The organism is Streptomyces puniciscabiei, assembly GCF_006715785.1.
Taxonomy (GTDB): domain Bacteria; phylum Actinomycetota; class Actinomycetes; order Streptomycetales; family Streptomycetaceae; genus Streptomyces; species Streptomyces puniciscabiei.
On record NZ_VFNX01000001.1, the window covers coordinates 4,576,838 to 4,807,523 of the forward strand.

The 230,686-nt window shown below is 70.9% G+C and carries 191 protein-coding genes, 4 tRNA genes and 6 pseudogenes (2 of these 201 cut by a window edge); 130 read left to right on the plus strand and 71 right to left on the minus strand.

The window, feature by feature from the left end:
• A protein-coding gene (locus tag FB563_RS21225) for a DUF1203 domain-containing protein (RefSeq protein ID WP_055705545.1) crosses the window boundary here: on the minus strand, positions 1 to 80 show its 5' end (the start). The gene continues 394 nt to the left of window position 1, outside the view; 80 of the gene's 474 nt are visible here — the first part of the coding sequence; the start codon lies at positions 78 to 80; its stop codon lies off the left edge, out of view.
• A 113-nt stretch (positions 81 to 193) separates the two neighbouring features.
• Between FB563_RS21225 and pepN (FB563_RS21230) the strand changes: the two genes are divergently transcribed.
• Positions 194 to 2,764 (plus strand): aminopeptidase N, encoded by a 2,571-nt coding sequence (gene pepN, locus FB563_RS21230; RefSeq protein ID WP_055705546.1) that lies wholly within the window; start codon positions 194 to 196, stop codon positions 2,762 to 2,764.
• 49 nt (positions 2,765 to 2,813) lie between these two features.
• On the opposite strand, the gene FB563_RS21235 is transcribed toward pepN (FB563_RS21230), so the two are convergent.
• From FB563_RS21235 to FB563_RS21245, 3 genes are all read right to left on the minus strand, one after another.
• On the minus strand, positions 2,814 to 3,575 hold the full coding sequence (locus FB563_RS21235; protein ID WP_055705547.1) for an SDR family NAD(P)-dependent oxidoreductase: 762 nt from the start codon (positions 3,573 to 3,575) through the stop codon (positions 2,814 to 2,816).
• Between the two features lie 69 nt (positions 3,576 to 3,644).
• Positions 3,645 to 4,985: an RNA polymerase subunit sigma-70 gene (locus FB563_RS21240; RefSeq protein ID WP_055705548.1), complete on the minus strand. Its 1,341-nt coding sequence runs from the start codon at positions 4,983 to 4,985 to the stop codon at positions 3,645 to 3,647.
• A gap of 99 nt (positions 4,986 to 5,084) precedes the next feature.
• The gene (locus FB563_RS21245; protein WP_055705549.1) at positions 5,085 to 6,104 is read right to left on the minus strand and encodes an aspartate-semialdehyde dehydrogenase; all 1,020 of its coding nucleotides are present in this window, start codon (positions 6,102 to 6,104) and stop codon (positions 5,085 to 5,087) included.
• Positions 6,105 to 6,434: 330 nt separating this feature from the next.
• On the opposite strand from FB563_RS21245, the gene FB563_RS21250 reads away from it, so the two are divergent.
• Together FB563_RS21250 and FB563_RS21255 are read left to right on the plus strand one after the other, a co-directional pair.
• The gene (locus tag FB563_RS21250) at positions 6,435 to 6,992 is read left to right on the plus strand and encodes a sigma-70 family RNA polymerase sigma factor (RefSeq protein ID WP_055705550.1); all 558 of its coding nucleotides are present in this window, start codon (positions 6,435 to 6,437) and stop codon (positions 6,990 to 6,992) included.
• A gap of 1 nt (position 6,993) precedes the next feature.
• Complete coding sequence (locus FB563_RS21255; protein WP_055705551.1) at positions 6,994 to 7,869, plus strand: hypothetical protein; 876 nt, start codon at positions 6,994 to 6,996, stop codon at positions 7,867 to 7,869.
• Positions 7,870 to 7,918: 49 nt separating this feature from the next.
• Here the strand turns inward: FB563_RS21255 and FB563_RS21260 are convergent, their stop codons facing one another.
• Complete coding sequence (locus FB563_RS21260) at positions 7,919 to 11,221, minus strand: S8 family serine peptidase (protein WP_055705552.1); 3,303 nt, start codon at positions 11,219 to 11,221, stop codon at positions 7,919 to 7,921.
• Between the two features lie 155 nt (positions 11,222 to 11,376).
• Positions 11,377 to 11,919 carry a CGNR zinc finger domain-containing protein gene (locus FB563_RS21265; RefSeq protein ID WP_055705553.1) on the minus strand — a complete coding sequence of 181 codons (543 nt, stop codon included), beginning with the start codon at positions 11,917 to 11,919 and terminating at the stop codon, positions 11,377 to 11,379.
• A 112-nt stretch (positions 11,920 to 12,031) separates the two neighbouring features.
• Here FB563_RS21265 and FB563_RS21270 point away from each other — a divergent pair, with 112 nt between their 5' ends.
• The 6 genes from FB563_RS21270 to FB563_RS21295 all read left to right on the plus strand — a co-directional run bounded on the left by FB563_RS21270 (position 12,032) and on the right by FB563_RS21295 (position 18,608).
• Positions 12,032 to 12,478, plus strand: coding sequence for a VOC family protein (locus tag FB563_RS21270; protein ID WP_142218842.1), 447 nt, complete (start codon positions 12,032 to 12,034; stop codon positions 12,476 to 12,478).
• 2 nt (positions 12,479 to 12,480) lie between these two features.
• Positions 12,481 to 13,371: a pyridoxamine 5'-phosphate oxidase family protein gene (locus tag FB563_RS21275; RefSeq protein ID WP_055705292.1), complete on the plus strand. Its 891-nt coding sequence runs from the start codon at positions 12,481 to 12,483 to the stop codon at positions 13,369 to 13,371.
• A 9-nt stretch (positions 13,372 to 13,380) separates the two neighbouring features.
• Positions 13,381 to 13,869 carry an NUDIX hydrolase gene (locus FB563_RS21280; protein ID WP_234357660.1) on the plus strand — a complete coding sequence of 163 codons (489 nt, stop codon included), beginning with the start codon at positions 13,381 to 13,383 and terminating at the stop codon, positions 13,867 to 13,869.
• Between the two features lie 202 nt (positions 13,870 to 14,071).
• Positions 14,072 to 15,853, plus strand: a complete 1,782-nt coding sequence (locus FB563_RS21285; protein ID WP_055705294.1) for a TIGR03767 family metallophosphoesterase — start codon at positions 14,072 to 14,074, stop codon at positions 15,851 to 15,853.
• A gap of 93 nt (positions 15,854 to 15,946) precedes the next feature.
• Positions 15,947 to 17,089 carry a serine hydrolase domain-containing protein gene (locus tag FB563_RS21290; protein WP_055705295.1) on the plus strand — a complete coding sequence of 381 codons (1,143 nt, stop codon included), beginning with the start codon at positions 15,947 to 15,949 and terminating at the stop codon, positions 17,087 to 17,089.
• Positions 17,090 to 17,240: 151 nt separating this feature from the next.
• Positions 17,241 to 18,608: a glycosyltransferase gene (locus FB563_RS21295; protein ID WP_234357661.1), complete on the plus strand. Its 1,368-nt coding sequence runs from the start codon at positions 17,241 to 17,243 to the stop codon at positions 18,606 to 18,608.
• Here the strand turns inward: FB563_RS21295 and FB563_RS21300 are convergent.
• The 4 genes and pseudogenes from FB563_RS21300 to pepN (FB563_RS21315) form a co-directional block, all read right to left on the minus strand.
• Positions 18,549 to 18,926 (minus strand): annotated as a pseudogene (locus FB563_RS21300) (GNAT family N-acetyltransferase); the annotation flags it as partial. The gene FB563_RS21295 and the pseudogene FB563_RS21300 overlap by 60 nt on opposite strands.
• A gap of 36 nt (positions 18,927 to 18,962) precedes the next feature.
• A complete protein-coding gene (locus FB563_RS21305) occupies positions 18,963 to 19,772 on the minus strand; it encodes an SGNH/GDSL hydrolase family protein (RefSeq protein ID WP_055705297.1) in 810 nt (269 codons plus the stop codon).
• A gap of 192 nt (positions 19,773 to 19,964) precedes the next feature.
• The gene (locus FB563_RS21310) at positions 19,965 to 21,002 is read right to left on the minus strand and encodes a hypothetical protein (RefSeq protein WP_142218843.1); all 1,038 of its coding nucleotides are present in this window, start codon (positions 21,000 to 21,002) and stop codon (positions 19,965 to 19,967) included.
• Between the two features lie 238 nt (positions 21,003 to 21,240).
• Positions 21,241 to 23,820 (minus strand): aminopeptidase N, encoded by a 2,580-nt coding sequence (gene pepN / locus FB563_RS21315; RefSeq protein ID WP_055703523.1) that lies wholly within the window; start codon positions 23,818 to 23,820, stop codon positions 21,241 to 21,243.
• Positions 23,821 to 23,960: 140 nt separating this feature from the next.
• Between pepN (FB563_RS21315) and FB563_RS21320 the strand changes: the two genes are divergently transcribed.
• Positions 23,961 to 24,611, plus strand: coding sequence for a mycothiol-dependent nitroreductase Rv2466c family protein (locus FB563_RS21320; RefSeq protein WP_055703524.1), 651 nt, complete (start codon positions 23,961 to 23,963; stop codon positions 24,609 to 24,611).
• Positions 24,612 to 24,663: 52 nt separating this feature from the next.
• On the opposite strand, the gene FB563_RS21325 is transcribed toward FB563_RS21320, so the two are convergent.
• The 9 genes from FB563_RS21325 to FB563_RS21365 form a co-directional block, all read right to left on the minus strand.
• Positions 24,664 to 25,113, minus strand: coding sequence for a DUF3887 domain-containing protein (locus FB563_RS21325; RefSeq protein WP_055703525.1), 450 nt, complete (start codon positions 25,111 to 25,113; stop codon positions 24,664 to 24,666).
• Positions 25,114 to 25,251: 138 nt separating this feature from the next.
• Positions 25,252 to 25,899, minus strand: coding sequence for a superoxide dismutase (locus FB563_RS21330; RefSeq protein ID WP_055703526.1), 648 nt, complete (start codon positions 25,897 to 25,899; stop codon positions 25,252 to 25,254).
• Between the two features lie 121 nt (positions 25,900 to 26,020).
• Entirely contained in the window at positions 26,021 to 27,406 is a 1,386-nt protein-coding gene (locus FB563_RS21335; RefSeq protein WP_055703527.1) for an amino acid permease, read from the minus strand.
• A 125-nt stretch (positions 27,407 to 27,531) separates the two neighbouring features.
• Positions 27,532 to 28,428 (minus strand): TauD/TfdA dioxygenase family protein, encoded by an 897-nt coding sequence (locus FB563_RS21340; protein WP_055703528.1) that lies wholly within the window; start codon positions 28,426 to 28,428, stop codon positions 27,532 to 27,534.
• A gap of 12 nt (positions 28,429 to 28,440) precedes the next feature.
• Positions 28,441 to 29,784, minus strand: coding sequence for an LLM class flavin-dependent oxidoreductase (locus tag FB563_RS21345; protein WP_107100478.1), 1,344 nt, complete (start codon positions 29,782 to 29,784; stop codon positions 28,441 to 28,443).
• The gene (locus tag FB563_RS21350; protein WP_055703529.1) at positions 29,781 to 30,515 is read right to left on the minus strand and encodes an ABC transporter ATP-binding protein; all 735 of its coding nucleotides are present in this window, start codon (positions 30,513 to 30,515) and stop codon (positions 29,781 to 29,783) included. Before FB563_RS21350 ends, FB563_RS21345 begins: the two co-directional genes overlap by 4 nt.
• Positions 30,491 to 31,336, minus strand: a complete 846-nt coding sequence (locus tag FB563_RS21355; protein ID WP_055703530.1) for an ABC transporter permease — start codon at positions 31,334 to 31,336, stop codon at positions 30,491 to 30,493. The genes FB563_RS21350 and FB563_RS21355 overlap by 25 nt, the downstream gene beginning before the upstream one ends.
• Positions 31,333 to 32,373: an ABC transporter substrate-binding protein gene (locus FB563_RS21360; protein ID WP_055703531.1), complete on the minus strand. Its 1,041-nt coding sequence runs from the start codon at positions 32,371 to 32,373 to the stop codon at positions 31,333 to 31,335. Before FB563_RS21360 ends, FB563_RS21355 begins: the two co-directional genes overlap by 4 nt.
• 234 nt (positions 32,374 to 32,607) lie before the next feature.
• Positions 32,608 to 33,807 carry an ROK family protein gene (locus FB563_RS21365; protein WP_055703532.1) on the minus strand — a complete coding sequence of 400 codons (1,200 nt, stop codon included), beginning with the start codon at positions 33,805 to 33,807 and terminating at the stop codon, positions 32,608 to 32,610.
• A 427-nt stretch (positions 33,808 to 34,234) separates the two neighbouring features.
• On the opposite strand from FB563_RS21365, the gene FB563_RS21370 reads away from it, so the two are divergent.
• Positions 34,235 to 34,816 (plus strand): biotin transporter BioY, encoded by a 582-nt coding sequence (locus FB563_RS21370; RefSeq protein ID WP_055703533.1) that lies wholly within the window; start codon positions 34,235 to 34,237, stop codon positions 34,814 to 34,816.
• Between the two features lie 134 nt (positions 34,817 to 34,950).
• Here the strand turns inward: FB563_RS21370 and FB563_RS21375 are convergent.
• The 3 genes and pseudogenes from FB563_RS21375 to FB563_RS21385 form a co-directional block, all read right to left on the minus strand.
• Positions 34,951 to 35,106: pseudogene (locus FB563_RS21375) on the minus strand (FAD-binding protein); the annotation flags it as partial.
• A gap of 15 nt (positions 35,107 to 35,121) precedes the next feature.
• Positions 35,122 to 35,931 carry an Fpg/Nei family DNA glycosylase gene (locus FB563_RS21380; protein ID WP_055703535.1) on the minus strand — a complete coding sequence of 270 codons (810 nt, stop codon included), beginning with the start codon at positions 35,929 to 35,931 and terminating at the stop codon, positions 35,122 to 35,124.
• Between the two features lie 97 nt (positions 35,932 to 36,028).
• The gene (locus FB563_RS21385) at positions 36,029 to 36,514 is read right to left on the minus strand and encodes a ribose-5-phosphate isomerase (protein WP_055703536.1); all 486 of its coding nucleotides are present in this window, start codon (positions 36,512 to 36,514) and stop codon (positions 36,029 to 36,031) included.
• 204 nt (positions 36,515 to 36,718) lie between these two features.
• Between FB563_RS21385 and FB563_RS21390 the strand changes: the two genes are divergently transcribed.
• Positions 36,719 to 38,143 (plus strand): amino acid permease, encoded by a 1,425-nt coding sequence (locus FB563_RS21390; RefSeq protein WP_055703537.1) that lies wholly within the window; start codon positions 36,719 to 36,721, stop codon positions 38,141 to 38,143.
• 81 nt (positions 38,144 to 38,224) lie between these two features.
• Here the strand turns inward: FB563_RS21390 and FB563_RS21395 are convergent, their stop codons facing one another.
• Positions 38,225 to 39,466, minus strand: coding sequence for a GNAT family N-acetyltransferase (locus FB563_RS21395; RefSeq protein WP_055703538.1), 1,242 nt, complete (start codon positions 39,464 to 39,466; stop codon positions 38,225 to 38,227).
• A gap of 175 nt (positions 39,467 to 39,641) precedes the next feature.
• Here FB563_RS21395 and FB563_RS21405 point away from each other — a divergent pair, with 175 nt between their 5' ends.
• The gene (locus FB563_RS21405; RefSeq protein ID WP_055703539.1) at positions 39,642 to 40,811 is read left to right on the plus strand and encodes a PP2C family protein-serine/threonine phosphatase; all 1,170 of its coding nucleotides are present in this window, start codon (positions 39,642 to 39,644) and stop codon (positions 40,809 to 40,811) included.
• 26 nt (positions 40,812 to 40,837) lie between these two features.
• Positions 40,838 to 41,281, plus strand: coding sequence for an HD domain-containing protein (locus FB563_RS21410; protein ID WP_055703540.1), 444 nt, complete (start codon positions 40,838 to 40,840; stop codon positions 41,279 to 41,281).
• Between the two features lie 160 nt (positions 41,282 to 41,441).
• On the opposite strand, the gene FB563_RS21415 is transcribed toward FB563_RS21410, so the two are convergent.
• Positions 41,442 to 42,629: an acyltransferase family protein gene (locus FB563_RS21415; protein WP_055703541.1), complete on the minus strand. Its 1,188-nt coding sequence runs from the start codon at positions 42,627 to 42,629 to the stop codon at positions 41,442 to 41,444.
• Positions 42,630 to 43,066: 437 nt separating this feature from the next.
• On the opposite strand from FB563_RS21415, the gene FB563_RS21420 reads away from it, so the two are divergent.
• Both FB563_RS21420 and FB563_RS21425 read left to right on the plus strand, forming a co-directional pair.
• Positions 43,067 to 43,261: a hypothetical protein gene (locus tag FB563_RS21420; protein WP_055703542.1), complete on the plus strand. Its 195-nt coding sequence runs from the start codon at positions 43,067 to 43,069 to the stop codon at positions 43,259 to 43,261.
• Positions 43,262 to 43,355: 94 nt separating this feature from the next.
• On the plus strand, positions 43,356 to 45,497 hold the full coding sequence (locus tag FB563_RS21425) for a protein kinase domain-containing protein (RefSeq protein ID WP_055703543.1): 2,142 nt from the start codon (positions 43,356 to 43,358) through the stop codon (positions 45,495 to 45,497).
• A gap of 69 nt (positions 45,498 to 45,566) precedes the next feature.
• Here the strand turns inward: FB563_RS21425 and FB563_RS21430 are convergent.
• A tRNA-Gly gene (locus FB563_RS21430) sits at positions 45,567 to 45,637 on the minus strand.
• 150 nt (positions 45,638 to 45,787) lie between these two features.
• Between FB563_RS21430 and FB563_RS21435 the strand changes: the two genes are divergently transcribed.
• The 5 genes from FB563_RS21435 (at position 45,788) to clpX (ending at position 50,583) form a co-directional block, all read left to right on the plus strand.
• A tRNA-Pro gene (locus FB563_RS21435) sits at positions 45,788 to 45,864 on the plus strand.
• A gap of 190 nt (positions 45,865 to 46,054) precedes the next feature.
• Positions 46,055 to 47,437 carry a trigger factor gene (gene tig, locus FB563_RS21440; protein WP_055703544.1) on the plus strand — a complete coding sequence of 461 codons (1,383 nt, stop codon included), beginning with the start codon at positions 46,055 to 46,057 and terminating at the stop codon, positions 47,435 to 47,437.
• A gap of 353 nt (positions 47,438 to 47,790) precedes the next feature.
• A complete protein-coding gene (locus FB563_RS21450; protein ID WP_055703545.1) occupies positions 47,791 to 48,396 on the plus strand; it encodes an ATP-dependent Clp protease proteolytic subunit in 606 nt (201 codons plus the stop codon).
• A gap of 67 nt (positions 48,397 to 48,463) precedes the next feature.
• Entirely contained in the window at positions 48,464 to 49,129 is a 666-nt protein-coding gene (locus FB563_RS21455) for an ATP-dependent Clp protease proteolytic subunit (protein ID WP_055703582.1), read from the plus strand.
• Positions 49,130 to 49,299: 170 nt separating this feature from the next.
• On the plus strand, positions 49,300 to 50,583 hold the full coding sequence (clpX, locus tag FB563_RS21460; RefSeq protein ID WP_055703546.1) for an ATP-dependent Clp protease ATP-binding subunit ClpX: 1,284 nt from the start codon (positions 49,300 to 49,302) through the stop codon (positions 50,581 to 50,583).
• 68 nt (positions 50,584 to 50,651) lie between these two features.
• Here the strand turns inward: clpX and FB563_RS21465 are convergent, their stop codons facing one another.
• Entirely contained in the window at positions 50,652 to 51,626 is a 975-nt protein-coding gene (locus FB563_RS21465) for a hypothetical protein (RefSeq protein WP_055703547.1), read from the minus strand.
• A 167-nt stretch (positions 51,627 to 51,793) separates the two neighbouring features.
• A complete protein-coding gene (locus FB563_RS21470) occupies positions 51,794 to 52,051 on the minus strand; it encodes a hypothetical protein (protein WP_055703548.1) in 258 nt (85 codons plus the stop codon).
• A gap of 359 nt (positions 52,052 to 52,410) precedes the next feature.
• Here FB563_RS21470 and FB563_RS21475 point away from each other — a divergent pair, with 359 nt between their 5' ends.
• The 11 genes from FB563_RS21475 (at position 52,411) to FB563_RS21525 (ending at position 67,865) form a co-directional block, all read left to right on the plus strand.
• Positions 52,411 to 55,041, plus strand: a complete 2,631-nt coding sequence (locus FB563_RS21475; RefSeq protein WP_055703549.1) for a valine--tRNA ligase — start codon at positions 52,411 to 52,413, stop codon at positions 55,039 to 55,041.
• Between the two features lie 53 nt (positions 55,042 to 55,094).
• Positions 55,095 to 56,636: a bifunctional tetrahydrofolate synthase/dihydrofolate synthase gene (folC, locus tag FB563_RS21480; RefSeq protein WP_199832684.1), complete on the plus strand. Its 1,542-nt coding sequence runs from the start codon at positions 55,095 to 55,097 to the stop codon at positions 56,634 to 56,636.
• Between the two features lie 9 nt (positions 56,637 to 56,645).
• Entirely contained in the window at positions 56,646 to 57,008 is a 363-nt protein-coding gene (locus FB563_RS21485; protein WP_055703550.1) for a DUF4233 domain-containing protein, read from the plus strand.
• Positions 57,009 to 57,074: 66 nt separating this feature from the next.
• A complete protein-coding gene (ndk, locus tag FB563_RS21490) occupies positions 57,075 to 57,488 on the plus strand; it encodes a nucleoside-diphosphate kinase (protein WP_055703551.1) in 414 nt (137 codons plus the stop codon).
• Between the two features lie 313 nt (positions 57,489 to 57,801).
• Complete coding sequence (locus FB563_RS21495; RefSeq protein ID WP_014672705.1) at positions 57,802 to 58,821, plus strand: rod shape-determining protein; 1,020 nt, start codon at positions 57,802 to 57,804, stop codon at positions 58,819 to 58,821.
• A gap of 164 nt (positions 58,822 to 58,985) precedes the next feature.
• Entirely contained in the window at positions 58,986 to 59,927 is a 942-nt protein-coding gene (gene mreC / locus FB563_RS21500) for a rod shape-determining protein MreC (RefSeq protein ID WP_055703552.1), read from the plus strand.
• 14 nt (positions 59,928 to 59,941) lie between these two features.
• Positions 59,942 to 60,619: a rod shape-determining protein MreD gene (mreD, locus tag FB563_RS21505; RefSeq protein ID WP_055703553.1), complete on the plus strand. Its 678-nt coding sequence runs from the start codon at positions 59,942 to 59,944 to the stop codon at positions 60,617 to 60,619.
• A 116-nt stretch (positions 60,620 to 60,735) separates the two neighbouring features.
• Positions 60,736 to 62,994 (plus strand): penicillin-binding protein 2, encoded by a 2,259-nt coding sequence (gene mrdA / locus FB563_RS21510; RefSeq protein ID WP_055703554.1) that lies wholly within the window; start codon positions 60,736 to 60,738, stop codon positions 62,992 to 62,994.
• Complete coding sequence (gene rodA, locus FB563_RS21515; RefSeq protein ID WP_055703555.1) at positions 62,991 to 64,187, plus strand: rod shape-determining protein RodA; 1,197 nt, start codon at positions 62,991 to 62,993, stop codon at positions 64,185 to 64,187. Before mrdA ends, rodA begins: the two co-directional genes overlap by 4 nt.
• A gap of 146 nt (positions 64,188 to 64,333) precedes the next feature.
• Positions 64,334 to 65,833, plus strand: coding sequence for a CYTH and CHAD domain-containing protein (locus FB563_RS21520; protein WP_055703556.1), 1,500 nt, complete (start codon positions 64,334 to 64,336; stop codon positions 65,831 to 65,833).
• Positions 65,834 to 65,903: 70 nt separating this feature from the next.
• Complete coding sequence (locus tag FB563_RS21525; RefSeq protein WP_055703557.1) at positions 65,904 to 67,865, plus strand: TIGR03960 family B12-binding radical SAM protein; 1,962 nt, start codon at positions 65,904 to 65,906, stop codon at positions 67,863 to 67,865.
• Between the two features lie 757 nt (positions 67,866 to 68,622).
• On the opposite strand, the gene FB563_RS21530 is transcribed toward FB563_RS21525, so the two are convergent.
• The 6 genes from FB563_RS21530 to FB563_RS21555 all read right to left on the minus strand — a co-directional run bounded on the left by FB563_RS21530 (position 68,623) and on the right by FB563_RS21555 (position 77,601).
• Entirely contained in the window at positions 68,623 to 69,882 is a 1,260-nt protein-coding gene (locus FB563_RS21530) for an SNIPE associated domain-containing protein (protein ID WP_199832685.1), read from the minus strand.
• 116 nt (positions 69,883 to 69,998) lie between these two features.
• Positions 69,999 to 71,279, minus strand: coding sequence for a hypothetical protein (locus FB563_RS21535; RefSeq protein ID WP_055703560.1), 1,281 nt, complete (start codon positions 71,277 to 71,279; stop codon positions 69,999 to 70,001).
• A gap of 991 nt (positions 71,280 to 72,270) precedes the next feature.
• A complete protein-coding gene (locus FB563_RS21540; RefSeq protein ID WP_055703562.1) occupies positions 72,271 to 73,509 on the minus strand; it encodes a hypothetical protein in 1,239 nt (412 codons plus the stop codon).
• Between the two features lie 3 nt (positions 73,510 to 73,512).
• Positions 73,513 to 73,953 carry a hypothetical protein gene (locus FB563_RS21545; protein WP_055703563.1) on the minus strand — a complete coding sequence of 147 codons (441 nt, stop codon included), beginning with the start codon at positions 73,951 to 73,953 and terminating at the stop codon, positions 73,513 to 73,515.
• 1 nt (position 73,954) lies between these two features.
• A complete protein-coding gene (gene mycP / locus FB563_RS21550) occupies positions 73,955 to 75,265 on the minus strand; it encodes a type VII secretion-associated serine protease mycosin (RefSeq protein WP_107100481.1) in 1,311 nt (436 codons plus the stop codon).
• A gap of 1,781 nt (positions 75,266 to 77,046) precedes the next feature.
• Positions 77,047 to 77,601 (minus strand): hypothetical protein, encoded by a 555-nt coding sequence (locus FB563_RS21555; RefSeq protein ID WP_055703564.1) that lies wholly within the window; start codon positions 77,599 to 77,601, stop codon positions 77,047 to 77,049.
• Between the two features lie 1,176 nt (positions 77,602 to 78,777).
• Here FB563_RS21555 and FB563_RS21560 point away from each other — a divergent pair.
• The 25 genes and pseudogenes from FB563_RS21560 (at position 78,778) to FB563_RS21685 (ending at position 109,330) form a co-directional block, all read left to right on the plus strand.
• Positions 78,778 to 79,419: a trimeric intracellular cation channel family protein gene (locus FB563_RS21560; protein WP_234357544.1), complete on the plus strand. Its 642-nt coding sequence runs from the start codon at positions 78,778 to 78,780 to the stop codon at positions 79,417 to 79,419.
• Between the two features lie 52 nt (positions 79,420 to 79,471).
• Positions 79,472 to 80,752, plus strand: coding sequence for an amidohydrolase (locus tag FB563_RS21565; RefSeq protein ID WP_055703565.1), 1,281 nt, complete (start codon positions 79,472 to 79,474; stop codon positions 80,750 to 80,752).
• Positions 80,753 to 81,020: 268 nt separating this feature from the next.
• Complete coding sequence (locus FB563_RS21570; RefSeq protein WP_055703566.1) at positions 81,021 to 81,593, plus strand: NADPH-dependent FMN reductase; 573 nt, start codon at positions 81,021 to 81,023, stop codon at positions 81,591 to 81,593.
• 190 nt (positions 81,594 to 81,783) lie between these two features.
• Positions 81,784 to 82,080 carry a hypothetical protein gene (locus FB563_RS21575; protein WP_142218844.1) on the plus strand — a complete coding sequence of 99 codons (297 nt, stop codon included), beginning with the start codon at positions 81,784 to 81,786 and terminating at the stop codon, positions 82,078 to 82,080.
• Between the two features lie 63 nt (positions 82,081 to 82,143).
• On the plus strand, positions 82,144 to 83,190 hold the full coding sequence (locus tag FB563_RS21580; RefSeq protein ID WP_055703567.1) for a threonine/serine exporter family protein: 1,047 nt from the start codon (positions 82,144 to 82,146) through the stop codon (positions 83,188 to 83,190).
• A gap of 486 nt (positions 83,191 to 83,676) precedes the next feature.
• A pseudogene (locus tag FB563_RS44120) lies at positions 83,677 to 83,823 on the plus strand (aminoglycoside phosphotransferase family protein); the annotation flags it as partial.
• Positions 83,824 to 84,110: 287 nt separating this feature from the next.
• Complete coding sequence (locus FB563_RS21595) at positions 84,111 to 84,905, plus strand: SDR family NAD(P)-dependent oxidoreductase (RefSeq protein ID WP_055703568.1); 795 nt, start codon at positions 84,111 to 84,113, stop codon at positions 84,903 to 84,905.
• Between the two features lie 494 nt (positions 84,906 to 85,399).
• Positions 85,400 to 85,804, plus strand: coding sequence for a hypothetical protein (locus FB563_RS21600; protein WP_055703569.1), 405 nt, complete (start codon positions 85,400 to 85,402; stop codon positions 85,802 to 85,804).
• Positions 85,805 to 85,927: 123 nt separating this feature from the next.
• Positions 85,928 to 86,542 (plus strand): annotated as a pseudogene (locus FB563_RS21605) (PP2C family protein-serine/threonine phosphatase); the annotation flags it as partial.
• Positions 86,543 to 86,607: 65 nt separating this feature from the next.
• Entirely contained in the window at positions 86,608 to 87,720 is a 1,113-nt protein-coding gene (locus FB563_RS21610) for a hypothetical protein (protein WP_055703586.1), read from the plus strand.
• 46 nt (positions 87,721 to 87,766) lie between these two features.
• The gene (locus FB563_RS21615; protein WP_055703571.1) at positions 87,767 to 88,543 is read left to right on the plus strand and encodes a TIGR03936 family radical SAM-associated protein; all 777 of its coding nucleotides are present in this window, start codon (positions 87,767 to 87,769) and stop codon (positions 88,541 to 88,543) included.
• A gap of 262 nt (positions 88,544 to 88,805) precedes the next feature.
• Entirely contained in the window at positions 88,806 to 93,212 is a 4,407-nt protein-coding gene (locus FB563_RS21620) for an Rne/Rng family ribonuclease (protein WP_199832687.1), read from the plus strand.
• Between the two features lie 230 nt (positions 93,213 to 93,442).
• Positions 93,443 to 93,763 (plus strand): 50S ribosomal protein L21, encoded by a 321-nt coding sequence (rplU, locus tag FB563_RS21625; protein WP_028422127.1) that lies wholly within the window; start codon positions 93,443 to 93,445, stop codon positions 93,761 to 93,763.
• Between the two features lie 14 nt (positions 93,764 to 93,777).
• Complete coding sequence (gene rpmA / locus FB563_RS21630; protein WP_055703572.1) at positions 93,778 to 94,032, plus strand: 50S ribosomal protein L27; 255 nt, start codon at positions 93,778 to 93,780, stop codon at positions 94,030 to 94,032.
• Between the two features lie 126 nt (positions 94,033 to 94,158).
• Positions 94,159 to 95,607, plus strand: a complete 1,449-nt coding sequence (gene obgE, locus FB563_RS21635) for a GTPase ObgE (RefSeq protein WP_055703573.1) — start codon at positions 94,159 to 94,161, stop codon at positions 95,605 to 95,607.
• A 282-nt stretch (positions 95,608 to 95,889) separates the two neighbouring features.
• Positions 95,890 to 97,437, plus strand: a pseudogene (locus FB563_RS21640) (alkaline phosphatase D family protein).
• Positions 97,438 to 97,516: 79 nt separating this feature from the next.
• Positions 97,517 to 98,662 carry a hypothetical protein gene (locus tag FB563_RS21645; RefSeq protein ID WP_055703574.1) on the plus strand — a complete coding sequence of 382 codons (1,146 nt, stop codon included), beginning with the start codon at positions 97,517 to 97,519 and terminating at the stop codon, positions 98,660 to 98,662.
• A 207-nt stretch (positions 98,663 to 98,869) separates the two neighbouring features.
• Positions 98,870 to 100,366, plus strand: a complete 1,497-nt coding sequence (locus tag FB563_RS21650) for a bifunctional cytidylyltransferase/SDR family oxidoreductase (RefSeq protein WP_055703575.1) — start codon at positions 98,870 to 98,872, stop codon at positions 100,364 to 100,366.
• 174 nt (positions 100,367 to 100,540) lie between these two features.
• Positions 100,541 to 102,652 carry a hypothetical protein gene (locus FB563_RS21655; RefSeq protein ID WP_055703576.1) on the plus strand — a complete coding sequence of 704 codons (2,112 nt, stop codon included), beginning with the start codon at positions 100,541 to 100,543 and terminating at the stop codon, positions 102,650 to 102,652.
• A 268-nt stretch (positions 102,653 to 102,920) separates the two neighbouring features.
• Positions 102,921 to 104,135 (plus strand): glycosyltransferase family 2 protein, encoded by a 1,215-nt coding sequence (locus FB563_RS21660; RefSeq protein ID WP_267888622.1) that lies wholly within the window; start codon positions 102,921 to 102,923, stop codon positions 104,133 to 104,135.
• 256 nt (positions 104,136 to 104,391) lie between these two features.
• Positions 104,392 to 105,498, plus strand: coding sequence for a glutamate 5-kinase (proB, locus tag FB563_RS21665; protein ID WP_055703577.1), 1,107 nt, complete (start codon positions 104,392 to 104,394; stop codon positions 105,496 to 105,498).
• 181 nt (positions 105,499 to 105,679) lie between these two features.
• Positions 105,680 to 106,105: a hypothetical protein gene (locus FB563_RS21670; protein WP_055703589.1), complete on the plus strand. Its 426-nt coding sequence runs from the start codon at positions 105,680 to 105,682 to the stop codon at positions 106,103 to 106,105.
• Between the two features lie 92 nt (positions 106,106 to 106,197).
• On the plus strand, positions 106,198 to 107,484 hold the full coding sequence (locus FB563_RS21675) for a glutamate-5-semialdehyde dehydrogenase (RefSeq protein WP_055703578.1): 1,287 nt from the start codon (positions 106,198 to 106,200) through the stop codon (positions 107,482 to 107,484).
• Positions 107,485 to 107,604: 120 nt separating this feature from the next.
• The gene (locus tag FB563_RS21680; RefSeq protein ID WP_055703579.1) at positions 107,605 to 108,171 is read left to right on the plus strand and encodes an SCO2584 family spore wall biosynthesis protein; all 567 of its coding nucleotides are present in this window, start codon (positions 107,605 to 107,607) and stop codon (positions 108,169 to 108,171) included.
• Positions 108,172 to 108,259: 88 nt separating this feature from the next.
• A complete protein-coding gene (locus FB563_RS21685) occupies positions 108,260 to 109,330 on the plus strand; it encodes an SCO2583 family membrane protein (RefSeq protein ID WP_055703580.1) in 1,071 nt (356 codons plus the stop codon).
• A gap of 286 nt (positions 109,331 to 109,616) precedes the next feature.
• On the opposite strand, the gene FB563_RS21690 is transcribed toward FB563_RS21685, so the two are convergent.
• Positions 109,617 to 110,705 carry a M48 family metallopeptidase gene (locus tag FB563_RS21690; RefSeq protein ID WP_055704242.1) on the minus strand — a complete coding sequence of 363 codons (1,089 nt, stop codon included), beginning with the start codon at positions 110,703 to 110,705 and terminating at the stop codon, positions 109,617 to 109,619.
• 102 nt (positions 110,706 to 110,807) lie between these two features.
• On the opposite strand from FB563_RS21690, the gene FB563_RS43025 reads away from it, so the two are divergent.
• The 10 genes from FB563_RS43025 to FB563_RS21730 all read left to right on the plus strand — a co-directional run bounded on the left by FB563_RS43025 (position 110,808) and on the right by FB563_RS21730 (position 116,892).
• Positions 110,808 to 110,972: a hypothetical protein gene (locus tag FB563_RS43025; protein WP_167528499.1), complete on the plus strand. Its 165-nt coding sequence runs from the start codon at positions 110,808 to 110,810 to the stop codon at positions 110,970 to 110,972.
• Between the two features lie 120 nt (positions 110,973 to 111,092).
• A complete protein-coding gene (locus tag FB563_RS43030) occupies positions 111,093 to 111,248 on the plus strand; it encodes a hypothetical protein (RefSeq protein WP_167528500.1) in 156 nt (51 codons plus the stop codon).
• Between the two features lie 56 nt (positions 111,249 to 111,304).
• Positions 111,305 to 111,991: a nicotinate-nucleotide adenylyltransferase gene (gene nadD, locus FB563_RS21695; protein WP_055704241.1), complete on the plus strand. Its 687-nt coding sequence runs from the start codon at positions 111,305 to 111,307 to the stop codon at positions 111,989 to 111,991.
• 16 nt (positions 111,992 to 112,007) lie between these two features.
• Positions 112,008 to 113,732 (plus strand): LCP family protein, encoded by a 1,725-nt coding sequence (locus tag FB563_RS21700; RefSeq protein WP_055704240.1) that lies wholly within the window; start codon positions 112,008 to 112,010, stop codon positions 113,730 to 113,732.
• Positions 113,733 to 113,833: 101 nt separating this feature from the next.
• Entirely contained in the window at positions 113,834 to 114,277 is a 444-nt protein-coding gene (rsfS, locus tag FB563_RS21705; protein WP_055704239.1) for a ribosome silencing factor, read from the plus strand.
• Entirely contained in the window at positions 114,277 to 114,945 is a 669-nt protein-coding gene (locus FB563_RS21710; protein WP_055704244.1) for a histidine phosphatase family protein, read from the plus strand. The genes rsfS and FB563_RS21710 overlap by 1 nt, the downstream gene beginning before the upstream one ends.
• Before the next feature lie 93 nt (positions 114,946 to 115,038).
• Positions 115,039 to 115,111 (plus strand) — tRNA-Ala (locus FB563_RS21715).
• Positions 115,112 to 115,940: 829 nt separating this feature from the next.
• On the plus strand, positions 115,941 to 116,114 hold the full coding sequence (locus FB563_RS21720) for a hypothetical protein (RefSeq protein ID WP_107100515.1): 174 nt from the start codon (positions 115,941 to 115,943) through the stop codon (positions 116,112 to 116,114).
• 3 nt (positions 116,115 to 116,117) lie between these two features.
• Positions 116,118 to 116,351, plus strand: coding sequence for a hypothetical protein (locus FB563_RS21725; protein ID WP_006136074.1), 234 nt, complete (start codon positions 116,118 to 116,120; stop codon positions 116,349 to 116,351).
• Between the two features lie 468 nt (positions 116,352 to 116,819).
• Positions 116,820 to 116,892, plus strand: a tRNA-Ala gene (locus tag FB563_RS21730).
• A 121-nt stretch (positions 116,893 to 117,013) separates the two neighbouring features.
• On the opposite strand, the gene FB563_RS21735 is transcribed toward FB563_RS21730, so the two are convergent.
• Positions 117,014 to 118,624 carry an NADH-quinone oxidoreductase subunit NuoF family protein gene (locus FB563_RS21735; protein ID WP_055704238.1) on the minus strand — a complete coding sequence of 537 codons (1,611 nt, stop codon included), beginning with the start codon at positions 118,622 to 118,624 and terminating at the stop codon, positions 117,014 to 117,016.
• On the minus strand, positions 118,621 to 119,838 hold the full coding sequence (locus FB563_RS21740; RefSeq protein WP_055704237.1) for a ferric reductase-like transmembrane domain-containing protein: 1,218 nt from the start codon (positions 119,836 to 119,838) through the stop codon (positions 118,621 to 118,623). Before FB563_RS21740 ends, FB563_RS21735 begins: the two co-directional genes overlap by 4 nt.
• 482 nt (positions 119,839 to 120,320) lie before the next feature.
• Here FB563_RS21740 and leuS point away from each other — a divergent pair, with 482 nt between their 5' ends.
• From leuS to holA, 7 genes are all read left to right on the plus strand, one after another.
• On the plus strand, positions 120,321 to 123,203 hold the full coding sequence (leuS, locus tag FB563_RS21750) for a leucine--tRNA ligase (RefSeq protein ID WP_055704236.1): 2,883 nt from the start codon (positions 120,321 to 120,323) through the stop codon (positions 123,201 to 123,203).
• Positions 123,204 to 123,344: 141 nt separating this feature from the next.
• Complete coding sequence (locus tag FB563_RS21755) at positions 123,345 to 123,995, plus strand: hypothetical protein (RefSeq protein ID WP_055704235.1); 651 nt, start codon at positions 123,345 to 123,347, stop codon at positions 123,993 to 123,995.
• Between the two features lie 71 nt (positions 123,996 to 124,066).
• Positions 124,067 to 124,912 carry a DegV family protein gene (locus tag FB563_RS21760; RefSeq protein ID WP_055704234.1) on the plus strand — a complete coding sequence of 282 codons (846 nt, stop codon included), beginning with the start codon at positions 124,067 to 124,069 and terminating at the stop codon, positions 124,910 to 124,912.
• Between the two features lie 102 nt (positions 124,913 to 125,014).
• Entirely contained in the window at positions 125,015 to 126,271 is a 1,257-nt protein-coding gene (locus FB563_RS21765) for a ComEA family DNA-binding protein (protein WP_107100514.1), read from the plus strand.
• Between the two features lie 161 nt (positions 126,272 to 126,432).
• A complete protein-coding gene (locus tag FB563_RS21770; protein WP_234357582.1) occupies positions 126,433 to 129,063 on the plus strand; it encodes a ComEC/Rec2 family competence protein in 2,631 nt (876 codons plus the stop codon).
• A 327-nt stretch (positions 129,064 to 129,390) separates the two neighbouring features.
• Positions 129,391 to 129,636 (plus strand): hypothetical protein, encoded by a 246-nt coding sequence (locus FB563_RS21775; protein WP_055704232.1) that lies wholly within the window; start codon positions 129,391 to 129,393, stop codon positions 129,634 to 129,636.
• Between the two features lie 87 nt (positions 129,637 to 129,723).
• On the plus strand, positions 129,724 to 130,713 hold the full coding sequence (gene holA / locus FB563_RS21780) for a DNA polymerase III subunit delta (RefSeq protein WP_055704231.1): 990 nt from the start codon (positions 129,724 to 129,726) through the stop codon (positions 130,711 to 130,713).
• A gap of 593 nt (positions 130,714 to 131,306) precedes the next feature.
• On the opposite strand, the gene rpsT is transcribed toward holA, so the two are convergent.
• A complete protein-coding gene (gene rpsT, locus FB563_RS21785; protein ID WP_055710488.1) occupies positions 131,307 to 131,573 on the minus strand; it encodes a 30S ribosomal protein S20 in 267 nt (88 codons plus the stop codon).
• 226 nt (positions 131,574 to 131,799) lie between these two features.
• Here rpsT and lepA point away from each other — a divergent pair, with 226 nt between their 5' ends.
• The 5 genes from lepA (at position 131,800) to FB563_RS21815 (ending at position 139,770) form a co-directional block, all read left to right on the plus strand.
• Positions 131,800 to 133,674: a translation elongation factor 4 gene (gene lepA, locus FB563_RS21795; RefSeq protein WP_142218846.1), complete on the plus strand. Its 1,875-nt coding sequence runs from the start codon at positions 131,800 to 131,802 to the stop codon at positions 133,672 to 133,674.
• Positions 133,675 to 133,945: 271 nt separating this feature from the next.
• Positions 133,946 to 135,820 carry an AMP-dependent synthetase/ligase gene (locus tag FB563_RS21800; RefSeq protein ID WP_055709619.1) on the plus strand — a complete coding sequence of 625 codons (1,875 nt, stop codon included), beginning with the start codon at positions 133,946 to 133,948 and terminating at the stop codon, positions 135,818 to 135,820.
• A gap of 176 nt (positions 135,821 to 135,996) precedes the next feature.
• Complete coding sequence (locus FB563_RS21805; RefSeq protein WP_079049068.1) at positions 135,997 to 137,826, plus strand: SpoIIE family protein phosphatase; 1,830 nt, start codon at positions 135,997 to 135,999, stop codon at positions 137,824 to 137,826.
• Between the two features lie 27 nt (positions 137,827 to 137,853).
• Positions 137,854 to 139,086, plus strand: a complete 1,233-nt coding sequence (gene hemW / locus FB563_RS21810; RefSeq protein WP_055709620.1) for a radical SAM family heme chaperone HemW — start codon at positions 137,854 to 137,856, stop codon at positions 139,084 to 139,086.
• Positions 139,087 to 139,185: 99 nt separating this feature from the next.
• On the plus strand, positions 139,186 to 139,770 hold the full coding sequence (locus FB563_RS21815; RefSeq protein ID WP_055709630.1) for a Uma2 family endonuclease: 585 nt from the start codon (positions 139,186 to 139,188) through the stop codon (positions 139,768 to 139,770).
• On the opposite strand, the gene FB563_RS21820 is transcribed toward FB563_RS21815, so the two are convergent.
• Positions 139,742 to 140,566: a DUF3097 domain-containing protein gene (locus FB563_RS21820; RefSeq protein ID WP_055709621.1), complete on the minus strand. Its 825-nt coding sequence runs from the start codon at positions 140,564 to 140,566 to the stop codon at positions 139,742 to 139,744. The genes FB563_RS21815 and FB563_RS21820 overlap by 29 nt on opposite strands.
• 34 nt (positions 140,567 to 140,600) lie before the next feature.
• Positions 140,601 to 141,323: an MBL fold metallo-hydrolase gene (locus tag FB563_RS21825; protein ID WP_055709622.1), complete on the minus strand. Its 723-nt coding sequence runs from the start codon at positions 141,321 to 141,323 to the stop codon at positions 140,601 to 140,603.
• A 172-nt stretch (positions 141,324 to 141,495) separates the two neighbouring features.
• On the opposite strand from FB563_RS21825, the gene hrcA reads away from it, so the two are divergent.
• The 10 genes from hrcA to FB563_RS21875 all read left to right on the plus strand — a co-directional run bounded on the left by hrcA (position 141,496) and on the right by FB563_RS21875 (position 152,257).
• Complete coding sequence (hrcA, locus tag FB563_RS21830) at positions 141,496 to 142,512, plus strand: heat-inducible transcriptional repressor HrcA (RefSeq protein WP_055709623.1); 1,017 nt, start codon at positions 141,496 to 141,498, stop codon at positions 142,510 to 142,512.
• Complete coding sequence (gene dnaJ, locus FB563_RS21835; protein WP_055709624.1) at positions 142,513 to 143,649, plus strand: molecular chaperone DnaJ; 1,137 nt, start codon at positions 142,513 to 142,515, stop codon at positions 143,647 to 143,649.
• A 112-nt stretch (positions 143,650 to 143,761) separates the two neighbouring features.
• Positions 143,762 to 144,838, plus strand: a complete 1,077-nt coding sequence (locus FB563_RS21840; protein ID WP_055709625.1) for a nitronate monooxygenase — start codon at positions 143,762 to 143,764, stop codon at positions 144,836 to 144,838.
• Positions 144,835 to 145,587, plus strand: coding sequence for a 16S rRNA (uracil(1498)-N(3))-methyltransferase (locus FB563_RS21845; protein ID WP_055709626.1), 753 nt, complete (start codon positions 144,835 to 144,837; stop codon positions 145,585 to 145,587). Before FB563_RS21840 ends, FB563_RS21845 begins: the two co-directional genes overlap by 4 nt.
• 16 nt (positions 145,588 to 145,603) lie before the next feature.
• Positions 145,604 to 145,996: a VOC family protein gene (locus tag FB563_RS21850; protein ID WP_055709627.1), complete on the plus strand. Its 393-nt coding sequence runs from the start codon at positions 145,604 to 145,606 to the stop codon at positions 145,994 to 145,996.
• A 95-nt stretch (positions 145,997 to 146,091) separates the two neighbouring features.
• On the plus strand, positions 146,092 to 146,640 hold the full coding sequence (locus FB563_RS21855) for a hypothetical protein (protein WP_055709628.1): 549 nt from the start codon (positions 146,092 to 146,094) through the stop codon (positions 146,638 to 146,640).
• A 46-nt stretch (positions 146,641 to 146,686) separates the two neighbouring features.
• Positions 146,687 to 149,917 carry a S41 family peptidase gene (locus FB563_RS21860; RefSeq protein ID WP_208766304.1) on the plus strand — a complete coding sequence of 1,077 codons (3,231 nt, stop codon included), beginning with the start codon at positions 146,687 to 146,689 and terminating at the stop codon, positions 149,915 to 149,917.
• A gap of 49 nt (positions 149,918 to 149,966) precedes the next feature.
• Positions 149,967 to 150,320 (plus strand): histidine triad nucleotide-binding protein, encoded by a 354-nt coding sequence (locus FB563_RS21865; protein ID WP_055710377.1) that lies wholly within the window; start codon positions 149,967 to 149,969, stop codon positions 150,318 to 150,320.
• 6 nt (positions 150,321 to 150,326) lie between these two features.
• A complete protein-coding gene (locus FB563_RS21870; protein ID WP_055710378.1) occupies positions 150,327 to 151,232 on the plus strand; it encodes a ribonuclease Z in 906 nt (301 codons plus the stop codon).
• 20 nt (positions 151,233 to 151,252) lie between these two features.
• Positions 151,253 to 152,257, plus strand: coding sequence for an adenosine deaminase (locus FB563_RS21875; protein ID WP_055710379.1), 1,005 nt, complete (start codon positions 151,253 to 151,255; stop codon positions 152,255 to 152,257).
• Here the strand turns inward: FB563_RS21875 and FB563_RS21880 are convergent.
• Complete coding sequence (locus FB563_RS21880; RefSeq protein WP_055710380.1) at positions 152,209 to 153,480, minus strand: MFS transporter; 1,272 nt, start codon at positions 153,478 to 153,480, stop codon at positions 152,209 to 152,211. The two genes, FB563_RS21875 and FB563_RS21880, sit on opposite strands and share 49 nt — an antisense overlap.
• Before the next feature lie 224 nt (positions 153,481 to 153,704).
• On the opposite strand from FB563_RS21880, the gene FB563_RS21885 reads away from it, so the two are divergent.
• From FB563_RS21885 to FB563_RS21925, 8 genes are all read left to right on the plus strand, one after another.
• On the plus strand, positions 153,705 to 154,652 hold the full coding sequence (locus FB563_RS21885) for a 5-dehydro-4-deoxyglucarate dehydratase (RefSeq protein ID WP_055710381.1): 948 nt from the start codon (positions 153,705 to 153,707) through the stop codon (positions 154,650 to 154,652).
• Positions 154,649 to 155,938, plus strand: a complete 1,290-nt coding sequence (locus FB563_RS21890) for a glucarate dehydratase family protein (protein ID WP_055710382.1) — start codon at positions 154,649 to 154,651, stop codon at positions 155,936 to 155,938. The genes FB563_RS21885 and FB563_RS21890 overlap by 4 nt, the downstream gene beginning before the upstream one ends.
• 64 nt (positions 155,939 to 156,002) lie before the next feature.
• Positions 156,003 to 157,160 carry a carbohydrate kinase family protein gene (locus tag FB563_RS21895; protein ID WP_142218848.1) on the plus strand — a complete coding sequence of 386 codons (1,158 nt, stop codon included), beginning with the start codon at positions 156,003 to 156,005 and terminating at the stop codon, positions 157,158 to 157,160.
• Between the two features lie 873 nt (positions 157,161 to 158,033).
• A complete protein-coding gene (locus tag FB563_RS21905; protein WP_055704386.1) occupies positions 158,034 to 159,101 on the plus strand; it encodes a PhoH family protein in 1,068 nt (355 codons plus the stop codon).
• Positions 159,102 to 159,113: 12 nt separating this feature from the next.
• Complete coding sequence (ybeY, locus tag FB563_RS21910; RefSeq protein WP_030657030.1) at positions 159,114 to 159,611, plus strand: rRNA maturation RNase YbeY; 498 nt, start codon at positions 159,114 to 159,116, stop codon at positions 159,609 to 159,611.
• A gap of 9 nt (positions 159,612 to 159,620) precedes the next feature.
• On the plus strand, positions 159,621 to 160,922 hold the full coding sequence (locus FB563_RS21915; protein ID WP_055704385.1) for a hemolysin family protein: 1,302 nt from the start codon (positions 159,621 to 159,623) through the stop codon (positions 160,920 to 160,922).
• On the plus strand, positions 160,919 to 161,278 hold the full coding sequence (locus FB563_RS21920; RefSeq protein WP_055704384.1) for an MmcQ/YjbR family DNA-binding protein: 360 nt from the start codon (positions 160,919 to 160,921) through the stop codon (positions 161,276 to 161,278). The genes FB563_RS21915 and FB563_RS21920 overlap by 4 nt, the downstream gene beginning before the upstream one ends.
• Positions 161,279 to 161,320: 42 nt before the next feature.
• Positions 161,321 to 162,340, plus strand: a complete 1,020-nt coding sequence (locus FB563_RS21925; protein WP_055704383.1) for a S66 family peptidase — start codon at positions 161,321 to 161,323, stop codon at positions 162,338 to 162,340.
• Here FB563_RS21925 and FB563_RS21930 read toward each other — a convergent pair.
• Positions 162,325 to 163,767, minus strand: a complete 1,443-nt coding sequence (locus FB563_RS21930; protein ID WP_055704382.1) for an MFS transporter — start codon at positions 163,765 to 163,767, stop codon at positions 162,325 to 162,327. The genes FB563_RS21925 and FB563_RS21930 overlap by 16 nt on opposite strands.
• A gap of 182 nt (positions 163,768 to 163,949) precedes the next feature.
• Between FB563_RS21930 and FB563_RS21935 the strand changes: the two genes are divergently transcribed.
• From FB563_RS21935 to FB563_RS21955, 5 genes are all read left to right on the plus strand, one after another.
• Positions 163,950 to 164,774, plus strand: a complete 825-nt coding sequence (locus FB563_RS21935; protein WP_234357587.1) for a helix-turn-helix transcriptional regulator — start codon at positions 163,950 to 163,952, stop codon at positions 164,772 to 164,774.
• A 28-nt stretch (positions 164,775 to 164,802) separates the two neighbouring features.
• Positions 164,803 to 165,156, plus strand: a complete 354-nt coding sequence (locus FB563_RS21940; protein WP_055704380.1) for a cytidine/deoxycytidylate deaminase family protein — start codon at positions 164,803 to 164,805, stop codon at positions 165,154 to 165,156.
• A 204-nt stretch (positions 165,157 to 165,360) separates the two neighbouring features.
• Positions 165,361 to 165,837 (plus strand): hypothetical protein, encoded by a 477-nt coding sequence (locus FB563_RS21945; protein ID WP_055704379.1) that lies wholly within the window; start codon positions 165,361 to 165,363, stop codon positions 165,835 to 165,837.
• Positions 165,838 to 166,013: 176 nt separating this feature from the next.
• Positions 166,014 to 167,351: a WxL domain-containing protein gene (locus tag FB563_RS21950; protein WP_079048550.1), complete on the plus strand. Its 1,338-nt coding sequence runs from the start codon at positions 166,014 to 166,016 to the stop codon at positions 167,349 to 167,351.
• 68 nt (positions 167,352 to 167,419) lie between these two features.
• The gene (locus tag FB563_RS21955) at positions 167,420 to 168,430 is read left to right on the plus strand and encodes a WxL protein peptidoglycan domain-containing protein (protein ID WP_055704378.1); all 1,011 of its coding nucleotides are present in this window, start codon (positions 167,420 to 167,422) and stop codon (positions 168,428 to 168,430) included.
• On the opposite strand, the gene FB563_RS21960 is transcribed toward FB563_RS21955, so the two are convergent.
• Positions 168,324 to 168,662 carry a P-II family nitrogen regulator gene (locus FB563_RS21960; protein ID WP_055704377.1) on the minus strand — a complete coding sequence of 113 codons (339 nt, stop codon included), beginning with the start codon at positions 168,660 to 168,662 and terminating at the stop codon, positions 168,324 to 168,326. The genes FB563_RS21955 and FB563_RS21960 overlap by 107 nt on opposite strands.
• Complete coding sequence (locus tag FB563_RS21965) at positions 168,659 to 169,975, minus strand: ammonium transporter (RefSeq protein ID WP_055704389.1); 1,317 nt, start codon at positions 169,973 to 169,975, stop codon at positions 168,659 to 168,661. Before FB563_RS21965 ends, FB563_RS21960 begins: the two co-directional genes overlap by 4 nt.
• A 152-nt stretch (positions 169,976 to 170,127) precedes the next feature.
• Here FB563_RS21965 and era point away from each other — a divergent pair, with 152 nt between their 5' ends.
• On the plus strand, positions 170,128 to 171,081 hold the full coding sequence (gene era, locus FB563_RS21970) for a GTPase Era (protein ID WP_055704376.1): 954 nt from the start codon (positions 170,128 to 170,130) through the stop codon (positions 171,079 to 171,081).
• Here era and FB563_RS21975 read toward each other — a convergent pair.
• Positions 171,078 to 171,953: a helix-turn-helix transcriptional regulator gene (locus tag FB563_RS21975; RefSeq protein ID WP_055704375.1), complete on the minus strand. Its 876-nt coding sequence runs from the start codon at positions 171,951 to 171,953 to the stop codon at positions 171,078 to 171,080. The two genes, era and FB563_RS21975, sit on opposite strands and share 4 nt — an antisense overlap.
• A gap of 123 nt (positions 171,954 to 172,076) precedes the next feature.
• On the opposite strand from FB563_RS21975, the gene FB563_RS21980 reads away from it, so the two are divergent.
• Complete coding sequence (locus tag FB563_RS21980) at positions 172,077 to 172,931, plus strand: NAD-dependent epimerase/dehydratase family protein (protein WP_055704374.1); 855 nt, start codon at positions 172,077 to 172,079, stop codon at positions 172,929 to 172,931.
• Positions 172,932 to 172,947: 16 nt separating this feature from the next.
• Here the strand turns inward: FB563_RS21980 and FB563_RS21985 are convergent, their stop codons facing one another.
• From FB563_RS21985 to FB563_RS22000, 4 genes are read right to left on the minus strand one after another with little or no spacing between them, the layout of a single operon-like run.
• Positions 172,948 to 174,204, minus strand: coding sequence for an MFS transporter (locus FB563_RS21985; protein ID WP_055704373.1), 1,257 nt, complete (start codon positions 174,202 to 174,204; stop codon positions 172,948 to 172,950).
• Positions 174,201 to 175,514: a GH1 family beta-glucosidase gene (locus tag FB563_RS21990; RefSeq protein ID WP_079048549.1), complete on the minus strand. Its 1,314-nt coding sequence runs from the start codon at positions 175,512 to 175,514 to the stop codon at positions 174,201 to 174,203. Before FB563_RS21990 ends, FB563_RS21985 begins: the two co-directional genes overlap by 4 nt.
• A gap of 57 nt (positions 175,515 to 175,571) precedes the next feature.
• Positions 175,572 to 175,838: a protealysin inhibitor emfourin gene (locus FB563_RS21995; RefSeq protein ID WP_055704372.1), complete on the minus strand. Its 267-nt coding sequence runs from the start codon at positions 175,836 to 175,838 to the stop codon at positions 175,572 to 175,574.
• A 20-nt stretch (positions 175,839 to 175,858) separates the two neighbouring features.
• Entirely contained in the window at positions 175,859 to 176,929 is a 1,071-nt protein-coding gene (locus FB563_RS22000) for a M4 family metallopeptidase (protein WP_055704371.1), read from the minus strand.
• Positions 176,930 to 177,288: 359 nt separating this feature from the next.
• On the opposite strand from FB563_RS22000, the gene leuA reads away from it, so the two are divergent.
• The 6 genes from leuA to FB563_RS22035 all read left to right on the plus strand — a co-directional run bounded on the left by leuA (position 177,289) and on the right by FB563_RS22035 (position 185,441).
• The gene (leuA, locus tag FB563_RS22010; RefSeq protein WP_055704370.1) at positions 177,289 to 179,010 is read left to right on the plus strand and encodes a 2-isopropylmalate synthase; all 1,722 of its coding nucleotides are present in this window, start codon (positions 177,289 to 177,291) and stop codon (positions 179,008 to 179,010) included.
• A gap of 184 nt (positions 179,011 to 179,194) precedes the next feature.
• Positions 179,195 to 179,890, plus strand: coding sequence for a TerB family tellurite resistance protein (locus tag FB563_RS22015; RefSeq protein WP_142218849.1), 696 nt, complete (start codon positions 179,195 to 179,197; stop codon positions 179,888 to 179,890).
• Between the two features lie 165 nt (positions 179,891 to 180,055).
• Entirely contained in the window at positions 180,056 to 182,143 is a 2,088-nt protein-coding gene (locus FB563_RS22020) for an MMPL family transporter (protein WP_107100552.1), read from the plus strand.
• A 6-nt stretch (positions 182,144 to 182,149) separates the two neighbouring features.
• Positions 182,150 to 183,361 carry a sensor histidine kinase gene (locus FB563_RS22025; RefSeq protein WP_079048628.1) on the plus strand — a complete coding sequence of 404 codons (1,212 nt, stop codon included), beginning with the start codon at positions 182,150 to 182,152 and terminating at the stop codon, positions 183,359 to 183,361.
• Positions 183,358 to 184,023: a response regulator gene (locus FB563_RS22030; protein WP_079048629.1), complete on the plus strand. Its 666-nt coding sequence runs from the start codon at positions 183,358 to 183,360 to the stop codon at positions 184,021 to 184,023. Before FB563_RS22025 ends, FB563_RS22030 begins: the two co-directional genes overlap by 4 nt.
• Before the next feature lie 215 nt (positions 184,024 to 184,238).
• Positions 184,239 to 185,441 carry a sialidase family protein gene (locus tag FB563_RS22035; protein WP_055704946.1) on the plus strand — a complete coding sequence of 401 codons (1,203 nt, stop codon included), beginning with the start codon at positions 184,239 to 184,241 and terminating at the stop codon, positions 185,439 to 185,441.
• Here the strand turns inward: FB563_RS22035 and FB563_RS22040 are convergent.
• From FB563_RS22040 to FB563_RS22060, 5 genes are read right to left on the minus strand one after another with little or no spacing between them, the layout of a single operon-like run.
• Positions 185,438 to 186,364, minus strand: a complete 927-nt coding sequence (locus FB563_RS22040) for a dihydrodipicolinate synthase family protein (RefSeq protein ID WP_055704947.1) — start codon at positions 186,362 to 186,364, stop codon at positions 185,438 to 185,440. The two genes, FB563_RS22035 and FB563_RS22040, sit on opposite strands and share 4 nt — an antisense overlap.
• Position 186,365: 1 nt before the next feature.
• A complete protein-coding gene (locus tag FB563_RS22045; protein WP_055704948.1) occupies positions 186,366 to 187,379 on the minus strand; it encodes an oligopeptide/dipeptide ABC transporter ATP-binding protein in 1,014 nt (337 codons plus the stop codon).
• Positions 187,376 to 189,334 carry a dipeptide/oligopeptide/nickel ABC transporter permease/ATP-binding protein gene (locus FB563_RS22050; RefSeq protein WP_055704949.1) on the minus strand — a complete coding sequence of 653 codons (1,959 nt, stop codon included), beginning with the start codon at positions 189,332 to 189,334 and terminating at the stop codon, positions 187,376 to 187,378. Before FB563_RS22050 ends, FB563_RS22045 begins: the two co-directional genes overlap by 4 nt.
• On the minus strand, positions 189,334 to 190,290 hold the full coding sequence (locus FB563_RS22055; protein ID WP_055704950.1) for an ABC transporter permease: 957 nt from the start codon (positions 190,288 to 190,290) through the stop codon (positions 189,334 to 189,336). The genes FB563_RS22050 and FB563_RS22055 overlap by 1 nt, the downstream gene beginning before the upstream one ends.
• 4 nt (positions 190,291 to 190,294) lie before the next feature.
• Positions 190,295 to 191,935, minus strand: coding sequence for an ABC transporter substrate-binding protein (locus FB563_RS22060; protein ID WP_055704951.1), 1,641 nt, complete (start codon positions 191,933 to 191,935; stop codon positions 190,295 to 190,297).
• A 301-nt stretch (positions 191,936 to 192,236) separates the two neighbouring features.
• Here FB563_RS22060 and FB563_RS22065 point away from each other — a divergent pair, with 301 nt between their 5' ends.
• Entirely contained in the window at positions 192,237 to 192,452 is a 216-nt protein-coding gene (locus tag FB563_RS22065; protein WP_055704952.1) for a hypothetical protein, read from the plus strand.
• Here FB563_RS22065 and FB563_RS22070 read toward each other — a convergent pair.
• The 3 genes from FB563_RS22070 to FB563_RS44950 all read right to left on the minus strand — a co-directional run bounded on the left by FB563_RS22070 (position 192,449) and on the right by FB563_RS44950 (position 193,358).
• Positions 192,449 to 192,589 (minus strand): (2,3-dihydroxybenzoyl)adenylate synthase, encoded by a 141-nt coding sequence (locus FB563_RS22070; RefSeq protein ID WP_142218850.1) that lies wholly within the window; start codon positions 192,587 to 192,589, stop codon positions 192,449 to 192,451. The genes FB563_RS22065 and FB563_RS22070 overlap by 4 nt on opposite strands.
• 69 nt (positions 192,590 to 192,658) lie before the next feature.
• On the minus strand, positions 192,659 to 193,102 hold the full coding sequence (locus tag FB563_RS22075; RefSeq protein WP_055704953.1) for a hypothetical protein: 444 nt from the start codon (positions 193,100 to 193,102) through the stop codon (positions 192,659 to 192,661).
• 127 nt (positions 193,103 to 193,229) lie between these two features.
• The gene (locus FB563_RS44950) at positions 193,230 to 193,358 is read right to left on the minus strand and encodes a (2,3-dihydroxybenzoyl)adenylate synthase (protein ID WP_142218851.1); all 129 of its coding nucleotides are present in this window, start codon (positions 193,356 to 193,358) and stop codon (positions 193,230 to 193,232) included.
• A gap of 147 nt (positions 193,359 to 193,505) precedes the next feature.
• Here FB563_RS44950 and recO point away from each other — a divergent pair, with 147 nt between their 5' ends.
• The 4 genes from recO to FB563_RS22100 are packed head-to-tail and all read left to right on the plus strand — an operon-like array spanning position 193,506 to position 197,063.
• The gene (gene recO, locus FB563_RS22085; RefSeq protein WP_055704970.1) at positions 193,506 to 194,252 is read left to right on the plus strand and encodes a DNA repair protein RecO; all 747 of its coding nucleotides are present in this window, start codon (positions 193,506 to 193,508) and stop codon (positions 194,250 to 194,252) included.
• An 18-nt stretch (positions 194,253 to 194,270) separates the two neighbouring features.
• Positions 194,271 to 195,122, plus strand: coding sequence for an isoprenyl transferase (locus FB563_RS22090; RefSeq protein WP_055704954.1), 852 nt, complete (start codon positions 194,271 to 194,273; stop codon positions 195,120 to 195,122).
• A 40-nt stretch (positions 195,123 to 195,162) separates the two neighbouring features.
• Positions 195,163 to 196,488, plus strand: coding sequence for a histidine-type phosphatase (locus FB563_RS22095; RefSeq protein ID WP_055704955.1), 1,326 nt, complete (start codon positions 195,163 to 195,165; stop codon positions 196,486 to 196,488).
• A gap of 41 nt (positions 196,489 to 196,529) precedes the next feature.
• On the plus strand, positions 196,530 to 197,063 hold the full coding sequence (locus FB563_RS22100; RefSeq protein WP_055704956.1) for a YcxB family protein: 534 nt from the start codon (positions 196,530 to 196,532) through the stop codon (positions 197,061 to 197,063).
• A 10-nt stretch (positions 197,064 to 197,073) separates the two neighbouring features.
• Here the strand turns inward: FB563_RS22100 and FB563_RS22105 are convergent, their stop codons facing one another.
• The 4 genes from FB563_RS22105 to FB563_RS22120 form a co-directional block, all read right to left on the minus strand.
• Positions 197,074 to 197,484, minus strand: coding sequence for a Fur family transcriptional regulator (locus tag FB563_RS22105; protein ID WP_055704957.1), 411 nt, complete (start codon positions 197,482 to 197,484; stop codon positions 197,074 to 197,076).
• Positions 197,485 to 197,547: 63 nt separating this feature from the next.
• Positions 197,548 to 198,450 (minus strand): metal ABC transporter permease, encoded by a 903-nt coding sequence (locus tag FB563_RS22110; protein WP_055704958.1) that lies wholly within the window; start codon positions 198,448 to 198,450, stop codon positions 197,548 to 197,550.
• Positions 198,450 to 199,220, minus strand: coding sequence for a metal ABC transporter ATP-binding protein (locus FB563_RS22115; RefSeq protein ID WP_055704959.1), 771 nt, complete (start codon positions 199,218 to 199,220; stop codon positions 198,450 to 198,452). The genes FB563_RS22110 and FB563_RS22115 overlap by 1 nt, the downstream gene beginning before the upstream one ends.
• An 11-nt stretch (positions 199,221 to 199,231) precedes the next feature.
• Complete coding sequence (locus tag FB563_RS22120) at positions 199,232 to 200,191, minus strand: metal ABC transporter substrate-binding protein (protein WP_055704960.1); 960 nt, start codon at positions 200,189 to 200,191, stop codon at positions 199,232 to 199,234.
• A gap of 184 nt (positions 200,192 to 200,375) precedes the next feature.
• Between FB563_RS22120 and FB563_RS22125 the strand changes: the two genes are divergently transcribed.
• A complete protein-coding gene (locus FB563_RS22125; protein ID WP_055704961.1) occupies positions 200,376 to 201,758 on the plus strand; it encodes a glycine--tRNA ligase in 1,383 nt (460 codons plus the stop codon).
• A gap of 92 nt (positions 201,759 to 201,850) precedes the next feature.
• On the opposite strand, the gene FB563_RS22130 is transcribed toward FB563_RS22125, so the two are convergent.
• On the minus strand, positions 201,851 to 202,279 hold the full coding sequence (locus FB563_RS22130) for a nuclear transport factor 2 family protein (RefSeq protein WP_055704962.1): 429 nt from the start codon (positions 202,277 to 202,279) through the stop codon (positions 201,851 to 201,853).
• An 85-nt stretch (positions 202,280 to 202,364) separates the two neighbouring features.
• On the opposite strand from FB563_RS22130, the gene FB563_RS22135 reads away from it, so the two are divergent.
• Positions 202,365 to 202,931: a TetR/AcrR family transcriptional regulator gene (locus FB563_RS22135; RefSeq protein ID WP_055704963.1), complete on the plus strand. Its 567-nt coding sequence runs from the start codon at positions 202,365 to 202,367 to the stop codon at positions 202,929 to 202,931.
• A gap of 13 nt (positions 202,932 to 202,944) precedes the next feature.
• On the opposite strand, the pseudogene FB563_RS44135 reads toward FB563_RS22135, so the two are convergent.
• Positions 202,945 to 203,085: pseudogene (locus FB563_RS44135) on the minus strand (chitinase); the annotation flags it as partial.
• Between the two features lie 199 nt (positions 203,086 to 203,284).
• On the opposite strand from FB563_RS44135, the gene FB563_RS22145 reads away from it, so the two are divergent.
• Together FB563_RS22145 and FB563_RS22150 are read left to right on the plus strand one after the other, a co-directional pair.
• Positions 203,285 to 204,295, plus strand: coding sequence for an aldo/keto reductase (locus FB563_RS22145; protein WP_055704964.1), 1,011 nt, complete (start codon positions 203,285 to 203,287; stop codon positions 204,293 to 204,295).
• A 26-nt stretch (positions 204,296 to 204,321) separates the two neighbouring features.
• Positions 204,322 to 204,918, plus strand: coding sequence for a TetR family transcriptional regulator (locus FB563_RS22150; protein WP_055704965.1), 597 nt, complete (start codon positions 204,322 to 204,324; stop codon positions 204,916 to 204,918).
• Here FB563_RS22150 and FB563_RS22155 read toward each other — a convergent pair.
• The 3 genes from FB563_RS22155 to FB563_RS22165 all read right to left on the minus strand — a co-directional run bounded on the left by FB563_RS22155 (position 204,899) and on the right by FB563_RS22165 (position 207,395).
• Entirely contained in the window at positions 204,899 to 205,465 is a 567-nt protein-coding gene (locus tag FB563_RS22155) for a hypothetical protein (protein ID WP_142218852.1), read from the minus strand. The genes FB563_RS22150 and FB563_RS22155 overlap by 20 nt on opposite strands.
• Before the next feature lie 152 nt (positions 205,466 to 205,617).
• Entirely contained in the window at positions 205,618 to 205,842 is a 225-nt protein-coding gene (locus tag FB563_RS22160) for a hypothetical protein (RefSeq protein WP_055706719.1), read from the minus strand.
• A 125-nt stretch (positions 205,843 to 205,967) separates the two neighbouring features.
• Positions 205,968 to 207,395: an MFS transporter gene (locus FB563_RS22165; protein ID WP_055706720.1), complete on the minus strand. Its 1,428-nt coding sequence runs from the start codon at positions 207,393 to 207,395 to the stop codon at positions 205,968 to 205,970.
• A 101-nt stretch (positions 207,396 to 207,496) separates the two neighbouring features.
• Here FB563_RS22165 and FB563_RS22170 point away from each other — a divergent pair, with 101 nt between their 5' ends.
• Complete coding sequence (locus FB563_RS22170; RefSeq protein ID WP_055706721.1) at positions 207,497 to 208,408, plus strand: helix-turn-helix transcriptional regulator; 912 nt, start codon at positions 207,497 to 207,499, stop codon at positions 208,406 to 208,408.
• 143 nt (positions 208,409 to 208,551) lie between these two features.
• Here FB563_RS22170 and FB563_RS22175 read toward each other — a convergent pair whose 3' ends face one another.
• A complete protein-coding gene (locus FB563_RS22175) occupies positions 208,552 to 209,991 on the minus strand; it encodes an MFS transporter (protein WP_055706722.1) in 1,440 nt (479 codons plus the stop codon).
• Between the two features lie 225 nt (positions 209,992 to 210,216).
• Here FB563_RS22175 and dusB point away from each other — a divergent pair, with 225 nt between their 5' ends.
• Complete coding sequence (dusB, locus tag FB563_RS22180) at positions 210,217 to 211,347, plus strand: tRNA dihydrouridine synthase DusB (protein ID WP_055706723.1); 1,131 nt, start codon at positions 210,217 to 210,219, stop codon at positions 211,345 to 211,347.
• On the opposite strand, the gene FB563_RS22185 is transcribed toward dusB, so the two are convergent.
• The 3 genes from FB563_RS22185 to FB563_RS44140 all read right to left on the minus strand — a co-directional run bounded on the left by FB563_RS22185 (position 211,348) and on the right by FB563_RS44140 (position 216,958).
• Positions 211,348 to 213,132: a sulfatase-like hydrolase/transferase gene (locus FB563_RS22185; RefSeq protein ID WP_234357784.1), complete on the minus strand. Its 1,785-nt coding sequence runs from the start codon at positions 213,130 to 213,132 to the stop codon at positions 211,348 to 211,350.
• Positions 213,133 to 213,242: 110 nt separating this feature from the next.
• Positions 213,243 to 215,180: an amylo-alpha-1,6-glucosidase gene (locus tag FB563_RS22190; protein WP_055706724.1), complete on the minus strand. Its 1,938-nt coding sequence runs from the start codon at positions 215,178 to 215,180 to the stop codon at positions 213,243 to 213,245.
• Positions 215,177 to 216,958: an MGH1-like glycoside hydrolase domain-containing protein gene (locus FB563_RS44140; protein ID WP_055706725.1), complete on the minus strand. Its 1,782-nt coding sequence runs from the start codon at positions 216,956 to 216,958 to the stop codon at positions 215,177 to 215,179. Before FB563_RS44140 ends, FB563_RS22190 begins: the two co-directional genes overlap by 4 nt.
• A 131-nt stretch (positions 216,959 to 217,089) precedes the next feature.
• On the opposite strand from FB563_RS44140, the gene FB563_RS22205 reads away from it, so the two are divergent.
• From FB563_RS22205 to FB563_RS22225, 5 genes are all read left to right on the plus strand, one after another.
• On the plus strand, positions 217,090 to 218,310 hold the full coding sequence (locus FB563_RS22205) for an ROK family protein (protein WP_199832842.1): 1,221 nt from the start codon (positions 217,090 to 217,092) through the stop codon (positions 218,308 to 218,310).
• A gap of 454 nt (positions 218,311 to 218,764) precedes the next feature.
• The gene (gene ppdK, locus FB563_RS22210) at positions 218,765 to 221,485 is read left to right on the plus strand and encodes a pyruvate, phosphate dikinase (protein WP_055706727.1); all 2,721 of its coding nucleotides are present in this window, start codon (positions 218,765 to 218,767) and stop codon (positions 221,483 to 221,485) included.
• 267 nt (positions 221,486 to 221,752) lie between these two features.
• On the plus strand, positions 221,753 to 222,175 hold the full coding sequence (locus FB563_RS22215) for a hypothetical protein (protein WP_234357785.1): 423 nt from the start codon (positions 221,753 to 221,755) through the stop codon (positions 222,173 to 222,175).
• An 11-nt stretch (positions 222,176 to 222,186) separates the two neighbouring features.
• Positions 222,187 to 222,867 carry an ABC transporter ATP-binding protein gene (locus tag FB563_RS22220; RefSeq protein ID WP_079048813.1) on the plus strand — a complete coding sequence of 227 codons (681 nt, stop codon included), beginning with the start codon at positions 222,187 to 222,189 and terminating at the stop codon, positions 222,865 to 222,867.
• A complete protein-coding gene (locus tag FB563_RS22225; protein WP_055706728.1) occupies positions 222,864 to 225,146 on the plus strand; it encodes an FtsX-like permease family protein in 2,283 nt (760 codons plus the stop codon). The genes FB563_RS22220 and FB563_RS22225 overlap by 4 nt, the downstream gene beginning before the upstream one ends.
• A gap of 49 nt (positions 225,147 to 225,195) precedes the next feature.
• Here the strand turns inward: FB563_RS22225 and FB563_RS22230 are convergent, their stop codons facing one another.
• Positions 225,196 to 225,918: a TetR/AcrR family transcriptional regulator gene (locus tag FB563_RS22230; RefSeq protein WP_107100646.1), complete on the minus strand. Its 723-nt coding sequence runs from the start codon at positions 225,916 to 225,918 to the stop codon at positions 225,196 to 225,198.
• A gap of 78 nt (positions 225,919 to 225,996) precedes the next feature.
• Here FB563_RS22230 and FB563_RS22235 point away from each other — a divergent pair, with 78 nt between their 5' ends.
• On the plus strand, positions 225,997 to 227,505 hold the full coding sequence (locus FB563_RS22235; protein ID WP_055706729.1) for an MFS transporter: 1,509 nt from the start codon (positions 225,997 to 225,999) through the stop codon (positions 227,503 to 227,505).
• Positions 227,502 to 227,900, plus strand: a complete 399-nt coding sequence (locus FB563_RS22240; RefSeq protein WP_055706730.1) for a cupin domain-containing protein — start codon at positions 227,502 to 227,504, stop codon at positions 227,898 to 227,900. Before FB563_RS22235 ends, FB563_RS22240 begins: the two co-directional genes overlap by 4 nt.
• 106 nt (positions 227,901 to 228,006) lie before the next feature.
• Here FB563_RS22240 and FB563_RS22245 read toward each other — a convergent pair whose 3' ends face one another.
• Positions 228,007 to 228,396: a DUF4232 domain-containing protein gene (locus FB563_RS22245; RefSeq protein ID WP_159045521.1), complete on the minus strand. Its 390-nt coding sequence runs from the start codon at positions 228,394 to 228,396 to the stop codon at positions 228,007 to 228,009.
• A 410-nt stretch (positions 228,397 to 228,806) separates the two neighbouring features.
• Here FB563_RS22245 and FB563_RS22250 point away from each other — a divergent pair, with 410 nt between their 5' ends.
• Positions 228,807 to 230,078 carry an ABC transporter substrate-binding protein gene (locus tag FB563_RS22250; protein ID WP_055706732.1) on the plus strand — a complete coding sequence of 424 codons (1,272 nt, stop codon included), beginning with the start codon at positions 228,807 to 228,809 and terminating at the stop codon, positions 230,076 to 230,078.
• Positions 230,075 to 230,686: the 5' portion of a carbohydrate ABC transporter permease gene (locus tag FB563_RS22255; RefSeq protein ID WP_055706733.1), read on the plus strand. Its footprint extends 291 nt past the window's final position; 612 of the gene's 903 nt are visible here — the first part of the coding sequence; it begins with the start codon at positions 230,075 to 230,077; its stop codon lies beyond the right edge, outside the window. The genes FB563_RS22250 and FB563_RS22255 overlap by 4 nt, the downstream gene beginning before the upstream one ends.

The window sequence follows — 230,686 nt, forward strand, 5'->3', positions numbered from 1 at the left end:
ACGGGCCGTCCCGCGTCGTCGGCGCTGCGCAGTTCCTTCAGGGTCCCGGCCGGAACGGGACGTGCGCGGTAGGTCGTCATACGGCCCAGCGTGCTGCCCGGCCGCCGCGCTGACCGGCGGGATCCGGACATCGCGTTCCCCATGGCTCCCATGGAAGGATGACGGAACCGACACATATCGAGGAGATGACCGCGTGCCTGGCACAAACCTGACTCGCGAAGAGGCGCAGCAGCGGGCCGAGCTGCTCACCGTTGACTCGTACGAGATCGATCTCGACCTCTCCGGCGCGCAGGAGGGCGGTACCTACCGGTCCGCGACCACGGTGCGTTTCGACGTGGCCCGCGGCGGTGCCGAGTCCTTCATCGACCTGGTGGCACCCACCGTCCACGAGGTCACGCTCAACGGCGACGCGCTCGACCCCGCCGAGGTCTTCAAGGACTCGCGGATCGCCCTGCCGGGCCTGCTGGAGGGCCGTAACGTCCTGCGCGTGGTCGCGGACTGCGCCTACACCAACACCGGCGAGGGCCTGCACCGCTTCGTCGACCCGGTCGACGAGCAGGCCTACCTCTACACCCAGTTCGAGGTCCCGGACGCCCGCCGGGTGTTCGCCTCCTTCGAGCAGCCGGACCTGAAGGCCACCTTCCAGTTCACCGTGCGGGCGCCCGAGGGCTGGACCGTCATCTCGAACTCGCCGACCCCGGAGCCCAAGGACAACGTCTGGGTCTTCGAGCCGACCCCGCGCATCTCGACGTACATCACGGCGCTGATCGTCGGCCCGTACCACTCCGTGCACAGCGTGTACGAGAAGGACGGGCAGTCCGTGCCGCTGGGCATCTACTGCCGCCCGTCCCTCGCCGAGTTCCTGGACTCGGACGCGATCTTCGAGGTGACCCGGCAGGGCTTCGACTGGTTCCAGGAGAAGTTCGACTACGCCTACCCCTTCGCGAAGTACGACCAGCTGTTCGTGCCCGAGTTCAACGCGGGCGCGATGGAGAACGCGGGCGCCGTCACCATCCGCGACCAGTACGTCTTCCGGTCCAAGGTGACCGACGCGGCGTACGAGGTCCGCGCCGAGACCATCCTGCACGAGCTGGCCCACATGTGGTTCGGCGACCTCGTCACCATGGAGTGGTGGAACGACCTGTGGCTGAACGAGTCGTTCGCCACCTACACCTCCATCGCCTGCCAGGCCGCCGCGCCCGGCTCGCGCTGGCCCCACTCGTGGACCACGTTCGCGAACTCGATGAAGACGTGGGCGTACCGGCAGGACCAGCTGCCGTCCACGCACCCGATCATGGCGGACATCCGCGACCTGGACGACGTGCTCGTCAACTTCGACGGCATCACGTACGCCAAGGGCGCGAGCGTGCTCAAGCAGCTCGTCGCGTACGTCGGCCAGGACGAGTTCTTCAAGGGCGTGCAGGCCTACTTCAAGCGGCACGCGTACGGCAACACGCGCCTGTCCGACCTGCTCGGCGCGCTGGAGGAGACCTCCGGCCGCGACCTGAAGACCTGGTCGCGGAAGTGGCTGGAGACGGCGGGCATCAACATCCTCCGCCCGGAGATCGCCACCGACGCCGACGGGGTCATCACCTCCTTCGCCGTCCGCCAGGAGGCCCCGGCCCTGCCCGCCGGCGCCAAGGGCGAGCCGGTGCTGCGCCCGCACCGCATCGCGATCGGCCTGTACGACCTCGGCGCCGACGGCAAGCTGGTGCGCACCGACCGTATCGAGCTGGACGTCGACGGCGAGCTGACGGCCGTACCGCAGCTGGCCGGCCGGCGCCGCCCGGCGGTGGTCCTGCTGAACGACGACGACCTCTCCTACGCCAAGGTCCGCCTGGACGAGGAGTCGCTCGCGGTGGTCACCGAGCACCTCGGCGACTTCACCGAGTCCCTGCCGCGGGCCCTGTGCTGGGCCTCCGCCTGGGACATGACCCGGGACGCCGAACTGGCCACCCGCGACTACCTCGCCCTGGTCCTGTCCGGCATCGCCAAGGAGTCCGACATCGGCGTGGTGCAGTCGCTGCACCGCCAGGTCAAGCTGGCCATCGACCTGTACGCCGACCCGGCCGCCCGCGAGTCCCTGCTCACCCGCTGGACCGACGCCACGCTGGCCCACCTGCGTGCGGCGGAGCCGGGCAGCGACCACCAGCTGGCCTGGGCCCGCGCCTTCGCGGCGACGGCCCGCACCCCGGAGCAGCTGGACCTGCTGGAGGCGCTGCTGGAGGGCACCCAGACCGTCGAGGGCCTGGCCGTGGACACCGAGCTGCGCTGGGCGTTCGTGGAGCGGCTGGCGGCGGTCGGCCGCTACGACGAGGCGGAGATCGCGGCCGAGTACGAGCGGGACAGGACGGCGGCCGGTGAGCGGCACGCGGCGACGGCCCGGGCCGCCCGCCCGACGACGGAGGCCAAGGCGGAGGCCTGGGCCTCGGTGGTCGAGTCCGACAAGCTGCCGAACGCCGTGCAGGAGGCCGTGATCAGCGGCTTCGTCCAGACCGACCAGCGCGAGCTGCTGGCGCCGTACGCGGACCGGTACTTCGAGGTCGTCAAGGACATCTGGGACTCCCGCTCGCACGAGATCGCCCAGCAGATCGCCATCGGCCTGTACCCGGCCGTCCAGGTCTCCGAGGAGACCCTGGCCAAGACGGACACCTGGCTGTCCTCGGCCGAGCCGAACGCGGCCCTGCGCCGCCTCGTCTCGGAGTCCCGCTCGGGCATCGAGCGCGCACTGCGGGCCCAGGCGGCGGACGCCGCGGCGCAGTAGTACGGCCGCGAGGGCGCCCGGCATCCGCGCCGGGCGCCCTCTGCCGCGCTCAGCCCGGGAACATCCCCCCGGTCACGTTCACGAACGTGCCGGTGATGCCCGCCGCGTGGTCGGAGGCGAGGAAGACGGCCGTGGCGGTGATCTCGGCCAGGGTGGGGTTGCGGCGGGTCATGCGCAGGCTCGCCAGGTGGTCGAGGATGCCGGCGACGTTCACGTTCGGGTCGACGGCGCGGAGCTTGTCCCCGGTGAGCGTCTCCGGGACACCGGCCGCCCACAGGCCCACCGCGCGCACCCCGCGCGGGCCCAGTTCCATGGCGAGGTTGCGCACCAGGGCGTCGGCGGCCGCGTCGGCCGGGCCGGTGCCGCCCATCATCGGACTGCCGTGCGCGGAGCCGCTGTTGAGGGTGAGGATCACCCCCGAGCCGCGCTCGGCCATGCGGCGGGCGGCGGCGCGGGCGGTGAGGAAGGCGGCGCGGGTGCCGTCGAGGACGGGGCGCAGGAAGTCGTCGGCCGGCATCTCCGTCAGCGGGGCGCCCTGGACGTCCCCGCGGCTGACGAGGTTGAAGGAGATGTCGATCGTGCCGACCCGGCCCGCGTGCTCCTCCACGGCCGCCTCGTCCAGCGCGTCCACGACCGCCGTCTCGGCGTGCCCGCCGGCCGCCGTGATCTCCTTCGCCACCGCCTCCAGCGTGTGGCGGGTACGGCCCACGAGGTGCACCCGGGCGCCCTCGCGGGCGAAGGCGCGGGCCACCGCACCGCCGATCGAGCCGCCGGCGCCGTAGATGATCGCGGTCTTGTCGGTGAGCAGCATGGTGAACTCCCTCTCGGTGTGTCGTCACGTTCACCGGTACTGACGTACGGCGCCCCGCGCGCTCATCGCTCACAGCCGCAGCGGCAGCCCGAACGCCGGGAACAGGTGCGGTTCGAAGGAGGTGATCTCCGTGATGCGGTCCTCGGAGTCGAAGCGGAGCACGTCCAGGACCTGGGCGCGGTAGACGTTCGTACCGGGGCGGCGGACGTAACCCCCGGCCGCGAGCTGCCCGTTGGCGCGGGCGGGCAGGTGGCGCCAGTGGCCCAGGAACAGGGGGGACGCGGGGTCGAGGCTGGGGCGGAGGAAGGCGAGCAGCGCCGCGCGGCCCGTGAACCAGAACGGGTTCGGTGGCATCGTCAGCGTGACGTCCTCGGCCAGCAGCCCGGCCATCGCGTCGAAGTCCAGCCGCTCGGCGGCCGTCATGTACCGCTGGAGCGCGGCCCGCTGGGCGTCCGTGGGCGGGGTGGCCGTCCAGTCCGTACGGCTTGCGGGCAGATGCTCGCGCAGGGCCGGACGGGCGCGTTGCAGCGCGCTGTTGACCGAGGCCACGGAGGTTTCGAGGGCCCGCGCGGTCTCGGCGGCGGTGAGCCCGAGCAGATCGCGCAGCACGAGCGCGGCGCGCTGCCGGGCCGGCAGGTGCTGGAGCGCGGCCAGCAGGACCAGCTCCACGGTCTCGCGCGCCTCCGCGGCGCTGTCCGGCAGTTCGTCGTCCGGGCAGGGCTGCAGCCAGGTGATCCGGGCGGGCGGCTCGCCGGGGCCGTGGTCCATGCCGGGCAGCGGCTCGTAGTGCTGCGGGCGGCGGGCCGTACGGCGCTGGAAGTCCAGGCAGGCGTTGGTCGCGATGCGGTACAGCCAGGTACGGGCGCCCGCCCGCCTCTGATAGCCGTCCCGGGCCCGCCAGGCCCGCAGGAACGTCTCCTGGACCAGGTCCTCGGCGTCGTCGTAGGAGCCGGTCATGCGATAGCAGTGGGCGCGGATCTCCCGGCGGTGCGCCTCGGTGAGGACGGCGAAGGCGGTCTCGTCGAATTCCGTCACGGGGGAGTCGGTGACGGAAACCGCGCTGCCGGGCCCGGGGATTTCCGTCACGGGGGTCTCCGTGACGCTTCGGTCCGCCGTCTCCACGCTTCGGTCCGCCGTCTCCTGCGCGAGCCGTGCGATACGGCGCAGCCGGGCCACGGAGGCCGACAGTTCGGTCACGCCCGCGTACAGCGCGGACGCCGGCCTCGGCACCAGCGCACCCGCCTGCCGGCCGACCGATTCGATCAGCTCCTCCAGGCCCCCGCCACCGTCCTGCCGCTCCCGGTAGGCCTTCTGCCGGCAGGCCGCCGAGCAGTACACCGAGCTACGGCCCCGCCGGCCGGCCCGCGCCGCGAGAGGGCCGCCACAGCTCGCACACGTCTCCACGGCCACCTCCCGCCCGGAAATCCGGTCAGCGATCCTCGCACGAGAGCGGAAGACACGACAGGGGCGGCCACGTGACCGTGGCCGCCCCTGTGGTGCTGCTGCGGGTTACTTCGCGGACAGCTCCGCCGCCACCAGCTCCGCGATCTGGACGGCGTTCAGCGCGGCGCCCTTGCGGAGGTTGTCGTTGGAGATGAACAGCGCCAGGCCGTTGTCCACCGTCTCGTCGCGGCGGATGCGGCCGACGTACGACGGGTCCTGGCCGGCGGCCTGCAGCGGGGTCGGAATGTCGGAGAGGGCGACGCCCGGGGCCTTGGCGAGCAGCTCGGTGGCGCGCTCCGGGGAGACCGGGCGGGCGAAGCGGGCGTTGACCTGGAGGGAGTGGCCGGAGAAGACGGGCACGCGCACGCAGGTGCCGGAGACCTTCAGCTCGGGGATCTCCAGGATCTTGCGGGACTCGTTGCGCAGCTTCTGCTCCTCGTCGGTCTCGTTCAGACCGTCGTCGACGATCGAGCCCGCCAGCGGGAGCACGTTGAAGGCGATCGGGCGCTTGTAGACGTTCGGCTCGGGGAAGTCGACCGCCGCGCCGTCATGGGTCAGCTTGTCGGCCTCGGCGGCGACCTTCTGCACCTGGCCGTGCAGCTCGGCCACGCCCGCGAGGCCCGAGCCGGACACCGCCTGGTAGGTGGCGACGACCAGCGCCTCGAGGCCCGCCTCCTCGTGCAGCGGCTTGAGGACCGGCATCGCGGCCATCGTGGTGCAGTTCGGGTTGGCGATGATGCCCTTGGGGCGGTCGGCGGCCGCGTGCGGGTTCACCTCGGAGACCACCAGGGGGACCTCCGGGTCCCGGCGCCAGGCCGAGGAGTTGTCGATCACCACGGCGCCCTGCGCGGCGACCTTCGGCGCCAGTGCCTTGGACGTTGCGCCGCCCGCCGAGAACAGCACGATGTCCAGGCCGGAGTAGTCGGCGGTCGCCGCGTCCTCCACCGTCACCCCGTCCAGCACGGTGCCGGCCGAGCGCGCCGAGGCGAACAGGCGCAGCTGGGTCACCGGGAAGTTCCGCTCCGTGAGGATCCTGCGCATGACCGTGCCGACCTGACCGGTGGCTCCGACGATTCCGACCCTCACAGTGACTCCCTCTTTGTGTCTCGTGCATGACCGGGGCTTTTCCATCATGCGGCCGACCCCGGTCCACCTGTCCAATTCTTTGCGCGGCGTGCCCGAGGAGTGGGACACGATCACCCGGCGGACGGTTCCGTACCTCCGTCGAACACCCTGCTGAGCTGCAGAAATTCCCTCCGCCGGGCGCCCGGGCCGCAAGCTGTGCTGTCCCGTCCCTGCCCGTGCGGTCACCGGCCACACGGCGATGTGACGTACGCCTCTGCGGACCGTACGAAGTCGGCCCGAACGTTTCCGCCCGCCGGCGCGTCGTAGAGGAAACGCGTGAGGGGGTGGCTTGTGCTGCGCGGAGGGGCGCGCCGCGACCGGGGGGCGTACGCCGCCGGTACGGACACGGGGGACCGTACCGGCGACGATCCGCTGGACGCGGCCCAGGAACGCCGGGTGCGGGCGGTGCTCGCGCTCGGCGGCGTGCCGCAGTCGGACCTGCCGGACGGGGTGCAGCAGGTACGGCTGCGGCTGCTGGAGCGGACCGCGAGCGGCCGTCAGGCGCCGCGGGACGTCTCGGCGTGGGCGGCGGTGGTCGCCTCCAACCTGGCCATGGACTGGCACCGGGCCAAGCGGCGCCAGGAGAGGCTGGGGGAGCGGCTGGCCGCACTGCGCGAGCCCGCGCACCCCTCCGGCGAGGAGACCAGCCTGCTCTCCGTCGCCGTCGCCCAGGGCCTGGACGAGCTGCCCGCCGCCCAGCGGCAGGTGCTCGTCCTGCGCTTCTTCGCCGACCTGCCCGTCCGGGCCATCGCCGAGGAACTGGGCATCCCCGAGGGCACGGTCAAGAGCAGGCTGCACTCGGCGGTCCGCGCCCTGCGCGACCGCCTGCACGAGGACGAGGTGGTGTGACGTGACCGCCGGAGGAGGAAACGCCGGGGAGTACGGCGGCATGGACGCGCTGATGGCGGCCATCACCGGGGAGCCGCTGCCGGGGGAGGCCCGGCGCGATCCCGGATTCCTCGCCGAGCACCGGGCGGCCGAGGCCGATCTGGCGGTGATCAGGGAGCAGCTGAGCCGGCTCGGACAGGAGCTGACCGGCGAGCGGGCGGCAGGGGAGCCGGCGCGGGAAGTGGCGGGGGAGCCGCGCGGTGCCGTGCGACCGGTGCGGGCCGTACGACCGGTGCGGGCCGTACGACCGGTGCGGGCCGGGCGCCGGCCACCGCGGCCGCCGCGTCCCGGCCGGCCCACCGGAGGGCGCCGGGCGCTGCGGATCGCGTTCGGGTCGCTCGCCGGGGCTTCGGCCTTCGCACTGGTCGTCGGGTTCGGCTGGTTGATCACACACTCCGGTGCCTCGGACGACAGCGCCGCGAGCGCCTCGGGCAAGAGCGTTGCCGGCGCCCCGGACAAGGTCTCCGGGGACGGCGGGCGACCGTCCGACCCCGCACTCGCCCTCGCCTGCTCCAGGCTGGTCGTGGAGGGCACCGTGACCCGGGTGGAGCCGCAGAAGCTGTCCCCGTGGAGCCGGGTCACGCTGAAGGTGATCCGCTCCTACAAGCCCGCCCAGGCACCGGCCGAGGTCACCTTCCTGCTCGACGGCGGAGCGAAACCGGCCCCGCGCAAGGGTGAGCACGTACTCGTCCAGGTCGGCGCGGGACAGCGGAACGCGAGCCTGTGGGCCGTCGGCGACACCCGTGTGGCGGTCAACCGCGCCTGGATCACCGAGGCGCTGCCCACGTCGCGGCACCTGGCCTGCCCCGCCGAAGAGGCACCCACCGGAAAGCCGTGAGGGGCGGGTGTCCCCCCGGACACCCGCCCCTCACCCGAGAGCCACTCCGTTACGGCGTGACCTTCTCGATCTTGACGCTGCCGACGCCCGCGACCGTGCCGCGCGCGTTCACCAGCTGGACCCGGCCGAAGAACTCACGGCCCGCCGGGGCCTCGGCCGCGGCCGTGACCTGAGCGGTGACCGTGGCCGAGTCACCCGTGCCGAGCGTGACCGGCGTGGTGTCGTCCACCGTGACCGAGCCGAGCGTGGGGGAGAAGAACACGTCCCGGTAGTCGTAGTCGGTCGAGCCGGAGGGCACCGAGTAGCCGACGACCTTGACGGTGTAGGTGCCGGCGGCCGGGGACGGGATGGAGACCGCCTCCTCGGAGTCGCCGTCGGCGGACTGCGCGACCTGCTTGCCGCTCGCGTCGTACACGGTCAGGTCGAGGTCGGCGGAGGCGTCCGAGACGTTGCCGATGGCGACGTCGAGGGACTTGGCGCCGGCCGGGACGTCCACCGTGCTGGTCTGCGTCTCGCCCTCCTTGATGGACGGGCGGGCCGTCTTCGCCGAGCCGAGCGGGCCGCCGACCGGCTTGCCGTCCAGGGCCGCGTACGTGTTGGTGACCTTCCAGCCGGCGGTGGCCGGGCTGCCCACCTTCGCCTCGGGTACGGTCACGGTCTCCGGGTCGAAGGCCGCGCCGAGGACGGAGACGCCGAGGGTGTACGGGTTGTCCAGCAGCGGGGAGGTACGCCGGGCCTCCACCTCCACCTCCCATACGCCGGGCTGCGGGTCGGCGTAGGAGCGCACGTCGGGCTTGCAGCCGTTGCCGTCGAGGTAGTTGGGGTAGCAGTACGGCGTGCCGGTGTTGTCGACCGGGGTGCCGTACGGGTGGATGGCGATGAACCGGGTCTGGCTCTTGTCCTGCAGCCCGCTCATCGCGACCTCGAGCGACTTCGCGCCCTGGGGCACGGTCAGGAAGTACGACCGGGTGCCGTTGCGCTGCACCGAACCCGAGGCCGAGTAGGTGTAGCCGACAGGGGTCGAGACGACGACGGTCGTCAGGATCTGCTTGTCGATGCCCTCCGTGCGCGGGTCGTCGACCTCCAGGACCGCGCTCTTGACGCCCGCCGACGCCGGGGCCGCCTCCACCTTCACCGTCACCGGCTGGTTCAGCGGCAGCCGCACCAGGTCGTCGCCGACGATCCGGAAGGTGTGCCCGGCGTTGTTCGCGAAGTGCAGCTCGTGCCACAGGGCCTTGTCCGGGCCGGAGGTGCGGGTGACGGTGATGTCGTACGTCTTCTTCCCGCCCGCCTTCAGGCCGCCCTCGCGGTCGTACAGGCCGGTGCCGTAGCCGGGGGTCTTCAGCGCCTGGTCGAGCGCGGTGTCGACCGGGGCCTTGACGGTGTAGTCGTGGGCGTCGGCGTCGTCGCGGACGGCGTCCCACGCGTCCACGACGTCGATCAGGCCCGCACCCTCCTCATAGGCCTGAACTCCCTTGATGTGCCGGGCCGTCGACGTGAGCGCCGTGCGCAGCTTCGCCGGTGTCAGGCCGATGCCCTGCTGCTCGGCGGCGGACAGCAGCAGCGCGCTCGCGCCGGTGGCCTGCGGGGAGGCCATCGAGGTGCCCTGGAGCATGGAGTAGCCGGCCGGCAGCGAGTAGCCCGCCTCGGCGACCGGGGAGCCGGGCAGCCAGGTCTGGGTGGTGTTGATCGCGGCGCCGGGGGCGACCAGGGTCGGGGTGAAGCCGCCGTCCTCACGCGGGCCGCGCGAGGAGAACGGCATCATCTGGTACTTCTTCTCCACCACCGAGCCGTAGTTCGCGGCCCAGGTCTCCTTGGAGATGGCGGCGCCGACCGAGATCACCTTGTCGGCCAGGCCCGGGTCGCCGATCGTGTTCGCGCCCGGCCCGGAGTTGCCCGCGGAGATCACCAGCTGGACGCCGTAGGTGTCGATGAGCCGGGTGTACAGCTCGGCGCGCGCGTTGTTGCCGTCGTTCAGCGCGGGCAGGCCGCCGATCGACATGTTGACGATGTCGACGCCCCGGTTGACGACCAGGTCGATCATGCCCTCGGTGAGGGCGACGTTGGTGCAGCCGCCGGTCCAGGTGCAGGCGCGCGAGGAGACGATCTTCGCGCCGGGGGCGGCGCCGTTCATCCTCCCGCCGAAGAGCCCGTTGGCGGCCGTGATGCCCGCGACATGCGTGCCGTGCTCGGACTCGATGACACCGATGTTGACGAAGTCCGCCTTCTTGCCGACCCAGGACCCCCCGTAGGGGTCCATCGGCACGTCCTTGCGGATCTGCACGACGAACGGCACCCGCTCGGCCACGTCGGTCTTCGGGTCGTCGGTGCCGAAATAGCCGACCTGGTAGCCGTCCTTGTACGGCTTCATCGGGGTGTCGTCGGTGAAGTCGTGGTCGTTGTCCAGGTCGACGGTGACCGTGCCGGCCGCCGGGTCGTACAGCACGCCCCAGCTGTCCGTGGTGTCGCCGTCGCGGTTCAGGTCGCCCTTCTCGTCGCCGCCGGTGGTGGCGGACTCCTTGAAGGTGCTGATCTCGTACGCCCCGGAGGGCGCCGTCCAGCTCGCGCCACCGTAGGAGAAGTTCGGGCCGGACACCGCGGTGACCATGGGGCGCCAGGTCTGGTCCCCGTCCACGATCGGGTCGGTCGAGGTCACCCAGTCGACGATCTTCCGCTCGCCCGTCGTGGTCTTCTGCAGCGCCGGGTGGCCGAGGTCGACGCCGGAGTCGAGGATGCCGATGGTGATGCCCCGTCCGTCCCACTTCGGGTGGTCCTTGACGAACTCGACGGCACCGGTCTCGAAGGAGGGGTTGTACGGGTTCTCGGCCGGGGTGTTCCTGCCCGGGCCGGGATAAGCCGCCGTACTGGCCGATGACGTGGCGGCGCCGCCCGGCGTGGGGTCGTCGAGCGGGGTCTCCTGCTCGAGGTCGATGGCGTGCACCGAGGGCAGCTCGGCCGCGGCGGCGATGGCGGCGTCCGCCCGCGCGGTGGGCACGGTGGCGCGGACGTAACCGATCTTGTCGTAGGTGCGGCCCACGGAGCCGCCCTTGACCGCGTCCAGCTCCTCGGCGACCTGCTCGGTCCGTCCCGGGGCGGTCGCGATCATCATGGTGACGTTCTTGGCGCCGTCGGCCTTGGCCTCGGCGAGCAGATCGGCGTCGTCCGAACCCAGCTTGCCGTGGGCGGACTTGGCGCCGGAGCCGGTGGCGGCCGGGGTGGGGACGGAGTCCGCGGCGAGGGCCAGGGGTATCGGCCCGGCCGCGGACAGGGCGGCCACCACGCCCACGGCCACGGCCATACGGGCCAGGCGTCTCGGACCGGGTATGGAATCACGCTCGTGCGTGTGGGTCATCGGCATCCCTCAGGTAAAGGAATTGAGCGGACGAGAGCGCTCAGCTTTGCCCAAGGGACCGGATTTTTGGGTCCGTTGACCGAATCGATATGCATGTATGGGGAAAACCCGCGATGGGCTTTGCGAGGAACCGACCCATATGGCCCGGGATCGGCTCAGTTCTCCTTCGAGCGCGCGTAATGCCGGGACGCCTTCGCGCGGTTGCCGCAGGCCGCCATCGAGCACCAGCGGCGGGTGCCGTTCCGGGACGTGTCGAAGAAGTGCAGGATGCAGCTGCCGCCGGCGCAGGTCCGGATGCGCTCCGGTGCCCGGGTGATCAGGTCCAGGTAGTTCCGGGCGGCGAGCCAGGCCGGCCCCCACGACGGATCGGCGAACTCCGGCTCCTCGGCGGGGCCGTCGGCGGTCAGCCGGGCCCGGATCCGGCCGTGCGCCAGTACGGCGTCCACGAGCGGCGCGGCCTCGGCCGGTGTCCCGTGCACCGCGGCCCTGAGCGCCTCGCGCGCCTCCCGCAGATGCGCCAGCACCTCCGTGTCGGCCGCGTGGTCCCCGGCCAGCCCGTTGCTCGCGAGCCACACCGCCAGCCCCTCGGTGCCGTCGAGCAGGTCCTGGGTGACGCCTTCCCGGTTCCACCGGGTGTTGAGCAGGTCGAGCGCGAGGGGCTCGCCGGTCAGGGGGCGGGGGTCGCGCGGGGTGGTCATCGGGCACTCCTTCTCGTCTAACCACTCAATTGTATGTGACCGGTTGACCTTCCGGCCTATAACCGTCTAACGTAAATGACGAAGGTTAGACAGTACCTCGAAGGAGAACACCATGGCCCCGCGCATCGCACACGCAGGTCTGAACGTCACCGACCTCGACCGCTCACTCGCCCTGTACCGCGACCTCCTCGGCTTCGCCGTGCTCGCCGAGGGCAAGGAGGACGGCCGGCGCTGGGCGATGCTGGGGGAGACCGGCGGTGCCCCGCTCGTCACCCTCTGGCAGCAGGCCCAGGGGTCGTACGACAGCGGCCGCCCCGGACTGCACCACCTCGCCTTCACGGTCGACTCGATCGACCGCGTTCGCGCGTACGAGACCGCGCTGCGGGCCGCCGGAGTGGACTTCGCCCACGACGGCGTGGTCGCCCACCGCGAGGGCGGGACCTCGGGCGGGATCTTCTTCCACGACCCGGACGGCATCCGCCTGGAGATCTCCGCCCCGCTCGGCCCCGACGGCGCCCCGGCCCCGCACGCGGACGCCCCGACCTGCGGCTTCTTCTAGTCATGGGCGTGTATCACGCGGGCTCGCTCGCCGTGCAGGAGCTGATGGGCGTCCGCGACCGCGCCGACCACGTGGGCCGCTCCCTCGGCCAGGACATCAAGCCGATCGCGGCGGCGTTCCTGGAGCTCCAGCCGCTGCTGATCATCGGCGCGGCGGATCCGGGGACGGGGAGCGTGTGGGCATCGGCGCTCACGGGCGGCCCCGGGTTCGTCAGGGCGACGGGCCCGAGGCAGGTGTCGGTCGTCGCTGGTACCGGGCAAGGATCCGACCCGCTCGCCGTGGCCCTCAAAACACCCGGCACCCCCGTCGGCACCATCGCCCTGGACCCCCGGACCCGCCGCCGCATGCGCCTCAACGGCCGGCTGAGGCCGACAGGCAGGGGCTTCGCCGTGGAGGCCGACCAGGTCTTCTCCAACTGCCCCAAGTACATCCAGCGCAGGGAGGCGTACGAGACGCTCGACGGCCGCACACCGGGCACCCCCCACAGGCTGACCGAACTCGGCTCACAGGCAACGGAGTTCATCCGCGCGGCCGACACGTTCTTCCTGGCCACGGTCCACCCCGCCGGAGCCGACGCCAGCCACCGCGGCGGCAACCCGGGTTTCGTCCAGGTCACCTCACCCCGCGAACTGACCTGGCCGGACTACCCCGGCAACGCCATGTTCCTCACCCTCGGCAACCTGCGCGGCGACCCCCGCGCCGGCCTGCTCTTCCTCGACTGGACCACCGGCACCACCCTCCAGCTCACCGGCGAGGCGCACACCGAGTTCACGGCGTCCGGCGAGCGAAGTGTCCGCTTCACCCTCACCGAGGCCCTGTGGACCCCCGCCGCACTGCCGCTGCGCTGGTCGGCGCCGGAATATTCCCCGGCGAATCCGGACATCCCGCGTTAACGTCCGTTCATGCGACAGAACTTGAGGGTGGCGGCCTACGCCGTGTGCGTCCGTGACGGACAGCTCCTGCTGGCGCGTTCCCCCGGCCCCGACGGAACCCCGGAGTGGGTGCTGCCGGGCGGCGGCATGGAGCACGGGGAGGACCCGTACGACACCGTCCGCCGCGAGCTCATGGAGGAGACCGGTTACCGCATCGAGGTGACCGGCCTCCTCGGCGTGGACTCCCGCCGCCATCTCCACCCGGGTCAGGGTCTGCGGCCGGGCACCGACCACCACGCCCTGCGCCTCGTCTACGAGGGCGAGATCGTCGGCGGTGAACTCCGGTACGAAATCGACGGATCCACGGATTTCGCCGCATGGCAGGACCTTTCGGCAGTGCCGGATCTCAACCGGGTGTCCCTCGTCGACACGGCCCTGCGCCTCTGGCGGGAACGCCCCGCGAACGGTCATCTCGCCCCCGGAGCCCGTCCCCTACCCCAGGAGGTGAACGAGGAGTGACCGGCTCCCGGCCGCCCACGATCCACTCCATGACCGCGACCCGTACCCCGTGATCCACGTACGGTGATCGGCGCTGCGCGTTGCGGCCGCGTTCACGCGCAGGCCATCCCCGGTGCCAACGATCCTTGAGCGAGCGGGGCGTTCGCGTCAGCGACGACCCGCGACCACTGCCGACGCGTTCGCACTCGGGGAGATCGCGCCAATGTCGCGCATACGCTCTGTCACCGCCTCCGCCGCCTCCGCCGCCTCCGGCCTGGGGGTCAACCGCCGTACCGTCCTCGCCGCCGCCGGAGCGGTCTCGCTCTCCGCGGGCGTCGGCTACGCCCTCCACCCCACCGACAGCCAGGCCGCCACCGATCCCGGCGGCACGGGGGACGCGCCCGTCGCCCAGTCCGCGACGGCCTCCGCCGCCCCGCCCGCGCCGTACACCAAGGGCACCACGCTCGCCTCGGTCGCCGCCCCGCGGAGCAGCTCCGGCTACCAGCGCCTGGGCGACGGTCCCGGCTGGAAGCGGGTCGTGCGCGGCGACCTGGCCGCACCCAAGTCCGGCCGGGAGGGGCGCCGTACGGTCCTCGCCGCGTTCGTGCAGTTCACCGATCTGCACCTGCAGGACGTCCAGCACCCGCTGCGCCTGGAGTACCTGCGCGTGAACGCCCCGCACTCCTGGCGCCCGCAGGAGGCGCTCACCGTGCCCGGTGCGATCGCGCTCGTCGAGCGGGTCAACGCGCTGCACGGGGCCCCGGCCACCGGCGCCCCGCTGCGCTTCGTCATGACCACCGGCGACAACACCGACAACAACGCCCACTCCGAACTGGAGTGGTTCATGCAGATCATGAGCGGTGGCCGTATCACCCCCAACACCGGTGACCCCAGGCACTACGAGGGGGTGCAGAACAGCGGCCTGAAGCTGTTCTGGCAGCCGGACTCCGCCACCCGCGACCGTGACAAGGCGCTCGGCTTCCCGCAGCTCAACGGCTTCCTGGCCGCCGCGGTCCGCGAGATGAACAGCCCCGGCCTCAACCTCCCGTGGTACTCCACCGTCGGCAACCACGACGCCCTCCCCCTCGGCTGCTTCGGCTCCCACGGCGACCCCTACCTCGCCGAGGCCGCCATCGGAGGCAAGAAGCTGTTCGACGTCTCCGCCGCCGACGCCAGGAAGCTCCAGGAGGCCATCAGCAGCGCCAAGGACCCCAAGGGGGCCGGCTACCGGGACTTCCTCAAGGCCCACGCCCGCTCGATGCGCTCGGTCACCCCGGACGAGAAGCGGGCCCCGTACACGCCCGCCGACTATCTGAAGGCACACCTCGACCCCGCCCACCAGGGGCACGGCCCGGTCGGGCACGGCTACTCCTCGGCGAACCTCGACGCGGGCACCCAGTACTACGTCTTCCGCGTCTCCGACGACGTCATCGGCATCAGCCTCGACACCACCGACCCCGGCGGCGACTCGGTGGGCTCCATCGGCACCGCCCAGCTGAACTGGCTCGACCGGACGCTGAAGGCGAACAAGGACTCCTACGCGGTCGTCTTCAGCCACCACACCAGCACCACGATGGGCAACACCCGCCCCGACCCGGCGCGCCCCGGTGAGAAGCGGCACAGCGGCGCGGAGGTGCTCTCGGTCCTGTCCGCCCACGCCAATGTGCTGGCCTGGGTGAACGGCCACATCCACAGGAACGTCATCACCCCGCACAAGGGCTCCGCCGGCCGCTCCTTCTGGGAGATCTCCACCGCCTCGCACATCGACTACCCGCACCTCGCCCGGATCATCGAGCTGGCCGACAACAAGGACGGCACGATCTCCGTCTTCACCACCCTCATCGAGTCCGCCGCCCCGCACCGCACCGACTTCTCCGACCTCTCCCAGACCGGCCTCGCCGCCCTCTACCGCGAGCTGACCTTCAACGCCCCGGGCGCCAGCAAGACCCTCGGCGCGGGCGGCACGGCCGACCGGAACACGGAGCTGGTGCTGAAGAAGGGCTGAAAGTCACTCAACCGGAGTAATGCGAGCAACCTTCGCGCATCCGGCATCGGTTTCTTCCCCCGACCGCACGAACCGCACAGGTTGGGGGAAGACATGCGCGTACGCACGACCCTGGTGGCCGCCACGGCCGTACTCCTCTCGGCGGCCCTCGCGGCTCCGGCCGTCGCCGCCACCGCCACCCACCCCGCGGGCGGGCACTCGCACGCCGCCACCCGCAAGGCCGTCGAGGCCGCCGTCGCGGCCGGGGTGCCCGGAGTGACCGCCACCGCCAAGGACCGCCGCGGCACCTGGTCCACCACCGCCGGGGTGGGCGACCGGCGGACGGGCGAGCCGCGCTCCACCGCCGACCGGTACCGCGTCGGCAGCATCACCAAGACCTTCGTCGCCACCGTCCTGCTCCAGCTGGAGGCGGAGGGCCGGCTGTCGCTTGACGACACCGTGGACACGTGGCTGCCCGGCGTCGTCCACGGGCACGGCCACGACGGCCGCCGCATCACGATCCGCCGGCTGCTGAACCACACCAGTGGCATCTTCGACTACACCTCTGACGCCGACTTCGGCCGGGCGGTCTTCACCAGGGACGGCTTCGCCCTGCACCGCTACGACACGTACACCCCGGGCGAGCTGGTGACGATCGCCATGGGGCACCAGCCGTACTTCGCGCCGGGCGCCTCCTGGAAGTACTCCAACACCAACTACGTCCTGGCCGGAATGGTGATCGAGAAGGTGACGGGCCACTCGTACGCCACCGAGATCGAACGCCGCCTCATCGCGCCGCTGCGGCTGCGGGGCACCTCGCTCCCCGGCACCCGGATCACCGTGCCCCGCCCGAGCAGCCGCGCCTACTCGAAATTCAACGACCCGACGAGCCCGGCGTACGACGTCACGACCCTCAATCCGTCCCTCGCCTCGTCCGCCGGTGAAATGATCTCCGACTCCGCCGACCTCGACCGCTTCTACAGCGCGCTGCTCGGCGGAGAACTCCTGCCGCCCGAGCAGCTGAAGGAAATGAAGACCACCGTCGAGGCCACGGGCCTCCCGAACACGCGCTACGGCCTCGGGCTCATGGACACCCGGCTGACCTGCGGCGTTCACGTCTGGGGTCACAACGGTGGCATTCACGGCTCGGCATCCACGGCGATGACGACGACGGACGGCCACCATGCGATCGCGTTCAATTTCAACGGCGACTGGACCGGGGACATGCGGTCCGTGATCGACGCGGAATTCTGTTAGCCACCGTTTCATCCACGTCATTCCGTGTTAACCCGGACGCAATGTCCGTACCGCCTCATATCGGCTATCCCGCTTTGGACGGGGATGGCTCGATCTTCTCGATCATTTATGCAAGGCGGGTGGTCGCGTGCGCGCGAGGCACGGACTGCGTGTGCTGTCGGTCTACGAGGGTTTCTTCTCCGGAGGAGCCCGGATCGTGCACAGTGACGTCGTACGGGGACTGGCCGAAGGCGGCCAGTCCCACCAGGTACTCAGCATCCATGGCGAGGTCCACCGCGAGGCCACCCGGCAGCGCATGGAGGACGACCACTGCTACCGGGCGCTGACCGCCGGCGGGGTCGGTGTCACCTCGCTCGGCCGCAGCGCGGGCCTGGTGGACGGCTCGCTGGCGGCGAACGTATTCAGCGGGCCCGAGCTGGCCGAAACGGCACGGTCGATGGCCGCGGCGGAGGTGATCCTCTCCCTGAAGGAGCAGCCGCTGGCCCTGCTCAACCAGGCCGGCCTGCCCCGCCGCCCGGTCGTGGCCTGTCTGCACCGCTCCGACCCGGAGAACCAGGGCCCCGCGCTCGACGAGCTGAAGGCCGCCATCGCCGAGGGCAAGGTGGTGGCGTGCGTGTGCTGCGCGGAGTCGACCAGGGCGGCGTACGAGGCGGCGGGCGTCCCCGGCGAGGTGCTGCACGTCATCCCCAACGGCGTGGACCTCCTCCGCTTCCGCCCCGACGCGGCCGCACGGCTGGCGTTCCGCGCGTCCCTGGGCATCCCGGCCGCCGCCCCGGTGGTCGTCTTCGCGGCCCGCTACGCCCCGATGAAGAACGTTCCGCTCTTCCTCCGGGCGGCCCGGGCGTGGCTGTCCCGCGAGTCCGAGGCCCACGTCCTGATGTGCGGCGCGGGCATGACCGACGAGAACCCGGCGCTGCGGGCCGACATCGAGACCGCGTTCGGCGCGGACCGGCACCTGGCGGACCGGATGCGCCTGCTCGGCGTGCGCGGCGACATGGAGACGGTGTACGCCGCCGCCGACGTCGTCGCCCTGACCTCCGTCTCCGGCGAGGCGGCGCCGCTGTGCCTGATCGAGGGCATGATGTGCGGCGCGGTCCCGGTGACGACCGACGTCGGCGACAGCGCGTCGATCGTCGAGGGCCTAGGCCGCGTCACCCCGCCGGACCCGGCCGCGATCGCGTACGCCTGGTCCGCCGCGGCCGCCGGCCGTGCCGAGCTCGCCCCGGACCTGGACGCCGCCCGCGAGCGCTTCAGCCGCACCCGCATGATCGCGGCCTACGCCACCCTGCTCGACGAGGTGTACGCCTCACATGTCGCTGGGCAGCGGGTCGTCGCGCAGCACGCTGTAGGCGACGCCGTCGCGCCACCGGCCGTCCCGGAAGGCGATGCCCCGCAGTACGCCCTCGCGGGTGAACCCCGCCTTCTCCAGGGCCCGTTGCTCGGCGAAGTTCTCGGCCTCGGTGTCGGCCTCGATCCGCATCACGGCGGTGTGGGCGAAGAGGTAGCGGACGAGCTGTAGCTGGGCCCGGCTGCCGATGCCCCGGCCGCGGGCCCCGGGCAGCAGCTGGGCGCCGATGTTCCAGCAGTGGGCGGAGGCCGAGACGACGACCTTCCGCCAGGCCACGAACCCGGCCCGCTCGCCGTCGGCGGTCACCATCAGGTGGCCGCCGTCCTCGCCGAGCAGCCGGTTCTCCGCCCAGCGGCGGCGGAAGCGGTCGGGGTCGGCGTACCCGTACCACTGGAAGGGCCCCGCCACTTCCGGGTCGGTGAGGAAGCGTTCCAGCAGCGGGAGGTCGTCCTCACTGGCAGGGCGCAGGGTCACGGATTCGGCAGACATGGACCGGAGCGTAGGCCCCGACCTGTCAGGACCTCGTCAGGAGACCCGCTCCAGCACCGGGAGGTAGCCGAGCGACTGGCCCGGTGCCGTCGGGTGGTACGACTCGGTGACCGCCGGGACGTCGACGCTGTGCAGCCAGGGGCTGGCGGAGCAGATCTCGTGCCCGGCGAAGGCGGCCCGGACGTCGGCGAAGGTGAAGCCGTGGGCGGCGGCGCGGCGGGCGATCACCGCGTCGAGGTGGTCCACGCCGTCGTTGAGGGCGGCGCGCGCGGTGTCCTGGAGGCCGATCTCGCAGGTGCCCCTGAGGTGGTACAGGTGCGGATAGCCGAGCACCACGACGTGGGCGGCGGGAGCCCGGTCCCTGATGGCCGAGTAGAGCCGGTCCAGGCTGTCCCCGAGGGAACTGTCCACCGTGGCGCGGGCCCTGGTGACGGCCGACAGGCAGCGGCTGGTGCCGCCCAGCGCACAGGTCGTCATGACGCCGCCGAAGCCCGCGTCCATACCGCCGACGGTGAGAGTGACCAGCCTGGTGCCGGCGCCGAGCGCGCCGAGCTGGCCGGACAGGACGTCACTCGTCCGGGCGTGGTTGCACGCGGCGAAGACGAAGGCCGTCACCTTGTGCGCGGAGGCCCACAGGACCGGGTACGCCCGGCTGCTGCGCTTGCAGTTGGTGCCGGTGGGGAGGTAGGCGCCCGCACCGAGCCCGGCGGAGTAGGAGTCGCCGAGGGCCACGTACCCCGGGCCCGCTCGCAGTGGCGCCGGCTGTGCCGCCCCGGGGGCGGCGACGAGGCAGGCGGCGGCGAGCAGCAGGGCCGACGAGCACGCGGCTGTCCGGGTATGTCGCATACCTCTCATCTTTCGCGGCCCGGACGGCGCCGCCCGCGAGGCTCCTCCGTTCGGGTGAGAACGCAGCGTCACGCGAGGGCCGTCACCCGGGGACCGCACACCACGAGGAGGGGCCGCCGGGCGTGCCCGGTGGCCCCTCCTCTCCCCTCCTGAGGGCTCGCTGCGGCCCTCCCGGTGCCTCCCGGTCCGTCACTACCGGGGAAGCACCACGACATACGCGGCCGGGTCACGGTCGGCCGAGGCCATCAGGGCCGTGCGCACCACCGCCGCCTGCTGTTCCATCGCGTCCCTGAGCTTCCTCGGCGTGATGTACACGACCGTGATCCCGAGGCGTTCCAGGTGCTCGCGCTTGCGGGCGTACTCCGACCACAGCGCGTCCTCGTCCTGGCGCGGGGCCCGGGTGTCCAGCTCCACCGCCACCGCCTGGTCCGGCCAGTACGCGTCCAGGCCGCCGAGGTGCGGGCCGCCGGGCAGCCGCAGGTCGACGTTCCAGACCGGGTCGGGCAGGCCGTACTCGCCGACCATCCGGTACAGGCGGTCCTCGGCGATCGCGCGGCCCTCCGCCACGAGCGCGTCCACCGCGTCCACCACGTGTGGCCGGTTCAGCAGCTTGGCCTGGGTCAACTCCCTCACCACGGCGGCCGGTTCGCAGTGCCCGCCGCGCACCGCCTCGGTGAGCAGCCGCCGTACCGCCGCGGCGTCCGTCAGCTCCGCCACCGCGTCCGCCAGCGCCCGCGGCACCGGCGCCACCGGCAGGCCCGTCACCGTGCGGGGGGCCGGGAGGGCGGGGGTGCGCAGCACGTGGACGTAGCCCGCGGAGCGCAGCCGGCGCAGACGGGGGACCAGGACGTCGATGCGGTCCAGGGAGAGCAGGGGCGGGGTGGCGGAGAAGCCGTGGAGGGTGAGCGCCGCCAGGCCGGTGATCATCGCCTCCGCGTAGACCGGGCGGTGCGGTTCCTCCGCCGTCGGCTGGGCCGGGACGCCCGGCACGGACTCGCGGGCCGCGTACAGCAGCGCCCCGTGCAGACGCTCCTCGCTCGTCGGCGGGCCGGGGTGGAGGAGGACCACGTTCGGCAGCAGCAGCTGCCAGGGGCCGCCGGAACGGCACTGCTCGGTCAGCTCGGCCGTCGTCACTCCGTGGGAGCGGAGCTGGGCCGTGGTCAGGACGCGGCGGTGGACCTCGGAGAGGTGGCGGAGGGGGCGGGGGGAGAGCGGGGTGTTGTGCGTCATGGCGTCGGGATTCCCGCGCCCGGTCCCACCTTTAACCGCTGTTACACGTCCGTCGAGGAATGCGGACAAGAGGGGACTAAAGGTCAGGTGTTCGGGTGCCGAGTAGCGACGGGAAACCCCTGGTCCGATCGGGTGCGGGCCAGGGGTTACGGTTCCGATTGACCGAATTCCGTAACGGTCACCGGTGGCCAAAGCTCAGGCCAAAGCTCGTCCGGTGCCGGGCGGGTGGCGGCCGCTGTCAGTCGACGACGGCCGTCGCGTCGCACTCCTGTGCGCGCAGCGCCCGCGCCAGGTCGTCCCGCGCCTCCAGCACCAGCCGGCGCAGCGCCGGCGCCGCGTCCCGGTGCTCCTCGAGCCACGCGTCCGTCGCCGCAAGCGTCTCCGGCCGGTCCTGCAGCGCCGGATACAGGCCCCGTACGACGTCCATGCCGATCTGGATCGACCGCTCCCGCCACACCCGCGCGATCGCCGCGAAGTACTTCTCCGCGTACGGCGCGGTCAGCTCCCGCTGGGAGGACTGGCCGAAGCCCGCGATCGTCGCCTCGACCAGGGCGTTGGACAGCGCGTCCGACTCCACCACCTGTGCCCACGCCTGCGCCTTGACCGCCGCCGACGGGCGGGCCGCCAGGCAGCGGACCTGGTGCCGCTTGCCGGACGCCGTGTCGTCCCGGGCCAGCTCGGCCGCGAGGACGGACTCGTCGGCCACGCCGTGCGCGGCCAGCGGCTCCAGGAACGACCAGCGCAGCTCCTGGTCCACCTCCAGGCCGTCGACGGTCTCCGTGCCGTCCAGCAGGCGTTTCAGCAGGGCGAGGTCCGTCTCGCCGGACGCGACCGTGGCGAAGAACCGGGCCCACGCCAGCTGCTGCTCACTGCCGGGCTCGGCCGCCTCCAGCTCCCGCAGCGCACCCTGGGCGAGCAGCTCACCGCCGGTCCGACGCCACTGCGGCGCCACGTAGTGCACCAGCGCCGAGTTCGCCCACGCGTGCAGCATCTGCAGCACCCCGATGTCGGACTCGCGCCCCGCGAACCGCAGCACCAGGCCGACGAAGTCCCGCGCGGGCAGCAGCGCGTCCCGGGTCATGTTCCACAGCGCCGACCAGCACAGCGCCCGGGCCAGTGGGTCGGTGAGCTCGCCCAGGTGCTCCTTGAGGGTGGCCAGTGAGGTGTCGTCGAAGCGGGTCTTGCAGTACGTCAGGTCGTCGTCGTTGACCAGGACCAGGTCCGGGGCCTCGGCGCCCGCCAGGTCCGCGACGACCGTGCGCGGCTCGTGCACGTCCGTCTCCACGCGCGCGTACCGCTCCACCGCGCCCTCGGCCGTACGCCGGTACAGGCCCACCGCGATCCGGTGCGGGCGCTCCTCGGGGTGCGACTCCGGCGCCTCCTGCACCACCGCCAGCTCGGCCACCCTGCCCTCGGTGTCCAGCAGCACCTGCGGCGTCAGGGAGTTGACCCCGGCCGTCTGCAGCCAGGAGCGCGCCCACGCCGACATGTCCCGGCCGCTGGTCTCGCCCAGCACCGACAGCAGGTCGCCGAGGCGCGTGTTGCCGTACGCGTGACGCTTGAAGTAGCGCCGCGCGCCCTCCAGGAACGCGTCCTGGCCGACGTACGCCACCAGCTGCTTGAGCACCGAGGCGCCCTTGGCGTAGGTGATGCCGTCGAAGTTCAGCTTGGCGTCCTCCAGGTCACGGATGTCCGCCGTGATCGGATGCGTGGACGGCAGCTGGTCCGCGCGGTACGCCCAGGCCTTGCGGCGGTTGGCGAAGGTGATCCAGGCGTCCTTGAAGCGGGTCGCGCCGACGTTGGCGAACGTGCCCATGAAGTCCGCGAAGGACTCCTTCAGCCACAGGTCGTCCCACCACTCCATGGTGACCAGGTCGCCGAACCACATGTGCGCCATCTCGTGCAGGACGACGTTGGCCCGCGCCTCGTACGACGCCTGCGTGACCTTGCCGCGGAAGATGTACTCCTCGCGGAAGGTCACCAGACCCGGGTTCTCCATCGCGCCCAGGTTGTACTCGGGCACGAAGGCCTGGTCGTACTTGCCGAACGGGTAGGGGTAGTCGAAGTGGTCGTGGAAGAAGTCCAGGCCCTGCTTGGTGACCAGGAAGACGTCGTCGGCGTCGAAGTGCGGGGCGAGACCCCTGCGGCACATCGCGCCGAGCGGGATCTCCAGCTTGGTCCCGTCCTCGAACACCCGCTCGTAGGAATCCGTCACATAGTGGTACGGCCCCGCCACCACGCACGTGATGTACGTCGAGATCGGCTTGGTCTCCGCGAACTTCCATACGCCGTCCACGAGTTCACCGGCGCCGTTGCTCCACACCGTCCAGCCCTCGGGCGCCCGCACCTCGAAGCGGTACGGCGCCTTGAGGTCCGGCTGCTCGAAGTTCGCGAACACCCGGCGCGCGTCGGCCGGCTCGTACTGGGTGTAGAGGTAGACCTCGCCGTCCTCGGGGTCGACGAAGCGGTGCATGCCCTCGCCGGTGCGGGAGTAGGCGCACCGGGCGTCCACCACCAGCTCGTTCTCCGCGGCCAGGTCCTCCAGCGCGATCCGCGCGCCGTCGAACACCTCGCCCGGGTCCAGGTCCCGGCCGTTGAGCGAGACCGAGGTCACGCTCGGCGCGATCAGGTCGGCGAAGCTCGACGCCCCCGGCTCGCTGCAGCGGAAGCGGATCGTGGTCACCGAGCGGAACGTGCGTGGCTCGCCCTCCCCGTCCCCCACGGCGGACCTGAGGTCCAGGGACACGTCGTACCCGTCGACGGACAGCAGGGCGGCCCGCTCCCGGGCCTCGTCACGGGACAGATTCTCACCGGGCACGGACGGCACTCCCTTGTGATCGCGTGGATGAGGGCTGAACAGGACCGATCCTGCCATGTGCCCCTGACAGCAGGCAGCAGGGAATGCGGGTCGCGAGGAGGTCGTTGAGGGCTGAAAAGAGTCTTTCGCTGAGGAGAGCCATGTCCGAGTCCGGCAAGACCCCCGTCGACTTCTGGTTCGACCCGCTGTGCCCGTGGGCATGGATGACGTCCCGCTGGGTGCTGGAGGTGGAGAAGGTCCGCGACATCGAGGTCCGCTGGCACATCATGAGCCTCGCCGTCCTCAACGAGAACAGGCTGGACGAGCTGCCCGAGGAGTACCGGGAGATGCTCGCCACCAAGGCCTGGCAGCCGGTGCGCGTGGTCACCGCGGCCTGGCAGAAGCACGGCGCCGACGTCCTCGGCCCGCTGTACACCGCGCTCGGCACCCGCATCCACAACAACGGTGAGGGCCCCACCCTGGAGGCCGTCGCCGGGGCGCTCGCGGACGTCGGCCTGCCCGCCGACCTCATCGACTACGCCGAGCAGCAGGACTTCGAGTACGACGCCGAGCTGCGCGCCTCCCACAAGGAGGGCATCGAGAAGGTCGGCCAGGACGTCGGCACCCCGGTCATCGCGGTGCCCGGCCCCGACGGCGAGCAGATCGCCTTCTTCGGCCCGGTCGTCACCCCCGCCCCGAAGGGCGAGGAGGCGGCCCGCCTGTGGGACGGCACCCTCGCCGTGGCCTCGGTGCCGGGCTTCTACGAGATCAAGCGGACCCGGACCAAGGGACCGGACTTCAGCAACCTGTAGGCCGCCGTCGCACGGGCCCGGTGCCGTTCAGCGCGCCGGGCCCGTTCCCTGATCATGTGCGCGACGGCTTCGGGACCGGCACGCCCGGCTTGAGGAAGAACAGGCCGGCGACGGACCCCTTCTTGTCGAAGCTCAGGCGGAACTCGCCGGCGCTGTGCTGCATGCGCAGGGGCACGCCGACCACGGTGTAGCGGCCGGACTCGGTGTCCTTGGGCTTCCCGTGCGACCTGTAGTGTCCGAACTGGGCCTGGTAGCTCTTCCACACCTTCTCCAGCCCGTCCGGCGGCAGGTGCTTGCGCATACTTGCGTCGAAGTGGGCGGTGGCGGCCTTGTAGTGGCCCTTGACGATGTCGTCGAGCGTGTGCAGGGCGACCGTGTCGTCCTTGGACGCGGCCGGCGCGGAACCGGTGGCCGACAGCAGCGCGGTCGCGGCCAGTGCGACCGCGGCCGCCGCCCGGACGAGCCGCCGCGCGCCACCGTGGGACATGTCGTGGTCGGACATACGCTCATCGTGCGCCACTCACCCACCCCGCGCATGCGGAGAACCCCGTGAGTCACGTCCTCACGGGGTTCTCCGTTCTTCCGCCTGCCGCCGTGAAGGGTGAGAAGACGATCACGAGGCAGGACGAGCGAGGGGCTCTCAGGGAGCCGGCAGGAGCACGTTCGCGCGGGACTTGGCGGCCGCATAACGGCGGGCGACGTCCTGCCAGTTGACGACCTGCCACATGGCCTCGACGAAGTCCGCCTTCTGGTTCCGGTACTGGAGGTAGAAGGCGTGCTCCCAGGCGTCGAAGACCAGGACGGGGGTGGAGCCCAGGCCGACGTTGCCCTGGTGGTCGTAGACCTGCTCCACGATCAGCCGGCCGCTCAGCGGCTCGTACGCCAGCACGCCCCAGCCGGAGCCCTGGGTGGTGGCGGCGGCCTTGGAGAGCTGGGCCTTGAAGGCGGCGAAGGAGCCGAAGGACTCCCTGATCGCGTCCGCCAGCTCGCCCACGCCGTCGGCCGCGAGCGGCTCGCCGCCGCCGTCCTTCGGGCCGGTCATGTTCTGCCAGTAGATGCTGTGCAGGATGTGCCCGGAGAGGTGGAAGGCCAGGTTCTTCTCCAGCCCGTTGATGGATCCCCAGGACTCCTTGTCCCGCGCCTCGGCGAGCTGCTCCAGGGTGTCGTTGGCGCCCTTCACATAGGCCGCGTGGTGCTTGTCGTGGTGCAGTTCGATGATCTCCGGGCTGATCACGGGGGCCAGCGCGGAGTAGTCGTAGGGCAGGTCGGGCAGCGAGTAGACGGGCATGGGTGATCCCCTCCGAGACCTTATTGCAAGTCTGTTGCAACTACACGCTAGCAACAATTGCGCCCGGGGAACACAAAGGCCCCCACGTGTGTCACGCGGGGGCCTTGCCGGAGCCGGGCTGTCAGCGACCGGCGCGGGCCCGCTGCCAGAGGTAGCCCACGACCGCCAGGAACAGGGTCATGCCGCCGGTGGAGTAGAGCTGGACGCGGGTGTCCGGCTCGCGGGCCATCAGGACGAAGATCGCCACCATGCCGGCCAGCGCGACCCAGGTCAGCCAGGGGAACGCCCACATGCGCACGACCAGCTTCTCGGGGGTCTCGCGCTCGATACGGCGGCGCAGCAGCAGCTGGGAGACCGCGATGAAGATCCAGACGACCAGGATGACCGCGCCGATCATGTTCAGCAGCCAGGGGAAGACCCGGTCCGGGCTCCAGTAGCTGAGCAGCACGCAGACGAAACCGAAGAAGCAGGAGGTGAGTACGGCGATGCGGGGAACCCCGCCGGACAGCCTGATCAGCGTCCTCGGGCCCTGGCCGCGCTCGACCAGCGAGTAGGCGATGCGCGAGGAGCCGTAGATGTTGGCGTTCATCGCGGACAGCAGGGCGACCAGGATGACCACCTTCATCAGCTGGCCGGCGCCGGGGATGCCGAGGTGGTCGAGCGTGGCGACGTACGGGCCCTTCTCGACGACCGCCTTGGAGTCCCACGGGACCAGGGTGACGACGACCGCCATGGAGCCGATGTAGAACAGGGCGATGCGCCACATCGCCGTACGGACGGCGGAGGCCACGCCCTTGACCGGGTTCTCCGACTCGGCCGCGGCGATGGTGACCGTCTCCATGCCGCCGTAGGAGAAGACGGACGCGAGCAGGCCGATGATCAGGCCCTCGCTGCCGTGCGGGAAGAAGTGGGTGAGGTGCGAGGTGCCGGGGGAGTCCGTGCCGGGCAGGACGCCCGCGACGGCCAGGGCGCCCAGGATCAGGAACAGGCTGATCGCGCCCACCTTCAGCGCGGCGAACCAGAACTCGAACTCGCCGAAGTTCTTCACCGCGGCCAGGTTCGCGCCGCAGAACACCACCATGAACAGGGCCACCCACATCCACTGCGGGGTGCCGGGCAGCCAGCCCTGGACGATCTTCGCGGCGCCGATGCCCTCCAGGCCGACGGCCGTGCACAGCAGCACCCAGAAGGACCAGCCGGCGGCGAAGCCCGCCCACGGGCCGATCGCCCGCTCGGCGTGCGCGGAGAAGGAGCCCGACGACGGGTAGGCGGCCGACATCTCACCCAGCATCCGCATCACCAGCATCACCAGCAGGCCGGAGAGCGTGTACGCGAGGACGATGGACGGACCTGCGGCGGCGATGCCCGCGCCGGAGCCGACGAACAGGCCCGCGCCGATGACGCCGCCCAGGGCGATCATCGACAGATGGCGCTGCTTGAGGCCGTGGGAGAGGGAGGCGCCGTCCTGCTGCTGGGGTGGCGTCTCGGTGGTCGTACTGCTGGGCATGGGCGCGGTTCTCCCGGGCAAGGCAATGGGCGGGCAAAAACCCCGCCAGTCTGGGCGGCCCGTCCGCTGACGCGGAGGGACCGCCCAGTATCCGGACACCCTCTGTGCGGAGGGTGGCGATCCGGTTACGCCGCCGCGAGCACCGGCGTGTAGTGCGAGGCGTCGCCCTCGATCGAGTAGCTCTCCTTGCCCTCGATGCCGACCGGCACGTCACCGGCGACGGTCACCCGGTGCAGCCGGCGCGGCCGTCCGTCGTAGTTGTCGATGGCGTAGTGCTGGGTGATCCGGTTGTCGAAGAGCACCAGCTCGTTCTCCGCCCAGCGGTGGCGCAGGATGTTCTCCGGCCGGGTGATGTACGCCTGGAACAGGTCCAGGATCTTGCGGGACTCGCCGACCGACAGGCCCACGATCCGCTGCGCGAACCCGCCGATGAACAGACCCCGCTCCCCGGTCAGCGGGTGCACCCGGACCACCGGGTGCGCGGTGCGGTACCGGATGGAGGTGAACTGGGCGCGCTGGGCGGCCTGCTCCTCGTCGATCTCCTCGTCCGGTACGGCGTAGTCGTAGTCGTTGGTGTGCTCGGCCCACAGGGTGTCGGCCAGGCGGCGCAGCGGCTCGGGCAGGTCCCGGTAGGCGGCGGCCGCGTTGGCGATCAGGGTCTCGCCGCCGTACGGCGGGACGGTGATCGAGCGCAGGGTGCTGGCCTGCGGCGGGTTGAGCACGAAGGTCACATCGGTGTGCCAGTGGTTGGCGCGGCCCCGCTCGCTGTCCACGGGCAGCACGTTCGGCGCGCCGTCGACCGCGCCGACCGTCGGGTGCGCGGTGGTCAGGTCGCCGAAGTGGCGGGCGAAGGCCTGCTGTCCGGCGTCGTCCAGGCTGCCCGCGTCGAAGACGAGCGCCTTGTGGACGTTGAGGGCCTCGCGGATCGCGGTGACCTCCTCCGGCGCGAGCGGCCTGGTGATGTCGACGCCGGAGACACGGGCGCCGATGCGAGCGGTGACCTTGGTGATCTCGATGGACATGTGCGGGTCCTTTCAGACGAGGGCGGGGGCCGGGCTCAGGTACTGGTTGGCGGGTCGGGGGAGGCCGTAGCGCTCCCGGAGGGTCTGGCGGGGTCCGTAGGCGTCGCGGAACAGGCCGCGGGCGCGCAGCAGCGGTACGACGTGCTCGACGAAGGCGTCCAGGCCGGAGGGCAGTACGGCGGGCATGATGTTGAAGCCGTCGGCGGCTCCTTGCGTGAACCAGGTCTCGATCTGGTCGGCGACCTGCTCGGGCGTCCCGGCGAAGGTGAGGTGGCCGCGCCCGCCGCCGAGCCGGCCGATCAGCTGCCGGACGGTGAGCCGCTCGCGCCGGGCCAGCTCGACCACGAGCGTGTAGCGGCTCTTGGCCCCCTCGACCGCGGACTCGGGCGGCAGGTCGGCCGGAAGCTGGGCGTCCAACTCCAGTGTCTCCGCGGGGAGTTGCAGCAGCCGCTCCAGCCGGTCCACCCCGTGGTCGTACACGATGTGGTCCTCCAGCAGCTGCTCCGCCGCCCGTGCCTCCGCCTGCGTCGAGCCGAGGACGGGCACGATCCCGGGCAGCACCTTGATGTGCTCGGGATCCCGTCCCGCCCGTGCCGTACGGGACTTGAGACCGGCGTAGAAGGCCTGGGCGTCGGCGAGGGTCTGCTGGGCGGTGAAGACCGCCTCCGCGTAGCGGGCGGCGAAGGCCTTGCCGTCCTCGCTCGACCCCGCCTGCACCAGCAGCGGGTAACCCTGGGGCGGGCGGGGCACGTTGAGGGCACCGGCCACGCTGAAGTACGTCCCCCGGTGCCGGGGCGGATGGACCTTGCTGTCGTCGCCCCAGACGCCGGCCGCCTTGTCGGCGACGATCGCGTCGTCCTCCCAGCTGTCCCACAGCTTCAGCGCCACATCGAGGAACTCGGCCGCTCGGGCGTACCGCTCGGCGTGCGCGGGCTCGGCGTCCAGCCCGAAGTTCCGGGCGGCCTCGGCCCCCGCCGTGGTGACGATGTTCCACCCGGCCCGGCCGCCGCTGATGATGTCCAGCGAGGCGAACTTGCGGGCCAGGTTGTAGGGCGAGTTGTACGACGTGGACGCGGTGGCGATCAGGCCGATGTGCTCGGTGGCCGTCGCCAGCGCGGTCAGCAGGGTGAGCGGTTCCAGGGCCCCGGCCGGGCGCTGGGCGAGGTTGCCCCACAGCTGGGGGCCGTCGGCGAGGAAGAGCGAGTCGAAGGTCCCGCGCTCGGCGATCCGCGCGAGCCGCACGTAGTGCGCCAGGTCGACGTGCGCGTACGGGTCGCTCTCCGGCAGCCGCCAGGAGGCCTCGTGGTGCCCGGTGTTCATCAGGAACGCGTTGAGGTGGAGTCTTCTCTGTGTCACCGGTGGTCCTCCGTGACGCCCAGTGCGGTCAGCAGTCGTTCGCGGTACTCGCCCAGGACCGGCTCGCGGTAGGAGCGCGGGTGGGGGTGGTCGATGGTCAGGTCGAGGCCGATGCGGCCCCGGTCGAGGACGAGGACCCGGTCGGCCAGCACGATCGCCTCGTCCACGTCGTGGGTGACCAGGAGGACGGAGGGGCGGTGGCGCTGCCACAGGTCGCGCAGCAGGCCGTGCATCCGGATCCGGGTGAGCGCGTCCAGCGCGCCGAACGGCTCGTCGGCCAGCAGCAGTTCGGGCTCGCCGACCAGGGAGCGGGCCAGTGCCGCCCGCTGTGCCTCGCCGCCGGACAGCTCGCCCGGCCAGGCCCGCTCGCGGCCCTTCAGTCCGACCTCGGCGAGGGCGGCCCGGCCGCGCTCCTCGGCGTCCTTGCCGTCGGTACCGAGCAGGACGTTGTCCAGCACCCGGCGCCAGGGCAGCAGCCGGGAGTCCTGGAAGACGACCGAGACCCGCTCGGGGGCGGTGAGCAGGCCGCCGCCCGCGACCCCGTGGTCCAGCCCGGCGATCGCCCGAAGCAGGGTGCTCTTGCCCGAGCCGCTGTGCCCGAGCAGGGCCGTGAACTGGCCCGGGGGCAGGTCGAGGTCGATGCCGTCGAGGACCGTGCGGCCCTCGAAGGACCTGGTCAGGCCCCGCAGCCGGACGGCGGGTCGGGTCAGTTGCTCAGTGTGCGGCGCCACGACAGCACCCTCCGTTCGATGAGACGGACCGCGCTGTCGGAGACCAGGCCGAACACGCCGTAGATCAGCAGGCCGACCAGGATGACGTCGCTCTGGCCGTAGTTCTGTGCCTGGAACATCATGTAGCCGAGGCCGCTGGTGGCGTTGATCTGCTCCAGGACCACCAGGGCCAGCCAGGAGCCCGTCACACCGAGCCGGAGTCCCACGAAGAATCCGGGCAGCGCGCCGGGGATCACCACCTGGCGGATGAAGGTGAGCCTCGAAAGGCCCTGTACCTCGGCGAGTTCGACGTACCGGCCGTCGATGCCGGACAGCGCGGCATGCGTGTTCAGATAGATCGGGATGTAGACGACGATCGCGATGATGGCGACCTTGAAGGTCTCCCCGATGCCCAGCCAGAGGATGAACAGCGGGATCAGGCCGAGCGTCGGGATCGCCCGGTTGAACTGCACGGTCCCGTCGATCAGCGCCTCGCCGGCGCGGCTGAGCCCGGCGGCGAGGGCGAGCAGCACGCCCGCGGCCAGGCCGATCGCGAAGCCGTATCCGGCCCGCTGCACCGAGGTCCCGATGTCGGTGGCCAGGGTGCCGTCGGTCCACAGATGACCGGCGGTCCTGATGACCGTCCAGGGCGCCGGGACGGCACCCGTGTCGAGGGTTCCGGCGGCGGAGGCCGCGGCCCACAGGGCGAGGAGGACGAGGGGGCCGATCAGCCGGGCGGCGGGCAGCCGGCGGCCGGGGGAGAGGCGGCGGCGCCTGCGGACCTCGGGAACCTCCCCGGCCTCCGCCGCAGCGACGGAGGTCGTCGTGGTCAGCGCGGTCATTTCCGGTACTCCTCGGGTACGGCCTTGGCGGCGATCGACTCGAAGCGGTGGTCGAAGAGCGAGCCGACGTCGAACTTCTCCACGAACCCGCCCGCGGCGAGCAGATCGGCCGTCTCCTGCTCCCACTTGATCGCCTCGGCCCAACTGGGCGGGAACAGCGGCTTGTTGGCGAGCCTGCTGATGCCGCGCGCCTGCTCGAGGGTCAGGTTCTGGGTCTTGACGTAGAACTCCTCGTTCCAGACGTCCGGGTGCTCGTACTGCCACACCTGGCCCTTGGCCCACTGCGGGATGTAGGCGGCGATCGCGGCGGCCTTCGCCGGGTCGTTCAGCACGGACTGCGGGGCCCACAGCAGGTTGAGCAGGTCGACGACGTCGGTGGGGATGGTGCGGGCGCCCTTCGCCTCGTACTGCTTCAGATAGGCGGGCGCCTGGCTGTTGGCGAGCGGGGCCACGTCGACCTGTCCGGACTGCAGGGCGGTGAGGAACTGGTTGCTGGTCAGCGGGACCAGCTTCACCTCGTCGTACGTCAGGCCCGCCTGCTTCAGCGCCCGCAGCAGGACGACGCCCTGCGCCTGGCCCTGGGAGAACGCGAGCCGCCTGCCCTTGAAGTCGGCGACGGTGTGGATGTCGCTGCCGGGCTTCGTGGCGAAGACGTAGTTGGGCTTGCGGGTGAGGTCGATCGCCACGATCTTGGCGTCGAAGCCCTGGTAGTGCGCCTGGATCGGCGGGATGCCGGCGTTGTTGGCGAGGTCGAGGGACCCCGCGCGGAAGGCGTTGATGACATCCGGGCCGGCGCCGATGTTGAGCCAGTTCGACACCGTGAACGGCAGCTGAGGCAGCTTCGCCAGCCGGAACTGCAGCTGCTGCTGGCCCAGGTACGAGGCGATCTTCAGGCTGGTGCCGGCCGGGACCTTGTCCGCGAGCGGCCTGGTGGCGGCGCCCTTGGCGTCGGCGGAGGCATCGCCCTTGGCGCAGCCGCCGAGGCCGACGGCGGCGGACGCGCCCAGCAGGGAGGCGAGAAAGACACGACGGTGCATGAGAACTCCCCGAAGGAAAGGAGGGGAAAGAAGGGGAAGAAGGGGAAAGAAGGGAAAAGGCAGGCGGAATTCCGGAGCCAGGGGCCGGAGGAAAAAAGAGAGCACGGAGCCTGAAACGCGCGCTTCACGCGCGGCAATGTGTCAGCAACAAAGGGTGCGACAGCAGGTAAGCGGGCTCATGACCAGCATGTTCCTGTCCTTCGACGATCGCTGTCAATATTCCGAGTTTCTGAATTAAATAGCCTCAGGTGACAGGCCCAGCGGATCCCGGAACAGCACGTCGAGAGCGACCGAACCGCCCGCCACCGCCAGCACGGAATCCGGGAAACTCGTCGGCAGCACGGCCGCCGCACGGCCCTCCCCGACCGCTTCCCGGAGCGCGCCGAGGCAGTCCTCGAAATGGAGGATCCCCACCTCGGTCACCACGACCGTCTCCGGATTGAGCACGTCCAGCAGCAGCCCGGCCGCCCGTCCGGTCGTCCGGGACCGCTCGACCAGCAGCCGTCGGGCCACCGCGTCCCCGGCCGCCGCCGCGGCCACCACGTGCATCGGATTGGCCGAGTCGATCACGCCCGCGGCGCGGGCCCGCCGGCACAGCGTCCGCTCGCTCAGCTCGACCTGAAGGCAGCCGGTACGGCCGCACGGGCACCGTTCGGTGCCGCCCGGCACCGGCAGATGCGCGATCGCCCCGGCCGCCGAACGCGGCCCGTGGTGCACCTCGTCGTTGGTGGCGAAGGCCGCGTCGACCACATTGCCCACGAACAGGTGCAGCACGCTCCGGCTGCCCCGGGCCCGCCCGAACAGCCGCTCCCCGTGCAGCAACGCCCGCGCGTGCCCGTCCACATGGACCGGCAGCCCGGTGCGGGCGCCGAGCAGCTCCCGCACCGGCACCTCGCGCCAGCCCAGCAGCTCGTGCTCGACCACGGTGCCGGTCTCCCGGTCCACCCAGCCGCCGACGGCCACCCCGACCCCCAGCGGCCGGCGGCCCGGCACCCCGGCGAGCAGCGCGGCGAGCCCCTCGGCGGCCCGCGCCAGCACCCGGCCCGGATCGGGCCGTTCATGCTTCAGCTCGCGCCGTGCCACCACCCGGCCGCGCAGATCCAGCAGCGCGACCGTCGTGTACGGCACGGCCACGTGCACCCCGCCGACCAGGAACCCCGTGTCGTCCAGGTCGACGGGGACATGCGGCCGGCCGACCCCGCCCGAGCGGCGGGGCGCGGCAGACTCGCGGATCAGGCCGAGTCCGGTGAGCCGGGCGCAGTGCTCGGTGACCGACGCCGGCGAAAGACCCGTCAGCCGGGCGACGGTGCTGCGCGCCACCGGCCCGTGCTCCAGCACGGACCGCAGCACGACACTGGCGCTGGTGCGCCGCCGGTCGCTGTCGGCGGCACGCGGAACGGGCGAGACAAGAGTGGGTGCCGCGGTACGGGGCATGAGGAACCGTCCTGAAGGAAACGGGGCCGACACGTCTCGGAAGGAGGGGCGTGCCGAGCGCTCGCCCCTACCCCGGGCGGCGACAGGTGGCCGTGCCCTGGCGTCGCAGGTCGACATAGCGACGCGAGGTGAAGTACCGGGCCTGGGCAACCATGGCTGGAAGGGTAGGGCAGGGAAGGTGAATCCGGCCAGATGACCCGGATTCATTTGGTGAGACCCCACAGTCCCCTCGGCACCCCGCCGAGTGAGCTGTACGTCCCTGCCTCAGTGACCAGTGTCACGCCATGATCGGTGTAGTCCACACTCTTTGTCCGAAGCCCACCAAGCCCTCGTTCCGTCATTTGTCGAGCGCTGATGGTGATCGGCTCCAGTCGGCTGGGATAGCGTCACCGTGTCCCAGCATGTCCCCGTCACCCGCGGAGCCCCCATGAGTACCGCCACCGCCACCGCCCGCCCCGGCGCAGTTCTCGCCGACCTGCTCCCCGCGTCCCGCGTCCGCGACGCGGCTCTCGTCGTCGGCGGCGCCGTGCTCACCGGCCTCGCGGCCCAGGTGGCTATCCCGGTGCCCGGCACCCCGGTGCCGGTGACCGGCCAGACCTTCGCCGCGCTGCTCGTCGGCACCGCGCTCGGCGCCCGCCGCGGCTTCCTCTCCCTCGCCCTGTACGCGCTCGCCGGTGTCGCGGGCGTGCCGTGGTTCGCGGACGGCACCTCCGGCGCGGCCTCGGTCTCCTTCGGCTACGTCCTCGGCATGCTGCTCGCCTCGGCGGCCGTCGGCGCCCTGGCCCGGCGCGGCGCCGACCGCTCGCCGCTGCGCATGGCGGGCACGATGATCCTCGGCGAGGCGATCATCTACGCCGTCGGCGTCCCCTACCTGGCCCTCGCCGCCCACCTCTCCCTCTCCCAGGCCGTCGCCGCCGGCCTCACCCCGTTCCTGATCGGCGACGCCCTCAAGGCCGCGCTGGCGATGGGCGCGCTGCCCACCGCCTGGAGGTTCGCGAACAAGCGCTAGGACCCGCCGGAACTCACGCGCCGACGCCGTGGTTCCTGCGGAAGAGGCTCGCCCGGGTCGAAGGTCTCCCCGACCCGGGCGAGCCTCTTCCGCGTCTCCGGCGCCGGCCGGGCGAGCGCGCCGCCCAGGTGGTTGACGACCTCCGGCCACCGCACATGGTCCGCCGCATAGCCGAACTCTCGCGCCAGGGTGCCGAGTCCGCCGCCCCACGTGTACGACACTGCGACCACCTGCCCCCAGCGGACCCCGGCCTGGATCCGTGCGGTACGGGCCTCGGGGTCGACCACGACTTCACGGGAGTCGTTTCAGGGCTTCTGGCAGGTGGGGCACCAGAAGAGGTTGCGGGCGGCGAGGCCGGCGGTGCGGATCCCGTCGCCGCATATGTGGCAGGGCAGGGTGGCGCGGCGGTAGACGTACACCTCGCCGCCGTGGTCGTCCACGCGGGGTGGCCGGCCCATGGCCTCCGGGGTGTGCTCGGCCCGGACCGTGTCGATCCTGTTCTTCCGGACCCCTTCGCGCATCAGCTCGACGAGGTCGGCCCACAGGGCGTCCCACTCGGCGCGGCTGATGTCCCTGCCCGCGCGGTAGGGGTCGATGCCGTGCCGGAACAGGACCTCGGCGCGGTAGACGTTGCCGACGCCGGCGACGATCTTCTGGTCCATGAGGAGTGCGGCGACCGCCGTACGGCTGCGGGAGATCCTGCGGTACGCCGCGCTCGGATCGGCGTCCTCGCGGAGCGGGTCGGGGCCGAGGCGGTCGTGTACGGCCCGCTTCTCGGCGCCGGTGATCAGTGCGCAGGTGGTGGGGCCGCGGAGGTCCACGTACGCGGTGTCGTTCGCGAGCCGGAGCCGGACGGTGTCGGTCGCCGGGGGTGCGGGGGCGTCGCCGAAGCCGACCTTCCCGAAGAGGCCGAGGTGGATGTGGACCCAGTCGGTGTCCCGGAAGCGGAGGAAGAGGTGCTTGCCGTGGGCTTCGGTGGCCGTGAGCTCGGCCGAGTCCAGCAGGGCCGCGGCGTCGGAGAACTTGCCCTGCGGGCTGCTGACGCGCGGGGCGGTGCCGAGGAACCGCTCGGCGTAGTCCTGGGCCAGCCGATGAATGGTGTGCCCTTCCGGCAAGGCGGGGATGTCCTTTCCATCCTTTTCGCCCGCTCGCCCGCCCGTCTCCCCGGGCCGAGGCGGCAGGACGGGGTCTGGGGGCGGAGCCCCCAGTGTCCTACTGCTGCGGGTGGTGGGCCGGGATCGGCGGGAGGTCGCCCGTCGTCTCGTACGCCGACAGCATGTCGATCCGTCGAATGTGGCGCTCGTCACCGGAGAACGGCGTGTTGAGGAAGACCTCGACGAACTTCGTCGCCTCCTCCGTGCTGTGCATCCGCGCACCCACGGCCACCACGTTGGCGTTGTTGTGCTGCCGCCCGAGCGCCGCCGTCTCCTCGCTCCAGGCCAGCGCCGCCCGCACGCCCTTCACCTTGTTCGCGGCGATCTGCTCGCCGTTGCCGGAGCCGCCGATCACGATGCCGAGGGCGTCGGCGTCCGCCGCGGTGCGCTCGGCCGCCCTGAGGCAGAAGGGCGGGTAGTCGTCCTGGGCGTCGTAGATGTGCGGCCCGCAGTCGACGGGCTCGTGACCCGCCGCCTTGAGCCACTCGACGAGGTGGTTCTTGAGTTCGTAGCCAGCATGGTCGGAGCCGAGATACACGCGCATGCCATGAGTGTGACACGCCCCATTCCGGGCAGCAGCCTCGGGTGCCAGGCCTAGGAAAATGTGAGCGGGGCCATAGAACCTCAAGGGAACCTCAAGTAACGATACGGATTCAGAGGTTCCCGAATCCGTTCGCCTCGGATTCACTGGACCGACTCGTACACCGCTCGTGCGAGATGCTCCGCCTGGCGTAAAGGAAATCCGTCCATGACCCCTGGTTCGGGCCTTCAAGCAGGACTCAAGAACCGCCATCTGTCGATGATCGCGATCGGTGGCGTCATCGGAGCCGGCCTCTTCGTCGGTTCCAGCTCCGGTATCGCCACCGCGGGACCGGGCATCCTCCTCTCCTACGCGATCGTCGGCACCCTCGTCGTCCTCGTGATGCGGATGCTTGGCGAGATGTCGGCCGCCAACCCCACCTCCGGCTCCTTCTCCGCGCACGCCGACCGCGCCCTCGGCCGCTGGGCCGGGTTCTCCATCGGCTGGCTCTACTGGTTCTTCTGGGTCGTCGTGCTGGCCGTCGAGGCCACCGCCGGCGCCGGGATCCTGCACGGCTGGGTGCCGGGCGTGCCGCAGTGGGCCTGGGCGCTGATCGTGATGACCGTGCTGACCGCGACCAACCTGGTCTCCGTCGGCTCCTACGGCGAGTTCGAGTTCTGGTTCGCCGGCATCAAGGTCGTGGCGATCAGCGCGTTCATCGTCATCGGTCTGCTGGCCATCTTCGGAGTGCTTCCGGGGGTGCACGCCGACAAGGCGTCCTTCGGCAACCTGACCGACCACGGCGGCTTCCTGCCGCACGGTCCCGGCACCATCCTCACCGGTGTGCTGCTGGTCGTCTTCTCCTTCATGGGCAGCGAGATCGCCACCCTCGCGGCCGGCGAGTCGGAGGACCCGCAGCGCGCGGTCACCAAGTCCACCAACAGCATCATCTGGCGTATCGGCGTCTTCTACCTGGGCTCGATCCTGGTCGTGGTCTCGCTGCTGCCGTGGAACGACGCGTCCATCGTGAAGCAGGGCTCGTACGTCGCGGCCCTCAACACCCTCGGCATCCCCGACGCCGGTCAGATCATGAAGGTCATCATCCTGACCTCGGTGCTGTCCTGCCTGAACTCGGGCCTCTACACGGCCTCCCGCATGGCCTTCTCGCTGGGCCAGCGCGGTGACGCCCCGAAGGCGTTCGCCCGCACCACCTCCCGCGGTGTGCCGATGGCGGCGATCCTGGCCTCGGTCGTCTTCGGCTTCGTGGCGGTCTTCTTCAACTACGCGTACCCGAAGACCGTGTTCCTCTTCCTGGTCAACTCCAGTGGCGCGGTGGCCCTGTTCGTGTGGCTGGTCATCTGCTTCTCGCAGCTGCGGATGCGGAAGATCATCCAGCGGGAGGCGCCGGAGAAGCTCGTCGTCAAGATGTGGCTGTACCCGTACCTGACCTGGGCGACGGCCTTCTTCATTCTCTTCGTCCTCGGCTACATGCTGACCGACACCAAGGGTGAGAGCAGCGGCCGTACGACCGTGCTGCTGTCGGTGGCGGTCGCGGCGATCGTGGTGATCATCGCCCTGGTGAAGCAGAAGCTCACGGCGGACCGCCCGGCCCCCGCCGTCGAGGCCCCGGCCGACAAGGTGTCCGTCGGCTGATCCGCCCTCCTCCACGACGACGGCACGGTGAAGGAAGCCTTCACCGTGCCGTCCGTCGTCGACGGGGGTACGTCAAGCCCGCTAGAAGCCGTGCGGCAGCCACGGGGCCACCGGTGAGCCGAACGCCACCGACGCCTCCGTCAGCGCCCCCGGCCGCAGCTCCCGTACCCGCCCGGCCGCCGCCAGCGACAGCAGCGTCACACCGCCGAGATAGGACGCGCCCAGCTCGCGCACGGAGAGGGAGAGTTCGGCGGCGTCGGACGTACGCTCGCAGGAGGCGCCCTTGGGGTCGCCCGTCAGCCGCCAACGCCCCGCGTTCCACGGGCAGAAGGTGTCCTCCACCTCCAGCACGACGTCGACCGGCGCCTGGTACGTACGCGCCGACAGTGCCGTACCGACGTCGACGAGACGGACGTACGCGTCGTCCTTCAGGCGCGGCCGGCAGCGCCGGGTGTCCGAGACCAGGTACCGCCAGGTGTCGTCGACCGGTCGCGAGTTCACCGACAGTGTCGTCATCAGGTCGATGCCGAACAGGAACCGCCACAGCGCCGCCTCGGTGACGGGGTCGAGCGCGGCCAGGTCCTTCAGCCGCACCGTGCCGTCGTGCCCGCTCTCGCCCCAGCCGATCCTGGTGCTGAACCGGGCGTACCCCGTCACCTGGCCGTCCCGTTCGGCCACCACGCACTGCAGCGCCGACGCCCCGCCCCGCTCGCTCTCCGGGTCGAGCAGACCGGCCCGCTCCCAGCCGGGCCGCCGGGCCAGCATCCCGGGCCGCTGCGGTACCAGCTTCGCGTAGACCGCCTCGCAGGCGCCGAGGACGTCGGCGGGCGCGGCGTAGCGCAGCCGTACGTCGTCGACGCCGGGCGGCAGGGAGAGGGTCACCCGGCTCGTGTCGATCTCGGCGGACGTACGGAAGGTGGCCGCGCCGTACCCGAAGCGGCCGTAGATCGCGGGCTCGGACGCGGTCAGCACCGCGAGCGGCTCGCCCAGCTCCCGTACGTCGTCCAGCTGCCGGCGCATCATCGAGGTCAGCACCCCGCGCCGCCGGTGGGTGGCCGCCACGCCGACCATGGTCACGCCGGCCGCCGGAACCGGGGCCCCGCCGGGCACGGTCATCCGGAAGCTGAACGCACCCGCCGTACCGACGATCTCGTCCCCGTCCCAGGCTGCCAGGGAGCGGTCGAACTCCGTGAGGGACCTGTCCAGTTCACGCTCCTCGGGCGGCGCCGCCGAGGCGCCGAAGGCGCGGTACAGAACGTCGTACCACCGGTCCCAGTCGGACTCGCGCAGCACCTTCAGCTCGGTTCCCCGGTCAGTCCCCATGGGCCATGCATACCAGGGCATTGCGGGGCGAGCCAGCGAATTTCTGCCGGACGGCGGCGCGATGGCCACGCGTGCCGTTCACTGTGAGGACGAACCGCGAAGTCGAACCCCGCACGGGGGACAAGTGGGACCTCCCGTGCCAAGCAGCCGGTCCGATGGATAGGGTCCCGAACTAATGGCAGCAGGAGAGCGGCGCGCGAAGGCCGAGACGTTCACGGCCCGGTGGAAGATGCAGTGGCACCGGGCCCGCACCGGCCTGCGCAGAAGCGCCGTGGACTACTTCCGCGGCGACGGCTCCGACTGGATCGCGTTCGCCGGGCTGCTGCTCACCATTCCCCTCCTCATGGCCATGACCCTGGTCGACTCGGTGTGGTGCTCCCCGGCCACCCTGGTGCTGCCGATCATCGCCGGCGGACTGCTGCTGCGCCCGGCGAGCCTGCTCGGCCTGTACGCGGCGGGGGCCACCGCGCTGATCGTGGAGTCGGTGCGGCTCGGGCCGTACACGGAAGGGCCCTCGCGGGTCACTCCGGGCATCGTCCTGGTGGTGGCCGCCTGCGGGTTCTTCGGCCTGCTCACGGCCCAGTTCCGCAGCCGGGTCGGCGTGCCCTGGCGGCGCGGCGGCACCATGCTGTTCGACCTGCGCGAGCGGATCCGGGTGCAGAGCAAGCTGCCGAAGCTGCCGCAGGGCTGGCACCACGAGATGGCGCTGCGCCCGGCCGGCGGCCAGTCCTTCTCCGGTGACTTCGTCGTCGCGGCCCGCACGAACGGCGGCCGCACGCTGGAGGTCGTGCTCACGGACGTGTCCGGCAAGGGCATGGACGCGGGATCACGCGCCCTGCTGCTGTCGGGGGCGTTCGGGGGCCTGCTGGGCTCCCTCCCCCCGCACTCCTTCCTCCCGGCCGCGAACGGCTACCTCCTGCGCCAGGACTGGGACGAGGGCTTCGCCACCTCCATCCATCTCGTCCTGGACCTAGACTCCGGCGACTACGAGCTGTACTCCGCCGGGCATCCGCCGGGGCTGCAGCTGAGCGCGGGCAGCGGACGCTGGGAGGAGAAGGCCGCCGAGGGCCCGCTCCTCGGTGTGTACGACGGCGCCCAGTTCGACCCCGTGAAGGGCTCGCTGCGCCCCGGTGACGTGTTGATGCTGTTCACGGACGGTCTGGTGGAAACCTCCGACCGCGACATCGTCGAGGGCATCGACCGGCTCACCGGCGAGGCCGACCGCTATGTCGCCGGCGGCTTCCACGGCGCCGCCTGGCATCTCATCGAGGCGGTCGCCAAGGACGTCAACGACGACCGGGCGCTGCTGCTGATCTGCCGTCAGGGGACGGCACCGATCCGCTGAGCGCCCCGCTTTGCGACACTGGGGCGATGACACAGCTCACGCCCGCCGAGGTCGAGGCCGTCGCCCGCGCCGCCCACGAGGGCCAGAGGGACAAGGCGGGACGGCCGTACGCCGAGCACCTCGCCGCCGTCGCCGCCGGTGTGCGCGACCGGGGCGGGGACGCGGAACAGATCGCGGCTGCCTGGCTGCACGATGCCGTCGAGGACGACGCCCTCAGCCGTCAGTGGCTCGAACAGGCGGCCCTGAGCGCCCGTACCAAGGCCATCGTGGACGCCCTCACCAAGCGGCCGGGGGAGGAGCCGGAGGCGTATGCGGGGCGGATCCTCGCGACCGACGGCGCGCGCCTGGTCAAGGAGGCCGACCTGGCGCACAACGCCGACCCGGAGCGGCTGGCGGTCCTGGACGGGCCGACCCGGGAGCGACTGACCGAGAAGTACGCCCGCATGCGCGCGCTTCTCGGCCTGCGGTAGCGGTCGGTGCCCGCCGGGCGCTGACCCTCGTACTGGATGTACGTGGGTCCGCGCCCGGTGCGGCGAGTGGGGGTGCCCCCTTTGGGGGAGCGTGCATGGCGTCGCGGGGCTGGGGGCACCGCCCGGCCGAAGGCTGGGGGAGGGAGTTTGACGACAGGGCCTAGGCGCCGGCCTTCTCGCGCTCACGGTCCTTGTGCTGCCGCTCGCGGGCGAGTTCCGCCGCGTCCTGCTTGAACGCCCACTCCATCCTCGGCTCCATCGCGAACCGGAAGACGCGCTGGACGGGCTTGGTGCACAGCAGGGTGACGGCGGCACCGAAGGCGAGGGTCACCAGGATCTCGCCGAGCGGGCGGTGCAGCCAGGGGTGGTCGAACCAGCCGCGGTAGTCGGCGAACTTCACCAGGAAGCCGTGCAGCAGATAGCCGTACAGGGTGCCCGCGCCCAGGGCCGTGAACCACGTCTTCCGGCCGGGCACCCAGGAGAAGAAGCCGGCCGTCAGCAGCAGCGAGCAGCCCATCATCGCGAGCGTCATCACCGGGCCGCACCACCAGGGCGCGCCCAGCTCCTGCGCGGAGTCGCGGTGGTAGAACCACGCGGTGTTCATGCGCGGCACCGCCCACCAGCCGACCGCCAGCGCGGCGGCGAACACCGGCACCGCGGCGATCCGCACCGAGCGGCGGCGCACCAGCTGGAAGTGCTCGGGCTTCATGCACAGGCCGAGGACGAAGTACGGCAGGAACTGCAGGACCCGCTGCAGATCGAGGTCGTCGCCGATGTTCGGGGTGACGGACGCCAGCATGGCGATGCCGAGGGCGACCGCGAACGGCGAGCGCACCAGCTTCCAGATCGGCGTCGTCAGCCGCCAGATGAACAGCGCGACCAGGAACCAGGTCAGGTACCAGGGATCGAGGAGGCTGATCTCCTCGTGCGAGCCCGTGATCAGGTTCCTGAACGTCGGGTACGCCGTCTCGAAGACGACGTACGGCACCACGACACCGGTGATCAGCCGTTTCAGCCGGTCCGGGCGCATGTCGAAACCGCGCGAGAAGAAGCCCGAGATGATGATGAACGCCGGCATGTGGAAGCAGTACACGACCGTGTACACGCCCTCCAGGATCCGGCTGTCGCCCTTCAGCGGCTCCCACGAGTGACCCATCGCGACGAGCACGATCGCCAGGTACTTGGCGTTGTCGAAGAACGCGTCGCGCTGCTTGCCGGGTCTGTCCGCCTTCGCCTGCCCCTCCTGCGTGCTCGGCGGGGTACGCGGACCGGGCACTCCGTCAGCCGGCGACTGTGCCGGGGGGAGCGGTCTGCGGTTCTGGCCGGAGGAGGAGGCGGCGTCAAACATCTCAGGCACCCTAGCGCCGTCCGTGGGATTTCGTAAAACCCCCGCGGGCATTCCTGGTTAACGCCTTCGGATACCCGTCGATTTCATGAACTTGGCATCTCTGTCTACGTGATGGCGCGCACAGGCGCCGTCGAACCACCCTCGATGTCCCGATTCATCCCGACTAAATGGGGCACACGGCGTCTCTGTGCCATCAATTCGAATTACCTGCGCAGAGAATGTGTGGAGGTGGAAACGAAGTCGCGCAATTCCCCGGGGAGTCATGTGCGCGCGGCCCGGTCGAATTACCGTGCGGCCGGTCGCCCGCGTCGGCCGGGTGCCCGACGTTGTGTCACGGGCCGCATGGGCGGGCCGGGTTGGTGGCACGATGGTTCTGGCGGGGGTGCGGGCCGCACCCCCGGGCCGGGAGAGCGGACCGACCGAGGGTGTGATCAGTTGTGGCCATTTCACTGTCTGTGGTGCTGCTGTTGGCGATCATCCTTGTAGTGCTCCTGAGAGGGGGGAACATCAAGGCGGGCCCCGCGATCGTCGCGGTCCTCTTCGGTTTCTTCCTCGCCTCCACCGGCATGGCCCCGTCCATCGACCGCTTCCTGAACTCGATAGCGGACTCCATCAGCTCGATCAAGTTCTGACCGGAGCCCTGCCCGGAGCGGGGCCGGCGGACCGGAACGGGCCGGACGACTCAAGACGCTGAACAACTTCACACCACGGGGGGGACGTACGGGGATGGCGCTGCGCGACGCAGACCCGGCGGAGATCGGCGGCTACCGCATCGCGGACCGCCTCGGCAGCGGCGGCATGGGCGTGGTGTACCTCGCCCGGTCCGCCTCCGGTCGCCGCCTCGCGGTCAAGGTCGTCCACGGCCAGTACGCCGACGACGACGAGTTCCGCCTCCGGTTCAGCCGCGAGGTGGCCGCCGCACGCCAGGTCAGCGGTGCCTTCACGGCCCCCGTGGTGGACGCGGACGCCGACGCCCCGCGCCCCTGGATGGCCACGCTCTACATCCCCGGCGAGGACCTCGGCACCCACGTCCGCCGCCACGGCGCGCTGTCCCCCGAGCGGCTGCGCGAACTCGCCGCCGGCCTCGCCGAGGCCCTGCGCGACATCCACCGCGCCGGGGTCGTCCACCGGGACCTGAAACCGGCCAACGTCATGCTCGCCGAGGACGGCCCGCGCGTCATCGACTTCGGCATCTCCCGTGCCGCCGAGTCCACCGCGGCCGACGCCCTCACCCAGACCGGCCGGGTGATGGGCACCCCGCCCTTCATGTCCCCCGAGCAGTTCACCTCCCCGCACGAGGTCGGCCCGGCCACCGACGTGTTCTCCCTCGGCGCGGTCCTCGTGTACGCCGCCACCCGGCGCGGCCCCTTCGACAGCGCGAGTGCCTGGGAGACGGCGACCCGGGTCGTCGAGGCCGAGCCGGACCTCGACGGCGTCCCGGACGACCTGCTCCCCTTCGTCCGCCTCTGCCTGGAGAAGCACCCCAAGGCCCGCCCGAACCCCGGCGACCTGCTGCACCTGCTCCGCGAGGGGCGCCTGCCCGCCAGGGAACCCGACACCGCACCCCAGGACACCGTGCCGGCCCGGCCCCACAGGCGGCGCTGGGCACGGTGGTCGGCCGCGCTCGCCGGTGCCCTCGTGCTCGCCCTGGCCGGTACCGTGACGGCCTCACGGCTGACCGGGGACACCCGCACCGGTCCGTCCGCCGCACTTCCCGCGGGCTGGCACGCCTGGCAGGCCCACGAGACCGACAAGCAGACCAACGCCGGCTCGGCGTTCGCGTCCTGCGCGGCACTCGACGGCGGGCTGCTCTGCGCCGGTGACGGCCTGAAGGCCGTCCGCTTCTCGCTCACCACGGGCAAGGTCGAATGGAGCCGCCCGACGGCCGACCACCCCGACCCGAACAGCAGCAGCTCGGACGCGGGGCTGCTGGGCACGCACGGCCACGACCTCTACACGGTGGCCGAGACACAGCCCCGGTCGGCGCAGACGGAGACCTACGCCCTCCAGGCCCTCGACGCCCGCACCGGGAAGGTCCGCTGGAGCGCGGCCACCGGGGACCTGGCACCCGCTGTCACGGACGGCACGGCCGCCCTCACGGCCGACGGCCCGATCGCCATCCGCGCGGACGGCAGGACGTACTCCCTGCTCGACCCGGCCACCGGCACACCACGCTGGAAGCGCACCCTGCCCGCCCTGCACACCGCGGCCCGCCGGGAGACCTGCGAGATCACCGCCGCGCGGGGGCACGGATACGTGCTCTGCCTCGACTTCAAGCGGAACCGCACCACGATCGCCTCCGTCGGCCCGGCCCGGGGCGAGACCCGCTGGACCGTCACCGCGCGGGGCATCCTCGCCCTGGCCGGCGAGGCCGGAGGCCGCCTGGTCCTGGTGCCGACCTCACTGGCCCCGGACGCCCCGTACAGCCCCGTGACCGAGAGCTACGGCCGCATCCTCCTGATCGGCGTCGCCGACCACGCGCCGCACGTCGTCCCGCTCAGCCGGGCCGTGTCCGCCGACGCCACCCCCACCGTGCTCGACGGCACCCTGTACCTCACCGTCAACAGCGGCGAGATCCGCGCCGTGGACCCGGTCACCGGCCGCACCCGCTGGGACACCCGCTCCTCCGTCGAACGCCCCGGCCCGCCCGCGGTCTGGGGCGACTACGTCCTGATCGTCTCGCCCGGCGGCCGGCTGGCGGCCCTGGACCGCCGCACCGGCAAGGAGGTCCACAGCCTCCCCGGCCGCGACGACCGCACGGACCCCGTCTTCGTGTACTCCGGCTCGACACCCGTCACCCGCGGCGCCGCCCTCTACGTGCCCTACGGCGTCCGGGCGGTCTACTCCGTGGACCTGCGGCACCTCTGACCAACGCCAGGGGCCCGGCCCCGCCGAAGCGGAACCGGGCCCCTGGAACGGCCGTCACGACCGAGTCAGAGCGGGCGACGGGAATCGAACCCGCGTAGCTAGTTTGGAAGACTAGGGCTCTACCATTGAGCTACGCCCGCAACACTGCGCCGCAGGTCGGTGACCGCGGCACTGGAGGCATCGTAGCGGGTCGCCCGCCGCCGAGGCCAACGAGTTCGACCGTGTGGCCCGCCTCGGAGAATGCGGCCGACGGATCCGCCCGGGGCATGTACCCTACGTGTCGCACCAGACGGGGTGTGGCGCAGCTTGGTAGCGCGTCCGCTTTGGGAGCGGAAGGCCGTGGGTTCAAATCCCGCCACCCCGACCACCTGCTCACGCATCTGCTCACGGTGTCGCGATGATCGCCTTTTGGGGCGCTGACCCGCTGCGGTTACTATGCAAGCTGCGCGCCCGTGTGACCCGGCCCTCACGGCCTACGTACTCCTCCGGGCGGCGAATCCGCCGGACCTGTCTGGCTCCGGCGAAACCCAAGAAGTCAGCCACAAGGAGACCGAACCGTGAAGAGCGCCGTGGAGACCCTGAACCCGACCCGGGTTCGGCTCACTGTCGAGGTGCCCTTCGAGGAGCTCAAGGACAGCCTCGACGCGGCGTACAAGAAGATCAACCAGCAGGTCACGGTGAAGGGCTTCCGCAAGGGCAAGATCCCCGCCCGTGTCATCGACCAGCGGTTCGGTCGTGGCGCCGTGCTCGAGGAGGCCGTCAACGACGCGCTTCCGAAGTTCTACACCGAGGCGGTCAACGAGGCCGAGCTCAGCCCGCTGGGCCAGCCCGAGGTCGACATCACCGAGCTGAAGGACGGCGAGACGCTGAACTTCACCGCCGAGGTCGACGTCCGCCCGGCCCTGGAGATCCCGGACTACTCCGGCATCGAGGTCGAGGTCGACGCCGTCGAGGTGACGGACGAGGACGTCGAGAAGTCCGTGGAGCAGCTGCGTGAGCGCTTCGCGTCGACCTCTCCCGTCGAGCGCGCCGCCGAGGACGGCGACGTCGTCACCATCGACCTGGAGGCCAAGGTCGACGGCGAGGTGCTGGAGGACGGCATCGCCAACGGCGTCTCCTACACCATCGGCTCCGGCGAGCTGCTGGACGGCATCGACGACGCCGTCAAGGGCCTGTCCGCCGGTGAGGAGGCCACCTTCACCTCCGAGCTGAAGGGCGGCTCCGCCGCGGGCAAGGAGGCCGAGGTCACCGTCAAGGTCACCCAGGTCGCCGCCCGTGAACTGCCCGAGCTGGACGACGAGTTCGCGCAGCTCGCCTCCGAGTTCGACACCCTGGACGAGCTCAAGGCCGACAGCCGCAAGCGCCTCGCGAACATGAAGCAGTTCGACCAGGCCACCCAGGCCCAGGAGCGCGTCCTGGAGAAGCTCCTCGAGCTGGTCGAGGTCCCGGTCCCCGAGAAGCTGCTCGAGGACGAGATCAACACCCGCAAGCACAACCTGGAGCACCACCAGCTCGGCCAGATGGGCCTGACCCTCGACAAGTACCTGGAGATCCAGGGCAAGACCGCCGAGGAGTTCGAGGCCGAGACCCGCGAGGCCGCGGTCAAGGGCATCAAGACCCAGTTCGTCCTGGACGAGCTGGTCAAGAAGGAGCAGCTCAACGTCAACCAGGAGGAGCTCACCGAGCACCTCATGCGGCGTGCGGCCTCCTCCGGCATGTCCCCCGACCAGTTCGCCCAGGCCGTCGTCGAGGGCGGCCAGGTGCCGCTCCTGGTCGGCGAGGTCGCCCGTGGCAAGGCCCTGGCCGTCGTGGTCGAGGCTGCCACGGTGAAGGACACCAACGGCGAGATCGTCGACCTGGACGACGAGGAGGAGACCGAGGAGGCGTCGGCCGAGGCCGCTGAGGCTTCGGAGACCTCCGAGGAGAACGCCGAGGGCTGAGCAGTCCTGCGGCGCCTCTGAAGCGCGTACGACGGGCCCCGGGGACTTGTCCCCGGGGCCCGTTTGTCGTATGCGGGGCGGCAGCCGATCGCAGGGGCGCGGGGCTGTACCGATGTGCGGCTCCGCCGCGGGGCGCGACCAGCCACAACGCACCCGCAGCCCGACGAACTGCGTCACCGGCCCCCACGAACCGCACCCGGCACTCGGCGGAGCATCACGCGCTACGCCCCCGGCGAACACCCGCATTCCCGGGATTCCCCGAAGGGACCCTCGCGTTAGGGTCCATGAAAGGCAGAACAATGAGACGGCCCGGCGCCGTCGTAAGACGAGCAGGTGGATACGTGACGAATCTGATGCCCTCCGCCGCCGGCGAGCCTTCCATCGGTGGTGGCCTCGGTGACCAGGTCTACAACCGGCTGCTCAACGAGCGGATCATCTTCCTCGGTCAGCAGGTTGACGACGACATCGCCAACAAGATCACCGCGCAGCTGCTGCTCCTCGCCGCCGACCCGGAGAAGGACGTCTACCTCTACATCAACAGCCCCGGCGGCTCGGTGACGGCCGGCATGGCGATCTACGACACCATGCAGTACATCCCGAACGACGTGGTGACGATCGCCATGGGCATGGCGGCCTCCATGGGCCAGTTCCTGCTCACCGGCGGCACCGCCGGCAAGCGCTTCGCCCTGCCGCACGCGGACATCATGATGCACCAGGGCTCCGCGGGCCTCGGCGGTACGGTCTCGGACATCAAGATCCAGGCCGAGTACCTGCTGCGCACCAAGAAGCGGATGGCCGAACTGACCGCGCGGCACTCCGGCCAGACGATCGAGACGATCATCCGCGACGGCGACCGCGACCGCTGGTTCACCCCGGAAGAGGCCAAGGAGTACGGTCTCATTGACGAGATCATCACGCACGCCTCGGGTGTTCCGGGAGGCGGCGGCACCGGTGCCTGACCGGCCCGGCCACGCCACGCACCGCCGAGACACCAGCCCCCCGAACGCCACCAGGACGGTGAACCCCATGAGCAACTTCCCCGGCGCCGCCAGCGGCATGTACGAAGGGCCCCGCCCCGACAGCCGCTATGTCATCCCGCGCTTCGTCGAGCGCACCTCCCAGGGCATTCGCGAGTACGACCCGTACGCGAAGCTCTTCGAGGAGCGCGTGATCTTCCTGGGCGTCCAGATCGACGACGCCTCCGCCAACGACGTCATGGCGCAGCTGCTGTGCCTGGAGTCGATGGACCCGGACCGGGACATCTCGATCTACATCAACAGCCCCGGTGGCGACATGACCGCCCTGACGGCGATCTACGACACGATGCAGTTCGTGAAGCCCGACATCCAGACGGTCTGCATGGGCCAGGCGGCCTCCGCCGCGGCCATCCTGCTCGCCGCCGGTACGCCCGGCAAGCGCATGGCGCTGCCGAACTCCCGCGTGCTGATCCACCAGCCGGCGGGCTCCACCGGCCGCGGGCAGCTCTCCGACCTGGAGATCATCGCCAACGAGTTCACCCGGATGCGTGAGCAGCTGGAGAACATGCTGGCGAAGCACTCGAACCAGCCGATCGAGAAGATCCGCGAGGACATCGAGCGCGACAAGATCCTCACGGCCGAGGAGGCGCTGGAGTACGGCCTCGTCGACCAGATCATCTCCACCCGCAAGCTGAACAACGCCGCGGTCCGCTGAGGCGGAACGGCATACTCTGGGCCCTTCTTGGCAGGGTCCGCGTCAAAGTGAACCCTGCCAAGGGGGGCCCGAACACGGGGCCCGGCAAGGTACCGTCGACATAAGGCAGCACCAGGAGCCGCTGGACTCGAAAGCGTCCGGTCGTCTCCACGGCGAAGGGGAAGCACACCGTGGCACGCATCGGTGACGGCGGCGATCTGCTCAAGTGCTCGTTCTGCGGCAAGAGCCAGAAGCAGGTCAAGAAGCTCATCGCAGGGCCCGGTGTGTACATCTGCGACGAGTGCATCGATCTCTGCAACGAGATCATCGAGGAGGAGCTCGCCGAGACGAGCGAGGTGCGCTGGGAGGAACTCCCGAAGCCCCGCGAGATCTACGAGTTCCTCGAGGGCTACGTGGTCGGCCAGGAGGCGGCGAAGAAGGCCCTCTCCGTCGCGGTGTACAACCACTACAAGCGGGTCCAGGCGGGCGAGAACGGCGGCCCGGGCGGCCGTGACGACGCCATCGAGCTGGCGAAGTCCAACATCCTCCTGCTGGGCCCCACGGGCTCCGGCAAGACCCTCCTCGCGCAGACCCTGGCGCGCATGCTGAACGTGCCCTTCGCGATCGCCGACGCGACGGCGCTCACGGAGGCGGGCTACGTCGGCGAGGACGTCGAGAACATCCTCCTGAAGCTGATCCAGGCGGCGGACTACGACGTCAAGAAGGCCGAGACCGGGATCATCTACATCGACGAGATCGACAAGGTGGCGAGGAAGAGCGAGAACCCCTCGATCACCCGGGACGTCTCGGGCGAAGGCGTCCAGCAGGCGTTGCTCAAGATCCTGGAGGGCACCACGGCCTCGGTCCCGCCCCAGGGCGGCCGTAAGCACCCCCACCAGGAGTTCATCCAGATCGACACGACGAACGTCCTGTTCATCGTGGGCGGTGCCTTCGCCGGCCTGGAGAAGATCATCGAGGCCCGCGCGGGTGCCAAGGGCATCGGCTTCGGCGCGACGATCCTCTCCAAGCGCGAGCTGGAGGCGAAGGACGTCTTCGAGGACGTCATGCCCGAGGACCTGGTCAAGTTCGGCATGATCCCCGAGTTCATCGGCCGCCTCCCGGTGATCACGTCGGTCCACAACCTGGACCGCGAGGCGTTGCTGAAGATCCTGGTGGAACCCCGCAACGCCCTGGTCAAGCAGTACCAGCGCCTCTTCGAACTCGACGGCGTGGAGCTGGACTTCGAGCGCGAGGCCCTGGAAGCCATCGCCGACCAGGCCATCCTCCGCCAGACCGGCGCCCGGGGCCTGCGCGCCATCATGGAGGAAGTCCTCCAGGGCGTCATGTACGAGGTCCCGTCCCGCAAGGACGTGGCCCGCGTCGTCATCACGGCGGACGTGGTCCTGTCCAACGTCAACCCGACCCTCATTCCGCGGGACGCGCGGGGGCGGTCGGGGGAGCAGAAGTCGGCGTAGCCGCCGCAGACACGCCGAAGGGGCCCCGGTCGACCGACCGGGGCCCCTCCTCGTACGGTCAGCCGGGGTCAGGCCTTGACGCGCACGTCGTTGCGCAGCTTCGCGGTCAGCTGGGCGGCGTCCTCCATCGAGGTGCTCTTCCCCGCAGCCATTCCCGCCATGTCGAACGAGATGACGTACGCGACAGTGCTGTGGTCGGCCCATGCACAGAGCGGCATGGTGATCGTCTTGCCCGACTCGCTGCTCTCGATGGACTGGCACTTCATGACGCCGTTCGAGAAGCCGGAAGGCGACATCTTCTGCGGGCTGCCGACGAGCTTGCCCTTGGAGGCAGAAGTGTCCTTCTGCGACTCCTCCTTCATCATCGCGAACATCCCGTCGACGACCTTCTCCGGGTCGTTGACCGTGCCGTACACCCCGGAGAAGCTGAGGCTCTTCGCGGTGAAGCCCGAGCCGGAGGTGTAGCCAGCGCTCACGTCCTTCGGGTTCTCGACGCCGAGCGCCTCCGTCTTCTTCAGGTCGTCCTGGCTCATGCCCTGGTCGGAGGAGTCGCCTTCCGACTTCTTGTACGTCCCGTTGATCACCGTCGCCTGAGCGACCAGCTTGTGCGGACCGTCGTCCGCGACGCTCCCGCTGCCACCGCTCCCGCCGCTGACCGCGAAGGCCACGCCCACCGCCACGGCCGCCACCACGGCCACCGCGCCGATGATCAGGCCCGTCTTCTTCTTGCCGCCGGCCGGGACCGGGGGCTGGGGGACGCCGTAGGGCTGCTGGCCATAGGGGTTGGGCTGCTGGCCGTACGGGTTCGGCTGCGGCGGCATGCCGCCCTGCTGCGGGTAGCCGTACCCCGGCTGCGGCGGGGCCGCCGGGGGTGCCTGCTGGGGGTAGCCGTAGCCGGGCTGCGGGGCCTGCGGCTGCTGGCCGTAGGGGCCCGGCTGACCGTAGGGGCCCGGCTGGCCGTACGGACCAGGCTGCCCCGGCTGGCCGTACGGACCCGGCTGCTGGGGCGGCCCGCCGTACGGGCCCGGCTGGTTGTTGCTCATGGCTTGGGTTCCTCCCGTTGTGTGTTCCTCGGACGGAATCCTCGCGGAAGGCGCCACATCTTGAATCACCGGGGGCCGCATCGTTACGAAACATGCAAACGACGCGGCCCGACGCGGTACCGAGAACCCAACAGGGCTGAGGCGGGCTCAGGAGCGGCTGGCCGGAACTACCACATGTCGTTTTTCTGGGGCTGTGTTGCGCAGAAGTTGAGCACAGAACCCCCCTCCATCACAGCGACTTCGCGCCAGACCAGGCGTATGCCGCCCGAATCGGATGCTGTCGTGTTCCAGGTCTGGTCCGTGCCTTGTCCTGCGTAGAGGTGGTGCCAGCTCCAGTAGTGGTCGGTGCCGTTCGATCGCCGTGTCACCAGCCTGACGGCCACGTCGTGCCCGTCTGCGGCCGTGTCCTTGACGTAGAGGCTCACGTCGCTCAGAGAGTTCTTGCCAGTGTAGGTTTCGTCGCCCCCTCCACTGGCCGCAATGTACGGGACAGCCCCGTGCGTGTAGATGGCCGAGCAGCCTCTCCATGCAGCGGAGGCAGGAGGCGCGGCAAGAGTGGTGAGCACGAGACCTGCCGCCGTCGCAACTCCCGCTGCGGCTGCCAACCTATGGGCCTTCAAGAGATCTCCTCCAGTTGAAGATTGTGTGACGTGGGCATGTCGAGCCTAGTCGGTTCATTTTTTGTGATCACGTGTTCGATGGGATGGGGGACGGATCCAGGCAGCTGTTGCTGCCTTCGGAATCGAGTTAGAGGTGGTGCTCCAACCGCTCTAAACTGACCCCCGTGACCGAGAACGCTCAGCAGCAGCCACCCGCGCCCGACTCCGAACTGCCGACCCAGTACGCGCCGGCCGATGTAGAGGGGCCGCTGTACGAGCGCTGGGTAGAGCGCGGTTACTTCGAGGCGGACGAGAAGAGCGACAAGCCGCCGTACACGATCGTCATCCCGCCGCCGAACGTCACGGGCAGCCTGCACCTGGGCCACGCCTTCGAGCACACCCTCATCGACGCGCTGACCCGCCGCAAGCGCATGCAGGGGTACGAGACGCTGTGGCAGCCCGGCATGGACCACGCCGGTATCGCCACGCAGAACGTCGTCGAGCGGGAGCTCGGCAAGGAGGGCAAGTCCCGGCACGACCTGGGGCGGGAAGCCTTCGTCGAGCGTGTGTGGCAGTGGAAGGCCGAGTCCGGCGGGCAGATCAGCGGACAGATGCGGCGCCTGGGTGACGGCGTCGCCTGGTCGCGTGAGCGGTTCACCATGGACGAGGGCTTGTCCCAGGCCGTCCAGACCATCTTCAAGCGCCTCTACGACGACGAGCTGATCTACCGCGCCGAGCGCATCATCAACTGGTGCCCGCGCTGTCTGACGGCCATCTCCGACATCGAGGTCGAGTACCAGGACGACGACGGCGAGCTGGTCTCGCTGAAGTACGGCGAGGGTGACGAGACGGTCGTCGTCGCCACCACCCGCGCCGAGACCATGCTCGGTGACACCGCCGTCGCCGTTCACCCCGACGACGAGCGCTACAAGCACCTCGTCGGCAAGCTCATCAAGCTCCCGCTGACCGACCGTTCCATCCCGGTCGTGGCGGACACCCACGTCGACCCCGAGTTCGGCACCGGCGCCGTCAAGGTCACCCCGGCCCACGACCCGAACGACTTCGAGATCGGCCAGCGCCACGACCTGCCGGCCATCACGATGATGGACGAGCACGCCGTCATCACCGTCCACGGCCCCTTCCAGGGCATGGACCGTCTGGAGGCCCGCTCGGCCATCGTCGCCGCGCTGCGCGCCGAGGGCCGGATCGTCGCCGAGAAGCGGCCGTACGTCCACTCCGTCGGCCACTGCTCGCGCTGCAAGACCACCATCGAGCCGCGTCTGTCGATGCAGTGGTGGGTCAAGGTCGGCCCGCTGGCGAAGGCCGCCGGTGACGCCGTCCGGGACGGCCGCGTCAAGATCCATCCGCAGGAGATGGAGAAGCGGTACTTCGACTGGGTCGACAACCTCCACGACTGGTGCATCTCACGGCAGTTGTGGTGGGGCCACCGGATCCCCGTCTGGTACGGCCCGAACGGCGAAGTCGTCTGCGTCGGCCCCGACGAGGAGCCGCCCGGGACCGAGGCGGAGGGCTGGCACCAGGACACCGACGTCCTCGACACCTGGTTCTCCTCCGGCCTGTGGCCCTTCTCCACCCTGGGCTGGCCCGAACAGACCGAGTCGCTCGCGAAGTTCTACCCGAACTCCGTCCTGGTCACCGGCTACGACATCCTCTTCTTCTGGGTCGCCCGGATGATGATGTTCGGCCTGTACGCGATGGACGGCACCCCGCCGTTCCACACCATCGCCCTGCACGGCATGGTCCGCGACCAGTTCGGCAAGAAGATGTCGAAGTCCTTCGGCAACGCGGTCAACCCGCTGGACTGGATGGACAAGTACGGCAGCGACGCGCTCAGGTTCACCCTGGCCCGTGGCGCGAACCCCGGTGTCGACGTCCCGATCGGCGAGGACTGGGTCCAGGGCTCCCGCAACTTCGCCAACAAGATCTGGAACGCCACCCGTTTCGCCCTGATGAACGGCGCGACGGTCCAGGGCCCGCTGCCGGACCCGGCGAGGATGTCGGCGACCGACCGCTGGATCCTCTCCCGCCTGAACTCGGTCGTGGCCGAGGTCGACGCCCACTACGACGACTTCCAGTTCGCCAAGCTGTCGGACACCCTCTTCCACTTCGCGTGGGACGAGGTCTTCGACTGGTACGTCGAGCTGTCCAAGACCGTCTTCCAGGCGGGCGGCGAGCCGGCCGAGGTCAGCAAGCGGGTCCTGGGCGAGGTCCTCGACGTCACCCTCAGGCTGCTGCACCCGGTGGTCCCGTTCGTCACGGAGACCCTGTGGACGACCCTCACGGGCGGCGAGTCGGTGGTCATCGCCGAGTGGCCCGAGGACAGCGGCTTCCGTGACGCCGGCGCCGAGCGGGAGATCGAGACCCTCCAGTCGGTCATCACCGAGGTCCGCCGCTTCCGCGCCGACCAGGGTCTGCAGCCGGGCCAGCGCGTCCCGGCCCGCCTGACGCTCGACGGTACGGCCCTCGCCCCGCACGAGGCCGCCATCCGCCAGCTGCTGCGCCTGCAGCCGGAGGGTGACTCCTTCACGGCCACGGCCACCCTGCCGGTCGCCGGCGCCGAGGTCGCGCTCGACCTCTCCGGCACGATCGATGTGGCCGCCGAGCGCAAGCGCCTCGCGAAGGACCTCGCGGCGGCCGAGAAGGAGAAGGCCCAGGCGACTGCCAAGCTCGGCAACGAGGCCTTCCTCGCCAAGGCCCCGGAGAACGTGGTGGACAAGATCCGCACGCGCCTCGCCAAGGCCGAGGAGGACATCGCCCGCATCACGGCCCAGCTGGAGAAGCTGCCGCAGGCGTAGCACGGTGCCGAAGGCCCCCGGAACCGCACGGTTCCGGGGGCCTTCGCCCGCCTATGTCGGTGCCGCTCCGTAGACTGGGCACCGTGAGCGACCCGAACGGCACCGACCAGCCCGACCCCCTCGACAGCTTCGAAGAGATCATCGAGGCCGAGACCACCCGTGACCCCGACCTCGCCGTGATCGAGGCGGGCAGCCGCACCCTGCGCACCCAGGGCGGGCAGTCGTACGCGGACGTACCCGCGCGGCCCGAGGACCCGGAGGTCGACAAGGCCCTGCGCGAGGTCGAGGCCGAGCTGGCCACCCGCTGGGGTGAGACCAAGCTGGAGCCCTCGGTCAGCCGCATCTCCGCGCTGATGGACGTGCTCGGCGAGCCCCAGCGGTCGTACCCCTCGATCCACATCACGGGCACCAACGGCAAGACGTCCACCGCCCGCATGATCGAGGCCCTGCTCGGCGCCTTCGAGCTGCGCACCGGCCGGTACACCAGCCCCCACGTGCAGTCGATCACCGAGCGGATCAGCCTGGACGGCGCCCCGGTCTCCGCCGAGCGGTTCATCGAGACGTACCAGGACATCAAGCCGTACGTCGAGATGGTGGACGCCCAGCAGGAGTACCGCCTGTCCTTCTTCGAGGTCCTCACCGGCATGGCGTACGCCGCCTTCGCGGACGCCCCCGTGGACGTCGCCGTCGTCGAGGTCGGCATGGGCGGCTCCTGGGACGCCACCAACGTGATCGACGGTGATGTCGCCGTGATCACCCCGATCGACCTGGACCACACCGACCGCCTCGGTGAGACGCCCGCGGAGATCGCCGGCGAGAAGGGCGGGATCATCAAGCAGGACGCGACCGTGATCCTGGCCCAGCAGCCGGTGGACGCGGCGCAGGTGCTGCTGAAGAAGGCGGTCGAGGTGGACGCCACCGTGGCCCGCGAGGGGCTGGAGTTCGGGGTCGTGGCCCGGCAGGTCGCCGTCGGCGGGCAGCTGCTCACGCTGCGCGGCCTCGGCGGCGAGTACCCCGAGGTGTATCTCCCGCTGCACGGCGCGCACCAGGCGCACAACGCGGCCGTGGCCCTCGCCGCGGTGGAGGCGTTCTTCGGTGTCGGCGCGCAGCGCCCGGATCCTTTGGACATCGACACCGTCCGCAAGGCCTTCGCGGCCGTGTCCTCGCCGGGCCGCCTGGAGGTCGTACGGCGCTCCCCGACCGTCGTGCTGGACGCCGCGCACAACCCGGCGGGCGCGCGGGTGACCGCGGAGGCCGTCCAGGAGGCGTTCGACTTCAGCCGGCTGATCGGCGTGGTCGGCGCGAGCGGCGACAAGAACGTGCGGGGGCTGCTGGAGGCCTTCGAGCCGATCTTCGCCGAGGTCGTCGTCACGCAGAACTCCACCCCTCGGGCGATGGACGCGGACGAGCTGGCCGCGATCGCCGTCGAGGTGTTCGGCGAGGAGCGGGTGCAGGTCGAGCCGCGGCTGCCGGACGCCCTGGAGGCCGCGATCACGCTGGCCGAGGAGGAGGGCGAGTTCGCGGGCGGTGGCGTGCTGATCACCGGTTCCGTCATCACCGTCGGCGAGGCCCGGCTGCTGCTGGGGAAGGGCTGAGGATCGTAGATGCGTACGCTCTGTGCGTCGACGCTGATCGGCGAGTTCTTCGTCATCGGCTTCGCCGGGCTCGTGGCCATGAAGGACCCGGCCCTGTCCGTCTCCACGGTGTGGCTGGTCAGCGGCATCGCCATGGTGCTGTGCGTGCTGCTGTGCGGCATGGTGACCCGGCCCGGAGGGGTGGCCCTCGGCTGGGCCCTGCAGCTCGCGCTGATCGCCTCCGGCGTCTTCGTCCCGACCATGTACTTCATGGGCGCGGTGTTCGCGGCGCTGTGGTGGGCGTCGGTGCACTTCGGTAGAAAGGTGGACGAGGCGAAGGCCAGATTCGCCGCGCAGGCGGAGTCCTCCTCCTCTGCACCTGACGCTGCGTAACGGGCGCCCCGACACGCCCTGTAACCTCGTCCCACCGCACACGTCAGTCGCGTAAGGAGTCCTCCCGTGAGCCAGCGCACCCTCGTCCTCCTCAAGCCCGACGCCGTCCGTCGAGGCCTGGCCGGCGAGATCATCAGCCGTATCGAGCGCAAGGCCGGCTGGCAGATCACCGCGCTGGAGCTGCGCACCCTGGACCGTGCCACGCTGGAGCAGCACTACGCCGAGCACGTGGGCAAGCCGTTCTACGAGCCGCTGGTGGAGTTCATGTCCTCCGGCCCGGTCGTCGTGCTGATCGTCGAGGGCGAGCGGGTCATCGAGGGCGTGCGCGCGCTGGCCGGTCCGACCGACCCGATCGCCGCCGCGCCGGGTTCCATCCGCGGCGACTTCGGCGTGATCGTCCGGGAGAACCTGATCCACGCCTCCGACTCCGAGGAGTCCGCCGAGCGCGAGGTGAAGATCTTCTTCCCGGGCCGCGCGTGAGCGGTCACGAGCTGAGTTTTCGGTAATTTTTCTGAGCGGGCGTCAGCTCTGTCCGGTGGCGCCTGACCAGGGACGGCCGTACATTTCGGCCGTCCTTTGGCATATGCCTTGCCGATCGGGGGAACGCGTGCCACCGATGGACCGTCTCCACAAGCGGGGCGGGCCGCCACATGGTGACAATGGCGGAGACCCTCGCGCAGTGTTCGTGCAGGCGCGTTTACGATGGAAGCCTTCACGTCACAGCACCCGCCTCGCCGACCTGATATGCCCTCAAAAGGTCAGGAAGGCCAGATGAATCCGGATGGGGAACTCAATGTCGTTCATCGGCCGTGACATGGCTGTCGACCTCGGGACCGCCAACACGCTGGTGTACGTCAGGGGTCGCGGAATCGTACTCAACGAGCCGTCCGTCGTCGCGATCAACACCAACACGGGTGGGATCCTCGCGGTCGGTGCCGAAGCGAAGAAGATGATCGGCCGGACGCCGGGCAACATCGTGGCCGTCCGCCCGCTGAAGGACGGCGTGATCGCCGACTTCGAGATCACCGAGCGGATGCTCCGCTACTTCATTCTGAAGATCCACAAGCGGCGGTATCTCGCCCGGCCGCGGGTCGTCGTCTGTGTGCCCTCGGGCATCACGGGCGTCGAGCGCCGCGCCGTGATCGAGGCGTCCTCCCAGGCGGGTGCGCGCCAGGTGCACATCATCGAGGAGCCCATGGCGGCCGCCATCGGCTCCGGCCTGCCGGTCCACGAGGCCACGGGCAACATGGTGGTGGACATCGGCGGCGGTACCACGGAGGTCGCGGTCATCTCGCTCGGCGGCATCGTCACCGCCCAGTCCATCCGGGTCGCGGGCGACGAGCTGGACAACGCGATCATCCAGTACATCAAGAAGGAGTACAGCCTTCTGCTGGGTGAGCGCACGGCCGAGCAGATCAAGATCACGATCGGTTCGGCGTACGACCTCGACACCGACGAGCACACCGAAGTCCGTGGCCGGGACCTGGTGTCCGGCCTGCCGAAGACGGTCGTCATCTCGGCCGCCGAGGTCCGCAAGGCGATCGAGGAGCCGGTCAACGCGATCGTGGACGCGGTCAAGACGACCCTCGACAAGTGCCCGCCGGAGCTGTCCGGCGACATCATGGACCGAGGAATCGTTCTGACCGGCGGCGGAGCCCTGCTGCGCGGCCTGGACGAGCGGCTGCGCCGGGAGACCGGCATGCCGATCCACATCGCCGAGGACCCGCTGGACAGCGTGGCCCTCGGTTCGGGGAAGTGCGTCGAGGAGTTCGAGGCGCTGCAGCAGGTCCTGGACGCCCAGCCGCGCAGATGACGTAACTCTTCGATTCCGCCGTACGGGACGTTCTCCTCTCGTGCGGCGGATCGTTGATATACAGGCATAAGCTCCCACAAATGGGCCCCTCGGGTTTGCGTTTCGCGCATCGCACCGCAAAGGGGCTCCCGAATTCCTATTGAGGAAGGGCACGGCCGCCGCACGTGAGGGACACGAAAGAGAGCCGGCTGCTCCTGGTCCTGCTGATCGCCATCGCGTTCGCGCTGATCACGGTGGACATTCGCGGGGGCCGGAACTCCCCGGTCGACGGTGCCCGGCAGGCCGCGGCCGCGGTGTTCGGCCCCGTCGAGAACGGGCTGTCCTCGGCGGTCGATCCCGTCGGCAACGCCGTCTCCGCGATAAGGGACTCCGGCAACCGGCACGACCGGCTCGCCCGGCTGGAGAAGGAGAACGCGGCCCTCAAGGCGAAACTCGGCAGCGACGACCGCAACCGCAGCCGGCTGAACCAGCTCGACAAGATGCTGAAGCTCGCCGGCGAGGGCCAGTACGGCATCAAGGGCGCCCAGGTCATCGCCATAGGAGCGGCCCAGGGCTTCTCCTGGACCATCACCATCGACGTCGGCGCCAACGACGGCATCAAGCGCGACATGACCGTCCTCAACGGCGACGGCCTGGTCGGCCGGGTCACCACCGTCGGCCCGGACACCTCCACCGTGCTGCTGGCCAACGACCCCGACTTCACCGTCGGCACCCGCATGGAGGGCAGCGACGAACTAGGCTTCGCCTCCGGGCAGGGCGACCGTCCGCTGCGCGTGGAGCTGCTCAACGGCCAGGCGGAGGTGAAGAAGGGCGACCGGCTCGTCACCTTCGGCTCCGAGGCCGACCGGCCGTTCGTGCCCGGTGTGCCGGTCGGCGTGGTCTCCCGCGTCGAGCCCTCCAACGGCGGCCTCACCCGCACGATCTACGTCACGCCGTACGTCGGCTTCACCAAGCTCGACATCGTCGGCGTGGTCGTCCAGGCCCCGAAGAAGGACCCGCGCGACGAGGTCCTGCCGGCCCAGCCCAAGCCGGTACCGACGCCGACGGTGACCGTCACGGTGACCCCGTCGGCGGGTGCGAACAACACGACCGGCCAGCAGCAGTAGGAGCTGACTCTTCCATGCGCCTCAACCGGATCCTGCTCTCCAGCGCGCTGGTCGTCGTGGCCCTGGTGATCCAGGTGAGCGTCCTCGCCCGCCTGCATCTGCCGGGTGCCGTCCCCGACCTGCTGCTGCTCACCGTCCTCGGCCTCGCCATGGTGTACGGCCATGTGGGTGGCGCCCTCGTCGGCTTCGGCGCCGGTCTGCTCGCGGACCTGGCCCCGCCCGCCGACCACGCGGCCGGCCGCTACGCCCTCGTGCTGTGCGTCACCGGCTACTTCGCCGGGCTCATCAGGCCGGAGAACGGCCGCCTGAAGTCGGCCACCGGCCCGATGGCCGTCGTGGTCGCCGCCGCCATCGGCTCCACGCTGCTGTACGCGGGCGTCGGCGCGCTCGTCGGTGACACCGCCGCCCGCCATGTCGGCCTGCCCGGGCTGCTGTTCTCGGCCGCCCTGTACGACCTGTTGCTGGCCCCGTTCGTGGTCCCCGCGATCATGTGGCTGGCCCGCCGCGCGGACAACGACCCGCTGACCGAGAGCGGCCCTGCCGCCAAGGCCGGCGACATCTCCAGCGGCTGGCTCTCCTCCGGCACCGGCCTGCGCATCGGCAGCCAGCGCGGCGGCCTCGGCGCCCTGAAGGCCAGGGCCCGCACCCGCTCCGCGCGCGTAGGCCGGATCAAGGGGGTCAAGCGGCTGTGAGGGCACAGGAGTTCACTCGAACGGGTCAGCATGTGCGGAACGCGGGTTCACAGGCTGGTCGTTCATCATTCGTACGTGCACTCGCACCGGCGTACTGAGAGGGGGATACAGCCGCAGTGACCAACATTCCCGAGACCGGTCGGACCCCACGGGTCCAGATCCGGCTCGTCGTGATCCAGATCCTCGTCCTCTCCCTCCTCGGCACGCTCGGCGGCCGCCTGTGGTACCTGCAGATCCGCGAGGGCGCCCAGTACCAGAAGGAGGCCTCCGGCAACCACGTCCAGCAGGTCGTCGACCCCGCCGTGCGCGGCGACATCCTGGACGCCCGCGGCGTGCCCCTCGCGGACAACGAGACCCGTCTGGTCGTCTCCGCCTCCCGCACCGACCTGCTCAAGCAGAAGGACGACGGCAAGGCGGTCCTCACCAAGCTGGCCGGAGTCCTCGGCATGAAGCCCGAGGAGGTCATCCAGAAGGTCCGGCTGTGCGACGCCAAGACCCCCAAACCGTGCTGGAACGGCTCGCCGTACCAGCCCATCCCGATCACCGACAAGGCCACGCCCAGGCAGGCCCTGCAGATCCGTGAGCGCGCCGAGGACTTCCCCGGCGTCACCGCCGAGCCCGAGGCCGTGCGCCGCTACCCGGCCCCCGGTGGCTCCAACACCGCGCAGGTGCTCGGCTATCTCTCGCCCGTCACCGACGCCGAGATCCAGCAGGCCAAGAACACCGACTCGCCCTATCTGCGCTCCGACATGGTCGGCCGCTCCGGCCTGGAGCGGGAGTACGACAAGGAACTGCGCGGCAAGGCCGGCGTCACCCGCTACGAGGTGGACAACCTCGGCCGGGTCATCGGCAAGGCCAAGTCGGACGCCGCCGAGCCCGGCTCGAACCTGGTCACCAGCATCGACTCCCGGGTCCAGCGCGTCGCGGAGTACGAGCTGGACAAGGCGATGAAGGCCGCCCGCCAGCAGTTCGACAAGAACACCGGCGAGAACTTCAAGGCCGACTCCGGCGCCGTCGTCGTCATGGAGGCCAAGACCGGCCGGATCGTCGCGATGGCCTCGGCCCCGACCTACGACCCGAACGTGTGGGTGGGCGGCATCTCCGCCAAGGCCTACAAGGCCCTCACCGGCAAGGACTCCGACTACCCGCTGCTCAACCGCGCCATCCAGGGCCAGGCGGCCCCCGGTTCGACGTTCAAGGTGGTCTCCACGGCCGCCGCGGTCCAGGCCGGCTACCCCTGGGACGGCGGCTACCCCTGCACCAGCTCCTATTCGGTCGGCGGCCAGGTCTTCAAGAACTTCGAGGGCGAGAACTTCGGCGACATCTCCCTCGGGCGAGCCCTCGAGGTCTCCTGCGACACCGTCTTCTACGGCCTCGGCGACAGGGAGTGGAAGAAGGACGGCGGCATCAACCCCAAAAAGGGCCAGCCGAAGGACTGGTTCTTCAAGACGGCCCACCAGTTCGGCCTCGGCAAGGAGACCGGCATCGACCTGCCCAACGAGGTCACCGGCCGCGTCCCCGACCGCCAGTGGAAGCTCGACTACTGGAAGGCCAACAAGGACGCCTGGTGCAAGAGCGGCAAGAAGGACGGCTCCTACGTCGAGAAGATCGCCTACGAGAACTGCCTCGAGGGCAACAAGATGCGCGAGGGTGACGAGATCAACTACTCCATCGGCCAGGGCGACACCCTCGTCACGCCGATCCAGGAGGCGATGATCTACGGCGCCGTCGCCAACGGCGGCACCGAGTACGTCCCGACCATCGGCAAGGCGATCATCAGCGCCGACGGCAAGACCGTCCAGGAGATCAAGCCCAAGGTGCAGCGCAGGCTTCCGGTCAGCCAGGCCACCCTCAAGGGCATGGACGACGCGTTCGCAGGCGTCATCACCCGCGGTACGGCCGCCTGGAAGTTCAACGGCTGGCCGCAGGACAAGATCACGCTGCACGGCAAGACCGGTACCGCCGAGGTCTACGGCAAGCAGACCACCGGCTGGCTGGCCACGTACTCCAAGGACTACTCGGTGATCATGACGATCTCCCAGGCCGGTACGGGTTCCGGTTCCGCCGGTGAGGCCGTGCGCAACATCTACAGCGCGCTCTACGGCGTCCAGGGCGACGGCTCCATCGACAACAAGAAGGCACTGCTGCCCGAGCCGCAGAAGGGCCTGCCGAAGGTCCGCACGGACGGCACGATCCAGGCACCGAAGGTGGTCGGCGACCCGGCGAAGGACGCCGAGGCCTCCCAGCAGAACAACCCCAGCAACGGCAGCGACCAGCAGCCCGCCACCTCGCCCTCGCCCACCACGGGCAACCGCAACACCCGCAGGCGACCACGCAGGACCCCCGAGCGGGGAAGCCGGAGGATGCCCTCATGACCGGCGCGAACAGCTTCTCCGTCTCCGGGTACGGCCCCGAGCGGGCCGGCTGGACCAGGATCTTCGCCCGTGACTCGCTGGCCCGCAGGCTCGACTGGCCGATACTGCTGGCCGCCGTCGCGCTGTCGCTGATCGGGTCCGCGCTGGTGTTCTCCGCGACCCGCAACCGCACCGAGATCAACCAGGGCGACCCGTACTTCTTCCTGGAACGGCACCTGATGAACCTCGGCATCGGGTTCGCCCTGATGATCGGCACGCTCTGGCTGGGCCACCGCGCCCTGCGCAACGCCGTGCCGATCCTCTACGGCCTGTCGGTCCTGCTGGCCCTGACGGTCCTCACCCCGCTCGGCGCCACCATCAACGGCCAGCGCAACTGGCTCGTCATCGGTGGTTTCTCACTGCAGCCCGCCGAGTTCCTCAAGGTGACGATCATCCTGGGCATGGCGATGATGCTCGCGGCCCGGGTGGACGCCGGCGACAAGATCTACCCGGACCACCGGACCGTGGCACAGTCCCTGGGCCTCGCGGCCGTACCGTGCCTGATCCTGCTGCTCATGCCGGACCTCGGCTCGGTGCTCGCCATGGTGGCCATCATCCTTGGCGTGCTGCTCGCCTCCGGCGCCTCCAACCGCTGGATCTTCGGTCTGCTCACCACCGGAGTGATCGGCTGCATCGCCATCTGGCAGCTGCACATCCTGGACCAGTACCAGATCAACCGCTTCGCCGCGTTCGCCAACCCGGACCTGGACCCGGCGGGCGTCGGCTACAACACCAACCAGGCACGCATCGCCATCGGCTCCGGCGGCCTCACCGGGGCCGGCCTCTTCCACGGCTCCCAGACCACCGGCCAGTTCGTGCCCGAGCAGCAGACCGACTTCGTCTTCACGGTCGCGGGGGAGGAGCTGGGCTTCCTCGGCGCCGGCCTCATCATCTTCCTGCTCGGCGTGGTGCTGTGGCGGGCCTGCCGTATCGCCCGCGACTCCACCGAGCTGTACGGGACGATCGTGGCCGCCGGGATCGTCGCCTGGTTCGCCTTCCAGGCCTTCGAGAACATCGGCATGACCCTCGGCATCATGCCGGTCACCGGTCTGCCGCTGCCCTTCGTGTCGTACGGCGGCTCGTCGATGTTCGCGGTCTGGGTGGCCGTGGGACTGCTGCAGTCGATCAAGGTGCAAAGACCCATGTCGGCCTGAGAATCCGGCGGTCCGGTACTGGCCCACGGGAGTGCCGTTCACGGGTGCTCCCCGCGGCCGTTCACCGGGTGGCCGGCGGGAATTTTCCGGCCATTCGCCCGGGACGGCCCCTGCCGCACCACCTCGCGGACAACTAGATTCGATCCATGGCGGATGCGAAACGCGAGATCGAGCGCAAGTACGAATCCGATGACAGCGGGCTGCCCGACCTGACCGGCGTCGGCCCGGTGGCAGCCGTCCTGGACAAGGGGCTGATGGAGCTCGACGCCACCTACTACGACACCGCCGACGAGCGCCTGGCCGCCGCCTCCCTCACCCTGCGCCGCCGCACCGGGGGCTCGGACGCCGGCTGGCACCTGAAGCTCCCCGTCGCACCGGGCGTACGGGACGAGATCCGGGCCCCGCTCTCCGACACCGTCCCGGAGGAGATCGCCGCCCTGGTCCGGTCCCGGGTCCGGGACGCCGAACTGATCCCCCTGGTCCGGCTGCGCTCCGCCCGCGATGTCCGCCACCTGGTCGACGCCGACGGCACCCTGCTGGCCGAGGCGAGCGTCGACGCCGTGACCGCCGAACGGCTCGGCGGCAGCGGCAGGGCCGCCCAGTGGACCGAGATCGAGGTGGAACTCGCCGACGACGGCGACCCCGCCTTCCTGGACCTGGTGGAGAAACGGCTGCGCAGAGCGGGCGTGCGCCCCTCGAAGTCACCCTCGAAGCTCGCCCGGGCCCTGGAGCAGACAGGCGGACGGCCCCCCGGCAAGGGCAGGCCCGCGCAGCCCGAGACGGCGGGCGACCACGTGCTCGCCTATCTGCGCGACCAGCGGGACACGCTGGTCGAGCTCGACCCCGCCGTCCGCCGGGACGTGCCCGACTCCGTGCACCGCATGCGGGTCGCCACCCGCCGCGCCCGCAGCACCCTGCGCAGCTTCCGCTCCGTCCTCGACCGCACGGTCACCGACCCGGTCGCGGTAGAGCTGAAGTGGCTCGCGGGCGAGCTGGGCGTGGACCGCGACCACGAGGTGATGGCCGACCGCCTGACCGCCGCAGTCGAAGCCCTCCCGGCCGACCTGGTCGTCGGGCCGGTCCGCGCACGCCTCACGACCTGGTCCGAGGCCCGGCACGGCGGCGCGCACGCCCATCTGACCGGCGTCCTGGACTCCCACCGCTACCTCACCCTCCTGGACACCCTGGACGCGCTCCTCGCCGATCCCCCGCTGCGCAAGGCCGCCGGAAAGAAGCCGGAGAAGGCGCTCGAGAAGGCCATGGCCAAGGATCTGGCGACCCTGTCCGCCCTGGTCGAGCGGGCCATCGCGGTCCCGCCCGGCGAGCAGCGTGACCTCGCCGTGCACGAGGCCCGCAAGAAGGCCAAGCGCACCCGGTACGCGGCCGAGGCGGCCGCCCCGGCCCTCGGCAAGCCGGCCCGCTCCCTGACCAAGGCCATGAGGTCCCTGACCACCCTCCTCGGCGAGCACCAGGACAGCGTCATGACCCGCCTGACCCTGCGCGAGCTGTCCGCGGTGGCCCACGCGGCGGGGGAGAGCACCTTCACCTACGGGCTGCTGTACGGGCGCGAGGAGGCCCGGGCGGCACAGGCCGAGGCGGAGCTGCCCGGACTGTGGAAGGAGATCACATCCGGGGTACCCGGCTGAGCGTACGGGGCAGGCCGCCGGGCGGGTTACGCTTGATGGTCACCCCTGTCAGCTCATGAAGGTTCGCGAGATGCCTGTCGAGTCGGTTTTCCCGCAGCTCGAAGCTCTGCTCCCGCACGTGCAGAAGCCCATCCAGTACGTCGGCGGAGAGCTCAACTCCACCGTCAAGGACTGGGACGAGTGCGCCGTCCGCTGGGCGCTCATGTACCCGGACGCCTACGAGGTCGGCCTGCCCAACCAGGGCGTCCAGATCCTCTACGAGGTCCTCAACGAGCAGGAGGGCGTCCTCGCCGAGCGCACCTACAGCGTGTGGCCGGACCTGGAGGCGCTGATGCGCGAGCACGGCGTCCCGCAGTTCACGGTCGACAGCCACCGGCCGGTCCGCGCCTTCGACGTGCTCGGCCTGAGCTTCTCCACGGAGCTGGGCTACACGAACATGCTGACGGCCCTGGACCTGGCAGGTATCCCCCTGGAGTCCAAGGACCGCACGATCGACGACCCGATCGTCCTGGCCGGCGGCCATGCCGCCTTCAATCCGGAGCCGATCGCCGACTTCATCGACGCGGCGGTCATCGGCGACGGCGAGCAGGCCGTGCTCGACATGACCCGCATCATCCGCGCGTGGAAGGCCGAGGGCCGCCCCGGCGGCCGCGAAGAGGTCCTGTTCCGCCTGGCGAAGACGGGCGGGGTGTACGTCCCGGCGTTCTACGACGTCGAGTACCTCCCCGACGGCCGTATCGCCCGCGTCGTCCCGAACAGGAGCGGTGTCCCCTGGCGCGTGTCGAAGCACACGGTCATGGACCTGGACGAGTGGCCGTACCCCAAGCAGCCCCTCGTCCCCCTGGCCGAGACGGTCCACGAGCGCATGTCCGTGGAGATCTTCCGCGGCTGCACCCGCGGCTGCCGCTTCTGCCAGGCCGGCATGATCACCCGCCCGGTGCGCGAGCGCTCGATCACGGGCATCGGCGAGATGGTCGACAAGGGCCTGAAGGCGACGGGCTTCGAGGAGGTGGGCCTCCTCTCCCTGTCCTCCGCCGACCACTCGGAGATCGGCGACATCGCCAAGGGCCTCGCCGACCGCTACGAGGACGACAAGATCGGCCTGTCCCTCCCGTCCACCCGCGTGGACGCCTTCAACATCGACCTGGCGAACGAACTGACGCGCAACGGCCGCCGCTCGGGCCTGACCTTCGCCCCGGAGGGCGGCTCGGAGCGCATCCGCAAGGTCATCAACAAGATGGTCTCCGAGGACGACCTGATCCGTACGGTCGCCACGGCCTACGGCAACGGCTGGCGCCAGGTGAAGCTGTACTTCATGTGCGGCCTGCCGACGGAGACGGACGAGGACGTCCTCCAGATCGCCGACATGGCGACGCGCGTCATCCAGAAGGGCCGCGAGGTCTCGGGCTCGAACGACATCCGCTGCACGGTCTCGATCGGCGGTTTCGTCCCCAAGCCGCACACCCCCTTCCAGTGGGCCCCGCAGCTGTCGGCCGAGGAGACGGACGCGCGCCTGGAGAAGCTCCGCGACAAGATCCGCGGCGACAAGAAGTACGGCCGCTCGATCGGCTTCCGCTACCACGACGGCAAGCCCGGCATCGTCGAGGGCCTCCTCTCCCGCGGCGACCGCCGCATCGGCGCCGTGATCCGCGCGGTGTACGACGACGGCGGCCGCTTCGACGGCTGGCGCGAGCACTTCTCCTACGACCGCTGGATGGCCTGCGCCGACAAGGCCCTGGCCCCCTACGGCGTCGACGTCGACTGGTACACCACCCGCGAGCGCACCTACGAGGAAGTCCTCCCTTGGGACCACCTCGACTCCGGCCTGGACAAGGACTGGCTCTGGGAGGACTGGCAGGACGCCCTCGACGAAACAGAGGTCGAGGACTGCCGCTGGACCCCCTGCTTCGATTGCGGGGTCTGCCCGCAGATGGACACCCACATCCAGATCGGCCCGACCGGCAAGAAGCTGCTGCCCTTGACGGTCAAGAACGCGGGTCCGACGCCGGCTTCGAGTGGTCACGCGCACTGAGGTGGGCGAGGCACTCGATCGGGTGATTGAGGCGCTGGCGCGGGCGAGTGAGGACGAGGTGGCGGCTGCGCTGGCTGCGGCTGGCGCTTCGGTCCCTCGCCCGTCGGCGCCGCCGGCGTCCTCTAGGACGCCGCTGCCGGGCCCTGGAACTTCCCCGCACATCGTCTCCGAGGTGGAGTGGGTCTGAGGTCCGTACAGCCTGTGCGTCACTGCATGGCTCCGCGAGCCCCCTTTCCTGACTGGGAAGGGGGCTCGTTGGCGGGTTCGGTGGCACGTGAGTCTTGGGGAGCCGGTGTGGACTGCCTCACGCGGCCGAGTTATGAGTTGCTGTACATCATCAGGGCTCTCCGGCTGTGGTCCGCTCCGTCGGGCGCGCTCCCGTCTCCGCTGCGGGGGCCGCTCCTGCCTCCGGCCCGCTCCGCCCGCGCTGCGCCGACGCGCGCCCGCTGGTGGATAGGGCCGGTGGCGATGAGCCGATCACCGTAGAGCACGGCCACGTCAGAACAGAGCCTCCTGCGGGGGATCGGTCGGCACCGGGATGGAGGGGGCACCGTTCCCGTCCGCGGGCCCGTTGTGGCGTGCGAGGAGTGCTCCCATCCCGTCCACCGTCGACCCAGGCGAAGCCGAGCAGACGCGGCCCATGGCATTCAGGCCGTTCGTACAGTGGCGCGCTCCCCCTGGCCGCCACGCTCTGATGGGTTGCCGGGCTAGGAGGACGCGGATACTGCTGGCGCTGTCCCCGACGCCTCCAGCATATTCAGCTCTGCTGCGGCCAGCGGCTACGGCTCTGGAAGTACTCGAGAGCCGCGGGTTCCTCCGTGAACTCAAGCAGGCCGCCTACCCTGTCTGCCAATAGCGCTCGAACCTCGGATGGTGTGGCGAAGAAGAACTCGCGTCGCTCGTTGACGAAGTTGACGCGTCGATCGGCAAACGCCTTATGGAGTTCAGACTCCAGTGTCACGGCGTCCTCGGAGAAGAACATGGCATGGACGTCGTACCGGAACGGCACTGAAGCGTCGCCGAGCTCCCGGACGCGGTCCATCGGTTCGAGGCGGCGGGTCATGCCGATCTTGACGATGTTCGGACCAAAGGCACCAACGTTGGAGATGACGTATACGTAGCCGGCGCGGATGTTCGCGATGCGGTAGTCGTTGGCTGCGATGGCCTTTTCGATGTCCGCGAGGCGCCGGGAGAGTTCGGTGACAGCGGTGTCGTCGCCTTTGGCGCGGAGGGATTCCAGGACGCTGATGTAGTGCGCTCGCTCTTTCTCGAGTCGCTCCTTCTCGGCGGCCAACTCCTGCTCAGCCCGGCGCTGTTCGCGGAGAAGCTGGCGCTCCTGGCGGCCGCGTTCGCGTTCCTCCTGCACCTTCATCTGAAAGTCTGCGGTCAGTTCGAGCTCAGCGATTCGCAGAGCGTGATACTCGGGGCTGATCCGCATCTCCATGATCGCCCCTAGCCTCTCGATCGCGGTAACCGCCGACTCCAGCCGCTTCTGCGCGGTGCGCACGTTCCCTGACCTCAGCGAGCGCACGCAGTTGTCGGCCTCCGCGTTGTAGGCCCGTAGCATCAGCTTGGACAGATCGCCGACAAGTTTCCGCCCTCGTGCCAGAGATCCATCGAAGGTGAACATGTCGGCGGCGACGATCGCGCGACCGCTCTTGACGACGTCGTCGATCTGGCCCTCGAGGCTGCGGAGCCGGTCCTTGTAGGCCGCCGCACTCTCCAGAGGATGGTGGTAGCGATAGATGCCGACGTCCTGCAATGCGCGCTGGTCGCTGAGATCGATCACGTCGGCGCCACTCCGTGCGGCGGCGAGCGCGGCTTCGAGATCGGCGATACGGGCCAACAGCGGCGCGGGGTCGACCCCGCGAAACGGTAGTCCAGCCGCGGGGCCAGCAAATGTCTCGGTTGGCCCAGTCCCCGGTGCCTCTTGCGCCGGGCCGGTGGAGGCTTCGGTGGTTGACACGGTGGCGGACTCGTCGACGTCGTCGTCCGATTCGGCCTCGTCGTCGGACACGAAGAGGTTCCAGCCAGGGGGTGGTGCCGGCCAGGCCGGGTCGGGCTTCCATCCCGGCGGAGGAGTCCAGCCCTCGGGCGGGGTGGGCCACCCTGGCGGTGGATTGAACCGCATCGTCACTTTCCTCGAACGCGGACGCCGCGACTGGTGTCTGCTGATATTAGGTCGAATGGCGACTTCGACATCGCGGCACCGAGGTGCTGCAAAGTGGCCTGCGGGATAACTTTTGCCAGATCGAACCCGTTGAAGGTCTCGCGGTCCGCAGCGACGACGGCAAGAGGAACAGTGGTCGGAAGGCCCGTGGCGGGGTCGATTGTATTGACGCCGACCATCAGTGCGATCGAGTGGATTTTGCCAGCGCGGTCCGCCTCGAATACTTCGTGCAGACTGCGAACTGCGACCTGCCAGACCGCGTTCGCGTACCGCTCCTTCTTTTCACGGACCGGCAGGGCAGTTGAGGTTATCTCGTCCTTCGCCTTCACATATCGGTATCCCTTCACTGAGGGTAGAGTTGAGGGCTCTGGAACACTGACTGTGAGCGTGAGTTCTCGAGATGCGAGATTGAACGCGTGATCGTGCTCGACCGGGAAAACCTCGGGGTAGACCGAGTTGGACAGGACGATGCCGACGTACTCCTCGATGGCGGATTCGACATCGAAGGCAAAATCGTTGATTAGCTTGGTGAGCTCGGCGTTGCGAGCTGACGCCTTAGCCTCGCGCTTCTCGCATTCCTGCTTGTATTTCTCCTCGGCGGCAGATAGTTCTGCCACGCGCTTGGATTCCTTCTTCTCGCGCTGGGCCACTGCCTTGACGTAGCGGTTGTGGAGAGCATCCCTGGAGATCCCCCAGTCGCCATGCGCCTTCTCAAAAGCGGCCTTGGCCTCCTCGATGGCTCGTTGGTGCCGCTTCTTCCCGCCAAGCACGGCTGAGAGTCCGCTGGGTGCAGTCGGCTCCTGATACACGGGCTCAGGGGCGTACTTCGGCTCCGCAACCTCGGGCGTAGGGACAGCCAGGCCACCGGGCTCGAACGGAGGATGCTCAACCTGTGAGATCTTCAATGATTCGAGATCGACGTAGTCGTCTATATCCAGGGCCCAGGCGAGCAGACTGTCGATGTCGGCGAGGTCGCTGGCCAGATCGGTGTTCATGGACTCGACCTCGGCGAGCCGGGACTCCACCTGGAGCCGTGCGGCCTCACGCTCCGCGGCCTTCTTCTCGGCGGCAGAGGCTCTTGCCGCTGCCACCTGCGCGCGCTCGTGTGCCTTCCTGGCTCGTTCGGCTTCGCGCTGCGCTGCAAGGTGAGCACGATGGGCGGCGGCCTCCTGCTGCCGTCGACGCTTCTCCGCCTGCTGTGCCTGGTAGTTCAGCTCCGCGATGAAACCGCGACGTCTGCCCATGACGTCCCCCCAGAAGACCCGGTGCCTAGGACTCAACCCCTGTGCGTTTCACCGTAGCGATGATCACTGCCGCTGGAAAGTTGATCCAGGATTTAGGGCGGAATCGCCGCAGGTCCCGGGCCTGTCCTTGGGTCAGGTGTTGCCCGCTGCCTTCGCGGTGCAGGCTGCCTCGAACCAAAGTGTGTTCAGCCGCGGTGCTGACCTGACGTCCTGACTGAAGAAGGATGCCTCCCACCTGCGGCTATCTGGGTTGTCTAGATCGAAGCCGTCGAAGAGAAGTGCTACCGAATGGGATCACCGGGCTGCAGCCCCGAGTGCCAGCCCGCTCTCGATGTCGCGCGAGTGTGGGTGCCTTCCTGTCCCCAGATGGACACTCGGATACAAATCGGCCCGACCGGCAAGAAGTTGCTTCCTCTGACGGTCAAGAACGCAGGTCAGGCGCCCACTTCGAGTGGTCACGCGCACTGAGGTGGGCGAGGCACTCGATCGGGTGATTGAGGCGCTGGCGCGGGCGAGTGAGGACGAGGTGGCGGCTGCGCTGGCTGCGGCTGGCGCTTCGGTCCCTCGCCCGTGGGCGCCGCCGGCGTCTTCTAGGACGCCGCTGCCGGGCCCTGGAAGTACCCCGTACATCGTTTCCGAGGTGGAGTGGGTCTGAGGGACCTGCAGCTTGCCTGAACGTTCTGCCCCCGCGCTCCTCCCTGATGGGAGGAGCGCTCGTAGCTGAGTGGATTCTTATCGGGTCAGAGAGCCAGCACACACCTGCACAGGAAAGCGCCGCCCCAGAGATCCACTTAACTCAAGAAGTCCAAGGCGACAAGCGTGCCGCCCACGAAGATCCAGATCCAGCCCATGATCCGAAGTGTGACTGAGCCCCCGATCATTGGCAAGAAACGGGCTGCATGTTGATATGTCCGGTCTGCGATCCCTTTGATGTTCAGGGCGAAAAACCAGCCGAAGATGAAAAAGAGCAGCGGTCCCGGGTCCAAGCCATTCACTTCTTTTCCGATCCGACTTCTGTTTGCCAACGCGACTTGGCGTCACTGTACCCGCCGCCGATCTCGGCACCCAGACCGGCCCCCAACCCAAACTCGATGACGTTGACGCCTTCGCCCTTCGAGTTAGTCGTTCCGACCTCCGTCTGATGGTTCCCGTACAGGCCGAGACCGACCTTGGCGGATCCACCCTTATCCCAGCCCTTGCCTTCGAGCTGACCAATGTCATCGGCGTTACTATAGAACTCACCGGCCGTTGCGGAAACGCCGAAATCGGCACCAGCGGAATGTATGGACTTCGACGTCAGGATCCCGATCTGGGTCTTCCCGTCTGGTGTTTGCGTCTCCGCCAAAGTGATCGAGTATCCGATTCCTCCGCCTCCCCAGCCGGCTCCCACGCCGAGGGTGATCCCCCGCGTTTTGTTGTAACCTGTAGCGTTAGCGACGCCGTCGATTAGCGTTCCAACGAACTTACTTCCCAGGTCGGGACCGGGCTCCCCGTTAAAGATCGAAAGTCCCTTGATGATGCCATTACCGATAGCCCGCACGGTATCGTCGTGCTTCTTCTTCCGCTCCGCTTCTGCCCTCTGCTCCGCTTCCTCCTTCTTGACTTCCGTCTCATATGTGGTTAGGTCGCCGACTGCCGCCCCGTTGAAGCTTTGAGCCTGGCCCAGAGGGTCCAATATCTGTTCGAGGAAGCTCCCGACGCCAGCTGCCTCGCGAAGAGCGCGACCCACGACTTGATCTTCGTCGTCGACCGCCTGCACGGCATCCTTGATCTTCTTGGTCCAGGCGGCCTCGGCGTCTTTCACCTGCGTCACGTACTTCGGGTAATCCGGGTCGTGGCGCATCGGGGTGAGTTTCCTGAAGTCATAAACCGCCTCACCGGCGCCGTTGACAGTCATCTCGTCCTTCTCCGCCTGCTCGACCAGGTTCCTCACATGGCCGATCAGCTTGGAGAAGCGCCCGTGGGCGCTCCGGAGAAGGGAGGCGATTGCGTGGGCTTCCGTGTGGGCATCGGTGAACTGTTTACGTGTGTTGGTGAACCGTGTATAAGCGACGTTGCTACTGACGCCAGTCCAGGAGCCGTCGTTCGCTATGGACTCCACCTTCGCCCCGTACAGGCCCCCCAGGTCGTCGAAGGTGCTGGCCATGTCGTCCCAGTCCTTGGCCGCCGTGATCAGCACACCGAGGTCGATGGTGACCACGTCCTGATACGTGAGATTGCCCGTTCCCATCTCCTAGCCCTCCTCTCCGGGAATGGATCCTGTGTCTATCTGCGCTATCCGGCTCTTGACTCCGATGTCGGTATATCGGAAGTCCTGATGGGTCTTCTCCAGGGCGGTCTGGTCTTCTCCCAGACGCCCTTTCAGGTTCTTGACCTGCAGCTCCCACTCCGCGTGCGCGGCCTTGAGGGCGGATCCGGTGGCCCAACCGCTGAACTTCTGGGCCGCTGTGGAGGAGGAGTCGTCGGCGTGGCTGCCGGCCTTGTCCGTGTCAGGCCGAATTTCCTCCCGCAGCGCTTTGACCGCGGCCTTGTTGCCCGCGTGGTTCATCTTCAGGTCCGGCACAGCTCCGGTACCACCTCCGCCCACTGCGTCGGCAGCGCTGTCCAGCCGCATGCCGTCCTGCCTGCGGGCCAGCGCGTCGGCCTTCAGCTGCTCCCACTCATCCCACGCCATCTCAGGGCCTCCCCCCGTAGTTGCTGTCTCCGTACCACGGCGTCTGCCCCGGCCCAGGTGGCATGGCCGGGTGAGCCTGGGCTACCGCCGCCGCACGTCGGCGTCTGCGCACCGCCCCAGCGGCGAAAAACCCGCCCGCAACCACGACAACTCCCGCACCCCCGAGGATCCATGGCAGTGCAGAGCCACCGCCCGTCGATGGGGATGCTGCCGGCGATGGGCTGCGGTCATCCTTCGCAGAGGCCGTGGCCGACCCATTGGGTGCGTTGGATGCCGCTTGCTTGAAGTCGGGCAGCGGGTAGACGTCGGCCGGACCGGGGTCTCCGGGATTGGTCAGCGCGATGCGGGGGCGGACGGCGCCGTAGCCGATGTAGTCGGTGCGTGCCTTGCCGCTTGTCGGCTTGCTCGCGGTGTTGAGCATGACCCGTAGGACCTGGTTGTTGGTCCAGTTCGGGTGCTTGGACCAGATCAGGGCAGCGGAGGCGGAGGCGAGGGCGGTGGCGTCGCTGGTGCCGTGTGAACTGCACAGTTCTGTGCCGCCGAGGCAGGCGGAGATAATGTCATCGCCCGGCGCGACCAGATCGACCTGGGGGCCGTGCTCGGACTCCTTCGTCGCCTTGACGCTCTTGTCGATCGCTCCGACGCCCACTACGCCGGGAGTGGCGCCCGGGTAATTGACTTCGTTGAGGGCGTCGCCGTCATTGCCCACAGCTGCGAAGATCAGCTTGCCCTTGGACAGCGCATAGGCGACAGCATCCGTCAGCTCCCGAGAGTTCGCGGCGCTGCCTCCCGAAATGCTGATGATCTGAGCGCGGGAATCGGCCGCGAACCGAATGGCCTTCGCTGTGGCGGTGGGAAAGTCGTCCTGGTTGCCGTCGGCGCGGTTGCGCTCGATGAAGCCCGGAGTGCGGATCGGCATGATCTTGGCCCCGGGGGCCAGGCCGTACGTGCCTGTGGTGGCACCTTTGGCGCCCGTGCCGGCGATGAGCACGGCCATGGTGGTGCCGTGACCGTCGTAGTCCGTACGTTCGTCACCGGCGCGCTTCGAGAAATCCTTGCCAGTCACGACCTGGCCCCGTAGGTCCGGAATGTCGGCCTGGACACCGGTGTCGATCACCGCAATCGTGATGCCCTTGCCTGTACTGGTCTTCCACATCTCATCGGCGTGCATGGCATCGAGGTACCACTGCCGCTCGCGGACGCTGTCAGCGTGCGCGGGAGTAACGGCAATGCTCGCCAACAAGGCCCCCGCGGCGGCGGACACGGCCCTGCTGCGCCATCTGGCCCGCTCGCTGCGGCTGCGCATGGTCATCCTTCTCGTCCTAGGTCTCCATCGGGCCCTTTGGGCAGTGGCGGCGGGAGTGGTCGGTTCTTCTTCTCCTCTGCCTGATGCTCCGCGTTTTCCTCTGCCTGGTGCTCCCTGTCCTCTGCCTGGTCGGTCTCGCAACTGCTAGTGCGCCTAGCGCGGGCTGAACGGTCGTCACGCTTCGGGATGGGCGTGGAGGCGCCACGGGATGGTCCGCCTCGCTGCTGCGGCGGCTCGTCTGCGCTCGCTTCGCTTGCGGGTCGGACACCTCGCGAGGTGAAACCTGCCCGCTTGCGGTCTCGGGAAGGTCTGGGCTGCCCCCCGACGATCCCGTTGGACGAGGCAGGCATTCGCCCTCGCGCCACACCCTCCCGGTTCGCAGAGCGTTCGTCGTCGCGGGCTGGCATGGCCCCTGCAGCAGGGCTTCTCAGCTCGGCGCCACGGCCGCTGGGAGCCTGCTGCTCGTTCGGAGTGCCACCGATGACGTTGCCACGTGGAAACGCACCACCAGGCCGTCCGGGCGTTGGCGAGACGGGACGACCGCCCGTGATGCCACCGCCGCTCCTGGCCGAGGGGGAGCCAGTCGGCACGGGGCCAGCGCCGGGCTGACCGCCGGTCGCACCGGGGCCGTAGGGGCCGGAGAATCCGCGTCCTGGAATACGCGGGCCTGCGGACGTCCCTGGTCCGGATGGCGTGGCCAGAGGGCCCCGGACCCCGTACACAGGACGCTCGCTCCCTCCTCGGACGCTGGGAGGCAAGGGTGTTCCGGTCCCAAACGCCGGCGGGAGCGGTCCGGTCACCACCGGTGTTCGACCGTCCGGACTGCCTCCCGCTCCGACAGGCGGTGTTGACGGGGAGGCAGGAATCACCGGAGACGGCAGGGTGCCTGTGCTGTCGATCACCGTGTTTGCGGCCTCTACGTGGTGTCGCGGCAGCGGCACATCCGTCACGCTGGCTACATCCGCTGGATGGTGTGGCACGGAGGCCCTCGGTACAGGACTTGTCCGGCTCACGGTGGAGTCGACGGTCGTCTGGCGTGCTGGTACCTCTGTTCGCACGGGCGTCCCGGGGTAAGTCCCCTTCCCTCCGTCGGTAGGGGCGGAAATGTGGGTTTCGCCGCCGAACCGATCCGGCACGAACCGCTGAGGCAACTCCGGGAACGTCGGTGCCTTCAGCGCGCTGATCTGCTCCGTCGATGCCGTGTACGACTGAGCAAGCTTCATCATCAGCCCGCCGGCCTCAGCACGGGTGTTGGCGTACTGGGTCTTGGCCTTCGCCACCGCGGAGTCCGACGGGCCGCCGCCGTGATCGCCGACGTCCGTCGCCTTCGCCGCGTGCGCCTCCAGAACCGAGCGCGGGCCTGCGCTCTGCTTCCGCAGGATCTCCAGCTGGGGCTTGACCTCGTGCAGCGTGTCCGCCGCGTGACCCAGCCACTTGCCCGCATTCTCGCTGTAATCGCCCAGGCTCACTGTGGTCAGCGCTGCTTGGTAGCACCAGGTCCGAAACGCCGCGCCGCCCTCGCCCTCCCACTCGACCGCCATGCTGTGGGTCCGCAGATCGCCGCCGATCTCCCTGATCGTCTTGGCGGCCTCCTTCAGCAGCTCACCGAGACCGCTGACCGTCGGCCCGTCGGCCGACTCGACCATGGCCCACAGTTGTTCGGGATCCTGGAGCAGGAACCGCTCCTGCCTGACCGTCTCCCACATGCGACTGACGAAGTCAGACATGGAGTCCCACCGCCTTCCCCGTCGGGACCATCCCGTCGTGCTGTCCTATCCCTACGGCCATCACAAGCCACCTGCCTGCGAGCCCGACGTGGAGCCGTGCCGACCATGGCCGGACGCATTAGCCCTGCCGTCAACGTGTCCTTGTACTCCCGGCTGGGTCTCATCGACCGCCAGCTTGTCGGCCTCGACCCGGATGCTGTGCAGGCGATCGCGAACGTCGGCGTCGAGATTGTGATAGTTGCTCTTCGACGCCTCGACCGTGACCATCAGCCCCTCGATCTGCAGCGCCAGCATCTTAGAAAGGCGCTCCAGCTGGGAATGCACCTCGTTGTAGGCACCATGGAGCGCGTCGGCCTCGTCGAAGCTTCCCAACCGTCCTGTCGGCAGGGCACCGTCCGCGATCCGGTGGGGGGCAGCCTTCGACTTCTCCAGCCGAGTCAGGAGGTCGTTCACCCGGTTCTTGAAGGCCGTCAGCGTCTCGGCCTCGACCCGCAACTCCCGGGCCATGACGGCACCTACGCCTGCGATCGGGCCGATGCCGGACGCGGCCAGCGCACCGGCGGCCGATCCCAGCGCAGCGGCAGTTGCCTGCGGATCCCCCGTGTCGTCGGCCATCGAGTCCTCCCCCGTGCAGTCAGCCCCTCAGCAGCACCTTAGCCAGTCACTTGTGGTGCCCCTGCCATCTGATATCCGTAACAGATGCAACCCGGGCACGATAGTCGTGACCTTGCCTGATCACGGAACTCTTACGCCGTCCCGGGGCACGGCTGGCTGGAAAATGACCACGCCTTACGGTCGACCCTGTTCCCCGGTGCCTCCCGCGCTGGGGCGGAGCCCAAGTCGAACTCCAGAAGCGGCGGTCGACGACAGCCGCATGTGTCAGCCGTGAGCGTGGCGCGAGTGTGCATGCCTCCCTGCCCGCAGATGGACACCCACATCCAGATCGGCCCGACCGGCAAGAAGCTGCTGCCCTTGACGGTCAAGAACGCGGGTCCGACGCCGGCTTCGAGTGGTCACGCGCACTGAGGTGGGCGAGGCACTCGATCGGGTGATGGACGCGCTGGCGAGGGTGGGCGAGGTCGAGGTGGCTGCTGCGCTGGCTGCGGCCGGCGCTTCGATCCCTCGCCCGTCGGCGCGGTCGGCGCCCTCCCGGACGCCGCTGCCAGGCCCCGAAGCTTCGCCGCACATCTTTTCCGAAGTTGAGTGGGTTTGAGGTCCGTACCAGCTTGTGCGTGACTGCGTGGCTCCGCGAACCTCCGCCGGGCTGCCCGGCAACTGCGCGCTGGAGGTCTCGTGGGCGGGTTGCTGAAGCTGGCCAAGCTCGGCAAAGCCGAGGAGCCAAGCAGGAGACGGGATACCCGTCGAGGAGAACTCGCAGGCGGTCATCCTCGTCTTCGGCGATGACACCGGGGCGGTCCTCGAACGTGACCGGCATGCCGCCGTGCACGGTCAGTCCGTAGTTGGTGCGGATGCACTCGTTTGAGGGGCCTGCTGGAAGCTCACTCGGTCTGTTGGGCCGTCCGGGGTGCCTGGTGCGGAAATGATGGCCGCTAGTTGAAACCGGTCACCCCCTGCTCGGGGGTGATCCCACCTCTGCTCAATCGATCTCCCCACCCATACGGCACCTGACCTGCGAGCGGACGCCCACAGTCGCAGTCCGGCTGGCCAGTGGTTGGAGAAGTTGCCTCGCATGCCATGCCCGGCGGGCACGTAGCGCCTTTGGCTGCTTCGATGGCCGAAGCGTGAAGGGAGACGCTGGTGTCTGTGGTCCGGTCGCTGTCGCCTGAAAGCGTGACCGAGCTGACCCGGGCGCTGGACCTGAGCGGGGTGTTCGCCAACGGCACGCTCGGCGGGGTGCTGGCCCGGGCGAGTCGTCTGGATCTGTTCGGCTTCCTGGTCATCGGCATCGTCTCCGGCCTGGGCGGCGGAATCCTCCGCGACACCCTGTTGCAGCACGGCACGCCCGTGGCCTTGACCGACTACACCTATCTCACGGTAGCCACTGCAGGCACCCTGCTGGCTTTCGTAGCCGATCTGAGCCGCCACACGTCCGGTTGGGCCTTTAATTTCCTGGATGCCGCGGCGCTGAGCGTCTGGGCGGTCGCCGGGGCGCAGAAGACCCTCGCTGTCGGCCTGGGCTGGCTGCCTGCCGTGCTGCTGGGCACCATCACAGCGGTCGGCGGCGGGGCGATCCGGGACCTGCTGCTCGCGCGGACCCCTTCCATCTTCGGCGGCACCCCGTTGTACGCGACCGTCGCGATCGTGGTGAGCGGGGTGATGGTCCTCTGCAGCCGGCTCGGCGCGCCCACCGCAGGCGTCCTCGCCGGAATCACGGTCGGTATCTCGCTGCGGCTGGCCGCGTCCACCTGGGGCTGGAAGCTGCCAGGCAGCCGCGACTGGCGGCCGGGGTCGTCCAAGGACCGGGATCCCTGAGGTGAACGGGCGCTGCGATCACCCACCGAGAGGGAGGAAGGAGTGCACGGCCATGACGCTCAAGGACACCGCGGATGCTGTCCTGGCCGGGCTCGGTGACATCCGTTCCGAGCTCGAAGAGGTCTACAAGGACCTGCATGCCCACCCCGAGCTGGGACACCAGGAGCACCACACCGCGGCCCGGGTGGCGGCACGCCTGAGAAACTGCGGCTACCAGGTGCACGAGGGGATCGGCGGCACCGGTGTGATCGGTGTGCTGGCCAACGGGGAGGGCCCGACCGTATTGCTGCGAGCCGACATGGACGCTCTGCCGGTCCTTGAGGAGACCGGTCTGCATTACGCCAGCACGGCTGAAGCCATGGACGCTTCCGGTCGGCCGGTGCCCGTGGCGCATGCCTGCGGTCACGACATACATGTCGCCTGTCTGTTGGGGGCCGCGCGGCTCATGGCTGCCGCGCCGGGAGCGTGGCAGGGCACGCTGGTCGCGTTGTTCCAGCCTGCCGAGGAGCCGGGGGACGGTGCTGACCGGATGCTCGCCGACGGGCTGACCGACTGTATTCCTCGCCCTGACGTCGGCTACGCCCAGCACGTGCTGCCATATCCGGCCGGGCAGGTCGGCACCCGCGTGGGATCCTTTCTCTCCGCGGCGGACAATGTGAAGATCACTGTCCATGGCCGGGGCGCTCACGGCTCGGCACCGCAGGCCGCCATCGACCCGGTGGTGATTGCCGCGATGATCGTCGTGCGACTCCAGACGATCGTCTCGCGTGAGTTGGCCGCCACCCAGCCGGTAGTGGTCACGGTGGGCTCCGTCCAGGCGGGCTCGAGCGGCAACGTGATCCCGGAGTCGGCCGAACTGCTGGTGAACGTGCGCACATACGACGACGAGACCCGGCGGGCCGTCCTGGCAGCCGTGCGGCGCATCGTCCATGCCGAGTGTGACGCCTCCGGGGCGACTCGCGCGCCGCAGATCGAGGAGGGCACCCGCTTTCCGCCGACCGTCAACGACGACGTGGTGACCCGCGAGGTCTCCGCCGCTTTCGCCGCGATGTTCGGGGAGCGCGCGGTCACTGTCGAGCTGCAGAGCGCCAGCGAGGACTTCAGCCGGATTCCGGATGCCTTCGGCACCCCGTATACCTACTGGGCCCTGGGCGGCGTCGATCCGGACTCCTACCGGGCCGCTTTGCAACGCGGCACCGTGGCCCAGGACATCCCGGTCAACCACAGCCCCCGCTTCGCGCCGGTCCTGCAGCCCACACTGGACACGGGCGTCCAGGCCCTGGTCACAGCCGCACTCACCCGCCTCGGGAAACCGACTTGCAAGAGTGGATGAGCTTCCGGCCGGCTCGCCTCTGATGCCGCAACACAGCAGCAATCGACCGCCTCGGCGGCGCCCGCGCAGCTTGCACGGTTGTGTTCGCGGCGCCCACTGTCTCGGCGCCGAGAATGCGGGCGGGCCGCGGGGGACGCACGCAGTCACCTGGATGGACCTGTCAGCACGCACTCCGCTCCCGACCATGGTTTCGTTCGTTGCACAACTCTCTGCCCGCCCGAGCGGGCGATACGAAAGAACGTAATACGCGCATTGAATCGAGGAACCGATGACCACGTACCGGGTCGGCTACTTCGTGGGAAGTCTGGCGACTCACTCCATCAATCGGACGCTCTCGAAGGCTCTGATCCGCCTGGCCCCGGCTGATTTGGAGTTCTTTGAGATTCCGATTAAGGATCTTCCCCTCTATAGTTACGACTATGATAGCGACTATCCTGCCGAGGGTAAGGCGCTCAAGGATGCCATCGCCTCCGCTGACGCCCTCCTATTTGTGACCCCTGAGTACAACCGATCCATTCCGGGCGCCCTTAAAAACGCCATCGACTGGGCCAGTCGCCCCTGGGGGAGCAACTCATTCGCGCATAAACCCTCGGCTGTGATCGGGGCGTCCCCGGGTGCCCTCGGTACTGCCCTCGCTCAGCAGAGTCTGCGCGGTGTCCTTAGCTTCTGTGACTCGCCGCAAATGAATGCGCCGGAGGCCTATGTCAGATTCAAGCCCGATGTTTTCACCAGCAACGGCGAAGTTGTCGACGAGCATACCGAACGTTTCCTCCGAGACTTCATGGAGGAATTCCGGGATCATGTTGTCCGGGTTCTCACGGTGCTCCCGCGAAAGCCCTGAGGCGTGCAGATTTGAGTTCGTTACGATCGGTAAGAGGCAACACGAAGGGGTTAATGTGGGTCGGCCAAGGACCAACGAAGAGCGATTCTACCTGTATCCCATGAAACGTGTAGCTGCCGTTCTGGATAACGAAGAACGGTATGCGGCTACCTGTGATCACTTGAAACAAGCTGGAATCAACCTGTCTGACGTGAACGTGCTGAAGGGGCCGGAAGGGCAGCGACTTCTGGACAGCAAGGGAACCTCTCACGGGCTTCTCGGCCGCTTCACGCGCTGGCTGCAGCACGGGGGCTACGAAAGTGAAACGCTCGCGGCCCATTCTGCTGCCTTAAGCCAGGATAAATGGCTGATCTTCGTCCCGGTGCGCGGCAAGGACCAGGCCAGGCAGACGGTGGAGATCCTCCGATCACACGGAGGCAGCGAAATTTTCCACTTCCGCCGATGGGCAGTGCAATTCTTTCCCCCGAACTATCGATTGAAGCCGTAAGGGACTACGACGCCTTTCGCGCCCTGCACCCTGGTGTTCCCGGCGCTGGCAAAGGAGGCGGACATGGGGCCTGCGGCCGCCGGCCTGGACGATCTGACCGCCTTTCTGGCCCGCCTCACCGCCTTGCTGCTGCGTTCTTCCGGTGAGGGCGCCTACTCCATCGAGCGAGCTGTGGGCACCAGCGCTCAGGCCTTCGGAGGCCAGGCGTCCGTAGTCCTCGTGCCCGAAGCGGCCGTGCTCTCGATCGTCGCGGCCGACGGCGGGATGCGCACGGTCTGTGTGCACGGCTTCCCGGAGGTGTTCCGGCTCGATCAAGCCGCGGCACTCAAGCCCTTCCTGGCCGACGTAAAGACGGGCCAGCTCGGGGTAGCCGAAGCCAGCCGCAGGCTGGCATGCATCGAAGCGGCACCGCCGCCGTACCCCTGGTGGCTTAAGTTCCTCGGCGTTCTGCTGTTCTCCCTGGGCTTCGCCCCGCTGGTCCAGCCCACCTGGTACGAGATCACCACCACAGCCGTCCTGGGCGTGATCGCCGCGGCACTCGTGGTCGCCGCCGACCATGCGCCGCGACTGTCCAAAATTCTCCCCCTGGTGGTCTCGGCCGTCGTCTCCGTCGTCACCATTGAAGTGTTTGCCGGCGATCCGGCACACGGCGGCCCGGTCCTGTTGATGCTCCCGGCGCTGTTCTACTTCGTGCCCGGTGACTTCCTGAGCGCATCGACCACCGAGCTGGCCGTCGGCCTCATCACCACCGGCGCGATCCGGCTCGTCTACTCCATATTCCTGCTCGTCCAGCTCTACCTTGGCGTTCTGATGGGCATATTTGTCACCGGAACTCCCCTCAACGCCCTCTTCGACACCGCCGCCAGAGCCGACCTACCCAAGTGGGCACTGATCCTGGGCGGGATCGCCTTCACCGGCGGCACGGTCCTGGCCTTCGCAATTCCGCACCGCTTCTTCGGGACTCTCCTCGTGCTGGTTTACGCCACCGTTGGGGCGCAGTCACTGTTCACCAAGCTGATTCGGGAGACCGGCGGCACATTCGTCGCTGCCATGCTGCTGGCCGCCGCAGCCAATAGCCGACTGGAGGGGCGCGAAAGCGTCCGGTGGTGACCACGAGCGTCGTTCCCAGGATGTCCGCATGCTCGACCGCGAACCTGCATGGCGACCAGGTCAGGCCCTGGAAATAGGTCGGCCTGTGTCGCAGCCGCCAGCGATAGGCCATGCCGTCGACAACGATGCCCCGTGCGCCCTTACGTCCCAGTGCCATAGCTCCCCCCTCGACGTGGAGGATGCTAGCGACTTCGCCTCTGCTGTCCGTAGGGAGTAGAGGTGCCAGATCCGTGCCAGATCGTGCGGGGAACCACAGGAAACAGCGGGCATCAACCCGACAGGCGATCGGACGCCGTCACCGCTCCCGGCCCAGGTCAGCCGATCAACCACCCGTAGATCACCTCGGCCTCCCAGGCTGATGGCCCCTCCTCTCGCTGAGACCGCCATCCACTGGGTACCGTCATGGTCGTGTCCGGTGCGCGCCGGGTTGGTCACCCGCAGGCGTGCGCTGGTTGATCGCGCGCGACTAGGGGAGCTGGTACGGGCATGGCGCTTGACGCTGCTCGATCGGAAGAAGGGTTCACGTCCGCGAGGGCTACGCGGGTGATGCGTGCCGCGTGCCGGACTGCGGGGCTCAACGACAGAGGCGCGGAGCTGATCCGTCTGGGAGAGAACGCACTGTTTCGCCTGGCCTAGCCAGGGTTGGGAGCACAGCGCACGTGCCCCCTGCGTGCCCGATCGGACGGCGACCAGCGGGGAACAACGGGGAACGTCGGCAAGTCGCCCACAGACACGCAGGTCACCGTCTTGCCAAGGTCAGCGTCCATCCGCATACGCGATCTTCCAACCTCGTGCTTCGCGAGCCGGTGACTGATCTCCGCAGCTTCACACGAGGCTGGGACCAACTGCCCGCCTGAGCCGGCGGCGCCGGTTCTGCCTACCCTCGATATAGGGGGTGACCAACCCGGAAAAGGACCGCCATGGACCTCCAGCTCAAGGACAGGGTCGCCGTCGTCACCGGAGCGAGCAAGGGCATCGGCCTCGCCATCGCCGATGCGTTCGCGCGTGAAAGCGCACACGTCACCGTCGGCAGCCGGAGCATTACTCCCGAGCTCAAAGGGCTCCACGAGAAGTACGGCGTCACCGCAGTCCCGGTCGACTTGTCCACCGCAGACGGACCGGGCGCGCTCGTCCGACACGCGGTGGACCAGTACGGCAGGGTCGACGTCCTGGTCAACAATTTGGGTACCGCGACGCCCCGTCCGAGCTTCCTGGACATCGACGACGCCGAGTGGCAACGGATCTTCGACATGACCCTGTTCAGCGCGGTCCGGGCCAGCCGCGCTGCGCTTCCTCACCTGCTGGTGGTGGACGGGGGTTCCATCATCAACATCAGCTCCATCAACGCGCGTCTACCCTTCCCCATGGTCGTGGACTACTCCGCGGCCAAGGCCGGGCTGAGCAGCCTGACCAAGTCGCTGTCCGAGGAGTTCGCACCGCGAGGCGTCCGGGTCAACGCGATCGCCCCGGGGCCGGTTCGCACTCCCTTCTGGACCGCGCCGGGCGGCTTCGCCGATGCCACGGCAGCCCAGGCCGGCACCACCGCGCAGGAAGCCATCGATGCAGTCGTGCCGCAGAGCATGGGCATCTCCACAGGACGAGTCACCGAAGCTCACGAAGTTGCCGATCTGGCTCTCTTCCTCGCCTCCCCGCTCGCCGGCAACATCACAGGAGCCGAGTTCACCATCGATGGCGGCCAGGTCAAGACATTGTGATCTCTTGCCTCTGCCTGCACACCCGGTTGCTGAGCACCGGGCGGTAGGGATCGAAAGATGGCGCCGCGAACTGGTCCTACAGGTATTCGAGCAGACGCGATGGCAGGACCGTCACGAACCCTCCACTGCTCACTGAGCACAGAGAACTCCATGATCATTCAGGCGCTGGTGCTGTACAGCAGCGAAGTACAGCAACCGTGAAGACCGTGCCCGACCAGAAACGGCCCGAAGTCTACGCTTTACCAGCACAGCGACCGTCAGCGACCGTCACGCTCATAGTTCGCAGCGAGGGGGCCGCGGCACGGCTCCCGGGTCGTGCCACTCTCGTGCCAGAACGGGCGGGGAATCGCGGTGCGCCACGGCGCATATCGCCAGACGGAGCCGAGACGGCAAAGTCGCTGGTCGCCGACTGCCGCCCCGTTGAAGCTTTGAGCCTGGCCGAGAGGGTCCAGCGACACCGAGATGGACTCCATGACGGGGGAGAGAGACCACACGTGGCATTCACGTACCTCTACAAGCGGCGTATCGGCCCGTGGGGGCTCGTCGCCCGCGTCACCCTCGACGTTCAGCGCATCGACGAGCCGCCGCGTGAGGGGCGCAGAATCGACGATTCACACGTCTGGTGGCTGCCGCCGCAGCAGATCGCTGCGATGGACGAGAAGTGGATGGCGTTCGGCCTCGGACTGGTGGTCGGGCAACTGGACGCTTTGAGAGAGGGCGCCGATGCCCTATTGGTGCGCGTGGAGGACTGGGAGGTACCCATGCTCACGGACTACCAGGAGGAAGTCGCCGCCGCGGCTGTCATCGAGTGCCTGAGGGAGAACTGCGGCATCGACGGCGTCGACATCGGCCCGACCTTCGACCGAGAGAGGAATCGCTACCGGTTCACCTGGGACTGACATCAGGCCGGGTCCGAGCTGTCCCTGTTCGCCGACACCGGCAGAGCGTTGGCCGGCACCCTCGATTCGCACGAGGGCCTGCGTCGGGTGTGCCATGTGCTGACCCGGCAACTGGCGCGGGCGCCCAGCGGCGACACCGCGCTGGTCATCGGCGACGTGTCCGGTCATGATCTGCAGGCCGCCGTGTCCATGAGCACCCTGCGGAACATGCTGCGCGGTATCGCCGTCGACCGGGAGGAACCGCCCGGAGAGGTTCTGCGCCGCCTGGACCTCGCCGGCCAGACCCTCGATCCCCACCTGACGGCCACCTGTGTCTACGCCGTGATCAGGGGCGGTGAGGGCCCGGGCAGCAGCCTGCACCACTCCTCCGCCGGCCATCTGCCGCCCCTGCTGACCACCGGGGAGGGCGACACCCGCTATCTGGACGCGGGCAGCGGCCCGTTGATCGGCATGGATCCCGACCTGCCCCGCACCTCCGCCGTGGACCAGTTGCTGCCGCACTCCACCCTGCTGCTCTTCACCGACGGCCTCGTCGAGCGCCGAGGAGAAGCCCTCGACGACGGCCTGACCCGACTCCGCCGGCACACGGCCCAGCAGGCACGGGACCCCCTCGACGTCTTCTGCGACGAACTGATCGTCGCCTTCGGTGCCGACAGCGCCGACGACATCGCCCTGCTCGCCCTGCGTCCCGCACCCCGCCCCACTGCCCCGGCCGAGGCGGCGGGCCGCGGCCCGTGACGGTGCGGGGCAATTCGCCGGACCTGGCCGGATCCGAACGGGGCGGTGCCTGCGTCCACACCGGTATGGAACCGCACACGCCGCCTCCCCGGCTCCGGCAGCCCGAAGGGTGTCTGACCGTCGCGATCCGTGTACCCCTGCGGATCGTCGTACTCGTGCTGGTGGTGCCGGTGCGGATGGTGTGGGACGCCCTCGCCGTCACCGGACGGTTTCTGCGGGACACCGTGCTCAGGCCACTCGGCCGGGCGCTGCTGTGGGCCGGAAAGGCCCTGTTCGTATGGCCGTTGGTGGGCCTGTGGCGCTATGTGCTGGTCCCGGTCGGCAGGGTGCTCGCCCGGCTCGGCGCCGTCCTCGTCCTCGTACCGGCCGTGTGGTGCCACCGGTACGTCCTCACGCCCGTCGGGCACGCCGTCGCCCGGCTGGCGCGCGGGGTGGGCGCCGGGCTCGCCTGGCTGTACGTGCGCGTGCTCACCCCGATCGGGCACGCGGTCACCTGGCTGCTGACGTGCGTCGGCGCGGTCTTCGCCGCCGTGGGCATGGGTCTGTACACGGCCGTGGCCTGGCTGGCCCGGTATCTGCTCGTCGTGCCCGCGCGATGGCTGTACGACCGGGTCCTCGCGCCCGTCGGGCGTGCCGTGACCTGGTGCGTACGAGGGCTGGGGTGGCTGCTCGGCGTGATCGGCACCGGCATCGGGCTCGCCCTGTACTGGACCCTCCGCGTCCTGTTCGTGCTGCCCGCCCTCGCGCTGTGGCGCTGGGTCCTCGCCCCCGTCGGCCGGTTCCTCGCCCTCGTGGCGCGCGAGGTCGGCGAGGCCCTCGGGCACGCCTGGCGGATCGCCGGACGGATCTCGAGGGCCGTCGGCCGTGTGCTCGCGACCCTCTTCCGGTGGATCTTCGTGGAGCCCCTGCGCCGGGTGTACCGGACCGTTCTCACCCCGCTCGGCCACCTCGTCCGGGACGCCGTCCTGCGGCCGGTCGCCGAGGGCGCGCGCGTGCTGGGCCGGGCCGTCCGCGAGGCCCTGGCCGGCGCCCGCGAGACGGTACGGCAGGCCCGCGCCGACTTCGGGCGGATGCTGTTCGGCGAGCCCCGCCGCCCGGACCCGGTGGACCGGCGGGAACCTCAGGGGCCCGCTGCACGTACTCTTGGTAGCAGTACGACCGCACTCACGAAGGACTAGGACACTGGGCAAGCGACAGCCCGAAGGCCCGCCGCCCGCACCCGCGGTGCAGCGCATCCGACTGCGCTACACCAAGCGCGGCCGCCTGAGGTTCACCAGCCACCGAGACTTCCAGCGCGCCTTCGAGCGTGCGCTGCGCCGCGCCGAGGTGCCCATGGCGTACTCGGCCGGGTTCACGCCGCACCCGAAGGTGTCGTACGCCAATGCCGCACCCACCGGCACGGGCAGTGAGGCGGAGTATCTGGAGATCGCGCTCACCGCACCGCGCGACCCCGAGACCCTGCGCGTCCTCCTCGACGAGTCGCTGCCCCCCGGGCTCGACGTCGTCGAGGCGGTCGAGGCGCGGACCTCGGGCCTCGCCGACCGGCTGACGGCCTCCGTCTGGGAGCTGCGGCTGGACGGGGTCGACCCGGCCGAGGCCGGGCGCGCGGTCGACGCGTTCAACCGGGCCGGGGCCGTCGAGGTCCAGCGGATGACCAAGAACGGCGTCCGCACCTTCGACGCCCGCCCGGCCGTGGTGAGCCTGGAAACGCACGGTTCACCGGCTGATAGGCCTAGCGACCAGCCCTGTGCGATACTGCGGCTGGTTGTTCGGCACGTGACGCCTGCCGTACGACCCGACGACGTCCTGTCCGGTCTCCGCGCCGTGGCCGACCTGGCGCCGCCGGTCCCCGCAGCGGTGACCAGGCTGGCGCAGGGGCTGTTCGATGAAGAGACCGGCACGGTGACCGACCCGCTCGCGCCCGACCGCGAGGCAGCCGGGGCCCTGACGGCCCAGCCGGCCGCCGCCGCGACGGCGCCGACGCCGGAAGGTCCCGCGTAGGGACGGACGTCGTAAGCGCCGCCCTCGTACTCGGGAGCCACCTGGGTCGGGCAGCGCACCGACCAGAAGACTTTCGCCAGGCCGTACCGACAAGGCGTACGGAACCGGCGAGACAGGACACAGAGTGCTCCCGTGCGGCGCCCGCGCCCCGGACGGCGGCCATCGCGATCGCGCGGGCCGTGGACGTCAACGGCGGACGGTCCTCAGAGACCGACGCCGGACCAGGCGCGGCGCCCGGGAGCCTGACGGGAGAAACGCCCGCATGCTCGAGCCGACCGAACCCAATGAGGGTTCCGAACTGAACACTCCCAGCGACACCCTGCCGCCGCGCAGGCGTCGCCGTGCCGCCTCCCGCCCGGCCGGACCGCCGGCCGCGGCCGAGGCTCCCGCCGAGGTGACCGTGCCGGCCATACCGGCGGCGGAGTCTGCCGAGGAGGTCCTTGATGCCACAGAGGCCGCTGAGGCCATCGAGGCTGAGGGTGCCGAAGTGGCTGTCGAGGCCGTTGAGGCCGAAGAGGCCGGTGCGCTGAGCGCCGGCGCTGAGGCCGAAGAGGTCGCCCCTGCCGCCCCTGCCTCCGCTGCCGAGGAGGCCGCGCCCGCCGCTCGTCCGCGCCGTCGGGCCACGCGTCGCGCGTCCGCGCCTGCCGGGGCCCCGGCGTCCGCCGAGGCCGCCGGGACTGTCGAGACCGTCGTACCTGCCGCGGCCGCCGGGACCGAGGAGCCCGCCGCCGTCGCCGAGGGCGGCGAGGTGGTCTCCGGTGAGGAGGCCGCACCGCGCCGTGTCCGCCGCCGTGCCACGCGCAGCGTCTCCGCGCCCACCGGTGCCGCGGCTGCCGCTGAGGCCACCGGTGGCGCCGAGGCCGCTGTGAGCGGGGAAGCCGTGGAGGCCCCCGCCGCCGAGGGCGCAGCCCCCGCGGAAGAGGCGGCGCCCGCCGCCCGTCCGCGCCGTCGGGCCACGCGTCGCGCGTCCGCGCCCGCCGGGGCACCGGCATCCGCCGAGAGCGTCGAGACCGTGGTCCCGGCCACCGCCGCGTCCGCTGCCGCCGAACCCGAGAAGGCCGGGGAGCAGCCCGCCGTGGAAGAGGCCGCCCCCGCCGCCCGTCCGCGCCGCCGCGCGACCCGTCGCGCGGCAGCGCCCGCCGGTGCGCCGAAGGCCTCCGAGCAGGCTGCCGCTGCGGCCCCGGCCGCCACCGAGTCCGCCGAGGCTCCGGCCGCCGCTGCCGAGACTCCGGCCGCCGAGGTCGCCGCCGCCGAGGTCAGTGGTGCCGCCGAGGAGGCCACTCCGCGTCGCACCCGCCGCCGGGCCACCCGCCGTGCCGCCGCGCCCGCCGGTGCGCCGACGGCCGCTGAGCCCGCTGCCGCCGAGACCCCGGCGGAGCCGGTCGCCGCCGCCGAGGCCGGGCAGCCCGCCCCCGCCGCCCAGGCACCGCAGACCCCCGCCGAGGAGGCCCCCGTCGAGGAGGCCGCCCCGCGTCGTACCCGCCGCCGGGCCGTGCGTCCGGTGTTCGGGTTCTCCGAGCCGGCCCAGCCCACGCGGCCCGCGCCGGCCGCCGAGAGCGAGGAGCCCGAGGCCGAGGCCGAGGCCCGGCGCCGGCCCGCCCGCCCGGCCGTCGCCGTCTTCCAGGCGCCGGTGTTCACCGAGCCGAGGTTCCAGACCCCGGAGCGCGCCGCCGCCGAGGCCGCGGCCGGGTCCGCCGAGGCGGAGGAGCCCGAGGAGTACGCGGAGGAGCGCGCCGAGGCCGGTGCGCGCCGCCGTCGCCGCCGCCGGGGTGCGGCCGCGGAGGAGACGCGCGCCGTCGAGGCCGCCGCCGAGGAAGAGGAGCCTGCCGAGGCCGTCGCCGAGGGCGAGGAGACCGAGGAGGCGGAGGAGGCCGAGGAGGCGGAGGAGGCCGAGGAGACGGAGGGCGCCGAGGGCTTCGAGGAGGCCGGCTCGCGCCGCCGTCGCCGTCGTGGCGGCCGGCGTCGCCGTCGCGGTGAGGCCGCCGAGGGCGAGGGCGCGGAGGCCGAGGCCGAGGAGCTGGCCGCCGAACAGGCCGCGCAGGACGCCGAGGACACCGCCGAGCAGGAGGAAGAGGACGCCGAGGAGGCCCACGAGGAGGCCGGCGGCTCCAGCGCCGGCAGCCGCCGTCGCCGTCGCCGTCGTCGCCGGGCCGGTGACACCACGGTCGACACCGAGCCCGGCGAGGGCGACCCGGAGCGCACGGTCGTCAAGGTCCGCGAGCCGCGCAAGCCCGCCGAGCCGTCCGACGAGGTGCAGTCCATCAAGGGCTCGACCCGTCTGGAGGCCAAGAAGCAGCGCCGCCGCGAGGGCCGTGAGCAGGGCCGCCGACGCGTTCCGATCATCACCGAGGCCGAGTTCCTGGCCCGCCGTGAGGCCGTCGAGCGCGTGATGGTCGTGCGCCAGCACGGCGAGCGCACGCAGATCGGCGTCCTGGAGGACGGCGTGCTCGTCGAGCACTACGTCAACAAGGAGCAGTCGACCTCGTACGTCGGCAACGTCTACCTGGGCAAGGTGCAGAACGTGCTGCCGTCGATGGAGGCCGCCTTCATCGACATCGGCAAGGGCCGCAACGCGGTGCTGTACGCCGGTGAGGTCAACTTCGAGGCGCTGGGCATGGCCAACGGCCCGCGCCGCATCGAGTCCGCCCTGAAGTCCGGCCAGTCGGTCCTCGTGCAGGTCACGAAGGACCCGATCGGGCACAAGGGTGCCCGTCTGACCAGCCAGGTCTCCCTCCCGGGCCGCTACCTCGTGTACGTCCCCGAGGGCTCGATGACCGGCATCAGCCGCAAGCTGCCCGACACCGAGCGGGCCCGGCTGAAGACCATCCTCAAGAAGATCGTCCCCGAGGACGCGGGCGTCATCGTGCGCACCGCCGCCGAGGGCGCGAGCGAGGACGAGCTGCGCCGGGACGTCGAGCGGCTGCAGGCGCAGTGGGAGGACATCCAGAAGAAGTCGAAGAACGGCAACGCGCCGACGCTGCTGTACGGCGAGCCGGACATGACCGTCCGGGTCGTCCGCGACATCTTCAACGAGGACTTCTCCAAGGTCATCGTCAGCGGTGACGACGCCTGGGAGACGATCCACGGATACGTCTCGCACGTCGCGCCGGACCTCGCCGCCCGGCTGTCGAAGTGGACGTCCGAGGTCGACGTCTTCGCCACCTACCGGATCGACGAGCAGCTCGCCAAGGCGCTGGACCGCAAGGTCTGGCTGCCGAGCGGCGGTTCGCTGGTGATCGACCGGACCGAGGCGATGGTCGTCATCGACGTCAACACCGGCAAGTTCACCGGCCAGGGCGGAAACCTGGAGGAGACGGTCACCAGGAACAACCTGGAGGCGGCCGAGGAGATCGTGCGCCAGCTGCGGCTGCGCGACCTCGGCGGCATCATCGTGATCGACTTCATCGACATGGTCCTGGAGTCCAACCGCGACCTGGTGCTGCGCCGCCTGCTGGAGTGCCTGGGCCGCGACCGTACGAAGCACCAGGTGGCCGAGGTGACCTCGCTGGGCCTGGTGCAGATGACCCGCAAGCGGGTCGGCCAGGGTCTGCTGGAGTCGTTCTCGGAGACCTGCGTCCACTGCAACGGCCGCGGTGTCATCGTGCACATGGAGCAGCCGGTGTCCGCCGGCGGCGGTGGCGGCAAGCGCAAGAAGCGCGGCCGTGGTGCCGACGCCCAGGAGCACGTGCACGAGACCGCCGCGGTGGCCGTGGAGACCGGTGAGGCCGTCGAGCCCGAGGTGGAGACCGCCGTCGAGGTGGCCGCCGAGGCCGCCGAGCCCGTCGCGCTCCCCGCTCCCGAGTTCGCGCCGGACGAGGAGCTGTACAGCAGCGTCGCCGAGGCGGAGGCGGCGGCCACCCGTGGCCGTACGCGGCGCCGGGCGAGCCGCCGGGCTTCGGCTCCGGCGGGCGCGCCGAAGGCGGAGGCCCGTCGCGAACGGGTCGCGCAGGCGCTGAAGACCGAGGCCGCCGTGGCCGCCGAGGCGCCGACCGCGCAGGACGTCACCGCCGAGGAGGCGGCGGCGCGCCCGGTGCGTCCGGAGCCGGCCGCCGAGGCCCTGGCCGAGCCTTCGGCCGTCGAGGACCAGGTGGTCCCGGCGCCGCAGGCCGAGGCGGCCGAGGAGGCCGCGCCCAAGGGCCGTACGCGCCGCCGTGCGACCCGGAAGGTGTCCGCGCCGGCCGGTTCCCCGGCGGGTGCGGAGGCGGCCGTGGTGACGGTGCCCGAGACCGCGCCCGAGGCTCCTGCCGTAGAGGCCCCGGCTCCGGCTCCGGTCGCCGTCGAGGCGGCGCCCGAGTCCGCCGAGAGCGCCGCCCCGGCCCGTCCGCGCCGTCGTGCCGTGCGCAAGGTCGGTGCGCCGACCGCGTCCGAGGAGGCCGCCGTCGTGGTCGTCCCGTCGGCCGCGGGGGAGGAGGCCCCGGCCGGCGACGTCACCGCCGAGGAGGTGGCCGAGGTGACCGCACCGGCCAAGAAGGCGGCCCGCAAGACCGCCAAGAAGGCCACGGCGAAGAAGGCCGCCGCCAAGAAGACCGTGGCGAAGAAGACCGCGGCCAAGAAGACGGCCGCCAAGAAGACCACGGCCAAGAAGGCGGCCAAGACGGCCGCCGCGAAGTCGACGGCGAAGAAGACCACCACGGTCTCCGCTGCCGGAGACGCCACCGACGAGGGCTGACGCCCGTGGTGTGGGGCCGGTCGGCGTGACCGGCCCCACACCCGGCGGGCCCGGTTTGACCCCCCAGGTCGTGGCCCCGTAACCTTGACCGTCGGCGTGTCCACTGACACGCCACATCCCCGTAAACCTCTTCCTCCCGGACGCATGGCGGGCCGGGAGAGGTCGTCCATGGTGTTTCTGGGCGGCTGGCCTGCGGGGGTGCCGTTTCTTCGAGCGAAAGAGAGATCCGCGTGTACGCCATCGTGCGCAGCGGTGGTCGCCAGCACAAGGTTGCTGTCGGCGACATCGTTGAGGTTGACAAGATTTCCACCGCCAAGGTTGGCGACACGGTCGAGCTCTCGACCCTGCTCGTTGTCGACGGCGACTCCGTGACCAGCGACCCGTGGGTGCTGGCCGGCATCAAGGTCCAGGCCGAGGTCGTGGACCACCACAAGGGCCAGAAGATCGACATTCTGCGCTACAAGAACAAGACCGGCTACCGCCGTCGGCAGGGCCACCGCCAGCAGTACACGGCGATCAAGGTCACGTCGATCCCCACGGCTGCGAAGTAAGGGACTGAGGAGAAATGGCACACAAGAAGGGCGCATCGTCCACCCGGAACGGTCGCGACTCCAACGCCCAGCGGCTCGGCGTGAAGCGCTTCGGCGGTCAGGTCGTCAACGCGGGTGAGATCCTGGTCCGCCAGCGCGGCACCCACTTCCACCCCGGCGCCGGTGTCGGCCGTGGCGGCGACGACACGCTGTTCGCCCTGCAGGCCGGTGCGGTGGAGTTCGGTACCCACCGCGGCCGCAAGGTCGTGAACGTCGTTCCGGTCGCCTGAGTCGCCTGATACAGGGCTCAGACCGAACGTTTCGCGAGGCGGACCTCACTTCCCGGTCGGGAAGGCGGGTCCGCCTTTCGCGTGTTGACATAGGCAATACCCATGATTTTCTGGAGGCACTGAACCATGACCACCTTCGTGGACCGCGTCGAACTGCATGTCGCCGCGGGTAACGGAGGCCACGGCTGTGCCTCCGTCCACCGTGAGAAGTTCAAGCCGCTCGGTGGCCCCGACGGCGGCAACGGCGGGCGGGGCGGTGACGTCATCCTGACCGTCGACCAGTCCGTCACCACGTTGCTCGACTACCACCACTCCCCGCACCGCAAGGCCACCAACGGCAAGCCCGGCGAGGGCGGCAACCGCTCCGGCAAGGACGGCCAGGACCTGATCCTGCCGGTGCCGGACGGCACGGTCGTGCTGGACAAGGCGGGCAACGTGCTCGCCGACCTGGTCGGCCACGGCACGTCGTACATCGCCGCGCAGGGCGGCCGCGGCGGCCTCGGCAACGCGGCGCTGGCCTCCGCCCGGCGCAAGGCGCCCGGCTTCGCGCTGCTCGGCGAGCCCGGGGACCTGCACGACATCGTCCTGGAGCTGAAGACCGTCGCCGACGTGGCGCTGGTCGGCTATCCGAGCGCCGGCAAGTCCTCGCTGATCTCCGTGCTCAGCGCGGCGAAGCCGAAGATCGCGGACTATCCGTTCACCACGCTCGTCCCGAACCTCGGTGTCGTCACCGCCGGCTCCACCGTCTACACCATCGCCGACGTGCCGGGTCTGATCCCGGGCGCCAGCCAGGGCAAGGGCCTGGGCCTGGAGTTCCTGCGCCACGTGGAGCGGTGCAGCGTGCTGGTGCACGTGCTGGACACCGCGACCCTGGAGTCCGACCGCGACCCGGTCTCCGACCTCGACATCATCGAGGCCGAGCTGCGGGAGTACGGCGGCCTGGACAACCGGCCCCGGATCGTCGTCCTGAACAAGGTCGACGTGCCCGACGGCAAGGACCTCGCCGAGATGGTCCGGCCCGACCTGGAGGCCCGCGGCTACCGCGTCTTCGAGGTGTCGGCCGTCGCCCACATCGGGCTGAAGGAGCTGTCGTACGCGCTGGGCGATCTGGTCGCCAGGGCGCGCGCCGCGAAGCCGAAGGAGGAGGCGACCCGGATCGTCATCCGGCCCCAGGCCGTGGACGACGCCGGCTTCACCGTCACCCGCGAGGAGGTCGGCGGCGAGCCGCTGTTCCGGGTGCGCGGCGAGAAGCCCGAGCGCTGGGTCCGCCAGACCGACTTCAACAACGACGAGGCCGTCGGCTACCTCGCCGACCGGCTCAACCGCCTCGGTGTCGAGGAGCAGCTGATGAAGGCGGGCGCCCGGTCCGGCGACGGCGTCGCCATCGGTCCCGAGGAGAACGCGGTCGTCTTCGACTGGGAGCCGACGGTCATGGCCGGCGCGGAGATGCTGGGCCGCCGCGGTGAGGACCACCGCTTCGACGCGCAGCGGCCTGCGGCGCAGCGCCGCCGGGACAAGCAGGCGGAGCGGGACGAGGCCCTCCGGGAGTACGACGAGTTCGACCCCTTCGAGTAGGGATCGGTCTGCCGTCGTCGCCGCCTGGGGGCTGCCGCCCCCAGGTCCCCGCTTCGGCCTGGACGGCCTCGTCCTCACACGCCTTCGGCCGGTAACCGGCCCTTCGTCCCGTTGCGGTACGAGGGATTTCCGGAGTTTCCCGGAGATTTCCCCGTGCCGCGACGGTCTTCTGTTGTCTGCTCACTTGCCATGCCCGCGATGGGATGCGTTCAGCGTGCTGACCGCCCGGCGGTAAAGGTTGCCCCATGTCCGAAGAGGCCACCGTGGCAAGGGAGTCAGCGCATGACCGCACCACCGCCCGCCCGCCGCCGCCTTCTCACCGCCGGGGCCGCGGTGCTGGGCGCCGCGGCCTCCGCCCAGCTGTGGCTGCCGAGCACGGCCCGCGCCGCCGAAACGCCGCTCCCCGAGGAGGTGTTCAGCCTCGGCCTCACCTCCGGCGACCCCCTGCCCGACGGCTTCGTGCTGTGGACCAGACTCGCGCCCGACCCGCTGAACGGCGGGGGCATGCCCGACGCGATCGTCCCCGTGGAGTGGGAACTGGCCGAGGACGAGCGGTTCCACCGGACGGTCCGCCGGGGCACCGCGCAGGCCCGGCCCGAACTCGGCCACAGCGTCCACGTGGATGTGCGCGGGCTGCGCCCGGACCGCCCCTACTGGTACCGCTTCCGGGCCGGCGGCCGCCTCTCGCCCACCGGCCGTACCCGCACCGCGCCGCACCCGCAGCGGAGCGGGGGCTCGCTGCGTGTCGCCCTCGCCTCCTGCCAGAACTGGCAGCAGGGGTACTTCACGCCGTACGCCGACATGCTCGCCCAGGATCCCGACGTCGTCCTCTTCGTCGGCGACTACATCTACGAGTCCGGGCCCTCCGCGACCGCCGTGCGCCGGCACGAGGGCGGCGACGAGCCGTACACCCTGGAGCAGTACCGCAACCGGTACGCCCAGTACAGGACCGACCCCGACCTCGCCGCGATGCACGCGAACGCGCCCTGGGTGGTCACCTTCGACGACCACGAGGTCGACAACGACTGGGCCGGCGAGGTCCCGCAGGACCCGGACAAGCAGTCGCACGACGCGTTCACGGCCCGGCTGACGGCGGCCTTCCAGGCGTACTACGAGCACATGCCGGTGCGCGCCTCCGCCATCCCCACGGGTCCGCACATCCGGATGTACCGCCGGCTGGAGTTCGGCCGGCTGGCGCGGCTGAACGTCCTGGACACCCGGCAGTTCCGCACCGCCCGGGCGACCACGCAGGAGGGCGCCGAGGCGCCGTCGGCGACCATGCTCGGCGCCGGGCAGAAACAGTGGCTGCTGGACGGGCTGCACGACTCCCCGGCCCGCTGGAACCTGATCGCCTCGCAGATCATGATGGCCGAGACCGATCTGCTGCCCGGCGACGGCAAGCTCTGGTACTACGACGCCTGGGACGGCTACCAGGCCGAACGCAACGCCCTGCTGAAGGAGTTCGCCGGCATCCGCAACCCGGTCGTGCTCAGCGGCGACCGGCACCTGACGGTGATCAGCGACCTCAAGGAGGACTTCGCCGACCCCGGCTCGGACGTCGTCGGCGCCGAGTTCGTCGGCACGTCCATCTCCAGCAACGGCGACTAGGACCAGGCCGCCTTCCACGCCCAGTGGGACCCGCTGAAGGCGGACAACCCGCACTGGAAGCTGATCGACGCCCACCGCGGCTACCACCTCTTCGACGTCCGCCGCGACTGCATCGACGCCCAGGTCCGCGTCGTCGACACCGTCCTGCGGCCCGAGGCCACGGCGAGCACGCTGGCCCGGCTGCGGGTGGCGGCCGACGAGCCCGGGGTACGGGTCAGGTGAGCCGCGCGAGCCCGGGACTCATCGCGGTCCCAGGCTCCTCTCAGCCTCGCCTCAGGGAGGCTCTTACCGTCCTCTGACCATGGAGACGGCCCGTACGACCCCCGTACCCCTGTTTCCGGGCACCCGCCTGCTGCACATCGGCCCGCACAAGACCGGCACCACCGCCGTCCAGGGCGCCCTCTTCGAGGCCAGGGACCGCATGCCGGAGTACGGCGTCGCGTTCCCCGCGCCCACCCGGCATCCCATGGAAGCCGCCCTCGCCGCCTGCGCCCGGCCCGCGATGATGGGCGACACCGTGCCCACCGACCGGCACTGGCGAAGGCTGCTGGACCAGGTGGCGGCCACCGGCGCGCGCACCTCGGTGATCAGCAGCGAGTTCTTCGCCGACGCTCCCGACGACGAGACCATCGCCCGGATCGTGGAGCAGCTCGGCGGCGACCGCGTGCGGGTGCTGGTCACGCTGCGTCCCCTGGTGAAGATCATGCCCTCGCAGTGGCAGCAGTACGTGCAGAACGGGCTGCGCATGGGTTATGCGGACTGGCTGGAGCACACGCTCCGCAAGCCGCCGTACGACAAGCCGAATCCGAGCTTCTGGCACCGGCACCGGCACCACCTGCTGGTCGAGCGCTGGGCGCGGGCCGTAGGTCCCGAGCGGGTCACCGTGGTCGTGGTGGACGACCGGGACCGCGGCGGTCTGCTGCGCGACTTCGAGGCGCTGCTCGGGCTGCCGGAGAATCTCCTGAGGCCCGTTCCGGACGCCGCTAATCGCTCTCTTACCCTCGCCGAGACCGAAATGCTGCGGAATCTTAATGTCGAATTCCGCGGTAATGGACTGCCGGACGAGCTGTATTCCCGTCTGGTCCGCGGCGGCGCCGTGCTGCATATGAAGAACGCGTGCCCGCCCATGCCCGGAGACGTGAAGATCGTGACCCCGCGCTGGGCGGTGGAGGCGGCGTGTGCGAGCGGTGCCGAATCGGCGGAGCGGATCGCCGGGCCGGGGGTGCGGGTCCTCGGTGATCCGGCCCTGCTGTCCGCCGTTCCCGAGCAGCCGGAACCGGGGTCCGACGAGCCCCTTCTCGCCCCGGAAGTCGCGGCCCGGGCGCTGTACGGAGCGCTCGCCGCGGCGGCCGGGCAGGCCTGCGTCCGCAGCGTGCATCAGGCGTCGTCGAAGGAACTCGTGCGGGTGCTCGGGCACCGCTGCCTGAAGCGTCTCGGGCGGCGCTGAACCGGGGCCGTTCGTCATCGTGACGGACTTGTGCACTTACTCACAGCAAATTCACGGGGGTTCGCGCTACGCGAGGGCCAATCACCGGCAGTGCAAGGTGAATGACAGGTTGCGCTCAGATATGCATGGGGTGTCGCTCACCTTGCACTCCCCTTACCTAAAGTGGGAGCATTTCGCAGTTCCCTGTCGCCCCAAGGTAGGTCACCTGTGTCCCAGCACATAGCCAAGCCCCGTACCACCGCAGTGATCCTGGCCGGTGGCACCGGCCAGCGGGTGGGTCTGTCGATCCCCAAGCAGCTGCTGAAGATCGCCGGCAAGGCAGTCATCGAGCACACTCTGACCACCTTCGAGAACGCCGACTCGATCGACGACGTCATCGTGCTGATGGCGCCGGGCTACGTCCCGGACGTCGAGAAGATCGTCGCCAAGGCCGGATTCACCAAGGTGAAGAAGATCATCGAGGGCGGCTCGACGCGCAACGAGACCACCGAGCGCGCCATCTCCGCGCTTCGCGAGGGACTGGCCGAGGGCGAGGACCTCAACGTCCTCTTCCACGACGCCGTACGCCCCCTGCTCTCGCAGCGCGTCATCGACGACTGCGTGACCGCCCTGGAGCGTTACCAGGCCGTTGACGTGGCCATCCCGTCCGCGGACACCATCATCGTCACCCGCACCCACGGTGAGGACGGCGAGTTCATCACCGAGATCCCGGACCGCTCCCGGCTGCGCCGCGGCCAGACCCCGCAGGCCTTCAAGCTGTCCACGATCCGCCGCGCCTACGAGGTCGCCGCAGGTGACCCCAACTTCCAGGCCACGGACGACTGTTCCGTCGTGCTCAAGTACCTGCCGGACGTGCCGATCCACGTCGTCGCGGGTGACGAGTACAACATGAAGGTGACCCAGCCGGTCGACGTCTTCATCGCCGACAAGCTGTTCCAGCTCGCCTCCACCGCCGCCCCCGAGCAGGTCGGCGAGGACGCCTACCGCGAACTCCTCAGCGGCAGGACGGTCGTCATCTTCGGCGGCTCCTACGGCATCGGCAAGGACATCGCCGAACTCGCCGAGTCCTACGGCGCCCACGTCTACGCGCTGGGCCGCTCCACCACCGGCACCCACGTGGAGAACCCGGAGGAGGTCGACGACGCGCTGTCCAAGGCGTACGCCGAGACCGGCCGGATCGACTACGTCGTCAACACCGCGGGCGTGCTGCGCATCGGCAGGCTCGCCGAGACCGACAACGCCACCATCGAGGAGGCGCTGAAGGTCAACTACCTGGCCCCGGTGCAGATCGCCCGTTCGAGCTACAAGTACCTCGCCGAGTCCAGGGGCCAGCTGCTGCTCTACACCTCCAGCAGCTACACCCGCGGCCGCGCCGAGTACTCGCTGTACTCCTCCACCAAGGCCGCCATGGTGAACCTCACTCAGGCGCTGTCCGACGAGTGGGCCGGCGACGGCATCCGCGTCAACTGCATCAACCCCGAGCGGACCGCCACCCCGATGCGCACCAAGGCCTTCGGCCAGGAGCCCGCCGGCACGCTGCTCTCCTCCGAGGCCGTGGCACGCACCTCCCTGGACGTGCTGCTGTCGGAGCTGACCGGCCATGTCATCGACGTCCGTCAGCAGGACCCGACGGCGGGCGCCGCCAAGGCCTCCGGGTTCGAGCAGGCGCTGGCCACTGTGCTGGACCGCCAGGACGGCATGTAATAATTCGTCAATAGCTTTTACCGAATTCAGGCCTCTGTCGCCGCTCATTCACCGGGCGTTTGCAGAGGCCTGAATCCGTACATCTCTTACATCTCTCACAACATCTAGCGAACCGGCACTCCCCCTCCCAGAGCAGGTTTCTCCGTGATATCCACCGCTATTCGCGTCGCCCGGGTGGGCAGCGCGGCCGAGCTGACCGCGGCGGCCCTCATGATCCTGGGCTACCCGGCTCTCATGCTGGCCGCGCTCGTCCCGAGCGTGCCCGCCTTCGCGGCCGTGGCGGCCGTGACGTACCTGGCGGACCACTATCTGCACCGCAAGGGCAGCTACCTGATCAACCGCCTCAGCAAGATCCGGGCGGGTCTGTCGATCCGCTTCCTGATCCGGCAGCTGCTGCTGATCCTGCTGCTGGCCCGCCTGTCGCACGCGGACGACCTGATCTTCTACGGCGCCGTCGCCTGTTTCATCGCCTTCTACGGCCTCCAGGCCCCGCACGGTGCGCTGGTCACCCTCATCCGCAACCGCCGCCGGATGCCGGTCGCCACCCGCAACATCGACCTGAAGTCCCGCATCCGCATCCCGGACGCCCCGTCGCGCGGGCTGCTGCACCGCAGCGCGGAGAAGATGCTCCACCTGGACGTCTTCGCGATGATCGGCATCCTGATCTCGGCGGGCCAGGACTCCCCGGCCGCCCCGGGCTTCGTCGGCATCGGCCTCACGGTCGCCCTCGGCCTGCTGTACGTCCTGGTGCTGGTGCCGTACGTGCGCGGCCGGAAGATCCCGCCGAAGGCCGACATCGTCCTCGCCGCCGTCGACGACTGGCTGGCCGGCTACAAGCCGGAGACGGTCCTGTACTTCTCCGGCTCCAAGGACTCCGCGTACCAGGTCAACATGTGGCTGGAGACGATGGAGCAGCTGGAGTCCCGGCCCCTGATCATCCTGCGCGAGCGGGCCATCCTGGCCAGCCTCGCGCCGACCACGGTCCCCGTCATCTGCGTGCCCGGAGGGGTGCACCTGATGAACCTGGACCTGTCGACCGTGCGCGTGGCCCTGTACGCCGCGAACGTCGGCAAGAACATCCACCTGCTGCGCGTGCCGACCATGAAGCACGTCTTCATCGGCCACGGCGACAGCGACAAGCTGGCCAGCGTCAACCCGTACAGCAAGGTCTACGACGAGGTGTGGACCGCCGGCCGCGCCGGGCGCGACCGCTACGCCATCGCCGACGTCGGCGTGCGCGACGACGACATCGTGGAGGTCGGCCGTCCGCAGCTCGCGCCCATCCAGACCTCACAGGGCGTGAGCGAGGGCACCGGCGACGGAGCCGCTGAGGGACGCGTCCCCACGGTGCTGTACGCCCCGACGTGGGAGGGCTGGGACGGCAACCCCGGCAACACCTCGATCGTGCTCGCCGGCGAGAACATCGTGAAGAAGCTGGTCGCGGCCGACCCGCCGGTCCGCGTCCTGTACAAGCCGCACCCGTTCACCGGCACGGTCAGCAAGCGGGCCGCCGCCGCGCACAAGCGGATCACCGCCCTGGTGGAGAAGGCCGCCGCAGACCGCGCCGCCGACTCCCGCTTCACGGCCGACGGTAAGGCGATGGCCCAGGCCAAGGCCGGCCTGGCCCGCATCGAGGCCCGGCTCGCCCAGCTGACCGCGGCCGGCGACGACAAGGGCGACGAGGCCGAGGCCACCCGTGACGGTGTCGTGGACCTGGCCCGGCACGAGGAGATCGCCCGGCTGCGCGCCGAGTGGAACGACGCCTACTGGCGCTCCTTCCCGTCGTACGAGCACCGCGTCATCACCGGCGCCGAGCCGCGCCTGTACGACTGCTTCAACGTCTCCGACGCGATGGTCTCCGACATCTCCTCCGTGGTCTCCGACTTCATCGCGAGCGGCAAGCCGTACGCGGTCACCGACTCCGGCGGGCTCGGTCACGAGGAGTTCAAGCGGCAGAACACGGCGGTGCGCGCCGCGGTGATCCTGTCCAACGACGCGCGCGAGCTGGGCGGCCTGCTGGACGCCGTGCGCGACCCGTCCGCCGATCCGCTGCGGGAGGCCCGCAAGGAGCTCAAGCGCTATCTGCTGGGCCCGGACGAGCCGAAGTCCATCGACCAGTTCAACGCCGCGGTGGCCGATCTGGCCCTCAAGTCGGAGGCCCGCAACGTCGGCCAGCAGTCCCGGCTGGCCGGCGGGAACGGGGCGGACCCCGCCCAGCTGACCAATGCGGTGCCGGGGCAGCGGACGGCGTCCGCCGGTGACACGGAGGAGCTGAACGCGGGCTGACACCGCACTGCCGACGAGGGCCGGCCCCGGGACCGCTCCCGGAGCCGGCCCCTTTCGTCGCTTCTCGCCTGCCTCTTACCGACCCTACGTACTGTCGGGTGGACCCCCGAACCCTATGTGACCTGCACCACTTCTTACGTGGCATGGGGCAACTGTTTACCCGGGCGGCCTGTCTAACGGGTTGCCCACCCGGGCGATATGGGGCGATATGGGGAAAACTTCTCTTGGTAAGTAACTCGGTAAGCAACTTGGTGAGTAAGGGGAAAGCGTGACCGTCGTGACGCGGCCTGATGTGAGCGTGATCATCGGGGCGTACGAGGCGATGCCGTACCTGGTCGAGTGCCTGGCATCCGTCGAGGCGCAGACCATGGACCCGGCGCGCCTGGAGGTCATCGCGGTCGACGACGGCTCGACGGACGGCACCGGGGAGTACCTGGAGGAGTTCGCCGCCCGCGCCCCCATGCGCGTCACAGTCGTCCGTCAGGAGAACTCCGGCGGCCCCAGCGGCCCCCGCAACGTCGGCCTGGGCAGGGCGTCCGGCCGGTACGTGTTCTTCCTCGACGCCGACGACCGGCTCGGCCCCGAGGCCCTTGAGCGCATGGCCGCCATGGCCGACGAGAACGGCACCGACGTGGTGCTCGGCAAGGTCGAGGGCGTCAACCGCATCCCGCCGAAGTCCATGTGGGGCGAGACCCTCGCCCGTACCGACGTCTTCTCCTCCAACATCAAGTTCACGCTGAGCGCGCAGAAGCTGTTCCGCCGCGCGCTGCTGGACAAGCACGGCATGCGGTTCGACGAGTCGCTGTTCACCGGCGAGGACGCCCTGTTCACGATGGAGGCGTACTTGCGCGCGGACGGCGTCTCCGTCCTCGCCGACTACCCCTGCTACTACCTGGTCGGCCGCGACGACGGCAAGCACGTCACCAAGAGCGGCAGCTACACCCTGCGCTTCGACTCCGCGCGTGCGCTGATGAAGCTGATCACCGACATGGTCCCGGCCGGCGACAAGCGCGATCTGCTCATGGTCCGGCCCTTCCTCATCACCCTGCTGCCGCAGTTCGGGCCGAAGTTCCTCAAGGACAGCGAGAAGGTCCGCCGGCACAAGCTGGAGCTGGCCAAGCCGCTGCTGGACGCCCACTGGACGCCCGGGGTCGCCCGGCGGCTGAAGGTGCACGAGAGGCTGCGGCTGCACCTGGTGGCCCTGCAACGCGCCGATCTGCTGCTGGACGTCGTCGAGTTCGTCAAGGCGAAGAAGCAGGCCGACCCGATCCTGGAGAAGCGCGGCACCCGGGTCTACCTCGCCTACCCGCACTTCCGGTCCCGGACGGCCGGCCTTCCGGACGACATCTACCTCGCCGCGCCTCGCGAGGCCCGCGCCGTCCACGGCTACCGCGAGGCCGCCGCCAACTCCTTCCTGCGCCGGGCACTGCGCAAGGTACGGCGGATGCTCACGGAGAAGCACTTCGGGACAGCGGCGGCCTGACCCCCACCCATGAAGGTGTTCCGCAGCCCGGTCGCGGGCGTCCCGTCTGCAGGCTCATGGTTGAACCAGCTTTAATTTCTATGCACAACCAGTGCAGACCCTTTTGCCGTACGCAGAACGTGAACGATCGGCTACGTATCGCCTGTCCGGAGGCTGGACCGACGGGCGCGGGTCGATCCGCTTCGCGTAGATTGCCGCACAGGCAGCCAAACCGCGTGAGAAAACCGAGGGCAAGGTGGCAAGGGCAAGGCAGGCCGTGGGCGAGGCCCGCAGGATCGTCGTCAAGGTCGGCTCCTCGTCGCTGACCACCGCCGCGGGCGGCCTGGACGCCGACCGCGTCGACGCGCTGGTCGACGTCCTCGCCAAGATCCGCAGCGGGGGCGAGCGGGAGATCGTCCTCGTCTCCTCCGGCGCCATCGCCGCCGGCCTCGCCCCGCTCGGTCTGCGCCGCCGCCCCAAGGACCTCGCCCGGCAGCAGGCCGCCGCCAGCGTCGGCCAGGGTCTGCTCGTCGCCCGCTACACCGCCTCCTTCGCCCGCTACGGCGTCCGCGTCGGCCAAGTCCTGCTCACCTCCGACGACATGAGCCGCCGCGCCCACCACCGCAACGCCTCCCGCACCCTCGACAAGCTCCTTGCGATGGGTGCCTTCCCGATCGTCAACGAGAACGACACGGTCGCCACCGACGAGATCCGCTTCGGCGACAACGACCGTCTCGCCGCCCTCGTCGCCCACCTCGTCCACGCCGACCTGCTCGTCCTCCTCTCCGACATCGACGGCGTCTACGACGGAGACCCCAGCAGGCCCGGCACCTCGCGGATAGCGGAAGTGAAGGGCCCGGAGGACCTCGCGGGCGTCGAGATCGGCAGCGCGGGCAAGGCCGGAGTGGGCACCGGCGGGATGGTCACCAAGGTCGAGGCCGCCCGGATCGCGGCAGCGGCCGGCATCCCCGTGGTCCTCACCAGCGCCGTGCACGCGGCGGACGCCCTGGGCGGCGGCGACACCGGCACCTACTTCCACCCCACCGGCAGGCGCTCCGCCGACCGGCTCCTGTGGCTCCAGCACGCCTCCACCCCGCAAGGGGCGCTGATCCTGGACGACGGCGCGGTGGACGCCGTCGTGAAGCGGCGCAAGTCGCTGCTGCCCGCCGGAATCGCCGCCGTGGAGGGTGAGTTCAGCGCCGGCGATCCCGTCGAACTGCGCGACACGTCGGGGCGCGCGGTGGCCCGTGGACTCGTCAGCTTCGACGCCAAGGAGATCCCCCGGCTGATCGGGCGTTCGACCCGCGAACTGGCCCGGGAACTCGGCCCGGCGTACGAACGCGAGGTCGTACACAGGGACGACCTGGTGCTCCTGCACACGTAAAACGGGACGTAACGACAGCCCCCGGTGGGGGACGTTCCGTAAAACCGCCCCGCGGTGCCGTAGGGCCTGCTCAACTTTGTCTCAGAGAGACGTTCCGAGGCGCGTTCCGGGCAATGTGCCGAGGGACGCTCCGAGAGACGTTCTGCCGGACGTTCCCGAGCAGTGGGTGAAGGAGGCCGTCGTGAGACGAGTGCGCCCTGGGGTGGCCACCCGCGGTGCCCTGACGAGCGTCGCGGCCGGTGACACCTATGAGGAGCCCAAGGACCTGCCCCGGCTCTGGCACGTCACCCTCAGCGTCGCCGGCCCTGACGTCCCCCTCACCGATCTGCGGCGCGCCCTGGAACAGCTGGCCCACGACCACCCCTTCCTGCTGACCAGCCGGTACGCGAGCGACCACGCGGAGATCCGGTACTGGGAGGAGGCCCGCGACCTGCATGACGCCGCCGCCGTCGCGCTGCGGCTGTGGGGCGAGCACCGGCAGACCGCCGGACTGCCTCCGTGGGAGATCGTCGGCCTGGAGGTGATCGACCGCGAGACCTACCACCAGCGCATCGCCGAGGGCTACGGCCCGCCGCCCGCGACACCGGTGGGAGTCCATCCCTTTTGATCCGTCCTGAACCCTCTTGAGCCCTCCTGGGACCTTGTCTCGGGGTTTGGGATGAGCGGTGGCCGGCCCGTCCCGCGCACTACCCTTCCCTCATGACCACGCTCTCGCCGTACGACTCGATGTCCCCGGTCACCCAGGCCGCCTACCGGGCCAAGGCCGCCGCCGCCGACCTCGCGCCGCTCCCGCGTGCCGTGAAGGACGACGCGCTGCTCGCCATCGCCGACGCCCTCGAGGTCCGGACCAGCGAGATCGTCGAGGCCAACGCCACGGACGTCGCCAAGGCGCGGGAGCACGGCACCAGCGAGGCCATCGTCGACCGGCTCACCCTCACCCCCGAGCGGGTCCGCGCCATCGCCTCGGACGTCCGTGACGTGGCGAAGCTGCCCGACCCGGTCGGCGAGATCGTCCGCGGCTCCACCCTCCCCAACGGCATCGACCTGCGCCAGGTCCGCGTCCCGCTCGGCGTCGTCGGCATCATCTACGAGGCCCGCCCGAACGTCACCGTGGACGCCGCCGCACTGTGCCTGAAGTCCGGCAACGCCGTCCTGCTGCGCGGCTCCGCCTCCGCCTACGAGTCCAACACCGCCCTCGTCCGGGTCATCCGGGACGCCGTCGGCGGCGCCGGGCTGCCCGCCGACGCCGTCCAGCTGGTGCCCGGCGAGAGCCGCGAGTCCGTGCGCGAGCTGATGCGCGCCCGGGGCCTGGTCGACGTCCTCATCCCGCGCGGCGGCGCCTCCCTGATCCAGACCGTGGTCAGCGAGTCCACCGTCCCGGTCATCGAGACCGGCACCGGCAACTGCCACGTCTACGTCGACGCCCACGCCGACATCGACATGGCCATCGACATCCTGATCAACTCCAAGGCCCAGCGGGTCAGCGTCTGCAACGCCGCCGAGACCCTCCTCGTCCACCAGGACATCGCCCCCGAGTTCCTGCCGCGCGCCCTCGACGCCCTCGCCGAGGCCGGCGTCACCGTGCACGCCGACGAGCGGGTGATGGCCTACGCCAAGGACTCCAAGGCGACGGTCGTGGAGGCCGTGGCCGAGGACTGGGAGACCGAGTACCTCTCGTACGACATCGCCGCCGCGGTCGTCGACTCCCTGGACAAGGCCGTCGAGCACATCCGCCTGTGGACCTCCGGCCACACCGAGGCCATCGTCACGACCTCCCAGCAGGCCGCCCGCCGCTTCACCCAGCTGGTCGACTCCACCACCGTCGCCGTGAACGCCTCCACCCGCTTCACCGACGGCGGCCAGTTCGGCTTCGGCGCCGAGATCGGCATCTCCACCCAGAAGCTGCACGCCCGTGGCCCGATGGGCCTGCCGGAGCTGACCAGCACCAAGTACATCGTCACCGGCGACGGCCACGTGCGCCCCTGAGACCCACCCGTTCGGCCGCATGGCCCGGGGCCGTGGCGGGCGGCCGAAACGTCGTCTCACCAGTCAGACGAATTTCCATACCGTCTGCCCAAATTGACCCCCCCGGTCTACTCTGGATGCGTGCCGGAGGACGTGGGGGGCACGCCGTTCCCTGACGGCTGGGAGCCCGACGACGACCACGACCGCGGGGTGTCGGACGAAGAGTTCGCCTCCGTGGTCTTCGACGAGGCCTTCGTACAGGCGGCCACGGTCCATGAGCCGACCGCCGTCGAGCGCCTCCTTGCCGCCGCCCAGGCCAGAGCCGAGGCCTCCGAGGCGGAGGCCCGCCGCGCCCACGCCCGAGGCGAGCACTACGACGACGCCTACGGCCCCGAGGGCACCGATTTCGGCCAAGATCCGGACGACGACGAGCTGGAGGACACCTACGTCCTCGGCGACCGTCACTTCGGGGGATACGGCAAGCAGGTCCGCTGGCACCGCCCGGTGGCCTGGGTGCTGGCCGTCGTGATGGGCATCGGCATGGTCGCCCTGGCCTTCGCCGCCGTCTACCGGGGTGGCTCCGCCGGCACCCGCGACGGGGTCCCCTCGCCCGCCCCGACCGGCCTGGAACAGGGCAGCGCAGCCGCACCCTCCGTCTCCGCCGACACCTCCCAGCCGGCGGCCTCGGCCATCCCGCGATCCCCCTGAACGCCCGCCCCGCTCTTGGTGAGCACCTGTCAGAACTTGTCGTGTAGCAGGGCGTTTACCTGAGGCCTGCGCGACCTACTCTGAAAGTATGGGCGGGCCTGGAGACCCACCGGAGGGCACACCCGAGGGCGGCCCCGGAGGTGGCGAGGACGAGTACCGATCCGTCGTGTTCGACGAGTCGTTCGTCCGCGCTGCCCGCCTCCAGGAGTTCTCCGCCGAGGAGCGGATGGCCGATCACGCGCCCGCCGTACGCCGCCGCCCGCCCCTGCACCGCGGACTCACCCGCCAGGCTCTGATCCTCGTCCTGCTCATCGCCGTCGCCTTCGGCACCGCGATCTACATGGGCGTCCGCCGCCCCTACGGCTCCCCGGAGACCCGCCGCCCCGTCGAGCCCCTGCGGATGACGGTGATCCCGCTCGCCCCGACGGGCAAGGTGCCCGGCACCGCCGACGCCGAGTACCTGTACGCGCACAGCCCCGCCGCCCAGTACGACGTCGGCGCCGAGGGGATACCCCTGCCGGTCACCCGCAGCACCGCCCACTTCTCCGACAGCCAGGTGGTGACCGCGCTCACCACCGCCAAGGACTACATCGTCCGCTCCTCGCTCTATCCCGAGGTGCTCACCGGCCGCCAGGTCCGCCCCGCCCGCTCCCTCCTGGACGCCGACCAGCTCGACCAGTTCGACCAGAGCTTCGACCACCCGGCGGCGGACGGCCGGCACGCCCCCAACGGCTGGCTGGTCCGCCTCGACCCCTCCCGCGCCCAGCTCGCCGACGACCGGATTCGCGTCAGGGGCGACCTTCAGGCGACCGAGAGCGACTCGAGCACGCTGGAGGTCACCGCCGACCACACCTTCGTCTACGCCCTGCGCCCCAGCGGTGCCGCGACGAACGCGCCGGTGTCCCTGTTCACGGTCCGCCGCGAGCTGACCTTCCGCTTCACCCGTGACGATCTGCGCACCCACCAGGTACAGCTGCTCACGTCCTACGTCCAGGCCGGCCCCCTCGCCTGCGCCGAGGACTCCACGTCCTACTTCCGCCCCCTCCTGGCCGGCCAGACCGCCCACCTGGGCGGCCCCGCGGGCACCGACCCCTACGAGACGGACAGCCCTGCAGCCCTCTGTGGGACGCTGGCCGCCGGGGCTGAGCCGACGGTGTGAGCGGGGGAGTCTTCGCGGCCGACCGGGGTGGTGAGGGTGGAGGGGTGGGGCTCGGTGCCCGGGGTGAGTCGGCATTCTCCGGGCGCCCGTGTCTGGCCCTTCCGGGCTGAGGGCGGTTCGGCACCGCCGGAGTCCGCCGCCGTGGCGAGCGCCGTTGCGGCGGAAAAGCGACGGGCGAGCGGTGTGGCGGCGGGCAGCCACGCCCGGCCCCTCCTGCGGCGGCGGGGAGCCGAGCGGTGTTGTCGGTGGGAGAGAAGCAGCCGGGCGCGCTCGCAGTGGTATGCCGTCATCCCTCCTGAGGGGCGTCCGCCGGGCCGCCCTTCGCCGGGGGCGGGCTGCGGAAGCCGTCGAAGCCGCGGCGGACCCGGCCGCCCAGGTCGCCCGCGCCGCCCGCGAGGTCCGTGACCAGCTTCATCAGCGGGTCCTTGGAGGTCTTCACATCGCTCGCGTAGCTGGCCGCCGACTCGCGGAAGGAGTCGCTGACCGAGGTGTCCTTGTCCTCGTCACGCCGCGGGTAGTGGCCGTCCATGATCCGCTGGAAGTCCCGGGACTCGGCCCACTTCTTCAGCTCGGCCGCGCGGATCGTGGCAAAGGGGTGGGAGCGGGGCAGCACGTTCAGGATCTTCAGCACGGAGTCCCGCAGATCGCCACCGGACTCGTACTCCTCGGCCTGCTCCAGGAAGGCGTCCACGTTCATCTCGTGCAGATGGTTGCCGCCCGCGATCTTCATCAGGCCGCGCATCGAGGCACGGACGTCCTGCCCCACCAGCAGCCCCGCCCGGTCCGCGGACAGCTCCGACTTGCGGAACCACTCCCTGAGCGCCGTCACCAACGCCATGACCGCGAGGTTGCCCAGTGGGATCCAGGCCACCCTCAGCGCGAGGGTGGTCAGGAACAGCAGGATCGTGCGGTACACCGAGTGCCCGGACAGCGCGTGTCCCACCTCGTGCCCGACGACCGCCCGCATCTCCTCCTCGTCGAGGAGCTCCACGAGCCCCGTGGTGACCACGATGATCGGCTCGTCCAGGCCGATGCACATCGCGTTCGGCTGCGGGTCCTGGTTGACGTACATCGGCGGGACCTTCTCCAGGTCCAGGATGTAACAGGCGTCCAGCAGCATGTCGTGCAGATGCTGGAACTGCCGCTCGGAGACGCGCACCGAGTCGGACAGGAACAGCAGTCGCAGGCTCCGCTCGGGCAGCAGCCCGCTGAGCGCCTTGAAGACGGTGTCGAATCCGCTCAGCTTGCGCAGCGCGACCAGGGCCGAGCGGTCGGCCGGATGCTCGTAGGCACGCGAGGAGATCCCCGGGAAGCGCCTGCGCTGCCTGCTCGGCACGCGCTCGTGCCCCGTGTGCTGCTGGCCGTCGTCGGACATGTCTTCCCCCATGTGCGTATGAGTGCCCACTGTGCCCCCGAAGCGGAGCCCAGCCTAGGCGGAGATACCGTGGACGGGCAGTACAGCCGAAGGAGTTCACTCATGGAGCACCATGCCGCAGCCGCCCGGCTGGCCGAGGCCGCCGCGAGCGCCGTCCAACAGCACGGGTCGGGCAATCTGCTCCGCATCGTCCTGGTCGTGATGGTCCTGGGCTGTGCACTGACCGCCTGGTTCCTGCTGAGCGGCTACAAGCGGAAGGACGACTGACGGCTCGGATAAGTTCCCCGCGCGGTCCGAACGGCAGAGTCGGCGTGATCGCCGCCGGGGCGCCCGCATACGATGAGCCGACATCTTTATCCCGCCCACACGCGTTAGGTCCTGCCGAAGATGAGCCTTCACAGCGCCGCAGCCCCGTTGGTCACCCTCGCCGAAGCCGAGGGCGGCCACCACAACAGCCTCAACCCGGCCGTCACCGGCGGCAGCGCCCTCGCCATCCTGCTGCTCCTGCTGTGGATCACCACCCGCTTCAACCGCGACCGCTGAGCGGGGACCCCGTCCCCGGCCGGACGCCTGAGGCCGGGCCGGTAGGGTCTGCACGCATGGGAGAGCAGGACATGCCTACCGGTCCGGCGTACGAGACCGCCGACGACACGGTCAAGCACCCTCAGTACCGGCCGTTCGGCGGCCCCGCCCACACGGGCAAGCGGCGCCTCGGCGTCATGGGCGGAACCTTCGACCCGATCCACCACGGGCACCTGGTGGCGGCCAGCGAGGTCGCCGCGCAGTTCCAGCTCGACGAGGTGGTGTTCGTGCCCACCGGGCAGCCGTGGCAGAAGTCCCACCGCAAGGTCTCCCCGGCCGAGGACCGCTATCTGATGACGGTCATCGCCACCGCCGAGAACCCGCAGTTCTCCGTCAGCCGCATCGACATCGACCGCGGCGGCCCCACCTACACCGTGGACACCCTGCGCGACCTCCGCGCGCTCAATCCCGACACGGACCTGTTCTTCATCACCGGCGCCGACGCCCTCGCCCAGCTGCTGACCTGGCGGGACAGCGAGGAACTGTTCTCCCTCGCGCACTTCGTCGGCGTCACCCGGCCCGGCCACCACCTGACCGATCCCGGCCTGCCGGAGGGCGGCGTCTCGCTCGTCGAGGTGCCGGCGCTCGCCATCTCCTCCACCGACTGCCGTGCGAGAGTCGCCAAGGGAGAACCCATCTGGTACATGGTGCCGGACGGAGTCGTGCGCTACATCGACAAGCGCGAGCTGTACCGCGGCGAGTGAGCCGAGAGGGGCACCGGTGAACGACCGATACGACGCGGGTGACGCAGGCTACGGCGCCGGCCCGTACGAAATCGTCGGCTACGACGAGTACGGCCGGCCCATGTACCAGCAGGTTCCGGCACAGCCGGCACCGCAGGCTCAGCAGGCGACGTACGACCCGTACGCCCAGCAGCAGGGCTACGGCTACGACCCGTACGCCACCGGCCAGCAGCCGCCGGTGACCTCCTACGACACCGGCCGCCCGGCACCCGGCTACGACCCCTACGCCTCCCAGGCCTCGTACGACCCCTACGGCACCGGCACCCAGCACCCCGTCGGCTACGACCCCTACGGGCGGGCCGCGGACAGCGGACAGCAGCCCCGGGTCACCGAGCAGACTGCTCACATCCCGCAACAGGCAGGCCCGGGGGACGGCACGCACGCCCCGGCACAGCCCGCGGGGCCGCACGACGACGGTGAACGGGACTACCACACCGAGCAGTTCGCGTTCGTCGAGGAGCCGGACGGCGACTCCGAGGACGTCATCGACTGGCTCAAGTTCACCGAGAACCGCACCGAGCGCCGCGAGGAGGCCCGCCGCCGTGCCCGCAGCCGGATCATCGCCCTGTTCGTCGTCCTCGCCCTCGTCGCCGTCGGTGGCGTCGGCTACCTCTGGTACGCCGGAAAGCTGCCCGGCCTGTCCTCCTCCGGCTCCAAACCCGGCGCGGCGACGCCGGTCGGCGCCCAGAAACGCGACGTGATCGTCGTCCACCTGCACAACACCGGAAAGGGCGGCACCTCCACGGCGCTGCTGGTCGACAACACCACCACCAAGCAGGGCAGCACGGTGCTGCTGCCCAACTCCCTCGCCCTGAGCGCCGACGACGGCTCCACCACCACCCTCGCCAAGTCGGTGGCCGACGACGGCTCCTCCGGCACCCTCGACCAGCTCGACACCGTGCTCGGCACCAACATCCAGGGCACCTGGCGGCTGGACACCCCCTACCTGCAGAACCTGGTCGACCTGGTCGGCAACATCGACATCGACACCAACACCGACGTGCCAGACCCGGACGCCAAGAAGAAGGGCACCGAGCCCCTCGTCCACAAGGGCAGCCAGCAGACCCTCAGCGGCAAGATGGCCGTCGCCTACGCCACCTACCGCGCCGCCGGCGAGTCCGAGAACGCCCAGCTGGAGCGGTTCGGCCAGGTCATGCAGGGCGTGCTGCGCAAGATGTCCTCCGATCCGTCGGCGGCCACGGTCACCGTGCAGACCCTCGCGCAGATCCTCGACCCGCCGCTCACCGACAAGGACCTCGGCACCTTCCTCGCCAAGCTCGCCGACCTCGCCAAGAGCGGCGCCTACAAGACCGCCCTGCTGCCCGTACAGGCCGACGGCACCCTGAGCGCGAAGACCAGCGACAGCGTGGTGAAGGACATCCTCGGCGGTACCGCCAAGAGCCCCGACGCCGGCTCCGCGGTCCGGGTCTCCGTGCAGAACGCCACCGGTGTGAAGGACGACACGGAGAAGGCGCGCGTGGTGCTGCTCAACGGCGGCTTCACCTTCCTGGAGGGCGGCACTGCCTCCGGCACGCAGGCCGCCTCGAAGGTGGTCTACTCGGACGCCTCCCACAAGTCGGACGCCTCCGAGGTCGCCAAGACCCTCGGCCTGCCCGCCGGCTCCGTGGCCAAGGGCACCGTCTCCTCCGGCGCCGACGTTTCGGTGGTCCTCGGCCAGGACTACAGACCCGCCAGTTCCTGATCGGGTCGCGGGCACCCCACGTGCCACAGTAATCACGTGGGGTGCGCGGGGCGGTCCGTGAGACCCTTGAGGTCCAGTGACCGCCGACCGAAAGCTTCGTAGTGACCGCCACCAACCGTTCTCTTGAGCTCATCAACACCGCCGCCCAGGCGGCGGCCGACAAGCTCGCCCACGACGTCATCGCCTACGACGTGAGCGACGTGCTGTCGATCACGGACGCCTTCCTGCTGGCCTCCGCGCCGAACGACCGCCAGGTCAGGGCCATCGTCGACGAGATCGAGGAGCGCCTGCTGAAGGAGCTCGGCGCCAAGCCGGTGCGCCGCGAGGGCGACCGTGAGTCCCGCTGGATCCTCCTCGACTACGTCGACATCGTCGTGCATGTCCAGCACAGCGAGGAGCGGGTCTTCTACGCCCTGGAACGGCTGTGGAAGGACTGCCCCGAGCTGGAGCTGCCCGCCGACGCCAAGGCCACCCGCGGCAAGGCGGAGGAGCACGCGAAGCTGCAGGCCGCCGAGGCCGATCAGGAGCCGGGCGGGGAGTGGTGATGAGCGCCACCGGCGAGGTGACCGACCGCAAGAGCCGCGGCCGTCGCATCATCCTGTGGCGCCACGGCCAGACCGCCTGGAACGTCGAGCGCCGCTTCCAGGGCAGTACGGACGTCGCGCTGACCGAGACCGGCATCGGCCAGGCCCGCCGCGCCGCCCGACTGCTGGCCTCCCTGGGACCGGACGCGATCATCTCCTCGGACCTGCAGCGGGCGGCGCACACGGCCGCCGAGCTGGCCGCGCTCACCGGCCTCGACATCACCCGCGAGGAGGGCCTGCGCGAGACCTACGCGGGCGTCTGGCAGGGGCTGACGCACGAGGAGATCATCGCCCGGTACGGCGAGGAGTACGCCGCGTGGAAGCGCGGCGAGGCGGTCCGCCGCGGCGGCGGCGAACTGGAGACCGAGGTCGCCGACCGCGCCGCACCCGTCGTACTGCGGCACGTCGAGAAGCTGCCCGAGGACGGCACCCTCGTGGTCGTCAGCCACGGCGGCACCATCCGCACCACCATCGGCCGGCTGCTCGGCCTGGAGGCCGGGCACTGGGAGAGCCTCGGCGGTCTCTCCAACTGCTGCTGGTCCGTGCTCGGTGAGGGCGCCCGCGGCTGGCGCCTGCTGGAGCACAACGCCGGAACCCTCCCGGAGCCCGTCCTCGGCGACGACGACTGAGCCTCCTCCGGCTCCCGGACCCCGGATTTCACTTTCTGGCAGGTCACAGGCTAAAGTTCTTCTTGTTCGCCCCGCCGAGCGGGAAGAACGCCAGGGGCTATAGCTCAGTTGGTAGAGCGCCTGCATGGCATGCAGGAGGTCAGGAGTTCAATTCTCCTTAGCTCCACTGATCGACACTCTGTTGAGTTGTCAAAGATCGGTGATGAAGGTCCCGTCCCCTCAGGGGGGCGGGATTTTCTGTCGTGTACGCCGACGGCCACACGGCGATCCGGCACTCAGGCATCCAGTCCCAGGTCCGCGCCTGAGCGGATCTTCACCCGAGCACCCGGTGGTCAGCTCACCGCTCGCCCACAGCCGAGCGAACAACACGTCGGCTGGTGTGACCCGCGCCCTGCTCACCCTCTTTGCCGTCTGCGCCGTGCCCATCGTGTGGGGCCTCGTCGTGAGATCCGCCGTCATCTCCGCCACCGTGCGTCCTCCCCGTCCTCGTCGCCGGCACCCGAGCCGGGCGCCGGCCCGTCTCGAGCCCTGCGATCAGTGAAGCACCCGCCACTGACAGTGACCTTCGACTGCCCGACGGTCCTGCTTTCCCCGTCACCGACAGTGAAGCACCCGCCACTGACAGCCGGTCCCGCTGCGGCCCACGGCCCTGCTCACCTCCCTGTTTGCGCTCGACCTGTCCGGGACCGGTTCCGCTCGGCGCGGCCGTGCTGCTGCCGCCCGGCCCGACCAGGCGGCGACGCTCGCGCGGCCCGGTCGGCTGATCTGCGTGGCGTCTTTCGGCACACTGTTCCTGAACCGGGTTGAGTCACTCGGCGTTCTGCGCTCGTATACCTCTGCGGAGGCGTTCTCGGTGTGTGCCTGGGCGCTGGCCTCAGCGGGCCGCGGTGGGCGCCGTGTCCGGACTGGTACTGAGGCGTCGCTGACCGTATTGCTCCGGCCGTGGCAGAATCAAACGGCCGGAAGGGGGCGCGGCCCGACGGGAGGGAGTAGCGATGCCTGCGAGCATCCTTGAGGAGGTCGGCCACCTCCTCGGTGCGGCGTTGATACGGGACACGACCACCCGGCTGAGCTGCCCTTCCTGCGGTTCCGCGCATGTCGCCCAAGTTCTCGGCGACAACGGCGGAGTCTCCTACGTGTGCACGGCCTGCGGCCACAGCTGGAGCTGATCGATGGGTGCACACAGGCGAAAGTGTGACTGGTGTGGGAGCGGTACGCCGATCGTCCGTGACATGGAGCCGATCAATCCCGACTACCAGTACTGGTGCGAGGAATGCGCGCGGGCGCTGATCATAAAAGGCGACCCGATCGAGACGTACCGGGAATTGGAGGGCGAGCCGATCTACGGCCGCCTTCTCGAAGAGCACTGCACACTCAAGCGGTTCTACTCCTTCGTGACCGCCTGATACCGGGCGCACCGCTGCAGCGTTCCGGCAACGATGTCCGGGTCGGGGTCGTCGGCACGAGGAACAGCGCACCAGCTGCGGCGCGGAGGGCCGGAAGCGGCAATTCCAGGGCTGCCTGGTGCAGTTCGGCCCGCCCGGTTCCGTGCGGCACCCATCAGGGGGCGTACGAGCGCAACTCTGCCGCCACGGCGACCGAGAGGCCTGCAACGGCCACTACGGCCGCCGATGCGACGCAGAAGACTGCCCGCGGTCGGGCCTGCGCGGAACGCGCGCCAGAACGCCGCGCAAGGCCCGGTCGGCGGTTCCTGGGCACGACCGGTCCACGCGCGCGTAGCCGGAGCCCAGCAGGGTCACAAAATCAGACATAAGCACCTTACCGACGCGAACCTGAAACCGATTTGGCGCTGCGCCCCCGGGCCTGTAATGTTTACGTCGTCGCCGGGGGAACCGGGCGAAACAACAGAACAAGGGGCTATAGCTCAGTTGGTAGAGCGCTTGCATGGCATGCAAGAGGTCAGGAGTTCAATTCTCCTTAGCTCCACAGAAGTCGAAGGCGGACCATCCCGACAGGTGGTCCGCCTTCGGCGTTTTGCGTCGCGCCGTGAGCCGTAGAGGAACGAAGGGGCGGTCACCCGGACCCGGGTGACCGCCCCTTCGTCCGCTCAGCGACCCAGAGCGCGTCGGCCGCGGCCCTGGGAGACGACCGGCAGGTTGCGGGACGGCGCCTGCCCGCGCGTGTCCTCCTCGATGCGCAGGGCGAGCGCCGGGCAGCGGCGCACCGCGCGCAGTGCCTTCGCCTCCGCGTACCGCGGCACCTGCGCCTGGGCGACGGTCGGGAAACCGTCGGCGCCGAGTTCGAAGACCTCCGGGAGGATGTCGGCGCACAGTCCGTGGCCCCGGCACAGCGTCCAGTCGACGTAGATCTTCTGGCGGCTCGCGCCGGTCTCCTCGGGCTCTCCGCCGCCGGGGATGCCCGTAGGGGCCCTGCCTCCCTCGAAGAGCGGCAGAACGCCTTCCACGGGCCGTCCGCAGCCGTTTCCGAGGACATGCGCCGCCAGGTCGTCGGTGAACGCCTTGATGGTCGACTCCAGGAACATCGCCGAGCCGTCCGGATGCGAACACGCGCCGCGGCGCTTGACGTTCTTCGCGACCTGCTTCAGGGCCTCCAGGGCGGCCGGACCGCCGCCGTTCAGGATGTCCTCCATGCCGCGCGCGGCGGCGGGCAGTCCGAGGTAGCAGGGCCCGCACTGGCCGGCGCTCTCCTCGGCCAGCCACTGCGCCACCCGCAGCGACTCGCCCAGCGGGCAGGTCTCCTGGCTGATCGGCAGGATCGCGCCCGCGCCCAGTGAACCGCCCACCGCGTCCAGCGAGTTGCGCGAGACGATCGCCTCGTTGACGGTCGCCGCGTCGATCCACTTGCCGTGATAGCCGCCGGTCAGCACGCCCTGCGGCACCGGCGGGGCACCCGCCAGCTGCAGTACGTAGCGCAGCGGCACGCCCGTGGGGACCTCGATCACCATGGGGCGGGTGACCGCGCCGGACACGGTGAGCATGACGGTGCCCGGTTCGTCGTACAGGCCGGTGTTGCCGTAGCGCTCGGGGCCGATGCGGGCGGCGATGGCCAGCTGGGCGAACGTCTCCGCGTTCGACAGCAGGGTGGGTGCGCCGCCGACACCGCTCTGCGAGGCGCTGATCTTGCGGCCGGGCGGGATCGCCGGGCCGCCGTCGACCGAGCGGATCAGTGAGGCGGCGGCGCCCGTGACCATCCGCACCGGGTTGCGCTGCACCCACGCGCGTAGCGCCGATCTACGGCTGTTGCTCAGCCCGCGTTCGGCCAGCGCGGCCTCCATGGAGCGCTGGGTGGACTCGCGGGTGACACCGATCACGAGCGTCCGCGCGCCGAGCGCCTCGGCGCACAAAAGTGCGCCGTCCAGAATCAGGTGCGGGGCCCGGTTGATCAGGACCGTGTCCTTGCGGCAGGCCGGCTCGTCCTCGCTGCCGTTGACGACGACGACCGGCCGCACTCCGCGCTTGATCGCCGACTCGGCGACCGAGCGCAGTTTCTTGTGGAAGGGGAAGCCCGCGCCGCCGCGGCCCCTGAGGTTGATGCGTTCGGCGAGCTGCGCGAGCTGCTCGCCGCCGAGCGGGTCGAGCGGCCCGTGCACCTTCAGGTGCATGGGCAGGTCGAGCCGTTCCACAAGGTCGAAGCCCGACGTGAGCTGCGGAAGGCCGACCACGCGGACTTCAGGGACGTCGGGCAGGGCCTCGTTCACTTAAAGCCTCCGGACGGCGTGTTCCAAGGTTCGCCCGAACCCGGAGTGTCGTAGGACGCGCCGGGCAGCGTTTCGGTAGCGGGACCGCTGTTGTACGTGTCACTGGCGTTGTACGTGCCATAGAGGCCGTTTGTCTCACCGGTGTCGTACATGTCACTTCCGCCGTATCCAGCGGTGCCCGAATTGCCGTAGACCGGGATTGTCTGTCCGGTGTCCTGGAGTGGGTCGTACGCGGACGGTGGGGCCTCGCCGACCGGCGGCGGGGAGGGGACCGGCCAGCTGCCCGAGGTGCCGACTGGACCGTCCACGCGCGGCATGGCCTCCGTGGCCTGCATGTCCAGCGGCAGGTCCATCCGGGCGGTCTGGCCGGTCGGGTACGACTGCCGGGAGCGGCCCGGCGTGGAGACGGCGCGGTAGGCGGCCGCGAAGCCCGACGCGGGTTCCGGCGCGGGGCCGGCGGGGGACTGGTACAGCGGCGCGGCGGGGGCGGCCTCGGCCTCGCGCCGGCTCTCGAAGCTCCCCCGTGCCGATTCGGCCACCCGGGAGCGGCTCGTGTCCAGCTCTTCGAGGCCGGGACGCTCCGAACTGCCGAACATCGCCACCAGCCGGTCGGCGACCCTGCGCTTGACCGGGCGCGGGGCGGCGCGCAGGGCGAGGGCCGCCATGACGGCGAGCAGGGACAGCGCGTACAGGTACGTGAAGAGCGGGCTCTTCACCGGGCGGCCCGCGTAGAGGCCGTGGATCAGTGCGGCGCACCAGGCCGGATAGGACAGCATGTGCATGGCGCGCCAGCGTGCGGCGACCGGGGCGGGGGTGGCGAAATTGCTGCGCAGCGCGCCGGTGACGCCCACGAAGATCATCAGCAGGCCTGCCACCGAGCCCAGTCCGATGAGGCCGCCGATTCCGCTGACGCCCAGCGAGAACGGGATGATCGCGCCGATCAGCTGGGTGTGGCCGAGCGCGAGCTTGATGGTGATGTGCAGCAGCAGGAACGCGATCGACGCGACCCCCAGCGTGCGGTGCACCGCCTGGCCGATGATCCGCTGCCGGATGTTCAGGAAGATCCGGTCCTGGGCGAACAGGCCCCAGATCACCGAGCAGCTGAGCGAGACCAGGGACATCACGCCTGCGCCGAAGTTCAGGAAATCCTGGAACTTGCTGCCTCCGGCCAGCACGCTCACGGGAATCAGCAGCAGGACAACGGCGGTCGCCACCCCAGAGGCCGAGCGACCCGGTTTGGGGAGGGAGCTGGTACTACGACGAGGGTTCATGGGGGCAACTCCGAGCAGTTTCGGGAAAGCGGTCCCGCTGCCGAACTCTAAGTGGCGCCATACCGATCAGTACGGGGTTTGAGTTATTGCGTTGTTATCAACGGACAATGCGACTGGGGCGATGTCCCTTAGTGGACGGTACGCGAAGTAATTGTTGACCTTGGTTCAGCTCCCCCCTGGCGCTTCCTGGCATGTCCACAGGGGATACGGAAGAGGGCCGCGCCTTGCTCAAGGCCGTCGCCGCTCGCTCAGGGCCTGCGGTACCCTAACGCCATGCGTGCCGTACGCCTTCTGCTTAGCGGGCCGCGCTGATCAGTACCGACCCCCGGTCGAACCGTGAGGTCGGCATCGGCGCGGCGTCCCCTCCTGTGCGAGGGGTTTTTTCATTTCCGCAGGCAGAGACGATCGATGGAGCTTTGAGGATCATGAGCGAGACGAACCCCGCTGCCGCCGCCACCACGTCGGCGGAGGCCGCGCCGCACCGCTACACGGCCGCCATGGCAGCCGACATCGAGGCACGCTGGCAGGACTTCTGGGACGCCGACGGCACGTACGCGGCGCCGAACCCCAAGGGTGACCTGGCGGGCGACCCCGGGCTGGCCGCCAAGCCGAAGAAGTTCATCATGGACATGTTCCCGTACCCCTCGGGTGCGGGCCTGCACGTCGGCCACCCGCTGGGCTACATCGCCACCGACGTCTACGCCCGGTTCCAGCGCATGACCGGCCACAACGTCCTGCACACCCTGGGCTTCGACGCCTTCGGCCTGCCCGCCGAGCAGTACGCCGTGCAGACCGGCACGCACCCGCGCGTGTCCACCGAGGCCAACATCGAGAACATGAAGGCCCAGCTGCGCCGGCTGGGCCTGGGCCACGACAAGCGCCGGTCCTTCGCCACGATCGACCCGGACTACTACAAGTGGACCCAGTGGATCTTCCTGCAGATCTTCAACTCCTGGTACGACGACGAGGCGAAGAAGGCCCGGCCGATCGCCGAGCTGATCGCACAGTTCGAGTCCGGTGAGCGCGCGATCCCGGGCTCCACGCGCGCGTGGAGCGAACTGAACGCCCGCGAGCGCGCCGACATCCTGGGTGAGTACCGCCTGGCCTACGCCTCCGACGCGCCGGTCAACTGGTGCCCCGGCCTGGGCACCGTGCTGGCCAACGAGGAGGTCACCGCCGACGGCCGTTCCGAGCGCGGCAACTACCCGGTCTTCAAGGCCAAGCTGCGCCAGTGGAACATGCGCATCACCGCCTACGCCGACCGGCTGCTGGAGGACCTGGAGGAGCTGGACTGGCCCGAGGCGATCAAGCTGCAGCAGCGCAACTGGATCGGCCGCAGCGAGGGCGCCCGCGTCGACTTCCCGATCGACGGCGAGCACATCACGATCTTCACCACCCGCCAGGACACCCTGTTCGGCGCGACCTACATGGTGCTGGCGCCCGAGCACCCGCTGGTCGAGAAGTTCACCCCCGAGGCCTGGCCCGAGGGCACGCACGAGGTGTGGACCGGCGGTCACGCCACCCCGGCCGAGGCCGTCGCCGCCTACCGCGCGCAGGCCGCCTCGAAGTCCGACGTGGAGCGGCAGGCCGAGGCCAAGGACAAGACCGGCGTCTTCACCGGCGCGTTCGCGACCAACCCGGTCAACGGTGAGCGGATCCCCGTCTTCATCGCCGACTACGTCCTGATGGGCTACGGCACCGGCGCGATCATGGCCGTCCCGGCGCACGACACCCGTGACTTCGCCTTCGCGCGCGCCTTCGAGCTGCCGATCCGCTGCGTGGTCGAGCCGACCGACGGCCGCGGCACCGACACCGCGACCTGGGACGACGCGTTCGTGTCGTACGACGCGAAGCTGGTCAACTCCGCGAGCGACGAGGTCAGCCTGGACGGCCTGGGCGTCGTGGAGGCCAAGGCCCGCATCACCGAATGGCTGCAGGGCAAGGGCATCGGCGAGGGCACCGTCAACTTCCGCCTGCGCGACTGGCTGTTCAGCCGCCAGCGCTACTGGGGCGAACCCTTCCCGATCGTCTACGACGAGGACGGCGTCGCCCACCCGCTGCCCGAGTCGATGCTGCCGCTGGAGCTGCCCGAGGTCGAGGACTACAGCCCGCGCACCTTCGACCCGGACGACGCCGACACCCAGCCCGAGACCCCGCTGTCGCGCAACGAGGAGTGGGTCGACGTCACCCTGGACCTGGGCGACGGGCCGAAGAAGTACCGCCGCGAGACCAACACCATGCCCAACTGGGCCGGTTCCTGCTGGTACGAGTTCCGCTACCTGGACCCGCACAACGAGCGGCAGCTGGTCGACCCCGAGATCGAGCAGTACTGGATGGGCCCGCGCGAGGGCCGGCCGCACGGCGGCGTCGACCTGTACGTCGGCGGCGCCGAGCACGCCGTGCTGCACCTGCTGTACGCGCGCTTCTGGTCCAAGGTCCTGTACGACCTGGGCCACGTGTCGTCGGCCGAGCCGTTCCACAAGCTGTTCAACCAGGGCATGATCCAGGCCTACGTCTACCGCGACAGCCGTGGCATCGCGGTGCCCGCCGCCGAGGTCGAGGAGCGCGACGGCGCCTACTACTACCAGGGCGAGCAGGTCACCCGCCTGCTGGGCAAGATGGGCAAGTCCCTGAAGAACGCGGTGACCCCGGACGAGATCTGCGCCGAGTACGGCGCCGACACCCTGCGCCTGTACGAGATGGCCATGGGCCCGCTGGACGTCTCCCGGCCGTGGGACACGCGCGCGGTGGTCGGTCAGTTCCGGCTGCTGCAGCGACTGTGGCGCAACATCGTCGACGAGACGACCGGTGAGGTCACCGTCACCGACGCCGAGCCCGACGAGGAGACCCTGCGCGCCCTGCACAAGGCGATCGACGGCGTCCGCCAGGACCTGGAGGGCCTGCGCTTCAACACCGCCATCGCCAAGGTCACCGAGCTGAACAACCACCTGACCAAGGCCGGCACGGCGGTGCCGCGTTCGGTGGCCGAGCCGCTGGTGCTGATGGTCGCCCCGCTGGCCCCGCACATCGCCGAGGAGCTGTGGCGCAAGCTGGGCCACACCGACTCGGTCGTCCACCAGGACTTCCCGGTCGCCGACCCGGGGTACGTCGTGGACGAGACCGTGACCTGTGTCGTGCAGATCAAGGGCAAGGTCAAGGCCCGCTTGGAGGTGCCGCCGGCCATCTCCGAGGAGGAGCTGGAGAAGGTGGCGCTGGCCGACGAGAAGGTCGTCGCGGCGCTGGACGGCGCGGGCATCCGCAAGGTGATCGTCCGGGCGCCGAAGCTGGTGAACATCGTTCCGGCGTGACCCTCGGGCCGCCGACGCAGGCTGCCTCCGGGTAGTCCCCTACGGGCAGGTTCGGGGTTTTTCTGGAACTCCGGGCCTGCCCGCTGCGTTTACCGTGGAAAGCGCAGCGGCGAGTGCCGCGCCGACCGGAGGAGGAGCGTCATGGAAACAGTGATCGCCGTGTTCGCCCTGCTCTTCCTGCTCTTCATCGGCCTGGCCGCGTACGCCACGGTCAAGGCGGTCGGCGCCGCCAAGCGCGGGGTGGACCGGACGATCGAGCAGGCCCGCCGCACCGTCGAGGACCACACGCTGCGCGCCAAGTCCTTCGCCCAGGTCGGTCCGGCCGCCGAGATCGCGCAACTGAGGCTCGCGCTGCGCACCTCCATGCGCGCCACCCAGGACGCGTTGCGCGCGGGCGCGGCCGAGGACGAGTCGCTGAAGGAGTCCCTGGCTCTCTTCGAACGGCTCAGCGCGCACGGGCACGAGCTGGACGCCGACCTCCGGCGACTGGAGTCGGAGCCGGACCGGGCCGAACTCGGCGCACGGCTGCCCGAGCTGCGCAGCCGCACCGAGCGCATCACGAAGTCCGCGGACTCACTGCGCTGGGCGGTCCGCGACCGGGCGCGCCGCTTCGTCGACGACGATCTGGGCTCGCTCAGCGATCAGATAGACATCGAGGCCGACGCCCTGCGCCACTGGACCCCGGCCGATCCCGCGTCGGCGCAGGGGCAGCCGCGCGAGGCGATCACCCCGCCGTCGCCACGCCTCACCTACCCCTGGCAGAAGAAGCCGCGCCCCGAGAGCACCACCTGACCTGGCCGCTCCAGGCCCGCACACGGGGGCCGGGCTGCCGTACGAGCACTACGGCAGGTAACCTCCAGCTCATGTCCCGCCATGTCGCGATCGTCACCGATTCAACGGCCTACCTGCCGCCGCGGACGATGGAGCGTCACGGCATCACCGCGGTGCCCCTGACCGTGGTCCTCGGCGACCAGGCACTCGAAGAGGGCACCGAGATCTCCACCCGCTCCCTGGCACAGGCCCTGCAGAAGAGGCGCCCCGTCACGACCTCGCGCCCGAGCCCAGAGGTGTTCGCGGAAACCTACCGCAGGGTCGCCGAGTCCGGTGCGAGCGGCATCGTCTCCCTGCACTTGTCCGCCGAGCTGTCCGGCACCTATGACGCGGCGGTCCTCGCGGCCCGCGGGGCGCCGGTGCCGGTACGGGTGGTGGACACCGGGATGGTCGCGATGGCCCTCGGCTTCTGCGCGTTGGCCGCAGCGGAGGCCGCCGAAGCCGGTGGCACGATGGACGAGGCCGTCACCGCCGCCGAGAAGCGGGCCGCGGGCACGTCCGCCTACTTCTACGTCGACACCCTCGACTACCTGCGCCGCGGCGGCCGCATCGGAGCCGCACAGGCTCTCCTTGGTTCCGCACTCGCCGTCAAACCCCTGCTCCAGCTGGACGGGGGCCGCATCGAACTCCTCGAGAAGGTCCGCACGGCGTCCAAGGCCATCGCGCGCCTGGAGGAAATCGCCGCCGAGCGGGCGGGCGGCGGCGAGGTCGACATCGCCGTCCACCACCTTGCCGCCCCCGACCGTGCCGCCGCGCTCGCCGACCGGCTGCGGGAGCGGGTGCCGGGCCTGGCCGACCTCCATGTCAGCGAGGTCGGAGCGGTGATCGGGGCACACACCGGCCCCGGTCTGCTCGGAGCGGTGGTCTCGCCCCGCTGACCCATCACTCTTCGGAGTGACGGAGTTGTCCACAACTGGGCTGTCGTCCACGGAAATTCACCAAGATCATCGCGAGTCGGCTGGATGCCCCATCCTCGTCGCATGGCACTTCGATCACGTTCACGCACAGCCACTCCGACCAGCGGCCCCGGCCGCGGCCCCACTTCCGACGGCCGCATCCGTCACCGCCGCGGCGTCGACCGCGGCCGTGCCCGCCACCGCCCGCCGGCACCGGCCGAGGAACTGCGCCGCCGAGCAGAACTCCTCTTCGGTGAACGAGCCGTCCGATGGCGGGAGTCGGGGAACGGGCCGCCGGACGGTGACGGACCCGCGAGGACGGCGACTGCGACGGCAGCCGAGGTGACGACTGGGGCGGCGACCGACGGGGCAACCGGGGCGCCTACGGCATCGGTCACGGGCCGGGCACCCGGGCTGCCCCCGGCCAGGCCGGTGACGGCCACGATTGCACCTGCCGCGACCGAGCCTGCCCCGACCGAGCCACCGCACGCCGTGCCGCCCGACGGACCGACTCCGACGCCGACGCCGACCCCGGCTCCGGCACCGAGCCCCACCCGTACTCCCGAACCGGTCGGCGCGGTAGGCCCGTTGGAGCATCCTGGGGCCGTCGGCCGCCGCTGGCGGGAGCGGTTCGGGCCGGCGTTGCAGGAGCGGATGCCGGTGTGGCTGCAGGCGCGGTGCGGGGTGGAGCGGCGGGGAGTCGTGGCGCTTGCCGTGGTGCTCGTGGCCGCCTCGGTGTTCGCCGTGCAGCACTTCTGGGCCGGGCGGACCGAGTCCGTGAGCGCCCCTCAGGTGGTGCGCGCGGAGGCGCCCTACGCCAAGGCGGACACGCCCCACGCCAAGAAGGAGGCCGACACGAAACCCGGTGCGGGCACGGGCGCATCGGCGACGCCGGGTGGACAGATCGTCGTGGACGTCAGCGGCAAGGTCCGCAAGCCGGGGATCCAGCGGTTGCCCGCCGGTTCCCGGGTGGCCGACGCGCTGCGGGCAGCCGGCGGTGTCCGTCCGGGCGTGAACACCGAGGGCCTCAACCGGGCCCGCTTCCTGGTCGACGGCGAACAGGTCGTCGTCGGGGCGCCTGCCGGGGCGGCGCCTCCCCCCGGCTCGTCGGCCGGGTCCGCCCCCGGGCCCGCCGGTCAGGGTCCCGCGGCGCCCGTCTCCCTCAACACGGCCACGGCGGACCAGCTCGACGCGCTGCCGGGGGTCGGTCCCGTCCTCGCTCAGCACATCATCGACTACCGGACCCAGCACGGCGGTTTCCGCTCGGTGGACGAACTGCGCCAGGTCAACGGCATCGGCGACCGCCGCTTCAGCGATCTGCGGAACCTGGTACGGCCATGAGCCGCGCGATCATTGACGAGCCCCCAGAGGATGCGCGGACCGGCGTACGGTCGCATGCCCGGCGAGAAGGCGAGCCGCCGGAAAAGCCGGGGCGCGTCGGTATCGAAGTCCGCGGCACCGGGGAGGACGGGACCGCGGCTCGCGGCGACCGCGCGGGACCCATGGACCTGCGCCTGGTGCCGCCCGCGCTCGCGGCCTGGGGGACGGCGGCGCTGACGCTGGACATCCCGACGGGCTGGACGGCCGGGATCACCGTTGCCTGCCTGGTGGGCGGGGTCGTTCTGCTGGCGGCGCGCAGGCCCCCACGGTCCGGACGGTCCGTACCCGCCCGGCAGGTCATGCGCAGAGCACAGGCCTGCAGACCGCTCGGGCGCTTCGCATGGGCCCGTGCTTCGCTCGCTGCCGTGCTGCTGTGCGTGGCCGCGGCGGCCGCCTCGGCCGGACTGCACGGGGCGGACCTGCGGCGCGGGCCGGTGCCCGAGCTGGCCCGGCGGTACGCGACCGTGACCGCCGAGGTCGAGCTGAGCGGCGATCCCTGGCTGAGCCGGCCACGGGTGCGTGGCGATCACGCCGCGCCACTGGCGGTGCTGGCCCGGGCGGAGGTGCGGCGCGTCGAACAGAGCGACGGGACGAGCGTGCGGACGCGGACTCCCGTGCTGCTGGTCGTCGACGCGGACGTTCCGGCGCCGGAGGGGACGGCTGCTCGCAACGGTGGTTCTCCGGCAGGGGCCGACGCGGCGCGGCCCGCTGCCCCCGGGCCGCCAGACGGGCACGGCGCGTGGGGCATGCGGGGTGCATGGGGCACACGGGGTGGGCGCGATGCCTGGCTCGGGCTGCTGCCGTCCACGCGGTTGCGGGTCGGCGGGCGGCTGGCGCCCGCGTCGGCGGGCGGCGAGCGGACCGCGGCCGTGCTGCGGGTGCGTAGTCGGCCGGGGCCGCGCATCGTGGCGGGTCCCAGCGGGCCGCAACGGCTCGCGGGACGGCTCAGGGCCGGACTGCGGCAGGCGACCGAGGGTCTGCCGGGGGACGCGCGGGCGCTTCTTCCCGGACTGGTCGTCGGGGACACTTCGCGGATCACGCCCGAGCTGGACGAGGCGTTCAAGGAGACGGACCTGGCGCACACGCTCGCCGTGTCCGGCAGCAACCTCACCGTCCTGCTCGCGCTGCTCATCGGACCGCCCGGACTGGCCCGGCTGGTCGAACGCCGTGGCCTCGCTCGGCGCCTCGGACTCTCGCTGCGGACGACCGCGCTGCTCGCCGGTGCGCTGACGTCGGGATTCGTGGTTGTGTGCCGGCCCGATCCCAGTGTGCTTCGGGCCGCCGCCTGTGGTGCGGTCGCGTTGCTCGCCCTGGCGACCGGGCGCCGCAGATCCCTGATCCCGGCGCTGGCCACGGCCGTTCTGCTGCTGGTGCTCTACGACCCGTGGCTGGCCCGCAGTTATGGCTTTCTGCTCTCCGTGCTGGCCACCGGCGCGCTGCTCGTCCTGGCACCGGGCTGGAGCGAGGCGCTGCGGCGGCGCCGGGTGCCGCCGAGGCTCGCGGAGGCGCTGGCGGCGGCCGCCGCGGCACAGGCGGTGTGCGCCCCGGTCACGGCGGTGCTGTCGGCGCAGGTGAGCCTGGTGGCGGTGCCGTGCAATCTGCTGGCCGAGGTGGCGGTGGCACCGGCCACGGTGCTGGGGTTCGCGGCGCTCGTGACGGCGCCGGTGGCCATGGCCCCGGCCAAGGCGCTGGCCTGGTGCGCGAGTTGGCCCACCGGATGGATCGCCGGTGTGGCCCGGACAGGGGCGGCGCTGCCCGGCGCGGGAGTGGACTGGCCGGGGAGCTGGGCCGGGGCGCTGCTGCTCGCGGCGGTCACCGTGGCCGTCGTGCTGGCCGGTCGGCGGCTGACGAGGCATCCGTGGTGGTGCGGGTTGCTCGGGGCGCTGCTTCTACTTGCGGTGGTGCGGCCGGCGCCGCTGACCCGGGTGATCACGGGCTGGCCACCGCCGGGCTGGCGGTTCGCGATGTGCGACGTCGGGCAGGGTGACGCGACCGTCCTGGCGGCGGGCGAGGGGGCCGGGGTGGTCGTGGACGCCGGCCCCGATCCGGCGCTGGTCGACCACTGTCTGCGGCAGTTGGGCATCACACGCATCCCGCTCCTCGTCCTGACCCACTTCCACGCCGACCATGTGGCGGGACTGCGCGGGGTGCTGCGGGGCCGTTCGGTGGCCGCGATCGAGACCACGGGTTTCCAGGAGCCCGCCGATCAGGCCGAGTTCGTCAGAAAGGAGGCGGCGGCGCGGCACATCCCGGTCACGCATGCCGTGGTGGGAGAGGAACGGCGTACCGGAGCGCTGTCCTGGCGGGTTCTGTGGCCCCCGCCGAGCACCCGGCCACCCGGGGACCCGCAGACCCCTGCCTGGCCGGGGCCGGTGCCCGAGCCGGACGGCCCGAATGACGCCAGCGTCGCGATACTGGTGCGCTCGGGCGGGCTGCGGCTGCTGTTGCTGGGCGACCTCGAACCGCCGGCCCAGCAGGCGTTGGCACGGTCACCGGCGGCGGCCGAGCTGGCCGGTGTGGACGTGCTGAAGGTGGCTCATCATGGCTCGGCCTATCAGGACCCGGACCTGATACGGCTCGTGGCTCCCCGGGTGGCGCTCATTTCGTGCGGCGCCGACAACCCTTATGGCCATCCGGCACCGGCGACCGTCGCAGCGCTGCGTGAGGGCGGGGCGCTGGTACTGCGAACCGACCGGGACGGGGAGCTCGCGGTCAGCGGCACGGGCGGGGAGCTGCGGGTGGCACGGGACTGAGGGCCGGCAGCTGGCCAGGCTCAGCCAATGAACCCACCGCGGGCCCCATGACGACAGGTTGCGGCAATCGCGGGCCGGGCTTCGGGCACGGCAACGTCAGCTCCTCGGCGCGGTTTGCTCGCAGAGGCCGACCCGTGTGCTCGGCCCGACGGCCGCGACGCCCCGCGCCGGTAGCGACTGCCGGCTCACCGGGAAGTCGTCCCGTGCGGCTCGGTGGCGGCCCGGCAGGCCCCCGCACCTCACCTGCCGGGCGCCCGGGCCCGACCTGCCCGCCGCAGAGACCTGACCTGGCGGTTCGTCCCTCTCGGGGTGCCGGAGAATGGGCACGTGAGCGATGTGAGACATGTGCTGGTGCTGCCCGACCGGGATGCCGCCGAGGAGGTGGCCGAGGCGCTCGGGGAGCGGTTCGTGCTGGACGAGGAGCCCCGGCTCGTCCGGGACGCCCTGGCCGGCGAGGACGACGCCGAGGACGCGCAGTGGCTGGTGGTCCTGCGGGACGAGGACGAGCGGCTGGACCCGGCGGAGCTCGACGAGTTCGCCGCGGAGTGGGACGGCTGGCGCGAGGAGCCGTGACCCCGGGGCGGACTCCGGGTCCGCTCAGGGATCGGTCAGGGTGCCGGGGCCGGTTCGTTGTCAGTGCCGCGTGGGATGCTGTGAGTGATGGCCAGGAAGACTGCGAATGACGACCCTCTCGCCCCGGTGACGCTCGCCGTGGGCCAGGAGGACCTTCTGCTCGACCGTGCCGTGCAGGAGGTGGTGGCCGCCGCCAAGGCCGCCGACGCCGACACGGACGTACGCGACCTCACCCCGGACCAGTTGCAGCCCGGCACGCTTGCCGAGCTCACCAGTCCCTCGCTCTTCGCCGAGCGGAAAGTCGTGGTCGTACGCAATGCGCAGGACCTGTCCGCCGACACGGTCAAGGACGTGAAGGCATATCTCGGGGCGCCCGCCGAGGAGATCACGCTCGTGCTGCTGCACGCGGGCGGGGCCAAGGGCAAGGGGCTGCTCGACGCCGCGCGCAAGGCGGGAGCGCGGGAGGTGGCCTGTCCGAAGATGACCAAGCCGGCGGACCGGCTGGCCTTCGTGCGGGGCGAGTTCCGCTCCTTCGGGCGGTCGGCCACGCCCGAGGCGTGCCAGTCGCTCTGCGACGCCATCGGCAGCGATCTGCGGGAGCTGGCCTCGGCGGTGTCCCAGCTGGTCGCCGACGTGGAGGGGACGATCGACGAGGCGGTGGTCGGGCGGTACTACACCGGCCGGGCCGAGGCCTCCAGCTTCACGGTCGCCGACCGGGCCGTGGAGGGGCGTACGGCGGAGGCGCTGGAGGCGCTCAGATGGTCGCTGGCGACGGGCGTGGCACCTGTGATGATCACCAGTGCGCTGGCCCAGGGCGTGCGGGCCATCGGGAAGTTGTCCTCCGCGCGCGGGGGGCGGCCGGCCGACCTGGCGCGGGAGCTGGGGATGCCGCCGTGGAAGATCGATCGGGTGCGGCAGCAGATGAGGGGGTGGACGCCGGACGGGGTCGCGGTGGCGATGCGGGCCGTTGCCGAGGCCGACGCCGGGGTGAAGGGCGGCGGCGACGACCCCGAGTACGCCCTGGAGAAGGCGGTCGTGACGATCGCCCGGGCAGCACGCTCGAGAGGCCGGGGCTGATCCACGCCGACCCCGGCCGACCCACCGCCGCCCCGGATGCTCCGGCACCGCTCCCTGGCCCGGGGTAGATCCAGTCGCCCCGACACGGCAGCCACGGACAGTCGTGGCTGTCAGCCGGCACCGCCGAGGACAGCAAGGCGGCGATCTGGCTGACACGGCACGCAACGGTCGTCCGCGCTCTCGTCCGCAAGCGCCAGGGGTGCGTGCCTTCCGCGACGGTGCCTTCTGCAGCAGGCACATGGGCCCCTCGGTGAACGGCCGGCGGCAGGGCCGGGCGACAGGCACCGCGCGGGGACCCGGAGCCACCCGCTGTCCGTCCCGTCGAGTGATCCGTCCCGTTGCGTAAGGGGGTGGGAGGCGATGACCAACACGTAAAGCGGTGGGAGGCGATGACCGAGGTCGTAGGAGCGGGCGCATGCCGAAGGCCCCGGTGGCCGCCCTGGGGAAGGGAGGGTGCGGGGCCTTCGGATCAAGCTGGTGGACTCGCACCCGCGTGGCGAACGCAGGCCGCGTGCGAATCCGGGGTGCCGGGCGGGAGCGGATGAGAGAGGGCCCGCTCTGGGTCCTTCCGGCGGTCAGATCAGAAAGGAGGTTCAGCCCTGGAGGGACGCGACCTTGGAAGCAAGCGCCGACTTCTTGTTGGCGGCCTGGTTCTTGTGGATGACGCCCTTCGAGACGGCCTTGTCGAGCGCACGCGCGGCAGCGCGCTGCAGCTCGGTGGCCTTCTCGACGTCACCCGCGGCAGCGGCCTCACGGGCCTTGCGGATCGCGGTCTTCAGGGAGGACTTGACGGCCTTGTTGCGCAGCCGAGCCTTCTCGTTGGTCTTGATCCGCTTGATCTGGGACTTGATGTTCGCCACGAAGGAGCCTTTTCAGGTTCTGGTGCGGGGCCGCGCGGGTCCCGTACCGGTGATCCAAAATTTCTCTGACGCGCCTCGCGCTGAGAGGGCATGAGGCACAGCCATCTACAGTACCAGTGGCTCTGCGAGCGGCCCAAAACGGTGCCCGGTCCCTCCGCGTGGGACCATGGAGACTACGTATCGATCCGACCCGAGGCATAAGGCGCCTCAAGAGACAGGACCCTGCGTGCCCGCGACCCCTAACCATGTGCCCGAGCCGAGCCGTACCGACCCGGCTCTGATCCGCAATTTCTGCATCATCGCGCACATCGACCACGGCAAGTCCACGCTCGCCGACCGGATGCTCCAGCTGACCGGTGTGGTCGAGCAGCGGCAGATGCGTGCTCAGTACCTCGACCGGATGGACATCGAGCGCGAGCGCGGCATCACGATCAAGTCCCAGGCGGTGCGTCTGCCCTGGGCCCCCACCGAGGACCCCGACCAGGGCACGACCCACATCCTCAACATGATCGACACCCCGGGGCACGTCGACTTCACCTACGAGGTCTCGCGGTCGCTCGCCGCCTGTGAGGGGACCATCCTCCTCGTCGACGCCGCCCAGGGCATCGAGGCGCAGACCCTCGCCAACCTCTACCTGGCGATGGAGAACGACCTCACGATCATCCCCGTACTGAACAAGATCGACCTGCCCGCGGCCCAGCCGGAGAAGTTCGCCGAGGAGCTGGCGAACCTGGTCGGCTGTGACCCGGCGGACGTCCTCAAGGTCTCCGCCAAGACCGGTCTTGGCGTCGACGCGCTGCTGAACAAGGTCGTCAAGGAGATCCCGGCGCCGGTCGGCGTCGCGGACGCGCCCGCCCGCGCGATGATCTTCGACTCCGTCTACGACTCCTACCGCGGTGTCGTGACGTACGTCCGTGTCATCGACGGCCAGCTCAACAGGCGCGAGCGCATCAGGATGATGTCCACCGGCGCCACGCACGAGCTGCTGGAGATCGGCGTCAACTCGCCCGAGATGCTGCCGGCCGACGGCCTCGGCGTCGGCGAGGTGGGCTATCTGATCACCGGTGTGAAGGACGTCCGGCAGTCCAAGGTCGGTGACACCGTCACCAGCCAGAGCAAGGGCGCCACCGAGGCCCTCGGCGGCTACAAGGACCCGAAGCCGATGGTCTTCTCGGGTCTGTATCCGCTGGACGGCTCCGACTACCCCGAGCTCCGCGAGGCCCTGGACAAGCTGCAGCTCAACGACGCCGCGCTGGTCTACGAGCCGGAGACCTCCGCGGCCCTCGGCTTCGGCTTCCGCGTCGGCTTCCTCGGCCTGCTGCACCTGGACGTGATCCGCGAGCGGCTGGAGCGCGAGTTCGGCCTCGACCTGATCGCCACCGCCCCCAACGTGGTCTACCGCGTGATCATGGAGGACGGCAGCGAGGTCACGGTCACCAACCCGAGCGAGTTCCCCGAGGGCAAGATCGACGAGGTCTTCGAGCCGGTCGTACGGGCCACGATCCTCGCGCCGACCGAGTTCATCGGCGCGATCATGGAGCTGTGCCAGACCCGGCGGGGAACGCTCCTCGGTATGGACTACCTGTCGGAAGACCGGGTGGAGATCCGGTACACCCTTCCGCTCGCCGAGATCGTCTTCGACTTCTTCGACCAGCTGAAGTCCAAGACACGCGGCTACGCCTCCCTCGACTACGAGCCCACGGGCGAGCAGAGCAGCTCCCTGGTCAAGGTCGACATCCTGCTGCACGGCGACAAGGTGGACGCCTTCTCGGCGATCACCCACAAGGACCAGGCGTACGCGTACGGCGTGCGGCTCGTCGCCAAGCTCAAGGAGCTGATCCCGCGGCAGAACTTCGAGGTGCCGGTGCAGGCCGCCATCGGCTCCCGGGTCATCGCCCGCGAGACCATCCGCGCCATCCGCAAGGACGTCCTCGCCAAGTGCTACGGCGGTGACATCTCCCGTAAGCGGAAGCTGCTGGAGAAGCAGAAGGAAGGCAAGAAGCGGATGAAGATGGTGGGTTCCGTGGAGGTTCCGCAGGAAGCCTTCATCGCCGTCCTGTCCAGCGATGACAGCGCGGGGTCGGCCAAGGGCAAGAAGTAACCACGGGTAACAACGGGTTACGTCCATAAACGGGACACAAGGGGGTCCGTCGTGCGAAAGCGCGGCGGGCCCCTACGCGTGCGTAGCGTCGCTCTGCGTGGAAAGTGACAGGCCGATGCCCCTTACGCAGCGGCCGGTCGCGGCTTAGTCTGATCCCTGCTCGATAGTTACTCGCGAGTTAAACAACGCGAAGCACCAGCACGAACCCCCACCGTGAGTTAACCCAGCCGCACCGAGTCAGCCGCACCGTCGCGGGCCCCCGGAGGATGTCGTGAGCGACACACAAACCCTGATCGAGAACCGTCCGCCGTCCGTGGCGGCCCTCTTCCTGGAGCGCGTGGCGGCCACACCGGACGCCGAGGCCTACCGCTACCCGGTGCCGCCTGCCTCCGGCCAGGGCCCCGACGACTGGAAGTCGCTCAGCTGGGCGCAGGCGGCCGAGCGGGTGTACGCGATCGCGGCCGGCCTCATCGAGCTGGGCGTGCAGCCCGAGCAGCGTGTCGCGCTCGCCTCCTCGACCCGGGTCGAGTGGATCCTCGCCGACCTCGGCATCCTGTGCGCCGGCGGCGCCACCACCACCATCTACCCGCAGACCAACGCCGACGAGTCGGCCTTCATCCTCTCCGACTCCGAGAGCCGGGTGCTGATCGCCGAGGATGCGGCCCAGGTCGCCAAGGCGCTCGAGAAGCGCGCCGAGCTGCCCGAGCTGACCAAGGTCGTCGTCATCGACCCGGCCGGCGCCGAGACGAGCGAGTGGGTGATCACTCTCGCCGAGCTGGAGCGGCGCGGTGCCGCCTACCTGGAGACGCACCCCGAGCTGATCAAGGAGCGGGTCGGCGCGATCAAGCGGGACCAGCTCGCCACCCTCATCTACACCTCCGGCACCACCGGCCGCCCCAAGGGCGTCAGGCTCCCGCACGACAACTGGGCGTACATGGCGAAGGCGATCGCCGCGACCGGTCTGATCAGCGGCGAGGACGTGCAGTACCTGTGGCTGCCGCTCGCGCACGTCTTCGGCAAGGTGCTCACCTCCGGCCAGATCGAGGTCGGCCACGTCACCGCCGTCGACGGCCGCGTGGACAAGATCATCGAGAACCTTCCGGTGGTCCAGCCGACGTACATGGCGGCCGTGCCGCGCATCTTCGAGAAGGTCTACAACGGCGTCGCCGCCAAGGCCCGCGAGGGCGGCCCGGCCAAGTACAAGATCTTCCAGTGGGCCGCCGAGGTCGCCCGCGAGTACGCCAAGGTCAGCCAGGACAACTTCCGCCGCACCGGAACCCACGCCGTCCCGTTCGGGCTCGCCGCCAAGCACAAGGTCGCCGACACCCTCGTCTACGGCAAGCTCCGCGAGGCCTTCGGCGGCCGGCTGCGCGCCTGCGTCTCCGGCGCCTCCGCGCTCGCACCGGAGATCGGCTACTTCTTCGCAGGCGCCGGCATCCACATCCTGGAGGGCTACGGCCTCACCGAGTCCTCCGCCGCCTCCTTCGTCAACCCCGGCGAGGCCTACCGCACCGGCACGGTCGGCAAGCCGCTGCCCGGCACGGAGGTGCGCATCGCCGACGACGGCGAGATCCTGCTGCGCGGCCCCGGCATCATGGAGGGCTACCACGGGCTGCCCGAGAAGACCGCCGAGGTGCTGGAGTCCGACGGCTGGTTCCACACCGGCGACATCGGCGAGCTCTCGCCCGACGGCTATCTGCGCATCACCGACCGCAAGAAGGACCTCATCAAGACCTCCGGCGGCAAGTACGTCGCCCCGGCCGAGGTCGAGGGCCAGTTCAAGGCGGTGTGCCCCTACGTCTCCAACATCCTGGTGCACGGAGCCGACCGGAACTACTGCACCGCCCTCATCGCCCTGGACGAGCTCGCGATCGCGGACTGGGCGAAGGAGAACGGCCTGGCGGGCAAGCCGTACGCCGAGATCGTCGCCGCGCCGCAGACGGTGGAGATGGTCGACGGGTACGTGCAGCAGCTCAACGCCGGGCTGCAGAAGTGGCAGACCATCAAGAAGTTCCGGCTGCTGCCGCGGGATCTCGACGTCGAGCACGGGGAGATCACGCCGAGCCTGAAGCTGAAGCGGCCGGTGGTGGAGCGGGAGTACAAGCACCTCATCGAGGAGATGTACGCCGGGACCAGGGAGAAGTAGGGCGCTCTCACAGGGGTGGCGGGGGACCGCCGGCGGCCGCGGCTCGTTCGTGGTTGCCCGCGCGGTTCCCCGCGCCTCTTTGACAGCCAACGGCGCTCGAATGGTGCCCTCTTCTGCTCACTTCAGTAACTCACCGCTTATGGACGCCCCCTGTCTGTCACCCTGGCCGCATGGACATGGCGGCCATACCGACGCAGCGGGAGAGTGAGCCCCGGGCCCGGGAGGTGCGGGGGCGGGCCACCCTGCCCGGAAGTCCTCTCGCGCCCGGGGCGGCCCGTGCGCTGGTGCGGGCCGCGCTGGCCGAGGGCGCCGAGGTGTCCGAGATCCCGGCGCGGCTCGTCGACGACGCCATGGCCGTGGTCAGCGAGCTCGTCACCAACGCCGTCGTGCACGCCGGCACGGACGTGCAGGTCGACTGGCTGCTGGAGGAGACCGGCGCGTTCGTGATGGAGGTGGGCGACCGGCATCCCTCCCGCGCCCCGCGCGACCCCCTCGGTGCCGAGGGGCCGTACGACACCCCCGAGTACGGGCGCGGCCTGCGGCTGGTCACCACGCTCGCCGAGTCCTGGGGCGTCACCTACCGCGCCGGCGCCAAGACCGTCTGGGCGCGGCTGCCCCCGGGCGGCGTCGAGGACCCGGACACCCCCGCCCCGGACGCCGCCCTGGAGGCCGCCGAGGACCTGGCCCCGCAGCCGCACCGCGCCGGCGGCGACCGGGACTGGCTCGGCCGGGGCGCGCTGTCGTTCCTCGCCGAGGCCTCCGACCTGCTCGCCGGACAGCTGGACGAGAACCTGGTCACGGCGCTGACCGGCCAGCTCATCGTGCCCCGGCTCGCCGACTGGTGCGCGGTGTGGCTGGAGGACGAGGCGACCGTGCGCGGCGGCGCCACCAGCGGTCCCGACCGGGTCTGGCACGCCAGCGAGAACCGCATCGAGGAACTGCGGTGCGCTCTGGAGAAGGAGCCGCCCTGCCGGCGCGAGGGCCTGCGCTCCGGCCCCGAGCCGTACCCGTGGCCCGGCCATGCGCTGGGCCCGCAGGGCGCCGACGGCACCGCGCTGGCGTACCGGCTGATCGCGGGCGGCCGGCCGCTCGGCACCATGGTCATCGGCCGGTCCGGGCTGCTCGGCTTCCCCGACGAGGTCACCGGGCTCGTGGAGGACCTCGGCCGCCGGGTGGCCCTCGCCATCGGGGCGGCCCGCCAGTACGCCCGCCAGGCCACCATCAGCGCCGTCCTGCAGCGCGGCCTGCTGCCCGGCGCGGTCGCCGAGATCCCCGGGGTGAGCAGCGCGCTGGTCTACGAGCCCTGCGACAAGGGCGGCCCCAGCGGCGACTTCTACGACCTGTTCCCGGCCGGCGACGGCCGCTGGTGCTTCGCCGTCGGCGACGTTCAGGGCAAGGGGCCCGAGGCGGCGGTCGTGATCGGCCTCGCCCGCCCCTGGCTGCGCCTCCTCGCCCGCGAGGGCTACCGCGTCGCCGACGTCCTCGACCGGCTCAACCAGCTCCTCCTGGACGACGCCACCGAGGCCGCCGACGCCGCCGCCCGCGCCCTCGTGGCGGCCGGCGGCCGGCCCATGACCCCCGCGGACGGCCCGCAGACCCGCTTCCTGTCCCTGCTCTACGGCGAGCTGACCCCGTACGACGGCGGCGTCCGCTGCACGCTCGCCTCCGCCGGCCACCCGCTCCCGCTCGTCCTGAGCCCCGACGGAACCGTGCGCACCGCCGCCGGCCCGCAGACCCTGCTGGGCGTGGTCGAGGACGAGACCTACACCAGCGAGACCATCGACCTGCGGCCCGGCGACAGCCTGCTGTGCGTCACCGACGGGGTGACCGAGCGGCGCTCCGGCTCCCGCCAGTTCGACGACGGCGACGGCCTCGCCCGCGCCCTGTCCGGCTGCGCCGGGCTCAGCGCCGAACTGATCGCGGAACGGATCCGGCGGCTCGTCCACGACTTCGGGGGCGGGCAGCCGGAGGACGACATGGCCCTGCTGGTGCTCCAGGCGGAGTAGCCGCGCCGGTGCTGGACAATGGAAGGCATGCCTTCCGCTCTCCCCGACGGCGAGCCCGTCCCCGCCGACGGCGCGCTGCCCGCGCACGCGCTCGCCGGGGCCACAGACCGCCCGCTCGGCTTCTACCTGCACGTCCCGTACTGCGCGACCCGCTGCGGCTACTGCGACTTCAACACCTACACGGCGACCGAGCTGCGCGGCACGGGGGGCGTGCTGGCGTCCCGCGACAACTACGCGGACACGCTGACGGACGAGATCCGGCTCGCCCGGAAGGTGCTCGGCGACGACCCGCGTCAGGTCCGCACGGTCTTCGTCGGCGGCGGTACGCCGACGCTGCTGGCCGCCGATGATCTCGTACGGATGCTGGGGGCGATCCGTGACGAGTTCGGGCTGGCCGAGGACGCGGAGATCACCACCGAGGCGAACCCGGAGTCGGTCGACCCGGCCTACCTCGCCACGCTCCGGGAGGGCGGCTTCAACCGGATCTCGTTCGGCATGCAGAGCGCCAGGCAGCACGTGCTGCGCGTCCTCGACCGGACCCACACCCCGGGCCGTCCCGAGGCGTGCGTGGCGGAGGCCCGGGCGGCGGGCTTCGAGCACGTCAACCTCGACCTGATCTACGGCACCCCGGGCGAGAGCGACGACGACTGGCGGGCCTCGCTGGACGCGGCGATCGGGGCGGGGCCGGACCATGTCAGCGCGTACGCGCTCATCGTGGAGGAGGGCACGCAGCTGGCCCGCCGGATCCGCCGGGGCGAGGTCCCGATGACCGACGACGACGTGCACGCGGACCGGTACCTGATCGCCGAGGAGACCCTGTCCGCGGCGGGCTTCGACTGGTACGAGGTCTCCAACTGGGCCACCTCCGAGGCGGGCCGCTGCCTGCACAACGAGCTGTACTGGCGCGGCGCCGACTGGTGGGGGGCCGGTCCCGGGGCGCACTCGCACGTCGGCGGGGTGCGCTGGTGGAACGTCAAGCATCCGGGGGCGTACGCGGCGGCCCTGGCGTCGGGGAAGTCGCCGGGGGCCGGGCGTGAGCTGCTCTCCGAGGAGGACCGGCGGGTCGAGCGCATCCTGCTGGAGCTGCGGCTGCGCGAGGGTGTGCCGCTGTCCCTGCTGAAGGAGGAGGGGCGCAAAGCATCCCGCCGGGCACTGTCGGAGGGGCTCCTCCAGCAGGGCCCGTACGACGACGGGTGGGCCGTGCTGACCCTGCGGGGGCGGCTGCTGGCGGACGCGGTGGTGCGGGACCTGGTGGACTGATCACTCCGGCGGGTGAATCACAGCGGAACGCCGGTTCGGTCCCTAACCTGGTTCCTAGGCTGCCGCTGACAGTACGCGGCGAATGTGGAGGCCACGGAGATGACCGCTGTGGACGAACGTGGAGTCGCAGAGTTCTTCGAGGGGTTCGAGCCGCCCGACGGACTCAAGGTGGAGCTCCTGCGGGGGGAAATCGTGATGATGGCCAGCCCGGACCTGGTCCATAACCTGATCGTCAGCGATGTTCAGGACCAGATCCCGCGTCGGCATTGGGCACGCCTTCAGACTCAGGACCTCGACATCGTGGATGAGGCCAGCGAGCCAGTTCCTGATCTTGTGGTTGCGGCTCCTGAAATGCTGCCTGCTTCGGGGCGTCTTCTCCCGGCCAGTCTCATCACCATGGTCGTTGAGGTGGTGTCGAAGACCAGCGTCGAGCGGGATTACTGCGTCAAGCGCTCCATCTACGCGGCAGGCGGGATCCCCGTCTACCTCATCGTCGACCCGATCATGGCCCAGTGCGTCCTGCTGACGCGACCCGAAGGTGAGGGGGAGAGGGCCGACTACCAGGGGCAGGAGGTCAGGAAGTTCGGTCTTCCGGTGCTTCTGGAGGCGCTGGGTGTCGAACTGGACACCAGCGGTTTCGGCACCCTCCCCGACGTCAAGCCCCACCGCTTCCCGCTGCCGTGACGAAGTCGATCAGCTCCTCCACCCGCCCCAGCAGCTCCGGCTCCAGGTCCTTGTAGGACCCCACCCGCTTCAGGATCGCCTGCCACACCGCCCCGGTGTTCTCCGACGGCCAGCCCAGCGCCCGGCACACCCCCGTCTTCCAGTCCTGCCCCTTCGGCACCGTCGGCCACGCCTCGATCCCCAGCGCGGCCGGCTTCACCGCCTGCCAGATGTCGATGTACGGGTGGCCGACCACCAAGGCGTGTTCACTCGTCACCGCCTCCGCGATCCGCCACTCCTTCGTGCCCGGCACCAGGTGGTCCACCAGGACCCCCAGGCGCGCGTCCGGCCCCGGTGCGAAGGACTCGACGATCCTCGGCAGGTCGTCCACGCCCTCCAGGTACTCCACCACCACACCCTCGATGCGCAGGTCGTCGCCCCACACCTTCTCGACCAGCTCGGCGTCGTGCCGCCCCTCGACGTAGATACGGCCGGCGCGGGCCACGCGGGCGCGGGCGCCGGGTACGGCGACCGAGCCGGAGGCCGTACGGGTGGGTCGTGCCGGAGCCGAGGCCGGCGACGGCCGTACGAGCGTCACCACGCGCCCCTCCAGCAAGAAGCCCCTCGGCTCCAGCGGGAACACCCGGTGCTTTCCGAAACGGTCCTCCAGCGTCACCGTGCCCGCCTCGCAGCGGATCACCGCCCCGCAGAACCCGGTGCCGGGCTCCTCCACCACCAGGCCCGGCTCCGCCGGTACCTCCGGCGCGGGCTTCTGCTTCTTCCACGGCGGGGTCAGGTCGGCGGAGTACTGGCGCATTCGAGTGACGATAGGAGAAGCCGAACGGCCGCGCTCACGACACGCCGAAACGGGCTGCCAGCTGGTCGCGCTGCCGTCGTACGAACCCCGCGTCCACCACCGCTCCGTGACCGGGCACGTACGCCGCGTCCTCACCGCCCAGCGCGAGCAGCCGGTCGAGCGCGTCCGGCCAGCGGGCCGGGACCGCGTCCGGACCGGCCTGCGGTTCACCGGACTCCTCGACCAGGTCGCCGCAGAAGACCACCTCCGGATCCCCCGGGACCAGCACGGCCAGATCATGGGCCGTGTGCCCCGGGCCCACGTTCGCCAGCAGAACCTGGCGGCCGCCCCCGAGGTCCAGCGTCCACTCGCCGGAGACCAGATGCCGGGGCGGGGCCAGCGCGTCCACCGCCTCGTCGGCGTCGGCCACCGGCACCCCGTTTCTGACCGCGTCCAGGCGCAGCTCCTCCCTGTCGTACGCGAAGACGGCGTCCAGGCCCACCGCCCCGTACACCTCCGCCCCCGCGAAGGCCGCCGCCCCGAAGACGTGGTCGAAGTGGGGATGGGTCAGCGCGAGATGGGTCACACGACCGCCGGCCAGCTCCTCCGCCCTGCCCCGCAGCCGCGCGCCCTCGGCCAGGCTCGAGCCGGCGTCCACCATCAGCGCCGTACCCTCCCCGAGGACCAGTCCGGCCGTGCAGTCCCAGCCGGGCAGCCGGCACCGGCCGACCCCGGTGGCCAGCCGCTCCCACCCCAGCTCTTCCCAAGTCACCGTCATACCGCGACGCTAGCTCCACGAGCCGCCGGGACCGCACCGACCTTGCCCTCGGTGTACCCGACAGCCGTACACTGGGCCCGGGAACGCTGGCACTCCCATGCGAAGAGTGCCAGGCGGACGAACCGCAGAACCGAGTGGAACCGAGGGGACGACGTGCTGGAGGTGCGCGCGGATGCTGAGTGAACGCAGGCTTCAGGTACTGCGCGCCATCGTCCAGGACTACGTCGGCACCGAGGAGCCGGTCGGGTCGAAGGCCCTGACCGAGCGGCACAACCTCGGCGTGTCCCCGGCGACGGTCCGCAACGACATGGCGGCCCTGGAGGACGAGGGGTACATCGCGCAGCCGCACACCAGCGCGGGGCGCATCCCCACCGACAAGGGCTACCGGCTGTTCGTGGACAAGCTGGCGGGCGTCAAGCCGATGACCGCGCCCGAGCGGCGGGCGATCCAGAACTTCCTGGAGGGCGCCGTCGACCTCGACGACGTCGTGGCCCGCACGGTACGGCTGCTCGCGCAGCTCACCCGGCAGGTCGCCGTCGTGCAGTACCCGTCCCTGACCCGGTCCACCGTGCGGCACGTGGAGCTGCTGTCGCTCGCCCCCGCGCGCGTGATGCTCGTGCTGATCACGGACACCGGCCGGGTCGAGCAGCGGATGGTCGACTGCCCGGCGCCCTTCGGCGAGGCCTCCCTCGCCGACCTGCGGGCGCGGCTCAACAGCCGGGTCGCGGGCCGCCGGTTCACGGACGTGCCGCAGCTGGTCGAGGACCTTCCGGAGGCCTTCGAGGCCGAGGACCGCGGTACGGTCTCGACAGTGCTCTCCACCCTCCTGGAGACACTCGTCGAGGAGAACGAGGAGCGGCTGATGATCGGCGGTACGGCCAATCTCACCCGCTTCGGACATGACTTTCCCCTCACGATCCGGCCCGTGCTGGAGGCACTGGAGGAGCAGGTCGTGCTCCTCAAGCTGCTCGGCGAGGCGAAGGATCCGGGCGTGATGGTGCGCATCGGGCACGAGAACGCCCACGAGGGACTCAACTCAACCTCCGTGGTGTCGGTCGGCTACGGTTCGGGCGGCGAGGCGGTTGCCAAGCTCGGCGTGGTCGGACCGACCCGCATGGACTACCCGGGAACGATGGGAGCGGTACGCGCAGTGGCACGGTACGTCGGACAGATCCTGGCGGAGTCGTAAGTGGCCACGGACTACTACGCCGTTCTCGGCGTGCGCCGCGACGCGTCGCAGGATGAGATCAAGAAGGCGTTCCGTCGGCTCGCGCGCGAGCTGCACCCGGACGTCAACCCGGATCCGAAGACCCAGGAGCGGTTCAAGGAGATCAACGCCGCTTACGAGGTGCTGTCGGACCCGCAGAAGAAGCAGGTCTACGACCTCGGCGGCGACCCGCTCTCGCAGTCCGGCGGCGCCGGCGCGGGCGGCTTCGGGGCCGGCGGCTTCGGCAACTTCTCCGACATCATGGACGCGTTCTTCGGTACGGCGTCGCAGCGCGGGCCCCGCTCGCGCACCCGGCGCGGCCAGGACGCGATGATCCGGATCGAGGTCGAGCTGGACGAGGCGGCCTTCGGCACCACCAAGGACATCCAGGTCGACACCGCGGTCGTCTGCAACACCTGCAACGGTGAGGGCGCGGCGCCTGGTACGACGGCCCAGACCTGTGACATGTGCCGGGGCCGCGGTGAGGTCTCGCAGGTCACCCGGTCCTTCCTGGGCCAGGTCATGACCTCGCGCCCGTGCCCCCAGTGCCAGGGCTTCGGCACCGTGGTGCCGACGCCGTGCCCGGAGTGCGCCGGCGACGGCCGTGTCCGCTCCCGCCGCACGCTCACCGTCAAGATCCCGGCCGGTGTCGACAACGGCACGCGGATCCAGCTCGCCGGCGAGGGCGAGGTCGGCCCCGGCGGCGGTCCGGCCGGTGACCTGTACGTCGAGATCCACGAGCTGCCGCACCCGACCTTCCAGCGGCGCGGCGACGACCTGCACTGCACGGTCACCATCCCGATGACCGCGGCGGCCCTCGGCACCAAGGTGCCGCTGGAGACCCTCGACGGCATGGAGGAGGTCGACATCCGGCCCGGCACCCAGTCCGGCCAGTCGATCCCGCTGCACAACCGGGGCGTCACGCATCTGCGCGGCGGCGGCCGGGGTGACCTGATCGTGCACGTCGAGGTGCAGACCCCGACCAAGCTGGACCCCGAGCAGGAGCGCCTGCTGCGCGAGCTGGCCAAGCTGCGCGGCGAGGAGCGACCGCAGGGGCAGTTCCAGCCGGGTCAGCAGGGGTTGTTCTCGCGGCTGAAGGACGCGTTCAACGGGCGCTGAGCCGCCGCTCCCGGAGGTTCGTACGGGGTGCTTCGGCACCCCGTATGCCGTTGGTTTATGCCATCGGACGCCCCGATTCGGACTCTTTCAGAGGACGTGACAACATGCGGTCATGTCCTCCGCGCTGACCGATCTCTTCCCCCACCCGATCGTGCAGGCCCCCATGGCGGGCGGTGTCTCCGTGCCGCAGCTCGTCGCCGCCGTCTCCGAGGCCGGCGGCCTCGGGTTTCTCGCCGCCGGGTACAAGACCGCCGACGGCATGTACCAGGAGATCAAGCAGCTGCGGGGGCTCACGAGCCGCCCCTTCGGCGTGAACGTGTTCATGCCGCAGCCCGAGTATGCCGAGTCGGGGGCGGTGGAGGTCTACGCCCACCAGCTCGCCGGCGAGGCCGCCTGGTACGAGACCGAACTGGGCGACCCGGACAGCGGCCGGGACGACGGCTACGACGCCAAACTCGCCGTACTCCTCGACAACCCGGTGCCGGTGGTCTCCTTCCACTTCGGCGTGCCGAGCCGGGACGTCCTGGACTCCCTCCGCCGTGCCGGAACCTTCACCCTGGTCACCGCCACCACCGCCGAGGAGGCGCTGGCGGTGGAGCGGGCCGGGGCCGACGCGGTGATCGCGCAGGGCGTGGAGGCCGGCGGCCACCAGGGCACCCACCGGGACCTCCCCGAGAACGACGGCGCCGGCACCGGGCTGCTCTCACTGGTCGCGCAGATCCGCGAGACCGTCCGCATCCCGGTCGTCGCCGCCGGCGGCATCATGCGCGGCGGCCAGATCGCCGCCGTCCTCGCGGCCGGCGCGAGCGCCGCCCAGCTGGGCACCGCCTTCCTTGCCACCCCGGAATCCGGCGCCCAGGCGGTGCACAAGGAGGCGCTGACCAACCCCCTCTTCGCGCGCACCGAGTTGACCCGAGCCTTCACCGGCCGCCCGGCGCGCGCACTGGTCAACCGTTTCCTCCGCGAGCACGGCCCGTACGCACCCGCCGCCTACCCGGAGATCCACCACCTCACCGCGCCGCTGCGCAAGGCCGCCGCCAAGGCCGGGGACGCGCAGGGCATGGCACTGTGGGCGGGACAGGGCCACCGGCTGGCCCGCGCGCTGCCCGCCGGGGAGCTCGTGGCGGTGCTGGCCGCCGAACTCGACGCCGCCCGGACAGCGTTGTCGGCCAAGGGGGGCCTGCGATGACCGCGCCGGTGTTCGTCGTCGACTCGCTGGAGGGTGTCGGCCCCGGCTCGGTCGTCGACGTCACGGGCCCCGAGGGACGGCACGCGGTCTCCGTACGGCGGCTGCAGCCCGGGGAGAACGTGGTGCTGACGGACGGCGAGGGGCGCGGGGCCGCCGGGGTCGTCGTGAGCGTGTCCGGCAAGGACCACCTGGTGGTGGAGCCCTTCGAGTTCCCGGTGGAGCCGGAGCCCAGCCCCCGGATCACCGTGGTCCAGGCCCTCCCGAAGGGCGACCGGGGCGAACTCGCCGTCGAGACGATGACGGAGACCGGTGTCGACGTGATCGTGCCCTGGCAGGCCGCCCGGTGCATCACCCAGTGGAAGGGCGAGAGGGGCCAGAAGGCACTCGCCAAGTGGCGGGCCACCGCCCGCGAGGCCGGCAAGCAGTCCCGTCGGCTGCGCTTTCCCCGGGTCGCGGACGCGGCGAGCACCAAGCAGGTTGCCGCGCTTCTCGCCGAAGCCGACTTCGCCGCCGTGCTCCACTCCGACTTCGAGCACGAGAGCGGTCGGCTGGCGACCGCCGAACTGCCCACCGAGGGCGAGGTCGTGCTGGTCGTCGGCCCCGAAGGCGGCGTCGCGCGGGACGAGTTGGCGCTCTTCGAGGGGGCGGGTGCCAAGGCGTACGTGCTCGGTCCTACCGTGTTGCGCACATCAACCGCCGGCACCGCCGCCGTGGCCCTGCTGCTGGGCCGCACCGGCCGCTGGTCCTGACACCTGGGGGGACACCGTGGAACTCGCCCAAGTCCGGCTCCTCGTCACCGACTTCGCCGCCTGCTACCGCTTCTACGCCGACGTCCTCGGCCTCAAGCCGCAGTCCGGGGCGACCGAGGGCCCGTACGAGAAGTTCAGCCCGCACGCGGGTTCCGCCGGGATCGCGCTGCAGGACCGCTCGATGATGGCGGAGTTCCTTCGGGAACTGGGCGAGGCCGCCACCGGTCACCGCTCCCTGGTCGTGCTGCGCGTCGACGACCTGGACGCCTACGTGTCGGAGATCACCGCCCGTGGCGCGGTCCTGGCGCACGGCCCGGCCCCCATGACCGACCGCATGCGAGTCGCCCACCTCAAGGACCCGGAGGGCAACCTGGTCGAGCTGCAGGAGTGGCTGCTGCTGCGCGGGTAGCTCCGCCGGTTCGGGCGAACTGCCGCGAGCCCCGAACGGGTGAGTGGCCGTATGTGTCCTTCCCTTGCACGCGGGCCGGTGGCAACCTGCCCTGCATGGGGGCATCGAGGAGGATTCGGCGTGGCCCGCGCGGGACGCGGACGGTGGCTGTCGCAGGACTTGTCGTCGCGGCAGGCGGCGCCCTGGTGGCCTGTGAACCCACTGGTCTCAGCCCCGCCACCGCCGCCTACACCACCGACGCCACCGCGACGGCCCAGCGCAAGCGGCAGCATGTCGACGTGAGTTGGCTCACCTGCACCGGGAACTACGGCGGCGCGGCGGGCCGGACGCCCTCGCCCAGTGAGAGCACCGTCGTGTCCGTCGACTGCCAGGGTGAGACCAAGGACGGGCGGAGGATCAGGGTCACCGGGAAGGTGACCAGGGCCGTCGACGGGGCCTGTGTGCGGGGGGACCTGACGGCCGAGGTCGGGGGCCGGCGGGTGTTCCGCGTCGACGGGCTCGGGGACTGCGGTGCCACGCACGGCCCGACGTACCGGCCGCCCACCTATCGGCCCGGCGGCGGGAAGCCGACCGTGACCGTCACCGTGACCCGGACCCTGTGGTGCAAGGGCGACCCCACCTGCTGGCCCGCAGAGGGAAAGTGATCCGAACACCCGGCGGGCCGCGCCCGTCGCTGCGTACAGTGACGGAGTGACTCAGGGTGCCGCATACCTCCGATTTCCCCATGTACACGGCGACTTGGTGGCCTTCGTCGCCGAGGACGACGTATGGCTCGCGCCCCTCGACGGCGGTCGGGCCTGGCGGGTCAGCGCCGACAACATGCCGGTGACCTCGCCCCGGATATCCCCGGACGGACGGCACCTCGCCTGGACCTCCACCCGTGACGGTGCCCCCGAGGTGCATGTCGCCCCGGTCGACGGCGGCCCCGCCGACCGGCTGACCCACTGGGGCAACCGCCGTACCGAGGTGCTCGGCTGGACCCCCGACGGGCGGGTGCTCGCGCTCGGCGCGCACGGCCGGCACAGCTTCCGGCACAGCTGGGCGTACGCCGTCCCGCTGGACGGCGGACCCGCCGAGACCCTCCCGTACGGCCCGGTCGGCGATGTGGCCTTCGGCCCCGCCACCGTGCTGCTGTCCGCGCCGATGGGCCGCGAGGCCGCCCACTGGAAGCGCTACCGGGGCGGCACGGCGGGCAAGTTGTGGATCGACCGGGAGGGGGAGGGGGACTTCGTCCGGCTGCACGAGGACGTCGACGGGAACATCGAGCGGCCGTTGTGGGTGGGGATGGGGGTCCCCCCGCTCGAGCGAAGCCGAGAGTGGGGGAGGGTCGCGTTCCTCTCCGACCACGAGGGCACCGGTGCGCTCTACTCCTCTCTCGCCGACGGCTCCGACCTGCGCCGGCACACCCCGCTCGACGGCTTCTACGCCCGGCACGCGTCCGGAGACGGCAGTCGCGTCGTCTACTGCTCCGGCGGTGAACTGTGGCTGCTGGACGACCTGGAGGGCGCCGAGCCGCGCCGGCTGGACGTGCGGCTCGGCGGACCCCGGATCGATCTGCGGCCCCGCCCGGTGAACGCCGCCCACTGGTTCGGCGAGGCGTCCCCCGACCACACCGCGCGCGGCAGCGCCGTCTGTGTGCGCGGCGGCGTCCACTGGGTCACCCACCGCTCCGGGCCCGCCCGTGCCCTCGCCGCCACCCCCGGCGTCCGCGCCCGGATGCCGCGCGTCTTCCGCGCCGAGGGCGAGGAGTGGGTGGTGTGGGTGACGGACGCGGAGGGCGACGACGCCCTGGAGTTCGCCCCCGCGACCGGGACGGTACCGGGCGCACCGCCCCGCCGGCTCGCCGCCGGACAGCTCGGCCGGGTCCTGGAGCTGGCCATGGCCCCCGACGGCAGCCGGGCCGCCGTCGCCGCGCACGACGGACGCCTGCTGCTCGTCGAACGCGAGACCGGCGAGGTCCGCGAGGTCGACAGCAGCGACGACGGCGAGGTCTCCGGCCTCGCCTTCTCACCCGACTCCGCCTGGCTCGCCTGGGCCCACCCCGGCCCCCGCCCGCTCTCCCAGCTCCGCATCGCCCACACCACCGACCTGTCGGTCACCGAGGCGACCCCGCTCCGCTTCCAGGACTACGCCCCCGCCTTCACCCTCGACGGCAAACACCTCGCCTTCCTCTCCAACCGCGCCTTCGACCCCGTCTACGACGAGCACGTCTTCGACCTCGCCTTCGTGGTCGGCGCCCGCCCCCACCTGATCACCCTCGCCGCCACCACGCCCTCGCCCTTCGGCCCGCAGCGCCACGGCCGCCCCTTCGAGACCCCGGACAAGGACGAGACCCCCGACAGCGAGGGCACCCCCGCCACCCGCATCGACCTCGAGGGCCTCGCCGACCGGATCGTCCCCTTCCCGGTCGAGGCCGGCCGCTACTCCACGCTGCGCGCCGCCAAGGACGGCGTGCTCTGGCTGCGCCACCCCGTGCACGGCGTGCTCGGCGCCGCCCGGGCCCACCCCGACGACCCCGACCCGCACACCGACCTGGAGCGCTACGACCTCGCCCAGCGGCGCCTGGAGCACCTGGCCTCCGACGCCAGCCACTTCGAGGTCAGCGGCGACGGCAAACGCGTCCTGCTGTGGACCGGCGACCGGCTCCGGGTCGTCCCCAGTGACCGCCGTACCGGCGCCGACGACGACGGCGACACCAGCGTCACCGTCGACCTCGCACGCGTCCGGCAGACCCTCGACCCGGCCGCGGAGTGGCGGCAGATGTACGACGAGACCGGCCGCCTCATGCGCGACCACTTCTGGCGGCCCGACCTCGGCGGCGTCGACTGGTCCGGGGTCCTGGCCCGCTACCGCCCCCTGCTGGCCCGCCTCGCCACCCACAGCGACCTCGTCGACCTGCTGTGGGAGCTGCACGGCGAACTCGGCACCTCGCACGCCTACGTCATCCCGTCCGGCGGCCGCGGCGGCGGTCCTCGGCACGGTCTGCTCGGCGCCGACATCTCCCGCCACCCGGACGGCAGTTGGCGCATCGACCGGATCCTGCCCTCCGAGACCTCCGACCCGGACGCCCGCTCTCCGCTCGCCGCACCGGGTGTCGCCGTCCGCCCCGGCGACGCGATCATCGCGGTCGCCGGCCACCCGGTCGACCCGGTGACGGGACCCGGCCCGCTGCTCGTCGGCACGGCCGGCCACCCGGTGGAGCTCACCATCTCCCCGGCGGCCGGCGGCGAGCCGCGCCACACGGTCGTCGTCCCGATCGCCGACGAGGAGCCCCTGCGCTACCACGCCTGGGTCGCGGGTCGCCGCGCCCATGTCCACGCCGCCTCCGACGGCCGCCTCGGCTACCTCCACGTCCCCGACATGCAGGCCCCCGGCTGGGCGCAGATCCACCGGGACCTGCGCGTCGAGGTCGCCCGCGAAGGACTCGTGGTCGACGTCCGCGAGAACCGCGGCGGCCACACCTCCCAGCTGGTCGTCGAGAAACTGGCCCGCCGCATCATCGGCTGGGACCTGCCGCGCGGCATGCGCCCCACCAGCTATCCCCTCGACGCCCCGCGCGGCCCGGTCGTCGCCGTCGCCAACGAGTTCTCCGGCTCCGACGGCGACATCGTCAACGCGGCCATCAAGGCCCTCGGCATCGGCCCCGTCGTCGGCACCCGCACCTGGGGCGGCGTCATCGGCATCGACAGCCGCTACCACCTGGTCGACGGCACCCTGGTCACCCAGCCGAAGTACGCGATGTGGCTGGAGGGCGTGGGGTGGGACGTGGAGAACCACGGGGTGGACCCGGACGTGGAGGTCGTACAGAGGCCCCAGGACTGGGCGCAGGACAGGGACACCCAGCTGGACGAGGCGATCCGGCTCGCGCTGCAGGCCCTGGAGGAACGGCCCGCGAAAACTCCGCCGGGAACGCCGGCCTGATACGACTACGATGCACCGGTATTGATCACCAGCGTGAGGAGGCACACGCATGGCAGGTGAACCGCAGGACGACTGCCTGTTCTGCAAGATCGTCGCGGGCTCGATCCCGGCGACGATCGTCCGCGAGACAGACACCACCGTCGCCTTCCGGGACATAAACCCCCAGGCCCCCACCCACATCCTGGTGATCCCCAAGGCGCACTACAAGAACGCCGCCGAGCTCGCCGCGGGCGCCCCGCAGCTCGCCGCCGACGTCCTCGCCGAAACCCAGGCGGTGGCCGACGAGGAGAAGCTCGACAGCTACCGCACCGTCTTCAACACGGGCTCCGGCGCGGGCCAGACCGTCTGGCACGCCCACGCGCACGTCCTCGGCGGCCGTGGCCTCCAGTGGCCGCCCGGGTAACTCGCCGTGTCCGTACGTGAATTGGTGATCCTCGGCACCGCCAGCCAGGTCCCCACCCGGCACCGCAACCACAACGGCTATCTGCTGAGGTGGGACGGCGAGGGCATCCTGTTCGACCCCGGCGAGGGCACGCAGCGGCAGATGGTGCGCGCCGGGGTCGCCGCCCACGACCTGAACCGGATCTGCGTCACCCACTTCCATGGCGACCACTCCCTCGGCCTCGCCGGTGTCATCCAGCGGATCAACCTCGACCAGGTGCCGCACGAGATCACCGCGCACTACCCGCGCTCCGGGCAGCGCTTCTTCGACCGGCTGCGCTACGCCACGGCCTACCGGGAGACGGTCGGCATCACCGAGGCACCGGTCGCCGCCGACGGCATCCTCGCGGTGACCCCGGCGTACACGCTGGAGGCCCGCAGGCTGTCGCATCCGGTCGACTCCTACGGCTACCGGCTGATCGAACCCGACGGCCGCCGCATGCTGCCCGACCGGCTCGCCGCGCACGGCATCAAGGGCCCGGACGTCGGCCGGCTGCAGCGCGAGGGCCGGCTGGGGGAGGTCACGCTGGAGGACGTCAGCGAGGTGCGGCGCGGGCAGCGGTTCGCGTTCGTCATGGACACCCGGCTCTGCGCGGGCGTGCACGCGCTCGCGGAGGGCTGCGACCTGCTCGTCATCGAGTCGACCTTCCTGGACGAGGACACCGAACTGGCGGTGGAACACGGCCACCTGACCGCCGGGCAGGCCGCCGCCGTCGCCCGGGACGCGGGCGTACGGCACCTCGTCCTCACCCACTTCAGCCAGCGCTACACCGAACCGGAGGAGTTCGAGCGGCAGGCACGGGCGGCCGGTTTCGAGGGGGAGCTGACCGTGGCGCACGACCTGCAGCGGGTGGCGGTTCCGAAACGGCGGTAGAAGATCCGTACGATGCTTTGATGCCCCTCCCGAAAGCAGAACTGCACCTCCACATCGAAGGCACCCTGGAACCGGAGCTGGCCTTCCAGCTGGCCGCCCGCAACGGTGTGACCCTTCCGTACGCCGACACGGACGAGCTCCGCGAGGCGTACCGCTTCGAGGACCTCCAGTCCTTCCTGGACCTGTACTACGAGCTGATGGCCGTCCTGCGCACCGAGCAGGACTTCGCCGACCTGGCCGACGCCTACCTGGCCCGCGCCGCCGCGCAGGGCGTCCGGCACGCGGAGATCTTCTTCGACCCACAGGCCCATCTGGCCCGGGGCGTGCCCATGGGCACGGTCGTGGAGGGGCTGTGGCGGGCGCTGGGCGGCAGCGAGCAGAACCACGGGATCTCCACCAAGCTCATCCTCTGCTTCCTGCGGGACGAATCCGCCGAGTCGGCCCTGGAGACCCTTCGGGCGGCCCGGCCGTACCTCGACCGGATCACCGGGATCGGCCTGGACTCCGCCGAGGTCGGGCATCCGCCGGTGAAGTTCCGGGAGGTGTACGAGGCCGCGGCCGGGCTCGGGCTGCGGCGCGTCGCGCACGCCGGTGAGGAGGGGCCGCCGGAGTACATCACCGAGGCCCTGGACGTGCTCGGCGTCGAGCGCGTCGACCACGGGCTGCGCTGCATGGAGGACCCGGTGCTGGTCGAGCGGCTGGTGCGGGAGCGGATCCCGCTCACCCTGTGCCCGCTGTCCAACGTCCGCCTGCGCACGGTGGACACGCTGGCCGACCACCCGCTGCCGGCCATGCTGGACGCGGGCCTGCTGTGCACGGTCAACTCCGACGACCCGGCGTACTTCGGCGGGTACGCGGGCGACAACTTCGCGGCCGTGCACGAGACCCTGGGCCTCTCGCAGGACCGGCTGCGCGAGCTGGCCCGCAACTCCTTCCTCGCCTCCTTCCTGGAGGACGACGAGGAGCGGCGGGCGCGCTACATCGCCGAGGTCGAGGCGTACGAGTTCGGCGACGCGGTCTCGTAGGCGAGCTGGGCGGGCACCGCGGCCGTCTCCACCGGGACCTCCACGACCGGGATCTCCACGACCGGGACTTCCACGACCGGGATTTCCACGACCGGCAGGGGCCGCCTGCCCGCCCGCAGCGCCACCGCCGTCATCGGTACGGCGATCAGGAGCAGCCCGGCGCCGAGCACCCGTCCCATCACCGGGAAGCCCGCGCCCGCTGCCAGCACGCTGCCCGCCAGCGGTCCCGCCGCCGTCCCCAGCGACGACGCCGAGCCGACCAGGACCGCCCAGCGGCCGCGCGGGTCGAGGGAGGCGGCGAGGCCGATGACGTACGACAGGACGACCGGGTACAGCACGTTCCAGGAGATCTCGCCCGCCGCGAAGGCCGTGAGGTCCCGCGCGTTCGCACTGAGCGCGACGCAGCCCGCGATCAGTGCCGTACCGGCGCCGATGGGCACCGCCTGGCCCAGCCGGGGGCCGAGCGCGCCCGCGCCGACGACCCCGACGAGTCCGGCGCCGAGCGCCACCGCGAACACCGCGCCGACGGTGACCTCGGTGAGGTGCGCCTGGTCGAGTCCGATCCGGCCGCTGACCCCCCACAGGGCGTTCTGGGCGAGGGACCAGCAGGGCATGGCGGCGGCCAGCAGCAGCCCGGCGCGCGGCCGGGGGAGCCGGCCGTGGGCGACGGTCGTACGGGCCGGTGCGGTACGGCCGGACAGGCGGCCGGTGAGCGGGAGGACCGCGAGTGCCGTGAGCGCGATGGCGGCCGGCGGCAGGCCGTGGCCGGGGCCGAGGTGGGGGATCGTCAGGTACAGGGCGCCGGCCAGGGCGGAGACGCCGAGCAGGCCGAGGGTGGTGACCCGGTGCGGATCGCGGTGGGCCGCGATGCCGCTCGCGGCGACCGCCGTGACCGTGCCGGAGCCGAGTCCGCCGATGACCGCGCCCGCGACGACGGCCGGTACGAAGGCGGTGAGGGCCGCACCGCCGTAGCCGACGGCGGCGAGCGCGAGGCCGGTCCGGGCGAGCGTGCGGGGGCCGATCCGGTCGACCCGGGAGGCCAGCAGGAAGCCCGCCGCCGCCGAACTCAGCAGCAGGGCACTGCCGATGGCCCCGGCCTGGGTGGCGGTGAGCGGGAGCCCGGAGGCGAGCCTGCCGACCGTCGTCGGCAGCAGGTACGGGGCGAGATACCCCGCCGTGAAAAGGGCGACGAGGGGCCAGGGCAGGGGGCGGCGGGCGGACACGGGCGTTCCCAGGGCAGGCGTGAGGAGGGTTCGGAAAAAGGGGATGGGCGACGACCGTCGACGGACAGGAACGCGCGAGCAAGTTGTATCAAGCACGCGGTTCCGGAAGAAGTTCGGGGCGTGCGATCTGCGTCACTTTTCGGTTTGCAGGGTGTGAGCTGGGGTAATAGGAGCTACCCTGCGTTCTCATATGTGGACGGTATTCATAAGGGGAGATGGTCAGGATGGGTGGCGATCCGAGTCCCGAGGCTGTGGCGCGGCGGCTGCGGGAGGGGATGGCGCGCGGGGTGCTGTCCTTCCCGCTCACCGCCTTCCATGACGACGGCTCCCTCGATCCCGACGGCTTCCGCGCCCATGTCGCCGGCCGGCTCGCCACCGGACCCGGCGCCGTCTTCCCGGCCTGCGGCACCGGGGAGTTCTTCTCGCTGGACGAGGAGGAGTACCGGACCGTCGTACGGCTCACCGTCGAGGAGGCGGCAGGGTGCGTGCCGGTCGTGGCCGGGACCGGGTACGGCTGGGCGCAGGCCGCCCGGTTCGCGCGGATCGCCGAGGAGGCCGGCGCCGACGCCCTGCTGGTGCTGCCGCACTACCTCGTCGACGCCCCGCAGGACGGCCTGGCGGCCCAGCTGGAGCGGCTCGCCGGGCGAACCCGGCTGCCGCTGATCGCCTACCAGCGCGGTCAAGTCGCCTACACCGCCGAGACGTTGCAGCGCATCGCGCACATTCCGAACGTCGTCGGCCTCAAGGACGGCCACAGCGACCTCGACCGGCTCCAGCGCCTCACCCTCGCCGCCCCCGACGGTTTCCTGTTCTTCAACGGCGCCGCCACCGCCGAGATCCAGGCCCGCGCCTACGCCACCGTCGGCGTCCCCGCCTACTCCTCCGCCGTGCACGCCTTCGCCCCCGAGATCGCCGGCGCCTTCTTCACCGCCCTGCGGGACGCCGACCACGGGATGGCCGACAAGCTGCTGCGGGACTTCTACGTCCCGTTCGTGGAACTCCGCGACCGCGCGCCCGGATACGCCGTGTCCCTGGTGAAGGCGGCGGCCCGGCTGCGCGGACAGCGCGTCGGACCCGTGCGCGCCCCGCTCACCGACCCCGCGCCCGCCGACCTCACCGACCTCAAGGCCCTGCTCACCGCCGGACTCGACCTCGTAGGAGCCGTCCTGTGACCCGTGACCTGACCATCGCCGAGGTACGGCTGACGCCGATCCTGGTCGCCGACCCGCCGCTGCTCAACACCCAGGGCGTGCACCAGCCGTACACCCCGCGGCTGATCGTGGAGATCGTCACCGCCGACGGGATCACCGGGCTCGGCGAGACCTACGGCGACACCAAGTACCTGGAGCTGGCCCGCCCCCTGGCCGAACGGCTCACCGGACGCTCGGTCATGGATGTGAACGGGCTCTTCGCGATCGACGTCGGTGTCGACGAGTCCCGGGTCCAGGGCGAGGTGGACGCCGGCGGGCTGCGCGGCGTGCAGAGCGCCGACAAGCTCCGGCTGTCGGTGCTGTCCGCCTTCGAGGTCGCCTGCCTGGACGCCCAGGGCAGGGCGCTCGGGCTGCCCGTGCACGCGCTGCTCGGCGGCAAGGTGCGGGACGCCGTGGAGTACAGCGCCTACCTGTTCTACAAGTGGGCCGGCCACCCGGAGGGCGTGGCCTGCGAGCCGGACGACTGGGGGGCCGCGCTCGACCCGGCCGGAGTCGTGGAGCAGGCGCGGAAGTTCACGGAGCGGCACGGCTTCACCTCCTTCAAGCTCAAGGGCGGTGTCTTCCCGCCCGACGAGGAGATCGCCGCCGTACGGGCCCTCGCCGAGGCCTTCCCCGGGCATCCGCTGCGCCTCGACCCCAACGGCGCCTGGTCGGTCGGGACCTCGCTGAAGGTGGCGAAGGAACTCGGGGACGTCCTGGAGTACCTGGAGGACCCGACGCTGGGTACGGCGGCGATGGCGGAGGTGTCCGCGGGCACCGGCGTCCCGCTCGCCACCAACATGTGCGTGACCACCTTCGGCGAGATCAAGGAGGCGTTCACGCGCGACGCCGTGCAGGTGGTGCTGTCCGACCACCACTACTGGGGCGGGCTGCGCAACACCCAGCGGCTCGCCGCGATCTGCGCCGCCTTCGGGGTCGGGGTGTCCATGCACTCCAACACCCATCTGGGGATCAGCCTCGCGGCGATGACCCAGGTCGCGGCCACCGTCCCCGGACTGCACCACGCCTGCGACTCCCACTACCCCTGGCAGTCCGAGGACGTCCTCACCGAGCGGCTGGAATTCCGTGCCGGGCGGGTCGAGGTCTCCGACGCCCCCGGCCTCGGCGTCGAGCTCGACCGGGACGAACTGGCCCGGCTGCACCGGCGGTGGGCCGAGGACGACGGCGCACTGCGCGACCGCGACGACGCGGCCGCCATGCGGGTGGCCGAACCGGGCTGGCGGCAACCCGTGATGCCCCGCTGGTAAGCCCCTGCACGACGGGCCGATTGGTGCACACTGGCCAGATCCGCACCACGCCAGGGAGCGCACCGTGACCGCGTCGCACACGATCACCGGAGAGGAACCGGAACACCTCACCCAGGCCGCGCGCTGTCAGGCCCAGGTCGACCCGCTCGCCGCGCTGCGCCGGCCCGGCGACCCGCCCTGGGACGTCTATCTGACGGGCACGGTCTTCCTCGACATCATCTTCACCGGCCTGGACTCGGCGCCCGTGCGCGGCACCGAGTCCTGGGCCCGGGGCATGGGGTCCAGTCCCGGTGGGGTCGCCAACATGGCCACGGCCCTGGCCCGGCTCGGTCTGCGGACCTCCCTGGCGGCGGCCTTCGGGGACGACCATTACGGCGAGTACTGCTGGGACGTGCTCGCGCAGGGCGAGGGCATCGACCTGTCGGCGTCCCGGACCGTGGCCGGCTGGCACTCGCCGGTGACGGTGTCGATGGCGTACGAGGGCGAGCGGACGATGGTGTCCCACGGGCACGAGCCGCCGCCCGAGGCCGTGTTCGGTGCGGAGGGGGCCCCGCCGCACCCGCCTCGCGCGCGTGCGGCCGTGGCCTCCCTGACACCCGGTACGCGGGCGCCGTGGATCGCCGAGGCCGCGCGGGAGGGGACCCGGATCTTCGCCGACGTCGGCTGGGACGACACCGGGGCGTGGGACCTCGCCGGGCTCGCCGATCTGGAGCACTGCGAGGCGTTTCTGCCGAACGCGGAGGAGGCGAAGCGGTACACCGGGGCCGACTGTCCGCGGGCCGCCGCGCATGCCCTGACCGCGCATGTGCCGGTGGTGGTGGTGACGCTGGGGTCAAAGGGGGCGTACGCCGTGGACCGGCGGACGGGGGAGGCGGCGGAGGTGCCGGCGATCGCCGTGGAGGCGCTGGATCCGACGGGGGCGGGGGACGTCTTCGTCGCCGGGTTCGTGACGGGGTCCCTGGCGGGGTGGCCGCTGGCGGACCGGCTGGCCTTCGCCGGGCTTACGGCGGCGCTGTCGGTGCAGGAGTTCGGGGGGTCGCTGTCGGCGCCGGGGTGGTCGGAGATCGGGGCGTGGTGGCGGCGGGTTCAGGGCCTTCCCGGGCAGGATCGGGCGGCCCTGCGCAGGTATGCGTTTCTCGACGGACTGGTGCCGGAGGAGCTGGACCGGGTCTGGCCCCTGCGCCGTGCCGTGCCGACCATCGGGTTCCGCCGGTCCAGCTGAGCGTCCAGGGGGATCCGCCCCCTGGACCCCCGTCTCCCACCCGCCCACCCATGACCGTCGGCCGAGAGGTGGCCCTCCGGGGTGTTCTGGCTCGCGCCGTTGATGGGTGGGCCCCGGCTGGGCGGGGGTGGGGGCGGGCCTCCTCCGGGGGGCGGTTCGGGCGGGTGAACAGTGGCCCCGGCGGGTGGGCAGGCTGGGGGCGTCTCGGCCGACCGGGAGGTGGCCGCACGAGGGTTGCGGTTCGAGCGCGTGAGTAGTCGCCCCCGGCGGGTGGCGGGGACAGTGACGGCTTGGCCGGCTGCAGACGCCCGCGGGGCGGGTGTGGGCCGTGGGGTTGGCTGGGCGGTGGTCCTGGGCCGGGTGTGGGCCGTGGGGTTGGCTGGGCGGTGGTCCTGGGCCGGGTGTGGGCCGCCGGGGCTGGCTTGGTAGTCGCCCCGGGCCGGGTGGGGACGGCGGGGTTGGCTGGGTGGTGGTTCCCGGTCGGGTGCGGGCCGTGGGGTTGGCTGGTTACTGGTCCCGGGCCGGGTGGTGGTTCTGGGCCCGGTGGTGGTCCTGGGCCTGGAGGTGGTCCCGGGCCCGATGGTGGTCCTGGGGCAGGTGGTGGTCGTGGTCCTGGGCCGGGTGGTGGTCCCGGGCCCGGTGGTGGTCCTGGGGCCGGTAGTGGCCCCGGGCCGGGTGGTGGTCCTGGGCTGGGCGCGGGCCGCAGGGTGGCTGGGTGGTGGTCCTGGCCAGGGGGCTGCGGGGGTCGGGCGGGAGGTGGGGGCTGAAAAGGCCTACGGGCTTGTCTGTGCACCGTCGTACCCTGGAAGCGCGAGGCCGCCCTCAGCTATGCGGCCGTGACGAGGAGGAAGCGCAGGCCTTCAGCGCCGGCCCATGACACAGACACCCACAGCTCACACCACCCCCGCGCAGGAGCAGGCGAGAGCGCAGTTCACCGTCCCCGCCCAGCACCCCATGGTGACCGTGCTGGGTTCCGGCGACTCCCTCCTGCGCGTGATCGAGAGGGCCTTCCCGGCGGCCGACATACACGTCCGGGGCAATGAGATCAGCGCGGTCGGCGACCCCGTCGACGTCGCCCTGATCTCTCGCGTGTTCGACGAGATGATGCTGGTGCTCCGCACCGGGCAGCCGATGACGGAGGACGCAGTGGAACGCTCGATCGCCATGCTCAAGGCGAGCGAGAACGGGACGAGCGACGGGCCCGAGACCCCGGCGCAGGTACTGACGCAGAACATCCTGTCCTCGCGGGGCCGGACTATCCGCCCGAAGACCCTCAACCAGAAGCGGTACGTCGACGCGATCGACAAGCACACCATCGTGTTCGGCATCGGCCCCGCCGGTACCGGAAAGACGTACCTGGCCATGGCCAAGGCCGTTCAGGCCTTGCAGTCCAAGCAGGTCAACCGGATCATCCTGACCCGGCCGGCCGTGGAGGCGGGGGAGCGGCTCGGCTTCCTGCCGGGCACGCTCTACGAGAAGATCGACCCCTACCTGCGCCCGCTGTACGACGCGCTGCACGACATGCTCGACCCGGACTCCATCCCGAGGCTGATGGCGGCCGGGACGATCGAGGTCGCGCCGCTCGCGTACATGCGTGGCCGGACCCTCAACGACGCCTTCATCATCCTGGACGAGGCTCAGAACACGAGCCCCGAGCAGATGAAGATGTTCCTCACCCGTCTCGGCTTCGACTCGAAGATCGTGATCACCGGTGACGTGACGCAGGTCGACCTGCCGAACGGCACCAAGAGCGGTCTGCGGCAGGTGCAGGAGATCCTCGAAGGGGTCGAGGACGTCCACTTCTCCCGGCTGTCGTCCCACGATGTCGTACGGCACAAGCTGGTGAGCCGTATCGTCGACGCGTACGAGGAGTACGACAACAGGTACGGCACCGAGAACGGCACCCACAAGGGCGGCCGGGGCCGACACAAGGGGAAGTAGACCAGCACGACCATGTCGATCGACGTCAACAACGAGTCCGGAACCGAGGTCGACGAGCAGGCGATCCTCGACATCGCCCGCTACGCGCTCGCGCGGATGCGCATCCACCCGCTCTCCGAGCTCTCGGTGATCGTCGTGGACGCCGACGCCATGGAGCAGCTGCACATCCAGTGGATGGACCTGCCGGGTCCGACCGATGTCATGTCGTTCCCGATGGACGAGCTCCGGCCGCCGTCCAAGGACGACGACGAGCCGCCGCAGGGGCTGCTCGGCGACATCGTGCTGTGCCCGGAGGTCGCCGCCAAGCAGGGCGCGGAGGCCCCGACGCAGCACTCCATGGACGAGGAGCTCCAGCTGCTCACCGTCCACGGGGTGCTGCACCTGCTCGGCTACGACCACGAGGAGCCCGACGAGAAGGCCGAGATGTTCGGGCTCCAGGCCGCCATCGTGGACGGCTGGCGGGCCGAGCGCGGGCTGACCGGGCCGTCCCCGGCGCCGACCGTCTCATAAGCGGCCCGCATGTCTCCGCAGATCGTGGTCGGCGCGATCGCGCTGGTCGTCGTCGCCTGGCTCGCCGCCTGCGCGGAGGCGGGCCTCGCCCGGATCTCCAGCTTCCGCGCCGAGGAGGCCGTCAAGTCGGGCCGCCGCGGCAGCGCCAGGCTGGCTCAGGTCGCCGCCGACCCCACCCGCTATCTGAACGTGGCCCTGCTGGTCCGCGTCGCCTGCGAGATGGCGGCCGCGGCCCTGGTGACCTACGCCTGCCTGGAGGAGTTCACCGCCACCTGGCAGGCCCTGCTGGTCGCCATCGGGGTCATGGTGCTCGTGTCGTACGTCGCCGTCGGCGTGTCGCCCCGCACCATCGGCCGCCAGCACCCGCTGAACACCGCGACCGCGGCGGCGTACGTGCTGCTGCCGCTGGCCCGGATCATGGGCCCGATCCCGTCGCTGCTCATCCTCATCGGCAACGCGCTGACGCCCGGCAAGGGCTTCCGGCGCGGCCCGTTCGCCTCCGAGGCCGAGCTGCGCGCGCTGGTCGACCTCGCCGAGAAGGAGTCGCTGATCGAGGACGAGGAGCGCCGCATGGTGCACTCGGTCTTCGAGCTGGGCGACACACTCGTGCGCGAGGTCATGGTGCCGCGCACCGACCTGGTCACCATCGAGCGCTTCAAGACCATCCGGCAGGCCCTCACCCTCGCCCTGCGCTCCGGTTTCTCCCGGATCCCGGTCACCGGCGAGAGCGAGGACGACATCGTCGGGATCGTGTACCTGAAGGACCTGGTCCGCAAGACGCACATCAGCCGGGAGGCGGAGAGCGACCTGGTCTCCACCGCCATGCGGCCCGCCGCCTTCGTGCCGGACACCAAGAACGCCGGTGACCTGCTGCGCGAGATGCAGAAGGAACGCAACCACGTCGCCGTCGTCATCGACGAGTACGGCGGCACCGCCGGCATCGTCACCATCGAGGACATCCTCGAGGAGATCGTCGGCGAGATCACCGACGAGTACGACCGGGAACTCCCGCCCGTCGTCGAACTCGGCGACGACAGCTACCGGGTCACCGCCCGCCTGGACATCACCGACCTCGGCGAGCTGTACGGCCTGGAGGAGTACGACGACGAGGACGTGGAGACCGTCGGCGGACTGCTCGCCAAGGCCCTCGGCCGGGTGCCCATCGCGGGCGCGTCCGCCGAGGTGGAGCTGCCCGACGAGCGCCGGCTGAAGCTGACCGCGGAGGCCGCGGCGGGCCGCCGGAACAAGATCGTGACGGTCCTGGTGGAGCCCGTCCCCGTGCCGGCCGCCGAGGAGGCGAACCCCGAGTGACGCCCGAGGAACTGCGCGCCTTCTGCCTGTCCTTCAACGCCGCCGAGGAGGACTTCCCGTTCAACCCGGAGACCTCGGTGTTCAAGGTGCTGGGCAAGATGTTCGCCCTGACGAACCTGGGCGCGCGGCCCCTCACGGTGAACCTCAAGTGCGACCCGGAGGACGCGGTCCGGCTGCGCGGGGAGCACGAGGGGCTGATCATCCCCGGGTACCACATGAACAAGCGGCACTGGAACACCGTGACGGTCGACGGCGGGCTGCCGGTGCGGCTGGTGAAAGAGCTGATCGAGGACTCGTACGACCTCGTGGTCGCGGGGCTTCCCCGGGCGGAGCGGCTGCGGCTGGACCGGCCGTAAACCCGTTGCCCGGGGCGGTCGGCGCGAGGTCGTATGTCCCGTATGACGATCAGATATCCGCGCCCCCTGCGCCCCGGTGACCGTGTCGGTGTGACCTCTCCCTCCGCCGGAGTGGCCACGGAACTCCGGGGGCGCCTCGACGTCGCGGTCAAGGAGATCGAGGCGCGCGGCTACGAGGTGGTCGTCGGCCGGTGCATGGACGGCTCGACCCACCTCAGCGCCCCGGCCGCCGAGCGCGCCGCCGAGCTGACCGGGATGCTGACCGACCCGGCGATCCGGGCGGTGGTGCCTCCGTGGGGCGGGGAGACCGCGATCGACCTGCTGCCGCTGCTCGACTTCGAGGCGATCGGGCGGGCCGAGCCGACCTGGGTCGTCGGCTACTCGGACATGTCGACGGTCATCACCCCGCTGACCCTGCTGACGAAAGTCGCCACCGTCCACGGCAACAACCTCATGGACACGCCCTACCGCACGCCGGAGGGGCTGTTGTCCTGGCTGGACGTCGTGGCCGCGCCGCAGGGGGAGCCGTTCGCTCAGACACCGCCCGGCCGGTACCGGTCCGGCGGCTGGGACGACTGGACCCGGAACCCGGAGATCCGCGACCTCACGCTGGACGCCGAGGGCACCTGGACCCGGCTCGACGGGGACGGTGACGTGGACGTCGAGGGCCGGCTGATCGGCGGGTGCGTCGAGACCCTCGTCAACCTCGCGGGGACGCCGTACCTGGACACGTCCGCCTTCGCCGCCGGTGAGCCGCTGCTCGTCTACGTCGAGGCCTGCGAGGACAACGCGTTCACCATCTGCCGCAACCTGCACGGCATGCGTCTCGCCGGCTTCTTCGACCGGGCCGCCGCCGTCCTCGTCGGCCGTACCCGCGCCCCCGACAGCCCCACTCTCACCCAGTACGAGGCCGTCCTCGACGCGCTGGGCCCGCTCGGGGTGCCGATCGTCGCCGATGTCGAGTGCGGGCATGTCGCGCCCTACCTTCCCCTGGTCAACGGCGCGCGCGGCCGTGTGGTGCACACGGCCGCGCGGAGCGAGATCGTTCAGGCCCTGGACTGACCCCGGCTCCGGCCCTGGCGCAGTCCCAGCCCGACCAGGACGGCGGCGGCGAGGACGATGGCCGCATCCAGGGCGAGGACCGTGTGGACACCGGCCAGCAGGTCGTCGGACGTGGTGGCCAGGACGCCCAGCAGCGGGATGCCGACCGTGATGCCGACCTGCTGGGTGGAGGTCACCAGACCGGTGGCCAGGCCCTGCTCCTCGTCCGGGACCCCGGAGGTGACGGTCAGGCCGTACGAGATGATCGCGCCCAGGTGGCACATGCTGGCCAGGGACACGGCCGCCGTGGCGAGCCAGACCGACCAGACGTGGGAGTTCAGCAGGAGCAGCGCCGCGATCAGCGCGCCCTGGCCGGTCAGCGAGCCGACCAGGGTGCGGCGGGCGCCGAAGCGGCCGATCACCTTCGGGGCGAGCGTGCCGGCGACGGCCGACAGCACGCCCTGGACGCCGAAGACCAGGCCGGTCTCGAAGGCCGACAGGCGCAGGATCTCCTGGAGGTACAGGGTCAGGACGAAGATCACCGTCGACATCATCGAGAAGGTGACCAGACCGCCCACGTTGCCCCAGGCCACCGTGCGGCGGCGCAGCATCGGCAGGGAGACGAGCGGGGCGGCCGTACGGGACTCCACGACCGTGAACACGGCCAGCAGGAGCAGCCCGGCGACCAGGGTGGTGACGACGTCCACGCGGCCGAAGCCGTGGTCGGCGGCGGTGGACAGGGCGTAGATCAGGGACAGCAGACCTGCGGTGACGGTGACCGCGCCGGGCACGTCCAGGCGCGGCCGTTCCGGGGTGCGCGACTCCGGCAGCAGGCGCGGCGCCAGCGGCAGCACGATCAGCGCGAACACCGACAGCAGGGCCATCGTGGAGCGCCAGCCGAGCGCGTCCGTGAGCACACCGCCCGCGACCATGCCGACGGTGAAGCCCAGCGACAGCAGCGTGCCGGAGATACCGAGGGCGCGGTCGCGGGCCGGGCCCTCCGGGAAGGTGGTGGTCAGCAGGGACATCCCGGTCGGGACGATCGCCGCCGCGCCGAGGCCCTGCAGGGCGCGTCCGGCGAGGAAGGACGCCGGGTCCCAGGCCAGGGTCGCCAGCAGTGAGGCCGCGCCGAACAGGGCCAGGCCGGTCAGGAACAGCTTGCGGCGGCCGTACAGGTCGCCGATACGGCCGAAGAGGAGCAGGAAGCCGCCGGACGGCAGCGCGAACGCGGTGACCGCCCACTGCAGGGCCGAGCGGCTCATGCCGAGGTCGGTGCCGAGTTCCGGCAGGGCCACGTTCAGGACGGAGAAGTCCAGCGCGACCATGAACTGGGCCGCGCACAGGACGAACAGGACGAGCCTGTCACGCGTCGACAACCGGGGCGGCCGGGGAGTGTCGAGCGGAGTGCCCGCGGAGGTGGTGGACTGGGTGGTGGTGTCGATCGCCATGGCAAAGAGCTTCGGGCGAACGGAACAACGGTGGGGAGTCGGAACTTATGGTGGTGGTGGCACCACCAGACAGGTGGCACCACCGGATGCGACGGGCATCGGACACGACGGGGGAGGAGCGGTACGTGCCTGCTGCGGGGGCGACGAGGAGTCATCGGCGCGACGAACTGCGGGAGTTCCTGATGAGCCGGCGGGCCCGGGTCAGTCCCGAGGAGGCCGGGCTGCCGGCCGGGGGCGGCCGGCGCCGTACGCCCGGGCTGCGCCGGGAGGAGGTCGCGGTGCTCGCCGGTGTGGGCGCCTCCTGGTACCAGTGGCTGGAGCAGGGGCGGGAGATCTCCGTCTCCCCGCAGGTGCTCGACGCGGTCGCCCGGGTGCTGCGGCTGAGCGACGCCGAGCGCCGGCATCTGTACCTCCTGGCCGGGATGAACCCGCCGGCGCCCGAGGTCGCGCCCGAGCAGAAGCGGGCGAACTGCGACGGGCTGCGGCGGCTGATCGAGACCTGGATGCCGTATCCGGCGCACATCATGGACCGGTACTACAACTGCGTGATGTACAACGACGCGGCCGCGATCGTGCTCGGCATGCGGCCGGACATCACCCAGAACTGTCTCATCGACTTCTTCGTCGACCCGCTGTACCGGTCGCGCAGCCACAGCTGGGAGCGGAACGCGCGTACCGTCGTGGCGCAGTTCCGGGCGGCGTGTGCGGCGCGTCCGGACGACGAGGGGTTCCAGTCGGTGCTCGCCGAGGTGAGCGAGGCCAGCGCCGAGTTCCGGGCGATGTGGGATCGGCGGGACATCGAGGACCAGGGGCAGATCCGCAAGGAGCTGGAGCATCCGCTGGTCGGACTGCTGGTCGTGGAGTCGACGGTGATGAAGGTGCCGGCCCGGCCCGATCTGATGATCGTGCTGCACACTCCGCTGGACGAGGCGAACACCGCGGCGAAGCTGGAGTGGCTGGCGTCTCCGGAGGGGCGGCGGGGCGCGATGTACCCCGTGGCGGGGTGACGGGGCCCGGGCTTCGTATGCTCTGGGCATGACCGAGAGCAACGCGCTTGACCCCGAGGACCGCAAGATCGTGACCCTGGCCCGTTCCGTGCGGGTCCGCAACGGTGTGCCGGAGGGGGCGGCCGTACGGGACGACACCGGGCGTACGTATGCCGCCGGGTCGGTCTCGCTGCCCTCGCTGAAGCTGAGCGCGCTGCGCACTGCCGTGGCCATGGCGGTGGCGTCGGGGGCTACGTCGTTGGAGGCGGCGGCGGTGGTGAGCGACGCGGAAGTCCTGCCGGACGAGGACCGGGCTGCTGTCGCTGACCTCGGCGGTGTGGAGACGCCGGTGTTGCTGGCCGGCCCTGACGGCGTTGTTCGGGTGACCGTTTCCGCCGGCTGACCCACTACGGGGCTCCGCCCCCTGGACCCCCCGTCTCGGTCGGCTGAGAGGGCGCCGAACAGGAGGTCGGCTGGAATTCAACCTTGTTGGGTTCCTCCCCCTGCGCATCAATGAAGCCGTACATCCGACGGGTCGTCAGATCCGCACCCGCCCGTCGGCGTCCCCCCACACGGCACTCCCCACAGGGAAGGGAAGCGGATCCCCATGAGAGGCAAGCGCACGGCAATGGGTGCGGCACTGGCCGCCGGGGCCCTCGCGGTCACCGGGCCGGCCTTCGCACCCTCCGCGGCCGCCGTCACCCCACAGTCGGCGACCATCAACGCGAACTGCGGCATCTACGGCGGCGGTGCGGCCACGCTCACCGCCACCCAGAGCGGCACCTCGGCCACCGTCACGATCACGTCCTCCGCGATCACCGTGCCCGTCGCGGTGTCCCAGGACTCGGTCTCGTCCACCCTCACGCTCGTGAAGGGCAGCGGCGGCACCAGCGTCTTCAGCGGTCGGAAGAACCCGGCCATGGCGGCCGGTTCCACCGTCACCGTCGGCCCCCTCGGCGGCACCGTGGCCTCCGGTGACAGCCTGGAGGCGTACGGCGGCTCCCTGAAGATGACGGTCTTCGGGATCACCATCACCTGTACGGCGACCGCCAAGCAGTCGCCCGGCCCGTTCGTCTTCGACTGATCCCCCGAGTCGACCGACCTGAGCGATCTGTTCCGGATGCCGCAGAAACCGACAAGATCTGATGATCCGTCAGATTTCTGCGGCATCTCCATTGACTTCTCACTCCCGCTCCACATCAATGCCCCCTGTCGGCGCAGACGAGCCGCTGCGCCCGCAACCCTGAAGGAGGGGGCCCCATGGGTTCGACACCCCCAAGACCACGAAGATCCCGACGGTGGCGCTGGGCGTCCCTGTTCGGGGCGACCGCGCTCGCGGTCACCGCGGGCGGCGCGCTGGCCTGTCCGGCCGGTGCCGCCGGCACGAACGTGGACTTCGCCACGCACTGCATCCCGCCCGCCGTCGCGGGCATCCCGCCGATCGACGGCACCACTACCGCCAACGTGTCGGTGGACAACACCAGTCCCAAGGTCGGGGACACCGTCACCGTGACCTACACCGTGGTCACCGCCGCCGCGAGCAACCCCACCGACCTCGCCCTGCCCGCCGACATCATGACCCCGACCGGGAAGGTGACCCTCGGCGGCGCCCAGACCGGGAACGTGACCGTCGCCGGGCCGAAGAAGAACCCGCCGGTGCCGGGGAAGGCGGCCTTCCCGTCCTTCTCCATGACCGGCACGTTCACCGTCACCAAGGCCGGTAAGATCACCCTCTCGCCCGGCGACTACAACATCCACACCAGCTACATCCTGGAGCTGGACACCCCGTGCACGGTCACCAACCCGCCCGCCCCGGCGTCGGAGACGGTCACGGCGACCGACGGCACCCCCGCCAACACCCGGGCCATCGCGCTCGGTTCGGCCTCCGGTGACCCCGGTGCCGGTGTCACGGTCAACGGTACGAACTTCACACCGGGCGCCACGGTCACCCTGGCCGGGCGGTCCGGGGACCGGCAGACGGCCGACACGGCGACCGTCACCGCGAACGCCCAGGGCTCCTTCAGCGGTTCGCTGGTCGTCAACGACAGGACGACGACCGGCATCGTGGCCTACGAGGGCGCTGCCTGGAGCGCGGACAAGGGGGCCGGCCCCGCGGCCTACGTCGTCAACGACAACACCCCCGTCCCGCCCGGCAGTCAGAAGCTGACCACCACCGTCAAGGCGGGCACCCTCTCCATGTCCCAGGCCGGGGACTCGGTCGCGCTGTCGGCGGTCGACTTCGGCAAGGGCGGGGCCTCGACCGGCAAGCTGCAGACCGTGACCGTCCAGGACTTCCGCGGCGGGCCCGCGGGCTGGTCCCTGACCGGCAAGGTCACCGACTTCACCGGTCCCGGCGGCAAGATCGACGCCGGCAAGCTGAGCTGGACGCCCGCGTGCGCGGCCAAGGCGGGCAGTCCCAGCGCCTGCAAGGCCGGCTCGACGGGCAGTGTGGGCGCCTCGGGCGCGACCCTGGCATCGACCTCGGACGGCACGCTCACCGGCGGTGAGTTCACCGTCGACGCCGGGCTCTCCCTGGACGTACCGGCGTTCACGCCTCCGGGCGCGTACTCCGGCGTGCTCACGCTGACGCTCACCTGAGCGTGCGGGCGTCCGCACCCGCCCGTTCCCCTCCCGCCCCAGTCTCCCGTCCGTGGGGGTCCGCACCCATGCGCAAGCTGTACGTCCTCCTCCTGGGCCTGATGCTGGCATGGCAGGCCACGCCAGCCCGCGCCGCCGACAACGGCAGCTGGTCCGTCTACCCGGTCGCCTCGAAGATCGCCGCGCGGCCCTACTTCTACCTCTCCGCCGACCCCGGCCAGACCCTCACCGACAAGGTCGCCGTCCAGAACAGGACCGGCGGGCCACTCACCTTCCGCCTCTACGCGGCCGACGCCTACAACACCGCCCGGGACGGCGGTTTCGCCGTACGCACCCTGAAGGAACGCATGCTCGGGGTGGGCGCCTGGGCGCGGGTCGCGACGTCCCGGATCACCGTGCCGGGGCACGGAACCGTCACCGTTCCGTTCACCCTGCACGTGCCGGAGGGGGCCGAACCAGGTGACCATCCCGGTGCCGTCGTCGCCCTGGACGAGCGGGTCGACCCCGGCAGCGGCTCCCTGGCCCTCGGTGTGCAGCGGGCCGTCGGCGCCCGGGTCTACCTCCGGGTCAGCGGGCCCACACTGCCCGCGCTCTCCGTCGCGCAGCTGCACATCACCCACCACCAGCCCCTGATCCCGTGGCTCGGCACCGGCACGGCGACCGTCTCCTACACCCTGCGCAACACCGGGAACGTCACCCTCGGCCCCAGGGTGGAGCTCAAGGCGCGCGGGCTGTTCGGCCGTACGCTGCTCGACCGCGAGCTGAGCCGGGTGCCGTCCGAGCTGCTGCCGGGGCAGTCGGTACGGCTCACCGAGACCTGGCGCGGGGCGCCGCAGCTCGACCGGGCGGACTTGACGCTGACCGCGAGCGCGCCGGGCACCCGGCAGTCGGCGAGCGCGTCCTTCCTCGCGCTGCCGTGGCCGGCCGTGGCGCTGGTGTTCGTCGCGGGTGCGGTGACCGGTGTGCTGCTGGTCAGAGCGCGTCGGGGCCGCGTTCGCCGGTCCGCACGCGTACGACCGTCTCCACGGGCACGGCCCACACCTTCCCGTCCCCGATCTTCCCCGTCTGCGCGGCCCTGACGATCGCGTCGATCACGGCCTCGGCGTCCGCGTCCTCGACCACGACCTCGATGCGCACCTTCGGCACCAGGTCGACGCGGTACTCGGCGCCCCGGTACACCTCGGTGTGGCCGCGCTGCCGGCCGTAGCCGCTCGCCTCGGTCACGGTCAGACCGTGCACTCCCAGCTCCTGCAGGGCGGTCTTGACCTCGTCCAGACGGTACGGCTTGACGATCGCGGTGATGAGCTTCATGCCTGGGTGTCGACCTTCTGCGTGCTGGTGCCGGTGAGGAGCGAGTGGGATACCGGGGCGCCGTGGCCCAGGACCCCGTGATCGTAAGCCGTCTCGGCGTGCACCGTAAGGTCCAGGCCGGTGTGCTCCTGCTCCTCGCTCGCGCGCAGGCCCATCGCCCTGTCGAGCAGCTTGCCGAGGCCGTACGTCACCGCGAAGGCGTACCCGGCCACGACGACCACGGCGAGCGCCTGCCTGCCGAGCGGGGCGAGCCCGCCGCCGTAGAAGAGGCCCTCGGCGTGGCCGGTCATCGCCTTCTCGGCGAACAGGCCGATCAGCAGGGTGCCGATGACGCCGCCGACCAGGTGGACGCCGACGACGTCCAGGGAGTCGTCGTAGTTCAGCCTGAACTTCCAGCTGACGGCGTAGGAGCAGACGACACCGGCGGCGAGGCCGACGATCAGCGCGCCGAGCAGGGAGACCGTGCCGCAGGAGGGCGTGATCGCGACGAGACCGGCGACCGCGCCGGAGGCGGCGCCGAGCGTGGTCGGGTGTCCGTCCCGCTTCTGCTCGACGAAGAGCCAGCCGAGCAGGCCGGTGCAGCCGGCGGCGAGGGTGTTGAGGAAGGCGGCCGCGGCGAGGCCGTTCGCGCCTAGCGCGCTGCCCGCGTTGAAGCCGAACCAGCCGAACCAGAGCAGACCGGCGCCGAGGATCACCATGGGCAGGTTGTGCGGCCGCATGGCGTCCTTCTTGAAGCCGAGCCGGGGTCCGAGGACCAGGCACAGGGCGAGACCGGAGGCGCCGGAGGCGATCTCGACGGGCAGACCGCCCGCGAAGTCGAGCGCGCCGAGCGCGTTGGCGATCCAGCCGCCCGGGCCCCACACCCAGTGGGTGATCGGAACGTATACGAGGAGCGTCCAGACGGGGACGAAGACCAGCCACGCCGAGAATTTCGTGCGGTCGGCCACCGCGCCGCTGATCAGTGCGGCCGTGATGATCGCGAAGGTCAGCTGGAAGGCGGCGAACAGGAGCGTGGGGACCGTGCCGTGGACGCTGCCGGGGCCGAGGTGCGCCATCCCGGCGTGCTGGAGTCCGCCGATGAGCCCGCCGAACGCGTCGTCACCGAAGGCGAGGGAGTAGCCGGCCGCCAGCCAGACCACCGTGACCAGGGCGATCGACACGAAACTCATCATCAGCATGTTGAGGACGCTCTTCGTGCGGACCATGCCGCCGTAGAACAGGGCCAGGCCCGGGGTCATCAGCAGGACGAGGGCGGTCGCGGCGAGCAGCCAGGCGGTGTCGCCTGTGTCGACGTGCGCGGCGGCGAGGGTCACGGGCGTCTCCAACGGATGTGCGGGCTCGTCAGAGGGTCACCGGTGCGCGTTTCCGGTTGCGTACGCGTGTGTTTCCGTGACGTTTCGTTGCGGCCGGGTTACCGAAATCTCACGGTACGGCGGGGCCTCGTGGATCAGGGACAATGAACGGCATGAGCGTGCGTACCCAGTCATCCGAGCAGTCGGCCGAGGCCGTCCACCGCGCCGGCTTCGCCTGCTTCGTGGGCCGTCCCAACGCGGGCAAGTCCACCCTCACGAACGCTCTGGTCGGGCAGAAGGTGGCGATCACCGCCGACCAGCCGCAGACGACGCGGCACACGGTGCGGGGGATCGTGCACCGGCCCGACGCCCAGCTGATCCTGGTCGACACCCCCGGCCTCCACAAGCCGCGCACGCTGCTCGGCGAGCGGCTCAACGACGTGGTCCGCACCACCTGGGCCGAGGTCGACGTGATCGGCTTCTGCCTGCCGGCGAACGAGAAGATCGGTCCCGGTGACCGCTTCATCGCCAAGGAGCTGGCCGGGATCAGGAAGACCCCGAAGGTCGCGATCGTGACCAAGACGGACCTGGTCGACTCCAAGGCCCTGGCCGAGCAGCTGATCGCCATCGACCAGCTGGGCAAGGACCTGGGCATCGAGTGGGCGGAGATCGTGCCGGTGTCGGCGGTCGGCGCCAAGCAGGTGGACCTCCTGGCCGACCTCCTCATCCCCCTGCTCCCGGAGGGCCCCGCGCTCTACCCCGAGGGTGATCTGACGGACGAGCCCGAGCAGGTCATGATCGCGGAACTCATCCGCGAGGCCGCGCTGGAGGGCGTCCGCGACGAGCTGCCGCACTCCATCGCCGTGGTCGTGGAGGAGATGCTCCCGCGCGAGGACCGCCCCGCCGACCGTCCCCTCCTCGACATCCACGCCAACGTCTACATCGAGCGCCCCAGCCAGAAGGGCATCATCATCGGCCCCAAGGGCAAGCGCCTGAAGGAGGTCGGCATCAAGTCCCGCAAGCACATCGAGGCACTGCTGGGGACGCCGGTCTTCCTCGATCTGCATGTCAAGGTCGCCAAGGACTGGCAGCGGGATCCCAAGCAGCTGAGGAAGCTCGGCTTCTAGCCGGCGGCGCTCCGGGTCTCACCGGCGGCGCGCTGGGGGGTCATGTCCTGCAGGCCCACCACCCTCAGCAACTGCAGCCGTTCGTACGACTCCGTGCCGGGGCGGGCCGTGTGGAGGACGAGGTGGTGGCGGTGGTCGCCGGTCAGGAGGATCTCGCAGTCGAGTTCCAGGAGGCCCACCACCGGGTGCCGGAAACGCTTGGTCGTGCTGCGGCGTACCGCCACCTCGTGTGCGTCCCAGAGGCGGGCGAACTCCTCGCTGGCGGCGCGGAGTTCGGCCACCAGGGCGGCCGGTTCGGGGTCGTCGGGGCGGGCGGCGGTCACCGCGCGCAGGTTCGCCACGTGCCGGCGCGCGTGCTCCGGCACGTCCTCCGGAGGGAACAGCTCACGTGCCGCCGGGTCCAGGAAGAAGCGGCGGACCAGGTTGCGTTCGCGCGGTGGACGGCCCAGCACGTCTCCTGACAGCGCCCGCGACAGCGCGTTCTGCGCCAGCACCTCGCCGCAGTCCGTCACCACCAGCGCCGGCGCGTCGTGCAGCCGGTCCAGGACCAGCAGCAGCCCGGGGCGGACATGGGCCGACACGCTGTCGCGGCGCGGGGGCTCCTCGCCCGCCAGGTGGAACAGGTGGTCCCGCTCGTCGTCGGTCAGGCGCAGCGCCCGGGCCAGTGCCGTGAGCATCTGCCGGGACGGGCGCGGGCCCCGGCACTGTTCCAGCCGGGCGTAGTAGTCGACCGACATGCCCGCCAGCGACGCCACCTCCTCCCGCCGCAGGCCGGGGGTACGGCGGCGGGCGCCGGGTGCGAGGCCGACGTCGGTCGGGTCCAGCCGGGCACGGCCACGGCGCAGGAAGTCGGCGAGTTCGGCTCGGTTCACCCCTCCAGGGTGGGGCAGGGCGGGGGGCTTATCCAGGGAGTGCCGGTCCCCTGATCCACGGGTCTCTCCCGCCCCGCGCGGCGCCGATCGACAGTGGTGGCACCAGACCGGGAGGAACGGAACATGCTGACACTGGTGACGGGCACGACGGGACAGGTCGGCCGGCGCTTCGTACCGAGGCTGCTGGCCCAGCGGCAGCCGGGCGAGCAGGTACGGGTCCTGGTGCGGGACGCGGCGCGCGGCGAGGCCTTCGCGGAGCTGGGCGCCCAGGTCGCCGTCGGGGATCTGCGGGACGAGGAGACGCTCGGCAAGGCGCTCGCCGGGGTGGACGCGGTCGTGAACATCGCGGCGTCCTTCCGCGGGGTGCCCGACGAGGAGGCGTGGGCCGTCAACCGGGACGCGGCCGTTGCCCTGGGCCGCGCCGCGCTCGCCTCGGGCGTGCGGCGCTTCGTGCAGGTCAGCACCGGGCTCGTGTACGGCGTCGGGCGGGGCCGCCCGCTGACCGAGGAGGACGAGTCGCGGCCCGGCGGCGCGATGTGGGGCGCCTATCCGGAGTCCAAGGCGGCGGCCGAGCGGGAGCTGCTCGTGCTGGACGGCATGGACGTGCGCGTGGCCCGGCTGCCCTTCGTCTACGGCGACGGTGACCCGCACCTCGCCGACTCCCTGCGCTGGGCCGCGCACTGGGCGGCCACCCAGCGGCTGCACATGGGCCACCACGCCGACGTCGCCCAGGGGCTGCTGCGCCTGCTGTACGCACCGGCGGTGCGCGGCCCGGTGCACAACATCGCCGACGACGCCCCCGTCACGGCGGTCGAGCTGCACCAGCTCAATGGGGCCGAGGTGCCCGCCGACCTGCACGCCCGGACCGACCCCGACCCGTGGCTGGGGATCATGTCCACCCAGAAGATCCGCCGCGACCTGGGCTTCCGGCCGATCTACCCGACCGTCTGGTCCGCCCGCGACGCCGGCGCCCTCTGACCCCCTTCGCGGAGCGTCAGTCGACCCCTCTGATCCGCCCCACCAGCACCGCCCCCGCCAGCCCGATCACCGCCGCCACCAGGTACAGCACCCGGTAGCCGCCCAGGTAGGTCACGACCGGCGCCGCCAGCGCGGGGGCGGCCACCTGGGGCAGGGCGTTGGCCACGTTGATGACGCCCAGGTCCTTGCCCCGGTCCAGCGCCTTCGGCAGGACGTCCGTCATCAGCGCGAAGTCGACCGAGGTGAACACGCCGAAGCCGACACCGAGGACGGCGGCCGCCACGATCGCGCCGGGCCAGGTCTGCCAGCCGGCCAGGGCCGCCGTCGCCACCGCCATCAGCACGCCCGACCAGACGACGAACGGCTTGCGCCGCCCCACCCGGTCCGACCACACCCCTCCCACCACGACGGTTGCCATCAGCGTCAGGCTGTTGACGGCCGTCAGCACCAGCACGCCCTGGCCGGGGTCGGGGCGGTGCAGGCGGTCGCGGAGGTAGTAGAGCAGGTACAGCAGGACGAGGGAGTTGCTGAGGTTGATCAGGAACCGGGTGAGCCAGGCCCAGCCCAGGTCGGGGTGGCGGCGCGGGCTCAGCCAGAAGCCCGCGAGGAAGCCGCGCCAGGACCAGGGCGGTCGGTCCTCCGGCGGCAGCCGCAGGTCGTCGTAGCGCAGGACGTACGGCAGCACGCCCGCGACCGCGCACACCGCGCACGCCGTGTACCCGGCTCCGATCCCGCCCGCCACGGTCGCAAGTCCCGTGCCGCCGACCACGCCCAGGATCTGTGCCGCCCCCAGCCAGCCGCCCACGGCGCCCCGCTGGAGCCGGGGCACCCGGTCCGGCACGGCCGCCGTGACCGCCGCGAACGCCGCGTTCAGCGTGAGCTGCACCAGGCACCAGCCCACGGCCATGGACCACACCCCGCCCGCCCGCGCGAGCAGCAGCAGGGACAGCGCGCCGCCCGCCGCACCGGCCACGATCCACGGCGTACGGCGGCCGGGCCGGGCAGTCGTACGGTCGGACAGGGCGCCGAAGAAGGGGTTGGCGAGCAGGGAGACCACCGCGCCGGCGCCGGTCACCCAGGCCAGCATCGTCTCCTTGGACATTCCGGAGCCGGGCGCGAAGTCCCCCGCCTGGGAGGCGAGCAGGATCTGCAGCGGGCCGAACCAGCCGACCCAGATCGCCCCGTTGGCCACCGACAGGGCCGCCGTCCAGCCCCGGCCGACCGGTTCGACGGGCTCGGTGAGGGCGGCGGCCGAACCGCTGACGGTGGTCATCTCTGCGCCCGGAGCACGTCCCGGAACCAGTGGTAGGAGGCCTTCGGGGTGCGCTCCAGCGTCGCGTAGTCCACGTGCACCAGGCCGAAGCGGCGGGCATAGCCCTCGGCCCACTCGAAGTTGTCCATCAGGGACCACACGAAGTAGCCGCGCACGTCCACGCCGGCCTCCAGCGCGCTGTGCAGGGCGCGGATGTGGGCGTCCAGGTAGGCGATGCGGTCCTGGTCGTCGAGGCCGTCGTAGGAGCAGCCGTTCTCGGTGATGACGATCGGCGGGAGCCTGTCGCCGTAGGTCTCGGCGAAGCCGCAGAGCAGCTCGGTGAGGCCCTCCGGGACGATCGGCCAGCCGAAGTCGGTCACCGGGCGGCCCTCGATCTCCCGGACGGAGAAGGGGAGTTCGGCGGGCAGTGCCAGACCGCCGTACTCGCTGTCGGTGCCGCCGGGTGCCCCCACCCGTGTCGGCGCGTAGTAGTTGATCCCGTACCAGTCGACCGGTTCGGCGATGACCTTCAGATCCGCCGCGACGTCCCCCGGCATCAACTCGCCCATGCCGTCGGGGTATTCACCGAGGATGACCGGCTCGGCGAACAGGCGGTTGAGCAGGACGTCGTAGAAGCCGGCCGCCTCCACGTCCGCCGGTTCGGCGGAGGCGGGCCAGGTGGGGCCGTGGGAGTTGGCGATGCCGATGTCCGTCGCCCCGGCCGCGCGCAGGGCCCGGACCGCGAGGCCGTGGGCGAGGAGCTGGTGGTGGGCGACGGGGAGCGCGTCGAAGAGGAGCCGCCTGCCCGGGGCGTGGGCGCCGAGGGCGTGGCCGAGGAGGGTGTGCTCGGCGGGCTCGTTCAGGGTGATCCACTTGCCGACCCGGTCGCCGAGCCGCTCGGCGACCACGGACACGTGGTCCGCGAACCGGGCCGCCGTGTCCCGCTGGAGCCAGTCCAGGCGGGCGGGCAGGTCCCAGTGGAAGAGGGTGGGCACGGGCCGTACGCCCGCCGCGCACAGCTCGTCCACCAGGCGGTCGTAGAAGTCCAGGCCGCCGGGGGAGCCGACGCGGGGCCAGGAGACCGAGAAGCGGTACGCGTTCACGCCGAGGCCGGCGAGGAGGCCCACGTCCTCCCGGTGGCGGTGGTAGTGGTCGCAGGCCACCGCCGCCGTCGAACCGTCCTTCACCCGCCCCGGTTCGGCGGTGAACACGTCCCACACGGACGCCTCGCGCTCGTCCGCCGCCCCCTCGATCTGGTGGGCGGAGGTCGACACACCCCACAGGAAGCCGGCCGGGAACCGAGGTATCGGATTGCCTGCGTCAGTCGCCATGCCCGGATCATCCTTACCCCCGGTAACGTAAGTCAACGCCCCGGCGGGAACCGGCGCTCACGCCCCTTCCTCGAGCACCCGGGACACCAACTCCCGCTGTTCCTCGGTGAGTCGGGGATCGGCCGCGTAGACGGTCCGGCCGTCCACGGTGATCTCGTAGTGGAAGCCGTCCGGGACGCCGGCCGGTGGGGTGCCCCGGCCGGACGCGAGGACGCGTTCGGCCAGGGCGTGCCAGGCCGGGGCGTCGGGCCGGGCCGAGGTGTCCACCTCGGCCCGGCGCTCGATCCCCGCGAAACCGCCCGTGCGCCGTACTCGAATACGCATGGGGATTGTCTAGTACGGAACTACAGGGTCCGCACCCCGACCTGTTCCCACGCCTTCTGCACGGCCTGGAGCTCGTCCCCGGCGCCGTACCGCTCCCGCGCCGCCTTGACCGTCAGCGTGGCGAAGTCGGCGAACAGCGCGTCCTGCTTCAGCTCGCCGCCGGTGAGCACGTCGTACCAGATCTGCCCGGCCTTCTCCCAGGCCTGCCCGCCGATGGCCGTGGCGACCAGGTAGAAGGCGTGGTTGGGGATGCCGGAGTTGATGTGCACGCCGCCGTTGTCGCGGCCGGTGCGGACGTAGTGGTCCATGGTCGCCGGCTGCGGGTCCTTGCCGAGGTTCGGGTCGTCGTACGCCGTGCCCGGGGCCTTCATCGAGCGCAGCGCGGTGCCGTGGACGTGCGGGGCGAGCAGGCCCGCGCCGATCAGCCAGTCGGCCTCGGCGGCGGTCTGGCCGAGGGTGTACTGCTTGATCAGCGAGCCGAAGACATCCGAGACCGACTCGTTCAGCGCGCCGGACTGCCCGAAGTAGTCCAGGTTCGCGGTGTGCTGGGTGACGCCGTGGGTCAGCTCGTGGCCGATGACGTCCACCGGGATGGTGAAGTCGAGGAAGATCTCGCCGTCGCCGTCGCCGAACACCATCTGCTCGCCGTTCCAGAAGGCGTTGTCGTAGTGCTGGTCGTAGTGGACGGTGGCGTCCAGTGGCAGCCCGTTGTCGTCGATGGAGTGCCGGCCGTACGCCTTCAGGTACAGCTCGAAGGTGGCGCCGAGGCCCGCGTAGGCGCGGTTGACGGTGGCGTCCGAGACCGGGCCGGAGCCCTCCGCGCGTACCTGGGTGCCGGGCAGGTCCTGGGTGTGGTGGGCGTCGTAGATCGTGCGGTGCGGCTGGTCGGCGGCGGCGCCCTGGGGCGCGGCGACGGAGGGCGCGCCGATGACCGTGGTCAGGCGGCGCTTGGTGCGCTGGTAGGCGTCGTGTTCCAGGGACCGGCGGGCCGGGCCGGAGAGGGCCGGGTCCTCGTGCCGGGCGAGCTCGTCGAGGACGTGCGGCGGCACGATCGTGCAGAAGACGGGCTGGAAGCCCCCGTTGGTCGTCATGCCTCGCACCATTGCACTCTGTGACACCCCTGTCACTAGAGGCCACCATGATTGGTGAAATACCGGGACAGGAACGCGACGCTCCGTGACGGTGTGCTAGGGCGATGTGGTGCTGCGCACTTTTTGTCCTTTTTGTGGCGGCGGTCCCGCATACTGATACGCGTCCCCCCGGTCCGGGGCGGCTCGGCTAGGCTGCGACGCATCATGCGTTTCGGGCTGCTTCTTCTTAGCTGCCGCGGCGAGGGCCTGTAGACACAAGGCCGACTCCCTCCCCGCGGAGCTCTGGCGTTGCCTCGTCGGCCGTCCACCCGGACATCCGGATACCAGCACATCCGGACACCCTGAGGAGCCCACGCACCATGGCCAACCGCCAGCAGCCCAGTTCCATGCCGATCCACAAGTACGGCCGCTACGAACAGGTGGACATCCCGGACCGCACCTGGCCCGACCGGCGGATCACCGCAGCCCCCCGCTGGCTCTCCACCGACCTGCGCGACGGCAACCAGGCCCTGATCGACCCCATGTCGCCCGAGCGCAAGCGCCGGATGTTCGACCAGCTGGTCAAGATGGGCTACAAGGAGATCGAGGTCGGCTTCCCCGCCTCCGGCCAGACCGACTTCGACTTCGTGCGCTCGATCATCGAGGAAGAGGGCGCGATCCCGGACGACGTCACGATCTCCGTGCTGACCCAGGCCCGCGAGGACCTGATCGAGCGGACCGTGGAGTCCCTGAAGGGCGCCAAGCGGGCCACCGTCCACCTGTACAACGCCACCGCCCCGGTCTTCCGCCGGGTCGTCTTCCGCGGCTCCAAGGACGACATCAAGCAGATCGCCGTCGACGGCACCCGCCTGGTGATGGAGTACGCCGAGAAGCTGCTGGGCCCCGAGACCGAGTTCGGCTACCAGTACAGCCCCGAGATCTTCACCGACACCGAGCTGGACTTCGCGCTGGAGGTCTGCGAGGCGGTCATGGACGTCTGGCAGCCCGGCCCGGACCGCGAGATCATCCTCAACCTGCCCGCCACGGTGGAGCGTTCGACCCCGTCCACGCACGCGGACCGCTTCGAGTGGATGCACCGCAATCTGACCCGCCGCGAGTACGTCTGCCTGTCCGTCCACCCGCACAACGACCGCGGTACGGCCGTGGCGGCGGCCGAGCTGGCGCTGATGGCCGGCGCCGACCGCGTCGAGGGCTGCCTGTTCGGGCAGGGCGAGCGCACCGGCAACGTCGACCTGGTCACCCTGGGCATGAACCTGTTCTCCCAGGGCGTCGACCCGCAGATCGACTTCTCCGACATCGACGAGATCCGTCGTACGTGGGAGTACTGCAACCAGATGGAGGTCCACCCGCGCCACCCGTACGTGGGCGACCTGGTCTACACGTCCTTCTCCGGCTCCCACCAGGACGCCATCAAGAAGGGCTTCGACGCCATGGAGGCCGAGGCCAAGGCCAAGGGCGTCACCGTCGACGACATCGAGTGGGCGGTGCCGTACCTGCCGATCGACCCCAAGGACGTCGGCCGCTCCTACGAGGCCGTCATCCGCGTCAACTCGCAGTCCGGCAAGGGCGGCATCTCCTACGTCCTGAAGAACGACCACAAGCTGGACCTGCCGCGCCGGATGCAGATCGAGTTCTCCAAGCTCATCCAGGCGAAGACGGACGCCGAGGGCGGCGAGATCACGCCGAAGGAGATCTGGGCGGTCTTCCAGGACGAGTACCTGCCGAACCCGGACAACCCCTGGGGCCGCATCCAGGTCAAGACCGGCCAGTCGACCACCGACACCGACGGCGTGGACACCCTGACCGTCGAGGCGACCGTCGACGGCGAGGACACCGTCCTGACCGGCTCCGGCAACGGTCCGATCTCGGCCTTCTTCGACGCCCTGCAGTCCATCGGCATCGACGTACGCCTGCTGGACTACCAGGAGCACACGATGAGCGAGGGCGCCTCCGCGCAGGCCGCCTCCTACATCGAGTGCGCGATCGACGGCAAGGTCCTGTGGGGGATCGGCATCGACGCGAACACGACGCGTGCGTCGCTGAAGGCGGTCGTCTCGGCCGTCAACCGAGCCGCCCGCTGACCCCTCTGACCGGGAGTTTCGGGACCCCGGCCGCCGTATACAGCGGCCGGGGCCCCGGCTGTTCTCGGCCACAGGGCCGGCCAGGTCACAGAAAGGTCTCCTACGGGGTACTGACTCAGCCTCGGTGATGTGGCTAACATCACGCCAGCGCCGCGATGTTGCGGCGTCGTTACGGAGGTGCGACGTGCTGCCAGTACGGGGACGAGACGGCCGTGCCGCCAGGGCTGCGCACTTCCTGCGCATCCGCACCGCGTGGACACCCGTGGGGGACGGCGAGTTCTACTGCCCCGGCTGCGGAGGCGACCGCAACTACCAGCGGCTCACCGGCCGCCGCAGGCTCAGCCTGCTCGGCGTCCCCCTGCTGCCGCGCGGCACCGCGGGCCCGGTCGTGGAGTGCGCCGCCTGCGGCCACCACTACGGCACCGACGTCCTCGACCACCCCACCACCCGCCGCTTCTCCGCGATGCTCCGCGACGCCGTGCACACCGTCGCCCTCGCCGTGCTCGCCGCGGGCGGCACCTCCTCCCGTACGGCCCTGGAGACGGCCGCCGGCGCCGTACGCGCGGCCGGCTTCGACGGCTGCACCGAGGAACAGCTGGCCGCCCTGGTCGACGCCCTCGCCGCCGACACCGGCCGGGTCCTCGGCGCCGAGACCGGCACCAGCCTGACCATAGAGCTGCACGAGGCACTGGACCCGCTCGCCCCGCACCTCGCCCCGGCCGGCCGCGAGTCCCTCCTCCTCCAGGCCGCCCGCATCGCCCTCGCCGACGGCCCCTACACCCCCGCCGAACACGACGCCCTCACGACGGTGGGCGCGGCCCTGACGATCTGCGCCGACGACGTGACCCGGCTGCTGGCGGCGGCACGCACGCCGTCCTGACCCGCCCGCCCGTCGCTCCCCGTACTCCCCGGGGAGTAACGGCACCCGGAGACCGCCCTCGGCAGTACCCGCGAAGTCGCTCCCGCGTCCGACGTTTCCCGCCCCCTTCGCCGGGAGTCTGGAAGCCGTATCCAGACATCCACTGCGGAGGGAGGCCCGGTTTTCATGGGGGCTGCCAAGACACGGAGGACCAGGACGCTGCCCTGGCTGGTGGTCGGGCTGTGGGCGGTGGTGCTGGCCGTCGCCGGACCGTTCGCCGCAAGGCTGGGCGAGGTCCAGCACGACCGGGCCACCGACTATCTGCCGGCGTCCGCCGACTCCACCCGGGCCGCGCAGCTGCAGGACCGGCTGCCCGGCGGCGAGACCACCGAGCTGGTCCTCGTCTACCACCGGGCGACCGGCCTCACCGCCGCCGACCGGACCACGGCACGGACCCAGGTCACCGAGATCGGCCGGCGGCACCAGCTGACCGGGGGCAGCCCGCACGGCATCCCGTCGGCCGACGGCACCACCCTCATGTACCCCGTCACCAGCAACGAGCCCGGCACGGACGAGAAGAAGCGGAACACCTTCGTCGACGACATCCGCCAAGTGGCCCATGACCAGGGCGGGTTGAGTGTGCGGGTCGGCGGCCCGGCCGCCCTCGCCACCGACGCCTCCGGCGTGTACGCCTCGCTCGGCGGCCCCCTGCTCTACACCACCGTCGGCGTCGTCGCGATCCTGCTCGTCCTCATCTACCGCAGCCCCCTGCTGTGGCTGGTCCCGCTCGTCGCCGCCGGCGTCGGCGACTTCCTCGCCCGCGCCGCCGCCTACGGCCTCCACCAGGCCTTCGGCACCACCGTCTCCGGCCAGAGCGCCGGCATCATGACCATCCTCGTCTTCGGCGCCGGCACCGACTACGCCCTGCTCCTCGTCTCCCGCTACCGCGAGGAGCTACGGCGCCACGAGCGCCCGTACGACGCGATGCGCGCCGCCCTGCGCGGCTGCGGGCCCGCCGTCCTCGCCTCCTCCGGCACGGTCGCCGCAGGCCTGCTCTGCCTGCTCGCCGCCGACCTCAACTCCAGCCGGGGCATGGGCCCGCTCGGCACGGTCGGCGTGCTGTGCGCGCTCGCCGCGATGCTCACCCTGCTCCCCGCCGTCCTCGTCCTGCTCGGCCGCCGCGTCTTCTGGCCGCTCGTCCCGGCGTACGGCAGCGAGCCCAAGGCCCGCCGGTCCCTGTTCGCGGCGATGGGCTCCTCCGCCGGGCGCCGCCCGCTGACCGTCCTCGCCTCCGGCGCCGTCCTGCTCGGCGCGCTCGCGCTGGGCACCCTGAACCTGCCCGGCGCGATCAAGCAGCTGGACACCTTCGTGCACCGGCCCGAGTCCGTGACCGCCATGGAGACCGTGGCCAGGGCCTACCCGGAGCGGTCCGCGCAGCCCATCGAGGTCCTCACCCCGGCCGGCCGGGCCGACGCCACGCTCGCCGCGGTCAGGGGCACCCGGGGAGTGGCCGACGCCCGCGCGGGCCGTACCGGCGGCGGCTGGACCGAGATCACGGTGACCGCGTCCGCGCCGCCCCAGTCCGCCGCCGAGACCGCCACCATCGAGGCGCTCCGGCACCGGCTGCCCGGCTCCCACGTCGGCGGCCCCAGCGCCCAGCAGCTCGACCTGAAGGACACCAGCGCCCGCGACCGCCTGGTGGTCGTCCCGATCGTCCTCGTCTGCGTGCTGCTGATCCTGATCGCCCTGCTGCGCTCCCTCGTCGCCCCGCTGCTCCTGGTGGCCGCCGTGGTCGCCGTGTGGGGCGCCGCCCTCGGCCTGGGCGGGCTCGCCTTCGGCCCGCTGTTCGGCTTCCGCGGCACCGATCCCGGCCTCGGCCTGCTGTCCTTCGTCTTCCTGGTCGCCCTCGGCGTCGACTACGGCATCTTCCTGATGCACCGGATGCGGGAGGAGTCGGTCGCCCTCGCGGAGAAGGAGCACAGCGCCGAACCGGCGGCGGCCGCGCTGATCGCCCTGCGCACCACCGGCGGGGTCATCGCCTCCGCCGGGCTGGTGCTCGCGGCCACCTTCGCGGTGCTGACGAACATGGGCCTGGTGCCGCTGGTCGAGCTGGGCTTCGTCATCGCCGTCGGCGTCCTGCTGGACACCTTCCTCGTCCGCACCTACCTGGTGACCAGTGCGAGCGTCGCCCTCGGGCGCAGGGTGTGGTGGCCGGGCCGGCTGTCCCGCCCGGCGCCGGACGCCGACCGCACGCCGGAGCCCGTGAGCGCATAGCGGAAGATGAACCCCGTGCAGGCAACCATCACCGCGTCCCGGGCCGGCCGGACCCTGGCATCCCTGGATCCCCTGCGGCAGGACGCCCTCCTGGCCGCCGCACTCGCCGCGCTAGCCTCGGGCATCGCCGTCACCGTCGGCAGCGGCCGGCACCCGGACGCGCTCGGCTGGGCCCTGCTGCTGGGCCTGCACGTGCCGCTGGTGTGGCGCCGGAGGGCCCCGCTCATCGTGCTCGCGGTCATGATCACGATGATCGCGACCTACCACCAACAGGAGTACAACCACTCGGCACCGACGGCCGCCTCGATGGTCGTCCTGTACACCGTGGCGGTGACCAGCAGCGCCCGGCGCACGGCCGTCGTCGGCGGCAGCATCATCCTGCTGATGCTGCTGCTGAAGATCGGCGACGGCATGGCCGGGCTCACGGTGAGCTTCCAGATCACCGGCTGGATCGTCTCCATGCTGATCCTCGGCGGCTACATCCGCGTCCACCGGGAGAACGCCGCCGCGGCAGTGGAACGCGCCGAACGCGCCGAGCGCACCCGCGAGGAGGAGGCCCGCCGCCGGGTCGCCGAGGAACGCCTGCGCATCGCCCGCGACCTGCACGACCTGCTCGCCCACAGCATCACCCTCATCGGCGTGCAGACCTCGGTGGCCGCGCACGTCCTGGAGGCCGACCCCGAGCGCCTGGACCGCACGGCCGTCGCGCGGGCCCTCGACGACATCGCCGAGACCTGCCGCACGGCCCGCGGCGAACTCCGTACGACCCTGGAGGTGCTGCGCGCCCCCGGCACCCCGGACGCCCGCGGCCCCCTGCCCGGCCTCGCGGGCCTCGCCGAGCTGGCGAAGTCGGCGGGGGCCGAGGCGGAGCTGACCGTGCGGGCCGACACGGTCCCGCCCGCCGTCGGCGCCGCCGCCTACCGGATCGTGCAGGAAGCGCTCACCAACGCGGTGCGGCACGGCGGCCGGGCCGGGCTGACCGTGCGGGTGGCCGTGCACGAGGCGGAGGACGGCCTGCGCGTCCGGGTCACCGACGACGGTGTGGGCGCTCCCGATGCCGGCCCGCCCGGCTTCGGGCTGGTCGGCATGCGTGAGCGGGCCCGCAGCGTCGGCGGCACGGTCGAGGCCGGACCGCGCGCCGACGGACCGGGCTTCGAGGTGAGCGCCGTACTGCCGCTGGGGGAGAAACCGGGAGAGAGAGCGGAGGCCAAGGCGTGATCAGAGTCCTGCTCGCCGACGACCAGACCCTGGTGCGGGCCGCGTTCGCGATGCTCGTGGAGTCGGCGCCGGACATGGAGGTCGTCGGGCAGGCCGGCACCGGCCGCGAGGCCGTCGACCTGGCCCGCGCCGAGTGCGCCGACATCGTCCTGATGGACATCCGCATGCCCGGCCTGGACGGCATCGAGGCGACCCGGCTGATCGCCGCCGACGAGGACCTCGCCGGGGTCAGGGTGCTGGTGCTCACCACCTACGACACCGACGAGCACGTGGTGGAGGCGCTGCGGGCCGGTGCCTCCGGCTTCCTGGTGAAGGACACCCGGCCGGCCGACCTCCTCGACGCGATCCGCACGGTCGCGGCGGGCGAGGCACTGCTCTCCCCGGGGCCCACGGCACGCCTGATCGAGCGGTTTCTGCGCAGCCCCTCGGCGCCGGTGACGGGCGGCCCCGAGTGCCTCTCGGACCGCGAGCGCGAGGTCCTGACACTGGTCGCGCGCGGCCTCAACAACGCCGAGATCGCCGAGGTGTTGGGCCTGAGCCCGCTCACCGCCAAGACCCACGTCAGCCGGATCATGGGCAAGCTCGGTGCCCGGGACCGCGCCCAGCTGGTGATCGTCGGCTACGAGTCGGGACTGGTGATTCCGGGGACCATGGGCGGGTGACCCCGAAGAGCCGCCCCCTGCTCACCGCCCTCGCGCTCCTCACCGCCTGCCTCTCCACAGCGGCCTCCGCCCAGGCGACCCCGACGACCGGCGGGACGGCCCCCGCCCTCGCGGCTCCCGGCCTCGTGGCTCGCGCCCTCGTGGCTCCCGGCCTCGTGGCTCCCGGCCTCGCGGCCCCCGCCCCCGCGAGCCCCGGTCGGTCGGCAGGTGCTCGGATGGCCTCCGCGCGTACTGCCCGCTCTCAGGAGGACCCCGCTCGTGCCCACCTCGGGCAAGCGGGCACCGGCCCAGTCGGCCGTGCCCACGCCGCGTCCGTGTCGGCGCGGGCGATCCCCCGCTGCATGTCGTCGGTGCCGTACGTCTCAGGCCGGGGCGGTTACGCCACGTACCGCATCCCCGCGGTCGTCAGGACCCGGCTCGGCACCGTCCTCGCCTTTGCCGAGGGCCGGCGCCACGGCGCCGCGGACACCGGTGACATCGACGTCGTACTGCGCCGCTCCACCGACGGCGGCTGCACCTGGGGCCCGCTGACCGTCGTGGCCGCCGGAGACGGGGACACCCGGGGCAACCCGGCGCCGGTCGTGGACCCGCGCACCGGCGCCGTCGTCCTGGTGACCTGCGCCAACGGCGGCAAGGCGACCGAGGACCAGATCCGGCGCGGTGCGGGGGACCGCCGGGTGTTCGTGCAGCGCAGCGGGGACGACGGCCGGCACTTCACACCCCCGGCGGACATCACCGCCCAGGTGAAGCGGCCCGGCTGGCGCTGGTACGCCACCGGCCCCGGCCACGCCATCGCCCTCACCCGGGGCCCGCATGCCGGCCGTCTGCTGGTCCCCGCCAACCACTCGGTAGCCGCGCCCGCCGGTTCCCCCGGCCCCGCGTCCCGCTACGACGGCGGCCACGCCCTGTACAGCGACGACGGTGGCCACACCTGGCACCTCGGCTTCGTGACCGGGCCCCACGGCGGCGTGACCAACGTCAACGAGACGACCGCCGCCCAACTCCCGGACGGACGGCTCTACTTCAACGCCCGCGACCAGTACGGCACCGCCCCCGGCAACCGCCTCGACACCTACTCCTCCGACGGCGGCACCACCCTCGACCGCCCCTACACCGTCCAGCCCACCCTGAACGCCGTCCCGGTCGTCCAGGGCAGCCTCCTCCAACTCGGCGGCCGTAAAGTCCCGTTGCTGTTTTCGGCCCCCTCGGTGCCCACGGCCCGCCGCGCCCTGGCGCTCTGGTCCAGCAGGGACTCCGGCCGCACCTTCACCAGAGAGCGCACCCTCTCGAACCACCCCGCCGCCTACTCGGACCTGGTCCAGCTGGGCCCCGGCACGGTCGGCGTCCTGTACGAGACGGGCAACAAGCGGGCGTACGACACCGTGGAATTCCGCAGACTGACCTTGCCAGGGAGCTAGAGCAGCCCGGCTGCCGCCAGAACCTTCCCCACCCTCTCCACCTCCTCCCCCGACAACGGCACCTGCGGCTCCGCCGTGACCCCGCACTCGATGACCCCCCGCAGATGCAGCGCGGCCTTGAACGCGCCCAGGGCCGACGAACTGCCCCCCATCCGTGCCGGATCCCCGACCGTGACCATCCCGAACAGCGCGCACAACCGCTCCTGCTCCACCCGCGCCCCCTCCCAGTCACCGGCCCGGCACATCCGGTACAGCCGGACGTACCCGTGCGGGTCGACGTTGGCCAGCCCCGGCACCGCCCCGTCGGCGCCCAGCGCCAGCGCGGAGTCCACGATCAGCTCCGAGCCGGTCAGCACGCTGAACCCGGGATGCGCGCGGGCGCCGGTGACGATCTCGCGGAAGGCGGCCAGGTCCCCGCTGGAGTCCTTGATCCCGGCCAGCACCTCGTCGGCGGCCAGCCCCAGCACCACGTCGGCGGGGAGCTTGGTGTGCACGGCGACGGGAATGTCGTAGGCGATGACCGGCACCGGAGACGCGGCGGCGATCCGGCGGTAGTGGTGGACGATCTCGGAGCGGTGGGTGCGGGCGTAGAAGGGCGCGGTGACGACCACAGCCTCCGCTCCGGCCGCCGTCACCGCCCTGACGTGGTCGAGCACGCGCGGCGTGGTCATGTCGATGGCGCCGGCGAGGACCGGCAGTTGGCCGCCCACATGGGCGACGACCGCCTCCACCACCTGCCCGCGCTGCCGGTCGGTGAGGAACGCGGCCTCGGAGGTGGACCCGAGCAGGAACAGCCCGTGCACCCCGCCGTCCACGAGATGGTCGACCAGCCTGAGCAGCGAGGGCACGTCCACCTCGCGCTCCGGCGTCAGGGGCGTGCAGACGGGCGGGACGACACCGGTGAGCGGGGTGGGGAAGGGCATGTCAGGGCTCCTGGCGTGCTGGGGCTGCTGGGTCTCGGGTCGATTCGTCCTCCTGGACAGGATGGTGGCACCGGTAGCGGTGTCCGGGCCGTGACGCGGCCGAGAAGTCCGGCATGAACTCGGCGCACACCCCGTCGGCCTTCCAGCAGCGGGTGCGGAACGGGCAGCCGCTCGGCGGCCGGGTCGCCGAGGGCACCGGACCGGTCAGCGGGATCGGGTCGATGGGCTCCAGCAGACCGGGCGTGGCCGAGAACAGGGCGCGGGTGTACGGGTGCCGGGCCGCGTCGGTGACCCGGTCGGCCGGGGTCTCCTCCACGATCCGGCCCAGGTACATGGTGATCACCCGGTCGCTCATCCGCCGTACCGTCTGGATGTCGTGCGACACGAACACCAGCGCCAGACCGAGGCGCTCCTTGAGGTCCAGCAGCAGGTTGAGGATCTGCGCGCGGACCGACACGTCCAGCGCGCTGGTCGGTTCGTCGGCGACGACCAGCACCGGGTCCAGGGCGAGCGCGCGGGCGATGGCGACGCGCTGCCGCTGCCCGCCGGAGAGCTGCCCGGGCAGCGCGTCGGCGAGGGCCCGGGGGAGCCCGACCAGGGCCATCAACTCCCTCACCCGGTCCTCCCGTTCGGCCCGCGTGCCGCGCTGATGCACATCCAGCGGGTCGCGCAGGATCCGCCGTACGGTCAGCCGCCGGTTGAGCGCGGTCGACGGGTCCTGGAAGACCATCCCGACGCCCGCGCCGACCAGGGTCCGGCGCTCGGCGGCCGGCATCGTCCACAGGTCACGGCCCTGGAACGCCACCGACCCGGCGACCGGCCGCTGGACGCCCACCAGCACCCGCGCCAGCGTCGACTTCCCGCACCCCGACTCGCCGACCACGCCCACCGTTTCCCCGGCGCCCACGGTGAGATCGGCGCCGGTCAGGGCGTACACCCGGTCGCGGTGGAACACCCCGCCGCTGCGGGCCCTGTGCACGACATGGGCGTCCCGGACCTCGACGACGGCGTTCACCGGAGAGCCTCCTCCAGGGGTACGGCCGGATGATGGCAGGCGGCCGTGTGCGTGGCCGTACCGGCGAGGACGGGCGCCCGGGCGTGGCACACCTCGCTCGCCAGCGGGCAGCGGTCGGCGAAGCGGCAGCCCGCGGGGAAGTCGGCCGGGGCCGGTACGACCCCCTTGATCTGCGTCATCCGTTCCTCGGCCGACTCCAGCGACAGCACGCTGCCCAGCAGGCCGCGCGTGTAGTGGTGGGCCGGCGCCGCCACCAGGTCGGCGGTCACCCCGCTCTCCACGATCTGCCCGCCGTACATCACCACCACCCGGTCGGTGACGTCGGCGACCAGCGCCAGGTCGTGCGAGACCAGGATCAGCGCGAACCCCAGCTCCTCGCGCAGCCGCAGCAGCAGCTCCATCACCTGGGCCTGCACGGTGACGTCCAGGGCGGTCGTCGGCTCGTCGGCGACGATCAGCCGTGGTTCGCGGGACAGCGCCATGGCGATGAGCACGCGCTGCCGCTGGCCGCCGGACAGCTCGTGCGGATAGCTGCGCAGGGTGCGCTCGGGGTCCAGCCCGACCAGCTCCAGCAGCTCCCGCGGGCTTCGGCGGCCCCCGCGCCGCACGAGCTGCCCCAGCTGGGCACGGATGGTCATCGCCGGGTTCAGCGAGGACAGGGCGTCCTGGTAGACCATCGCCATCTCGTGCCCGAGCAGCCGCCGCCTGGCCCGCATCGGCTCGGCCAGCAGGTCCCGCTGCCGGAACCGCACCTGGCCGCCGACGCCCGCGTCCCTCGGCTGGAGCCCCATGATCGTGAGCGCGGTCAGCGACTTCCCGCACCCCGACTCGCCCACCAGGCCGAGTACCTCACCCGGGTACACCTCGAAGCCGACCCCGGCGACGACGTCCACGCCCCGGTGCCGGTCCGGGAAGCCGATGGTCAGGTTCTCCACGGCGAGCACCGGCTGCCCGCCCGGCGCGGGACGCGGGCGGGCCCGGGACCGCAGCCGGCGGGCGGCCTCGGCCAGACCGGGCAGCGGGAGCACCTCACCGGGCTCCGCCTGCTCCGACTGCGCTGCCGCCGCCTCCACTTCGCGCGCGGCCGGTGCCGCCCACGCGTCGGACACGCCCTCGGAGAGGATGTTCAGCGACAGCACGGTCAGCAGGATCAGCAGCCCGGGGAAGACGGTCGCCCACCAGCCGCCGGTCAGCACCATGTTCTTGCCGTCGGCGATGACACTGCCCCAGGACGGGTCCGGCGGCCGCACCCCGGCCCCGATGAAGGACAGCGACGCCTCGAACACGATCGCCTCGGCGACCTGCACCGTGCAGAACACCAGCACAGGGGCGGCGCAGTTGACGGCCACGTGCCGCACCACGATGTGGGGCGTACGGGCGCCGATCACCCGTTCCGCCGTGACGTAGTCCTCGCCGTACTGATCGAGGACGTTGGCCCGTACGACCCGGGCGACGGGCGGCGTGAACAGGAAGGCGATGGCACAGATCAGCACGCCGATCCCGCCGCCGAAGACCGCGACCAGGACGGCCGCGAGGGCGATCCCCGGGAACGCCATCACCACGTCCAGGCAGCGCATCAGCGTCTCGTCGACCGCCTTGCGGGAGGTGGCGGCCACCGCCCCGACGACGGCTCCCACGACCAGCGCGAGCGCCGTCGCCCCCAGTCCGATCGCCAGCGACCACCGGGCGCCGTACATCAGCCGGCTCAGGATGTCCCGGCCGAGGCTGTCCTGCCCGAGCCAGTGCGCGGCGGACGGATGCCCGCTGCCGCCGGCCGGCTCCTGTTGGTCGAGCGGATCGTCGGGGGCGAGGAGCGGGGCGAGTACGGCGGCGAGGACGACGAGGACCAGGAAGCAGACGGCGACCCTCGACAGCGTCGGCAGCCGGCGCCGGCCGCGCAGCCGGACGCCGCCGGGCCGGGAGAGCCGCTCGGCAAGACGCGCGCGCGTGACCATCAGCCCGCCCTCAGTCGTGGGTTGACCAGCAGATACAGAAGGTCGATGACGAGGTTGACGACGACGAACCCGGTGGCGGTGGTCAGGACGACCCCCTGGACGACGGCCGGGTCCCCGTTCTGCACGGCGTCGATCATCAGCTTGCCCATGCCGGGCAGCGAGAAGATGGTCTCGATGACGACGGCACCGCCGAGGAGGTAGCCGACCCGCAGTCCGAGCACGGTCAGCGGATTGACCAGGGCGTTCCTGAGGACGTTCCGCCCGACGACGACGCGGGGCGGCAGCCCGCTCCCGACGGCCGTACGGACGTAGTCCTTGTCCAGCTCCTCCACCACCGAGGTGCGCACGATCCTCGTCAGCTGGGCGGCCACCGGCAGCGAGAGGGCGAAGGCGGGCAGCGCCATGGTCCGCAGCCAGCCGGTGACCGAGTCGGCCGGGTTGATGTAGCCGCCGGTCGGGAACCAGCCCCGGTCCACCGCCAGGTACTGGATCATCAGCAGTGCCAGCCAGAAGCCGGGGGCGGCCACCCCGACGAGCGAGACGACCCGGATCACCTGGTCCGGGATCCGGTCCCGGTACACGGCCGCCGTGACGCCCCCCGCCAGCGCAAGCACCACCGCGATGGCGAGGCCGAGGAAGGTCAGCTGGAGGGTGAGCGGCAGCGCGGTGGTGACCTGGTCGGCCACCGGGGCCCGGGTCAGGGCGCTGGTGCCGAGGTCGCCGTGGAGCAGATCGCCGACGAAGCGGACGTACCGGACGGGGAGCGGATCGAGCAGGCCGTTGTGTTCGCGGAAGTCGTGCAGCTGCTGCGGGGTCGGGTTGGCGCCCTGGAAGAACGCCGACGCCGGGTCGACGTCCGAGAACCGCATCACCAGGAACACGAACAGCACGATCCCGAGCATCAGCGGCACGAGCAGCGCGACACGGCGGAGCAGGATCCGTACGACGGCCGTCATGCCGTCAGACCCACTTGGCCTGGAGGAGGTTGATGCCCGGGTAGGGCTGGGCCCTTATGCCGGTGAGCTTCCGGGGGTCCCAGGCGGTCATCAGCTCGTTGTGCACGACCGGGTACAGCACGGCCTGCTCGGCGACGAGGTCGATGTAGTCCTGGACCATGGCCTTCTTCCGGTCCGGATCCGGCTCCCGGGTCGCCCGGTCCATGTCCTTGAAGAGCTGCCTGGCGACGGGGTTGCCGGCCCACCGGGTGTACCCCATCCACAGGTTCTGCGGCCCGTAGTTGTAATGCATGATCAGGTCGGCGTCGAGCCCGAACTGATTGGGATTGGATGCGGCGGCGACGACCTGGTAATCCTGCTTCTGGTCCATCTTGGTGAAGACGGCGGTGGTCTCCTGCGGCGCGAGAGACGTCTCCACCCCGATCGCGTCCCATGACGCCTTGATGGTGGGCAGACAGTCCACGATCCAACTGACGTTGACGGCGAGGATGTTGACCTTGAGGTGGCTGACCCCGGCGGCTTGGAGGAGGGCCTTGGCCTTCTGCGGGTCGTAGTCGTAGACGGTCCTGGCGCGCCGGTAGGCGGGGTTGCCCTCGTTGAGGAACGAGGACGCGGGCTTGCCGTGCCCCTTGAGGGCGACCCGCACCATCTTCTCCGTGTCGATGGCGTAGTGCAGTGCCTGCCGCACCCGCACGTCGTCGAAGGGCTCGTGCCGGGTGTTGAACATCAGGAAGAGGTTGTTCATCCCGGCGCCACCGGCGACCTTCAGGCCCCCCTGCTCCAGGCGCGCGATGTTGGCGTAGGGGATGTTGTCGGCGATCTGCGCCCCGGCGTCGGATCCGGAGATCTTCGCGACGCGCGGCGCGGCGTCCACGATCGTCAGCCAGTTCATCCGCTTGAAGGCGGGCGGGCGGGGCCCGTTGTAGGCGGCGTACGCCTCGAAGGTGGTGTTGGACTTCGGGTGGTGCGCGGTCTGCCGGTACGGTCCCGAGCCGACGGCCAGTCCCCTGATGGCGTCGTCCCAGGCGCCGGGCCTGGCGAAGACGTGCTTCGGCATGATCTTGGCGAGGGTGAGCCGGGAGAGCCCGTCCGGGAAGGGGAACTTGAGCAGGAGCTCGACGGTGCGGGAGCCGGTCCTGCGGACGCCGTCCAGCCAACTGGCGAAGAATCCCTTGGCGAGCGTCTGTGTGCCCGGGTCGAGGATCCGGTCGAAGACGAACACGACGTCGTCGGCGGTGACGGGCTTGCCGTCGTGGAAGGTCGCGCCCGGGCGCAGCGTGAAACGCCAGGTGGTGGCGTTCGGGTCCGTCGGGACCTCGGTGGCCAGGGCCGGGTACGGCACCCGGCTGATCGGGTCGGTGTCCAGCAGGCCTTCGTAGATGTGGTTGTTGGCGGCCATGCAGAACGCGGACGCCGTCTGCGTCGGATCCCAGCTGCCGTCGTTCCCGTAGCCGATCACGGCGGTCAGCGTCCGGTCCTTGCCGGTGCCGTCGCCCCCGGTGTCGTTCGTGGACTGCGGCCCGGCGGAGCAGGCGGTCAGCGCGGGCGGCAGGAGAGCGGCCGCGCCGAGCGCACCGGTGTGGCCGAGGACCTGCCGGCGGCGCGGTGCCGGTACGCCGGGGTCGGGTGTCACGTCGTCGCGCACGGGTCCTCCAGCAAGGGTTTAGGGGAGGGGGAGATACGACGTCCTACGTCCGGTCGGTCGCGACCATAGGAGGGGGCGTGGGGGCGGTCAAGACGGCGCACACGAATGGGCTAGCCGCCACAGGTCGGCACCAATGGCGGCGGCGCGCGCCGCCAACCCCCTTGCTCTGCTTCGTGCTTACAGGGCGCAGACCCCTGCCGAGTGTAGAGGCGCAGCGTCACTGCCGATGTACGAAGAGTGAAACCCGGAGAGACGGGGGAGCGACTTGGCCGGAACCGAAAAAGGCAGGGGTGGTGCCGCAGTGAAGCCTCCCATCGGCAGCTGTGCCGTGGACACCTGTACCGGGCGGGTCGGGATCGTCATGGGACACGTGGGGCCGTATGTGCAGCTGAGACCCTACGGCGGAGGCCGGGAGTGGGACGCCGACCCCGCAGAGGTGCGGCTTGCCACCCCCGCCGAGCGGCTGAGCGCGGCGACCGCCCGTGCCAACGCCCGCAGCCGTGGGGAGGTCCCCTAGATCGCCACCTCCTCCATACGGGCGGTCACGACCAGGTCGCCCTCCGGGGCCGGCCGGGCCGGGTTCCCGGCGCGGTGGTAGCCGTCCGGGGTGAAGGCCGGGGCGCTGCGCCCGGGGGACCCGTAGTAGCCGCGCACGGGTACGGGCCCCGGACGAGGAGTTCACCTCGTTCAGGGCGTCCAGCCACAGGGCGGCGGTGCCGGGCGTCAACGAGGTGACGGTCCCCCGCTCCCGCTCGATCGCGCGGAAGGCGGCCGCCGGCGCCGGTTCGTCGAGCAGCACCACCGTCCCGCCCACCGCCGGCGTGCCGAGGATGCCGGGGCAGCCGAGGTGAAGGGGGACTCGGCGGCCAGCGTCGCCGGACAGACGTCCTCGGGGCCGGGGGCGAGCGGCTCTGCGATGGTGCGGAGCTGGTAGGCGTAGTCGTCGTGAGTGCGGCCGACGAGGCCCGGCGGGGCCGTCCCGCCGGGGCGTCCGCCGCGCACTGAGCCGTCGGACGGCAGGAAGAACGCCACGGAGGCGTCCAGGCGGCGGTCCGGGACGGGCGCCTCGTCCACCGCGTGCAGCGGGAAGGCGAGCGCCCCACCCGGCAGCAGCGAGAAGCCGCCCGTCTGCTCGCCGGGCGCGGCCCAGGTGAAGATCCGCCGCAACGACGTCGAACCGCGGCGATCCCGGCGGCCATCTCCGCGTGGTCGAAGCCGCGGTGGACCGCCGGGCCGACGTAGCCGACGGCCTCGGTCGCGGCGACCAGGTGAGGGGTCTCCGTCTCCTGGTGGGTCAGTCCTCCGGGAGGGCCGGCAGCTGGACCACGACCCGCTTGCCGGGCCCCGCGCCGCGCAGCCGCAGGCCGGCGGCGGCCATCCGGCGGTCCAGCCGGAAGTACGTCAGGCGGGTCGCACCGTGCACGAGCGCGGTGCGCGGGTGCGTGCTCGCGCGCCCACGCGTGCAGCAGCTCGGGCAGGGCACTCCTTCTTCCAGCACTCTCCGTCGCGCCGCGCTCAACATATTGTTCAAGCGCATCGGCAGCGGAGCGCTTGGGCGAGAATGGTGCTCATGACTCTGTTCCGCGACGACGGCATCGTGCTGCGCACCCAGAAGCTGGGTGAGGCGGACCGGATCATCACGCTGCTCACGCGCGGTCACGGGCGGGTACGTGCCGTGGCCCGGGGGGTGCGGCGGACGAAGTCGAAGTTCGGGGCCCGGCTGGAACCCTTCTCCCATGTCGACGTGCAGTTCTTCGCGCGCGGGAGCGAGCTGGTCGGGCGGGGGCTGCCGCTGTGCACGCAGAGCGAGACCATCGCGCCGTACGGGGGCGGAATCGTGACCGACTACGCCCGCTACACCGCCGGAACGGCCATGCTGGAGACCGCCGAGCGGTTCACCGATCATGAGGGCGAGCCGGCGGTGCAGCAGTATCTGCTGCTGGTCGGCGCCCTGCGCACGCTCGCCCGGGGCGAGCACGCCCCCCACCTCGTCCTCGACGCCTTCCTGCTCCGCTCCCTCGCCGTCAACGGATACGCCCCGAGTTTCAGTGACTGCGCGAAGTGCGGGATGCCCGGACCGAACCGGTTCTTCTCCGTGGGATCCGGCGGTTCTGTCTGCGCCGACTGCCGGGTGCCCGGAAGTGTCGTACCGTCGCCGCAGACCCTGGTGCTCCTCGGCGCGCTGCTTACGGGAGACTGGGAGACGGCGGACGCCTGCGAGGCGCGGTACGTCCGCGAGGGCAGCGGGCTGGTGTCCGCCTACCTGCACTGGCATCTGGAGCGCGGGCTGCGTTCGCTCAGGTACGTCGAGAAGTAAGAGGGAGACGAGAAGCACATGGTCGTACGCGGGATCCTGGGGCGCCAGCGGCGCGAGTACAAGGCGCCGGAGCCGCACCCGTCCGGCGCCCGCGCGCCCAAGCTCCCCGGCGAACTGGTCCCGAACCACGTGGCCATCGTCATGGACGGCAACGGGAGGTGGGCGAAGGAGCGGGGGCTGCCGCGGACCGAGGGACACAAGGTCGGCGCCGAGCGGGTGCTGGACGTGCTCCAGGGGTCGATCGAGGTCGGCGTCCGCAACATCTCCCTCTACGCCTTCTCCACCGAGAACTGGAAGCGTTCGCCCGACGAGGTCCGCTTCCTGATGAACTTCAACCGCGACTTCATCCGCAAGACGCGGGACCAGCTGGACGAGCTCGGGATCCGGGTGCGCTGGGTGGGCCGTATGCCCAGGCTGTGGAAGTCGGTCGCCAAGGAGCTGCAGGTCGCCCAGGAGCAGACCAAGGGCAACGACCTGCTCACCCTGTACTTCTGCATGAACTACGGCGGGCGTGCCGAGCTCGCCGACGCGGCGAAGGCGCTCGCCGAGGACGTCGCGGCGGGGCGGCTGGACCCGGCCAAGGTCAGCGAGAAGACCATCCAGAAGTACCTGTACTACCCGGACATGCCGGACGTGGACCTGTTCCTGCGGCCCAGCGGCGAGCAGCGCACCTCCAACTACCTGCTCTGGCAGAGCGCGTACGCCGAGATGGTCTTCCAGGACGTGCTGTGGCCCGACTTCGACCGCCGTGACCTGTGGCGGGCCTGCGTCGAATTCGCCTCCCGCGACCGGCGGTTCGGCGGCGCCGTCCCGAACGAGGAGCTCCTCGCCATGGAGGCCGCCATGAAGGGCGACGAGTCCATCTCGTAGCCACCGGCGGTTCACGCGGGTCGCCGAGGATGCGGGGTTCATGAGACGTCTCACGCCTGCCCTCGCCCTCGGCGCCCTGCTGCTCACCGCGCTGCCCGCGCACGCCGCCGACGGCCCCGCGCACCGCGAGAGTTATGGCACCAAGGCGCCGTACGAGCCCGGGCAGAGCACGCACACCTACCAGCGGCCCCCGGCCGGTTACACCGCCGTCTTCGCCGAGAACGTCTCCCGGCACGGCTCCCGTGCGGCGACCGGCAGCGAGGACGGCGACCTGGTCCTCGCACTGTGGGACAAGGCCCAGGCGGAGGGTCAACTCACCGGACCGGGCGAGGAGTTCGGGCCGACCGTGCGGGCGCTGACGGCCGCCATGGAGAAGGTCGGGTACGGCAACCTCAGCGGGCGCGGCCGGCAGGAGATGCGGGACACCGCGACGCGCATGGAGCAGCGCCTGCCCACGCTGTTCGCGAGCATCGCCGACGAGGGCGAGAAGATCGACGTGGTCAGCTCCGGGCAGGGGCGGGCCGTGGACAGCGCGGCCGAGTACACAGGAGCCCTCGCCTCCGCCGACCCCGCGCTGCAGCCGCTGATCGGTCCCACCCGCACCGACAAGGACCTGCTGTACTTCCACAAGGCGGCGGGCGGTGCCGCGTACCGCGACTACATCGCCCACGACCAGCGCCTCAAGGACACGCTGAACGCGATCACCGACCAGCCCAGGACGCACGAGGCCGCGCGCCGTGTGCTGCGCCGGATCTTCCAGGAACCCTTCGTCGACGGGATCACCGACCAGGTCGGCGCCGCGCGGGCGATCTACAACCTGTACGCCATCGCGCCGGCGATGACCGAGGAGAGCCCGGACGGGGCGGGCTGGGGCCTGGAGCGCTACATCTCCCCCTCCGACGCGTCCTGGTTCGGCTACCTCTCCGACGCCGAGGACTTCTACGAGAAGGGCCCCGGCTTCACCGACAGCGACATCACGTACAAGATGGCCGGCGTGCTCCTGGACGACTTCTTCCAGCAGGTCGAGGCCAAGCGCGCCGGCACCAGCGACCTCGGCGCCGAACTGCGCTTCACCCACGCCGAGGAGATCATCCCGCTGGCCGCGCTGATGGGCCTGCCCGGCAGCACGGAACCGGCGACACCGGGGGAGCCGTACACCTACGCCGGCAACCCCTGGCGGGGGGCGTCGGTGGCCCCGCTGGGGACGAACATCCAGTGGGACGTGTACGAGAAGGACGGCCGCTACCTCGTCCGCATGCTCTACAACGAGCGGGAGACGCCGTTCCGGGCCGGCTGCCACCCGATCGCCGAGGGCAGCGCGTTCTACGACCTGGACGAACTGGAGCGGTGCTTCGGACGGGCATGAGCGCGGGCGCCGGATGATCGGCTTCTGTACGATCCCGCCTCATGGTCATGGACATGGGGCGGGATGCGGTGCAGGACGTCGTGGAACTGAGATACCGGCCGGAGGTCGCGGACCTCACCTCGGCGCTGCGGGCGCGGCAGCGGGTGAGCCGGGTGGGGTGGATCTACCGGTGGACGCCCTACGTGACGGGGTTCGGCGCCCTGGTGGAGATCGTGCCGGCGGTCCAGGGCAAGCACTTCTCGCCCGGCATGCTGGCGTCGCTGGTCGTCGTCACCCTGTCGCTGGCGCTGTCTCCGTGGCTGGGGGCCCGTGCCTTCCACAAGCTCGCCGTGCGGCAGGGACTGATCCGGGTGACGGTGACGGAGGCCGGTGTCGCGGTGGCCACCGACAACGTCACGGCCTCGGTCAACTGGGTCGCGCAGCCGCGCTACCTGGAGACGGCCCGGGTGTTCGTGCTCCTGAGCGACGACAAGAACGCCACGGCGTTCACCATGCTCCCCAAGAGCGGCCTGGCCGACCCGGCGGACGCCGACCGGTTGCGCGCCATCCTGGACCGCCACCTGCAGCGCCTCTAGGCCACGGCGCTCAGCCCTCGGCACAGTCGGCACACGTGCCGAAGATCTCCACCGTGTGCGCCACGTTCACATACCCGTGCTCCGCCGCGATCGCCTCCGCCCACTTCTCGACGGCCGGGCCCTCCACCTCAACCGCCTTGCCGCAGGCACGGCACACGAGGTGGTGATGGTGTTCTCCGGTGCTGCAGCGGCGGTAGACGGACTCGCCGTCGGACGTGCGCAGGACGTCGACCTCGCCGGCCTCGGCGAGGGACTGGAGGGTGCGGTAGACCGTGGTCAGGCCGACCGAGTCGCCCTTGTGCTTGAGCATGTCGTGCAGCTCCTGGGCGCTGCGGAACTCCTCGACCTCGCCCAGGGCCGCCGCCACGGCTGCACGCTGGCGGGTCGCGCGGCCCTTCACGGGCGGTCCAGCGGTCGTCACCGTTGTCTCCTCACGTCTCGCTTCTGCCCGGGCGGCCATTGTGCCAGCCCGGGCCGGCAGCGGTCAGACGGTGATCTCGTCCGCGGTCCCGCGCGTGGCCGGAATCGAGCACTCCGCCGGGTCCCCGGCGGGCTGTGCGGCGGCCGCCGCACGGGCGCGGCGGCGGGCCAGCGGCGTGGCCAGGGCCGTCAGCGCGACGAACCCGGCGATGGTCAGCAGGACGATCGTCGCGCCGGGCGGCACGTCCTGGTAGTACGAGGTGATCGTGCCGCTGACGGTCACGGCCACGCCGATCGCGACCGCGATCACGAAGGTCGCCGTGAAGCTGCGGGTGAGCTGCTGCGCCGCCGCGACGGGTACGACCATGAGCGCGGACACCAGCAGCAGGCCGACCACGCGCATGGCCACCGTGACCGTGACCGCCGCGGTGACCGCCGTCAGGAGGTTGAGCGCGCGCACCGGCAGGCCCGTGACCCGGGCGAACTCCTCGTCCTGGCTGACCGCGAACAGCTGGCGGCGCAGGCCGAGCGTGACCAGCACGACGAACGCGGCCAGCAGGCAGATCGCGACGACGTCCGACTGCGACACCGTCGACAGCGAGCCGAACAGGTACGTCGTCAGGTTCGCGTTGGAGCCGGCCGGCGCGAGGTTGATGAACATCACGCCGCCGGCCATGCCGCCGTAGAAGAGCATCGCGAGGGCGATGTCGCCGCGGGTCCTGCCGTACCAGCGGATCAGTTCCATCAGGACCGCGCCGAGGACCGAGACGGCCGTCGCCATCCACACGGGGGACGTCGACAACAGGAAACCGAGGCCGACACCCGTCATCGCCACGTGGCCGATGCCGTCGCCCATCAGGGCCTGGCGGCGCTGGACCAGGTAGATGCCGACCGCGGGCGCGGTGATGCCGACCAGGACGGCGGCGAGCAGCGCGCGCTGCATGAAGGCGTAGTTCAGGAAGTCCATCAGCTCAGCAGTCCCGTCCGCAGAGGTTCGGTACCCGACGGTGCGTGCGGGTGTACGTGGTCGTGGCCGGGCAGGGCGTGCTGGCCGACGGCCTGCGGGGGCGGCCCGTCGTGCAGGACGCAGCCGTCGCGCAGGACGACCGCCCGGTCGATCAGGGGCTCCAGGGGGCCCAGTTCGTGCAGCACGAGCAGGACCGTCGTACCGGAGTCCACCTGCTGCTTCAGTGTGCCCGCGAGCACCTCCTGGCTGGCCAGGTCGACACCCGCCATCGGCTCGTCCATGATCAGCAGCTCGGGCTCGGCGACGAGGGCGCGGGCGATCAGGACGCGCTGGTGCTGGCCGCCGGAGAGGGCGTTCACCGAATCCTTGGCGCGGTCGGCCATCCCGACCAGCTCCAGGGCCCGGTGCACGGCTTCCCGGTCGGCCTTGCGGAAGACGCCGAAGCGGGTGCGGGACAGGCGGCCCGAGGAGACGATCTCCGTGACCGTCGCCGGGACGCCGCCCGCGGCCGTCGTCCGCTGCGGTACGTAGCCCACGCGCGCCCAGTCACGGAAGGCGCGGCGCGGGGTGCCGAACAGCTCGATCGCGCCGCCGCTGACCGGGACCTGGCCGATGATCGTACGGATCGCCGTGGACTTGCCGGAACCGTTGGCGCCGAGCAGCGCGACGACCTCGCCGCGGCCGACGGTGAGGTCGATGCCGCGGAGCACGGGGCGCGCGCCGAGTTCGGCGGTGACGCCACGCAGGGATATGACGGGCTCGCTGGTCATCGGGTCCCCTGTCATTTCGCGCCCAGCGCCTGCTGGAGCGCCTTGAGGTTGGCCTCCTGGACGGAGAAGTAGTCCTTGCCGCGGCACTTGGCGGTGATGCCCTCGATCGGGTCGAGGACGTCCGTCTTCAGCCCGGCGTCGTTCGCGATGGTCTTCGCGGTCTTGTCGCTGACGAGCGTCTCGTAGAAGACGGTGGAGACGCCGTCGGCCCTGGCCATCGTCTCCAGGTCCTTCACGCGCGCGGCGCTGGGCTCGGACTCGGGGTCGAGGCCGCTGATGGCCTCCTCGGTCAGGCCGTAACGCTCGGCGAGGTAGCCGAAGGCGGCGTGGGTGGTGATGAAGACCTTGGTCCTCGTGTGCGCGAGGCCGCTCCTGAACTGCCGGTCCAGGCCGGTCAGCCGCTCGACCAGGGCCGTGGTGTTCTTGCGGTAGTCGGCGGCGTGCTTCGGGTCGGCCTTCTCGAAGGCCTTGCCGACGCCCTCGGCGACCTGGGCGTAGCGCACCGGGTCGAGCCAGATGTGCGGGTCCTTGCCCGAGGACTCCTCGTTCTTGTGGGTGTCGTGCGCGGCCGCGTGGCCGCCGACCTCGTTGCCGTGCTCCTCCAGCGTGGTCAGGGAGGCCGCGTCGATCTTGGTCTTGACCGGGGACTGGGCCACCGCGTCGTCGACGGAGGGCTGCAGGTTCTTCAGGTACAGCACCGCGTCGGAGTCCTGGAGCGAGGCGATCTGCCGGGGGCTGATCTCCAGGTCGTGCGGCTCCTGGCCGGGGGAGGTGAGACTGGTGACGTGGACGTGGTTCCCGCCGATCCGCTCGGCGAGGAAGGCCATGGGGTAGAAGGACGCGACGACGTCGAACCTGCCGGTGTTCGCCGCCTCCGCCCTGTCGCCGGAGCAGGCCGTGAGGGTGCCGAGGCCGAGGGCGGTCACGGCCGTGAGGGCGGCGGTGGGTATGAGGCGTCGTCGTACGTTCATGACAGTCATTTTCAACAAATATGGAAACCGTTGTCAACAAGCACCGGTAAAGGCCCGGCGAGAGCCCTGGAGGCGGACTTGGGGAGGGGGCCGATTTGGTCCGGGGGGAGCCTGCGCCGGTAACCTGAATCATTCGCTGGAAGCATCTCGCTTCAACGCCCGTCGTCGTAATGAAGAGAGCACCGTGGCCGCCGACAAGATCGACACCATCGTCAGCCTGAGCAAGCGCCGTGGCTTCGTTTTCCCGTGCAGTGAGATCTACGGCGGACAGCGTGCCGCCTGGGACTACGGACCGCTGGGTGTCGAGCTCAAGGAGAACATCAAGCGCCAGTGGTGGCGCTACATGGTGACGTCGCGCGAGGACGTGGTCGGTATCGACTCGTCCGTCATCCTGGCCTCCGAGGTCTGGGTCGCGTCCGGCCACGTCGCCACCTTCACGGACCCGCTGACCGAGTGCACCGCGTGTCACAAGCGGTTCCGCGCCGACCACCTGGAAGAGGCCTACGAGGAGAAGAAGGGCCACGCCCCGGCGAACGGCCTGGCCGACATCAACTGCCCGAACTGCGGCAACAAGGGCCAGTTCACCGAGCCCAAGCAGTTCTCCGGTCTGCTGTCGACGCACCTCGGCCCGACCCAGGACAGCGGCTCGGTCGCCTACCTCCGTCCCGAGACCGCCCAGGGCATCTTCACCAACTTCGCCCAGGTGCAGACCACCTCGCGCCGCAAGCCGCCGTTCGGCATCGCCCAGATGGGCAAGTCGTTCCGCAACGAGATCACGCCGGGCAACTTCATCTTCCGCACCCGCGAGTTCGAGCAGATGGAGATGGAGTTCTTCGTCAAGCCGGGCGAGGACGAGAAGTGGCACGAGTACTGGATGGAGCAGCGCTGGAACTGGTACACCGGCCTGGGTCTCCGTGAGGAGAACATGCGCTGGTACGAGCACCCGAAGGAGAAGCTCTCCCACTACTCCAAGCGCACCGCCGACATCGAGTACCGCTTCCAGTTCGGCGGCAGCGAGTGGGGCGAGCTCGAGGGCGTCGCCAACCGCACCGACTACGACCTCTCGTCGCACTCCAAGGCCTCCGGCCAGGACCTGGCCTACTACGACCAGGAGGCCCAGGAGCGCTGGACGCCGTACGTCATCGAGCCCGCGGCGGGTGTCGGCCGGACCATGCTGGCCTTCCTGCTCGACGCCTACGTCGAGGACGAGGCCCCGAACGCCAAGGGCAAGATGGAGAAGCGCACGGTGCTGCGTCTCGACCACCGTCTCGCCCCGGTGAAGGTCGCCGTCCTGCCGCTGTCCCGCAACCCCGAGCTGTCCCCGAAGGCCAAGGGGCTCGCCCAGGCGCTGCGCCAGCACTGGAACATCGAGTTCGACGACGCGGGTGCCATCGGCCGCCGCTACCGCCGCCAGGACGAGATCGGCACGCCGTACTGCGTGACCGTCGACTTCGACACGCTCGAGGACAACGCGGTCACGGTGCGTGAGCGTGACTCGATGAAGCAGGAACGCGTGTCGCTGGACCAGATCGAGGGGTACCTCGCCGGCCGCCTGCTCGGCTGCTGAGGCCTGCGGCGCTTCAGCCGCCCTTGCCCGCCCACCCGTCCGAGACCGTCGGCCGGGTGGGCGGGCCTTTTGCGTTCACCGTGACCTCGTGTTCACGGCCTGGCCGCCGCCACCCCCGCGCCGTCCATGTAGTCCCGTACCCGCGTGAGCAGGCCGTCGTGGACATGCAGGACCAGGAGACCGGGGACGCTGAACGAGGCGCCGGTGGCCGGCAGCGTGCCCCGTACCGTCTGGTCGGCGACGAGCACTCCGGGCTCCGTGGTCTCGTAGGTCGCGACCCTCCTGATCTCCTCCACCCGGGCGGGGCTCACAGCCCAGGCCGCCCGGTAGCCCGCGCGCACCGCCTCGCGCCCCTCGAAGCGCGGGGGGAAGCCGGGGGAGGTGAACGGGAACTCGTGCACCGCGTCCACGGCGTACAGGTCGGCGAGGTCGTCCGCGGACTTGTCGAGCATGGCGCGGTAGTAGCGGTCCAGCACCTGGCGCGGGGTGCGCGGGGCGGGTGACTGAAGGTCGTCCGGCACGGGTCCCTCCGTTCGCTCAACGGTTGTTGACCCACCCAGCCTAGGAGTCGGCCGCCTGTTCGGTCAACGGCTGTAGAGTGAACCCATGTCCGCCCCTCACCAGAGCCGCGCCGACCGCCGCCGTGCCACCGAGGCGCGCATCCTGGACCGGGCCCGGGAGCTGTTCGCGGAGAAGGGGTTCGACCGGACCACCATCCGCGCCGTGGCGAGCGCGGCGGGCGTCGACCCGGCGCTGGTCATGCAGTACTTCGGCTCCAAGCGCGAGCTGTTCACCCGGGCCGTGCAGGCCGTCCCCGCGCTGCAGGCGGCCACCGACGCCGACGCGCTCGTCGATCGGCTGCTGGCCACGCTCGGCCTCAAGCTGGGCGGCCTGCCCGAGGGCGCGCTGGCGATGCTGCGCTCCATGCTCACCGACCCGGCGGCCGCCGAGCAGGCCCGCGAGACCCTGGGCCGGCAGATCGGCGGCGTCGGCGACGCACTGCCCGGGGCCGAGGACCGCGAGCTGCGCGCCGCGCTGATCGTCACCACCTTGCTGGGCGTCACGATCGGCCACCAGCTCCTCGGTCTGCCCGCGCTGCGTGACACCCCCGCCGACCGCGTCGCCGCCCTGCTGCGACCGGCGATCGAGGCGCTGACGGAACCGGCGGGCTGACGGCCGCCGGGGCTCAGCGGCGCCGCAACGCCTTGACGCTGTCGCCGAAGGCCCGGCTCTTCGAGCCGTCCCGGTGGCCGCCGCCCGCGCCGGGCTGGGCCGGCGGGCCGGGGCCCTGCTTGTCGTAGGGCGCCCTGACGGTCGTGCCCTGGACCCCCGCCTGCCGCGCCGCCGATGGAGAGCCGGCCGGACGTCTTCGCCGCGCGCATCTCCGCCGGTGTCGCCGCCTTTCCGCCCCCACCGCCTCTCGCCACCGCCCGGCACGGTGCTTTTCGTTAATGGGTCTGGACCAAGCTGACATCTATGGAATGACAGATATTGAAATCTGTCAGCTGTCATGGGAGGGTGGAGGCATGACCACGCGAACCCGAACCCTCGGAACCACCGGCCCCCAGACCTCCGCCCTCGGCCTCGGCTGCATGGGCATGTCCGCGCTCTACGGCGACGCCGACCGCGCGGAGTCCATCGCGACCGTCCACGCAGCCCTGGAAGCGGGCGTCACCCTGCTGGACACCGGCGACTTCTACGCCATGGGGCACAACGAGATGCTCATCGGCGAGGCCCTGCGCACCGCCCCGGCCGCCCTGCGCGAACAGGCCCTGACCAGCGTGAAGTTCGGCGCCCTGCGCGACCCGGAGGGCAACTGGAGCGGCTACGACGGCCGCCCGGCCGCCGTGAAGAACTTCGCCGCCTACTCCCTGCAGCGCCTCGGCGTCGACCACATCGACGTCTACCGGATCGCCCGCCTCGACCCGGACGTGCCGATCGAGGAGACCGTCGGCGCGATCGCCGAACTGATCGAGAAGGGGTACGTCCGGCACGTCGGCCTGAGCGAGGTCGGCGCCGGGACCGTCCGCCGGGCCGCCGCCACCGCCCCGATCGCCGATCTCCAGATCGAGTACTCGCTGATCAGCCGTGGTATCGAGCAGGAGATCCTGCCCACCACCCGTGAGCTGGGCATCGGGATCACGGCGTACGGCGTGCTCTCGCGCGGGCTGATCTCCGGGCACTTCCGCCGCGACCGGCAGCTCGCCGCGAACGACTTCCGCGCCCACTCGCCCCGCTTCCAGGGCGAGAACCTCCAGCACAACCTCAACCTGGTCGAGGCCCTGCGCAAGATCGCCGAGCAGAAGGGCGTCACCGTCGCGCAGATCGCCATCGCCTGGGTGCTCTCACGCGGCGACGACATCGTTCCCCTCGTCGGCGCCCGCACCCGCGAGCGGCTGGGCGAGTCGCTCGGCGCGCTGGACGTCACCCTGGACCCGGCCGACCTGGCGGCGATCGAGGAGGCCGTCCCGGCGGACGCGGCGGCCGGCGACCGCTACCCGACCGCGCAGATGGCACACCTCGACAGCGAACGCTGACCATGGCTGCAGGTACGGTCTAAGGCATGGCACCGCCCACCGAGACCCTGACCGCCGAGCGCATCCTCGAAGCGACCGAGGAGGTGCTGCGCCGACACGGCCCGGCCAAGGCCACCGTGGTCGACGTCGCCCGCGCGCTGGGCGTCAGCCACGGCAGTGTCTACCGGCACTTCCGCACCAAGGCGGCCCTGCGCGAGGCGGTCACCAAGCGCTGGCTGGACCGTACGGCGGAGCGGCTCGCCGGGATCGTCGTGGCGGACGGCTCCCCCGAGGAGCGGCTGCGGGCCTGGCTCGCGGCGCTGTTCGAGGCCAAGCGGCACAAGGCGGGCGACGATCCCGAGCTCTTCGCCACCTACACGGTGCTGACCGACGAGGTCGGCACGGTGGTCGGCGAGCACATCGCCGACCTGACCGCGCAGTTGACCCGGATCATCGCGGACGGGGCCGGGTCGGGCACCTTTCCGGTGCCCGACCCGGCCGCCGCGGCTCGAGCCGTCTTCCAGGCCACCGGCCGTTTCCATGACCCCTGTTACGCCCGGGAGTGGACCACCCCCGGCGTCGACGAGGAGTTCACGGCCGTGGTCGACCTGCTGATCCGGGGCCTCAGCTCACCGTCACGGTGACCGGGGACGAGTGCAGCGTGCCGGACTTGGTCGACACCCGCACCTGCTCGGTGCCCTTGGTGGTGAACGTCCGCCTGATCGTGTAGGTGCCGTTCTTGTTCACGACCGCCGTGGTCCTGAGCGTGGTCCACTTGCCGTTGTGCAGGTGCTGGAGCACCAGCGTGGAGCCGGACTTGACGCCTCTGACGCGGCCGATGAACACCACGGTGTTGCCGACCTTGACGGCCTTGCGGTTGGCCCGGACGGTGATCGAGCCCATCGCGGCCGGCGTCCGCGAGGGTTTCACGCTCGGCTTGCCGGTGCGGGTCACCGAGGGCATGGCGGTCGGCATGCCGGTGCGAGTCGGCGTCGGCATGCCGGTGCGGGTCGGCGTCGGCATGCCGGTGCGGGTCGGCGTGGGCATGCCGGTGCGGGTCGGCGAGGGGGTGGGGGTGGGAGTGCTGGTCGCTGCGAAGGCTCCGGTCGTACCGCCGGAGAGCAGCGCCACGGAGAGGACGCCGGCGCCAAGCGCGCGGCCGTAGCGGTGGTGGCGGAGTTCGGAGTTCATGTTCATCTCCTGTCGATCGCTCGATCGGACGCCTTCCAGGCTGACCCGACTTCGCTCCGTCGGCCACTCGAGACCGTCTGTAATCGCCCTCGGATCAGGCAAGTGCGCAGGTCAGCAGGGGTGTCCGGGACCGTTTTTCGGGCCCGGCGCGATCAACGGGAGGGCTGCCGGGCCGCCGCCGGATCGACCGTCGCCTGGTGCGCCTCGGCCAGATGCTCCTCGGCCTTCAGCCACGGCAGGAACTGGGCGCCCTTGCGCCAGCCGCACGTGTCGCATCTGATCGTGCGCTGCACCCCCGTGCGCTGGACCCGGACGACGTGCTCCCGGCCGTGCTGGTCCCAGCGGCTCACCTTGCTCGTGCTGTTGTCCTGCGCCATGACGCCTCGCGCCTCCTCGGCTGATGTGGCACACCCCGGCCGGGACAGGAGTGTGCAGCAAGACGAACATCAACAGGGGGAGCTTCACGCGGAGTTGTCCGAGCCGTGGCCCGGCCCCGGTCGCCTCACCCCATCTCGCGTGGCAGCCGCAGGCTGAGCAGGCCCGTCAGCACGACCCCGGCCAACTGCACCAGCAGCGTCGTGACCAGCGCGTCCCGCATGCCCATGCGAGGCACCAGGGTGAGGAACAGGGTGCCGAGCGTGGCCACGCCGAGGGCGAGCGCGGACTGCTGGGTGGTGACCATCACACCGCTGCCGACGCCCGCCCGGGCGGGCGGCACCTCGGACATCACGATCCGGAACACATTGGGCAGTTGGAGCGCCTGCCCGGCACCGGCCACGGCGGCGCCCGGCAGCAGCGAGCCGAAGTCCAGGTGCGGCCAGTCCCGCCAGGCGGCCAGCACGATCAGCAGCACGCCCACGCCCTGGACCACCGAGCCGGCGGTGACCATCCGGGTGCCGTGACGGGCCGTCAGCCTGGGCCCGGCGAGGGAGGTGAACAGGAACACCACGGCCATCGGCGCGAGCGCGAGCCCGGCCGCGACCGGCCCGAGACCGGCGCCCTGCTGCAGCGCCAGCGCGATGACGAACATGAACCCGCTGAAGCCGATGGAGAACGGCAGGATCAGGATCAGACCCCGCCGCAGCGAGGCGAGCGCCAGCAGGCTCGGCGGCACCAGCGGGGTCCGCCCCGCCCGGTCGGCCCGCCGCTCCACCGTCCAGAACGCCCCGGCGGCGAACGGGAACGCGGCCAGCGACAGCCACGTCCACAGCGGCCACCCCGCGGCCCGGCCCTCGGTGAGCGGGGCCAGCAGCGTCAGCAGGGACACGGCGAGCAGGACCGTGCCGGGTCCGTCGACGGGCTCGGGGTGCTGCGAGCGGGTCTCGGGCACGACCCGCACGGCGAGGAGCAGGCCGAGGACGACCACGGGCACGTTGACGAGGAACACCGCGCGCCAGCCGGTCCCGGCGACATCGGCGGCGACGAGCACTCCGCCGAGTATCTGCCCGGCGACCATGGACAGTCCGGCGGTCGCGCCGTACAGGCTCATGGCCTTCGCGCGGCGCGCGCCGCGGGTGGTGGCCTGGATGGTGGCCAGCACCTGAGGCAGCATCGCGGCGGCCGAGGCGCCCTGCGCGACCCGCGCCGCGACCAGGCTCCAGGCGTCCGGCGCCAGCCCGCAGGCCAGCGAGGTCAGCCCGAACGCGGCCATGCCGCCGAGGAACAGCCGGCGGCGCCCGAACAGGTCGCCGAGCCGCCCGCCGAGCACCAGCAGCACGGCGTACGCCACGCCGTACCCGGCCACCACCAGCTCCAGCACGGCCTCGCCCGCGGCGAGGTCGGTGCCGATGGTCGGCAGGGCGACGTTGACGATGAAGAAATCGACGAGCGGCAGCGCCGCGGCCAGCAGTACGGTGAACAGCCCGGGCCCGCCGAGTGCGGGCGGTGCGGCCGTCGTGCGGACGGCCGGGGTGGTGACGGTTTCACTCATGTCCCCGAGCCTGCGCCCCCGCACAGACTGGTACCAGAGTGTGCTGATCCTGGTACAAGAAGTACCTGGCAACAGGATGAGGGGACAGGCACCCTGGAACCATGACCACCATGGCCACGGACCGCAAGACGCCCGCCCCGAAGCCGACGAGCCGTGGCTCGGAGATCCGGCGGCACGAGCTGGCCGCGTTCCTGCGCAGCCGCCGCGAGCGCATCAGCCCCGAGCAGGTCGGCCTGCCGCGCGGGGCCCGGCGCCGTACGCCGGGCCTGCGCCGGGAGGAGGTGGCCCAGCTCTCCGCGGTCGGCGTCACCTGGTACACGTGGCTGGAACAGGCCCGCGACATCCAGGTCTCCGTGCAGGTCCTGGACGCCCTGGCCCGCGCGCTCATGCTGGACGCCGGCGAACGCGCCCACCTCTTCCAGCTGGCCGGTGCCACCGATCCGACGCCCGCCGCGAGCTGCCCGAGCGTCACCCCGGCCCTGCGCGCGATGCTGCGCCAGCTGGAGCCGATCCCGGCCTGCATCCAGAACAGCCGGTACGACATCCTCGCCTACAACCTCACCTACGGCCGCCTCCTGTGCGACCTGGACGCGATACCGGCGGAGGACCGGAACTGCATGCTCCTCGTGTACACGAACAAGGACTGGCAGTCATCGGTCATCCGCCTGGAGGAGACCCAGCGCCTGATGGCCGCCAAACTGCGCGCGTCCCTGGCCGGCCATCTCGGCGAGCCGGCCTGGAAGATGCTGCTGAAGCGCCTGGAGGCGGAATCCCCCAACTTCCGCGAGCACTGGGAGCGTTACGAGGTCGTCGGCAGCCGTTCCAAGACCAAGGAGTTCCTCAACGCCCATGTCGGCCGCCTCAAACTGGAGCACACCGACCTCTGGCTGGGCCCCGAACCGGGCGCCCGCATGGTGACGTACGCCCCGGCCGACGAGGAGACCCGCGAGCGCCTTGAGCGGCTGTACGACCTCGCCCGCGGGGCCGTTGCCGGGCCTGCCGGAGCATCCTGAGGAGGCGGCCCCCTGCGCCCCGAAGGCGCTCCTGCACATCGGAGGCGCTCCTGCGCCCCGAAGGGGCGCGGGGAACTGCGCGACCAGCCACAACGGCGCCGCACTTCGAACGACGGCACAGCGCGGCTTTACCAGCGGAGCGCTCAGGCTCCCACCGTCTGGCGGATCTCCGCGGACTCCAGGGTCTCGGCCGTGCGTTCGGCGGTGCGGTGGGCCCAGTGGCCGCTGGTGAGGAGGCCGAGGAGGAGGACGGCCAGGCCGCAGGCGGTGAGGATCCACCAGCCGGGGCGGGCGGCGGAGACGAAGGCCTGCTTCATCGGTGAGGCGCCGATACCGGAGGCCAGGACCGCGCCCACCACCGCGACGCCCAGCGTCTGGCCCAGCTGCCGGCTCGTGGAGGCGACCGCTGCGGCGACCCCGGCCTGGGCGCGTGGCATGCCGGAGACGGCCGTGTTGGTGATCGGCGCGTTGACGAAGCCGAAGCCGATGCCGAACAGGACGTAGCCGACGAGCAGGGGGGCGTTCGACGTCTCCGCCTCGAAGGCCGCGAAGAGGACGCCGCTCGCCGTCATCGCCGTACCGGCGACCAGGAGGGGCAGGCGGGGGCCGCGGCTGCCCACCAGGCGGCCGGACAGCGGGGCGCACAGGAAGGTCGGCGCGGCCATCGGGAGCATCCACAGGCCCGCGTGCAGGGCGTTCAGGCCGCGGACGTTCTGCAGATAGAGCGTGGACAGGAAGAGGAAGCCGCCCAGCGCCGCGAACGCGCTGACCGCGATCACCGTGGCGCCGCTGAACGGAGCCGAGCGGAAGAAGCGCAGGTCGATCAGGGGTTCCGCGCGGCGGGGCTCGTACCACAGGAGGCCGAGGAGGGCCGCGACGGCGACGGCGAAGAAGGGGGCCACCGCGGTCGCGCCCGAGTCCGGCGTCTCGATGATCGCGTACGTCAGCGAGCCGAACAGGGCGATGACCAGGAGCTGCCCGACCGGATCGGGGCGGCGGGCCTTCGGTGCGCGGGACTCGGGGACGAAGCGGAGGGTGAGCAGGAGGGCCGCGAGGCCGACCGGGAGGTTGATCCAGAAGATCGAGCGCCAGCTCACGGACTGCACCAGCAGCCCGCCGACCAGCGGGCCGGCCGCCATGGATATGCCGACCACCGCGCCCCAGACGCCGATCGCCCTGGCCCGCTCCCGGGCGTCGGTGAAGGTGTTGGTGATGATCGACATGGCGACCGGGTTGAGCATCGAGCCGCCGACCGCCTGCACCATCCGGAACACCACCAGCAGGGACAGGTTCGGCGCGAGCGAACACAGCAGTGAGCCGATGGAGAACACCACCAGACCGGCCATGAAGACCCGTTTGCGGCCGATCCGGTCGGCCGTCGAGCCCGCGAGCATCAGCAGCGAGGCGAGGACCAGCGTGTAGGCGTCGATCGTCCACTGCAGGCCGGAGGTGGTGGCGTGCAGATCGCGCTGCATCGACGGCAGCGCCACGTTCAGCACGGTGTTGTCCAGGCTCACGATCAGCAGGCTCATGCAGCAGATCGCGAGCACGAGGAGACGGCGGCGGTGGCTCAGCTCTGGCATGGACTCAATCGTACGCTTAACTCGATAGTGCGTCTAACTAATAGTGTGCCTAAATGATGTCCACTACACGATCACGGTGGTCGTCCTGGTCGGCGCCCTGTCCCGGTACCCGGGGCAGCCTGAGCCCAAGCCTGCGGGAGCGGCCGGCCGGGCTGCCGGCGGAATGAGGGACAATGGGTGCTTGCCCCGTGTCCCCGTGCCGTAGATCCGTCCCGGAGCCCTGTGATGACCCAGCCCCTCTCCATCGGCCCGCACGCCGTGACGCCGCCCGTCGTGCTCGCACCCATGGCGGGGATCACCAACGCGCCCTTCCGCACGCTGTGCCGTGAGTTCAGCGGGGGCAAGGGGCTCTTCGTGAGCGAGATGATCACGACCCGGGCGCTGGTCGAGCGCAACGAGAAGACCATGCAGCTGATCAGGTTCGACGCGAGCGAGCGGCCGCGCTCGATCCAGCTGTACGGCGTCGACCCGGCGACCGTCGGCAAGGCCGTCCGCATGATCGCCGAGGAGGACCTGGCCGACCACATCGACCTGAACTTCGGCTGCCCGGTCCCCAAGGTGACCCGGAAGGGCGGCGGGTCCGCACTGCCGTACAAGCGGAACCTGCTGCGGGCGATCCTGAAGGAGGCCGTGAGCGGCGCCGGTGACCTCCCCGTCACCATGAAGATGCGCAAGGGCATCGACGACGACCACATCACCTACCTCGACGCCGGCCGCATCGCCGTCGAGGAGGGCGTCACGGCGATCGCCCTGCACGGCCGCACCGCCGCCCAGCACTACGGCGGCACCGCCGACTGGGACGCCATCGCCCGGCTGAAGGAGCACGTCCCCGAGATCCCGGTGCTCGGCAACGGCGACATCTGGTCGGCCGAGGACGCGCTGCGGATGGTGCGGGAGACCGGCTGCGACGGGGTCGTGGTCGGGCGCGGCTGCCTGGGGCGGCCCTGGCTGTTCGCGGACCTGGTCGCCGCCTTCGAGGGGCGTACGTCCTTCGCGCGGCCCACGCTCCGGGAAGTCGCCGACGTCATGGTCCGGCACGCGACCCTGCTCGGGGAGTGGATCGGCGAGGAGGCCAAGGGAGTCGTCGACTTCCGCAAGCACGTCGCCTGGTACCTGAAGGGCTTCGCGGTCGGCTCCGAGATGCGTAAGCGGCTCGCGATCACGTCCTCGCTGGAAGAACTGCGGGCCGGGCTGGACGAGCTGGACCTCGACCAGCCATGGCCGGCCGGCGCGGACGGGCCCCGCGGCCGTACGTCCGGCAACAACCGCGTGGTGCTGCCGGACGGCTGGCTGAAGGACCCCTACGACTGCGCGGGGGTCAGCGAGGACGCGGAGCTGGACACCTCCGGCGGCTGATCAGCCCTTCTTCGGATGCGGTGTCGAACCGAACGCCGTCAGGAAGCGGTCGCGGAACGCGCTCATCTTCCACACCGGGGCGTTGTGGGCCGGCCGCAGCCCGTCGGTCCAGTTCCAGCTCGCGACCTTGTCGAGGAGCTTCGGGTCCTTGGCGACGATCGAGACCGGGACGTCACGGCTGGCGTGGTTGCCGCTGGCGTGGGCGTTCGGCTGGTGGTCGCCGAGGAAGACCAGCACGGTGTTCTCGTTGCCGTAGCGCTCCAGCCACTCGGTCAGCGCCGTCACCGAGTACTGCACCGACTTGCCGTACTCCTCCTTGGAGTGGGTGTCGTCGGTGAGGGTGTAGGAGGACGGGTTGCCGGCCTTCTCGATGCCCTTGAAGATCGAGCCGTCGCCCAGCTGGTTCCAGGGCACCATCTTCGGGATCGGCGCCCAGGGCTGGTGACTGGAGGTCAGGATGAGGAAGGACATCCGTGACCTGCCGTCGGCGGGCTTCTTGCTGTGCACCCGGTCCTGGTACTGCTGCAGGGTGTACTGGTCGGGCATGGTCGACCAGCTGAACTTCGGTCCCTTGTAGCCCAGTTCGAAGGCGTTGTAGACCTTGTCGAGGCCGTACCACTTCTGCTCCGGCCACGCCTTCTGCACGCCCGGCATGACCCCGACCGTGTCGAACGCGCCGGTCTTCTTGAACGCCTCGGTCAGGCTCATGTGGTCGCTGGCCATCACCGTGCGGTAGCGCTGCTGGTTGCTGATCCACAGGCCCGACATGGTGGTGGAGTGCCCGAGCCAGCTGCTGCCGCCGTAGGTCGCCGAGGTCAGCCAGCCGCTCTTGGCGTGGAAACCGGCCTTGGCCAGCGCCTTGGTGCGGGCGTCGAGCGTCGCGTCCACGCCGGGCGCCATGAGCGGGTCCTCGATCGCGCTGCGGCCGTAGCTCTCGATGAACGTGAAGATCATGTCCTTGCCGCGCAGGTCCGGGACCAGCTGGCTGCCCGGGGTGTTCCCGAACGCGTCGACCTTCGCGACCTTCCGGAACTCCGCCTCGTCCTTGAGCGTGGCCGAGACCAGGCGGGCCTGGGCCTTCAACGCGGTGGCGGTGCTGTCGGAGGCGAGCGGCACGCCGGCCGTCTGGAGGCCGAGGGAGGAGCAGGTGATCCAGACGACCCCGGCGATCAGCGTGCCCCGGGTCGCGATGGCGGTGTGCCGGGCGAGCAGATTGCTCAACCGGACCATGGACAGCGCCAGCAGCACGAACAGGAGAAGGACGGCGGCGATCACACCGGCCACGGCGACCAGGGTCTTGGTACGGCCGAGCGAGTCCTCCAGGTACGACTCCGCGTCGCCGAACAGGCTCCAGTCGAGAACGACGTTGAAACCACGGCCGAGATATTGCTTGAAGCCCATGTCGAGCGCGTTCAGCACGGTCATCGCGCCCAGCGCGACCCCGGACACGGCCGCCAGCACCACCCGTGGCCGGCGCGGCAGCGCGATCATCACGGCCGCGCCGATCACGGCCTCCGCCGGAATCCGCACGAACTGCCCGGGCTCCAGCTGGGCGACGGAGTTCGGCATCACCAGCGCGGCGATGACCAGGGCGGCGGCGAGCACGGTGACGGTGACGGACAGCACCTGGGCGGCGGTCGGATGCTCCTCCCGCAGGCGCCGTACCCACGCCCTGGACGCGGCCCAGGGGCGTGGGAAGGGGCGGCGCGGACCGGGTATGCGTACGGCGGACCGTTCCGGCTCGGCCTCTTCGGCCTCCGCTACGGCAGATGCGCGCGTGCTCATGTCCTGGGACACCCAGCGTCCTTCCCTACGAGACCCGATCCGCAGTCCCGTACGGCCACCCGTCGGCCCCTGTTCAGGGCACTGAGCAAACACCGGGCAAATACAGCTCCCTAGGCCCCGCCCACCGCCGTCAGCAGAGCGAGCGGCGCCGCAGCCGACCGCGCCTCCCGCACACACGCATGCGGATAGGGAACCGGCTCCGGATGGGTGTCCCTGCCGTACCCGGCCAGAACCTCCGGCAGCCGACACCCCACCACCGTCGCCGCGTCGATCAGCGAACGCGCCACCGCCCGGGCCTCGTCGTGCAGCCCGTACCGCGCGAGCCCCAGCGTGATCAGCGCGTTGTCATGCGGCCACACGGAACCCCGGTGGTACGACAGAGGGTGGTACGCCGCCTGCCCCGCGGCCAGCGTCCGCACCCCCCACCCGGAGAAGAAGTCCGGCTCCAGCAGCCGTCGGCCCACCACCTCGCCGTACTCCTTGTCCAGCAGCCCGGACCACAGCAGATGCCCGGCGTCGGAGGCCAGCGCGTCGATCTGGCGGCCCTCGCCGTCCAGCGCGAGCGCCGGGAAGGACTGCTCCCGCATCCAGAAGTCCCGCTGGAACCGGTCCCGGAGGTCGGCGGCGGCCTGCTCCAGCAGGGCGCCGTACGTCTCGTCGTCCCACACCGACCGCGCCAGCCACGCCGTGCGGCGCAGCGCGTCGTAGGCGTAGCCCTGTGCGCCCGCCGCCATCACCGCGCCGGTGGGCCGGCTGCCGTCGGCGCAGCAGATCGCGCCGGGGGAGTCCTTCCAGTTCTGGTTGGCGAGGCCGCCCTCGTCGGCGCGGTAGACGAGGTAGCCGCGCGAGGTCAGGCCGCCGTGGTCCAGCATCCAGCCGACGGCGGCACGCGCGTGCGGCTCCAGGCGCCGCGCCGGGCCGGTGTCCCCGGTCTGTTCGACGTACGCGCCGAGCAGGATGAGGAACAGCGGGGTCGCGTCGACCGAGCCGTAGTACCGCCCGAACGGCACCTGGCCGAAGTGCGCCAGCTCGCCGTGCCGTACCTCGTGCACGATCTTGCCGGGCTGGGCGAGCGGGGACGGGGGGCTGCCGGCCGCCTGGGTTGCGGCGAGCGCGGGGAGCGTGGCGGCGGCCAGTTCCGGGCGGTACGGCAGCGCGAACAGGGAGGTGAGCAGGGCGTCCCGGGCGAGCAGGGTGAGGAACCAGGGTGCCCCGCCGGCCGGGACGCGCAGTTCCTCGCCGTCGGGCCCGCGCGCCGGCACCTGGAGCGCGGCCAGGTCGGCGAGGCCCCGCGCGCAGGCCGCCGCCAGTTCCGGCCAGCCGGTCGGGAAGGCCACGCCCTCGACGAACTCCCCTTCCAGCGCGCTGAGTTGCTCGTGCACGGACGCCGGGTCGCGGGGCACCCGCAGGGCGCGCTTCTCGCCGTGCGGGCGGGCCATCACCCGGAGCACCAGCTCGGTCGTGCCGTGCGGCGCCAGGTCGAGGGTCCACACCAGCCGGCGGGCGCCCGTGCCGGTCTCCTCCACGGCGTCGGGGGCCGGGTCGGCGGTGATGGTCGTACGGGACTGCCACTCGGCGCGCCGGTAGGTGAACTCGATGCCGTCGTCGAGGACTTCGCGGGAGCGCAGGGCGCCGGGCTTGGCGTAGGTGCGGTGGTCGGAGCGGAGCTCGAACTGGTCGGTGAAGTCGGCGTCGGCGGTGATGGCGAGCCGGACGGTGGTCGGCACCGGGCGGTTGCTGGTCACCCGGAGCGACTCGACGAACGAGCTGTCGCCGACGGCCTGCTGCCGGAAGAGGGTGTGCGCCGGAGGCTCCTGCCGGCCGCCGCGCGGGACGAGCACGCAGCGGGCCGCGTCACCGTCGGTGACCGGGGTGAGCACCTCGGGCACGGCGCCGTCGACGGTGAGCTGCCAGCGGCTGAGGTGCCGGGCGTCCCGTACGAACAACCCGTCCGGGGAGCCGCTGCCCCGGACCCCGCTGATGTCGCCCCGGTCGCCCACGGCGGCGAACGTCGCCCCGTGCACGAGCAGATGGTGCCGGTCCGTCATCGCCGGTCCCCTCCTTCGTCACTTCTGTCGAACGTGCCGCCGCCGGTGCGGGACACGGTGTGTCCGGGGGGCTTGGGAAGCTCTTTGTGCAGCTCGTGGTGCAGGTCGAGGGCGAGCGCGGCGGTCCAGCCGAAGCCGGTCGCGCCGCAGGCCTCGCCGGTGTACGGGTCGACGTACTCCGCGAAGTCCGTGGCCTCGGCGAGTTCCAGCACGGCCGCGCGCAGCGCGTCGGCCCGCTCCCGCTCGCCGTGCACCCGCAGACCCCGCTCCAGCAGCCAGCTCGTGTTGAACCAGGCCGGGCCGCGCCAGTACCGGTGCGGGTCGAAGGCCTCGCCGAGGAGGTCGTAACTGGGCACGAGCCGGGTGCGCTCGCCGAGCCCGAAGTGCGGCCCGCACAGCGTGCGCACGAGCGCGGCGGCCACCTCGCGCGGCAGCCCGGGCAGCATGAGCGGCACCAGACCGGACACACTCCGCTCCGGGATCAGCCCGGAGCCGCCCTGATCGGGGCGTGGGGTGGACTCGCCCTGTTGGCGGGCCGTTCCGGAGATGCCCTGCTCGTCGGCCGGGGCGGAGGTGCCTTGCACGCGGGTGGGGCCGTCGGCAGCCGGCGAGTTGACGGGGCCGTGGGGACGGCGTGCGTCGACGCGGCCGGAGACACGTCGCTCGTGGACGTGGCCGGAGGCGCCCTGCCCTTGGGCCCGGTCGGTGGCGCCCTGCCCGTGAGCCGGGTCGGCGGCGGCCTGTTCATGGAGCGCGTCGGAGACACCGTGGGTCGCCACGGATCCGCCCCGCTGGTGGATCTCTCCGCCGGCGCGCAGGTCCCGGCACAGGAACATCCCGTACGCCGGGTCCCACAGCCGGTCCACCAGCGCCTGGGTCAGCCGTTCGGCGCGTGCGTGCCGTGCGGTGCCGGCCGCACCCAGTTCCTCGGCGATCCGGGCCAGCGCGTGTTCGGAGGCGATGAGCAGGGCGTTGAACGCCGGGTCCTCGACCGCGAACTCACCCTCTTCGTCGGTGTACCCGGCGTCCCGGTAGTCGGCGGCCAGCCGCACATACCGTCCGTAGTCCAGATCCGTCGGCCGGTCCTCGGGTGCCCCGTGGTCGAGGTCGGCGCGGCGGAAGGAGCGGGCCGGGGCCGGGGTGGTACGGGCCAGCGGGGCGTCCCAGCACGGGCTGTTGTCCATGCCCTGCTCCCAGGGGTGGACCACGGACACCAGCCCGCCGCCGCCCAGGTCCCGGCGGTGCAGCAGATAGCGGTGCCAGGCGGCCAGCCGCGGGTACATCCGGGCCAGGAAGCCGCGGGCGCGCGACAGTCCGGGGTCGGCGCGGTGCACCAGCCAGGCCGCGAGCGCGTGTACCGGTGGCTGCACGATCCCCGAGGTCTGTACGGTGCGCGGGGCGCCCGCGGCGTGACCGGCGGTGGAGGAGCGCCAGAAGTCGGGGCTGGGGAAGTAGGCGTCGAGCGGTACGGAGGGGTTGAACACGATGTGCGGGACACGCCCGTCGGCCCACTGGGCGGCCAGCAGTGTCTCCAGCTCGGTCTGGGCCCGCAGCGGCGAGACGTGCCTGAGGCCGATCGCGATGAACGCCGAGTCCCAGGACCACTGGTGCGGATACAGGCTCCGGGAGGGGACCGTCGAGCCGCCCGTCCAGTTCGCGTCGAGCACCCGGGCCGCTCCGACCCGCAGGGACGCGCCCGAGGCCGGGGGACCGCAGGCGGTCCCGAAGGGCACGGGCGCCGCGGGACGGACGGTGAGCTTCGTGCTGCTGCGATCCACTCGGGGCTCCCCGAAGACGAAGACACCCGGCCGGGCCGACCGGGTTTGGTGTTGACCCTCGTAGAGTTACGTCTATTTAACACGCAAAACTCAATATGTAATGCAGGCTTGGGAAACACAAGGGGGTGCGCATGACCGAACGTCCGGGAAGAACCGGGAAGGCCGGCGGCCCGGCCGGTGCCGGAGAGCTGCTCGAACTGGTCCGCAGCGGGCGGGCGGTGACACGCGGTGCGCTCCAGCAGGCGACCGGACTGTCCCGCGCGACCGTCGGCCAGCGCCTGGACCGCCTCTTCCGGGCCGGCTGGCTGCGCGAGGGCGCCGGCGGCCCGGTCGACTCGCCGCTCGGCGGCCGCCCCTCCATCACCCTGGAGTTCGCCGACTCCCACGCCGTCGTCCTCGCCGCCGACCTGGACACCCGGCACGCCCGCGCGGCCGTCCTGACGCTGACCGGCGAGATCCTCGCCGAGCACTCGGGGACGCTCGTGATCGGGGACGGGCCGGAGGCCGTACTGCCCGAACTGGGCCACTGGTTCGGGCAGTTGCTGGAGAAGGCCGGGCGGCCGGCGACGGAGGTCTGCGGCATCGGGCTCGCCGTGCCCGGCCCGGTGGACACCGGGACCGGCCGCGTGGTGCAGCCGCCGATGATGCCGGGCTGGGACGGCTACGACATAACGGGCCGTCTGTCCCGCGCCTTCACCGAGCACACGGGCGCTCCGGCCGTCCCCGTGCTGGTCGACAACGACGCGAACCTCATGGCGTACGGCGAGCAGCGCGCCGGACACCCCGACTGCGCGGCCTTCGTGCTGGTCAAGGTGTCCACGGGCATCGGCGCCGGGGTGGTCGTGGACGGCTCGATCTACCGGGGGATCGACGGCGGCGCCGGCGACATCGGGCACATCCGGGTCGGCGCGGACGCGCTGTGCCGCTGCGGTTCGCACGGCTGTCTCGCCGCCGTGGCGAGCGGGGGCGCCGTGGCCCGGCGGCTGGCCGAGAGCGGGGTGCCGGCCGCCTCCGGCGCGGACGTACGGGATCTGCTGGCCGCCGGGCATCCGCAGGCGGCGGCGCTGGCCCGGGAGGCCGGGCGGCAGGTCGGTGACGTGCTGGCGACGGTGGTGACCCTGCTGAACCCCGGGGTGCTGATGATCGCGGGCGACCTGGCCGGGACCCCCTTCCTCACCGGCGTCCGGGAACTGCTCTACCAGCGGGCGCTGCCGCGTTCCACGGCACACCTGGAGGTCGTGACGTCCAGGCTGGGCGAGCGTGCCGCGCTCATCGGAGCGGGGGCGCTGGTCGTGGAACACCTCTACGCGCCGGAGCGGGCCGAGGAGCGGCTGAGGGCACTGGGCGTCTGACACGGCCGGCGACCGGGGTCCGACGTGGCCGGTCCGGGCGTGTGACGTGGGTGTTTCCGGGTACCGGGAAGCGGTCCGCATGGTGAAATCCGGCGGGCTGTGGCAGCGTGATTCTCGCCACCCTTGATAAGGGTTGCGCTCAGATGAGCGGATCATGGGCGACTGCACTTCTCCAAGGGGTGGCACTGGGTGCCACCCCTTGATCGTTCATCGATCGAAAACAGACGTGCGGGTTACTCGCTCATCTGAGCGGGAAACCCCGGGTTGGAGGGTGCTTGCGTTCAAGAAGTGAAGGCATCTGGTGGTGCTGGCTTGCCAAGCCTTGACTTTCGATCCGCTGGCGGACGACTGGTTACGGGCTCATGACGCGTAAGTGGACGTACCCATGCGCCTTCGATCTGGGTATGTTCCTGGCCGTCAGGGCAGCCACCGTGGCCTCAAGGAGTCGAGACCCGTGTCGGAAAACAAAGAACCCCACGTAGCGAAGTTCGTTTACGACTTCACCGAGGGCAACAAGGACCTCAAGGACCTCCTCGGTGGCAAGGGCGCCAACCTCGCCGAGATGACCAACCTCGGTCTGCCGGTCCCTCCCGGCTTCACCATCACCACCGAGGCCTGCAAGGTCTACCTGGAGAGCGGTGAGGAGCCCGCGGCACTGCGTGACGAGGTGAGTGCGCACCTCGACGCCCTCGAGTCCCGCATGGGCAAGAAGCTCGGCCAGCCCGACAACCCCCTGCTGGTCTCGGTCCGCTCGGGCGCGAAGTTCTCCATGCCCGGCATGATGGACACGGTCCTGAACATCGGCCTCTCCGACAAGTCGGTGCAGGGCCTCGCCAAGCAGGCCGGCGACGACCGCTTCGCCTGGGACTCCTACCGCCGCCTGATCCAGATGTTCGGCAAGACCGTCCTCGGCGTCGACGGCGAGCTCTTCGAGGAGGCCCTCGACAAGGCCAAGGAGGCCAAGAAGGTCACGGTCGACACCGACCTCGAGGCCGCCGACCTGAAGAAGCTCGTCACCACCTTCAAGAAGATCGTCAAGAAGGAGGCCGGCCGGGACTTCCCGCAGGACCCGCGCGAGCAGATGGACCTCGCCATCAAGGCGGTCTTCGACTCGTGGAACGGCGACCGCGCCAAGCTGTACCGCCGCCAGGAGCGCATCCCGCACGACCTCGGTACGGCCGTCAACGTCTGCTCGATGGTCTTCGGCAACCTGGGCCCCGACTCCGGTACGGGTGTCGCCTTCACCCGTGACCCCGCCTCCGGCCACCAGGGCGTCTACGGCGACTACCTGCAGAACGCCCAGGGCGAGGACGTGGTGGCGGGCATCCGCAACACCGTCCCGCTGGCGGAGCTGGAGTCGATCGACAAGAAGTCGTACGACCAGCTCATGCAGATCATGGAGACGCTGGAGAACCACTACAAGGACCTCTGCGACATCGAGTTCACGATCGAGCGCGGTCAGCTGTGGATGCTCCAGACCCGCGTCGGCAAGCGGACCGCCGGTGCCGCCTTCCGCATCGCGACCCAGCTGGTGGACCAGGGCCTGATCGACGAGACCGAGGCGCTCCAGCGCGTCACCGGCGCCCAGCTGGCCCAGCTGATGTTCCCGCGCTTCGACGAGCACGCGAAGGTCGAGAAGGTCGCGCGCGGTATCGCCGCGTCCCCCGGCGCCGCGGTGGGCAGGGCGGTCTTCGACTCCTACACCGCCGTCAAGTGGTCCCGCTCGGGCGAGAAGGTCATCCTGGTCCGCCGTGAGACGAACCCGGACGACCTCGACGGCATGATCGCGGCGGAGGGCATCCTGACCAGCCGGGGCGGCAAGACGTCCCACGCGGCCGTGGTCGCCCGAGGCATGGGCAAGACCTGTGTCTGCGGTGCGGAGGAGCTGGAGGTGGACACCAAGCGCCGCCGTATGACGGTCCCCGGCGGCCGCGTCGTCGAGGAAGGCGACCTGATCTCCATCGACGGTTCGACGGGCAAGGTCTACCTGGGCGAAGTCCCCGTGGTCCCCTCCCCGGTGGTGGAGTACTTCGAGGGCCGGATGCACCCGGGCGCGGACGACGCGGACGAGCTGGTCGAGGCGGTCCACCGCATGATGGCCTTCGCCGACCGCAAGCGCCGGCTGCGGGTCCGCGCCAACGCCGACAACGCCGAGGACGCGCTGCGCGCCCGCCGCTTCGGCGCCCAGGGCATCGGCCTGTGCCGCACGGAGCACATGTTCCTCGGTGAGCGCCGCGAGATGGTCGAGAAGCTGATCCTGGCGGACACGGAGAGTGAGCGCGAGGCGGCCCTGTCCGAGCTGCTCCCCCTCCAGAAGAAGGACTTCATCGAGCTCTTCGAGGCGATGGACGGCCTCCCCGTCACCATCCGCCTGCTGGACCCCCCGCTGCACGAGTTCCTCCCCGACATCACGGAACTCTCGGTCCGCGTGGCCCTGGCGGAGTCCCGCCAGGAGCCGCACGAGAACGAGCTCCGCCTGCTCCAGGCGGTGCACCGCCTGCACGAGCAGAACCCGATGCTGGGCCTGCGCGGCGTACGCCTCGGCCTGGTCATCCCCGGCCTCTTCACCATGCAGGTCCGCGCCATCGCCGAGGCGGCCGCGGAACGCAAGACGGCGAAGGGCGACCCGCGCGCGGAGATCATGATCCCGCTCGTCGGCACGGTGCAGGAGCTGGAGATCGTCCGCGAGGAGGCCGACAAGGTCATCGCGGAGGTCGAGGCGGCGACGGGTACGGCGCTGAAGCTGGCGATCGGCACGATGATCGAGCTCCCGCGCGCGGCCCTCACGGCGGGTCAGATCGCCGAGGCGGCGGAGTTCTTCAGCTTCGGCACGAACGACCTGACGCAGACGGTGTGGGGCTTCAGCCGCGACGACGTCGAGGCCTCCTTCTTCACGGCATACCTGGAGAAGGGCATCTTCGGCGTGAGCCCCTTCGAGACGATCGACAAGGACGGCGTCGGCTCCCTGGTGAAGTCGGCGGCGGAGGCGGGCCGGCGCACCCGCCCCGACCTCAAGCTCGGCGTCTGCGGCGAGCACGGCGGTGACCCCGAGTCCGTCCACTTCTTCCACGAGGTCGGCCTGGACTACGTCTCCTGCTCCCCCTTCCGCATCCCGGTGGCCCGCCTCGAGGCAGGCCGCGCGGCGACCCAGTCGGCGGGCAGCGACCACCGCTAGGCCCTGCCGGGCTGGTTGAACCCCGGAGCCGCTGCTGGTCCCCGACCCTCACCGATCGGCAGCGGCTCCGGCGCACGAAAGAGGAGAGGCGACACCCTGTGCGGGGGGTGCCGCCTCTCTGTGTGTTCAGTTTCGGCCGGTGTCCTGTTTTGGATCATCAGATGCGGTGATCGGATCGGGACGTAAGGATTCGCCATGTGATCGAGGCGCTACGTTCTGTAACTCCGGTGGCCGGTGGGGCTGTCGGAGTCATGGGAGAGGTGGCGTATGAAGAAGACAGTGGTGGGTCTGGTTGCTGCGGGGGTCTTTCTCGCGGGTGCCGGAACGGCGGTTGGGTCGTCGTGGCGGAATCTGCCAGACCAACGCACGGCAGGAGTTGCCTTCGAGGGAGGCCAGTACCAGTTCAATCCTACTGAGCGTAACCACGGAGCATTCGAATGGCGTGGCTACCTGAGGGACACCAACACCACGGATGGCCACAACGGGTACGTGGAGGTCCAGGTCGATGGCCATGACTGGATGCGCTACTACGGCAAGCAGGGGAAAGCCGTCTTCATGCATCACTCGAACTGGGATGGGGCTCAGCAGTACATCGAGCATGCCCGACTCCACGTGTGCCGTGACCGGGGCGCTCTTCGTCCTGACAATTGCTCGACCGAGCGGCATTTCAGCTACGGAATCAACGGCTGAGCGAGGTCGTGGTGGCGGAAACACTGGTCGCCAGAGAAATCGATCTCTTCTATGGGACGTCGCAAGCGGTCAAGGGAGCGTCGATCGTGCTGCGCCGGGGCGAGATCGCGGCAATCACCGGGCCGAGCGGCTCGGGCAAGTCATCGCTGCTTTACTGCCTTGCCGGCGTACTGCCCGCCAGCCGAGGTGAAGTCCGCTTCGAGGGCTGTTCATTCGAGGAATTGGACGATGACGAGCTGAGCGCTCTTCGTCGGGATCGCTTCGGATTCGTCTTCCAGTACGGGGAGCTGCTACCCGAGTTGACCGTAGAGGAGAACGCTGCCCTGCCCCTGCGTCTGGCAGGGCAGCGAAAGAGGGCCGCGCTCTCAGCTGCCGGTGAGGTGTTGGGCAGGTTGGGTCTGGCGGAGCTGCGAAAGCGCCGACCGTCCCAAGTGTCGGGTGGACAAAGCCAGCGCGTGGCCGTGGCCCGTGCTCTGGTGCATCGACCGGCTGTGGTCTTCGCCGATGAGCCGACGGGCTCGCTCGACAGCGGCAACGCCTCGGCTGTGCTAGGCGAGTTCCTGACGCTGGCTCGCTCACAGGGCACGGCTGTCCTCCTCGTCACCCATGACCCGGATGTAGCGGCACGCGCCGACAGCCGCTACTCCATGGTGGATGGCGTCCTTACTGCAGTGAGGCCGGTCGAATCGTGAAGGAGCTGCTTCTCGGACTACGTCTGCTGTTGGGCAGCGGACGCGGCAACCGTGTGCGATTCGCGCTGATGAGCGTGGGTGGCTCGATCGGTGTGTGCTGTTTGGCGATCGTGCTCACGATCCCCGGGATTCTGGCCGCGCAGGATGCGCGTGTCGCGGCAAGACAGCCGGTGGTGCCGAGAGACGAGTCGCACCGCCCGGTCTTCGCAGGGTTTCCCCTTCTACTGGAGCGGACTGAACCGTACGGCTCCAGGCCCCTCACTCGCATCTTCCTGGCCCGTGGTTCAAAAGACGTCGGGCCGCCACCAGGTTTGTCGTCGTTCCCGCGCGTAGGGCAGGTCTTCGTCTCCCCGCGGTTGCATCAGGCTCTACGTGCCGAGCCGAATCTCGCCCAACGTCTTCCAGGGCGGGAATCGGGTCTGATTGGCCATCAGGGGCTCGCCCGCCCCGAGGAGCTGGTTGCCTACGTCGGCGTACGTCGTGGTGAGCTGTCGGACGGCACTCCCGTCGTATGTTTCGGAGCGAAGAAGGCCTCGGAACGCACTGTGGATCCGGCGACACTCGGCATCTTGCGCTTCACCATGGTGGGGATCGTCCTGGTGCCATTGGCGGTGTTTCTCTCCGTCTGTGCCCGTCTATCCGCGGCCGAGCGGGCTCGCAGGCTGGCCGCGCTGCGTCTGCTGGGCATGAGCGGCAAGGGGGTGCAGCGGGTGAACGCCGCCGAGACGGTCGCCGCTGCCGGCCTCGGCTCCCTACTGGGGCTGGGTGCGTACTGGGGGTTCAACCAGCTCGTCTCGCGGATCGGACTGCCCGGATTCAGTTGGTACCCGAGCGATGGCGCGCCGACCAATTCCACCATTGTGGCCTGCCTGTTGGGCTGCCCAGCACTCGCATGGGCCGTGGGGCGGGTCAGTGCACGGAAGGCGGCTGCGAACCCACTCGCCGTTCGCAGGACGGCTCCAGAGAAGCTTCCATCTGCCTGGGGTTTCGTTCCGCTGCTGGCCGGGTCGGGCATCGCCGCGGGTTACTGCGTCGCCGGGGCAACTGGGCGCGTGCCTACCGACACTGGATCGTCCGTGCTTCTGATCCCCTCAATGATCGTCCTCATCGGCGTCGGCCTTGTGACGATTCTGCCGCGGCTGTCCCGGGCGCTGGCCGGACGGATCGCCCGGTCCACCCACTCACTCGCCCTCGGTCTCGCCATGCGGCGCAATGAGGCCGAGCCGGGCGGGGCGCTTCGGGTGGCTGCTGGACTGGTCGTGTTGGTGTTTGCGGCATCCCTGGCCCAAGGGGTGCTTATCGAGCTGGACCAGGTCAGCAAGAACACCTCTCCGATCCAGGACTACGACATGCGGTACGCGCAGCTGACCGCGGCTCAGCGACAATCCCTTGAACGACTGCCGGGCGTTCGCGCCCATATCGTCACCATGGAGTCGTCGCTCGTCGGTGGGTCGGAAATGGCATGGTCCCCCCAAGTCGTCCTGGCCACGTGCAGGCAGCTCCGGTCTGCGGTGCCGTGGGTTGGTGAGTGTGTTGACCGGCAACCCCTGCGGCTGACGAACACAAAGATGCCCCAGGACGGACCAGCAGACGTCGGAAAGAAGCTTGTTCTCCGGTTGGGCGGCGGCCACCGCGACGTGCCGATCACGGTGCCGAAGCGAACGGTCCCCTACCACGAGTTCGCGGATTCCTGGGTCCTCGGCAGCCAGGCGATCCTCGTTCCGCCGTCCGAACTGCCCGCGAGTGCACGTCCGGAGAGCGCCACGCTGACCCTGATCAGTGCCTCAGACCCCGACACCGTCCGCAGAGTCCTCGACGGCATCGGTCATGTCGCTCCGACGATCGAGGTGATCCCGCAGGGGCTGAACATCACGGCCCTCCAGCAGATCGCGGTCGTCAAGACTCTCCTAGCTCTCGGCATGGTCCTGGGCGCCGTCATCGGTGTTGCCGCCTATGTGGTCGCCGCCACCGACCGCGCAGTGGAACGGCGCCCTCAGGTCACCGCTCTGGCCCTGCTCGGTGCACGCCCCCGCACCCTGCGGGCCGTGCAGGTCACGCAGGTCGTGCTGCCGCTGTCGGTGGGGCTGCTGCTCGCCGTCGCCCTGGGCAAGATGGCCGAGTCCAGCTATCTGGTCACCGGCGGCGGCACGGTCTTCTGGGACGGTGCCGGTCTCCCCCTCCTGCTGGCTGGCACCCTAGGCGTTGTAGCTGTCGCCGCGCTCGGCTCCCTCCCGCTCGTCGGGCGGCGGATCGACCCCGAGTTGATTCGGCGGGACTGAGGGGCGCGACAGGTGAGGGGGCGGTACCCGGTATGGGTGCCGTCCCTCTTCAGTTGTGGGGGGTGAGCAGGCCTTTCACCAGGGCCGCCAGGCCGTGGGCGTAGGTGTCCTGTGCGGTCAGGGTGGCCCAGCGGTCCGCCAGTTGGGCCAGGCGGGGGAGTTCGGCCGGGTCGAGGTCGGCGAAGACGCGGTCGCGGTAGGTCGGGCGGGCGTCGGTGGCGCGCCGGCGGGCCGCTGTCGCGCGGACCAGGATCTCGCCGGCGGTGTAGTACCAGATGGTGCGGTAACCGTGTACGGCGTCGTCCGGGGACAGTCCGCACTCCGTCAGACCGTCCACGATCTGCTCGACGTGCCACAGGGCCGACGTGGACATGAGGTCGTCCGCCGTGAGGACGTCCACCGTCCAGGGACAGGCCGCCAGTACCTCGTGGATCGCGGTGGCGGCGGCGATGACGCGTTCGAGTGGGTCGGTGGGAGGGGCCGGCGGGCGGCGCAGGGTGCGGGCGGCGTAGTCGTCCAGGAGCAGGACGAGGAGTTCCTCCTTGTCGCGGACGTGGTGGTACAGCGCCATGGGCGTGCTGCCGATCTCGGCGGCCAGGCGGCGCATCGTCAGCCGCTTCACCCCCTCCTCCGTCACGATCCGGAGCGCCGTCCGGATGATCTCCGCGCGGGAGATACGGGCTGGTCGGCCGGGGGTGTTGCCGGTCGTGGTGCCGGTGCCCTTGCCGGTCGTCGTGCCGGTGGGCTTTCGGGCGGTGGGCGGTTGCGGCATGGGGTCCATCATGCCTGCGTCGTCCGCCGCGGGTTGCGGAGTGTCGACAACGCCGCTCGGCCGCGCTAGTTTTCTTACATGTATAGAAACCAAAGCGGGCGGTTAGGCGGCGGCAGGAGCGGCTTGCTGCTCGCGGCCGCCGCCGTCGCCCAGTTCGTCGTCGCTCTCGACATGGCCGTGGTCAACGTCGCGCTCCCCGCGATCCGTACCGCCCTCGGCTTCGCTCCGCTCGACCTGTCCTGGGTCGTGCACGTGTACGCGCTCACCTTCGGCGGCTTCCTGCTGCTCGGGGGCAGGGCCTGCGATCTGTACGGGCGGCGCCGGCTGTTCGTCGCGGGGCTCGTCGTCTTCGGGGTCTGTTCGCTCGCCGGCGGACTCGCCCGGGAACCGTGGCAGTTGGTCGCCGCACGCGCGGGGCAGGGTGTGGGTGCGGCGGCCGCCGCACCGGCCGCCCTCGCCCTGCTGACCGCCACCTTCACCGACGGCCCCGCCCGCGTCCGCGCCCTCGGGGTGTGGAGCGCGATGAACGCCGTCGGCGGGGCGCTGGGTGTCCTCGCGGGCGGCGTGCTCACCCAGTACGCGGGCTGGCGCTGGGTGATGCTGATCAATCTGCCCATCGTGGCGACCGCCCTCGTGCTGATCCGCGCGGCCGTACCGACCGAGCCCGGGCCGGTGCGGCGGGAGCGGCCGGATCTGCTCGGAGCGCTGCTGGCCACCGGCGGCACAGGGCTGCTGGTGTTCGGTGTCGTACGGACCGACGTGCAGGGGTGGGTGAGCCGGGAGACCCTGGCCGCTCTCGGCGGCGCGGCTCTTCTGCTGGCCGCGTTCGCCGTCGTCGAATCCCGCGCGGACGCACCGCTGTTGCGGCTCGGGCTGCTGCGCGGTCGCTGGGTCGCCGGTGCCAACCTGCTCGTGTTCCTCGCCGCGGCCGGGCAGTTCAGCGCGTTCTACTTCGTCTCGCTGTACCTCCAGCAGGTCCTGGGCCTCGGCGCCGCCGCGACCGGCGCCGCGTTCCTGCCGTTCAGCGTGGGCTCGGTCGCGGCCACCTTCGCCGCCACCCGGATCACCGCGCACCGCTCGCCCCGCACCGCCCTCGTACCCGGCGCGCTCTTCGCCGCCGCGGGCATGGCCTGGTTCGCCCGGATCAGCCCGCACGGCAGCTTCCTCACCGATGTGCTCGGGCCGTCCCTGCTCACCAGCGTCGGCATCGGGCTGGTGTTCGCACCGGCGGCGGCCGCCGCCACGACCGGTGTCCGGTCCGGCGAGGCCGGCATGGCCTCGGGGCTGTTCAACAGCGCACGTCAGCTGGGCGGATGCATCGGCGTGGCCACGCTGGCCACGGTGGCCGCCCACCACACCGGTGCGGCCACCGACCCCGGCGCCCTCAACGGCGGCTACGCCCTCGCCCTGGCCGTCACGGCCGTCCTCCTCCTGTTCGCGGCGGTCGTGGCGGTCGCTGTGCTGCCCCGAATACCCCGAGTGCCCCGAGCGCCCCGACCGCCCCGGCGGCGCATCCGGAGCGCCGACACCGATGCCCCCCACCTCACAGCTCCTGCGGACCAGCGAATGGAAGGAACACCGTCATGACCATCACGACCGTCGATCTGTTCTCCTCGATGCTGGACTTCCGACCCGACGGCGGTGTCCTGGCCGGCGCCCGGCGGATGACCGAAGGCGATCCCGGCTCCTGGCAGGTTGCGGCCTTCCATGTGGAGACCGACGCCGACGTGCACGCCGACCACTGGGAGGTGCATCCCGCGGGCGAGGAAGCCGTGTGCTGTCTGGCCGGGGGCGTGCGCCTGTATGTCCGCCCCACGGCTGAGGGCGGCGCCGAGGAGATGGTGCGGCTGGCGCCGGGCACCGCCGTGATCGTGCCGCGCGGCCGCTGGCACCGGCTCGAACTGGACGCTCCGAGCGATCTGATGTCGATCACCCGCCGGGGCGGCTCACGTCTGGAGAAACGCACCGGTCTCTGCGGCTGATCGATCCGCGCCCGATCGATCCGCGCCGTTGAGCAGCCCGGGAGGGGGCGGCAGCCGATCCCGTCCGTCGCCCCCTGGCGCGCCGCCCGGACCTGTCACCTCCGCCTCAGAAGACGCCGTCGACATTGACCGGACCGACCTGGAAGACGCCGGAGCAGATGGTCCAGGGTGCCGGGACCAGGGTCGCGGTGCGGGAAGCCGGCGGGTAGACCCGCAGGTAGCTGCCGGTGCGCAGGCAGGGCCCGCCCACCGGGCCGTTGGTGGTGCGGACGACCGCCGACGCCGTATGGGCGGGGGCGAGGGTGACCGTGCCGTACGACCGGCCGCTGCGGGTGGCGGCCGGGCCGATCCGGTGGTGCGCGGTGTCCAGGACGCTGACGCCCGGGTAGCCGCGCAGGGCACAGCTGGCCGTGCCGGTGTTCGTGAACCGGACAGGCCAGTACAGCGACCCGGCCGCGCCTTCCTTGCGGCCCATGGAGAGGTACAGGTCGCTCACACCCCGGACAGTGGTCGACGCCCGTGCCGTCGCCGGGGTCGCGCTCCACGCGGCTCCCGCGGCCGTGAGGCCGAGAAGAGCGGCGGTCAGCACGGCCGCCGGGCCGCGCCGGGGGAGTGTCCGGAGGAGTCTCAGAGGATTCGGGTACCGGGACATGCCGTATCCGCCTCCATCGGGTGAATGGGTGAATGGGTGAATGGCTGAAGGGGTGAATCAGTGGATGAAGGGCACTTTGTTCGATGCACCCCGGGCCGGAAAAGTTGTGCCCATCCCTCGTCCATCGCCTTGCGGGTCCCCTGGCACACGGTCGCAACACGCCTTTCGTAATCGACGCGCATGGTTGATCGTTGGGCCGTGCATCAATGACGAAGAGGACCGACGAAGAGGACCGACGTCAGGGGGCACCGACGATGACGATGAGCCGTAGGGGACTGCTGGCCGCGGGGGCAGGGACGATGGCAGGTGCCGGGTTACTCGGCGCCTGCGGATCCAACACCGGGCGCGGGGGCGGGGACGCCCAGGGGACGGCGCTGTCGCAGTGGTATCACCAGTACGGTGAGGCCGGCACCCAGCAGGCCGTCGAGCGGTACGCCGGCGCCTACCGCAAGGCGCGCGTCACGGTGCAGTGGCGGCCGGGGAACTACGACCAGCAGACCGCCGCCGCCCTGCTCACCGACTCCGGGCCGGACGTCTTCGAGGTCAACGGGCCCACGCTCGACCAGATCCAGGGCGGTCAGGTCGTCGACCTCACCGAGCTGATCAAGGACGTCAGGGACGACTTCAATCCGGCCGTCCTCGCGCCCAAGACGTACGAGGGCCGGGTCTGGGCCGTTCCGCAGGTCATCGACATGCAGATGCTCTACTACCGCAAGAGCCTGCTGCGCGACGCCGGGGTCGAGCCGCCGGACACGCTGGACGCCCTCGTGGACGCGGCGCGCAAGCTCACCGGCAGCAAGGTCAAGGGCCTGTTCCTGGGGAACGACGGGGGAGCCGGTGTGCTCGGCGGCACGCCCCTGTACGCCGCCGGGCTCCAGCTCGTCACCGAGGACGGCAAGGTCGGCTTCGACGATCCCGCCGCCGCCCGCACCCTCGGCAAGCTCCACCGGCTGTACGCCGACAAGTCGCTCCTGCTCGGCGCGCCCGCCGACTGGTCCGACCCGTCCGCCTTCGTCCAGGGGCTGACCGCGATGCAGTGGTCCGGGCTGTGGGCGCTGCCGCAGATCAAGAAGGAGCTGGGGGACGACTTCGGGGTCCTGCCGTTCCCCGAGGACGGCGGTCACGGCAGGCCCGCCGTACCGGTCGGGGCGTACGGCGCCGCCGTCAGCGGCCGCAGCAGGCACAAGGAGGCCGCGAAGGAGTTCGTGCGCTGGCTGTGGGTCCAACGCACCGACTACCAGGAGGACTTCGCGCTGTCGTACGGCTTTCACATCCCGGCCCGGATCTCCCTCGCCAGGAAGGCCACCCAGCTGCGGTCGGGGGCCGCCGCCGACGCCGTGCGCCTCACCACCGACCACGGCTACGCCCAGCCGCTGCTGTGGACGCCGGCCGCCCAGACCGCCTACCAGGACGCGCTCAGCCGGATCATCAGCAGCGGGGCGAGTCCGGAGGGCGAACTGCGGGCCGTCGTACGGAAGGTGGCCGCCGAGCTCGACCGGGTGAAGAACGCGAAGAAGACCTCGTGAGGAGCCGCAGGACCCTCTGGTTCTGGGTGTTCGTGGGGCCGTTCGCGCTCGGGCTGGCGCTGTTCACCTACGTTCCGCTGCTGTGGAGCGTGGGACTGAGCCTCTTCGACGCGCACAACACCGTCACGCCCACGCACTTCGTCGGGCTGGACAACTACACGGCGATGCTGAGGGACGACGCGTTCGTCGACAGCCTGCGGACCTTTCTCGTCTTCACCGCCTTCATCGTGCCGGTCACCTATGCCCTCTCCCTCTCGCTCGCCCTGATGGTGAACCGCCTCGGACGCGCCCGCGCCTTCTTCCGGTCCGTCTTCTTCCTCCCGGCCGCCTGCAGTTACGTCGTCGCCGCGCTGGTGTGGAAGATGTCGATCTTCAACGGGGTGCGGTTCGGGCTGGCCAACACCGTCCTGGGGTGGTTCGGCGGGGATCCCGTCGCCTGGCTGGCCGGCAGCGATCCGCCCTGGTACTGGCTGGTCATCGTGACCGTACGGCTGTGGCTGCAGGCCGGGTTCTACATGATCCTCTTCCTGGCCGGGCTGCAGCGGATCGACCCGGTGCTGTACGAGGCGGCCGCCGTGGACGGGGCCCGGCCCGGCTGGACCGTGCTG

Excerpts from the sequence above, each read along its gene's own strand:
- FB563_RS22215 (WP_234357785.1), top strand. The coding sequence starts at position 221,753 with ATGAAGAAGACAGTGGTGGGTCTGGTTGCTGCGGGGGTCTTTCTCGCG.
- FB563_RS22145 (WP_055704964.1), top strand. The coding sequence starts at position 203,285 with ATGACCACGCGAACCCGAACCCTCGGAACCACCGGCCCCCAGACCTCC.
- FB563_RS21815 (WP_055709630.1), top strand. The coding sequence starts at position 139,186 with ATGACCGCTGTGGACGAACGTGGAGTCGCAGAGTTCTTCGAGGGGTTC.
- FB563_RS21950 (WP_079048550.1), top strand. The coding sequence starts at position 166,014 with ATGGGTTCGACACCCCCAAGACCACGAAGATCCCGACGGTGGCGCTGG.
- FB563_RS22050 (WP_055704949.1), bottom strand. The coding sequence starts at position 189,334 with ATGGTCACGCGCGCGCGTCTTGCCGAGCGGCTCTCCCGGCCCGGCGGC.
- FB563_RS21395 (WP_055703538.1), bottom strand. The coding sequence starts at position 39,466 with ATGGGGACTGACCGGGGAACCGAGCTGAAGGTGCTGCGCGAGTCCGAC.
- FB563_RS22150 (WP_055704965.1), top strand. The coding sequence starts at position 204,322 with ATGGCACCGCCCACCGAGACCCTGACCGCCGAGCGCATCCTCGAAGCG.
- FB563_RS21415 (WP_055703541.1), bottom strand. The coding sequence starts at position 42,629 with ATGTTTGACGCCGCCTCCTCCTCCGGCCAGAACCGCAGACCGCTCCCC.
- FB563_RS21610 (WP_055703586.1), top strand. The coding sequence starts at position 86,608 with ATGGAACCGCACACGCCGCCTCCCCGGCTCCGGCAGCCCGAAGGGTGT.
- FB563_RS43025 (WP_167528499.1), top strand. The coding sequence starts at position 110,808 with ATGGAGCACCATGCCGCAGCCGCCCGGCTGGCCGAGGCCGCCGCGAGC.
- FB563_RS21770 (WP_234357582.1), top strand. The coding sequence starts at position 126,433 with ATGGACCTGCGCCTGGTGCCGCCCGCGCTCGCGGCCTGGGGGACGGCG.
- dusB (WP_055706723.1), top strand. The coding sequence starts at position 210,217 with ATGACCCAGCCCCTCTCCATCGGCCCGCACGCCGTGACGCCGCCCGTC.
- FB563_RS22040 (WP_055704947.1), bottom strand. The coding sequence starts at position 186,364 with ATGCCCTTCCCCACCCCGCTCACCGGTGTCGTCCCGCCCGTCTGCACG.
- FB563_RS21930 (WP_055704382.1), bottom strand. The coding sequence starts at position 163,767 with ATGGCGATCGACACCACCACCCAGTCCACCACCTCCGCGGGCACTCCG.
- FB563_RS21535 (WP_055703560.1), bottom strand. The coding sequence starts at position 71,279 with ATGGGCAGACGTCGCGGTTTCATCGCGGAGCTGAACTACCAGGCACAG.
- recO (WP_055704970.1), top strand. The coding sequence starts at position 193,506 with ATGACTCTGTTCCGCGACGACGGCATCGTGCTGCGCACCCAGAAGCTG.
- FB563_RS21885 (WP_055710381.1), top strand. The coding sequence starts at position 153,705 with ATGGGTGGCGATCCGAGTCCCGAGGCTGTGGCGCGGCGGCTGCGGGAG.
- FB563_RS22205 (WP_199832842.1), top strand. The coding sequence starts at position 217,090 with ATGACCGAACGTCCGGGAAGAACCGGGAAGGCCGGCGGCCCGGCCGGT.
- FB563_RS21355 (WP_055703530.1), bottom strand. The coding sequence starts at position 31,336 with ATGACCGCGCTGACCACGACGACCTCCGTCGCTGCGGCGGAGGCCGGG.
- FB563_RS21645 (WP_055703574.1), top strand. The coding sequence starts at position 97,517 with ATGGAGACGGCCCGTACGACCCCCGTACCCCTGTTTCCGGGCACCCGC.
- FB563_RS21290 (WP_055705295.1), top strand. The coding sequence starts at position 15,947 with ATGCGCGTACGCACGACCCTGGTGGCCGCCACGGCCGTACTCCTCTCG.
- mycP (WP_107100481.1), bottom strand. The coding sequence starts at position 75,265 with ATGACCATGCGCAGCCGCAGCGAGCGGGCCAGATGGCGCAGCAGGGCC.
- FB563_RS21325 (WP_055703525.1), bottom strand. The coding sequence starts at position 25,113 with ATGTCCGACCACGACATGTCCCACGGTGGCGCGCGGCGGCTCGTCCGG.
- FB563_RS21305 (WP_055705297.1), bottom strand. The coding sequence starts at position 19,772 with ATGCGACATACCCGGACAGCCGCGTGCTCGTCGGCCCTGCTGCTCGCC.
- FB563_RS22120 (WP_055704960.1), bottom strand. The coding sequence starts at position 200,191 with ATGAACGTACGACGACGCCTCATACCCACCGCCGCCCTCACGGCCGTG.
- FB563_RS21875 (WP_055710379.1), top strand. The coding sequence starts at position 151,253 with ATGCCCCTCCCGAAAGCAGAACTGCACCTCCACATCGAAGGCACCCTG.
- FB563_RS21410 (WP_055703540.1), top strand. The coding sequence starts at position 40,838 with ATGACACAGCTCACGCCCGCCGAGGTCGAGGCCGTCGCCCGCGCCGCC.
- FB563_RS21620 (WP_199832687.1), top strand. The coding sequence starts at position 88,806 with ATGCTCGAGCCGACCGAACCCAATGAGGGTTCCGAACTGAACACTCCC.
- FB563_RS21820 (WP_055709621.1), bottom strand. The coding sequence starts at position 140,566 with ATGCGCCAGTACTCCGCCGACCTGACCCCGCCGTGGAAGAAGCAGAAG.
- FB563_RS21675 (WP_055703578.1), top strand. The coding sequence starts at position 106,198 with ATGACCACGCTCTCGCCGTACGACTCGATGTCCCCGGTCACCCAGGCC.
- FB563_RS22095 (WP_055704955.1), top strand. The coding sequence starts at position 195,163 with ATGAGACGTCTCACGCCTGCCCTCGCCCTCGGCGCCCTGCTGCTCACC.
- mreD (WP_055703553.1), top strand. The coding sequence starts at position 59,942 with ATGCGCCTCAACCGGATCCTGCTCTCCAGCGCGCTGGTCGTCGTGGCC.
- FB563_RS22025 (WP_079048628.1), top strand. The coding sequence starts at position 182,150 with ATGAACCCCGTGCAGGCAACCATCACCGCGTCCCGGGCCGGCCGGACC.
- FB563_RS21825 (WP_055709622.1), bottom strand. The coding sequence starts at position 141,323 with ATGACGGTGACTTGGGAAGAGCTGGGGTGGGAGCGGCTGGCCACCGGG.
- folC (WP_199832684.1), top strand. The coding sequence starts at position 55,095 with ATGTCGGTGCCGCTCCGTAGACTGGGCACCGTGAGCGACCCGAACGGC.
- FB563_RS21335 (WP_055703527.1), bottom strand. The coding sequence starts at position 27,406 with ATGCCCAGCAGTACGACCACCGAGACGCCACCCCAGCAGCAGGACGGC.
- FB563_RS21450 (WP_055703545.1), top strand. The coding sequence starts at position 47,791 with ATGCCCTCCGCCGCCGGCGAGCCTTCCATCGGTGGTGGCCTCGGTGAC.
- FB563_RS21905 (WP_055704386.1), top strand. The coding sequence starts at position 158,034 with ATGACACAGACACCCACAGCTCACACCACCCCCGCGCAGGAGCAGGCG.
- rodA (WP_055703555.1), top strand. The coding sequence starts at position 62,991 with ATGACCGGCGCGAACAGCTTCTCCGTCTCCGGGTACGGCCCCGAGCGG.
- FB563_RS21925 (WP_055704383.1), top strand. The coding sequence starts at position 161,321 with ATGACGATCAGATATCCGCGCCCCCTGCGCCCCGGTGACCGTGTCGGT.
- FB563_RS21390 (WP_055703537.1), top strand. The coding sequence starts at position 36,719 with ATGACCCCTGGTTCGGGCCTTCAAGCAGGACTCAAGAACCGCCATCTG.
- FB563_RS21455 (WP_055703582.1), top strand. The coding sequence starts at position 48,464 with ATGAGCAACTTCCCCGGCGCCGCCAGCGGCATGTACGAAGGGCCCCGC.
- FB563_RS21855 (WP_055709628.1), top strand. The coding sequence starts at position 146,092 with ATGGGGGCATCGAGGAGGATTCGGCGTGGCCCGCGCGGGACGCGGACG.
- FB563_RS21540 (WP_055703562.1), bottom strand. The coding sequence starts at position 73,509 with ATGGGAACGGGCAATCTCACGTATCAGGACGTGGTCACCATCGACCTC.
- FB563_RS21465 (WP_055703547.1), bottom strand. The coding sequence starts at position 51,626 with ATGAGCAACAACCAGCCGGGCCCGTACGGCGGGCCGCCCCAGCAGCCG.
- FB563_RS21570 (WP_055703566.1), top strand. The coding sequence starts at position 81,021 with ATGACCACGTACCGGGTCGGCTACTTCGTGGGAAGTCTGGCGACTCAC.
- FB563_RS22170 (WP_055706721.1), top strand. The coding sequence starts at position 207,497 with ATGACCACCATGGCCACGGACCGCAAGACGCCCGCCCCGAAGCCGACG.
- FB563_RS22230 (WP_107100646.1), bottom strand. The coding sequence starts at position 225,918 with ATGCCGCAACCGCCCACCGCCCGAAAGCCCACCGGCACGACGACCGGC.
- FB563_RS22235 (WP_055706729.1), top strand. The coding sequence starts at position 225,997 with ATGTATAGAAACCAAAGCGGGCGGTTAGGCGGCGGCAGGAGCGGCTTG.
- FB563_RS21865 (WP_055710377.1), top strand. The coding sequence starts at position 149,967 with ATGGCAGGTGAACCGCAGGACGACTGCCTGTTCTGCAAGATCGTCGCG.
- FB563_RS21280 (WP_234357660.1), top strand. The coding sequence starts at position 13,381 with ATGCGACAGAACTTGAGGGTGGCGGCCTACGCCGTGTGCGTCCGTGAC.
- FB563_RS21405 (WP_055703539.1), top strand. The coding sequence starts at position 39,642 with ATGGCAGCAGGAGAGCGGCGCGCGAAGGCCGAGACGTTCACGGCCCGG.
- FB563_RS22160 (WP_055706719.1), bottom strand. The coding sequence starts at position 205,842 with ATGGCGCAGGACAACAGCACGAGCAAGGTGAGCCGCTGGGACCAGCAC.
- holA (WP_055704231.1), top strand. The coding sequence starts at position 129,724 with ATGGCCAGGAAGACTGCGAATGACGACCCTCTCGCCCCGGTGACGCTC.
- FB563_RS22100 (WP_055704956.1), top strand. The coding sequence starts at position 196,530 with ATGGTCATGGACATGGGGCGGGATGCGGTGCAGGACGTCGTGGAACTG.
- FB563_RS22165 (WP_055706720.1), bottom strand. The coding sequence starts at position 207,395 with ATGAGTGAAACCGTCACCACCCCGGCCGTCCGCACGACGGCCGCACCG.
- leuS (WP_055704236.1), top strand. The coding sequence starts at position 120,321 with ATGAGCGAGACGAACCCCGCTGCCGCCGCCACCACGTCGGCGGAGGCC.
- FB563_RS21690 (WP_055704242.1), bottom strand. The coding sequence starts at position 110,705 with ATGTCCGACGACGGCCAGCAGCACACGGGGCACGAGCGCGTGCCGAGC.
- obgE (WP_055703573.1), top strand. The coding sequence starts at position 94,159 with ATGACCACCTTCGTGGACCGCGTCGAACTGCATGTCGCCGCGGGTAAC.
- FB563_RS43030 (WP_167528500.1), top strand. The coding sequence starts at position 111,093 with ATGAGCCTTCACAGCGCCGCAGCCCCGTTGGTCACCCTCGCCGAAGCC.
- FB563_RS21935 (WP_234357587.1), top strand. The coding sequence starts at position 163,950 with ATGAGCCGGCGGGCCCGGGTCAGTCCCGAGGAGGCCGGGCTGCCGGCC.
- FB563_RS21840 (WP_055709625.1), top strand. The coding sequence starts at position 143,762 with ATGTCCTCCGCGCTGACCGATCTCTTCCCCCACCCGATCGTGCAGGCC.
- FB563_RS22090 (WP_055704954.1), top strand. The coding sequence starts at position 194,271 with ATGGTCGTACGCGGGATCCTGGGGCGCCAGCGGCGCGAGTACAAGGCG.
- FB563_RS22190 (WP_055706724.1), bottom strand. The coding sequence starts at position 215,180 with ATGACGGACCGGCACCATCTGCTCGTGCACGGGGCGACGTTCGCCGCC.
- FB563_RS22240 (WP_055706730.1), top strand. The coding sequence starts at position 227,502 with ATGACCATCACGACCGTCGATCTGTTCTCCTCGATGCTGGACTTCCGA.
- FB563_RS21365 (WP_055703532.1), bottom strand. The coding sequence starts at position 33,807 with ATGCCCCGTACCGCGGCACCCACTCTTGTCTCGCCCGTTCCGCGTGCC.
- FB563_RS21725 (WP_006136074.1), top strand. The coding sequence starts at position 116,118 with ATGGGTGCACACAGGCGAAAGTGTGACTGGTGTGGGAGCGGTACGCCG.
- FB563_RS21520 (WP_055703556.1), top strand. The coding sequence starts at position 64,334 with ATGGCGGATGCGAAACGCGAGATCGAGCGCAAGTACGAATCCGATGAC.
- FB563_RS22020 (WP_107100552.1), top strand. The coding sequence starts at position 180,056 with ATGGGGGCTGCCAAGACACGGAGGACCAGGACGCTGCCCTGGCTGGTG.
- FB563_RS21980 (WP_055704374.1), top strand. The coding sequence starts at position 172,077 with ATGCTGACACTGGTGACGGGCACGACGGGACAGGTCGGCCGGCGCTTC.
- FB563_RS21370 (WP_055703533.1), top strand. The coding sequence starts at position 34,235 with ATGAGTACCGCCACCGCCACCGCCCGCCCCGGCGCAGTTCTCGCCGAC.
- FB563_RS21760 (WP_055704234.1), top strand. The coding sequence starts at position 124,067 with ATGTCCCGCCATGTCGCGATCGTCACCGATTCAACGGCCTACCTGCCG.
- FB563_RS21845 (WP_055709626.1), top strand. The coding sequence starts at position 144,835 with ATGACCGCGCCGGTGTTCGTCGTCGACTCGCTGGAGGGTGTCGGCCCC.
- FB563_RS21995 (WP_055704372.1), bottom strand. The coding sequence starts at position 175,838 with ATGCGTATTCGAGTACGGCGCACGGGCGGTTTCGCGGGGATCGAGCGC.
- FB563_RS22115 (WP_055704959.1), bottom strand. The coding sequence starts at position 199,220 with ATGACCAGCGAGCCCGTCATATCCCTGCGTGGCGTCACCGCCGAACTC.
- FB563_RS21595 (WP_055703568.1), top strand. The coding sequence starts at position 84,111 with ATGGACCTCCAGCTCAAGGACAGGGTCGCCGTCGTCACCGGAGCGAGC.
- FB563_RS21765 (WP_107100514.1), top strand. The coding sequence starts at position 125,015 with ATGGCACTTCGATCACGTTCACGCACAGCCACTCCGACCAGCGGCCCC.
- FB563_RS21385 (WP_055703536.1), bottom strand. The coding sequence starts at position 36,514 with ATGCGCGTGTATCTCGGCTCCGACCATGCTGGCTACGAACTCAAGAAC.
- FB563_RS22185 (WP_234357784.1), bottom strand. The coding sequence starts at position 213,132 with ATGAGCACGCGCGCATCTGCCGTAGCGGAGGCCGAAGAGGCCGAGCCG.
- FB563_RS21545 (WP_055703563.1), bottom strand. The coding sequence starts at position 73,953 with ATGGCGTGGGATGAGTGGGAGCAGCTGAAGGCCGACGCGCTGGCCCGC.
- FB563_RS21580 (WP_055703567.1), top strand. The coding sequence starts at position 82,144 with ATGGGGCCTGCGGCCGCCGGCCTGGACGATCTGACCGCCTTTCTGGCC.
- FB563_RS21985 (WP_055704373.1), bottom strand. The coding sequence starts at position 174,204 with ATGACCACCGTCAGCGGTTCGGCCGCCGCCCTCACCGAGCCCGTCGAA.
- FB563_RS21915 (WP_055704385.1), top strand. The coding sequence starts at position 159,621 with ATGTCTCCGCAGATCGTGGTCGGCGCGATCGCGCTGGTCGTCGTCGCC.
- FB563_RS21805 (WP_079049068.1), top strand. The coding sequence starts at position 135,997 with ATGGCGGCCATACCGACGCAGCGGGAGAGTGAGCCCCGGGCCCGGGAG.
- FB563_RS21330 (WP_055703526.1), bottom strand. The coding sequence starts at position 25,899 with ATGCCCGTCTACTCGCTGCCCGACCTGCCCTACGACTACTCCGCGCTG.
- FB563_RS21265 (WP_055705553.1), bottom strand. The coding sequence starts at position 11,919 with ATGACCACCCCGCGCGACCCCCGCCCCCTGACCGGCGAGCCCCTCGCG.
- FB563_RS22155 (WP_142218852.1), bottom strand. The coding sequence starts at position 205,465 with ATGAACTCCGAACTCCGCCACCACCGCTACGGCCGCGCGCTTGGCGCC.
- FB563_RS21960 (WP_055704377.1), bottom strand. The coding sequence starts at position 168,662 with ATGAAGCTCATCACCGCGATCGTCAAGCCGTACCGTCTGGACGAGGTC.
- FB563_RS21755 (WP_055704235.1), top strand. The coding sequence starts at position 123,345 with ATGGAAACAGTGATCGCCGTGTTCGCCCTGCTCTTCCTGCTCTTCATC.
- FB563_RS21945 (WP_055704379.1), top strand. The coding sequence starts at position 165,361 with ATGAGAGGCAAGCGCACGGCAATGGGTGCGGCACTGGCCGCCGGGGCC.
- FB563_RS22035 (WP_055704946.1), top strand. The coding sequence starts at position 184,239 with ATGGCCTCCGCGCGTACTGCCCGCTCTCAGGAGGACCCCGCTCGTGCC.
- FB563_RS21235 (WP_055705547.1), bottom strand. The coding sequence starts at position 3,575 with ATGCTGCTCACCGACAAGACCGCGATCATCTACGGCGCCGGCGGCTCG.
- FB563_RS21685 (WP_055703580.1), top strand. The coding sequence starts at position 108,260 with ATGGGCGGGCCTGGAGACCCACCGGAGGGCACACCCGAGGGCGGCCCC.
- FB563_RS21425 (WP_055703543.1), top strand. The coding sequence starts at position 43,356 with ATGGCGCTGCGCGACGCAGACCCGGCGGAGATCGGCGGCTACCGCATC.
- FB563_RS21285 (WP_055705294.1), top strand. The coding sequence starts at position 14,072 with ATGTCGCGCATACGCTCTGTCACCGCCTCCGCCGCCTCCGCCGCCTCC.
- hrcA (WP_055709623.1), top strand. The coding sequence starts at position 141,496 with ATGCTGAGTGAACGCAGGCTTCAGGTACTGCGCGCCATCGTCCAGGAC.
- nadD (WP_055704241.1), top strand. The coding sequence starts at position 111,305 with ATGGGAGAGCAGGACATGCCTACCGGTCCGGCGTACGAGACCGCCGAC.
- FB563_RS22000 (WP_055704371.1), bottom strand. The coding sequence starts at position 176,929 with ATGACGACCAACGGGGGCTTCCAGCCCGTCTTCTGCACGATCGTGCCG.
- FB563_RS21270 (WP_142218842.1), top strand. The coding sequence starts at position 12,032 with ATGGCCCCGCGCATCGCACACGCAGGTCTGAACGTCACCGACCTCGAC.
- ybeY (WP_030657030.1), top strand. The coding sequence starts at position 159,114 with ATGTCGATCGACGTCAACAACGAGTCCGGAACCGAGGTCGACGAGCAG.
- FB563_RS21260 (WP_055705552.1), bottom strand. The coding sequence starts at position 11,221 with ATGACCCACACGCACGAGCGTGATTCCATACCCGGTCCGAGACGCCTG.
- FB563_RS22250 (WP_055706732.1), top strand. The coding sequence starts at position 228,807 with ATGACGATGAGCCGTAGGGGACTGCTGGCCGCGGGGGCAGGGACGATG.
- FB563_RS21720 (WP_107100515.1), top strand. The coding sequence starts at position 115,941 with ATGCCTGCGAGCATCCTTGAGGAGGTCGGCCACCTCCTCGGTGCGGCG.
- FB563_RS21565 (WP_055703565.1), top strand. The coding sequence starts at position 79,472 with ATGACGCTCAAGGACACCGCGGATGCTGTCCTGGCCGGGCTCGGTGAC.
- FB563_RS22135 (WP_055704963.1), top strand. The coding sequence starts at position 202,365 with ATGTCCGCCCCTCACCAGAGCCGCGCCGACCGCCGCCGTGCCACCGAG.
- rpmA (WP_055703572.1), top strand. The coding sequence starts at position 93,778 with ATGGCACACAAGAAGGGCGCATCGTCCACCCGGAACGGTCGCGACTCC.
- FB563_RS21340 (WP_055703528.1), bottom strand. The coding sequence starts at position 28,428 with ATGTCCATCGAGATCACCAAGGTCACCGCTCGCATCGGCGCCCGTGTC.
- era (WP_055704376.1), top strand. The coding sequence starts at position 170,128 with ATGAGCGTGCGTACCCAGTCATCCGAGCAGTCGGCCGAGGCCGTCCAC.
- leuA (WP_055704370.1), top strand. The coding sequence starts at position 177,289 with ATGGCCAACCGCCAGCAGCCCAGTTCCATGCCGATCCACAAGTACGGC.
- FB563_RS22055 (WP_055704950.1), bottom strand. The coding sequence starts at position 190,290 with ATGACGGCCGTCGTACGGATCCTGCTCCGCCGTGTCGCGCTGCTCGTG.
- FB563_RS21940 (WP_055704380.1), top strand. The coding sequence starts at position 164,803 with ATGACCGAGAGCAACGCGCTTGACCCCGAGGACCGCAAGATCGTGACC.
- FB563_RS21555 (WP_055703564.1), bottom strand. The coding sequence starts at position 77,601 with ATGGCCGACGACACGGGGGATCCGCAGGCAACTGCCGCTGCGCTGGGA.
- hemW (WP_055709620.1), top strand. The coding sequence starts at position 137,854 with ATGCCTTCCGCTCTCCCCGACGGCGAGCCCGTCCCCGCCGACGGCGCG.
- FB563_RS21275 (WP_055705292.1), top strand. The coding sequence starts at position 12,481 with ATGGGCGTGTATCACGCGGGCTCGCTCGCCGTGCAGGAGCTGATGGGC.
- FB563_RS21495 (WP_014672705.1), top strand. The coding sequence starts at position 57,802 with ATGTCGTTCATCGGCCGTGACATGGCTGTCGACCTCGGGACCGCCAAC.
- FB563_RS22175 (WP_055706722.1), bottom strand. The coding sequence starts at position 209,991 with ATGCCAGAGCTGAGCCACCGCCGCCGTCTCCTCGTGCTCGCGATCTGC.
- FB563_RS21320 (WP_055703524.1), top strand. The coding sequence starts at position 23,961 with ATGTCCGAGTCCGGCAAGACCCCCGTCGACTTCTGGTTCGACCCGCTG.
- FB563_RS22110 (WP_055704958.1), bottom strand. The coding sequence starts at position 198,450 with ATGGACTTCCTGAACTACGCCTTCATGCAGCGCGCGCTGCTCGCCGCC.
- FB563_RS21710 (WP_055704244.1), top strand. The coding sequence starts at position 114,277 with ATGAGCGCCACCGGCGAGGTGACCGACCGCAAGAGCCGCGGCCGTCGC.
- FB563_RS21955 (WP_055704378.1), top strand. The coding sequence starts at position 167,420 with ATGCGCAAGCTGTACGTCCTCCTCCTGGGCCTGATGCTGGCATGGCAG.
- FB563_RS21360 (WP_055703531.1), bottom strand. The coding sequence starts at position 32,373 with ATGCACCGTCGTGTCTTTCTCGCCTCCCTGCTGGGCGCGTCCGCCGCC.
- FB563_RS21310 (WP_142218843.1), bottom strand. The coding sequence starts at position 21,002 with ATGACGCACAACACCCCGCTCTCCCCCCGCCCCCTCCGCCACCTCTCC.
- FB563_RS21485 (WP_055703550.1), top strand. The coding sequence starts at position 56,646 with ATGCGTACGCTCTGTGCGTCGACGCTGATCGGCGAGTTCTTCGTCATC.
- FB563_RS21990 (WP_079048549.1), bottom strand. The coding sequence starts at position 175,514 with ATGGCGACTGACGCAGGCAATCCGATACCTCGGTTCCCGGCCGGCTTC.
- FB563_RS21525 (WP_055703557.1), top strand. The coding sequence starts at position 65,904 with ATGCCTGTCGAGTCGGTTTTCCCGCAGCTCGAAGCTCTGCTCCCGCAC.